This is a genomic window from Streptomyces violascens (assembly GCF_014649955.1).
Lineage (GTDB): Bacteria > Actinomycetota > Actinomycetes > Streptomycetales > Streptomycetaceae > Streptomyces > Streptomyces violascens.
Map to the genome: position 1 here is coordinate 1 of NZ_BMUA01000001.1, position 227,239 is coordinate 227,239.

The 227,239-nt window shown below is 69.1% G+C and carries 201 protein-coding genes, 22 pseudogenes and 1 other annotated feature (1 of these 224 cut by a window edge); of the genes and pseudogenes, 110 read left to right on the forward strand and 113 right to left on the reverse strand.

Going from position 1 to position 227,239, the window contains the following annotated elements:
• Positions 1 to 567: 567 nt before the first annotated feature.
• Complete coding sequence (locus IE206_RS00005; protein WP_189959274.1) at positions 568 to 1,137, reverse strand: hypothetical protein; 570 nt, start codon at positions 1,135 to 1,137, stop codon at positions 568 to 570.
• An 843-nt stretch (positions 1,138 to 1,980) separates the two neighbouring features.
• Here IE206_RS00005 and IE206_RS00010 point away from each other — a divergent pair.
• Entirely contained in the window at positions 1,981 to 2,133 is a 153-nt protein-coding gene (locus tag IE206_RS00010) for a hypothetical protein (protein ID WP_189959276.1), read from the forward strand.
• 519 nt (positions 2,134 to 2,652) lie between these two features.
• On the opposite strand, the gene IE206_RS00015 is transcribed toward IE206_RS00010, so the two are convergent.
• Positions 2,653 to 3,612: a helix-turn-helix transcriptional regulator gene (locus tag IE206_RS00015; protein ID WP_189960695.1), complete on the reverse strand. Its 960-nt coding sequence runs from the start codon at positions 3,610 to 3,612 to the stop codon at positions 2,653 to 2,655.
• A 94-nt stretch (positions 3,613 to 3,706) separates the two neighbouring features.
• Here IE206_RS00015 and IE206_RS00020 point away from each other — a divergent pair, with 94 nt between their 5' ends.
• The 3 genes from IE206_RS00020 to IE206_RS00030 all read left to right on the forward strand — a co-directional run bounded on the left by IE206_RS00020 (position 3,707) and on the right by IE206_RS00030 (position 6,152).
• Positions 3,707 to 4,426 (forward strand): NADPH-dependent F420 reductase, encoded by a 720-nt coding sequence (locus IE206_RS00020; protein ID WP_189959278.1) that lies wholly within the window; start codon positions 3,707 to 3,709, stop codon positions 4,424 to 4,426.
• A 139-nt stretch (positions 4,427 to 4,565) separates the two neighbouring features.
• A complete protein-coding gene (locus tag IE206_RS00025) occupies positions 4,566 to 4,961 on the forward strand; it encodes a VOC family protein (protein WP_226599084.1) in 396 nt (131 codons plus the stop codon).
• Positions 4,962 to 4,964: 3 nt separating this feature from the next.
• Positions 4,965 to 6,152: a winged helix DNA-binding domain-containing protein gene (locus tag IE206_RS00030; RefSeq protein WP_189959279.1), complete on the forward strand. Its 1,188-nt coding sequence runs from the start codon at positions 4,965 to 4,967 to the stop codon at positions 6,150 to 6,152.
• A gap of 483 nt (positions 6,153 to 6,635) precedes the next feature.
• Here IE206_RS00030 and IE206_RS00035 read toward each other — a convergent pair whose 3' ends face one another.
• From IE206_RS00035 to IE206_RS00045, 3 genes are all read right to left on the reverse strand, one after another.
• The gene (locus IE206_RS00035; protein WP_189959281.1) at positions 6,636 to 6,845 is read right to left on the reverse strand and encodes a hypothetical protein; all 210 of its coding nucleotides are present in this window, start codon (positions 6,843 to 6,845) and stop codon (positions 6,636 to 6,638) included.
• Positions 6,846 to 7,006: 161 nt separating this feature from the next.
• Positions 7,007 to 7,387, reverse strand: a complete 381-nt coding sequence (locus IE206_RS00040) for a hypothetical protein (RefSeq protein WP_189959283.1) — start codon at positions 7,385 to 7,387, stop codon at positions 7,007 to 7,009.
• A gap of 616 nt (positions 7,388 to 8,003) precedes the next feature.
• On the reverse strand, positions 8,004 to 9,650 hold the full coding sequence (locus IE206_RS00045; RefSeq protein WP_189959285.1) for an Ig-like domain-containing protein: 1,647 nt from the start codon (positions 9,648 to 9,650) through the stop codon (positions 8,004 to 8,006).
• 797 nt (positions 9,651 to 10,447) lie between these two features.
• On the opposite strand from IE206_RS00045, the gene IE206_RS42245 reads away from it, so the two are divergent.
• Complete coding sequence (locus tag IE206_RS42245; protein ID WP_226599083.1) at positions 10,448 to 10,885, forward strand: hypothetical protein; 438 nt, start codon at positions 10,448 to 10,450, stop codon at positions 10,883 to 10,885.
• A gap of 1,454 nt (positions 10,886 to 12,339) precedes the next feature.
• Here the strand turns inward: IE206_RS42245 and IE206_RS00055 are convergent.
• The 4 genes from IE206_RS00055 to IE206_RS00070 form a co-directional block, all read right to left on the reverse strand.
• Positions 12,340 to 13,332, reverse strand: a complete 993-nt coding sequence (locus tag IE206_RS00055) for a phenylalanine 4-monooxygenase (RefSeq protein WP_226599082.1) — start codon at positions 13,330 to 13,332, stop codon at positions 12,340 to 12,342.
• 89 nt (positions 13,333 to 13,421) lie between these two features.
• Positions 13,422 to 15,185: a gamma-glutamyltransferase family protein gene (locus tag IE206_RS00060; RefSeq protein ID WP_189959287.1), complete on the reverse strand. Its 1,764-nt coding sequence runs from the start codon at positions 15,183 to 15,185 to the stop codon at positions 13,422 to 13,424.
• A gap of 316 nt (positions 15,186 to 15,501) precedes the next feature.
• Entirely contained in the window at positions 15,502 to 15,723 is a 222-nt protein-coding gene (locus tag IE206_RS00065) for a hypothetical protein (RefSeq protein ID WP_189959295.1), read from the reverse strand.
• Positions 15,724 to 15,752: 29 nt separating this feature from the next.
• Complete coding sequence (locus IE206_RS00070; RefSeq protein WP_189959297.1) at positions 15,753 to 16,082, reverse strand: hypothetical protein; 330 nt, start codon at positions 16,080 to 16,082, stop codon at positions 15,753 to 15,755.
• A gap of 16 nt (positions 16,083 to 16,098) precedes the next feature.
• Between IE206_RS00070 and IE206_RS00075 the strand changes: the two genes are divergently transcribed.
• The 4 genes from IE206_RS00075 (at position 16,099) to IE206_RS00090 (ending at position 18,926) form a co-directional block, all read left to right on the forward strand.
• Positions 16,099 to 16,272, forward strand: a complete 174-nt coding sequence (locus IE206_RS00075; RefSeq protein ID WP_189959298.1) for a hypothetical protein — start codon at positions 16,099 to 16,101, stop codon at positions 16,270 to 16,272.
• A gap of 25 nt (positions 16,273 to 16,297) precedes the next feature.
• A complete protein-coding gene (locus IE206_RS00080) occupies positions 16,298 to 17,272 on the forward strand; it encodes a hypothetical protein (RefSeq protein WP_189959300.1) in 975 nt (324 codons plus the stop codon).
• 208 nt (positions 17,273 to 17,480) lie between these two features.
• Positions 17,481 to 18,014, forward strand: a complete 534-nt coding sequence (locus tag IE206_RS00085) for an ATP-binding protein (RefSeq protein WP_189960698.1) — start codon at positions 17,481 to 17,483, stop codon at positions 18,012 to 18,014.
• Positions 18,015 to 18,473: 459 nt separating this feature from the next.
• Positions 18,474 to 18,926, forward strand: a complete 453-nt coding sequence (locus IE206_RS00090; protein WP_189959302.1) for a hypothetical protein — start codon at positions 18,474 to 18,476, stop codon at positions 18,924 to 18,926.
• 84 nt (positions 18,927 to 19,010) lie between these two features.
• Here IE206_RS00090 and IE206_RS00095 read toward each other — a convergent pair.
• The 3 genes and pseudogenes from IE206_RS00095 to IE206_RS00105 all read right to left on the reverse strand — a co-directional run.
• A pseudogene (locus tag IE206_RS00095) lies at positions 19,011 to 19,378 on the reverse strand (endo-1,4-beta-xylanase); the annotation flags it as partial.
• Between the two features lie 54 nt (positions 19,379 to 19,432).
• Positions 19,433 to 20,569, reverse strand: a complete 1,137-nt coding sequence (locus tag IE206_RS00100) for an SGNH/GDSL hydrolase family protein (RefSeq protein ID WP_189959304.1) — start codon at positions 20,567 to 20,569, stop codon at positions 19,433 to 19,435.
• A 492-nt stretch (positions 20,570 to 21,061) separates the two neighbouring features.
• Positions 21,062 to 22,744, reverse strand: coding sequence for a cellulose-binding protein (locus IE206_RS00105; protein WP_189959306.1), 1,683 nt, complete (start codon positions 22,742 to 22,744; stop codon positions 21,062 to 21,064).
• Between the two features lie 532 nt (positions 22,745 to 23,276).
• On the opposite strand from IE206_RS00105, the pseudogene IE206_RS00110 reads away from it, so the two are divergent.
• The 5 genes and pseudogenes from IE206_RS00110 to IE206_RS00130 all read left to right on the forward strand — a co-directional run.
• A pseudogene (locus IE206_RS00110) lies at positions 23,277 to 23,540 on the forward strand (expansin EXLX1 family cellulose-binding protein); the annotation flags it as partial.
• Positions 23,541 to 23,683: 143 nt separating this feature from the next.
• Positions 23,684 to 24,214, forward strand: coding sequence for a SigE family RNA polymerase sigma factor (locus IE206_RS00115; RefSeq protein ID WP_189959308.1), 531 nt, complete (start codon positions 23,684 to 23,686; stop codon positions 24,212 to 24,214).
• Positions 24,211 to 24,996 carry a hypothetical protein gene (locus IE206_RS00120; RefSeq protein ID WP_189959310.1) on the forward strand — a complete coding sequence of 262 codons (786 nt, stop codon included), beginning with the start codon at positions 24,211 to 24,213 and terminating at the stop codon, positions 24,994 to 24,996. Before IE206_RS00115 ends, IE206_RS00120 begins: the two co-directional genes overlap by 4 nt.
• Before the next feature lie 160 nt (positions 24,997 to 25,156).
• Positions 25,157 to 25,470, forward strand: a pseudogene (locus IE206_RS00125) (endo-1,4-beta-xylanase); the annotation flags it as partial.
• Positions 25,460 to 26,463, forward strand: a pseudogene (locus tag IE206_RS00130) (S53 family peptidase); the annotation flags it as partial. The pseudogenes IE206_RS00125 and IE206_RS00130, both read left to right, overlap by 11 nt.
• 568 nt (positions 26,464 to 27,031) lie before the next feature.
• Here IE206_RS00130 and IE206_RS00135 read toward each other — a convergent pair.
• The 6 genes and pseudogenes from IE206_RS00135 to IE206_RS00155 all read right to left on the reverse strand — a co-directional run bounded on the left by IE206_RS00135 (position 27,032) and on the right by IE206_RS00155 (position 31,815).
• On the reverse strand, positions 27,032 to 28,702 hold the full coding sequence (locus IE206_RS00135) for an RICIN domain-containing protein (protein ID WP_308433905.1): 1,671 nt from the start codon (positions 28,700 to 28,702) through the stop codon (positions 27,032 to 27,034).
• Positions 28,703 to 29,051: 349 nt separating this feature from the next.
• The gene (locus IE206_RS00140) at positions 29,052 to 29,198 is read right to left on the reverse strand and encodes a hypothetical protein (protein ID WP_189960814.1); all 147 of its coding nucleotides are present in this window, start codon (positions 29,196 to 29,198) and stop codon (positions 29,052 to 29,054) included.
• A pseudogene (locus IE206_RS00145) lies at positions 29,197 to 29,456 on the reverse strand (transposase); the annotation flags it as partial. The gene IE206_RS00140 and the pseudogene IE206_RS00145, both read right to left, overlap by 2 nt.
• Positions 29,425 to 29,602, reverse strand: a pseudogene (locus IE206_RS43520) (ISKra4 family transposase); the annotation flags it as partial. The pseudogenes IE206_RS43520 and IE206_RS00145, both read right to left, overlap by 32 nt.
• Before the next feature lie 342 nt (positions 29,603 to 29,944).
• Entirely contained in the window at positions 29,945 to 30,172 is a 228-nt protein-coding gene (locus IE206_RS00150; RefSeq protein ID WP_189959312.1) for a hypothetical protein, read from the reverse strand.
• A gap of 932 nt (positions 30,173 to 31,104) precedes the next feature.
• Positions 31,105 to 31,815, reverse strand: a complete 711-nt coding sequence (locus tag IE206_RS00155; protein WP_189959314.1) for a TetR/AcrR family transcriptional regulator — start codon at positions 31,813 to 31,815, stop codon at positions 31,105 to 31,107.
• A 226-nt stretch (positions 31,816 to 32,041) separates the two neighbouring features.
• Between IE206_RS00155 and IE206_RS00160 the strand changes: the two genes are divergently transcribed.
• The 5 genes from IE206_RS00160 (at position 32,042) to IE206_RS00180 (ending at position 35,813) form a co-directional block, all read left to right on the forward strand.
• Positions 32,042 to 32,389: a darcynin family protein gene (locus IE206_RS00160; RefSeq protein WP_189959316.1), complete on the forward strand. Its 348-nt coding sequence runs from the start codon at positions 32,042 to 32,044 to the stop codon at positions 32,387 to 32,389.
• A 50-nt stretch (positions 32,390 to 32,439) separates the two neighbouring features.
• Positions 32,440 to 32,898 (forward strand): hypothetical protein, encoded by a 459-nt coding sequence (locus tag IE206_RS00165; RefSeq protein ID WP_189959318.1) that lies wholly within the window; start codon positions 32,440 to 32,442, stop codon positions 32,896 to 32,898.
• Positions 32,895 to 34,490, forward strand: coding sequence for a multicopper oxidase family protein (locus IE206_RS00170; protein WP_189959327.1), 1,596 nt, complete (start codon positions 32,895 to 32,897; stop codon positions 34,488 to 34,490). Before IE206_RS00165 ends, IE206_RS00170 begins: the two co-directional genes overlap by 4 nt.
• Positions 34,491 to 34,741: 251 nt before the next feature.
• Positions 34,742 to 35,119, forward strand: coding sequence for a hypothetical protein (locus tag IE206_RS00175; RefSeq protein WP_189959329.1), 378 nt, complete (start codon positions 34,742 to 34,744; stop codon positions 35,117 to 35,119).
• 517 nt (positions 35,120 to 35,636) lie between these two features.
• A complete protein-coding gene (locus tag IE206_RS00180; protein WP_189959330.1) occupies positions 35,637 to 35,813 on the forward strand; it encodes a hypothetical protein in 177 nt (58 codons plus the stop codon).
• Positions 35,814 to 36,006: 193 nt separating this feature from the next.
• On the opposite strand, the gene IE206_RS00185 is transcribed toward IE206_RS00180, so the two are convergent.
• Positions 36,007 to 37,005 carry a methyltransferase gene (locus IE206_RS00185; RefSeq protein WP_189959332.1) on the reverse strand — a complete coding sequence of 333 codons (999 nt, stop codon included), beginning with the start codon at positions 37,003 to 37,005 and terminating at the stop codon, positions 36,007 to 36,009.
• A gap of 191 nt (positions 37,006 to 37,196) precedes the next feature.
• Positions 37,197 to 37,511, reverse strand: a complete 315-nt coding sequence (locus tag IE206_RS00190; RefSeq protein WP_189959334.1) for a hypothetical protein — start codon at positions 37,509 to 37,511, stop codon at positions 37,197 to 37,199.
• 251 nt (positions 37,512 to 37,762) lie between these two features.
• Between IE206_RS00190 and IE206_RS00195 the strand changes: the two genes are divergently transcribed.
• Positions 37,763 to 38,752 (forward strand): ornithine cyclodeaminase family protein, encoded by a 990-nt coding sequence (locus tag IE206_RS00195; RefSeq protein WP_189959336.1) that lies wholly within the window; start codon positions 37,763 to 37,765, stop codon positions 38,750 to 38,752.
• A 70-nt stretch (positions 38,753 to 38,822) separates the two neighbouring features.
• Here the strand turns inward: IE206_RS00195 and IE206_RS00200 are convergent, their stop codons facing one another.
• Entirely contained in the window at positions 38,823 to 38,972 is a 150-nt protein-coding gene (locus IE206_RS00200; RefSeq protein ID WP_189959338.1) for a DUF6381 family protein, read from the reverse strand.
• Between the two features lie 518 nt (positions 38,973 to 39,490).
• On the opposite strand from IE206_RS00200, the gene IE206_RS00205 reads away from it, so the two are divergent.
• Together IE206_RS00205 and IE206_RS00210 are read left to right on the forward strand one after the other, a co-directional pair.
• On the forward strand, positions 39,491 to 39,994 hold the full coding sequence (locus IE206_RS00205; protein WP_226599080.1) for a hypothetical protein: 504 nt from the start codon (positions 39,491 to 39,493) through the stop codon (positions 39,992 to 39,994).
• 14 nt (positions 39,995 to 40,008) lie between these two features.
• Complete coding sequence (locus tag IE206_RS00210; protein WP_226599915.1) at positions 40,009 to 40,227, forward strand: bacteriocin immunity protein; 219 nt, start codon at positions 40,009 to 40,011, stop codon at positions 40,225 to 40,227.
• On the opposite strand, the pseudogene IE206_RS00215 reads toward IE206_RS00210, so the two are convergent.
• From IE206_RS00215 to IE206_RS42250, 3 genes and pseudogenes are all read right to left on the reverse strand, one after another.
• Positions 40,204 to 41,126, reverse strand: a pseudogene (locus tag IE206_RS00215) (IS5 family transposase); the annotation flags it as partial. The gene IE206_RS00210 and the pseudogene IE206_RS00215 sit on opposite strands and share 24 nt — an antisense overlap.
• 224 nt (positions 41,127 to 41,350) lie before the next feature.
• Positions 41,351 to 41,599: a hypothetical protein gene (locus IE206_RS00220; RefSeq protein WP_189959342.1), complete on the reverse strand. Its 249-nt coding sequence runs from the start codon at positions 41,597 to 41,599 to the stop codon at positions 41,351 to 41,353.
• A gap of 56 nt (positions 41,600 to 41,655) precedes the next feature.
• The gene (locus IE206_RS42250) at positions 41,656 to 42,627 is read right to left on the reverse strand and encodes a DUF6192 family protein (RefSeq protein ID WP_308433900.1); all 972 of its coding nucleotides are present in this window, start codon (positions 42,625 to 42,627) and stop codon (positions 41,656 to 41,658) included.
• A gap of 295 nt (positions 42,628 to 42,922) precedes the next feature.
• On the opposite strand from IE206_RS42250, the gene IE206_RS00230 reads away from it, so the two are divergent.
• Positions 42,923 to 45,223 carry a hypothetical protein gene (locus IE206_RS00230; protein ID WP_189959348.1) on the forward strand — a complete coding sequence of 767 codons (2,301 nt, stop codon included), beginning with the start codon at positions 42,923 to 42,925 and terminating at the stop codon, positions 45,221 to 45,223.
• A gap of 98 nt (positions 45,224 to 45,321) precedes the next feature.
• On the opposite strand, the gene IE206_RS00235 is transcribed toward IE206_RS00230, so the two are convergent.
• Entirely contained in the window at positions 45,322 to 45,975 is a 654-nt protein-coding gene (locus IE206_RS00235; RefSeq protein ID WP_189959349.1) for a hypothetical protein, read from the reverse strand.
• Between the two features lie 74 nt (positions 45,976 to 46,049).
• Here IE206_RS00235 and IE206_RS00240 point away from each other — a divergent pair, with 74 nt between their 5' ends.
• On the forward strand, positions 46,050 to 46,202 hold the full coding sequence (locus tag IE206_RS00240) for a hypothetical protein (protein ID WP_189959352.1): 153 nt from the start codon (positions 46,050 to 46,052) through the stop codon (positions 46,200 to 46,202).
• Positions 46,203 to 46,932: 730 nt separating this feature from the next.
• On the opposite strand, the gene IE206_RS00245 is transcribed toward IE206_RS00240, so the two are convergent.
• Together IE206_RS00245 and IE206_RS00250 are read right to left on the reverse strand one after the other, a co-directional pair.
• Positions 46,933 to 47,232, reverse strand: a complete 300-nt coding sequence (locus tag IE206_RS00245) for a hypothetical protein (protein WP_189959354.1) — start codon at positions 47,230 to 47,232, stop codon at positions 46,933 to 46,935.
• On the reverse strand, positions 47,186 to 47,938 hold the full coding sequence (locus IE206_RS00250) for a hypothetical protein (protein ID WP_189959356.1): 753 nt from the start codon (positions 47,936 to 47,938) through the stop codon (positions 47,186 to 47,188). Before IE206_RS00250 ends, IE206_RS00245 begins: the two co-directional genes overlap by 47 nt.
• 259 nt (positions 47,939 to 48,197) lie before the next feature.
• On the opposite strand from IE206_RS00250, the gene IE206_RS00255 reads away from it, so the two are divergent.
• A complete protein-coding gene (locus IE206_RS00255) occupies positions 48,198 to 48,566 on the forward strand; it encodes a hypothetical protein (protein ID WP_189959358.1) in 369 nt (122 codons plus the stop codon).
• 320 nt (positions 48,567 to 48,886) lie between these two features.
• Complete coding sequence (locus IE206_RS00260) at positions 48,887 to 49,243, forward strand: hypothetical protein (protein ID WP_189959360.1); 357 nt, start codon at positions 48,887 to 48,889, stop codon at positions 49,241 to 49,243.
• A 262-nt stretch (positions 49,244 to 49,505) separates the two neighbouring features.
• Here the strand turns inward: IE206_RS00260 and IE206_RS00265 are convergent, their stop codons facing one another.
• From IE206_RS00265 to IE206_RS00290, 6 genes are all read right to left on the reverse strand, one after another.
• The gene (locus IE206_RS00265) at positions 49,506 to 50,852 is read right to left on the reverse strand and encodes a lipase family protein (protein ID WP_189959362.1); all 1,347 of its coding nucleotides are present in this window, start codon (positions 50,850 to 50,852) and stop codon (positions 49,506 to 49,508) included.
• Between the two features lie 365 nt (positions 50,853 to 51,217).
• Positions 51,218 to 51,556: a beta/gamma crystallin domain-containing protein gene (locus IE206_RS00270; protein ID WP_189959364.1), complete on the reverse strand. Its 339-nt coding sequence runs from the start codon at positions 51,554 to 51,556 to the stop codon at positions 51,218 to 51,220.
• 168 nt (positions 51,557 to 51,724) lie between these two features.
• A complete protein-coding gene (locus IE206_RS00275) occupies positions 51,725 to 52,432 on the reverse strand; it encodes a transposase (RefSeq protein ID WP_189959366.1) in 708 nt (235 codons plus the stop codon).
• The gene (locus tag IE206_RS00280; protein WP_189959369.1) at positions 52,402 to 52,950 is read right to left on the reverse strand and encodes a helix-turn-helix domain-containing protein; all 549 of its coding nucleotides are present in this window, start codon (positions 52,948 to 52,950) and stop codon (positions 52,402 to 52,404) included. Before IE206_RS00280 ends, IE206_RS00275 begins: the two co-directional genes overlap by 31 nt.
• 101 nt (positions 52,951 to 53,051) lie before the next feature.
• On the reverse strand, positions 53,052 to 53,600 hold the full coding sequence (locus IE206_RS00285; protein ID WP_189959371.1) for a hypothetical protein: 549 nt from the start codon (positions 53,598 to 53,600) through the stop codon (positions 53,052 to 53,054).
• 577 nt (positions 53,601 to 54,177) lie between these two features.
• Positions 54,178 to 55,044: a helix-turn-helix transcriptional regulator gene (locus tag IE206_RS00290; protein ID WP_189959373.1), complete on the reverse strand. Its 867-nt coding sequence runs from the start codon at positions 55,042 to 55,044 to the stop codon at positions 54,178 to 54,180.
• Between the two features lie 104 nt (positions 55,045 to 55,148).
• Here IE206_RS00290 and IE206_RS00295 point away from each other — a divergent pair, with 104 nt between their 5' ends.
• A complete protein-coding gene (locus IE206_RS00295; RefSeq protein ID WP_226599079.1) occupies positions 55,149 to 56,000 on the forward strand; it encodes an alpha/beta hydrolase in 852 nt (283 codons plus the stop codon).
• Between the two features lie 337 nt (positions 56,001 to 56,337).
• On the opposite strand, the gene IE206_RS00300 is transcribed toward IE206_RS00295, so the two are convergent.
• A complete protein-coding gene (locus tag IE206_RS00300) occupies positions 56,338 to 56,733 on the reverse strand; it encodes a DUF3224 domain-containing protein (protein WP_189959375.1) in 396 nt (131 codons plus the stop codon).
• Between the two features lie 297 nt (positions 56,734 to 57,030).
• On the opposite strand from IE206_RS00300, the gene IE206_RS00305 reads away from it, so the two are divergent.
• On the forward strand, positions 57,031 to 57,924 hold the full coding sequence (locus IE206_RS00305; protein WP_226599078.1) for an IS630 family transposase: 894 nt from the start codon (positions 57,031 to 57,033) through the stop codon (positions 57,922 to 57,924).
• A 540-nt stretch (positions 57,925 to 58,464) separates the two neighbouring features.
• Here IE206_RS00305 and IE206_RS00315 read toward each other — a convergent pair.
• On the reverse strand, positions 58,465 to 59,646 hold the full coding sequence (locus IE206_RS00315) for a serine hydrolase domain-containing protein (RefSeq protein WP_189959377.1): 1,182 nt from the start codon (positions 59,644 to 59,646) through the stop codon (positions 58,465 to 58,467).
• 223 nt (positions 59,647 to 59,869) lie between these two features.
• On the opposite strand from IE206_RS00315, the gene IE206_RS00320 reads away from it, so the two are divergent.
• The 3 genes from IE206_RS00320 (at position 59,870) to IE206_RS00330 (ending at position 61,689) form a co-directional block, all read left to right on the forward strand.
• Positions 59,870 to 60,514: a dihydrofolate reductase family protein gene (locus IE206_RS00320; protein ID WP_189959379.1), complete on the forward strand. Its 645-nt coding sequence runs from the start codon at positions 59,870 to 59,872 to the stop codon at positions 60,512 to 60,514.
• Between the two features lie 308 nt (positions 60,515 to 60,822).
• Positions 60,823 to 61,089 (forward strand): hypothetical protein, encoded by a 267-nt coding sequence (locus IE206_RS00325; RefSeq protein WP_226599077.1) that lies wholly within the window; start codon positions 60,823 to 60,825, stop codon positions 61,087 to 61,089.
• A gap of 99 nt (positions 61,090 to 61,188) precedes the next feature.
• Positions 61,189 to 61,689, forward strand: a complete 501-nt coding sequence (locus IE206_RS00330) for an HIT family protein (protein ID WP_189959381.1) — start codon at positions 61,189 to 61,191, stop codon at positions 61,687 to 61,689.
• On the opposite strand, the pseudogene IE206_RS00335 reads toward IE206_RS00330, so the two are convergent.
• Positions 61,686 to 62,910 (reverse strand): annotated as a pseudogene (locus IE206_RS00335) (IS3 family transposase). The gene IE206_RS00330 and the pseudogene IE206_RS00335 sit on opposite strands and share 4 nt — an antisense overlap.
• Positions 62,513 to 62,641: a sequence feature (AL1L pseudoknot), on the reverse strand. (Overlaps the previous pseudogene by 129 nt.)
• A 156-nt stretch (positions 62,911 to 63,066) precedes the next feature.
• Positions 63,067 to 63,480, reverse strand: a complete 414-nt coding sequence (locus tag IE206_RS00340) for a hypothetical protein (RefSeq protein WP_189959383.1) — start codon at positions 63,478 to 63,480, stop codon at positions 63,067 to 63,069.
• Positions 63,481 to 63,884: 404 nt separating this feature from the next.
• On the opposite strand from IE206_RS00340, the gene IE206_RS00345 reads away from it, so the two are divergent.
• Together IE206_RS00345 and IE206_RS00350 are read left to right on the forward strand one after the other, a co-directional pair.
• Positions 63,885 to 64,793, forward strand: coding sequence for a COG4705 family protein (locus tag IE206_RS00345; RefSeq protein WP_229853151.1), 909 nt, complete (start codon positions 63,885 to 63,887; stop codon positions 64,791 to 64,793).
• A gap of 277 nt (positions 64,794 to 65,070) precedes the next feature.
• A pseudogene (locus tag IE206_RS00350) lies at positions 65,071 to 66,796 on the forward strand (helicase associated domain-containing protein); the annotation flags it as partial.
• 514 nt (positions 66,797 to 67,310) lie between these two features.
• Here IE206_RS00350 and IE206_RS00355 read toward each other — a convergent pair.
• From IE206_RS00355 to IE206_RS00365, 3 genes and pseudogenes are all read right to left on the reverse strand, one after another.
• Positions 67,311 to 67,823, reverse strand: a complete 513-nt coding sequence (locus IE206_RS00355; protein ID WP_189959385.1) for a DinB family protein — start codon at positions 67,821 to 67,823, stop codon at positions 67,311 to 67,313.
• A gap of 76 nt (positions 67,824 to 67,899) precedes the next feature.
• Positions 67,900 to 68,169, reverse strand: a pseudogene (locus IE206_RS00360) (IS5/IS1182 family transposase); the annotation flags it as partial.
• A gap of 106 nt (positions 68,170 to 68,275) precedes the next feature.
• Complete coding sequence (locus IE206_RS00365) at positions 68,276 to 69,055, reverse strand: NAD(P)H-dependent oxidoreductase (RefSeq protein ID WP_189959389.1); 780 nt, start codon at positions 69,053 to 69,055, stop codon at positions 68,276 to 68,278.
• 141 nt (positions 69,056 to 69,196) lie between these two features.
• Between IE206_RS00365 and IE206_RS00370 the strand changes: the two genes are divergently transcribed.
• Positions 69,197 to 70,045 (forward strand): helix-turn-helix transcriptional regulator, encoded by an 849-nt coding sequence (locus IE206_RS00370; RefSeq protein ID WP_189959391.1) that lies wholly within the window; start codon positions 69,197 to 69,199, stop codon positions 70,043 to 70,045.
• 125 nt (positions 70,046 to 70,170) lie between these two features.
• A pseudogene (locus IE206_RS00375) lies at positions 70,171 to 70,836 on the forward strand (DUF885 domain-containing protein).
• A 524-nt stretch (positions 70,837 to 71,360) separates the two neighbouring features.
• On the opposite strand, the gene IE206_RS00380 reads toward IE206_RS00375, so the two are convergent.
• Positions 71,361 to 71,819 (reverse strand): winged helix-turn-helix transcriptional regulator, encoded by a 459-nt coding sequence (locus tag IE206_RS00380; RefSeq protein ID WP_189959393.1) that lies wholly within the window; start codon positions 71,817 to 71,819, stop codon positions 71,361 to 71,363.
• 83 nt (positions 71,820 to 71,902) lie between these two features.
• On the opposite strand from IE206_RS00380, the gene IE206_RS00385 reads away from it, so the two are divergent.
• The gene (locus tag IE206_RS00385) at positions 71,903 to 73,153 is read left to right on the forward strand and encodes an MFS transporter (RefSeq protein ID WP_189959395.1); all 1,251 of its coding nucleotides are present in this window, start codon (positions 71,903 to 71,905) and stop codon (positions 73,151 to 73,153) included.
• A gap of 356 nt (positions 73,154 to 73,509) precedes the next feature.
• Here the strand turns inward: IE206_RS00385 and IE206_RS00390 are convergent, their stop codons facing one another.
• Complete coding sequence (locus IE206_RS00390) at positions 73,510 to 73,701, reverse strand: hypothetical protein (RefSeq protein WP_189959397.1); 192 nt, start codon at positions 73,699 to 73,701, stop codon at positions 73,510 to 73,512.
• A 524-nt stretch (positions 73,702 to 74,225) separates the two neighbouring features.
• Here IE206_RS00390 and IE206_RS00395 point away from each other — a divergent pair.
• Complete coding sequence (locus IE206_RS00395) at positions 74,226 to 74,915, forward strand: DUF2637 domain-containing protein (RefSeq protein ID WP_189959399.1); 690 nt, start codon at positions 74,226 to 74,228, stop codon at positions 74,913 to 74,915.
• A 419-nt stretch (positions 74,916 to 75,334) separates the two neighbouring features.
• Here the strand turns inward: IE206_RS00395 and IE206_RS00400 are convergent, their stop codons facing one another.
• Positions 75,335 to 75,550, reverse strand: a complete 216-nt coding sequence (locus IE206_RS00400; RefSeq protein WP_229853152.1) for a hypothetical protein — start codon at positions 75,548 to 75,550, stop codon at positions 75,335 to 75,337.
• Between the two features lie 469 nt (positions 75,551 to 76,019).
• Between IE206_RS00400 and IE206_RS00405 the strand changes: the two genes are divergently transcribed.
• On the forward strand, positions 76,020 to 76,376 hold the full coding sequence (locus tag IE206_RS00405) for a hypothetical protein (protein ID WP_189959402.1): 357 nt from the start codon (positions 76,020 to 76,022) through the stop codon (positions 76,374 to 76,376).
• A gap of 220 nt (positions 76,377 to 76,596) precedes the next feature.
• Complete coding sequence (locus IE206_RS00410; protein ID WP_189959404.1) at positions 76,597 to 76,866, forward strand: hypothetical protein; 270 nt, start codon at positions 76,597 to 76,599, stop codon at positions 76,864 to 76,866.
• A 153-nt stretch (positions 76,867 to 77,019) separates the two neighbouring features.
• On the opposite strand, the gene IE206_RS00415 is transcribed toward IE206_RS00410, so the two are convergent.
• Positions 77,020 to 77,946 (reverse strand): LysR family transcriptional regulator, encoded by a 927-nt coding sequence (locus IE206_RS00415; protein ID WP_189959405.1) that lies wholly within the window; start codon positions 77,944 to 77,946, stop codon positions 77,020 to 77,022.
• Positions 77,947 to 78,017: 71 nt separating this feature from the next.
• Here IE206_RS00415 and IE206_RS00420 point away from each other — a divergent pair, with 71 nt between their 5' ends.
• The 6 genes from IE206_RS00420 (at position 78,018) to IE206_RS00445 (ending at position 84,693) form a co-directional block, all read left to right on the forward strand.
• On the forward strand, positions 78,018 to 78,782 hold the full coding sequence (locus IE206_RS00420) for an SDR family oxidoreductase (RefSeq protein ID WP_189959407.1): 765 nt from the start codon (positions 78,018 to 78,020) through the stop codon (positions 78,780 to 78,782).
• Positions 78,783 to 78,993: 211 nt separating this feature from the next.
• Complete coding sequence (locus IE206_RS42265; protein ID WP_229853153.1) at positions 78,994 to 79,293, forward strand: hypothetical protein; 300 nt, start codon at positions 78,994 to 78,996, stop codon at positions 79,291 to 79,293.
• Positions 79,294 to 79,564: 271 nt separating this feature from the next.
• Entirely contained in the window at positions 79,565 to 79,867 is a 303-nt protein-coding gene (locus IE206_RS00430) for a hypothetical protein (protein ID WP_229853154.1), read from the forward strand.
• 711 nt (positions 79,868 to 80,578) lie between these two features.
• Positions 80,579 to 81,010 (forward strand): hypothetical protein, encoded by a 432-nt coding sequence (locus IE206_RS00435; protein ID WP_189959412.1) that lies wholly within the window; start codon positions 80,579 to 80,581, stop codon positions 81,008 to 81,010.
• Positions 81,011 to 82,979: 1,969 nt separating this feature from the next.
• Positions 82,980 to 83,261 carry a hypothetical protein gene (locus IE206_RS00440; protein WP_189959414.1) on the forward strand — a complete coding sequence of 94 codons (282 nt, stop codon included), beginning with the start codon at positions 82,980 to 82,982 and terminating at the stop codon, positions 83,259 to 83,261.
• Between the two features lie 931 nt (positions 83,262 to 84,192).
• Entirely contained in the window at positions 84,193 to 84,693 is a 501-nt protein-coding gene (locus tag IE206_RS00445) for an SMI1/KNR4 family protein (RefSeq protein ID WP_229853155.1), read from the forward strand.
• A 427-nt stretch (positions 84,694 to 85,120) separates the two neighbouring features.
• Here the strand turns inward: IE206_RS00445 and IE206_RS00450 are convergent, their stop codons facing one another.
• The 3 genes and pseudogenes from IE206_RS00450 to IE206_RS00460 all read right to left on the reverse strand — a co-directional run bounded on the left by IE206_RS00450 (position 85,121) and on the right by IE206_RS00460 (position 87,701).
• Positions 85,121 to 86,038 (reverse strand): NADP-dependent oxidoreductase, encoded by a 918-nt coding sequence (locus IE206_RS00450; RefSeq protein ID WP_189959424.1) that lies wholly within the window; start codon positions 86,036 to 86,038, stop codon positions 85,121 to 85,123.
• 123 nt (positions 86,039 to 86,161) lie between these two features.
• A pseudogene (locus IE206_RS00455) lies at positions 86,162 to 86,686 on the reverse strand (alpha/beta fold hydrolase); the annotation flags it as partial.
• 436 nt (positions 86,687 to 87,122) lie between these two features.
• The gene (locus IE206_RS00460; protein WP_189959428.1) at positions 87,123 to 87,701 is read right to left on the reverse strand and encodes a TetR/AcrR family transcriptional regulator; all 579 of its coding nucleotides are present in this window, start codon (positions 87,699 to 87,701) and stop codon (positions 87,123 to 87,125) included.
• A 295-nt stretch (positions 87,702 to 87,996) separates the two neighbouring features.
• Between IE206_RS00460 and IE206_RS00465 the strand changes: the two genes are divergently transcribed.
• Genes IE206_RS00465 through IE206_RS00480 form a run of 4 tightly spaced genes read left to right on the forward strand, consistent with a single transcriptional unit; the run spans position 87,997 to position 92,909 of the window.
• Positions 87,997 to 88,587: a (2Fe-2S)-binding protein gene (locus IE206_RS00465; RefSeq protein WP_189959430.1), complete on the forward strand. Its 591-nt coding sequence runs from the start codon at positions 87,997 to 87,999 to the stop codon at positions 88,585 to 88,587.
• Complete coding sequence (locus IE206_RS00470; protein ID WP_189959432.1) at positions 88,584 to 89,576, forward strand: FAD binding domain-containing protein; 993 nt, start codon at positions 88,584 to 88,586, stop codon at positions 89,574 to 89,576. The genes IE206_RS00465 and IE206_RS00470 overlap by 4 nt, the downstream gene beginning before the upstream one ends.
• Positions 89,573 to 91,714, forward strand: coding sequence for a xanthine dehydrogenase family protein molybdopterin-binding subunit (locus IE206_RS00475; RefSeq protein ID WP_189959434.1), 2,142 nt, complete (start codon positions 89,573 to 89,575; stop codon positions 91,712 to 91,714). Before IE206_RS00470 ends, IE206_RS00475 begins: the two co-directional genes overlap by 4 nt.
• A gap of 43 nt (positions 91,715 to 91,757) precedes the next feature.
• Positions 91,758 to 92,909: an XdhC family protein gene (locus IE206_RS00480; protein WP_189959436.1), complete on the forward strand. Its 1,152-nt coding sequence runs from the start codon at positions 91,758 to 91,760 to the stop codon at positions 92,907 to 92,909.
• Between the two features lie 355 nt (positions 92,910 to 93,264).
• Here the strand turns inward: IE206_RS00480 and IE206_RS00485 are convergent, their stop codons facing one another.
• Together IE206_RS00485 and IE206_RS00490 are read right to left on the reverse strand one after the other, a co-directional pair.
• On the reverse strand, positions 93,265 to 93,684 hold the full coding sequence (locus IE206_RS00485) for a nitroreductase/quinone reductase family protein (protein ID WP_189959443.1): 420 nt from the start codon (positions 93,682 to 93,684) through the stop codon (positions 93,265 to 93,267).
• A complete protein-coding gene (locus IE206_RS00490) occupies positions 93,681 to 94,286 on the reverse strand; it encodes an NAD(P)-dependent oxidoreductase (protein WP_189959446.1) in 606 nt (201 codons plus the stop codon). Before IE206_RS00490 ends, IE206_RS00485 begins: the two co-directional genes overlap by 4 nt.
• 59 nt (positions 94,287 to 94,345) lie before the next feature.
• On the opposite strand from IE206_RS00490, the gene IE206_RS00495 reads away from it, so the two are divergent.
• The 3 genes and pseudogenes from IE206_RS00495 to IE206_RS00505 all read left to right on the forward strand — a co-directional run bounded on the left by IE206_RS00495 (position 94,346) and on the right by IE206_RS00505 (position 95,805).
• Positions 94,346 to 94,735, forward strand: a complete 390-nt coding sequence (locus IE206_RS00495) for a winged helix-turn-helix transcriptional regulator (protein WP_189959448.1) — start codon at positions 94,346 to 94,348, stop codon at positions 94,733 to 94,735.
• Positions 94,736 to 95,207: 472 nt separating this feature from the next.
• Positions 95,208 to 95,333 (forward strand): annotated as a pseudogene (locus tag IE206_RS00500) (IS5/IS1182 family transposase); the annotation flags it as partial.
• A gap of 124 nt (positions 95,334 to 95,457) precedes the next feature.
• Complete coding sequence (locus IE206_RS00505; protein WP_189959450.1) at positions 95,458 to 95,805, forward strand: DUF4333 domain-containing protein; 348 nt, start codon at positions 95,458 to 95,460, stop codon at positions 95,803 to 95,805.
• A gap of 204 nt (positions 95,806 to 96,009) precedes the next feature.
• Here IE206_RS00505 and IE206_RS00510 read toward each other — a convergent pair whose 3' ends face one another.
• Positions 96,010 to 96,738 carry a TetR/AcrR family transcriptional regulator gene (locus tag IE206_RS00510; protein WP_189959452.1) on the reverse strand — a complete coding sequence of 243 codons (729 nt, stop codon included), beginning with the start codon at positions 96,736 to 96,738 and terminating at the stop codon, positions 96,010 to 96,012.
• 89 nt (positions 96,739 to 96,827) lie between these two features.
• Here IE206_RS00510 and IE206_RS00515 point away from each other — a divergent pair, with 89 nt between their 5' ends.
• Both IE206_RS00515 and IE206_RS00520 read left to right on the forward strand, forming a co-directional pair.
• Entirely contained in the window at positions 96,828 to 97,688 is an 861-nt protein-coding gene (locus IE206_RS00515) for an SDR family oxidoreductase (RefSeq protein ID WP_189959454.1), read from the forward strand.
• A 709-nt stretch (positions 97,689 to 98,397) separates the two neighbouring features.
• Positions 98,398 to 99,252 (forward strand): class I SAM-dependent methyltransferase, encoded by an 855-nt coding sequence (locus IE206_RS00520; protein ID WP_189959456.1) that lies wholly within the window; start codon positions 98,398 to 98,400, stop codon positions 99,250 to 99,252.
• A gap of 305 nt (positions 99,253 to 99,557) precedes the next feature.
• Here IE206_RS00520 and IE206_RS00525 read toward each other — a convergent pair whose 3' ends face one another.
• Positions 99,558 to 100,085 (reverse strand): phosphatase PAP2 family protein, encoded by a 528-nt coding sequence (locus IE206_RS00525; protein ID WP_189959458.1) that lies wholly within the window; start codon positions 100,083 to 100,085, stop codon positions 99,558 to 99,560.
• A gap of 240 nt (positions 100,086 to 100,325) precedes the next feature.
• Here IE206_RS00525 and IE206_RS00530 point away from each other — a divergent pair, with 240 nt between their 5' ends.
• Positions 100,326 to 100,946: an ATP-binding cassette domain-containing protein gene (locus IE206_RS00530; RefSeq protein ID WP_189959460.1), complete on the forward strand. Its 621-nt coding sequence runs from the start codon at positions 100,326 to 100,328 to the stop codon at positions 100,944 to 100,946.
• Complete coding sequence (locus IE206_RS00535; protein WP_189959462.1) at positions 100,943 to 101,830, forward strand: hypothetical protein; 888 nt, start codon at positions 100,943 to 100,945, stop codon at positions 101,828 to 101,830. The genes IE206_RS00530 and IE206_RS00535 overlap by 4 nt, the downstream gene beginning before the upstream one ends.
• On the opposite strand, the gene IE206_RS00540 is transcribed toward IE206_RS00535, so the two are convergent.
• Positions 101,726 to 102,829, reverse strand: coding sequence for an alpha/beta hydrolase family protein (locus IE206_RS00540; protein WP_229853156.1), 1,104 nt, complete (start codon positions 102,827 to 102,829; stop codon positions 101,726 to 101,728). The genes IE206_RS00535 and IE206_RS00540 overlap by 105 nt on opposite strands.
• A gap of 553 nt (positions 102,830 to 103,382) precedes the next feature.
• Between IE206_RS00540 and IE206_RS00545 the strand changes: the two genes are divergently transcribed.
• Complete coding sequence (locus IE206_RS00545; RefSeq protein ID WP_229853157.1) at positions 103,383 to 104,522, forward strand: NADH:flavin oxidoreductase; 1,140 nt, start codon at positions 103,383 to 103,385, stop codon at positions 104,520 to 104,522.
• 288 nt (positions 104,523 to 104,810) lie between these two features.
• On the opposite strand, the gene IE206_RS00550 is transcribed toward IE206_RS00545, so the two are convergent.
• Positions 104,811 to 106,151, reverse strand: a complete 1,341-nt coding sequence (locus tag IE206_RS00550) for an erythromycin esterase family protein (protein ID WP_189959464.1) — start codon at positions 106,149 to 106,151, stop codon at positions 104,811 to 104,813.
• A gap of 510 nt (positions 106,152 to 106,661) precedes the next feature.
• Here IE206_RS00550 and IE206_RS00555 point away from each other — a divergent pair.
• On the forward strand, positions 106,662 to 110,009 hold the full coding sequence (locus tag IE206_RS00555; protein WP_189959466.1) for an ATP-binding protein: 3,348 nt from the start codon (positions 106,662 to 106,664) through the stop codon (positions 110,007 to 110,009).
• A 191-nt stretch (positions 110,010 to 110,200) separates the two neighbouring features.
• Here IE206_RS00555 and IE206_RS43525 read toward each other — a convergent pair.
• Positions 110,201 to 110,317: pseudogene (locus IE206_RS43525) on the reverse strand (hypothetical protein); the annotation flags it as partial.
• A gap of 529 nt (positions 110,318 to 110,846) precedes the next feature.
• On the opposite strand from IE206_RS43525, the gene IE206_RS00565 reads away from it, so the two are divergent.
• The gene (locus IE206_RS00565) at positions 110,847 to 111,134 is read left to right on the forward strand and encodes a hypothetical protein (protein ID WP_373300842.1); all 288 of its coding nucleotides are present in this window, start codon (positions 110,847 to 110,849) and stop codon (positions 111,132 to 111,134) included.
• Between the two features lie 99 nt (positions 111,135 to 111,233).
• Here the strand turns inward: IE206_RS00565 and IE206_RS00570 are convergent, their stop codons facing one another.
• Complete coding sequence (locus IE206_RS00570) at positions 111,234 to 114,152, reverse strand: glycoside hydrolase family 48 protein (RefSeq protein WP_189959468.1); 2,919 nt, start codon at positions 114,150 to 114,152, stop codon at positions 111,234 to 111,236.
• A 650-nt stretch (positions 114,153 to 114,802) separates the two neighbouring features.
• Here IE206_RS00570 and IE206_RS00575 point away from each other — a divergent pair.
• The 3 genes and pseudogenes from IE206_RS00575 (at position 114,803) to IE206_RS00585 (ending at position 120,094) form a co-directional block, all read left to right on the forward strand.
• Positions 114,803 to 116,503 (forward strand): glycoside hydrolase family 6 protein, encoded by a 1,701-nt coding sequence (locus IE206_RS00575; RefSeq protein ID WP_189959470.1) that lies wholly within the window; start codon positions 114,803 to 114,805, stop codon positions 116,501 to 116,503.
• Positions 116,504 to 116,601: 98 nt separating this feature from the next.
• Positions 116,602 to 117,393 (forward strand): annotated as a pseudogene (locus IE206_RS00580) (GH12 family glycosyl hydrolase domain-containing protein); the annotation flags it as partial.
• A 259-nt stretch (positions 117,394 to 117,652) separates the two neighbouring features.
• A complete protein-coding gene (locus IE206_RS00585) occupies positions 117,653 to 120,094 on the forward strand; it encodes a glycoside hydrolase family 9 protein (protein WP_189959473.1) in 2,442 nt (813 codons plus the stop codon).
• Positions 120,095 to 120,208: 114 nt separating this feature from the next.
• Here the strand turns inward: IE206_RS00585 and IE206_RS00590 are convergent, their stop codons facing one another.
• The 4 genes from IE206_RS00590 to IE206_RS00605 are packed head-to-tail and all read right to left on the reverse strand — an operon-like array spanning position 120,209 to position 125,611.
• Positions 120,209 to 122,611: a beta-xylosidase/alpha-l-arabinosidase gene (locus IE206_RS00590; RefSeq protein ID WP_189959475.1), complete on the reverse strand. Its 2,403-nt coding sequence runs from the start codon at positions 122,609 to 122,611 to the stop codon at positions 120,209 to 120,211.
• On the reverse strand, positions 122,608 to 123,426 hold the full coding sequence (locus IE206_RS00595) for a carbohydrate ABC transporter permease (RefSeq protein WP_189959477.1): 819 nt from the start codon (positions 123,424 to 123,426) through the stop codon (positions 122,608 to 122,610). Before IE206_RS00595 ends, IE206_RS00590 begins: the two co-directional genes overlap by 4 nt.
• Positions 123,426 to 124,322: a carbohydrate ABC transporter permease gene (locus IE206_RS00600; RefSeq protein ID WP_189959479.1), complete on the reverse strand. Its 897-nt coding sequence runs from the start codon at positions 124,320 to 124,322 to the stop codon at positions 123,426 to 123,428. The genes IE206_RS00595 and IE206_RS00600 overlap by 1 nt, the downstream gene beginning before the upstream one ends.
• Positions 124,319 to 125,611 carry an ABC transporter substrate-binding protein gene (locus tag IE206_RS00605; RefSeq protein WP_189959481.1) on the reverse strand — a complete coding sequence of 431 codons (1,293 nt, stop codon included), beginning with the start codon at positions 125,609 to 125,611 and terminating at the stop codon, positions 124,319 to 124,321. The genes IE206_RS00600 and IE206_RS00605 overlap by 4 nt, the downstream gene beginning before the upstream one ends.
• Positions 125,612 to 125,791: 180 nt before the next feature.
• Between IE206_RS00605 and IE206_RS00610 the strand changes: the two genes are divergently transcribed.
• The 3 genes from IE206_RS00610 (at position 125,792) to IE206_RS00620 (ending at position 129,485) form a co-directional block, all read left to right on the forward strand.
• Entirely contained in the window at positions 125,792 to 126,829 is a 1,038-nt protein-coding gene (locus IE206_RS00610; RefSeq protein WP_229853158.1) for a LacI family DNA-binding transcriptional regulator, read from the forward strand.
• A 116-nt stretch (positions 126,830 to 126,945) separates the two neighbouring features.
• Positions 126,946 to 128,358 (forward strand): glycoside hydrolase family 10 protein, encoded by a 1,413-nt coding sequence (locus tag IE206_RS00615; protein WP_189959485.1) that lies wholly within the window; start codon positions 126,946 to 126,948, stop codon positions 128,356 to 128,358.
• Between the two features lie 89 nt (positions 128,359 to 128,447).
• Complete coding sequence (locus IE206_RS00620; RefSeq protein ID WP_189959487.1) at positions 128,448 to 129,485, forward strand: glycoside hydrolase family 10 protein; 1,038 nt, start codon at positions 128,448 to 128,450, stop codon at positions 129,483 to 129,485.
• Between the two features lie 80 nt (positions 129,486 to 129,565).
• On the opposite strand, the gene IE206_RS00625 is transcribed toward IE206_RS00620, so the two are convergent.
• Both IE206_RS00625 and IE206_RS43390 read right to left on the reverse strand, forming a co-directional pair.
• Positions 129,566 to 130,906 carry an RICIN domain-containing protein gene (locus tag IE206_RS00625; RefSeq protein ID WP_229853159.1) on the reverse strand — a complete coding sequence of 447 codons (1,341 nt, stop codon included), beginning with the start codon at positions 130,904 to 130,906 and terminating at the stop codon, positions 129,566 to 129,568.
• The gene (locus IE206_RS43390) at positions 130,903 to 131,151 is read right to left on the reverse strand and encodes a hypothetical protein (protein WP_308433901.1); all 249 of its coding nucleotides are present in this window, start codon (positions 131,149 to 131,151) and stop codon (positions 130,903 to 130,905) included. The genes IE206_RS00625 and IE206_RS43390 overlap by 4 nt, the downstream gene beginning before the upstream one ends.
• Positions 131,152 to 131,224: 73 nt before the next feature.
• Between IE206_RS43390 and IE206_RS00635 the strand changes: the two are divergent.
• A pseudogene (locus tag IE206_RS00635) lies at positions 131,225 to 131,858 on the forward strand (helix-turn-helix domain-containing protein).
• Here IE206_RS00635 and IE206_RS00640 read toward each other — a convergent pair.
• Entirely contained in the window at positions 131,791 to 132,372 is a 582-nt protein-coding gene (locus tag IE206_RS00640) for an IS3 family transposase (RefSeq protein WP_189959489.1), read from the reverse strand. The pseudogene IE206_RS00635 and the gene IE206_RS00640 overlap by 68 nt on opposite strands.
• Positions 132,373 to 133,068: 696 nt before the next feature.
• Here IE206_RS00640 and IE206_RS00645 point away from each other — a divergent pair.
• Together IE206_RS00645 and IE206_RS00650 are read left to right on the forward strand one after the other, a co-directional pair.
• A complete protein-coding gene (locus IE206_RS00645) occupies positions 133,069 to 133,911 on the forward strand; it encodes a hypothetical protein (protein ID WP_189959491.1) in 843 nt (280 codons plus the stop codon).
• Complete coding sequence (locus tag IE206_RS00650; protein WP_189959493.1) at positions 133,908 to 135,395, forward strand: NADH-quinone oxidoreductase subunit NuoF family protein; 1,488 nt, start codon at positions 133,908 to 133,910, stop codon at positions 135,393 to 135,395. Before IE206_RS00645 ends, IE206_RS00650 begins: the two co-directional genes overlap by 4 nt.
• Before the next feature lie 259 nt (positions 135,396 to 135,654).
• Here the strand turns inward: IE206_RS00650 and IE206_RS00655 are convergent, their stop codons facing one another.
• Together IE206_RS00655 and IE206_RS00660 are read right to left on the reverse strand one after the other, a co-directional pair.
• Positions 135,655 to 136,515: a hypothetical protein gene (locus tag IE206_RS00655; protein ID WP_189959495.1), complete on the reverse strand. Its 861-nt coding sequence runs from the start codon at positions 136,513 to 136,515 to the stop codon at positions 135,655 to 135,657.
• A gap of 10 nt (positions 136,516 to 136,525) precedes the next feature.
• Positions 136,526 to 137,089 (reverse strand): papain-like cysteine protease family protein, encoded by a 564-nt coding sequence (locus tag IE206_RS00660; protein ID WP_189959497.1) that lies wholly within the window; start codon positions 137,087 to 137,089, stop codon positions 136,526 to 136,528.
• A 272-nt stretch (positions 137,090 to 137,361) separates the two neighbouring features.
• Here IE206_RS00660 and IE206_RS00665 point away from each other — a divergent pair, with 272 nt between their 5' ends.
• The gene (locus IE206_RS00665; RefSeq protein ID WP_189959499.1) at positions 137,362 to 137,928 is read left to right on the forward strand and encodes a GNAT family N-acetyltransferase; all 567 of its coding nucleotides are present in this window, start codon (positions 137,362 to 137,364) and stop codon (positions 137,926 to 137,928) included.
• Here the strand turns inward: IE206_RS00665 and IE206_RS00670 are convergent.
• A complete protein-coding gene (locus IE206_RS00670; protein ID WP_189959502.1) occupies positions 137,876 to 138,328 on the reverse strand; it encodes a hypothetical protein in 453 nt (150 codons plus the stop codon). The genes IE206_RS00665 and IE206_RS00670 overlap by 53 nt on opposite strands.
• 298 nt (positions 138,329 to 138,626) lie before the next feature.
• Here IE206_RS00670 and IE206_RS00675 point away from each other — a divergent pair, with 298 nt between their 5' ends.
• Positions 138,627 to 139,037 carry a VOC family protein gene (locus tag IE206_RS00675; RefSeq protein WP_189959504.1) on the forward strand — a complete coding sequence of 137 codons (411 nt, stop codon included), beginning with the start codon at positions 138,627 to 138,629 and terminating at the stop codon, positions 139,035 to 139,037.
• A 169-nt stretch (positions 139,038 to 139,206) separates the two neighbouring features.
• Here IE206_RS00675 and IE206_RS00680 read toward each other — a convergent pair whose 3' ends face one another.
• The 4 genes and pseudogenes from IE206_RS00680 to IE206_RS00695 all read right to left on the reverse strand — a co-directional run bounded on the left by IE206_RS00680 (position 139,207) and on the right by IE206_RS00695 (position 142,914).
• Positions 139,207 to 139,647 (reverse strand): hypothetical protein, encoded by a 441-nt coding sequence (locus IE206_RS00680; protein ID WP_189959506.1) that lies wholly within the window; start codon positions 139,645 to 139,647, stop codon positions 139,207 to 139,209.
• A gap of 449 nt (positions 139,648 to 140,096) precedes the next feature.
• Positions 140,097 to 140,347, reverse strand: a pseudogene (locus IE206_RS43530) (transposase); the annotation flags it as partial.
• A 664-nt stretch (positions 140,348 to 141,011) separates the two neighbouring features.
• Positions 141,012 to 142,109 (reverse strand): SMI1/KNR4 family protein, encoded by a 1,098-nt coding sequence (locus IE206_RS00690; RefSeq protein ID WP_189959508.1) that lies wholly within the window; start codon positions 142,107 to 142,109, stop codon positions 141,012 to 141,014.
• Between the two features lie 238 nt (positions 142,110 to 142,347).
• Positions 142,348 to 142,914 carry a dihydrofolate reductase family protein gene (locus IE206_RS00695; protein ID WP_189959510.1) on the reverse strand — a complete coding sequence of 189 codons (567 nt, stop codon included), beginning with the start codon at positions 142,912 to 142,914 and terminating at the stop codon, positions 142,348 to 142,350.
• Between the two features lie 110 nt (positions 142,915 to 143,024).
• On the opposite strand from IE206_RS00695, the gene IE206_RS00700 reads away from it, so the two are divergent.
• Together IE206_RS00700 and IE206_RS00705 are read left to right on the forward strand one after the other, a co-directional pair.
• Entirely contained in the window at positions 143,025 to 143,207 is a 183-nt protein-coding gene (locus tag IE206_RS00700) for a hypothetical protein (RefSeq protein ID WP_189959513.1), read from the forward strand.
• Positions 143,208 to 143,269: 62 nt separating this feature from the next.
• Positions 143,270 to 143,710: pseudogene (locus tag IE206_RS00705) on the forward strand (DUF6042 family protein); the annotation flags it as partial.
• 588 nt (positions 143,711 to 144,298) lie between these two features.
• Here IE206_RS00705 and IE206_RS00710 read toward each other — a convergent pair.
• On the reverse strand, positions 144,299 to 144,625 hold the full coding sequence (locus IE206_RS00710) for a hypothetical protein (RefSeq protein WP_229853160.1): 327 nt from the start codon (positions 144,623 to 144,625) through the stop codon (positions 144,299 to 144,301).
• A gap of 219 nt (positions 144,626 to 144,844) precedes the next feature.
• Here IE206_RS00710 and IE206_RS00715 point away from each other — a divergent pair, with 219 nt between their 5' ends.
• Entirely contained in the window at positions 144,845 to 145,825 is a 981-nt protein-coding gene (locus tag IE206_RS00715; RefSeq protein ID WP_229853161.1) for an MFS transporter, read from the forward strand.
• Positions 145,826 to 145,946: 121 nt separating this feature from the next.
• Here the strand turns inward: IE206_RS00715 and IE206_RS00720 are convergent, their stop codons facing one another.
• Together IE206_RS00720 and IE206_RS00725 are read right to left on the reverse strand one after the other, a co-directional pair.
• Positions 145,947 to 147,017 carry a helix-turn-helix transcriptional regulator gene (locus tag IE206_RS00720; RefSeq protein ID WP_189959519.1) on the reverse strand — a complete coding sequence of 357 codons (1,071 nt, stop codon included), beginning with the start codon at positions 147,015 to 147,017 and terminating at the stop codon, positions 145,947 to 145,949.
• A 185-nt stretch (positions 147,018 to 147,202) separates the two neighbouring features.
• Positions 147,203 to 147,553, reverse strand: coding sequence for a hypothetical protein (locus tag IE206_RS00725; RefSeq protein ID WP_189959521.1), 351 nt, complete (start codon positions 147,551 to 147,553; stop codon positions 147,203 to 147,205).
• Between IE206_RS00725 and IE206_RS00730 the strand changes: the two genes are divergently transcribed.
• A complete protein-coding gene (locus tag IE206_RS00730) occupies positions 147,552 to 148,007 on the forward strand; it encodes a VOC family protein (RefSeq protein WP_189959522.1) in 456 nt (151 codons plus the stop codon). The genes IE206_RS00725 and IE206_RS00730 overlap by 2 nt on opposite strands.
• Here the strand turns inward: IE206_RS00730 and IE206_RS42285 are convergent.
• Positions 147,931 to 148,258, reverse strand: a pseudogene (locus IE206_RS42285) (alpha/beta hydrolase); the annotation flags it as partial. The gene IE206_RS00730 and the pseudogene IE206_RS42285 overlap by 77 nt on opposite strands.
• A gap of 199 nt (positions 148,259 to 148,457) precedes the next feature.
• Entirely contained in the window at positions 148,458 to 149,207 is a 750-nt protein-coding gene (locus IE206_RS00735) for a transposase family protein (protein WP_189959524.1), read from the reverse strand.
• 124 nt (positions 149,208 to 149,331) lie between these two features.
• Here IE206_RS00735 and IE206_RS00740 point away from each other — a divergent pair, with 124 nt between their 5' ends.
• The 3 genes from IE206_RS00740 to IE206_RS00750 all read left to right on the forward strand — a co-directional run bounded on the left by IE206_RS00740 (position 149,332) and on the right by IE206_RS00750 (position 152,955).
• A complete protein-coding gene (locus tag IE206_RS00740) occupies positions 149,332 to 149,562 on the forward strand; it encodes a DUF4190 domain-containing protein (protein WP_189959526.1) in 231 nt (76 codons plus the stop codon).
• 838 nt (positions 149,563 to 150,400) lie between these two features.
• The gene (locus IE206_RS00745; protein WP_189959528.1) at positions 150,401 to 150,874 is read left to right on the forward strand and encodes a serine protease family protein; all 474 of its coding nucleotides are present in this window, start codon (positions 150,401 to 150,403) and stop codon (positions 150,872 to 150,874) included.
• Positions 150,875 to 151,692: 818 nt separating this feature from the next.
• Positions 151,693 to 152,955 carry an HAD family hydrolase gene (locus IE206_RS00750; protein WP_189959530.1) on the forward strand — a complete coding sequence of 421 codons (1,263 nt, stop codon included), beginning with the start codon at positions 151,693 to 151,695 and terminating at the stop codon, positions 152,953 to 152,955.
• A 106-nt stretch (positions 152,956 to 153,061) separates the two neighbouring features.
• Here IE206_RS00750 and IE206_RS00755 read toward each other — a convergent pair whose 3' ends face one another.
• The gene (locus IE206_RS00755) at positions 153,062 to 153,463 is read right to left on the reverse strand and encodes a hypothetical protein (RefSeq protein WP_189959532.1); all 402 of its coding nucleotides are present in this window, start codon (positions 153,461 to 153,463) and stop codon (positions 153,062 to 153,064) included.
• A gap of 1,240 nt (positions 153,464 to 154,703) precedes the next feature.
• Between IE206_RS00755 and IE206_RS00760 the strand changes: the two are divergent.
• Positions 154,704 to 154,935: pseudogene (locus IE206_RS00760) on the forward strand (helix-turn-helix domain-containing protein); the annotation flags it as partial.
• 42 nt (positions 154,936 to 154,977) lie between these two features.
• On the opposite strand, the gene IE206_RS00765 reads toward IE206_RS00760, so the two are convergent.
• From IE206_RS00765 to IE206_RS00775, 3 genes are all read right to left on the reverse strand, one after another.
• A complete protein-coding gene (locus tag IE206_RS00765) occupies positions 154,978 to 155,625 on the reverse strand; it encodes an isochorismatase family protein (RefSeq protein WP_373300860.1) in 648 nt (215 codons plus the stop codon).
• 32 nt (positions 155,626 to 155,657) lie between these two features.
• Positions 155,658 to 157,031 (reverse strand): MFS transporter, encoded by a 1,374-nt coding sequence (locus IE206_RS00770; RefSeq protein ID WP_189960706.1) that lies wholly within the window; start codon positions 157,029 to 157,031, stop codon positions 155,658 to 155,660.
• A 228-nt stretch (positions 157,032 to 157,259) separates the two neighbouring features.
• Positions 157,260 to 157,904, reverse strand: coding sequence for a dihydrofolate reductase family protein (locus IE206_RS00775; protein WP_189959534.1), 645 nt, complete (start codon positions 157,902 to 157,904; stop codon positions 157,260 to 157,262).
• On the opposite strand from IE206_RS00775, the gene IE206_RS00780 reads away from it, so the two are divergent.
• Complete coding sequence (locus IE206_RS00780; protein ID WP_189960815.1) at positions 157,806 to 158,495, forward strand: hypothetical protein; 690 nt, start codon at positions 157,806 to 157,808, stop codon at positions 158,493 to 158,495. The genes IE206_RS00775 and IE206_RS00780 overlap by 99 nt on opposite strands.
• A gap of 14 nt (positions 158,496 to 158,509) precedes the next feature.
• On the forward strand, positions 158,510 to 160,846 hold the full coding sequence (locus tag IE206_RS00785) for an FdhF/YdeP family oxidoreductase (protein ID WP_189959536.1): 2,337 nt from the start codon (positions 158,510 to 158,512) through the stop codon (positions 160,844 to 160,846).
• 389 nt (positions 160,847 to 161,235) lie between these two features.
• Here IE206_RS00785 and IE206_RS00790 read toward each other — a convergent pair whose 3' ends face one another.
• Both IE206_RS00790 and IE206_RS00795 read right to left on the reverse strand, forming a co-directional pair.
• Positions 161,236 to 161,385, reverse strand: a complete 150-nt coding sequence (locus tag IE206_RS00790; protein WP_189959544.1) for a hypothetical protein — start codon at positions 161,383 to 161,385, stop codon at positions 161,236 to 161,238.
• Positions 161,386 to 161,529: 144 nt separating this feature from the next.
• Entirely contained in the window at positions 161,530 to 162,144 is a 615-nt protein-coding gene (locus IE206_RS00795) for a TetR/AcrR family transcriptional regulator (protein WP_189959546.1), read from the reverse strand.
• Between the two features lie 122 nt (positions 162,145 to 162,266).
• Between IE206_RS00795 and IE206_RS00800 the strand changes: the two genes are divergently transcribed.
• Both IE206_RS00800 and IE206_RS43395 read left to right on the forward strand, forming a co-directional pair.
• Positions 162,267 to 163,127, forward strand: a complete 861-nt coding sequence (locus IE206_RS00800) for an SDR family NAD(P)-dependent oxidoreductase (RefSeq protein ID WP_229853162.1) — start codon at positions 162,267 to 162,269, stop codon at positions 163,125 to 163,127.
• A gap of 25 nt (positions 163,128 to 163,152) precedes the next feature.
• Positions 163,153 to 163,596 (forward strand): hypothetical protein, encoded by a 444-nt coding sequence (locus tag IE206_RS43395; protein WP_189959549.1) that lies wholly within the window; start codon positions 163,153 to 163,155, stop codon positions 163,594 to 163,596.
• A gap of 248 nt (positions 163,597 to 163,844) precedes the next feature.
• Here IE206_RS43395 and IE206_RS00810 read toward each other — a convergent pair whose 3' ends face one another.
• Positions 163,845 to 164,504, reverse strand: a complete 660-nt coding sequence (locus IE206_RS00810; protein ID WP_229853163.1) for a transposase — start codon at positions 164,502 to 164,504, stop codon at positions 163,845 to 163,847.
• On the opposite strand from IE206_RS00810, the pseudogene ligD reads away from it, so the two are divergent.
• The 3 genes and pseudogenes from ligD to IE206_RS00820 all read left to right on the forward strand — a co-directional run.
• Positions 164,394 to 164,846: pseudogene (gene ligD / locus IE206_RS42295) on the forward strand (non-homologous end-joining DNA ligase LigD); the annotation flags it as partial. The gene IE206_RS00810 and the pseudogene ligD overlap by 111 nt on opposite strands.
• A gap of 133 nt (positions 164,847 to 164,979) precedes the next feature.
• On the forward strand, positions 164,980 to 165,168 hold the full coding sequence (locus tag IE206_RS00815) for a hypothetical protein (RefSeq protein WP_189959551.1): 189 nt from the start codon (positions 164,980 to 164,982) through the stop codon (positions 165,166 to 165,168).
• 73 nt (positions 165,169 to 165,241) lie between these two features.
• Positions 165,242 to 165,778 carry a cysteine hydrolase family protein gene (locus IE206_RS00820; protein ID WP_189959553.1) on the forward strand — a complete coding sequence of 179 codons (537 nt, stop codon included), beginning with the start codon at positions 165,242 to 165,244 and terminating at the stop codon, positions 165,776 to 165,778.
• Between the two features lie 17 nt (positions 165,779 to 165,795).
• On the opposite strand, the gene IE206_RS00825 is transcribed toward IE206_RS00820, so the two are convergent.
• From IE206_RS00825 to IE206_RS00835, 3 genes are all read right to left on the reverse strand, one after another.
• Complete coding sequence (locus tag IE206_RS00825) at positions 165,796 to 166,890, reverse strand: carboxylate-amine ligase (RefSeq protein ID WP_189959555.1); 1,095 nt, start codon at positions 166,888 to 166,890, stop codon at positions 165,796 to 165,798.
• 185 nt (positions 166,891 to 167,075) lie between these two features.
• A complete protein-coding gene (locus tag IE206_RS00830) occupies positions 167,076 to 167,249 on the reverse strand; it encodes a CsbD family protein (protein WP_189959556.1) in 174 nt (57 codons plus the stop codon).
• A 151-nt stretch (positions 167,250 to 167,400) separates the two neighbouring features.
• Positions 167,401 to 168,924 carry a catalase gene (locus IE206_RS00835; protein ID WP_189959559.1) on the reverse strand — a complete coding sequence of 508 codons (1,524 nt, stop codon included), beginning with the start codon at positions 168,922 to 168,924 and terminating at the stop codon, positions 167,401 to 167,403.
• 253 nt (positions 168,925 to 169,177) lie between these two features.
• On the opposite strand from IE206_RS00835, the gene IE206_RS00840 reads away from it, so the two are divergent.
• Entirely contained in the window at positions 169,178 to 169,456 is a 279-nt protein-coding gene (locus IE206_RS00840) for an isoamylase early set domain-containing protein (protein ID WP_189959561.1), read from the forward strand.
• A gap of 72 nt (positions 169,457 to 169,528) precedes the next feature.
• Here the strand turns inward: IE206_RS00840 and IE206_RS00845 are convergent, their stop codons facing one another.
• A complete protein-coding gene (locus IE206_RS00845) occupies positions 169,529 to 170,074 on the reverse strand; it encodes a hemerythrin domain-containing protein (protein WP_189959564.1) in 546 nt (181 codons plus the stop codon).
• A 323-nt stretch (positions 170,075 to 170,397) separates the two neighbouring features.
• Between IE206_RS00845 and IE206_RS00850 the strand changes: the two genes are divergently transcribed.
• A complete protein-coding gene (locus IE206_RS00850; protein WP_189959566.1) occupies positions 170,398 to 170,889 on the forward strand; it encodes a DUF2975 domain-containing protein in 492 nt (163 codons plus the stop codon).
• Positions 170,889 to 171,110, forward strand: a complete 222-nt coding sequence (locus tag IE206_RS00855) for a helix-turn-helix domain-containing protein (protein WP_189959568.1) — start codon at positions 170,889 to 170,891, stop codon at positions 171,108 to 171,110. Before IE206_RS00850 ends, IE206_RS00855 begins: the two co-directional genes overlap by 1 nt.
• Before the next feature lie 16 nt (positions 171,111 to 171,126).
• On the opposite strand, the gene IE206_RS00860 is transcribed toward IE206_RS00855, so the two are convergent.
• Together IE206_RS00860 and IE206_RS00865 are read right to left on the reverse strand one after the other, a co-directional pair.
• Entirely contained in the window at positions 171,127 to 171,888 is a 762-nt protein-coding gene (locus tag IE206_RS00860) for a MerR family transcriptional regulator (RefSeq protein ID WP_189959570.1), read from the reverse strand.
• Between the two features lie 201 nt (positions 171,889 to 172,089).
• A complete protein-coding gene (locus IE206_RS00865) occupies positions 172,090 to 172,983 on the reverse strand; it encodes an isopenicillin N synthase family dioxygenase (protein ID WP_373300846.1) in 894 nt (297 codons plus the stop codon).
• Positions 172,984 to 173,758: 775 nt separating this feature from the next.
• Between IE206_RS00865 and IE206_RS00870 the strand changes: the two genes are divergently transcribed.
• The gene (locus IE206_RS00870; protein ID WP_226598593.1) at positions 173,759 to 175,114 is read left to right on the forward strand and encodes a L,D-transpeptidase; all 1,356 of its coding nucleotides are present in this window, start codon (positions 173,759 to 173,761) and stop codon (positions 175,112 to 175,114) included.
• Positions 175,115 to 175,127: 13 nt separating this feature from the next.
• Here IE206_RS00870 and IE206_RS00875 read toward each other — a convergent pair whose 3' ends face one another.
• Positions 175,128 to 175,868: a class I SAM-dependent methyltransferase gene (locus IE206_RS00875; protein ID WP_189959572.1), complete on the reverse strand. Its 741-nt coding sequence runs from the start codon at positions 175,866 to 175,868 to the stop codon at positions 175,128 to 175,130.
• Between the two features lie 131 nt (positions 175,869 to 175,999).
• Between IE206_RS00875 and IE206_RS00880 the strand changes: the two genes are divergently transcribed.
• Positions 176,000 to 176,428 (forward strand): SRPBCC family protein, encoded by a 429-nt coding sequence (locus IE206_RS00880; protein ID WP_189959574.1) that lies wholly within the window; start codon positions 176,000 to 176,002, stop codon positions 176,426 to 176,428.
• Between the two features lie 156 nt (positions 176,429 to 176,584).
• Positions 176,585 to 177,007 (forward strand): DUF3592 domain-containing protein, encoded by a 423-nt coding sequence (locus IE206_RS00885; protein WP_189959576.1) that lies wholly within the window; start codon positions 176,585 to 176,587, stop codon positions 177,005 to 177,007.
• A gap of 16 nt (positions 177,008 to 177,023) precedes the next feature.
• On the opposite strand, the gene IE206_RS00890 is transcribed toward IE206_RS00885, so the two are convergent.
• Genes IE206_RS00890 through IE206_RS00900 form a run of 3 tightly spaced genes read right to left on the reverse strand, consistent with a single transcriptional unit; the run spans position 177,024 to position 181,599 of the window.
• Complete coding sequence (locus tag IE206_RS00890) at positions 177,024 to 178,292, reverse strand: MFS transporter (RefSeq protein WP_226598595.1); 1,269 nt, start codon at positions 178,290 to 178,292, stop codon at positions 177,024 to 177,026.
• A 44-nt stretch (positions 178,293 to 178,336) separates the two neighbouring features.
• Positions 178,337 to 180,346, reverse strand: a complete 2,010-nt coding sequence (locus IE206_RS00895; protein WP_189959580.1) for a PEP/pyruvate-binding domain-containing protein — start codon at positions 180,344 to 180,346, stop codon at positions 178,337 to 178,339.
• Positions 180,343 to 181,599 carry an ATP-grasp domain-containing protein gene (locus IE206_RS00900; protein ID WP_373300847.1) on the reverse strand — a complete coding sequence of 419 codons (1,257 nt, stop codon included), beginning with the start codon at positions 181,597 to 181,599 and terminating at the stop codon, positions 180,343 to 180,345. The genes IE206_RS00895 and IE206_RS00900 overlap by 4 nt, the downstream gene beginning before the upstream one ends.
• Positions 181,600 to 181,996: 397 nt before the next feature.
• Between IE206_RS00900 and IE206_RS00905 the strand changes: the two genes are divergently transcribed.
• A complete protein-coding gene (locus IE206_RS00905; protein WP_189959584.1) occupies positions 181,997 to 183,292 on the forward strand; it encodes a PAS domain S-box protein in 1,296 nt (431 codons plus the stop codon).
• 67 nt (positions 183,293 to 183,359) lie between these two features.
• Here the strand turns inward: IE206_RS00905 and IE206_RS00910 are convergent, their stop codons facing one another.
• Complete coding sequence (locus IE206_RS00910; RefSeq protein ID WP_226598596.1) at positions 183,360 to 184,610, reverse strand: FAD-dependent monooxygenase; 1,251 nt, start codon at positions 184,608 to 184,610, stop codon at positions 183,360 to 183,362.
• A gap of 604 nt (positions 184,611 to 185,214) precedes the next feature.
• Here IE206_RS00910 and IE206_RS00915 point away from each other — a divergent pair.
• Both IE206_RS00915 and IE206_RS00920 read left to right on the forward strand, forming a co-directional pair.
• The gene (locus tag IE206_RS00915) at positions 185,215 to 185,763 is read left to right on the forward strand and encodes a GNAT family N-acetyltransferase (protein ID WP_189959586.1); all 549 of its coding nucleotides are present in this window, start codon (positions 185,215 to 185,217) and stop codon (positions 185,761 to 185,763) included.
• Positions 185,764 to 185,871: 108 nt separating this feature from the next.
• A complete protein-coding gene (locus tag IE206_RS00920) occupies positions 185,872 to 186,621 on the forward strand; it encodes a hypothetical protein (RefSeq protein WP_189959589.1) in 750 nt (249 codons plus the stop codon).
• 310 nt (positions 186,622 to 186,931) lie between these two features.
• Here the strand turns inward: IE206_RS00920 and IE206_RS00925 are convergent, their stop codons facing one another.
• Positions 186,932 to 187,927 (reverse strand): esterase/lipase family protein, encoded by a 996-nt coding sequence (locus tag IE206_RS00925; RefSeq protein WP_189959591.1) that lies wholly within the window; start codon positions 187,925 to 187,927, stop codon positions 186,932 to 186,934.
• An 812-nt stretch (positions 187,928 to 188,739) separates the two neighbouring features.
• Between IE206_RS00925 and IE206_RS00930 the strand changes: the two genes are divergently transcribed.
• Positions 188,740 to 189,138 (forward strand): hypothetical protein, encoded by a 399-nt coding sequence (locus IE206_RS00930; protein ID WP_189959593.1) that lies wholly within the window; start codon positions 188,740 to 188,742, stop codon positions 189,136 to 189,138.
• 313 nt (positions 189,139 to 189,451) lie between these two features.
• Here IE206_RS00930 and IE206_RS00935 read toward each other — a convergent pair whose 3' ends face one another.
• Positions 189,452 to 189,844: a hypothetical protein gene (locus IE206_RS00935; RefSeq protein WP_189959595.1), complete on the reverse strand. Its 393-nt coding sequence runs from the start codon at positions 189,842 to 189,844 to the stop codon at positions 189,452 to 189,454.
• Positions 189,845 to 190,396: 552 nt separating this feature from the next.
• Between IE206_RS00935 and IE206_RS00940 the strand changes: the two genes are divergently transcribed.
• From IE206_RS00940 to IE206_RS00950, 3 genes are all read left to right on the forward strand, one after another.
• On the forward strand, positions 190,397 to 191,455 hold the full coding sequence (locus IE206_RS00940) for a vWA domain-containing protein (protein ID WP_189959597.1): 1,059 nt from the start codon (positions 190,397 to 190,399) through the stop codon (positions 191,453 to 191,455).
• 128 nt (positions 191,456 to 191,583) lie between these two features.
• Positions 191,584 to 192,915 carry a lipase family protein gene (locus IE206_RS00945; protein ID WP_189959599.1) on the forward strand — a complete coding sequence of 444 codons (1,332 nt, stop codon included), beginning with the start codon at positions 191,584 to 191,586 and terminating at the stop codon, positions 192,913 to 192,915.
• Between the two features lie 233 nt (positions 192,916 to 193,148).
• Complete coding sequence (locus tag IE206_RS00950; RefSeq protein WP_189959601.1) at positions 193,149 to 193,781, forward strand: hypothetical protein; 633 nt, start codon at positions 193,149 to 193,151, stop codon at positions 193,779 to 193,781.
• A 146-nt stretch (positions 193,782 to 193,927) separates the two neighbouring features.
• Here IE206_RS00950 and IE206_RS00955 read toward each other — a convergent pair whose 3' ends face one another.
• From IE206_RS00955 to IE206_RS00980, 6 genes are all read right to left on the reverse strand, one after another.
• Positions 193,928 to 195,553 (reverse strand): FAD-binding oxidoreductase, encoded by a 1,626-nt coding sequence (locus IE206_RS00955; RefSeq protein WP_226598600.1) that lies wholly within the window; start codon positions 195,551 to 195,553, stop codon positions 193,928 to 193,930.
• A 263-nt stretch (positions 195,554 to 195,816) separates the two neighbouring features.
• The gene (locus IE206_RS00960) at positions 195,817 to 196,482 is read right to left on the reverse strand and encodes a response regulator transcription factor (protein ID WP_189959605.1); all 666 of its coding nucleotides are present in this window, start codon (positions 196,480 to 196,482) and stop codon (positions 195,817 to 195,819) included.
• Entirely contained in the window at positions 196,479 to 197,585 is a 1,107-nt protein-coding gene (locus tag IE206_RS00965; RefSeq protein ID WP_189960711.1) for a sensor histidine kinase, read from the reverse strand. The genes IE206_RS00960 and IE206_RS00965 overlap by 4 nt, the downstream gene beginning before the upstream one ends.
• A 107-nt stretch (positions 197,586 to 197,692) precedes the next feature.
• Positions 197,693 to 198,235, reverse strand: coding sequence for a hypothetical protein (locus IE206_RS00970; protein ID WP_189959607.1), 543 nt, complete (start codon positions 198,233 to 198,235; stop codon positions 197,693 to 197,695).
• Positions 198,236 to 198,331: 96 nt separating this feature from the next.
• Positions 198,332 to 198,907: a dihydrofolate reductase family protein gene (locus IE206_RS00975; protein WP_189959609.1), complete on the reverse strand. Its 576-nt coding sequence runs from the start codon at positions 198,905 to 198,907 to the stop codon at positions 198,332 to 198,334.
• A 217-nt stretch (positions 198,908 to 199,124) separates the two neighbouring features.
• A complete protein-coding gene (locus tag IE206_RS00980; RefSeq protein ID WP_189959611.1) occupies positions 199,125 to 199,994 on the reverse strand; it encodes a 4Fe-4S domain-containing protein in 870 nt (289 codons plus the stop codon).
• Between the two features lie 176 nt (positions 199,995 to 200,170).
• Here IE206_RS00980 and IE206_RS00985 point away from each other — a divergent pair, with 176 nt between their 5' ends.
• Positions 200,171 to 200,644: a MarR family winged helix-turn-helix transcriptional regulator gene (locus IE206_RS00985; protein WP_189959613.1), complete on the forward strand. Its 474-nt coding sequence runs from the start codon at positions 200,171 to 200,173 to the stop codon at positions 200,642 to 200,644.
• 141 nt (positions 200,645 to 200,785) lie between these two features.
• Positions 200,786 to 202,078 (forward strand): YhgE/Pip domain-containing protein, encoded by a 1,293-nt coding sequence (locus IE206_RS00990; RefSeq protein ID WP_189959615.1) that lies wholly within the window; start codon positions 200,786 to 200,788, stop codon positions 202,076 to 202,078.
• A 92-nt stretch (positions 202,079 to 202,170) separates the two neighbouring features.
• Here the strand turns inward: IE206_RS00990 and IE206_RS00995 are convergent, their stop codons facing one another.
• Entirely contained in the window at positions 202,171 to 203,235 is a 1,065-nt protein-coding gene (locus tag IE206_RS00995) for an aldo/keto reductase (RefSeq protein WP_189959617.1), read from the reverse strand.
• A gap of 117 nt (positions 203,236 to 203,352) precedes the next feature.
• Here IE206_RS00995 and IE206_RS01000 point away from each other — a divergent pair, with 117 nt between their 5' ends.
• From IE206_RS01000 to IE206_RS01010, 3 genes are all read left to right on the forward strand, one after another.
• Complete coding sequence (locus tag IE206_RS01000; RefSeq protein ID WP_189959619.1) at positions 203,353 to 204,186, forward strand: helix-turn-helix transcriptional regulator; 834 nt, start codon at positions 203,353 to 203,355, stop codon at positions 204,184 to 204,186.
• 328 nt (positions 204,187 to 204,514) lie between these two features.
• Positions 204,515 to 205,117, forward strand: coding sequence for a phosphoribosylanthranilate isomerase (locus tag IE206_RS01005; RefSeq protein ID WP_189959621.1), 603 nt, complete (start codon positions 204,515 to 204,517; stop codon positions 205,115 to 205,117).
• Positions 205,118 to 205,258: 141 nt separating this feature from the next.
• Complete coding sequence (locus IE206_RS01010) at positions 205,259 to 206,209, forward strand: NAD(P)-dependent oxidoreductase (RefSeq protein WP_189959622.1); 951 nt, start codon at positions 205,259 to 205,261, stop codon at positions 206,207 to 206,209.
• Between the two features lie 35 nt (positions 206,210 to 206,244).
• Here the strand turns inward: IE206_RS01010 and IE206_RS01015 are convergent, their stop codons facing one another.
• The 3 genes from IE206_RS01015 to IE206_RS01025 form a co-directional block, all read right to left on the reverse strand.
• On the reverse strand, positions 206,245 to 207,234 hold the full coding sequence (locus tag IE206_RS01015) for a PI-PLC domain-containing protein (RefSeq protein WP_226598603.1): 990 nt from the start codon (positions 207,232 to 207,234) through the stop codon (positions 206,245 to 206,247).
• A 157-nt stretch (positions 207,235 to 207,391) separates the two neighbouring features.
• Positions 207,392 to 208,612, reverse strand: a complete 1,221-nt coding sequence (locus tag IE206_RS01020; RefSeq protein WP_189959624.1) for a GNAT family N-acetyltransferase — start codon at positions 208,610 to 208,612, stop codon at positions 207,392 to 207,394.
• A gap of 368 nt (positions 208,613 to 208,980) precedes the next feature.
• A complete protein-coding gene (locus tag IE206_RS01025; protein WP_189959626.1) occupies positions 208,981 to 209,793 on the reverse strand; it encodes a DUF6585 family protein in 813 nt (270 codons plus the stop codon).
• 317 nt (positions 209,794 to 210,110) lie between these two features.
• Between IE206_RS01025 and IE206_RS01030 the strand changes: the two genes are divergently transcribed.
• A complete protein-coding gene (locus tag IE206_RS01030) occupies positions 210,111 to 210,659 on the forward strand; it encodes a DUF1062 domain-containing protein (protein ID WP_189959629.1) in 549 nt (182 codons plus the stop codon).
• A gap of 119 nt (positions 210,660 to 210,778) precedes the next feature.
• On the opposite strand, the gene IE206_RS01035 is transcribed toward IE206_RS01030, so the two are convergent.
• Positions 210,779 to 212,395 (reverse strand): phospholipase D-like domain-containing protein, encoded by a 1,617-nt coding sequence (locus IE206_RS01035; RefSeq protein WP_226598605.1) that lies wholly within the window; start codon positions 212,393 to 212,395, stop codon positions 210,779 to 210,781.
• A gap of 396 nt (positions 212,396 to 212,791) precedes the next feature.
• Between IE206_RS01035 and IE206_RS01040 the strand changes: the two genes are divergently transcribed.
• Complete coding sequence (locus IE206_RS01040) at positions 212,792 to 214,057, forward strand: APC family permease (RefSeq protein WP_189959630.1); 1,266 nt, start codon at positions 212,792 to 212,794, stop codon at positions 214,055 to 214,057.
• Positions 214,058 to 214,153: 96 nt separating this feature from the next.
• Positions 214,154 to 214,939 carry an alpha/beta fold hydrolase gene (locus IE206_RS01045; RefSeq protein ID WP_189959632.1) on the forward strand — a complete coding sequence of 262 codons (786 nt, stop codon included), beginning with the start codon at positions 214,154 to 214,156 and terminating at the stop codon, positions 214,937 to 214,939.
• Positions 214,940 to 214,976: 37 nt separating this feature from the next.
• Here the strand turns inward: IE206_RS01045 and IE206_RS01050 are convergent, their stop codons facing one another.
• A complete protein-coding gene (locus tag IE206_RS01050) occupies positions 214,977 to 215,558 on the reverse strand; it encodes a TetR/AcrR family transcriptional regulator (RefSeq protein ID WP_189959635.1) in 582 nt (193 codons plus the stop codon).
• An 82-nt stretch (positions 215,559 to 215,640) separates the two neighbouring features.
• Between IE206_RS01050 and IE206_RS01055 the strand changes: the two genes are divergently transcribed.
• Together IE206_RS01055 and IE206_RS01060 are read left to right on the forward strand one after the other, a co-directional pair.
• On the forward strand, positions 215,641 to 216,486 hold the full coding sequence (locus tag IE206_RS01055; RefSeq protein ID WP_189959637.1) for an NAD(P)H-binding protein: 846 nt from the start codon (positions 215,641 to 215,643) through the stop codon (positions 216,484 to 216,486).
• Between the two features lie 161 nt (positions 216,487 to 216,647).
• A complete protein-coding gene (locus IE206_RS01060) occupies positions 216,648 to 217,565 on the forward strand; it encodes an endo-beta-N-acetylglucosaminidase H (RefSeq protein WP_189959639.1) in 918 nt (305 codons plus the stop codon).
• Between the two features lie 51 nt (positions 217,566 to 217,616).
• On the opposite strand, the pseudogene IE206_RS01065 reads toward IE206_RS01060, so the two are convergent.
• Both IE206_RS01065 and IE206_RS01070 read right to left on the reverse strand, forming a co-directional pair.
• Positions 217,617 to 218,092, reverse strand: a pseudogene (locus tag IE206_RS01065) (DinB family protein).
• Between the two features lie 106 nt (positions 218,093 to 218,198).
• The gene (locus IE206_RS01070; protein ID WP_189959641.1) at positions 218,199 to 219,050 is read right to left on the reverse strand and encodes an alpha/beta fold hydrolase; all 852 of its coding nucleotides are present in this window, start codon (positions 219,048 to 219,050) and stop codon (positions 218,199 to 218,201) included.
• Between the two features lie 98 nt (positions 219,051 to 219,148).
• Between IE206_RS01070 and IE206_RS01075 the strand changes: the two genes are divergently transcribed.
• Positions 219,149 to 219,763, forward strand: a complete 615-nt coding sequence (locus tag IE206_RS01075; RefSeq protein ID WP_189959643.1) for a TetR family transcriptional regulator — start codon at positions 219,149 to 219,151, stop codon at positions 219,761 to 219,763.
• Here IE206_RS01075 and IE206_RS01080 read toward each other — a convergent pair.
• The 3 genes from IE206_RS01080 to IE206_RS01090 all read right to left on the reverse strand — a co-directional run bounded on the left by IE206_RS01080 (position 219,750) and on the right by IE206_RS01090 (position 224,026).
• Positions 219,750 to 220,187: a cytidine/deoxycytidylate deaminase family protein gene (locus IE206_RS01080; protein ID WP_189959646.1), complete on the reverse strand. Its 438-nt coding sequence runs from the start codon at positions 220,185 to 220,187 to the stop codon at positions 219,750 to 219,752. The two genes, IE206_RS01075 and IE206_RS01080, sit on opposite strands and share 14 nt — an antisense overlap.
• Before the next feature lie 212 nt (positions 220,188 to 220,399).
• Positions 220,400 to 221,449, reverse strand: coding sequence for an alpha/beta hydrolase (locus tag IE206_RS01085; protein WP_373300848.1), 1,050 nt, complete (start codon positions 221,447 to 221,449; stop codon positions 220,400 to 220,402).
• A 150-nt stretch (positions 221,450 to 221,599) separates the two neighbouring features.
• Positions 221,600 to 224,026, reverse strand: coding sequence for a penicillin acylase family protein (locus IE206_RS01090; protein ID WP_444545496.1), 2,427 nt, complete (start codon positions 224,024 to 224,026; stop codon positions 221,600 to 221,602).
• A gap of 293 nt (positions 224,027 to 224,319) precedes the next feature.
• Between IE206_RS01090 and IE206_RS01095 the strand changes: the two genes are divergently transcribed.
• Entirely contained in the window at positions 224,320 to 224,988 is a 669-nt protein-coding gene (locus tag IE206_RS01095) for a cutinase family protein (protein WP_189959651.1), read from the forward strand.
• Positions 224,989 to 225,036: 48 nt separating this feature from the next.
• Here IE206_RS01095 and IE206_RS01100 read toward each other — a convergent pair whose 3' ends face one another.
• Complete coding sequence (locus tag IE206_RS01100; RefSeq protein ID WP_189959653.1) at positions 225,037 to 226,137, reverse strand: AfsR/SARP family transcriptional regulator; 1,101 nt, start codon at positions 226,135 to 226,137, stop codon at positions 225,037 to 225,039.
• 168 nt (positions 226,138 to 226,305) lie between these two features.
• Positions 226,306 to 227,239, reverse strand: partial view of an AfsR/SARP family transcriptional regulator gene (locus IE206_RS01105; RefSeq protein ID WP_189959655.1) — the 3' portion only. 2,000 nt of this gene lie beyond the right edge of the window; 934 of the gene's 2,934 nt are visible here — the last part of the coding sequence; its start codon lies off the right edge, out of view — the gene reads right to left on this strand; its stop codon occupies positions 226,306 to 226,308.

The following is a 227,239-nucleotide window of genomic DNA, read 5'->3' on the forward strand; positions in this document are numbered from 1 at the left end:
GTCTGTCATCCGCTCATGCGGAGAGGCTTTGCAGGTCGCACCAGTGGTGGTGGGTCTTGCCTGCGTCGATACCGGCCCAGATCGCAGCCATGTGGTGCCTCCGTGCGGTGGTGTTGCTGGTGCCTCCCGACGGACGACCTCGCTGTCGATTCCCTACGGAGCGATCATTCGCAATTCCTCATTGGCAGCCGAGTCGTCGTGGGGCGTCGGGCGGCCAATCGATGAAAGCCACAAGCGGCAGAAGATTGAAAGCCACACCCGACGCCCCTGGGTGGGAGAACCATACGAAAGGCTCGCCCGGTCCCGCAGAACAACGTAGGGAACGTTGAGCGAATCTCACCGATTCCTGATGGATTGCAGTTCGTCTCATCGAAGGTTAAGTACGCAGGTCAGGGCGTTGTGGCAGTGGGCGAGGGGCCGGGTGATCACTGATGCGATGGTTGTCGGCAGGATTCGGGCTTTCTTGGCATCAGGGGAGTCGTCTGCTACTCCGTCCGACCGGTCATGGGACGGGGCGAGCCCCGGCGGTCGATGTCCGCCGGGGCTCGTGAGCTGTGGGGCTCGGGTTTATGCCTTGTGAATTTTCCAGTCGGCGACGTTGCTGCCGCGGTTGTAGTAGGCGTTGGTGCAGACGTCGAGCTTGTCGCCGTCGGTGGCGTTCTGGTTGGTCTCCAGGAAGCCGCCGTTGTCGTCGTAGGTGTTCCACAGGTGGACCACGTCGCCGGCCCGGACGTTCTGGTCGCCGGGGGTGGAGGTCTGGGCGAAGATCCGCCAGCGACCGCTGCCCGGGGTGCGGTCCTTGGACTCCGCGGTGGACACGTCGTACTTCCCGCCGGAGGCCTTCTGTACGTCAGTGGCGTGGTTGGCGGTGTCGAGGTAGCCGCCGTCCCCGGCGTAGAGGTTGCGCAGGTGGACCAGGTCGCCGCTAAGGACGGGCTGTCCTGCCGCCTTGCCCGAGGCGGAGATGAGCTCCCACGTACCCGTGCCCTTGCCGCGGTCCGGGCTGTCGGCGGTGCGCACGTTGTGCTTGAGGCCGGCTGTGGGGCTGTTGTTGATGGTGTCGAGGTATCCGCCCTGCCAGCCGTTGTACCCGTTCTGCAAGTGGATCTGGTCGCCGTACTTGAGCTCGTTCGCCATTCGACTTCCCCTCCGCGGACGACACAGCATGAAGCCCCTTCGCCGGGCAGGGCTGCTGGCCCAACACCCGGCGGGACACGCGCAATCCTGCCAAGACCATTCGCATCCGGGATGTGATTCACAAGCTTGGCCAAATCTCGCTTGGTTCATTTCTAGCCATGAACCGGACAGGACTTGGGGCCTGGGAGTGAGTGAGGAGTCAGGGGCAAAAGCGGAGTTGTCCAACCCCAAGCAGAGCTGGCTGAGTTATGAACAGCCCCTCACGGAGGCGTATCCCTGCTCAAGTTTCGATGAGACTGCTCAGCCTTCAGCGAGACGGGACAGCCCAGCTGAGACTGAGCGCGACAGTTGGCGCGCAGGGTAGCGGGTGGAATGCTCTGAGCAGGTCCTTTTTCCACGTTCTCCGTTCTCGTGACGTTGCACGCGGTGCGCTGGGGCATGACGGGTCCTGGTCTGGAGTGCGTGTGGTCTCACCGCTGTGCGTTCGACGAGCTGATCGCGCCGGGGGTCGACGGGCCGCGGGCACGGCTTCGAGAGCCTGGTCGAGCGCCGCAGGCTGACCGTCCTGGACTTCTGCGGTCAGGTTCAGGACGTTCCCGGGACGGAGGCTCGTCTGTCTAATGAGGGAAGCGGCCTGCGGAAAGGCCCAGCCGTACGTCTGGCGGCACAGCGGGGGATGGGAGGGCTGGTCACGCCACACGAGAGGTCGGTGACCGTGTCCCGGTCGGCCGGCGCCCACCTCGCTCGTGTCACCCGGATGCCGAGTGGCGAGCGCCGAGTCGCCCGGATCGTGAGTTCCTGGAGTCGGAGGCGGGGGAAGCGAACGTCGAGGAGGACATCACCATGAGCATGAACAGCGAGTACCAGGAGCAGCAGAAGTTCAAAAAGCAGCTGTTCTCAGACCAGGATGGCAAGGACGACGCGGAGGAGCAGCAGAACGCCCAGCAGGTGCAGGACACTGGCGACGAGAACGACGAGTACGGGCAGGAACGTTGAAGCACCATCCGAGGGCCCGGCGGCCCAGGCAGCGTCGTTAGGTCCAGAGCCTCCAGACCGGAACACGGCTCGCACGAGCACGCGGGGGACTGCTGGTGTGAGTCGTCGGGGGCCCGTCCGCCCCCCTCCGCCACCTCTCTCGCTCACCATCGGGTCCGGACGCGTGTGCGTGCTCGCCAAGGCTGCCGAATCCGTGAGGAGCCGACTCGAAAGGTGCCAACGGAGATCCGCGATGTTCGCGCCCGGCGAGCCACCGGGGCTGGGGCGGTGCCGGGCAGTGGAGCAGAGTGCTCGTCGCGGGGGCGCGTGGCCCCGGGGCGCAGCATTCCGTCACGCGGCATAGGGCCGGCCGCCGACCCCGAGGCGGGTGCAGCATGTCATGCCCGGGCAGAGCGGGAAGGAAGATCTGCGCGGGATGGCCGACAACCAGCGCGCGGACAGGGCCTGTTGGACCAGTTCTGGTGAGTGAGTTCGGGGGCGTATCTGGCCGGGCCGACGACCTGGCCGGCGGGTGGGTGTTCAGTGCGTGGCGTGCAGGGTGCGGTGGGCGGTGGCGCGGAGGTGGTCGAGGACGTCGGGGTCGGCATCGAGGCTGTAGTCGGCGGGGAGGCCGGCCAGGGTCTGGGCGATGCGGGTGAGGGAGTCGTCCGAGGCATCGACGAGACAGGTGGTCTGGTCGAGGGGACGGATGCGGGTGGCCAGGTTGCGGGTGTGGGCGCGGACGTGGTCGGCGGGGGCGTGGACCGTGGCGACGGCGCGGTGGCGGGTGGGGGCGGCGGAGAGGCGGGCGGCGACGAAGGCGGCGGGGTCGCCGCCGGGCAGGTGTCTGGCGGGGACGCGGCGGCCGGTGAGCGTGACGCCGGTGATGCGGTCCAGGCGGAAGATGCGCCAGTCGTCCCGGCCAATGTCGTGCGCGAGGAGGTACCACAGGTCGCCGGAGGCGACGAGGTGCTGCGGCTCGACACGGCGCGGGGTACTGGTGCGGGCGCGGGTGGTGTAGTCGAAGGTGATGATCTCGTGGTCGCGGCAGGCTACGGCGAGGGTGCCCAGGAGCGTCGTGGCCGCGCGCGGTCCGCGGCTCTCCCAGGCGATTCCGGTGACCGACTGCTGGAGGGCGGCGACCTGGGTCCGCAGACGGTGGGGCAGGACCTGTTCTAGTTTGGCCAGGGCCCGCAGGGCGCTCTCCTCGATGCCGGTCAGCCCGCCTGCCGCGGTGCGCAGGGCGACAGCGAGGGCGACAGCCTCGTCGTCGTCGAGGAGCAGGGGCGGCAGGTCGGTGCCGGCGGCGAGCCGGTAGCCGCCGGCGTGGCCGCGGGCGCTGTCGACGGGGTAGCCCAGGTCGCGCAGGCGGTCGATGTCGCGGCGGACGGTGCGGACGGTCACGTCCAGGCGGTCGGCGAGGTCGGCGCCGGACCATTCGCGGCGGGTCTGCAGCAGGGACAGCAGCCGCAGCATGCGGGCGGTCATGTCGCTCGTCATGAATTCCATGATGCCCGTGTCAAAGGACACGTCTTGTCCTCAAAGCCTCTTAGCGTGGGCTGGGTCCGCATGGAACAAACCAGGAGGTTTCCCCATGAAGATCGCTGTTCTCGGTACTGGTGCCGGTGCCCGCGCCCACATCGCCAGGCTCGCCGGACTCGGTCACCAGGTGCACGTCGGCACCCGCGACCCCGAGGCCACGCTGGCCCGCACGGAGCCCGACATGATGGGCACCCCGCCGTTCAAGGAGTTCCTCGCTCAGCACCCCGGCATCACCTTGCACACCTTCGGTGACGCCGCAGCCGCCTCCGACGGCCTGGTGATCAGCGGCATCGACGGCCACAACGCGGTGGCCGCCCTGACCGCCATCGCCGACCAGCTGGCGGGCAAGACCCTGGTCGACTACGCCGTCCCCTACATCTACCAGCACCAGAGCGAGCACCCCTGGCCCACGCCCTGGGGCGTCATGCCGAAGCTGGACCCGTGCGACACCGACAGCCTCGCCGAGCAGATCCAGCGGGCCCTGCCCGACGTGAAGGTCGTCAAGAGCTTCGTCACCCAGGAACAGACCACCGTCGTAGACCCGCAGTCCGTCGGCGGTGGCGACCACACCATGTTCGTCGCCGGCGACCACACCGACGCCAAGCAGGAGGCCACCGACCTGCTGAAGTCCTACGGCTGGAGCGACATCCTCGACCTCGGCCCGCTGGTGTGTGCCCGCGGCATGGAGATGTACGCCCACATGCACTCCGCCATCGGCTTCGGCCTCGGCCAGCAGTTCGGTGGCCACTTCGGCATCAAAGTCGTCCGCTGACCCAACCCACCCCCACCTGTCGGCATCGCCTCGCCGGACCCTGTGCTCAGTGACCCGGCCGCCGTCGGCCGGGTCGAGCGCCAGCCCCTGCCGTTCCGCCCCTGGCTCCCCAAAAGCCAGGCAACGAGATGGAGAACCTGTGACCCGCACCAGCCCGGCACCCCTGGACGGCACGATCATGTGCCACGCGATGTGGGCCCGCGACGGCCGCGCCCTCGCCGAGTTCTACGCCACCGCCCTCGGCACCAAGGTCAGCGAGACCTACCCCGGCGAACAGGGCGAACCCGCCGCCTGCGCCTTCACCATCGGCCCCTCGATGTACCTCTTCTACACCTCTAAAGCGTTCGCCGCCCCCAACTGGCCAGAAGACGACCTGCCCTTCCACATGGACCTGACCTTCAGCGACGTCCGGGCCGCGGAAGAGCAGCTGCTCCAGATCGGGGCCACCAAGCCCGCCCACCAGCCTGGCGGCGACCACTGGACCGTCCTGCTCGACCCCTCCGGACAGCCCTTCTGCATCCACCAGGCCCGCTGACCCATGACCGCACTGCCCCGTATCACCGCCGACCAGCGCCGCGCCCGCCTCGTCCGCCGACACCTCCTCGCGCCTTCGGTGCGCATGCAGACCGCGCACGAGGTGGCCCAGGCCCTCATCGGCCTGCACGCCACCGATCCCGCCACCGTCTACCTCGCCGTGGCAGCCCGCATGCACACCCCCAGCATCGAAGCCATCGACCACGCCCTCCACGACCGGCCGGTCGGCGCGCCCGCGCTGGAGCGGATCCGGTGCATGCGCCGCACCATGTTCGTCGTCCCCACCCACCTCGCCCCCGACATACGCTCCGCGACCGCCCAGGACACCGGCCGCCTCCGTACCGAAGCGGGCGACAAGCTGTCGAAGGCCCTCGGCTGGGACCAACGCCACTACACCGCCGTGGAACAGGACACACTCGCCGCCCTCGCCGCACGCGGCGAGGCAACCGCAGCCCAGCTGGCCGCCGACGTGCCCGCCCTGCGCGAGCAGCTGACCGTCTTCCCCGGCAAGCCGTACGAGTCCCGCCAGCGCGTCAGCGCCACGATCCTCGGAGTCCTCGCCGCCGAAGGCCGCATCCGGCGCTCCCGGCCGGTCGGATCATGGACCTCGGCCCAGTTCCGCTGGACCCCAGCCACCCCGCTGCCCACCCTCCCCGCTGCCGACGCACGGGCCGAACTGGCCCGGCACTACCTCACCGCCTTCGGGCCGGCCACAGCCGACGACCTCACATGGTGGACCGGCTGGAACCTCACCCACACACGGAAGGCCATCGCCGCCACCGGCGCCCAAGCCGTCGAACTCGACGAAGGAACCGGCTACCTCCTGCCCCAGGACCTCGAACCCGCCCCGTCCCCCGAGCCGGGCGCCGCGCTGCTGCCCAGCCTCGACCCCACCTCCATGGGATGGCGCCACCGCGCCTGGTACACCGACCCCGCCCACGCCCCGGCCCTCTTCGACCGCAACGGCAACATCGGCCCCACCCTCTGGTGGAACGGCCGCATCATCGGCGCCTGGGCCCAGCACACCGACGGACACATCAACCACCACCTCCTCACCGACCCCGGCACCACCGGCCGCACCGTCATCCATGGGGAAATCGAACGCCTCACCAACTTCCTCGCCACCACCCGCGTCACCCTCGCCTACCGCACCCCCCTCGAACGCCGGCTCGCACAGCTAGAGCCATCCTGAGAAGCCGTTGTCGCGTCCGCGCTGGCAGTCGCCAACGACAACCACGCCGATTACATCCACACCGCGATCGTTGATGTCTTCAGCATCTTCGCGGACGATCTGAACGAGGCGCTACGGATCTGCGACGAGATGTCGGGCGACACTGACGATCGTGTTGCCCAGGGGGCCCGTCGGCTGCACGAGAGCCTGGCAGGGATCGATCCCGTTCTCCGCCCCGCATAGCGGCGGTTCGATCGCTGTTGTGAGGTGCAGACCCTCGACTACGGGAGCGCGGAACGTTGCCGGATCAGTGACACGGAGCATTCCCGTCGATCATGTGCGGAGCCGGATCGTGAGAGCTGCCGCGGTGGCGGTGCCGAGGTAGGCGTAATGGCGCTTGTCGTAGCGGGTAGCAACCGCCCGGTGCTGCTCTCAGATCACCCCGCCCCATGTCCACAGCAACGACCCGGATATGAAGCGGTCACATGATCGGCCGGACAAGTCCTAGGCGACGTCTCCCTGGACCATGCCGGTCTGCTGCGACCGGGACTTGATGACCGCGTACCGGCGGTCGGCGGTCTCTTCGGCCAGGCGGATCGCCGTGTCGCCGGAGCCGTAGATGCCGACCTGGCCGGGGAATTTGTCCTCGGCCACCTCCTGGTTATTCCAATAGCCCTCGGTACCGGCGCCGTCGGGTCGGAACTGGGTGGTCACGCGAAATCTGCCGGGGTTCATGGACCAGGAGCCTGCCGCGGGGCGGGGAAGTGTCCGGTGCTGGCGTGTGGTGAAGCCGCGGTGGTGCCCGGGGCAGTGTGCGCGAGGGCGGATGCGAAGAGCTCCCGGAGTACTGACCGTCGGGCCGGCGGTGCGGCTGGCTAGCGGTGGATGATGGCGCAGGGGTTGTCGCCGGGTGCCTTGTTGAAGGCGATGCACAGTTTCGTTCCGTCGGGGAAGGTGCGTCCGCCTTTCCAGTACCAGTGGACGATTGAGGTTTTGGTGAGGCCCCAGGTGTGGTGGGTGGCGTTCTGCCAGCCGGTGATGTTGTGCGGGGTTGATCGTGCGGCGAGGGTGTAGAGCTGGGCGCGGGTGCCGGCGGGTTGGCCGTCCATGTAGCCGTCGACGGTGTCGACGCGCAGGCCGTGGCCTTGGACGTGGATGCCGACTCTGCCTTCCTCGACGGTGGCATTGGCGTGCGCGGGGGCGGTGCACAGGGCCAGTGTGGCGGTGGCCAGCGCGACAGGCAGGATCCTTTTCATGCTGTGGTCAACCCGCTGGTGAGGGAAAGGTCACCGATCACTGTGGCGCCGGGTGATGGTCCGTGGCGCGGATTCCGACATGCCGTCATGTGGGGAAGGCCCGCAGAGGGCCGCGACACGGCACGGGCCCGGCTCTTCGACCGATCAAAGAGTCGGGCCCGGCTCGTACGCGTAGCCGAAGGCCGCCACGGGGGCTTTGCGGCTCCTACGCGCGTGCGGCTAGCTGGCCGTTTACGCGTGGCACCGAGGCTCACCACCTGCCTGTCTTTGTCCCGGTCGTCTGCTGAACGACCGGGTGAGCGTGACGCAGGATGGGGATATCGGGGCACACTGCCACTTCCTCCGGGTCACAACTCCCGGGATTCGGCCGCCTGTCAGCACCTCGTGCTGCGGCTGTGAACCGCTGTCCTTCTATCCCGGACAACCGCCAGCGTGGCCCGGCCTTGTCCTTGGGCAAGCCAAGCACGCAGGCCTGGCCCGAACGCGACGCCACTCGACCGACTGCCGACACCACCACTCTGGAGGGCGGCATCGGGGCTAGGGCTTGTCGGTGGGTCGCGTGACTACCACGCGTCTGTCTCGTGGGCCTGTGTCTGACTCACCGGACACGCCCTGGCTAGTTGCCCTCGTGCGCGCTGAGACCACCCAAGGTCTCGTAGGCCGTGTTCTCGCCGGGGAAGAGCACCTGGACGTTCAGCGGCAGGGGCGAACCTGGGTCGATGGTCTGTTTCGGGTCCTGGTTCTGAAGCTCCACCGTGCCGTTGCTCCCGTCACTGACGACGGTGAAGGCGAACCTCGCCGCCCAGTCGGGGTCCACGGTGGTGTTGGCCGGCACGTCGAAGCTGATGGTCCACAGCGTCACCCGGGTCCGCTTCGCCTGCACGGTCAGGGTGAAGGAGTAGATGTATGGGTCCTTGTCCCAGACCTTCTTCCAGTGGCCTTCGTGATGCTGCGTGACTTTCAGGTTCGGGTCCTTGGCAGTGAAGTGCACGATCGCCGGCCGGGATTCGCGGTCGCCCTTGTGCGCAACAGCCTGGACGATGTGCTCGCCTTCGGACCAGGCGTCCGCGGAAGCGTACGTCCATGTCCCGGTGCCGAGCGCCGCGTTGCCCAGGGCTGTGTCTCCCTCGGAGAGGCTGACCTTGTCCACTCCGTCGGCCATCGTGCCGCTGATCACCTGGTCGACGTCGACCGTCGTGGTGTCCTTCGGGTCTTTGATCACCGGCGGCGCGACCGGCACGACGGTGAAGGTCACGGTGGCGGGCTTCGAGTCCCGCCTGCCGATATAGGCCACGGCCTGAACGGTGTGCTCGCCTTCGGGCCAGGGCTGGCCCGGCCGGTACTCCCAGCCGGTCCCTGTCAGGATCGCTGGACCCAGGAGCCGGGGCGCGTCGTCGATCACCTCGAACACCTTGACCGCGTCGATCCCTTCGTCAGCGGTCACCGTGCCCTTGATCACCTGATTGGGTTCGGACTGCGCATGGTCGTGCGGCTCCGTGACGACCGGCGGGTCGAGCGGGGTGATCTTCGCGATGATGCCGGCCGCGTTCATCACTTCAAGGTCGTCCACCGGCAGGGGCGTGTTGCTGAGCCGGTGCGATGCGTCGATCCGATCCGGGGTGATCGGCTGGGACGCGGACGACGCCGTGAGATCCAGGGCGTTCGCGTTCCCCTTGGAGTCGATGGCGTAGAACATGCCGTCCTCGCTGAAGAAGACGGCTGAGTACGACTTCCGTCCACCGCTCGCACTCCGCTCGGCGGGCGGGAAAACTCCCGTCTTGAGGAGCTGCTTCACGGGCGACTTCGACTCGTCGAAGTAGAGCAGGTCGCCGTTGTCGCCCTCCACGCCGTAGAGGCGACCGTCGACGGGGTGATAGGCCCAGTCGTCCCAGCGCCCTCCTCCGGCCACGTTGCCCGCGGTCGCCGTGGCGCTGCTCAGGTCGATCTCGTACACCGGTGTACCCGGCCCCGCGCAGGCGAAGAGCGTCTTCCCACCAGGAGTGACATCCCCGCAGAACCAGCCCTGGTCCTCGAACTCCTGGATGAACTGGGTGTCCGGGACCCCGCCCTTCTCCAGGTCGATGATGACGAGGTTGTTCTTGCTCAGCGCGTATAACCGATCGTCCAGCCTCCCCATGGAGGCGTAACCGTCGGGGAACGTCGCTACCTTGTCGTACACCTGGACATCCCACTGCACCGGATCGAACCGAAAGATCCGTGTGTCTGTCCTGCCCACCGCGAGATACACGTACTGCTCGGCCATGCCACTCCTCCATGTACGACGGCACGCCGCTCGCCATGCGGCGCGGGGAACCACGCTGCCCCGGCCGAACGCCACCGGCAAGATCGGAAAGTCGCCACGGTCGTCGACCGACAGGCCAGAGTGCTGCCGGAGGCCAAGTTTCACTGGTTGTCGGCGGGATTGGCCTTGGCCGCCGGGGCGTGTCTGGTGGGCCAGACACAGACCTCACGAGACAGCTGTGTGGTGGTCACGGGACCCATCGGGAAGGCCCTAAGGCCTGGGCCAGACACAGGCCAGGTCACCCCAGCGAGTGACGCAAGAACGCCGTGATCCATGGGCCACAGAGATCCGCAGCTGGGTTCCATCCATGACCTACCGGGCTCACTGTTTGACCGGAATCGCGTCGAGAAACCGGCAGGACGCCGGGCACAATCGCTGGGCTCAGCACGCTTCCTCGAAGGTGGTCGATGACGTTGATCTACGGACTGCACCGTGCCAAGGGCAACGCCCCGCTTGTCGGCTGTACCCGGCCCGGCGAGCGGGGCCCGTATGGGGTGGGCTGGAGCGAGCCGGACCGGGAGGACGAGACACCCCAGCACGAGACACCCGTGGCCGACCCCGAGCGCGGATGCCGAGGTACAGGCCGTGACCGGCAGGGTCCGAGCGGGCCTTGAGTAGTAACTCCGGTCCGCGCGGTGCGTTGGAGGGGCGTGCCCCAGCCCGTGTGTAGTCCCAGCAAGACGAAAACTGCGGCCCCGGGCGGCAAGGCCCAGCCGCTGCCCTTCCTGTTGACGCCTCAGCAGGGCGAAGCGGCCCGCATGCTGCTGGACTACGTGGGTTCACTGCAGCTGCCGGGCCCCGACGCACAGCTCCTGGCCGTCGTGATGGCCATCAGGGCTGCACGCCGCGGCGTCGGCAACGTGACCGGGCAGGATCTTGCCGCTCTGCGTCTGAGCGACCCACGCGAGGCTGTTCATGTTCTGCGGGAGCTGGGCCGGCAGATGGGGGACGCCATCTTCGACAGTGATCCTGCCGCGCCGCCGGTCTCCGTCACCGTCCCCGATCTGGTCGGCGAGGCGCCCCGCCCACTGCCCTTCGGGAAGACCCGGCGATCGCGTGTGTCCGGATGGACCATACGGACCTTGTCCGCCAAGCCGGTCAAGAAACTGCCGTCGGCCGCGCGACTGGCCGGGCTGTTCGTCGCAGCCCACGCCACCTCGAATGCTTCTCGGCGAGCTTCCGCCCGGCATCCCTGAAGCCTGCCGAGCCGCTCTGCCGGACCTCCTGCGCAACGGCTTCCTCGCCGGACTCTCCGGCGACCAGTTCCGTCTGGATCCCCAAGTACGCCACCTGTCGGGCCTGCTCCCGAAAACCCGACTCACGTCTGCAGTGGCCCAGGGATTCGAGTTCGACGCTGACGCATGGGAGCAGTGGAAGAACGCAGCCACACCCGCGCTGCGCCGGCACGTGGAAAGCGTCGAGTACTGCGCCCTGTCCGAACTGCCCGTGGAGCGGGCCGCGGAGGCCTTCATGAGCCCCTGTGGGGCCGCGTTCTTCTCCAAAGCCGCCAAGAACGCCTATGGACGGTGGAAGGACGCGAACCCGGACCGCGGCCCGCAGGCCGCCGAGTTCACTGTGACCTTCCGGGCAGCACACGGGCATGGCCCCTCGTTCAAGCAACTGAGCGATGGGCTGGGGTGGCACCACAGCTACCAGCTGCGCGGGTTCGTCGTGCACCGCCTGCTCTCGAACGGATGGCTGACCAGAACAGGCCCCGTGCCCTGGACCCTCCGTCCCGGACCGACCGCACAACAACAGGGCATCACCCTTCCCCGAGCCCGGGGTTCCGCGACCGTCACTGCTTTCCGGCAGGCCCTGACCGCGGGCAGGGCCTGCCGGAGGCGTCGAGGGCGGCGCTGTTCGCGTACCAGCGAGCCGCCGGGCTCGCTACGCCCGACGGGCTGGCCAGCTGGCGGCCGCCCTCGGGAGATAGCAGGGCGCAGCACGGTCTTCTCACGGTACGGCGTGCCGGTGGCAAGCCCGGGCAGGCCGTCTGCGGGACGTGTCGACTTCCTCGGAGGCCGGGGTGCAGCGGGCGGAACGCCTTCGAGGAGATCACCCGCGCGGGTAGCGTGACGGCGGGAAGTTGGGGGCCGTACGAAAGGGGCAGCTGAGCATGGACAACTTCTTCGCCAGGGTCGAAGGCCGCGCTCACGCCTGGCCGCCCGGCCGCAGAGACCTGCACTGGCTGATCGTCCCCGGCGAGGCTTTCGCCCGCCCTCGCTTGTACGAGCCGTACTGTAGGTTCGCATCTCGCGTGTCCCTTTCTCATTGACCATGGCCTTTGTCCGGCCCAAAGGACAGGGCGGTGAGACGAACGCTGTCCTGTCGCATTGAAGCTGTCGGATTCTTACTCGTTCTCGTTCGCGCTGTCGGATTCTCATTGCGTCGCACGCTGAGCGACAGAGTTTGCCCCGTACGTGGGGTTTGATCTCACCTTCCTGGTCCGGTTCTCGCGGTACCTGTCACGGTCGTTTTCGGCAGGTACGCGAAGCCGGGGGTGGCGATGGAGCTGGGTCTGGTCGATGTCGAGTGGGCTGACGGTGAGGGTGGCGGGCTGCGGAGTCCGTGCTGGAGGCGGTGTCCCGGGTCCGGTTCGAGTCGGTGCTCCCGGTGCGGCGCTTCACGTCGTACCAAGGGCAGCGGCACTTCACCGGCTCGTACTGGGCGGCGACGACGCATTACGCGGCTCCGACGGACCGGTCGGGCAACTGATCGGCGGGTGGGGCGAGGAAACCGGCCTGAGCCCGAGGCGGGGGCCCGTGTCGTCGTCGAATGCCTCGCAGAACGCGGTGAGAGCGTCGGTGAGATGGTTCAGGGACCGGGTGGCAAACAGGAATGGCTGATATCCCGCGGCGCGGTAGGGGGTTTTGGCCATGGCGCAAACGTTCCACGCCCGGATCTCACACTGAGGCAGTTTCCTGATCTCGCCGTATGAGGAAAGCAGCGCCGCACCGTACGCCTTGACGTGCCCGGTCTGGGTGAGCACCCCGAACTCAAGGGTGTACCAGTACACGCGGCTGAGTAGTTCGAGGGCTTCCTTGGTGTGAAGTCGTTGGGCCGTCCGACCGATGAGGCGGTACAGGTCGGCGAAGCGCGGGGACACCAGATGCACGCCATGGCCGAACACGTCGTGGATCACGTCGGGTTCCGGCGTGTACAGCGGTACGGCGGGATGGCGGACGAACTGCACGGCGTGGAAGAAGCCGCGTCCGAGTGATTCGAAGAACCTACGGTTGTTCACGAATCCGCCAGCGAGGGTGAAATCGAATTCCGTCCGGGCTTTGAGGACCGCCCCGACCTCGGTGTGCTGCGGGATCCGGTCGGCCGGAATACACGCCTCCTCGCGGGCATCCAGGATCTCTTGGCACGCATGGGCGCGCAGGGCAGGTTCCAGCGCGGTGTGGACAGTACGCCATGTCGCGTGCTCTGCGTCCGTGTAGGCGACCGGGGGCGAAGGGTGGCCCACGAGGTGGCCCCGGGCCAGTCCGGAGAGTGCGCCCCGCCGCTCCAGGTACCCAGGGTCGCGTACGCCAGGATGAAGGTGGGAAGGACCGAGTCGGCCGTCTGCTGTGATCGGTATCCGATCCCCTGTATCGCTCATGATCGATACCGTGCCCATGTCCGGATGGCGGATCACCACGGCCGCATGCGCTGAGGCGAATCCCGGCCAGTCATAACCAGTGGCTGAGCCGTATGCGAGGCGCGCGTGCCGCGAGCGGGTCCGCCGTCCTACCGGCCGACCGCGTAGCCCTGCATTCCGCGAGAGTCGGCGGCGGCGGAGAGGACGCCGCTCTGCGGGTCGCGGGCGACCGCGCAGAGCCGTCCTTGCGACCAGGGGCCGGCCACTTTGACGTCATGGCCCCGCTCTCGGAGTGCGGAGATGTGAGCCTCGCCAATCCGTGCCTCGACGGTGAGCCTGCCGGCGTGCATGGCACGGGGGTGGAAAGAGCTGGGGAAGCTGCTGTTGTGCCAGTTGGGGGCGTCGATGGCGGCCTGGAGGCTGAGACCCCCGAGAGCGACTGCGAGGAAGAAGTGCAAGGACCACTGGTCCTGCTGGTCTCCGCCCGGGGTTCCGAACGCCATCACCGCGGTACCGTCGCGCAGGGCGAGCGAGGGCGAGAGAGTGGTGCGTGGACGGCGTCCGGGGGTCAGTGAGTTGGGCAGGCCCGGCTGCAGCCAGGCCATCTGCAAGCGGGTACCGAGGGGGAAGCCGAGGGCGGGGATCACCGGATTGGACTGGAACCAACCGCCGCTGGGCGTCGCTGCGACCATGTTGCCCCAGCGGTCGACGACGTCGAGGTGGCAGGTGTCCCCCCGGGTCAGCCCGTCGGAGCTGACGGTCGGTTCACCCGCACCAAGACTGTGCCTGGATGCGTCGCCGGTCTTCGACTCGCGCGAGGGTTGATCCGGCAGGCGCGGTGTGCGGCCTTCCGGGCTGCCGGGACGCAACTCATGCGACGCCTTGCCGTCGATCAGGGCGCGCCGCCTGTCGTTGTAGGACCGGGACAGCAGGTCGGCGAGCGGGACGTCGCCCGCGTCGCCGTACCAAGCCTCCCGGTCGGCCATGGCTAGCTTGGTTCCTTCTACCAGGCTGTGCAGGTAGTCCGGTGTGTCATAGGCGAACCCGTCGGGCAGGAGCGCGAGTTGTTGGAGGAAGACTGGTCCCTGGCTCCAGGGTCCGGCCTTGCACAGGGTCCAGCCGTTCCAGTCGTAGCTGACCGGGGACTCGTAGTGTGCCTCGTAGCCAGCCAGGTCGTCACCGGTGAGAGCCGAGGCGTGGCGTCGGCCCGTGGTGTCCATGGCGGGTTTGGCGGCGAATCCGGCGATGGCCTCGCCGATGAAGCCCTCGCGCCAGATCCTGCGGGCGGCCTCGATCACGGCCTCTCGGGACGTGCCGGCGCTCTCGCGCAGCAAGGTGCGCCAAGTCTGTGCCAGAGCCGGGTTCCTGAACAGGGCCCCCGGACGTGGTGCCGGCAGGTACAGCTCGGCGGATGTAGTCCATTCCGTTTCGAAGAGCTCCCGCACGGCCTCTATTGTCCTGCCGAGACCTGCCGAGGCAGGATGCCCGTGCTCTGCATAGCCGATGGCGTACTTCAGCACCTCGGCCAGGGGCTTCGTGCCGTGGTCTCGCAGCAGTACCATCCACGCGTCGAAGGCGCCTGGCACGGCGGCGGCCAACGGACCGGTGCCGGGAACCAAATCGAGCCCGAGGCTGCGGTAGTGCCCCATCGTCGCCCCGCCGGGAGCAGGCCCCTGTCCGCACAGCACCCGGACCTGCCCGCTCACGGGAGCCAGAATGATCGGGACCTCTCCGGCCGGGCCGTTGAGGTGGGGCTGGACGACGTGCAGCACGAACCCGGCGGCCACCGCCGCGTCGTACGCGTTGCCGCCGTCCTCCAGCACCGCCATCGCAGACTGCGAGGCCAGCCAGTGAGTTGTGGACACCATGCCGAAGGTGCCCCTCAGGGTCGGACGTGTCGTCCATGTACGCATCGCGATCACCTTTCGCTTGGGTGGAGACAGGGGACAAGATCGCGAGACAGAGGTGCCGTGTCCCCCCAATGAGACAGTCAGATATGCCCAGGTCACCGCAGCGGAACGGGGCATTCCGATTGCAGACCTACAGCAGCGGCCAAGATCCTCGCGTCAACCAAGACGGCTACAGACAAGGCGGTCGCGAGGGCTGGCGCCTCTCTCCCCCGGTCAGCCTGAGCGTTCCCAGGGAAGACGGCGGCGGCCCCCCACCTTCCTGGTGAGGGCCGCCGCCGTGTGCGGTCGTCCTGCGCCGCCGGGGCGCCCGGCCGACGCATCACTCCTGGAACTCGCGGCTCTTCACGCCGTAGAACGACGGTTTCGCGGGCCGGGCCTGGGATTCCGCCATGCTGTCGGCGAGCGGGGCGAACGTCTCGCTGCGCCGGACGACGTCGAGGAACTTGCCCGGCGCCGCCTTGTCCTCCCACAGCGCCGACGCGGTGCTGATAATCAGCGACTTCAGGTGCTCCGACTCGGGCACGGTCTCGTTCGCTGCCACGTGGTGTCCCCTCCTGATGTTCGGGACGATCAGCCAACCAACTGGTGGCCCGCGCCCACAAGACGGCCTTCGGTCAGGGGGCGGTCCAGGATGCTGTGGGTCCCGATCCGGTGCCACACGATGTGAGGGCCGGCGAACTTCTCCTTGCCGTAGGACCACGTCGCGCGCCCGTCCGGCGCCCAGGTGAGTTCGTAGGTGCCGGGGGCGCGGCGCACGCCCTTGATCCGTAAGCCGGGGCGGCCGGTGCGCAGGTCGGGGACGAAGGCGTCCAGGACGACGCGGCGGAAGCGCCGGTGCTGGGCGGGGGTGAGGTGATGGAGGTCGGTGGTGAAGCGGGGGAGGGTCTCGAAGGAGGGCACGAGTACAAGTACCGGTATGGCATGGGAGCGGATCCGGTGGCCGGTCGTGGTGGACCGGGCCCGGGAGATCGTGGAGAGCTACGAGGGCGGCGTCACGCTGCGCCAAGTGATGTATCGCCTGGTTTCCGGAGTGCGGGTCCGACCCGGCGTGGCCAGTGCCCGGGAGCGCCCCGGGCCGTTCTCCAACTAATGTTCCCCCCCAAGGGGTTTGCGACATGAGGACTGCCCCGGCGGACGAGGGGGCGGTGGGACGCGTGGGCGCGCAGAGGACACGTCGGGTACGGCGGATCGGGGAATGGCTGGCCGGGGCGCCCGCGTCCGAGCCGAGAACGCTGGCCGACGCGCTCGGGTTCGCCGAGAACGCGCCCGATCTGCAGCGGCTGTGGCGGTGGCAGCCGCAGCAGCTCGACCGGATCGAGCAGCTCTACGCGGCGGCTCAGCGGGCCTTCGAGCGGCGCACCCGTGAGGATGTGTGCCGGGCGCTCGAGCAGGCGGTGCGAGGCGGGGTGCGGATGGCGTCGGTCGAGCACGCCGAGACGCGGGCCGCGGCCGCCGAGCGGCTGGGGGACGAGGCCGACGCCGCGGCCCGGCGTCTGGACGCGGACGCGGCGCTGGCCAGCGGTCGCGGGCTCAACACCGGGCTCGCCTTCGGCATGGTGCTCAGCCCGGTCGTGCTGGTCCTCGCGTTCGCCGTGGGCGAGGCGGTGCCCGCGCTGTTCGACAGCAGGCTCGCCTGCCCGGAACAGCTGAGCCTGATGCACGCCCTGGTGTGTTTCGCGGGCGGGGCGCTCGGCGCGGTGTTCAGCGTGATCGTCCGGTTGCGCAACGCCTACCAGCTGATGCACCGGGCGCCGGGCCGCGGCGGGGTGCGGAACATACCCGCCGACCCCCGCCAACTCGCCCAGATCATGAGGCAGGAGGGCTGGTATCGGGTGGTGGTCGGCTGGTTCCTGGCCACCTCGCTGTTCCTGCTCATCAACGGCGGCGTCCTCACGATCTTCGCGCCGCCCGCGACCCCGGCCGGCCTGTGCGGTGCGGGCCCGCTGTCCATGGCCGACCACGAGGCCCTGATCAAGGCGTTCTTCTTCTGGGGCACGATCGGCTTCCTCGCGGGCCTCAACGAGCGCTGGGCCTACGGACTGCTGCGCCGTGGCGGCACGGACCGCCACCCGAGCGACCCCGCGAGCTGAACCCTGCCCCACCCTGAGCCCGCGGCTTCCCGCCGGGCCCGCCCGAGCCGGGCGCGTGCGCCAGTCACTCACCCGATCTCGCACCCATCGCCGAGCACACGGCGCACTGGCTGTGCCAGAGCTCTGCTCGTGCCTGGCTGATCCTCACCACACCCCAGCACCCCGGTAGCGAGCCAGAGATCCGTCCCGCCGTCGCCAAAGCGGTTTCATCGGACGGCAAGGCGAGCTGGGTGCGTTCAGGGAAAACCTGGACCGTGATCCGATCAGTGAGGCATTCCAGTACCTCTTCCACGTGCACGGCCAGGCCGGGGTGGGCAAGACGTCGCTGGTGCGCCAGTGGGAGACCACAGCACGGGAGCGGCAGGCCGTGACCGCCTACCTCGACGACGACGTGCACAGCGTCATCGAAGCCATGGAGACGATCAGCGTCCAACTCGGGCGTCAGCAGGCCGCACTGAAGCGTTTCGACAGGCTGCTGGCCTCCTACCGTCAGCGCCGCCACGAGGCCGAGATCGCCGTATCCGGCACCGCAGCACCCACAGGCGAAGGCCGTGCAACTCAGGCGGGGCCGTCCGCGTCCAGCACCGTCATGGCCCAGGCCGGTCTGGCCGGCCTGGGCATGGTCCCGGGCCTGGGGCCGGTCGCCGGAGCGATGGCCCCGCAGCTCGGGAGCGCCCCAGACCTGCTGTGGGCGGGAGCGCCGAGATGGCCGCCCTGTATGCCGCCGTCGCCTCGGCACTGATCACCCACGTGCTTCCCCACACGCCCCGGGCAGCCATAACGGCCACTGGCCGACTACCTGGCCTGGGGCTGGTACGCCAACGACATCGCAGTCCCCAGCGCGCCGGAGGCGACGCTGGCGGACGCCGTGCGGGCCGTGGGCCGCTTCGCCCGCATGACCCGCACCCCCCCTCGTCTGGCAGCACGACCTCGACCCCGCCGAGGAACCCTTCCAGGACGCACTGCCCCGCCTACGCGCCGCGCTCGGCGAAGCCCAGTTCCACCTCTTCGCACGCACCACCGAGAGCTGGCTGCTCAACCAGGTCTGGGAGACCGCGCTCCGCGAACGCGGCACACCCCCCCGGCGTCAACGAATACCTGGCCATGCGGTACTTCACCGCCGGACTGGACGTCATGGTGCCCCTGGTCTGCATCGCCGAGAGCGTCGAGCCCGACCTGACCACCTTCATCTCCCCCCCTGGTGACCGCGGCGTCCGAAGCGGGATTCCTGGTCGCCGCAATCGACAACGACCGCTACTCCTACTTCAAGGAACAGGCCCTCGGACAGCGCAAATACAACCTGGCCTCAGCCCTCCAGGCAGACGATCCCACCCTGAATTCCCACGACGCATGGGAGCAGGCCATCGTCATCCGCGACCGCATCCTCGCGCTCTACCTGCTCCTGCGTGACAAAGCCCTGGAGACCGCCGATCCCGAAATGCGCCGCTACTTCACGGGCATCGACCTGTCCGTCGCCGGGAACATGCCCTTCTCCAGGACAGCCCTGCGCTACCTCGACCCTGAGGCCGCCGGCGCAGTCCGAGCCACGACCGAGCGCCCAGCCCACGCAAGCTCAGGAGCCGTTCCCGCCTACCCCCTCGTGACCCGATGGGCAGACGTGCTTCGGGCTCAACACCGACCAACCGACCGGTAGCCATCACAGTCATTCGTGCAGGATGGCGACTGCACGGGCGCGAGCGAGCCGACCGCAGCGTCGCGCTTGGTCCAGGCAAATCTCGGTGGTGATGTGGTTGTTCATCATGCTGCGCAGGGTGCTCGCGTCGGTGATGGAGCTGACCCAGCCGGGCAGTTGGGAGTGCCAGACCAGGGTGTGGCCGCGCATTCGCTGACCGTGCGCGGTGGCGTGGCTGACGATCGAGTCGGCTGGGGCGAAGTTGAACCGCCCGCGGGAGGGTTCGGTGGTGTCCCGCTTCATCTCGTTCTTCGGGGTGATCATGTTGAACTCCCGGTCGAGAATCGTGGAGTACGTCGAGTCGCCGAGCTTTCCAGCAGCCATGGCCGTGCCGAAATAGCGGCCGCTGCCGGCTGCCGCCGCGCCCAGCGTGCCGGAAGCCGTATAGGCGGCGGGGCCGCCGTCCCGGCCAGGGCGGCCCGTACCGCGGCGGCAGACAGGCGGCTTGTGGAGTCGGTTCACGAGGCTCAGGAGACCGGTAGAGCGGTCCACTGCTGGTTGGCGCTGCCGTTGCAGTCCCACAGGACCAGTTGCGTACCGTCGGTGGCAGACGCACCGGGGTCGTCGAGGCAGCGGCCGGAGACCGGGTTTCGGTAACCGCCGTTGTACGCCTGCCATTGCTGGTTGGCGCCGCCGTTGCAGTCCCAGATCTCGATCTTGGTGCCGTTGGCGGTACCACCGGCCGTGGCGTCGAGGCACTTCCCGAGCGCCCGCACGGTGCCGTCCGAGCGCGCGGACCACCACTGCGCGTCGGCGCCGTTGCAGGACCAGATCTGCGTGGCTGTCCCGTTGGCGCTGTTGCCGCCGTTGACGTCCAGGCACTTCCCCGCGATCCCGGAGTGCACCGGCCCGCCCGCGGAGACCGGCGGCTTGATCCAGCCCGCCGCGTCCGCGGCCTGGACTCCGGCGTTGAAGGCGTCCGCCATCTTGCTGTAGCCGTTGTCGTTGGGGTGGAAGGGGTCGGACAGGTCCGCGGTGGTCAGAGCGCTCATGTCCACCAGGCGTACATGCTTGCCGGCAGCCTGCTCGGCCTGGACGATGCCGGGCAGCTTGGCGTTGAACGCGGGGCGGGTGGCCTCCTCGGTGCTGCTGGTGGAGACGATCAGGGTGCCGACGAGGACGGTTGCGTCAGGGGCGTCCGCCGTGATCTGGTCGATGAGCGCATGGAGCCGTTCGGCGGCGGACTCAGCCTGAGAGCCGCCGTTCAGATCATTGGTGCCGATCTCCAGGGTGATCACGTTGGGCCGGTACCGGGCCAGCACGGAGTCCGAGATGCCGGCTATCTGGTCGATATGCCAGCCGGAGTGGCCTTCGTTGTCCGGGTCGGACATCGTGCCGTTGCGGCCCGACCCCACGAAGTCCAGGGCATGCCCCTCGGCCGCCAACCGGTTCCACAGGAAGCCCCGGTAGCCGTTCCCAGACGGGCTGCCGACGCCCCAGGTGATCGAGTCGCCCAACGGCATCAGCCGCAAGGGGGCGGGGGCGGCGGCCCGCACGGCGGACGGCCGCGCACCGGTGTAGGTGGCAGCCACGGCGGGCAGCGCGGCGCCCATGGCGAGCGCGGCCGTCAGCGCTGCGGCCAGAGGTACCGAGTACTTCTTCATATGCGTTCCTCAGGAGTGGGGGAGATAGCGGAGGGTTTGAACAAGCTGCCGCTTACTGCGGCCAGCGGGGAGTGAAGTCCTGGCTGGTGCCGCCGGCGTCCCTGCAGGGCCACTGGTCGAGCGTTCACGGGTCGAGCGCGGCGTCCGTGCTGCCGGAGCCGCCGTGCACGTCCAGGCACGGGCTGTCGCTACCAGCCACCAACTGGTGGTAGCCGGCCGGGAAGCCGTCACCGGCCGCCGGATGGACGCCTGCCTGCTGGATGACCTGCCGCGCGCCCTGCGGCCAGTTGGTGCCGCTGACCTGGACGTTGCCGGTGAGGACGTTGCCGTGGGAGAACCGGTGATGTCACGGTGAGTGGCGGGAAGAAGGAGGCCCGGCCGGTGAAGGCCCGAGTGCCGTCGACGCCGTCGAGCGGTGTGGCGGCCGGTGTCCCGGCGCACATGCCACGGGCGGGTGGCGGTGCTGCCGGGCCGTCTGCCGCCTGCGCGTGTTCACCTGCCGTGCGATGCCCTGCTGCGGCGTACGCGAAGCACCAGCACGAAGCCGGAGGCCAGGGCCAGCAGGCCGGCGATGGCACCGTAGGTGACGGCGTTGCTCGTCCCGGTGGAGGCCAGGCCACCGGCCGTGTTGCTCTGCTCCGGCCGGCTGACGGGTGGGCCGGCCGCCGTCGCCTGTGCGCGGGTGCCGATCGTGCCGGAGGCCGGGGCGACCGGTGCGGCGGTGTCCGGGGTGGCGGCACGAGACGGGGCGTCGGCGGGGGTGGCTGCCGACGAGGGCTTCAGTTGAAGCGTCGTGATCGAGTACGGCGGCAGCGTCTGGCCGCCCGCTGTGCCCTGGGCGGTGGTGGAAAGGGCGGTGCCGCCCTTGGTGTAGGAGACGGTGGTGGCCTTCCCGGGGGCCGGGGTGTATCCGGTGTAGGAGAGCCACACCTGCGCCGAGTTCTGCGGGTCCTTGTTGATCAGCATCACGTTCAGGCCGCCGTTGCGGGTGCGTACCGCGTGCACGGCGACCGACTGCTTGGCGGAGGACGCCTTGACCATGGTGTCGCCGGGCCTGGCCAGCGCGGTCAGCGAGCGGATGCCCCAGTAGGTGGGGAAGGGCGTCTCACGCGCCGGTTCGCAGTGCCCGCCGGCGCAGCTTCCGCTGGAGAGCACGCCCTGGTCCAGGTAGTCGGTCTCGCCGCCCACGGTGGTGGGTGCCTTGCCCATGCCGTTGTGCAGGTCCCACCAGTCGACGTTGACGGCGCCGTGTTCGAGCCAGTTCATGTACGTGTCCGATGCGAACAGGGCTGCGGCCTGGCTGGTGTTGGCCGGTGACTGGGTGCTGTCGGTCTCGGTGACCGCGATCTCGACCGAGGCGGCGTGTGCACCCGCGTACGTGTTGAGCAGCGAGCGCACCGCGGAGGTGACACCCGCGATCTGGGCGGGGGAGTTCAGCAGGTCCGCCGTGCTGGAAGCGCTCGGGTACGAGTGGATGATCGCGAAGTCGATCGACTTGCCGGCGATGGCGAGCACGGTGTGGTTCCAGTCGGCGGTGTCGCCCGGGGCCTTCGCCCCGTCCGGCCAGGATCCCGGAGTGTTGAGCACCGCTCCGATCTTCACCTTCGGGTCCACGGCCTTCATCGCCTTCGCGTAGGCGAGGAGGTTCTTCGCGTACTCCCTGGGGCTTTTGTCCGCGTGCTTGTCGATCTCCCATTTGCTGCCGTAGTACCCATTGCCGGAGACCTCGTTGCCGATCTCCCAGTACTTCACGCCGTAGTGCTTGTCGACGTTGGCGTACTTGACCCAGTCGGCGGCCTCCTGGGCCGTGCCGGAACCGTAGTTGGCGGTGATGATGGGCTGGGCGCCGACCTTCTTCGCGGTCGCCATGAAGTGGTCGAAGTCGGTACCGGGCGCGACCCAGCCGCCGTCTTCGAGGGTGTGGGTCTTCCAGTGGTAGGCGTCCGCGTAGGAGCCACCGGGATAGCGCAGCTGCCGGACCCCGGCGGCCTTCATCAGCGCCGACGCTGTGGTGTCGTTCAGGTGCGAGTCGTAGACCGCTGTGTTGAGGCCGACAGCGGTGCTGGGCAGCGTGCCCAGGGAGGTACCGGCATCCACCGTGATGTCCACGGTCGGCGCGGCGTTCGCGCTGAGCGCCAGGACGCCCGCGCCGGCCCCGGCCAGCAGGGCAGCCACCGTCCCCGCCACGATGTGGCGGCGCGTTCGGCTACGGCGGTGCGTACGGCCCCGAGGCATCGGCTGCTCGGTGGTTGTCGGGTCGTCAGGTGACACGTTGGGGCTCCCGATCGGAGTGCGTGGAGACGGGCGGCGTGGTGCGCCCGCCTTGCTTGGTGCACCCCTGAGTGGCCGCCCGGGACGGAAAGGTTGCCGCCGCATCCGATGTTCTTCAGATCCCTTTCGTGCCGAGCACCGGTCGCCGAGAAATCGGCGTCGGGGCGGCAACCTTCTCGTCCCCTGCGGCAACTGGGAGCCGGAAGGCCGAGTCGAACTACCGGATGGACGGGCATGAGGGCAACGAAGCACGCCGCGCCACAACCGTGGCGCAGGCGCGGACTGGTCACGGGCATTTCCCTTGGGGCTACTGGTCGTCGGTGCGTTGGTTCTGCCTGGCCCTGACGGTCCTCACCGGGAGCGAAACCGGTGCCGGGCGGGCAGCCGACGCGCCCACCGCAGGTGCGCGGGCGGCCGTGCACGATTGCCATCCGGCTACAAGACCGGGTCCACCAAGTGGTGGTGCGGGATCCAGGTGATAGGCCACCGGAACCCGGTGGCCGCGCCGGAGGTGCGGCCCGTCGGCGGCTGTCGGCGGCTGTCCCGCACCGACTGCAACTACTTCCTGTTCGCCGATGGCACCGGCTGTGGCGGGGCGCTGAGGATCGCCGACATCTACGGGGAGCAGCTGACCGTCGACGGCATTGTCGTGCGGCCGGACGTCGCGCAGCCGACCGGCGTCCAGTTCGCCCGGCATTGACCAGCAGGTCGGTCAGCCTTCACCGGCCCACCGAGCGCGAGCGCCGTTCGAATCCCGGGCTGGGCACTGTTAGGCTGCGCCCCCCGTTGTTGTTAAATGTGCAACCAACGCGCACATCATGGCCAGGAGAGGGCGACCGGGGGATGGTCCTCAATGACGCGTCCGCGGAGTTCCACGAATTCTTCGAACGCCACTATGCCGAACTCGCCCGTCTAGCACACCTCCTGACCGGCGAGACCGACGCGGCGGACGACCTCGCGGCGGATGCCCTGCTCGCCCTGTGGCAGCGCTGGGACCGGTTGCGGCAGGCCGACCACCCGCTCGCCTACGCTCGCGGTGTGGTGGCCAACCTGGCGCGCGGACGGATCCGCAGCGCGGTGCGCGAGCGACGCCGGATCACGCTGTTCTGGTCCCGCAGCCCCCAGAAGGTGGAGGGCCCGGACATGGCGGACGTGCTGGACGTCCGCGCGGCGCTCGCCCGGCTGCCGTTCCGCAAGCGCGCCTGCGTGGTGCTGCGGCACGCCCTCGACCTGTCGGAGAAGGACACGGCCGCAGCGCTCGGCATCTCGGTCGGTACGGTGAAGAGCCAGACCTCGAAGGGAATGGCCGAGCTGGAAAGGACACTGGGCGCACGAGCGGTCGGGGACCTGGTGGCAGAGAGGAGGAACCGGTGAACGAGGAGATCGCCCGTCGGCTGCGCGAGGCCGCCGAGGCCCACCGGCCCGACCGTGCGAGGGTGCTGGCCCGGGTGCAGCGCGGCATGGCCGGCCCCGCCGTCCGTCACCGCGCGCGGCCGTTCGCGAGGTCCGGGACCAGGGTCGCGCTCGCCGGGCTCGCCGCCACCGGCATCCTGGCGACCGGCGGCCTCGCCGTCGCAGCCATCGTCGCGACCTCGTCGCCGCCGGCCACCGTGACCACGCCTGCCATCCCGTCCCCGACCGTCAGCTCCCGGCAACCGACATCGGCCCGCCCCACCCCCGTCGCCCCTGCCCCGGCCACCACCCCGGGCAGCGCGCGCCCGACTCCGCCGGCCACCAGCCCATCGCCAACCGCCGGCAAGAACCAGAACGGGCCGCTGTGGTCGGCCGGCTCAGTGGACCCGCACAGCACCGTCTACTGGACGCAGAGCAACCTCGTCCTCAAGACGACCCAGCCGCTCACCTCGCTCACGATCGAGATGCGGATCGTGCAGACCGGCGGTGTGAAGAACACCGGCACCTGGCAGACCCTGCCGAGTGCTGACTTCACCGTCACCGCCCAGGAGACCGACGGCACACTGGTCTACCGCTGGGTCCTCAAGCCGGGCCTGACCGTGCCGGCCGGGAGCCATGAGTTCGCCGCCCAGTTCAACCACGCCACCGGCGAGCGCAGTGCCGCGGGCGACGGCTACCGCGTCGACGCGCAGGGTACGGGCGGCTCCGCGTCGGTCCGGGGAGGGTTCGTCCCGACCCGGTGAACGCCGCTGTGCGGCAAGGGGACGAGTCCCTTGCCGCACAGCTCGATGGTCGAGGAGAGCCGCGTGGAAATTCCTACCTCGATCACGGCAACCTTTGTGCGCGTGGCGGCAACTGGCGGGTAACCAGGGCCGGATCAAGGCCCGTTGCGCCAGAAGGGCCATGCCGTTGTCAGATCAGAACCGTTCTCATCGCCGCCGTCCGGCAACCCGCCGCGTGCTCGCCGCCGCCGTGGTTCTCGCCGCCGCGGGTGCCGCCGTGCCGCTGGTCGCCCAGGCCGCCCACACGTCGAAGACCGGGACGCCGACCCTGGCGGCTGCGGCGGCCGGCAGTGGCCGCTACTTCGGTACGGCCGTGGCCTCGGGCAGGCTCGGGGACTCGACGTACTCCTCGATTCTCGACCGGGAGTTCAATATGATCACCCGGAGAACGAGATGAAGTGGGACACCACCGAACCCTCCCGCGGGCGGTTCAACCATCCAGTCGGCCTACGGCCTGACCTCCGCGGCCTCCTCCAAGGGCTCCGGCGAGACCGTCGCCATCGTCGACGCCTTCGACGACCCGAACGCCGAGGCCGACCTCGCCACCTACCGCTCGCAGTACGGCCTTGCGGCCTGCACCGGCGACAGCGGCTGCTTCAGCACGGTCGGCCAGGGCGGCTCGTCGTCCAACCTCCCCACCGCCGATAGCGGCTGGGCCGGTGAAATCTCGCTCGACCTCGACATGGTCAGCGCGACCTGCGCGCGAACTGCAACATCCTCCTCGTCGAGGCCAAGTCGGCCTCCGAGGCCGACCTCGGCACCGCGGTGAACGAGGCCGTCAAGCTCGGCGCCAAGTTCGTCTCCAACAGCTACGGCGGCGCGGAGTCCTCCTCCGACGCGACGTACGACTCCCAGTACTACAACCACCCGGGCGTCGCTATCACTGCCAGCGCGGGTGACAGCGCCTACGGCGCCGAGTACCCGGCCGCCTCCCAGTACGTCACCGCAGTCGGCGGCACCGCCCTGTCCAAGGACTCCAGCAGCCGCGGCTGGACCGAGTCCGTCTGGCACACCTCAAGCACCGAGGGCACCGGCTCCGGCTGCTCTGCCAACGATCCCAAGCCCAGTTGGCAGACCGACAGCGGCTGCTCCACTCGCATGATCGCCGATGTGTCCGCCGTGGCCGACCCCGCCGTCGGCGTCTCGGTCTACGACACTTACCAGGCGAGCGGCTGGAACACCTACGGCGTCACCAGCGCCTCCGCGCCGATCATCGCCTCCGTCTATGCGCTGGCGGGCACCCCGGGCAGCAGCGACTACCCGGCCCAGTACCCGTACGCCAAGGCCGGCACCGCTGCCCTCAACGACGTGACCAGCGGCAGCAACGGCTCCTGCTCCACGTCGCACTTCTGCACCGCCGGCCCCGGCTACGACGGCCCGACCGGCTGGGGCACCCCCGAGGGCACCAGCGCCGTCAGCGCGAGCTGAGCGACACCCGCACACGTCACGCATGGAATGAGCGCCCCGTCGGGTCACGGGGGAGCCGCCTGATTGCGGGGGACGTGGGGTCCCCTCGGCGGCACGGAAAGGAGAGCGGGTCACGGCAGCCAGCCGGGGCCCGTTCTCGCTGATCTACCTCGGTGCGCCTCAGCTTGAGGGACGTTGATCGCGAGGATCCCCGGCCGCCGAGAGACGGGGCAACAAGATCGTGCTGTGCCTGCCAGATGCCGACTTCCGCGAAGGCGACCTGCACCGAATGCCGCTTCCCCGGGCGTCGCAGTCTGGCGTGTCGATGGCCGGGCAGTCCCGTTCGGCCACCCCTGGGTGTGCCTGTTTGACTCACCGGTTCGGGAACGACGCCGACAATCCGGTGCGTGAGCGCCGGTATCCGACCGATATGGCGGACGGGGAGTGGGCCGTGGTCCGCCCGTTGCTGCCGGTACCGGGCCGGCTGCGTGGCCGGGGCGAGCAGCCGGTCGGCACAAGCCGAGGAGTCCTCGGCGTGACGGAGGGGAAGAACGCGGCTCCGTCGGGCGGGCCGACCGGCTGTGTGCGTCTACTTGAGTGCTGTACCGCCCGAGTTGTGATAGGCGATGGTCTTGCTGATCAGGTTTCCGCCGTCGGTCTCGACCGATGTCTGTTCCTGCTGCCCCGGACCGAACAGCAGGCCGGCTACATGCGCGTTCGCCACCTGATCCATGTGCGCGAAGAACCAGTCGACCTTGTCGTCCTTGTAGTGGTTGAGGGTGTTGTTCTGCGCCATGTTGCCCACGGGGATCTGCCACAGGACCACCGGCTTGCCCACGGACTCGGCCATCGTCTTGTAGAACCTCAGCGCGGCGGCGGCCTTCTGGTCGGTCCAGAAGGTGTCACGGCCGCCGTGGGCCGGCTGTGCGTACCAGCCCGCGTCGCGGTCCGACACGTCGGTGACCAGGAAGTCGGCGTTCTGTGCCCCGAGGCTCGCGTAGTCCTTGACGCATCCCTGGGTGTTGTTCTGCCAGTCCCAGCAAGTGAGGTGGAGCCCCAGGGCGGTGTGCGGCGCGTACTTGTGGGCCATCGAGATCAGGCAGCGGGAGAGTCCGGCGGCGCTGTTCTCCTGTGATCCGCAGTCCGTCGGATTCGCGCCCGAGACCTGCGCGGGAACCTTGTGCGGATCGCCGAGCGACCGGACGTAGCCCCAGAAATCTGGTTCAAGGTCGACCATGTCGTGCGAGTTGCCGATCTTCTGGAGGAAGAAGCGGTAGTCGTTCATGTACCGGGTGAGCAGGTCCACCCTGTTGATGGCCACGACCTCGCCGGGACCGTCGCCCTGGCCTGCCGCATCCCCGAGGTCGCGCAGCGAGTACCAGGTCCAGAGCATCTTCTGCGGGCGCGGGCTGCCCTTGTATGTCGCCTGGGCCGCCTGGGCGTCCCGATAGGTCACGTACGTGCCCGGTGCCGTGGTGCTGCCAGTCCAGCAGCCCCACCAGCTCGACCACGCGACCTGGCAACGCGATGCCGAGTAGTAGGCCGGCGAGGGCGCGGGCTGGCTGTGCACATAGGCGTACCGCACGTCGAACGGAGCGGCGGCCGCCGAGGCGTCGGACATCGACCCGCCGACGAATACCGTGCTATTGCCCATGAAGCGTTTCGCCGAGCTGCCGCCACCGGCCGCGGGAGACGACGGCGACGACGGGCGCGTGCCGCTCGGCGTCTGGCTTGCGGGAGCGCTGCCGCCCGTCGCGGGGGGCGTGCCGGTGCTGCCCGTGCTCCCGGCCGGGACGAGCTTCCACTGCTGGTTGGCGCCGCCACCGTCGCGGTTCTGGGCGACGCTGCCCCCGTCGGCCTTGGAGCCCTTCTGGACCTCTACGGCCATGCCACTGAAGCGATTGATCAAACGCACGTAGCCGTCCGACGACTTCTCCAGGTGGAACTGCTGGTTGGCGCCGTTGTGGTCGCGCCACTGCACCATGGCGGAGCCGGCGGTCTTCGACCAGCCGTAGTCGTCCAGCACCTTGCCGGAGTTCCGGTTCTGTAGCCGGTAGTTCCCGTCACCCGCCTCGATGAACCGCCACTGCTGGTTGGTCCCGCCGTTACGGCCCCACTGCACCACCGCCGCACCGTCGTACGTGGCGTAGGAGAGGCCGTCCAGCACCTCGCCGCTGTTGCGGTTGACCAGCACGTACCAGCCCTTCGTGTCCACGACTCCCGCCGAGGCCGTGTTGACCACGGCCACGGAACCGCCCACGACAGCCAGGACGACGGCCGCCCACAGACTCCGACGCTGGTACAACCGACGGCCACGATGCCCCTGCCGTCGCCCCGGAACGGCTGAGCGGAACGACAGGCGACCACGGCGACGACGGCGGGCGCGACCGCCGCCGGGCGACGCCTCCGACGACGCGGATGGACGAGGAAACATTTCGGTGCTCTCTTTCAGCCGTTGCCTCTGTCCGGACCACCCGGTCCGGACAACACCCAGTTGCCAACGCCCCCGAAAAGGTTGCCCCCGGACCGCGAGAATTTTTCGGCCGCCACGCACCGGATGACGATCACGTCGTCGGGCCGGAACGGCGGCCGAGGCGGAACGCGGCCGGTCAGCCGGCCACCGACAGTAGGTAGCGGGAGCCCTCCGGCCCGTCGCCCGGCGCGGCACCGACCGCACAGAACTCCCACTCCGCTGGGCTGTCCTCGATGCGGACGCGGTCGACGGGCTTGAGGAAGTGGATGGACGGACTGTGCATCTGCAAGCCGATCCGTGATCGTGATGATGGTCTGCTTGGGCACCTCGGCGCCGTAGACCTCGGCCAGGTGCGCGGATATCTCGCCGTGGGTGAGCCCCTTCGCGGACAGCGAGAGCACCATCTCGTCGACGCCGGTCAGCCGGCGCTGACGCTTCTTGACGATCTGCGGCTCGAACGTGCCGGCCACGTCCCGGGGCACCCTCACCTCTACCGGGCCGACGTCAGCACCGTCTTCGAACGGGTGCCGTTGCGGGAGGACGGCCGTGGCGCCGGTGAGTCCCCAGCGGGGCGCCGGTGATGTCGAGGCGGTCGCCGATCAGATGACGGCAGGCGTCTTCGACGGCACCGGTCGCGATCGGCCAGCCTCTGGCGAGGGCGGTGTCGTAACGGAGCTGGTCGAGGTGGCGGCAGTCGCGGATCCGACGGATGAGCGCGGTGCTCAAGGCGCGTCATTGACCGTTCCACTGAGCTGACCTCACCTGACCCCGCCCCGGGCAGACAGAGTTGAAGCGGCCCCCAGCTGTATGACACGGGTTGTCCCTCTCCTGGCCGTGCTTCCGCCCGTCCGGCGGGGTGACAACGGGCGGGGGAGCGCGCCGCGTTCTACGGTGAACGGGAGTGCTCCCGAGAGCGCTCGCGGCGGCCGGTCGTCCCGCACGTTGGCGACCGGCCGCAACACCTGGGTACTCGCCCGGACAGCCCCGAACCTGGAAAGAGCCGGTTCGCACGTCCACACGAGTGCGCGGTCAGAAGGCGCTCTGCAGGCGGAATCTGGTGCGGCCGCGGTCCTGTCCGGGCTGGGCGGTGTGGACGAACGGCATAAAGATGCGTGCTCCGTTGCGGAAGAGGACGCCGATGCCGGGGTGCATCGCCGGGGTGGGGCGGTGGCTGTATCCGTAGACCTCGGCGATCTCACTGCTGTCGCTGTTGGTGAGGACGGCAGCGAGGTAGGCCTCGGCCCGCTCGGGGCTCACCTTGCCCGCCTTGTCGAACAGCGCGGGCAGCGCGACATGTGCCCGGGACGGCCCGCTGGTCGGGGATTATGGAACAAGGAACCCCAGTGGGGAACGTTGCCAGGCCGACCGCCGTTGATCGCGGCGGTGGGGGGCTTCGGAAGGAGCGCAGGAGCGGACGTGGAGCCGAGCGCTCAGTGCGCTACGGCTGTGAGTTGGCTCAGCAGTACAAAGTGTCGCGGAACACGGTGGCGAAGACGCTGGCGTGTCCGGTGCCGACCAGCCGGAAGCCGTCACCCCTGATGGCTTCCCGGGAGCGGGTGCGCTGCACTCCTGGCCCCAGCCGTCGAAGACCGCCGGGCGGAAGGCTGGCAGGACGCGGCGGCGCACGGGCGTGAAGAGCTGACCCGGGGCCGGGGCATCACCTGGCCGCCGCGACCATGGGATTCTTCAAGGGCGGCGTGTAAGGCTGGTGTGACGCGAAGAACCGGACTCCCCGCGCAGCCACGCCCGCACGTCCGCATACCGTGAGCGGCTCGGGCGGTTCGCCGTGGCCCCGCGGGGTGGCTACAGCCGCCATCGAACGCCTGGCGGAGCCAGCGCGAGCCGCCCGCGTGGGGCCCCGCCCCCGCTGGCTGCCAGAGCCACCGTGAGACCGGCCAGGCCTCGGATTGCCTACCCGCCCGCTCGGAGCACTCCTTCGGTACTGCTGCCCGGATGGATGTCCGCAGTTCCTGGACTGTTGCCCCGTCGCTGGTGTTGGGTGCGTCATTCTGGCGGGGGCACGCCGGGTTGCTCGCGTCGCTGATCTCCCGTAGGTGGTCGATGACGCCGGTGTGGCCGGCCGGTCATCCATGGGGCGCTCGGCCGCCAGCTCCTCGCCTGTCATGCCGCCGGAGGCGCGGGCCGGCGGGATTGTCCGAGCATCGGTCCCGAGGGTTCGAGGGCGTGGTTCAGCCGGTGGGGTCGCCGAGGGCGGTGAGGATGTCCTGGAGGGTGTGTTCGAAGAGGGGTTCGGGGTTGGTCAGCGCGAAGTCGAGGTGGCCGAAGGCTTCGACGGCGACGGCGCCGAAGAGGCGGGCCCAGCTGGCGACGAAGACGTAGATGACGTTCAGGGGGACGTCTTCGCCCGCCAAGTGTTCGCGTACTTCTTCGAGTTGGGTGATCCATGCGGTGTCGAGGTCCGCGGGCGGGTGGATGCCGCCGCGGTGCCACAGCTGCACCATCAGTTCGAGGATGACGCCGCCGAAGCGCCAGCCGGGATCGTGGGCGGCGTTGCCGGGGGCGGTGTCGGTGTCGGTGAGGGGTTTGGCGAAGAGCAGGCCGAACTCGCGGGGGTGGGCGAGCGCCCAGCGGCGCAGTTGTCGGCAGACCGCTCTCATTCGCTGCCCGGGCTCGGATGCGGGGTGTTCGTCGCGTGCGGCGGCCAGTGCGGTGGCGAGTTCGTCGTAGAGGTGGGAGGCCAGCGCCTGGATCAGGTCCTGGTGGCTGGAGTGGTAGCGGTAGAGGCCGGGCGCTGTCATGCCCATCTCGCGGGCGATGGCCCGCAGGGTGACGGCCGCCGGTCCTTGCTCGACCAGCAGTCGCCGCGCGGTGCGCTGGATCTCGTCGAGGGCGTGCTCGCGGACTCGGTGGCGGCGGCTGGGGGCGGCTCGACTGGTCAACGGGGTGGCCTTTCGCGGCGTAGGCGCTGGACAGGGTGCTGGGGCGCGGTCCGGACTGGACCCCGCTTGACAAAGTTAACACCAATCACTTTAGCTTTCTTCGAAAGTGAACAGTGTTAGCAATTGCTGGTCGGGGCTCAGCCGCAGGCAGACGGGGCGAGGTTGGCGCCTTGGCGGTCGTCGGCGACGTCCGCCCGGCAGAGCTGCCCATTGATCGGGGGAGTCCATGAAGTACGGAATCGTCTTGACCTACACCGTCACCACGCGCTGGCTGGCGCTGTCCCGCGCCGAGCGCAACGCGATGCGCACCGCGCACATCGAGCCGGTCTTCGCCGCGTACGCGGACCGCATCGCGGCCCGTTTCTTCGACGCCGAGGCGTTCCACACCCGCGTGACCGACTTCGCTGTGCTGGAGACCGAGGACCTGCGCGCCTACTACTTCCTCATCGAGGAACTGCGCGACTCGCCGCTGATCAGCCAGGGCTATCTGGCGTTCAGTGAGATCTTCCTCGGGGTCCAGGACGGCTTCCAGGAATACGAGCGCACCCGCAGTGCCGCGGCAGCGACTCGGTGACTGCTCTCGGCCCGTCCCACGCGACGGGATACGACGAACGGAGAACGGCCATGCTGCGCATCCCCACGACCGAAGTGGGGGCGGATGCCGTGCCGTCGGTGTCCCGGCTCCGGCGGTGGCCGATCCGGCTGTTGCGGGCAACGGCCGTCCTGTTCCTCCTCGATTCCTTGCTCCAGGCCGCTCTGGCGGGCTTGTTTGTTACAGGGGATGTCGGCCTGCTGGCGTGGCACGCCGCCAACGCGCAGATGCTGAGCGCGCTGGTAGTCGTCCAGACCATCGCTGCCGTGGTGATCTGGCGTTCTCTGCGCGGGCCGTGGTGGCCGCCGGCGCTCACCGTCGGACTGCTTGGGCTGCTGAGCATCCAGCAGGGGCTGGGCGAGTCGCGGATGCTGGGCGGCCACATACCGCTGGGCATGGCCATCTTCGGCACAGGAGCCGCACTGACGTACTGGGCCTTCTCCTTCCAGCCGGCCGGAAGGCCGCGCGCGGAGCGGGAGGCGGACAAGTGACCTCGCGCCGCCGTTTTCTCGGCCTGGCGGCGGGTGCCGGTGTGGGGCTCGCCGTCCCGATCGGCGCGGCGACGTACGCTGCCGTGACGGGATCGAAAACAGGGACCCTCCTGACCAGTTCCCTGCCGCTGCCCAAACCCTTCACGGGAGCCCTGCCCATACCGCCCCGCGCCCAGCCGGTGCGCAGTGCGGCCAGCGCGGACTATTACCGGCTCACGCAGCGGGAAGCGGCCGTCGAGATCCTGCCCGGCACCAAGACGAAGGTCTGGGGCTACGACGGCATCTTCCCGGGCCCCACCTTCGTCGGCCGCTCAGGACGCACGATGGTCGTCGAGGTGTCCAACAAGCTGTCCGTGCCCACCTCCATGCACCTGCACGGAGGCGTCACCCCGTCCGACTCCGACGGCTACCCGACCGACCTCCTCATCCCCGTGCAGTGCGGCGCCGCCCTGCGCAGCGGCGCCTACCAGGGACACAGCGGATCCCACGGGATGCATGTGCCGTCCGGCGACTGGAAGGTGTCGGAGGGCTACAAGTCGTACGAGTACCCGTTGCACCAGCGCGCGGCGACGCTCTGGTACCACGACCACCGGATGGACTTCAGCGCACCGCAGGTCTGGCGCGGCCTGGCCGGGATGTTCCTCGTCCACGACGACGAAGAGGAAGCACTCCCGCTGCCCAAGGGCGACAAGGACATCCCGCTGATGCTCTGCGACCGGGCCTTCGAGGCGGACGGATCATTCCGCTACCCCGCCGTGTCGCCGAGCTGCGTCGGCACACCGGGGGTGGACCAGGCATACATGGACGGCGTGCTGGGCGATGTGCAGCTCGTCAACGGGGCTCCGTGGCCCGTGCTGGAGGTCGCGAACACGAAGTACCGCCTCCGGCTGCTCAACGCCTCCAATGCCCGCCGCTACCAGCTGAAGCTGGAAACGGACCAGTGCCACGCTCTGCGCTTCGTGCAGATCGGCAGCGACGCGGGCCTGCTTTCCGCCCCGCAGCATCTGGACGCCGTGCCGATGGCCCCCGCCGAACGCTTCGACGTGGTCGTGGACTTCTCGGCATGTCCGGTGGACACCGAGGTGCTGTTGGTCAACACCCTCGCCGACGGCGGGATGCGCAACGTGATGCGCTTCCGCGTCACGCGCAAGGAGAAGGACGACAGCCGCATCCCGGCCCGGCTCGCGAAAGATATCCCCCTGGAGCGCAGCGCGTCCGTCCCGGTGCGGCACTTCGACTTCCGGCGCACCAACGGCCCCGGCGAGACGGCGATGTGGACCATCAACGGCAGGCCGTTCAACAGCTCTGAGGTACTGGCCAGTCCCCGCCTGGGCTCGGTCGAGCGATGGCGCTTCAGCAGCGACTTCCACCACCCGGTCCACCTCCACCTGGCGCACTTCCAGGTCCTGTCCCGCGGCGGCAAACAGCCGGCCGCCTCCGACGCGGGCTGGAAGGACACCGTCGACGTCCGCCCGTACGAAGTGGTCGAAGTCCTGGCCCGGTTCGACGGTTACAAGGGCCGTTACATGATCCACTGCCACAACCTCGAACACGAAGACATGGCGATGATGGCCAACTTCCAGGTCGTCTGACCATCGCCCCGGGACGCAGCTGAACGGCCCGTTTCACCCCTCCGCAGGAATCCGCTCCCCATCAGCGCTGCGGCCCTGACCGCTATCGCGGCCCGGTGACAGCGCAGGAGGGAGGGGGCGTGTGCCACCGCAGGTCCACAGGCCTGTCGTGCCCTCGTGCTGCGGAGCCGGCTTCATGTGACGGCTCCGGTGTTGGAGTGCACCCAGCCCACCGCGGGTAGGTCCATTTTGTGGAGCGCGAGAACACCCGTGTGAAGGTTGCATGGATCTGCCTGGCCGTCGTCGGCGTCGCCATCCTGGCCTTCGGCGTCATCGCCGCAATGGCGCCCTCGTCCGGCGACGAGCGGCTCATGCGGGCCGACGGTGTCGCGGCGACCGGCATGGGCCTTTTCGGCGTGCTCATCGCCCTGGTCCCGTTCCGCCGCCGGGAACGGTGGGCATGGCTCGTGCTGTGGTACTACCCGGCCTTCTGGGTCGCGCACCTCGTGGGCGGGTTGCCGCCGGGCAAGGACCACGTCCACCAGGCGGTGTTCATCGCGCTGTCGCTCGCCGGGCTGCTCCTGCCCCTCCGCCAGTTCTTCCCACCGTCGACAACCCCGAAGACGGCGACGAGGGAGCCTCGTGAGTGACCTCAATCGCCGGGTGTATCTCCCCGCTCCGCGGCATCCTCCAGTAGTCCGCGCAAGGACGGCCCGCCCCCCCCAGCGCCTGGTGAACCCATTCCGGCAGCGCCGAGGGAAGCCCCCGCGGACGGGCTGGCGCGGCAGTTCCTGGCCCAGACGGGCGGAGAGCAGTACTGCGTCATCACCACATAGCGATCAACGCCTGGCTGCAGGGTGGGGGTTCGGGTTTTGTGTGGCGGTAGTGCCGGGGCCGGGAACGGCCGCAGGGCCCCTGGAATTCGCCTATGGCGGGGCCCTGCGATCGGTGCGCCTGCCCGGGGGAGGAAGGCGGCTGTTCGACGAGTTGGCGCCGGACCGGTTCTGCGGGAGCCGGCTGTCCTCGGCCGCAGCCCTGTGCCGTCCCGCGTCGATGGACAGCACACCCACAACCCTGTGGTGGGCAGGCAGGCGGCCCGCTGACCCGAGACTCCAGGTCAGCAGCCCAACTCGCACCCTGGATCGCACATTCAGGCGACAACTGACGGTGCGGCCCCAGTGCGCCGGTGCACCCCCGCCGGGCGGCTGGTTCGTCGTGGACGTCTGGCAGTCCGAGGAAGCCTTCAAGAAGTTCGGCGAAGTGCTCATGCCGATGCTCAAGGAGGTCGGCGTCACGGACGCGAAGCCGAAGATCTACCCGGCGTTCAACGTCGTCACTTCCTGACCACAGCCGATCACCGGAGCGCTCTGGGGGTGTACCCCGCCGACCCGAGCGCCACGACGAGGCTGTCACCGCAGCCACCGGATGGATGCGGTGGCATTCCTCCACCCGATCAGACTCCGAGCCTGCCTCGCGGCGTCTCGAAGGCTCTCCTGCGCAACCGCCTCACGCCGCCTGGCGTACCTGGCTCGGCCGACTACCGTGCGAGGACGAGGGTTGCGGGAGAGGGCGTGGGGTGGAACGAGATGTCGGTGAATCCCGCTTCCTGCAGCCAGACCTCGTAGTCGTGCTTGGTCCATGTCGACCCGTGGCGGGTCTGCAGGAGCATCATCGAGTGGAAGATCAGTGAGAAGGGCGGCCCGGTCCGGCCGTCGTCCACGACGAAGTCGTTGACGACCAGCGTCCCGCCCGGCTTGAGGGCGCTGCGGAACTTGCGGAAGACGGCCACGTTGTCGTCCGGGGTCTCTTGATGGGCCAGGTGCGAGTAGACGCCGACGTCGTACTCGGCGGTGCCGAAGTCGACTGTATGGAAGTCACCGTCGATCGTGCGGAAGCGCTCTGCGACACCGTGTCGGGCCGTGAAGGCGACCGCGATCCGGTTGACGTTGGCCCAGTCGATCTGGGTGGACCGTGCCTGGCGGTTGATGCCCAGCCAGACGACGGAGTAGATGCCCGAACCGCCCCCGACGTCGAGAACGGAGACCGCGCCGGCCTGCGCCAGGTCGAGCTTCTCGGCGGCCGTGAGCGCAGACGGCACGGACAGCGGGGCGATCGCGGGAACAAGCGACTCCCAGAATGGATTCTCGGTCACGTCAGCAGTGTCCGGAGCGACGGGGTCCCCCGTCCTGGCCACCTCGGGAAGTGTCGACCAGCGCGCCATGTCCATGAACTGGTGCCTGGCGAAGGCCCCGAAATAGGAGGGCTTGCCTTCCACCAGGAAAGCGGAAGCCTCGGGCGAGTTGCGGTACGCGCCGTCGCTCACCTCGACCAGTCCGAGGCCGACCAGGCCGTCCAGAAGTACCTGGGACCCCCGCACTGAAATTCCGGCCTGCTTGGCCACGTCCTGCGGTGTGGCCGAGCCGTTGTCCAGGTGTGTGAAGACGGAGTGGATCGCGCCGACCGCGAGGATGCTGGCCGCCCAGTTCCCCGTAGCGATTTGCATGATCTTTTCGGGTGACGGCTGCGCTGCGTCCATGGTTCCATCCCCTTTTGCTTCACCAACTGTCGGCGGTCATGCGACTCCCAGCGCCAGCCTCTCCAGGCAGGCATTCGAACAAGGCCAGGTGCGGCGCTCGTGCCGGTGACGTAGAGCTGATGGGTGAGGGCAGGCTGCTTCGGGCTGTCCCGCTCCGGGACGAACCGTCGCCTGCCGTATCAGCGCCGGACTTAGAAGATCGTTGTCGCCGCCTGGATCTGGCTGAGGCCTTCTTCCATTGTCAGCGACGGCAGCACACTGATGCTGTTCCACTGCACGAGATGGGAGTCGGACAGGAAGCGGTCGACGTTCTCAGCCGTGTCGGACTGCACGACCATGACCACTGTGTGCTCGCGGTTGACGAAGGGGCCCGCCACAAGCTCGACACCCGCGCTCTGGGCCAGACTCGGGATTTGAGGGGCGGTTTTCAGTATCAGATCACGCGTCGTCGCGTTGGCCAGCGGGCAGATGTCCGCAGCGTGATTGGCCAGAAGAACGAAGATCATCTCGGACTCCTCTGTGCCGGAGTACCCCCTATACCACGCTACGAGCCTCAATGCCGCTCCGCGACCGGTCGAGCAACCCATGCGCCTTTCAGGGGCCGCTGGGCCGGTCCGTCGACGGGCAGATGTCGGCGTACATGCCGAAGCGTGCTCAGGTAGTTGAGCGTGTCGTGGCTGGGGCGGCTGGGGCCGATGCTCGACGCTTTGGTGGTGCGGTCGTCAGCCGAATGACCGGCAGCAGGAGGTTGAGGCGCATGCTGGTGCTGAGCCGCTCGCAGGTCGAGGACCTGCTCGACATGGACTCGCTGATCGATTCCCTGGCCCCGGCGATGGCAGACCTCAGTGCGGGCCGTGCCTCGGTGCCCGATCGCGTCGCCGCCCTGGTGCCCGAACACGATGGATTCCTGGCGGCCATGCCGGGCTACCTGGCATCGGCCGGGATGCTCATGACCAAGCTGGTGTCCCTCTTCCCTCACAACGACGGGGCTCAGCTGCCGACCCATCAGGCGCTCATCGTGGCGTTCGATCCGGACACCGGCGAGCCCGCTGCCCTGCTGGACGGTACGGCCATCACCGCAGCGCGGACCGCCGCCTGCTCCGCGCTGTCGGCGCGGCTGCTGGCCCGCGAGGACGCGTCGGTACTGGCCGTGCTGGGCACTGGCGTGCAGGCCCGCTCCCACGCTCGCGCGATCTGCCGTGTCCGCCCGATCCGGCAGATCCGTGTGGCCGGCCGGGACCCGGCGAGAGCCGCTGCCCTGGCCGAGGAACTCTCCTCCGTCCTCGATGCCGACGTGCAGGCCGCCGGAAGCTACGCCGAGGCGCTGGACGGCGCGGACATCGCCGCAGCGACGACGCATGCCGTCGAGCCCGTGATCCGCCGCCCCTGGTTGACACCCGGGGTGCACATCACGTCGGTGGGCTACAACCCGGCCGGCCGCGAGATCGACGACGCCACGGTCGCCGGGGCGCTGGTGTGCGTCGAGTCGCGCCAGGCCGCGCTCGCCCCACCACCCGTGGGCAGCAACGACTTGCTCATGCCGATCCGCGACGGCCTCATCACAGCCGATCACGTCCATACCGAGCTGGGCGAACTCATCGCAGGCACCAAGCCGGGACGCACCTCGCCCGATCAGATGACCCTCTACAAATCGGTCGGTGTGGCCGTACAGGACGCCGCAGCCACGGCTCTGGTCATCGCGGCCGCCCACGACCAATCGATCGGCGAAGAGATCACTCTGCAGTGACGCCACCACCAGCAGGAGATCGCCCTCACCCAAGCGGCTGCGCGATGGGAGGGCGGCCGGGCGGCTGGGGCTACGCGGGTGTGGGGCGGGCGCTGTCTATGCCGGGGGCTTGCTCGCATTGCTGTTGCAGGCGGTGGGCCTTGTCCTGGAGGCGTTGGCGGAGTTCGGGGTCCAGGGTGCGGTCGGTGGCGTGGCGGAGTTCTTTCACCTGCGCGCGCATCTGGTGTGCGGGCGGCGCGCCCCGAGGTCACCTCTTGCGGTCACGAGTAGTCCCTGTTGATCGTCGACGGCGGGGGGAATCCAGAGAACCAGTCGCACGGGGGCCACGCTTGTCGAGGGGGGGACGGTCTGCAGCCAGGACCGGCTCGAGGCATAGCCAGCCTCGGGCAAACATCTCGCCGCCCTCCTCGCGGGCCACGCCGAACCCATCCGCGCCGACATACCCAGCCCCCGCAAGATCACCAGCTGGATCATGCGACCGCAAGACGCCCTTGCACCCGAACTGGAACGCCGTCTTCTCGACGTGCGGATCGCCTGCCCGGACATCGCCCGAGCCTGCGATCGCGGCCGGGCCTTCGCCGAACTCCTCCGACACCGGCGCGGATTCCTACTGACCGAGTGGCTCCGGCAGGCTGAGCTGGTGCCCCGAAGCCGGTGAGCGGCTTCGCCGGCTTCCTCCGACAAGACCTCGACGCCGTCACCGCCGGACTCAGAACCTGTGCCTGAAATTGGCGTTGCGTGAGTGCCGACATCGGCAGCGCGGTGGTTGTCAGTGCCGGGTGCAAGGATCGTGGCATGCCTATGTGTGACTACTTCTGGGCTCCGCATGACGACGCAGCTGTCGGCGTTCTCGATCAGCCTGGTGGACCCGACGCTTCAGGGTTCGACGTGGTTCCCCTCAAGGGGATGGATCCGAGCGTGACGATGGCCTCCCTCGAAGCGATCCTCACCGGCTGCACCTATGACGAGGCATCGGCGCGTCCTCGCGCGGGCCACCTCCTCTCGTCTCCCGATCACGAGAACGCGTTCATCACCAGCCTGTCCGACACCCTCCAGGAGGCCCTGGTGTCCGCCTCGCACGACGGTTTGGCCGACGCTGCTGCTGCGTGGGCTGAGACGGTTGAGCTTCAGGCGCACGGGATCACCGATGACACCGCTCGCGAGGTGTTGGTCCTGCTGTCCGGGCTGGCAGACCGTGCCAGTTCTGGGCGTCGACGCCTGTACTGCTGGTGGGCCCTGTAAGCGAGATGAGCATGATGGGATTGAGCAGGGCAGAGGCCGTTGCTCTCGTGCAGCGGATCATGGATGCGGACTTCGACTCGGAGGCGGAGGTCGACGGCTGGCTGGAGACGCTGGACCGAGTCGCCTGCCCAACCGGACATGTCAGTGACCTGATCTTCTGGCCGCCGGGGCAGGACCTCTCGGCCGACGAGGTGATCGACAAGGCCTTGGCGTATCGGCCGATCTCCTTGTGAGACCAGCGGTTGGCTCTGCGCGCGAGGGCCAAGGCTCTCAGGCGGCGACTTCGTCCCCGTGAGCGACGATCGGGGTTGCGGGGACGACCGCAACGGGCGGGTTTCCTGGTGAGAAGGCGGGTCATGAGGGTGATTGCGGACCAGTTGATGAGGGCTTCGCTGTGTTGGGGCAGGCGTTCGTAATCGCGGACCAGACGGCGCGAGTGCATCCACCAGCTGATCGTCCGCTCGACTCGCCACCTCCTTGACAGCACCGTGAACCCCTTCTGTCCCTTCAGCTTGGAGACGACCTTCACGGTGAGGTGCAGGAAGGACTTCGCCCAGTCGATAAGCGTGCCTCCGTAGGCCGAGTCGCCCCAGGTCATGGTGAGTTGGGGGTGCATGAGGCGGAGGCGGAAGAGGAAGTCGCGGGCCGGAACGCTGTCGTGAGGACTGGCAGGGGTGACCATGACGGCCAGCAGAAGCCCCGGCTGTCGACCGCGACGTGGCGCTTGCGCCCGTTGATCAGTTTCCCGCCGTCGAAACCGCGGCTGGCTTTGGCAACGGTCTCGGCGGCCTTGACCGATCGTGAATCGAGGATCGCGGTCACCGCGCGCGGGCTGCGGCCCGCGCGGGCGCGGACACGGTGCCTGAGCTGGTCCCGGATTCGGGCGACTGCCCCGGAGGCGGCCCACCGCTGGTCGAAGCCGTAGATCGTGCGCCAGGGCGGGAAGTCGGTCGGCATCGCCCGCCACTTGATCCCGTTGTCAACCAGATAGCGGATCCCGTCGACGACCTCCCGCCTCGGGTGTTTCTCCGGCCGAGCCGCGTCCAGTGTCGTGGGCGGCCGGCGGCAGCAGCGGTTCCACGAGGGACCATTCGGCGTCGGTGGTGCCGGAGGGGTAGCGGCGTCGGCGCATGGCTAGGGGTGCCGGGCCCGGCCGGGCAGAGTGTGGGCGGCCGCCGCGCCGGTCCCGGTGGGCTCCTTCGTCGCCTTCCAGCAGGGCGGCCGCCTCGGGGCAGGGCTACTCGTACTGGTCGAGCAGGTCGAGGTTGGACTCGATCGCGTTGAGCTGGGTGAGCGTGTACTGGGCCCAGCGGCTCTTGGGGAACATCGTCAGGTGCGGAGCGAGGACCCCGGTGATCAGAAGGCGGACCTCATGGAGTTTTTTCCCCGCAGACGTGAGCGTTCCCACCGCTCCAGCTCGTCCTCCTCGCCGGCGAAGTGGTAGTCGTACGCCCAGGTCCAGATCAGCGGGGGCCAGCCCTCGCCTGCGGCCCGCTCGCGGGCCCGCCGCGGGCCCCGGCGGGCCTGGCTGCCGGTCAGCTGGGTGGCCAGCAGCAACTGCGGGAGGAACAGACCGGCCGGACGGGCCTCAAACAGCACCCGCACGATCCGGTCCGCAGACTTGTCCGGCGTCAGTCGCTTCGCCCGACGCCGTTGCACGGCTACTGCCCTCGCAGCAGCCGTACCAATGCCTCGTCCGCGTCGACTTCCCCGGTGTCGACCGCCGTTTCGATCCACTCGCAGGTGGCCTTCACCTTGTCGACGTTCTTGTGAACGATCGCCTGCTCGTCCGAAGACAAGGTGCGATCCCGCAGCCGGGGAACGATCCGCCCGGAGGCCGCGACGAACGCCTGGCAGGCCCCGACCAGATCGAGGAACTCGATCGCCCGCTCCAAGCGCCTCACCGCAGGAGCCGCCGGCGACTGGTCACGGAAGGCTTCCCCAGCCTCCTCGATCCGCTTCATCTGAGCCTGATTGGCCAGGTGCCGAGCGGTGCCATCGACCATGGCCCGCGCAGCGACCTCCGGACGGCGCAGCAGATCGGTGGCCACCTGTGCGGCCACCGCATCGTCGACGACCAGGTCATGGACGGCCTCGACCTTCTCCTGGGGGCTGCGGGGGTGGCTGACCTGCCAACCAACTCTCCGCTTGGCCGCATCTTGGGTCCACACGTGCCGCCCCCATCGTTCGTGCAGCGGCGGATTCTTGATCACCTCGAACCGGTCTTCCAGACCAGCCAGGATGCGATGGATGTCGTGAGCAAGTCCACTGGGTCGAGCTCCATCCAGTACGAGGGGCCTACAAGGTCTATCTGCACGCCGCTTTCGACTGCGAACCCCTGACCGGCGACCTGGATTCACTGCCACCGCTGTTCGACAGCGACGAAGAGGACTTCGGCCGCCTCCTGGCAACCACGAACGATCCCATCGCCGCCCTGGATGCTGCCGAGAGCCAAACGGGAGCAGTTCGCAACCGCTGGATAACCCAGTCCATGGCAGGCGACGAGTACCACGACTACGTAGTTGCCGGCCGCTCAGCCAACACTCCTGACGGCCAACCATGGCCGACACCGCAGACTTCCTGACCTCGGACTTCACGGAACTCCGGCAAGAGCCAAAATCGCGGATCCCCATCAACTTGGAGGACCGGCAGTCATGCGGCTCTGGTTGGGAAGCGCGGTGGCGGCGTACGGCTTGTCAGGACGTGCGGCTCGCGCCGAAGGGGGGCTCCTCCGGTGTGCCCCAATGCGGATGAGCCAGATTGTTTCCTGGCAAACCGTAAGTAATGGTAAAGAAAAGTCCGGATTGCAACTAAGCCCGCAGTGAAGCGAGATGCCCTCCTGCTGGAACGTGATTTTGACCATGGCGTCGATTGGTCTGGACCTGATGGGGTGACACCGACATTGCCCCACACAGGAAGAGCACAGGGTTGAGATTCAGACCTCTCACGAAGACGAATCTGCGCCTGGCGATAGGTACGACCCTTGCGGTCGTCCTCGGATCAGGCGTCGCCTCCGCCGTCACCTACACCCCAGGTGCGGAGTTGACGGCACAAGCAGCTGCGAACCAGCGGCCCAACTCCGGCACGAACCCTGAAGCCGGGCCTCCATTCGCCAAGAAGAACGGTGTGTGGGAGGTCAATACGACCGGCCCCACACTACGCAACACCGTCACCGACCCGGACGGCGACAAGAGCAACCTCACCTTCGAGGTGTGGACTACGGATGCCGCCGGAAAACCGAAGAGCCGAGTCAAGCTGACCGATGACAACCAGTACGGCGTCCTCGTCTCTGATTTCGTAGCCTCCGGCAAGGCCGCGCAAGTCACGGTCCCCGCAGGAAGGTTGACGAACGGTGTGACGTACGCGTTCCACACCTCCGCCTATGACGGCAAGCTGTACGAGACCGATTGGTCGCCGTGGACCACGTTCAAGGTCAGCGTCCCCGCCCCGGCCAAGCCCGCGAAGCCGACGAGCTTGGCGAACAACGGCAAACCAGGGGAGTTCACCGTCGCTCTGCCCTCCGGGCACACGGCGAAGTGGGTGGAGTGGCAGCTCGATGCGGCCGCGTGGAAGCGGGTCGACGCCGCCGGCAAGACATCAGTGACCATCGACACTGGACTCCGGGCAGCCGCGCCTACCGCGCCGGCCGCACCCGCCGCGAACAATCACACGCTCAACGTGCGTACCGCCAACGACGATGGCGCCTCTGACGCTGTGTCCGTGGCGTTCACCGGCAATGGAACCGGCAACGGCGACGGGGACCACGCAGTGGACCTCACCCTGCCGGATCCGGTCTCCACCGCGCCAAACCCGGATCAGACCAAGCAGGTCGTCACGGGTAAGATCACCCGGCCGCTCGGGGCACCCGCATCCAGCAGCCCGCGGTTCGCGGCTCCTGCTGCCAAGGAGCAGTGTGGACCGGTCGACAAGGACGGCGGTCAGGCGTGCTTCGGCGCGCCCGTGAAGTTCGAGGACCTGCCTGCCGAGGTCCAGGCCAAGGCGAAAGAGCAGGCCAAGGCGAAGCAGCAGCGGCCCCAGGCTCCGGCTGCGGGTTCCCCGGGGATGACCGACTGGTGCGCGACGAACACCTCCGGCGCGTTCGCCACCCGCACCGTCGAGTGTGAGACCAAGCAGCTTCCCGTCGTCTACCGCGTGGACGGCGAGCCGATCGCGACCGCGTACTTCACGATGACGCGCGAGATATCCCTGGACAATTCAGGGAAGAGCTTCATCCATCGCCTGAACATCCATCCGATCCTGATCGCGCCGACCTTCCGCGCCATCGAAATGGTCATGGCCAACCGCACCTGCGTGGGAAGCACCGCAGCCCAGTGCAAGGACCCGGGCAAGGCCGAGCTGTCGGACTGGGACGGGAAGGCCATCTGGCAGTCCCCCACGGACACGCACGACGCCAACCTGACCACGACGTACACGTGGGACAACTCGACCAGCGGCGCGGAGTACGACCTCCGGACGGACTTCATGATCAAGGGCATCCTGATCGCAGGGAACACGCCCGGCCCGACCCTCATGACCGACTTCCGTTGGGCGATGTCCGACCCCTCGGACCTGGAAGAGATCCGCTGCGACACCAAGGGCACCGGGGCCACGGTGAGCGGCTGCGTGTTCAAGAACGTCGCTCCGAGCTACACGTTCAACGCCGCCAAGTTCCCGCAGGCCGCCGCGCACGCGTGGCTGCTGCAGGAGAAGCTGCCCAACACCATGGGCGTCAAGACCCGTGACACGCCTCTGTACTACCTGCCCGGCGGAAAGCGCGCCGACGGCAAGAACAACCGCGACGTCATCTGCGACGTGGCGAGCTGGGCCAGCACCTACGGTGACGCCAGCGCCATGGATGGAGCCGGGGACAAGCCCAACTGTGACGAGTTCGCGTTCAACGCCACCTACAACAGTGGCGGCATGCCCAAGGCGGAAGGGGGCCTGAACGAGGTCTCCTCCGGCAGCCAGTGCGTGCAGACCTTCACCAAGAAGGCAAGCGACGGGGCCGTGCACCTGTACAACATCGACGGACAGGCGCCCACCTGGCGGGAGGTCTGCGGCCGCTCCGCGATCTCCGGGAAGCACAACAGCGGGTCCATGGGTGGATTCTCCGGGTTCGCCAAGAACATGCGACTGATGGACAAGGACCCGTACTGGCTGGAGACCGGCATGTCCGGGCAGTGCACGACGGACGCCAAGTCATTCAAGTGCAGCCTGCGCGCCAACTAGCGACCCTCCCGGCCGGACCAGTTGGTGAACCGCCAACTGCAGCCGTGACATGACATACGTGTGGGTGGCACACCGTCCGGTGTGCCACCCACACTCTTCTACTGAGTCGGGTCCGGCAGACCGGCGGCAGGCAGCAGCCCCGCCTCGATCTCCGGGCGCGGCAGCCGGAGGCCCAGGTGCTCTCCAACCGTGCCAAAGACACGGGGAAGCAGGTCCTCGCCGTGCCACACCACACCGGCCCTGCCCAGCGCCTCATCCAGCGCGGCGACCTTGCCTGTCGGATCGTCGCGCCCGGGGTAGTCCAGCAAGCTCTCCTCGCCGATCCCCATGCTCCACACCTCCCCGTCGCCCGGCGAATACAGGAGTTTGGCCGGAGCCTGATGGCGGTTCAGCGTCACGCACACCAGCTCCTCGCCCCGGCGTGGCATCGCGTCCCCAACCTCTTCGATCCAGTCGAGGTACCACGTGGCGCACAAGAAGTCCTCCAGCAGGAACGTCCACTCCCCGCTGGTGCCGAACATGCACTGCCAGTCCTTGTACTCCTGCGGTGACCACTGTGCAGCGATGTCCTTGTACGGCACCCCCCGCTCCAGCACGTCCCGGTCCGCTCCCATACGTACAAGGAATTCGATCGGGTCTGCGCCGCGAATCGCGGTAAGAGAGATGCTGCCGCGCATCCCGGACACCCCGCCCCTGGAGTCATCGGCGTGGTGCCCGATCCATGCCAGACCGTGATCCGTGTGTTCTGTCATGGCGGCCACGGTAAAACATCACGGCCTCCGTGATCGAGGTGTCGCGAAGACCGATGCGATCCACCGGGGAGGCCGTGGACGTCGATCTGGTGGCGGTCTGTGATGTCTGTCTGGGCGAGATCGCCGATGGCGGCGGCGTGCTCGAGGTGGACACCGCTGCGGCCGACCGGGTTTGCGCACCTGGCAGGCGAGGGCCGGTACGGACCCGCAGGCTCTGTTCCGTCTGACGCCCGGAGCAGGGCCGGTGCCGTGGGCGGTCCGCGACCACACCTGAGGCACGGGAACGGCCTTCGCCCACACCATCGCGGTGGAGCGCATCCGGTCATGGACGGGCCTGCTGGAGTGGAACGAGTACTTGGCGGACAGGGCGTTCCTGGCGGCGACCAACTGGGTGGATCTCCTGGACCGGGCGCTGCTCCCGGTCGTGCTCCCCGGCGTTTTTCGTCGCGCCGTCGGCCTCTTGGGCGTATGTGTTGGCGTTCTTGGAGGCTTCTTCCGCCGACCTGGCGTACTTTTCGGCGGAGTCGGCGAGCTTGCCGGCGTCGGTGGCATCCTGCTCCGCCTGGTTTGCCGTGCCTTGGGCGACGACGGCCTCCTTCTCGGCGAGGTCGGCGGCGCCGGGGGAGGCGGAGGCGTGCTGGTCGGCTGCGGTGCCACGGGCGCGGGCCGCTTCGGCCTCGGCCTGGTTGGCGCTCTGGGGGCGAGTTTGGCGTCGGCCTGGGCGTCGGCCTCGTTGGCCCGTGCCGCTGCTGCTCTGGCCTTGGCTCCATCTTCTGCCGCCTGCGCGGCGGACTTCATGGCCGCCGCGGTCGAGCGGGCCGCGTCGGCCGAGGATCGTGCCGCGTCCGCGGCAGCCTTGAACGCCGGGGCCACTTCAGCGTTGGCCCGCTTGGCAGCAGCGTCCGCCGCTTTTGCGGCCTTGACCGCCTCGGCCGCCTTCGCCGCGGCGGAGGCAACCTACTCCTGCCCCATCTCCAAGGCGTCCTTGGCCACCAGAGCGGCGAAGTCCGCGTCGATGTCCTTGCCGGAGAACGGCGCGATCAGCGTGATGGCCGTGTTGGCGGGGTCTGCGATGCCGGCCGCGGTGGTGCGGGAGGCGTTCGCGGCCTGGACGGCGATACCGGACTGGAGCCTGGCCATAGCGGCCTCACGGACCGCGCCTTCAGCTTCTGCCTTGGTGCGGTTGGCCGCATGCAGAGCGTTGTTGGCCTCAATGGCGGCAAGGCCGGACAGGCGGGCGGACTCGTGCGCGGCCATGCCCGCGCGGGGCTTCCTGCAAGGTGGCTTCAGCTGCGCTCGAGTTGGCGCGCTGTGCCGCAGCATGGGTCTTGGCGGCTTCCGCTTCAGCCTTGTTCGCTGCCGCGTTGGCGGCCGAGGCCTTGCTCGCCGCTTCGTTGGCACGGGCCGCATGCGCGGTGGCCTCCGCTGCTGCTGCCCGTGCCTGAGCTGCCGCTCCTGCGGCCTCGGTGGCCGCGGACCGGGCTCGTACTGCCGCACCGCTTGCCGTGTTGGCGGCGCCGCGGGCTTGATTGGCCGCCGTCTTGGCGGTGTTGGCCTCCGCCCGCGCCGACTCCGCCGCGGTCTGTGCCGCAGCGGCGTCCGCGGTGCCGCGGACCTTGGCAGCGATCGCCTCGGTGGCCTTGGCCCGGGCCTCCTTCGCGTCGTGTTCCTGCTCGGCCTTGAACGCGCTGTTGCGGGCGTTGGTCTCCTCGCCGCGGGCGTTTTCGTCCGCCTTGGAGGTGATGCCTTCCTGCTCGGCGGCGTGCGCCCGTGCTTCGGCCGCGGTGGCGCCGGCCGCTTGAGCCTCGGCCCGTGCTGCCGACGCCGTGCGGGCCTTGGCCTCCGCACGCGCCCGCGCGGCTGCCGCGTTGTTCCGCTCCGTCTCGGCACGGGCCCGCGCCTGGGCGGCGAGGTTGCGCTCGCGTTCGGCTAAGATCGGGATCCGGTCCCAGACGGACCGCATCCGCTCCTCGGCGTCCCGATCGACGAGGCTGCGGCGGGGGGCAGGTCCCGGACGGTGAGGCCCCGCCGACTGCACCGGTGCCCGCTCCGCGTCCCTCGGCCGATCCCGCCACCGTGGCTGACGGCGGGCAGAACACCGCCGGAGCGAGCACCAGTGCAGACGCTGCTCCGCTCCCGACCGGACCCGAAGAGCCCTCACCCGAGAAGAAGGTGGGGGCGGGCCAGGGGGGAGTGACGCACTAGGTGAGCAGGCTCCGGCGTTGACGGTCGTCGACCGGTATTTCCTCGCCTGTGAGGCCTACGTCGAGGAGTACGGCCAGGAGTCCACCGCGCCGCAGTTGTCCGACCACCTGGCAGCGCGGGGCATCCTGAACCGGAACGGCTCACCCGTTGCGCCGGCCACGCTGCGCCGCTACCTGCTGGAGTTCCGTATCTACACCGTGTGGGCCAAACAGCACGAGACCCAAGCCGATCCCGCCGTCTCCGCGGTGCTGGGGGAACTCGCCCGGCGCGGAGTCACCGGCCAGTACAACCGGCCCCTGGAAGCGGCGACCGTGGAGGAGTTCCTCGCCAACTTCCGCCGCCGCTACCAGGTGTTCTCACTCGACATGAGCAACTCCACCCCTTGACCAGGCGATCGGGCCACTGCGTACAACGGTGCGCATCCCGCGACGGGTGCTACTGCGCATGCTGCGCGCTGTGTGACCGGTGAACTGCGCACCCAGGGACCGGTGCGCACCCTAGGGTGAAGGCAGCCGGTCGGCGGTGTCCCCCCGTCCTCGCCGACCGGCCCTCAGAGGCGGTGCGCGCAGCACTGGCCGGAGCGGGGGACAGGGGGGGAGGGAACCGACGTGATGAGGGCTTGGCTTGTCGATGAGGGGGCACGGCTGACGGCGCTGGATCTGCCCGCCGATGATGCGGTGCGCAGTATGCGCAGATCCGCGGCGCGGTGGGCGGGAGCACCGAGGCCGCCCACTACCACCGCGGCTCGGTGCTGCACGTTCCGGCGACCGGCCGCACGGACGGGCTGGGCCCGAACCTGGCCGTATGGGCGTTGGCGTGCGGCTGGCGGACGATGGAACTGCCCTACCTGCTGTACGGGCCGGTTGCGATCACCGGCCCCTACGACACGGAAGGCCCCGCCGTAGAGGAGCTGTCCGACCGGCTGACTTCGCAACTCCACACCGTGTGCGACACGGTCCGGGAAACCGTGACCGGCTGGCGTACCCGCAGGCCAGCCTCGAACGAGGCAGTACTGAGCGAGCTCCTGGCATACACCCGGCGTGACCTGGCCGCCGTGAGCTGACTGCGCACAACGGACCGCCCACGCGAAGAGTGCGCACGGGCGGTGCGCACCCCGAACTCGCTGCGCAACCCCCGCCGGTGCGCTGCGCACCGAGATGGGGCAAGGGCCCCCAGCCCCTGCGCACCCGGCTGCGCACAGGCCACAGCAGCCCGCACTCCGCCCGCTCTGCGCTGCGCATCCGGTGCGCACCCGCTTCTTGCTTCGCTGGTGCGGTGCGCTCTAAGCGGTCTTGGCGAAGTTCGCTGCGGCCCCCGTCAGGTCCTCATCCGGCGGGGACCGTCTCGTCAGCCGCAAGTGAGTTGCCTTCGGCGATGCTGCCGCAGGAGGACGGGGCCTCCTTGCCGGCGAACCGGGCACGCAGCCAGGCGAGCGCGGTGGGCACCGTGGCCGTGGGCGCGGTCAAGTGGCTGAGGGCGTCGTACTGCTGGTACCAGACCGCGGCGCCCTCGGCGCAGTACTTCCGCGCCAGCGCCCGTGTGTCCCCGGCGACCGTGATGCCGTCGCCCGAGCCGATGCCCGCGATGTTGCTCGTGGTTCCCTCGAGGAAGCCGGCGTTGCCCTGGCCGATGTAGCCGGGGACGGTCGGGGTCGGTGCCAGGCCGAGGTTGGTCTTGTTGACCGCCTCGACGAGCTCGGGTACGGAGTTCGGGTTCGCGTACTCCGGCTTCGCCATCTTCTTCCACGTCAGACCGGGGTAGTGGCCCAGCACGTCGGCGATCGAGGAGTGCTGGTGCTCGTCGACCAGCTGCTTGCCGTAGTCGTTCAGGTACTTCTTGAGGTCGAAGTCGTACGAACGCGCTTGCCCGATGAGCAACTCCGGGATGAGCCCGGACCACACCTGACTGCCTTCGATGTACCTGAGGATGTGCGAGGGCTTCACGAGCACCCCGCCCTCGGCGTATCCCACCAGGCGCTTGTTGACGTCAGGGGCGTACTTGGGCGCGAGGGAGGCAGCCCAGTTGGTCGCGACGGCGCCGCCGGAGTAGCCCATGAGGCCGACGCGCGCGTCGGGGCTGATGCCGGTCCTCGACGCCGCGCTGGAAGCGGCACGCAGGGAGTCCAGCGTGTTGTACCCGTACTCGCGGGAGGCCGTGAGGTGGGCGGCCTGCCCCTCGGTGTCAGGGAGGACGACGTCGTAGCCGGACAGCAGGAGCGGCGCCACGAGCGTGGACTCGCCGTTCGCGATCAAGCCGCCGGGCAGCTTGACGTTGCCCGCGACCGCCCGGGATGGACCGTCTTCGGGGTCGAGCGAGTCGTAGAACGACTGGTACGACACGACCTTGCGGCCGTCGCCACCAGGGCTGCGCAGCACGGAGGTCACGCCTGCGGACGGGCGGCCCTGCGCGTCGGTGGTGCGGTAGAGCAGTTGCGTCGCCTGGAGGGGGGTCGCGATACCCAGGACGTGGTACGGCAGCGTCCGGACCTTGAGCACGTCCCCGGGACTGTACGAGGACAGCGGCTTGCTGCCGTTGTAGGTGTAGAACGCGTCGCTCCCGGCAGTCGTCGACGAGGGCTGCTCCTGAACGCCGGCCGCGACAGCGGGCACGGCGGCGACGGCGAGGGCGACGACGCCCGTGATCGCGGCGTGGCACACTCTGAATTTGCGCATGACTCTCCCGAACGGTGTAAGCGGATCAGAGAGATGACCGCTACGGCCCGAAGGGGGAGTGGCCGAAGGTCGGTTCCGGCGCAACCTAACAAAGGCACACGGCAGTTGACCAGGGGTGCGCCAGAGTCTGCACGGGACGAACAGCGGCTGAGTCAGTGACCCCGCTCCGCCAATTCCCTTGGGGTGCGGCTCTCCTGAAGTGACTGGGTGAGGGCGAGCTGAGCTGGGCTTTCGTTCTGATGCTCTAGTGGCGGGGCTGGGCGCTTCTACCGTTTCGGGCAGATGAGGACTCGCTGCCGCAGTTCCGTCGACCGGTCATCCGGGCCGGCGGCTGCATATAACGAGCCACTTCCAGCCCGGCTCGATCAGTGGATCCACAGAGTGGTCAGGTAGGAGTCGCCGGCCCAGTCCTTCAGGGAGTAGCAGTCGTGCCGTTGGATGAAGTGGCCCACAGGCCCGCCTGAGTCGAAGCTCACGGTGATGTCATTGTTCCCGCTGCACACCTGCCAGACGCCGTGGATGTTGGGGTGGGTGACACCGGCATTGGCGTAACAGGTGGAGCCCGAGTCGGCGTACACAGTGACGTAGTCACTGCCGTCGCAGACCGGGTTGGTGATATCCGCAGGCTTTGCCGTTGCGGGCGAGGCGACGGCAAGGCCGAGCACGACCGATGCGGCGGCTACCCCGATCATGCGCTTGAACATGACGGTCCTCTCAGAGACAAGTCCCGTTACCTGCTCGGTACGGGTGACATGGATCTTCCTCAACCAGGTCCCCGGACGCGAGCCCCACACCGGTCAACCATCCCCAGCCACCGTCCGCTATCCGACCGGCACGCACGAGCGGTCCCGGTCCCACGTCGCCCAGGAACATCAACGGCCCTGTCCCGCCCACGACCAGGACCGGTACACCTTCACCGCTTGATCGCCGAGCTCACTCAAGGAGAGCCGCACCCAAAGGGTCTGAGCGGCTTGGGTGAAGCTCGACGCTGTTCTCCGGATCCGGTCGCGTTGCCGAAGCACCGTCCGGTCGACGGCTTCGCCGATGGCGTCGCTGCTGGTCTGGGTACGCTGGGGGTAGTCCTGGTACCTCGCCTGGCGCCAGACGAGCTCGATGTCGTCCAACTCCGGGCTGTACGGGGGCAGGTAGAACAGCTCGACCCCGATCTTCGCCAGCTGCCGACGGCGGCCCTTGAACGCCTTGGCCACGTGCGCGGAAGCGTTGTCCAGCACGATCGTGCACGGCCGTCGCCGTTCCCGGACCGGTATGACGTCGATGCCGAGGCCGTCGGCGGCCAGGTCCAGCACGGCTGCCCCGCCGCCCAGGCCCGCTAGGCGGACACAGACGAACTCCAACAGCATCCCGGCGTCGACCTTGCCGTTGGTGCGCTGCCAGACCAGGTCCGGCTCGCTGCCGACGATCTTCGCGCCGAGCACGTCGACCCGGCGGTTTCTGGTGTCCCCCTTCGGTACCACTGCCCGCTGCCCGACCCGGGACCAGGTGTAGCCGGTGGGCATGGCTGGAGCGAACCCGGACTCGTCCAGGAAGATCAGATCCCGCCCGCCCGCGTGCGCCTCCATCCGTAAGTCCGCAAGTCCCCCAGCTGCGCCTTCGCGGCCTGCTGGAGGACGGGGTCGGCCTGGTGCCGCAGGCTGCCACGGGTCTGTTTCCAGCGGAACCCGTCACGGAGCAGCAGCTCCCACAGCCAGTCGGCGGAGATCTCCACCCCGCGCTGCCCGCGCAGCCAGTCACGCAGAGCCGGGACGGTCCAGGCGATACCGGCCGCGGCGGACCGGTCCAGCAGGTCGGCCAGCGCGGCGCGGTCCACACCGCCCAGCACCCTCGCCGGGCGGCCCGGACGCGGGGCATCGGGCAGTGCCCCGATTCCACCGCCGTTGAAGCGGTGGACCGCCGCGCGGACGGTGACCACGTTGCATTCGAGCAGGTCGGCCACCTCGGGGGCGGCCTTGCCCCGGTCGAGCAGGCGGATGCACTCCGCGCGCTGCCGCGAATAGCGGGTCAGATCCCGCCGTGCCAGCAGAGCATGCAGCTCGCCATGCTGATCGTCAGTCAACTCGACGCGGAGGATGTTCGACATGGCGTCCCTCCCACAGAACGCCTACCAACCCACAGCCAACTTCACCAGATCCGCTTAGGGCGCTTGTTGTTTTAGCAGGCGGTGTCCGTAGACCGCGATGCCTAGAGCCAGCTCACGCGCACGCTGGTGGCCGCCTCCGGGCCCGTGCCCTCCGTAGGGCGAGCGAGTTCTCCGGACCACACCCGCTGCAGCAGCCTGCGGACCGTATCTGTGATCTCAGGCGCTGCGGTGCGCAGCGCGTCCACGTCCGATGCCGGGATCTGGGCCGGGGAGATACTGGTTTCCTTCAACAGACTGGACACGTCGCCGAGTGTGCGGGCCAGCCATGCGAGCGGATCGCTGGACAGTTCCTCGACGAAGACCCGGGGGCCGGGGTCCCATCCGGTGAAGTGGGGGTGATGGTGGGCCCGGTCCAAGGTGTCCGGGGCGGCTTCTGCGTCCTGGAGGAGATCCACCCGCCACAGCGGGCGGCTGATCGAGATGGGCCGGGCAGCGTAGATGGATCCGGTCAGCTCCCCGCGCTCGAAGATCCGCAGCTCCAGGCGCACCCCAAGCTCGGGAGTCTCCTGCCCCGGCAGGGGATTGGGGTCGACGAAGTAGAGGTCGCTCACCACGACACCGACCCGCTCGAAGCCAAAGGCGTACAACACGTCAACCTCCGGGGAAAGTCTCGTTGGGGTGCAGAGCCTACGGAACTTCGTGCTCCCGCCACACCGTCCCGAACTGGCCAAGGCTTAGTGGTCGACGCTCGAAGTCCTTCGGGGGTTGATCCGAGAACAGGGTTTGTGGCGAGACCGGTCCGGGTTGTTTGGTTGTCGAGCGAGGCTGCCACCAGGGTCGGGCCGCCGTATCAGCGCGGCCCCCGGCCGCTACTGCTCGCCGGGCCCAGTCGCTGATCGCCCAATCTGGCTTTATCGGCGAGAAGCGAGAGCAGATGTCGGAGACGTCGAAGAGCAGCCGGTCGATCAGGGAATCGGTGTCGACGAGTTCCGAGAGCACCCGCGCGCTGCCCGAGGGAGCGGCACACGGCTACCGCTCGTGCCGCGTGACCTGCTCGTCCGTAGCCGGCTTCTTCGACCTCGCTCTGGAGGTCCCGGAGTCCTGGCTCAGACACCAGGGGACGAGTAACCGCCGAGTAGCCAGATCGAAACGGGGTGGACCCCGGGCCCACCCAGGAGCGCAGAGCCGCCACGAGTGACCCGCAACCGGCATACGCGGTCCCGGGACCTACGGTGCGGTCACGCCCGCCGCGTTGGTGTCGTGCCGGTGCTGTGGGCCGAGCATGCGCAACTCGTCCAGCACCGCGGTGCCACCGGGCGGAGGGGTGAAGATCCGCACGCGCTGGTCTGCCGCGGGCGTCGCCAGCACCTCGCAGTCCAGGTCGATCCTGCCCAGGTCGGGATGCACGAGCCGGTATGGGTGCGACCTGCGCACGGCGACCTCGTGCCGGTCCCACAGCGCCGTGAACTCCGGGCTCGCGGCCCGGAGCCGCGTCACAAGCGAGCGGGACGCCCCGTCGTCGCCGCGACGGGTCGTCGCGGCCCGCAGGTCGGCGACCAACTGCCGGGCCTGCTCCTGGTGTTCCTCGACCGCGAAGTGACCGCGGACGCGGGGGTCGGTGAACCAGCTCAGCACGATGTTGCGATCCTCCACGGCGACCGTGCACACGCACCCGAACAGCGCGAGCGCCAGGTCGTTCTGCGCCAGCAGGTCACCCAGATCGCTCACCACCTGCACGGGCACGCCATCCAGGCGGTCGAGGAGGTATCGCAGGCCCGGCCGCAGGTACTCCCCGGCCCGCGCGCCCTCCGGCGGGCGGTGCCCGGCGAGGAGGTACAGGTGGTCCCGCTCGTCCTCGGTCAGCCGCAGCGCGCCTGCCAGCGCGGCGAGCACCTGGACCGAGGGCTGGGAGCCACGGGCTTGTTCGAGCCGCATGTAGTAGTCGGCCGACATCCCGGCGAGCATCGCGACCTCCTCGCGACGCAGGCCCGGGATCCGCCGCCGCGGCCCTTCGACGAACCCGACGTCGCGCGGCGTCAGCCTGTCCCGGGACCGGCGCAGGAAATCGGCGAGGTCAGAACGGTTCAGTGTCATGGTCTGCTCAGGATATCGGTGTCGTGAAAGCGCATCCTGGGACTGCCGCTCCTAGGGCAAGCCCTCCGCTTCCGCGGTGCCCGCGGCGGCGGCACGATCGCCACATGGCCGCCCAAGGCCTGTCCTACGAGAAGATCGGTGGTCGCACCATGAGGGAATCCGTGCTGGAAGTGCCGGGGGCGCGACTGCGCTACGCCGTCCGCGGCGAGGGCCCCTTGCTCCTGCTCGTCGCCGGTGGCCATCACGGTGTCGACGCGAACGAACCCCTCGCGTGTCACCTCGCCGACCGGTACACCGTCCTCACCTACGACCGGCGCGGCCTGTCGGGGAGCACCACCGACGCCCCCGCGACGACGCTCACCACGCACGCCGACGACGTCTCCCGCCTGCTCTCCCACCTCACCCCGGAACCCGCACTCGTCTACGGCACCAGCCTCGGCGCCCTGATCTCGCTGGAGCTGACCGTCAGGCACCCAGGGCAGGTCGCGGCGGTCGTCGCGCACGAACCGCCCGTCACACAGCTGCTGTCGGAACCCGGGCGCGCCCTCGCCCTCGGACAGCTTCTCACCGTCGAGGAGACCTTCAGGGCGGAGGGCGCGGCCCCCGCGATGCGCAGGTTCGCGGCCGACATCGACATCGACCCGAACGACTGCGAGCCAGACGTCCCGCCGCGCGCTCCGGGGCCCGACCACCTGCGGAACGCGGAGGTCCTCCTCACGCACGACATGCCGGCCATCAGGTCGCACGTCCTCGACGTGGCCGCTCTCAAGGACTCACCCGCCCGTGTCGTGCCCGCCGCCGGTGAGAACTCGGGCCACATCTGGCCGCACGCGTGCGCCGCGATGCTCGCCGACGAACTGGGGACGCCCCTGCAGACGTTTCCCGGCGGCCACAACGGATACGTCTTTCACCCTTGCGGAACCGCGGAACGGATCCGCACGGTGTTCGGTTCCTGAGGTGCGATGAGTCCCAGCGGCCGTACCGTCCGTGGGGCACAGTTCCGGAGGTCGCAAGCGGGCCATCGAGCCGAAATGCCAGTTTCGATCCGGCTGCTCGGCGGTTGCTTGTCCCTTGGTGCCTGAGCTGGGACTCCGGGGCCTGGAGGGCGCCCCGGCGTTTGCGCGGTGCTCTCGTGAGACGCCGACATTTCCCCAGCCCAGTGATCGTCAACTGCTCTCCGAGCTGGGCGATAGTCGCTCTCGCTTCTCACCTACGTAGCCACCCAGTCAGGGGGTGTCGCTGACGAGTATGTCAACGACACCCTGATGGTCCCGACGGCGAGGCGGGCATGTGTCAGCCCAGCGTGTACTCCAAAACGTAGGAGTGGCTGCCGTCTTCGGACTGGATGATCTCGAAGGCACCCGAGATCCCCGCGAGGTCACTGGAACCAGTTCCCGGGACCACGCGGATCGCGATCTGCTCACCATGGCTACCGGGTGCGCTGTGCTGGAGGACGAAGGAGCCCTTGCGGCCGTTGAGTTCGCCCGTGAATAGCTCCACGGCGACATAGGCGGCGGGACTGCCCTCGATGTCGGCCACCGACAGCATGTGCACGGTGCTGGTGCCAGCCAGGCCGCCCTGGAAGGTCTTGGTGATCCGCACGCGGCCAAGCGCGGCGCCCGGGCCTTCGTCGAGCACCTCCGGTTCGAATGATGTGAGGTCGAACGTTCCGCTGGCCTTCGTGCTCATTCCGCACCCCTTGAATCTTGATCGTCTGTATCGCGCAGCAGCCTTGCACACAGCACTGACATTGCCTGCACGATGACCATCGAAAGCCCGGCTCAGTACTTGCGGCAGCGGGCTGGCAGGGCGTCGACGTCACGACGTCACGACGTCACGACGTCACGACGTCACGACGTCACGACGTCACGACGTCACGACGTCACGACGTCGCAGGATGCAGGGGCGGGTGTGGCCTGGTGTCGGCCCGTTCTCCGTTGTCCTCGAAGGATCGGCCGCTTTCCTCCCATGCCCGTCGCTTCCGCCGTGCCCGTCGTGCTGACCGCCTCTGAGCGCCACCGGCTGAAAAAGATGACCTACGGCCACAAGACTCCGCATCGGGCCCGGCAGCGGGCAACCATCGTGCTACTGGCGGCCCGAGGGCGCCCCAACGCCCGGATAGCCGCGCAGACTCGGCTGCACGTGGACACGGTGCGCACCTGGCAGGGCCGCTTCGCCGCTGGAGGCATGTCTGCCCTCGCTGACCGCAAGCGGTCCGGCCGGCCGGTCTCGTTCACCGCGCTGCAGGCTGCCGAGGTCAAGGCGCTGGCCTGTCAGTTACTGGCCGAGACCGGCGTGCCGCTGTCGCGCTGGTCGTGTCCGGGGCTGGCCCGGGAGGTGGTCGCTCGGTCCATCGCCGGGTCGATCTCCGCTTCCACGGTGCGGCGCTGGCTCAAACAGGACGCGCTCAAGCCCTGGCAGTACCGGTCCTGGATCTCCCTACGCGACCACGCCTTCCGGCCCAAGGCCGCGCGCGTGCTGGACCTGTACGCCCACACCTTCGACGGCGTCACGCTGGGCCAGGACGAGTACGTGATCTCCGCTGACGAGAAGACTTCCTTCCAGGCGCGCTGCCGCTGCCACCCGACCCTGGCACCTGGACAGGCCCGGGCGATGCGCGTCAATCACGAATACGACCGCGGCGGCGCATTGGCCTACCTGGCCGCCTACGACGTCCATCACGCCCGTGTCTTTGGCCGCTGCGAGCCCAAGACCGGCATCAGGCCCTTCATGAACCTGGTCACCCAAGTCATGACCACCGAGCCCTACGCCAGCGCCAGACACGTCTTCTGGATCGTCGACAAATGCTTGGCTTCATTCATGAGTCGTGACGGCGGTTGTACACGGGTTTGGGAGGCGCCCGTTTCCAAGGTCGGGTGATGTTCACGAGTTTTGAAGGCAGTAGGGGGTTTGCCAGGACAGCATCGGGGTGTTGTCGGTGAAAGGCCCTGGTCTTGCCGCAGACGTCGAAGGTCAAGCTGTACGCGGCGATCCGTCGGGATCACCGGGCCGGCCTGATGATGCGGCAGCTGGAGCGCAATTCGTCGCGCAGACCCATCCGCCCGGGGTGGAGGCGGAGGTCAACTTCGGCGACGTGGCCGTGCGGCTCGCCGGCGAGCTGGTGACCTGCTATCTCTTCTCCTTCCGCCTGTCGTATTAGGCAAGTCCACCAGGTGTTCGCCTCTGTCGGTCAGAAAGCCTTCTTCGAAGGCCACGTGCATGCGCTGCGGGTGCTGGGCGGGGTCCCTCCACAATCTCGCCTCCGCCCGGGCCCGGGTCGAGGAACCAGCTAAGGCCGGCTGAGTGGCAGGCCCGAAGGGGGCTGTGGGATGGTGAGGGGGCAACGCAGATCTGCGGCACAAGCAGGCATTGGTTGCGCCGAGCTCGCTGCCCATTGGCGACCGCGACGACGGCCTCCGCTCACGGGGTACTGGGATCCTCGGCGCACAGTGCGTGGTCGATCAGGGAGCTGGCCGCTTTCTCTTGGTCCAGTATGTGCTTCGGGGTGTCGCCGCGTGCCTCGGACATCGAGACCACGGCACTTCGCCTGGCGTCGTCGGTGACGCCGTTGAGGGTGATGTAGCCGCCGTCCCCGCCCTCGTGGCTCCAGTAGGTTCCTCCGCAACTCAGGGGGCGTTCGACCAGGCCGAGCCCGTATCGGCCGCCGGGCCATAGCTGTTGGACCTCCGCGCTCACGGGAACCGTCTGCTTCATCTCGGCCAGCTGCCGCGTCGGTAGCAGGTCGCCCGCGAGCAGCGCGCGGAGGAAGACGTTCTCGTCCCGAGTGGTCGTGACCCACGAAAGGTTCTCGTGGTCCACCGGTATCTGGTCGGTGACGTCCACCCGGGAACCGGGGCCGAAGAGCTGGTATGCCTGGGCGTGCGGCTGGGGCAGGGTGGGCGAAGTGCCATTCCACAGGGACTGGTCGAGGCCGAGCGGTCGCAGGATGCGGTTTTCGATCTCTTGGTGGGTGGGGTGACCGGTGGCCTTCTGGATGATCATGTCGAGCAGGACGTAGCCGGTGTTGGAGTACGCCCAGCCCTTGCCGGGCGGGAAGTCCGGCGCGTGGGCCACGGCGCGGGCAACCAGCTGCTCGGGGCCGTAGACGTCGTGGCGCTGCTGGTAGTACTCCTTGGGCGTTGTGTATCCGGGCAGGCCGTCGGGGATGCCGCTGGTGTGCTGGAGCAGCTGGCGGATGGTGACCCGGCTGCCGTCGTTGCCCCTACTCTGCACCACTCCCGGCAGCCAGTGGTCGACCGTGTCGTGAAGGGACAGCCTGCCCTCGGCCTCCAGTTGGAGGACCACCGTGGCGACCAGCGCCTTGGACGTGCTGGCCATGCGGAAATAGCCATTGGAAGGGACCGGGCGGCCGGTGTCCAGGTCGGCGGTGCCGCTGGTGGCGACCGACTGCCGACCGTCAGGTGCGATCACGCGGACTTGCACACCGCTGATACCGAGGGCGTGGATCGCCTCGGCGTCCTGGCGTAACCGCTCCACGGGGGAGGGCCCGGCGGGCTTGGCGCTGGTGGTGGCCGCGCAGGCGGCGAGCAGCGTAGCGACACCAAGTGCCATGGCGAGGTGCTTTCGCAGAATCGAACTCATGGCTGGATGCTAGTTTCGGCCCCCACGGAGTGCGATCCGGCCAACCCCATGATCGGAGTTGGGATATCCCCCCCCAGCGCGTGCCTTGGGGGTTCAGAAGACAGACTCTGCCGCGCATTGAAAAAAGTTGCGGGCCGCTGTCGATCCGGCCGCGTCCCATTCGACGTCATGATGTGCGGCGCCTCGCCACACAGTGACGCGACAGGACCTGACGAGGAAACACGTGGATCAACTGCTGAGAGTGATGAGTTTCAACGTCTCGAGTGAGGGGATCGGTGCCGGTGAGCACCAGAGTCTCGAGCGACCGTTCGGCCACGGCCATCCCGAGAGGCTGTTCGCCTGGGCCGGAGCCACGGCGAGCTGGCCCATGCGCACGGATTCCGGAGGGAGCCGGGGCCTCGACGACTACTTCACGCGAGACTTCGCACGCAACATCGGTGCCGAGATCATGGGCCGCAACAAGTTCGGGCCCCAGCGTGGGCCCTGGCAGGACCATGAGTGGCGCGGCTGGTGGGGGGAGGAGCCTCCCTTCCACACGCCGGTGTTCGTCATGACCCACCACGAGCGTCCGTCGTTCACGCTCTCCGACACCACGTTCCACTTCGTTGAAGGCGAACCGGCCGAGGTCCTTGTACGGGCGCGGGAAGCGGCGCGGGGCAAGGACGTCCGACTCGGCGGCGGGGTCACCACCATCCGGCAGTTCCTTGATGCCGACCTCGTCGACACCATGCATGTGGCGGTCGCGCCGGTAGAGCTCGGGTCCGGGCTACGACTTTGGGAGTCCCCCGATGAGCTGCTCGACCGCTTCCACCTGGAGATCGTGCCCAGCCCGAGCGGCGTGACGCACCACCTGTTCTGGCGAAGGTGACGCAAGGGCCCACTCGGGGCCGGCTGAAAGGCTGGTCAGGCACTCAACGACCAGCCGTTCGGCGGACTCGCCCTGATCAAGCGCCCTCTGACACCTGCAGGGCTGCCTCGACGGCCCGCCGCCCTCACGGGCTGCGGGCCGTCCCACGAAGTGACGTCATTTCTCGCGAACATTCACGGCCCGGCAGACCGCCCGTCGACGCTCAAACCGATGGACGGACGCTGCTTGAAGTGAACGAAGCCAACGGCTCATCCCACCGAGGGAAGAAGGCCATAGATCGCCTGACCAGGGCGTTTCCGAACGCTGTCATGGTCCACACCCCCGTGCACGCCTCCTGGACGAACCAGATCGAGATCTTCTTCTCCATCGTCCAGCGCAAGGTCGTCTCGCCCAACGACTTCACGGACCTCAGCGAGGTCCGGGACCGGCTCCGAGCATTCGAAGACCGCTACAACTCCACAGCACAGCCGTTCCAGTGGAGGTTCACCACCTCCGACCTGGACGATCTGCTGGCCAGGCTCGACCGACACACACTCGATCAGCAGGAAGAATCCTCCGCCCGTCTCTCCGCATGATCAACCCCCGAAGGACTTCGAGCGTCGACCACTTAGAACCTGTGCTTGATATCGAAGGCCTGTGTTCGACAGGTGGACGTCTCCGCGTAGGTTGCCGCTATGACGAACGACTGGCGAAGGGATCGGATCGGGAGCGCCCTGCGGGGCGAGAACCCAACGGTGTTGCGGCATTTGGAAGCGGGGTTCGCGGCGATTGGGGACGTCCAGTTCCTGCCGGGATACTCGGTGCTGCTCGTGGACGATCCGCAGGTGCAGCGGCTCTCCGACCTTCCGAAGGCGAAGCGGCTGGCCTTCTTGTCGGACATGGACGCGCTGGGCGAAGCAGTCGAGCGCGCTTGCCGGCGGCTTGACCCAGCCTTCCGCAGGGTGAACCTGGAGATCCTCGGCAACACGGATGGGTTTCTGCATGTGCATGTGTGGCCGCGATTCGATTGGGAGCCGGAGGATCTTGTGCGCATGCCGGTGTGGCTCTACTCCCTGGAGCATTGGAGGGACGAACGCTATGCCCTGTCTCCGCGGCATGACGCTCTGCGAGAGGCCATCGGAAAGGAGTTGGACCTCCTGACTGTCAAGCCCCGGGTTTCGTGGAGAGTGAGTTAGCTGGTTTTCTGGAGTGGCGCAGGGGGTTCGGCCGTGTAATAGGCGGCCTCGCGCTCGGCCGGGGTGACGTGTGCCCGAGCTCGCCGTGCAGGCGTCGCTGGTTGAACCAGTCGATGTACTCGGCGACCGCGATCTCAACGTCGTTGATGGACGTCCACGGCCCCTTGTTGCGGATCAACTCGGCCTTGAACAGGCTGTTGAACGCCTCGGCGAGGGCGTTGTCATACGAGTCCTCCTTGGAGCCGACCGAGGCCACGGCCGCCTCGTCGGCGAGGCGTTCGGTGTAGCGAATGGCACGATATTGGACTCCGCGGTCGGAGTGATGTGTGAGGCCGGTGAGGTCGGTGCCAGTGTGCCGACGGCGCCAGATCGCCATCTCCAGGGCGTCGAGCGCGAGGTCGGTGTAGTGGCTGGTGGCGACCTGCCAGCCGACGACCATGCGGGAGAACACATCGATGACGAAGGCCGCGTAGACCCAGCCGGAGAAAGTCCTGATGTAGGCGATGTCGGCAACCCACAGGTGGTTTGGGGCAGTTGCGGTGAACTGCCGCTCGACCAGGTCGGCCGGGCGGTCGGTCTCCGGGGCCGGCCGGGTAGTGCGCGGGCTCCTGGCACGGATCACCCCGCGAAGTCCTGCCAGCCGCAGGAGGCGTTCGACCGTGCAGCGGGCCACCTCGACTCCTTCGCGGACCAGAGCCGCGTGGACCTTGCGGGCGCCGTAGACGCCGTAGTTGTCGGCGTGAATCTGGCATATCTCCTCGGCGAGCTGCTCGTCGCGCATGCTGCGGGCCGACGGTGGGCTGTGGGCGGCGAAATAGGTGCTCGGCGCGATCGGCGCGTCTGTCTCGGCGAGGACGTCGCAGACCGGCTCGACGCCGAACGTTTCCTTGTACTGGTCGATGTAGGCGACCTTCATCGCAGTGGACGGTCCAGCTCCGCGGCGAAGAAGGCGGACTTCAATATCGCGTTCGCCCGCCGCAGTTCCTTCGCCTCCCGCTCCAACTCCGCGATCCGGGAGGCCTCCGCGCTGGTAGTCCCGGGCAAGGTGCCCTCGTCGATCTCAGCCCGCTTCACCCACCCACGCAGGGCCTCGGGATGTACATCGAGCTGGTCGGCAATCCGCTTGATCGCACCGGACCGGCCGACCGGGTCCTTGCGGGCCTCGACGGCCAGGCGCGTAGCGCGTTCACGCAGTTCGTCGGGGTACTTACGGGGGAGCAGCCATGAACGGCATCCTTCCGGGACTTGATGATCTCCATCAAACCGGGGGCGATTCATGTAGTTGTGGATGGCGTCCGATCCCGGTGCAGGGCACGAGTCCCTGCCCTCGGGGCACCCATACGCGGGTTCTACGTCAAGGGTGTGCCATCGACGTGGTCACCGGTGGCGTTGCATCCGCCCCGCCAGGGTGTTCTCGGCACGACGCTCGTCACGCGGGAGTCGGCGGGCATCCCAGCCACCTGTGGAACTGGACTGCGAGACCTCAAGGGCCCGGCAGGAGACGGCGCGCGGCACCCGGTGACTGGCCCTCTGGTCGGTGATGAAGTCCGCAACCACCACTTGTCGTCCTTGACCCACAGGACCACCGTTTCCGTCGGGCTGATGGTGCGGTGCACGGTATCGCGCGGATGCAGATGCGGAGTAGGCGTACGCGCTGGTGATTTCCTTGGCCTGGGCGGCCATGAGAACGGCTGCCAGGTACTCCTCGGCGCGCGGCGGAGTGATCTTCCCGGCGTCATCGAAGAGGGGCGGCGGGGTGATCGGGGAGTACGGCCCAAGGTCTGCGCCCATCGCGCCGGCAGTGGTGATCGCGGTCCGCGATCGTGCGCCACTGCCGAAAGCGATCAAGAGTCCGCAGGGGCTGCCGCAGTCCAACCAGCTGGTTGTCGAGGTGATGTCCCGGGCCTTGGCCAGGATCCTCGCTTGCACAGTTCCTGCATAGGAATTGATCCCACTTTGTCAGTATCGTTTTCGCCGCAACGCCAGAGTCGGTCTCATCGGCAGGGCAAATCCCGTGGAGGCGCGGGTGATGGGCGGGCGTGACACCCGACGGCTCGGCCGGCCGTGCGGGGCCGTCGCTGCTCGGCCTCACCCCGCAGCAGCGAGTGCTCATCGAATTCGCTCCTTCGGGTGGCGATCGGCTCCGACAGCCGGGAACAGGCCGCCGAGTCCGCCGGCGCTGGCACGATGACCCGGTGGACACCACGGACATCGCGGCGCAGCGCGACCAGGTCGGATACGTGCTGCGCAAGCTTCCCCAAGTAACTCTGCTGTTTTGGGCGTTGAAGATGGTGGCGGTGACCCTGGGGGAGACCGCCGGCGACCTGCTGGGCATCACTTTCGGGCTCGGCTACGTGACGACGGCCCTGCTGTTCCTGGCCTTCCTTACGGCCGTCGCGGTAGCCCAGGTGCGGGCCGGGCGCTTCCACCCGGCCCTGTACTGGGCGGTGATCCTTGGCACCAGCATGATCGGCACCGAGATCTCCGACTTCCTCAACCGCGGCTTCGGGCACGGCAGCGCCCCCGACGGCATCGGCTACGCCTGGGGCGCGGCCCTTCTCACCGGCCTGCTCGCCGGGGTGTTCGCGATGTGGTGGCGCACCGGGCAGACCCTCGACGTGGAGAACATCACCAGCCGCCACGGGGAGGTCCTGTACTGGATCGCCATCCTCGTCTCCAACACCCTGGGCACCTCCAGCGGCGACTGGCTGGCCGACGACACCGGGCTGGGATTCCGCAACGCTTTCTTCCTGATCGCAGCGATCATGCTGCTGATCGTCGCGGCATACCGGTTCACCGCCGCCAACCGGACCGTGCTGTTCTGGCTCGCCTTCATCCTGACCAGGCCGCTGGGTGCCGCGGGCGGCGACTCACTGACCAAGCCGACCGCCCAGGGCGGCCTCGGCTGGGGAACGCTGTGGGGATCGGTGGCGTTGCTCGGTTCGCTCACCGCGTTGGTCGCCTGCCAGATCTGGCAGGTCCACCGGCATCCGCTGGCTCCGCTCCCGGCCCCGTGCGACCGCCGTACCGGCCTGCCCCAGCGCCCCAACGCCGACCCAGCGACCGGCGATTCGGTGCGGAAGCCGACCCCGACACAGATCTGAGTTCCACGCCCGGCAGCGCGGGGCGTCAGAAATCTGTCGTCCGCCAGCTGCGATGTCGCCGCTGGGGGGCGTCGAACTCAATCGTCCAGCGCGTCCAGTCGCCCTCGCTGGTCGCCAGGATCACGAGCTCGTCCGCGACGGGGCCGGGGAGAACTCCGGCCAGAGAGGGGCCGGGAGCTGGTCGGCTCAGCACTGGCGGGGGCGGAAGAATGCGTGGCCGAGCGCCCCGAGGAGCAGCGTGGTATCCACGCCGGTCTCCAGGTCGAAGGTCTCGGGCAAAGAAGCCCGGCGGGGCCGGCGCCTGGCACTCCTGCAGACCGCCCTCCTCGAGCACGCCGCCGCCCCACAACCTCAAGCCCGTCATGACGTTCCACCAGAAGGTCGAGGAAGCCGCCGCGTTCGCGGACAAGCTGCCCGAGACCGCCGCCGAGCCGTACGCCAACGAGACGTCCGACGAAGCCCTGGCGAGGGCGGAGGCAGTGCCGAAGTCGTCGATCGACGCGGAACTGTACGACCGGGAAGCCGGCCGCCACGTGCCGCCGGACCGGGTGTGGTCGGCATGGCTGTGCGGCGACCACCTCGTCGCCGAACGCCGCGAAGTCCTGCGCCAGTTCGCAGGCGGCATCAACGAGGACAACCGGCGCGTGCACCGGGCCTTCCTCGCCAGCTGCCGCGTCCTCGGAGAAGGCATCTGCATCACCGGCGAACGAGGCTTCGAACCGTCTGCTTCGCAGACACCCGCGGCTCCCCAGGTCGAGATCGTCCAGAACATCGGCCGCGCACTCCGACTCAACAAGGACGGCACCACCAAGGTCGCGCGCATCATCGTGCCGGTGTTCCTGGAACCCGGGGAGGGCCCGAAGGACATGGTCGCCTCTGCCTCGTTCCGCCCCCTGGTAGCCGTCCTCCAGGGCCTGCGCTCGCACGATGAGCGCCTGGTCGAGCAGCTCGCCTCCCGTACGCTCACCGGCGGGAAACGCAAAGTACACGTCCGGCGCGATGAGGACGCGCGGATCGTCGGGGCCAGCGGCGAAGGCGACAGCGAGGACCAGGAGGACGGCACCCAAGTCGCTGCCGAAGCAGCCCTGCTCCACTTCTCCAGCCCCAGGTACGCGGCGACCATCGCGGTGTTCCTGCGCACCCGGGTCTACCGGCCGGAATCGCTCGTCTGGCTGGAGGGCTACCAAGCCCTGCTCCGCTGGCGGAAGAAGAACCAGATCACCGGCGTCCACGCCGTGCCGTACGACACAGAGACCGAAGTCGGCGTCACAAGGACTTCCCCCTCGGCCGATGGGTCCACCAGCAGCGCAAGGCGCTGAGAGCCGGGGAACTCGAGGAACGGCGCAAGACAATGCTCGACGCGCCGGAGGCCGGGATGGTGTGGGAGCCGGGCGAGGAGGCGTGGGAGGCCAAGCTGGCCGCCCTGCGGTCCTTCCGGCGCGGCGGGCGACCGGGCACCTCGCGCGCCGGCAGGACGTCGTCTGGGGCGAGGACGACCAGATGGTCCCCCTCGGACAGCACCTCGCCAACCTCCGCCGCAAGGGCGGCCTCGGCAAGGACCCGAAGCGGGCCGCCGCACGCGCGGAGCAACTGACCACGATCGACGCCGACTGGAACTGCCCCCAGCCACTCAACTGGCAACGCCACTACGCCGTCCTGCGCGATCTCACCGAAACCGACGGACACCTCCCCGACCTCGCACCCGGCGCCACCTTCGACAGCGACGACCTCGGCAAGTGGCTGGCGCAGCAGAAACAGCCGGCCACCTGGGCGCAACTTCTCCCCGAACAACCGGAACGGCTGACTGCCCTGGGCATCAAGCCTGTTGAGGCCCCGCCACCCACGCCGGCGGCAATGCCCGCGGCGAAGGGGCAGGGAAAGGCTCACCAGCATTCCAGAGAGGTCTTGCGGCACTCGCACAGTGGGGGGAACGGGAAGGCGCCCACCGGCCCGTACCCCGCGGCCATGCCGAAGAGATCACGGTCGACGGAGAGATCGAGCCAGGTCGTTGAACCGCTCGTACATCGCGGGGCACAGAGAGACCCCGGGCCTCAGATGCCCGGGGTCTCATACGTCGTCCTGCGGGCTACCAGCGACGCAGGTTCTTGACGAGTTCACGGTGCCACTCGGTGCGGCGCGGAACGTACTCATCGGGCGCCGTGCCGAGAGCGACGGCCTGGAACACCCGGAGTGGGAGGCCGCATTGAAGGCGATCGACGAGGACTGGAACCCCGACTGGACTGCGGAGTGGCCGAGGAACAACGCCGCGCTGCCGGAGCTGGTGCGTGACGAGGAAGGCCCGGCGGAGGTCCTGCCGGGTTCACCGTGCACGGGATGGACGTGGCAAGTGGCTGGCCCGGCAGCGGAAACCCGAGGTGTGGGCGGCCCTGGCGGAGGGGCAGCGCGAGCGCCACCACGGGGCAAAGGCTCTTTGGTTGCGGCACGAGTTGACAGTTCCGTCGCCAACGGCCAGTGCGTACACCCCGGCGTGGCAGGGTCAACGCTCTCCGCTCGACGCTATACGCCGGTGGTGCCGTCGATGCGTTCCCGGAGCAGGTCGGCGTGGCCGTTGTGGCGGGCGTACTCCTCGATCATGTGGACGTAGATCCAGCGGAGGCTGACGTCCTGTTCCATGAAGCGGCCGGTGTCGGTCAGGGCACGGTCGGCGCAGTGCTCGCGGGCGCGGGCGATTTCCGCGTGCCAGGTGGCAAGAGCGTTGTGCAGGGTGGCGCCCTGGGCCAGGGCGAAGCCGCCGTCGGGGCCATCCGGGTCGGCCTGCGGGTCGTAGATGGGCGGGGCCTGTTCTCCAGCCAGCACTCGGCGGAACCAGTTCCGCTCCACCTCGGCCATGTGCTGGACAAGACCGGTCAGAGTGAAGCCGGACGGCGGCACGGACGCGACAGCGGCCTGCTCATCGTCCAGGCCCTCGCACTTCATGGCGAGTGTCGTGCGGTGAAAGTCAAGCCAGCTTTCGAGCGTGGTGCGCTCGTCGGCATTCAGGGGCGGCACAGGGCGTTCGACGGTACTCATCGGTCAATTATCGCCAGCAGCCGAACCCGTTGGCAGGCGCGCCTCACAGCAGGGCGAACGGTGCTTGATGCGGCACCAGGTGGCCGATGGCTCCGGCCCCGATCCACTCGTCCCGCCTGCGGCGGATCGTGGTCGCCGAGCACGACTTGTCTGCGACCCGCTCGTGGCCCATCCCCGACACCAGCGCCAGGACCAGGACCAGGACCAGGACCAGCTTGTCAAAGACCGTCTCGTCCGCGATCCGCGGCCGATGACAGCTCAGCGGGTGAGCGTCCTCACGATCCGGGAGCAGCGCGAGGAACTCCTCACGGATCGGGTCGATGACGGACGCAGGCACGACAGCCACACCTTCTCCTAAAGATCGCAGAGCGTGAGCACCTCCATGATCATGAAGAGAGTGGCTGCCATGCCGCCCTGTTCCTCGTGTCCATGACCTATATCGGCAGACGCTCCTAGCCGCGCAGGTGCAGCCCGAAACCCGTGCGGCCCGCGGGCTCCAGGCCCTCCTTCAGGTGCAGCGAGGGGATCTCGTAGTCGCCGAAGTTCTGCCGCCGGAATGCGACCGGCTCGGTCGACTCCAGGGTGAGCAGGCGCTGCTCCCATGCCTTGGCAACGTCCGGGTACTCCTCAGCGGTCATCCGGTCGGTGCCGTACAGCACGAACGGCGGCAGCACCTCGATGCCCGGGTAGTAGAGGATGCCGTGCTGGATCGGGAACAGCAGATCGTCGATGGGGCCGTTGATCCCGCGAGCGGCGTAGTGCGACTCCGGGCCGCCGGTCGTCACCGACAGCAGAGCCTTCCGGCCCGCGAGGGTGCCTTCGCCGAAGCGCTCACCATACTTGGTGTCGCTGTGCTCGCCGACGCCGTACGCGAAGCGGTAGGTGAACACCCGGTCCACCCAGCCCTTGAGGATCGCGGGCATCGTGTACCACCACAGCGGGAACTGGAAGATGATCGTGTCGGCCCACAGCAGCTTCTCCTGCTCGGCGAGGACGTCCGGGGTGAGCGCCCCGGTGTCGAAGGCCCGGCCCGAGTCCAGAGCGACCTTCAGCGGGCGTGAGGCGTGGGGGCCGTAGTCCGCGGCGTCCACGACCGCCTTCCAGTTCATCGCGTACAGATCACTCACCCGCACCTCGTGCCCGGCGCCCTCCAACGTGGACACCGCGAGGTCCTTCAGCGAGCTGTTGAGCGACTTCGGCTCCGGGTGGGCGTGGACGATCAGCGTCTTCATGGGAACAACTCCTTCGGATCGGATGCCGTCGATCCTGGCCGCTGCGGCGCCCGTCGTTCAGGGACGCCTCTTCCGTCGGACGGGACTTCCTGGTACTGGCAGAGCCACCTTCACCAGCTTCAGCGAAGCCATACTGGGGGCATGGACGATCTTGCAGGCTTCCTGCGCACCCGGCGCTCCCGAGTCGACCCGGCAGCCGTCGGCATTCCCATCGACAGCCGCCGCCGGGTCGCGGGGCTGCGCCGCGAAGAGGTCGCCCACCTGTCCGGAGTCAGCGTCGACTACTACGTGCGCCTGGAACAGGGCCGCGCAACGCAGCCCTCCGAGCAGGTCCTCGACGCGCTCGCCCGCGTCCTCGGCCTCGACGAGACCGAACGCGGACACCTCGACCGGCTCGCCCGGCACCCCCGCCGCCGCGCGAAGGCACCGAACGGGCGGGTCCGGCCGGAGCTGCTGCGCGTCCTCGACCTGGTCACCGACGCACCCGCGCTGATCATGAACCACCGCCTGGACGTGCTCGCCGGGAACCGCCTCGCGGGGCTCCTCTTCGGCAGGCCGATGCCGGGCCTGAACACCGCCCGGCACATCTTCCTCGAGGAGGCCGAGCGCGGCCTCTACGCGGACTGGGAGACCTGCACGCTCGACGCGGTCGGGCACCTGCGCCTGGCCACCGGCACTTACCCCGAGGACACCCGACTGGCCTCGCTGATCGGCGAGTTGGCGATCGGCAGCGAGCGCTTCCGTCGCCTCTGGGCCCGCGCGGACGTGCGCGCCCGCACCCATGGACGCAAGGCATACCGGCACCCGCTGGTCGGACTGCTGGAACTGCACCAGGAGAACTTCGCGCTACCGGACGAATCGGGCATGGAGTTGCTCGTGCTGTCCGCAGCCCCCGGCAGCCCCACCGAGGACGGGCTGCGCCTTCTCACAAGCCTGGGCGCGGACAGCGGTGACGCGCATCCGACAGTGAACGCTCAGATCCGCGAATAACAAGCTCCGCCGCCGCACCGAACGACGGCGCGTCTACGTCGAGTTCTGCCTCGCCCTGGCCACCGCCATCATCACCGTGCGTAGCCTCATCCGCCGGGCCTGGCCACGGGGTCGCCTTCTATTATCTGGCACCCAGCGAGGACCTGTCGCGCCCCGGGACGGTCTGGTGGCCGCTGACGGCCGCGCCGGACACGCCGACCCCGACGTGTACGGTGCCGAGCACGATGTTCCAGGAAGGCGCCTCGGGGCATCACCTGCAGCTGTGCGTGACGACCCTCAACACCGCCACCCTCAACCGGTTCCAACGGCTGTCGTACGAGCTGCACTTGGGGCACTGCGAAGGGTGGCGCCTGTACGCCGAGCGGCTGATGGACGAGCTGGGGTACTTCGCTGACCCGGTGCGCCGGCTGGGGATGCCGGCCGGCGGTCAGCAGCTGCGCGCCGCGCGGGTGGTGCTGGGCATCGGGCTGCACCTGCGGCTTCCGATCCCCGCGGGCACCGGGTTCCATGAGGGTGAACGGTGGACGCCGCAGCTGGGCCGCGAGTTCCTCACTGAGCACTGCGGGCTGAGCCTTGCGGGGTTCGTCGAGTTCGAGATCGACCGGTATCTGGGGCGCGCCGGGTAGGCCCTCGCCTACGAGCTGGGGGAAAAGGTGTGGCTGGAGGCGCGGGACGCGGCCCGCCGTCGCGACGGCGCCGCATTCGACCTCGAGCAGTTCCACCAACAGGCCCTGGACCTGGGGCCGATGGGCTTGGACCTGCTGCGCGCCCAGCTGACCGACAAGAACTGACCATGCTGATTGCTGTGGCTCCGTTCGGGGCTCTGCCCCCTGAACAGTCCCGCGCTCGGCTGTCTTTGGTGGGATTCGTCGGCCATCCGGGCGGAACCGCAGCGCACATGGCCAGTCGGGCATATGTGACTTCTTGGGAGGCCGCGCTCGCACGGCGGACAGCCCACAGCGGGGCCGGGAGACACTGGCGCCGCAGTGGCTGCTTCCTGACCTCCGGCTGCGTCACCGTCGTCGAGGTTGACCGCCTTGGCCTCAAAGCCCGCCGGGGCAACGGCAATTCCCACCCGGTGGACACCCATGTCGCCGCACGGGCAAGCCGGTCGACCTCATGGCCCGGTTCCCGGTTGACGGTCTCCCCCGATCTGGAACGCCCTACCAGGGTCAGGCTGCACAGGCTCGCCCGCCGCTACCAGCGGTCGGCCGGCTGGAAGGATTCCCGCTCATCTCCGAGACGGTCGCGCCTCCTCTGTCGGACACGTGGGAGGCAGGGCGTCCGCAAGGTCTGGAGGCCGAGCGTCTGCCTTCTATGCGGTCTTCTGCACGCGGGTGGTGTCGGCGCCGAGGGGGGTCCCGTCGGCACTGGTCGGGGCGATTTCCGGCACGGGGATGCCGTGCTGGTCGACGAGGACGGAGTGGGTCTCACCGGCTGCGAAGGCATGGCGTTCCCCCCACTGCCGCAGGGTGAGGACGACGGGAAAGAGGTCGCGGCCTGCGTCGGTGAGCACGTATTCCTGGCGGCGGCCCGATGGTGCGGTGCGCTGCGCGAGGAGCCCGTGAGCGATGAGCTTGCGCAGGCGGTCGGTGAGGATGTTGCGGGCGATGCCGGTGCGGCGCTGGAATTCGGTAAACGATTGCGTCCCGTCCATCGCGTCGCGGATGACGAGAAGGCTCCACCTGTCGCCGACGAGGTCGAGCGTACGGGCGACAGGGCACTCGGGGTCGGTCCAGTCGGGGTTCGGGGCGCGCAGGGTCTGGCGCGACATGACACCTCCCAATGAGTTGCGAATCGAAACCATCATGCCGTACCGTCAAAACGGTTGCAATTCGCTACTGATTGGGGAACGTGATGGACGCGTGGCGGCGGTTATTACTCGCAGTGGTGTGTGGTGTCGCTGTGGCAAGCATCTATGCCGCGCAGCCGGTTCTTGAACCGATGGGGCACGATCTCGGGCTGCCGCCAGAACTCGCTGGATGGATCGTCTCGACCAGCCAGTTCGGCTATCTGGCAGGGCTGGTGCTGCTGGTGCCGCTCGGTGATGTAGTGGCCGACAGGCGCCGACTCATCGCCGTGCACCTGGCGATCACCGCGGTGGGCATGATCCTGACCGCCTCGGCGTCAGCCGCCTGGGTGGCGTTCGTGGGGCTCGCGGCGGCGGGGGTGTTCGCGGTCGTGGTGCAGACCACGGTGGCCTACGCGGCGTCGGTCTCACTGCCCGCCGAACGCGGGCGGAACATCGGTGTTGTGACCTCGGGCGTCGTGGTCGGCATCCTGGGCGCACGGGTCGTCACCGGCTCGCTCGCCGACGTGTGGGGCTGGCGCAGCGTCTATGCCGTGCTCGCAGTGCTGTCACTCGGGCTCGCGGCCCTCGTCCTCGCCGTACTGCCGTCGCAGGGGCGCCCCGACGAGCCTACGGCGGGGTACAGGCAGGCCGTCACCTCACTCGGCGGACTGTTCGGGCAGCGCCTCTTTCTGACGCGCGGGCTCATCGCCTTCTTCCTGTTCGCATCGTTCGGAACCCTGTGGAGCGGAGTGTCCCTGCCACTGGCGGGCACGCCGTGGCACCTGAGCGAGAGTCAGATCGGACTGTTCGGCATCGTCGGACTCGCCGGCGCACTCGGCGCGGCACGTGCGGGGCGGTGGGCGGATGCAGGACGGGCGGCCCCGGTCACCGGTCTCGCGCTCACCCTGCTCATCCTCTCCTGGGCAGCGATCGCGCAACTGCCGTGGTCACTGTGGCTCCTCATCGTCGGAATCGTGCTTCTCGACTTCGCGGTCCAGGCCGTGCATGTGAGCAACCAGCACCTGCTCACCGCCGCACATCCCCATCGCATCAGCAGCGTCATCGGCAGCTACATGGTCTTCTACTCACTCGGCTCCGCCCTCGGCGCAGCGGCAACCACCGCCACCTTCAGCGCCCATGGCTGGGCGGGCTCCAGCCTCCTCGGGGCCGGATTCGCGGCCTGCGCACTCATCGTCTGGGCAGCCGACAGGCGACTCCCCCGCCGTAGCGAGAACATCCGACCCAAGGAGGCAGGCGCGCGCCAGGCGCAAGCGGAAACTGAAGCGGCCGACCAAGCCGGACACGTAGTGAATTGAAGCCCCTATGGCCCACGACCGCACCGCATCGGTGCGTCGCGGCGGTGCACCGCGCTCCCCCGCCAGGGTCTCGATCCGGTGCGGTGCGCTCCCCGCCCGATACGCACCATGCCGACCATTCGGCGCGGCCTTCACGGCCTCTGCATAGCGAGGTTCTTGTCCCGTCAACTCCTTGAATTCCGTGCGGACTTGGCGGAGTCAGCCATTGGGTAAGGTGCGCCGCACCGGGGCGGACGTAATTCACTCTTGAGTGTTTCAGCCCAAAGACGTGATCATGCTCACAGGCCGACTAATTTGAAGGCCACGATCGCATCGAGACACGTTCGTGGTGCCGCGGGGGCCAAAGTCTCGGAACATCAGGTCAGGTTCGCGGTGAGGACGAGGGCGGCGGCGAGGACCAGGGGCGCGAGCACCACGGCGAGAACGAGTACCAGGAGCAGGCCGAGCAAGGCGACGAACCGGCTGACCGTGCCCGCGTAGGTGCGCGAGGCGGCAGGGCGGTTGGGTGGCCGGCGCCTGCGGGCGCGGGCGTGGAGCGTGTCTGTCACGCCGGTCTCAACGACCAGGCGGCACCGACCGGCACGGCGGGGGCTTCAGAGTCCCCCAAAGCCGAATTATCGTAAGGCCATCTAATACATCGTCAGAATTTAATCAACCATGGCCTGTAATCTGATATTCGAGAGACCCTCCCCTGTGAACATTCCCCCGACTGTGTGACATCTCGCGCCGCGTTACGCTCGTTAGACGATCGTGGCTTTGAAGGAAAGAATGCAGGAAGGACTGGTTGGCCCCTCTCGCGCCAGGAAGCCCCCAGGGGGCTGGGGCAGCCGATCCCCTCCTCAACCAATATTGCCGCCACGAAAGACCGTGCCGTCCGGGCTTGATCCGGCCGGCGGAAGAGCAGGCCTCACGCACTGCCCAGGCTTGCTTGAGGAGTCCCTCGCGACCGGCGGACGGGGGGGAGAGCCACTACCTTCGGTCCGCGACGGAGGGATGGTGGGCCCAGGGATCGCGCTCTGAGTGAAACATCCCAAAGCGCTCGCGGAGAAGCCAAGGGCGGAAAGGATTCATAATGAGAACCGACTATGATCCGGTAAATCAGTACTCTGATTACGCTCAGTCAATTGCCGTGCCGCACGCGTGGCGCGCCCCTGATCCGGAGACTCCGTCGGCCGGATGGGATCCAAACGAAGAACTGGCGCGGATCCTGCATCCGACGCACAGCGTGGACTCTACGCCTTCACCGTTAGGCAGCGACGAGCAACTGCGCCGCCCGGTCAGCCGACGGCGGCCCCGGCCAGGGTTTCACACCCTTGCCGGAAAGCGGCGGATCATCGCTGTCGCGACCCTGACCGCAATGAGCGCCATCTGCGCAGTGGCGATTCTGACCTGGGTCATCTCTTATTCGTGCGATCAGCTGCACACCATTGCGCTGCTCTGGGCGCCCCCACAGTTGGCGCGACGGTGGCCGCTGATGGTGTATGGGCCGTGGCTTCTGGCAGGTCAGTCCATCTTGCGGGCATCCGTGCAGCACCGAACTGCCCGTCGGTCCTGGGCTGTCATGCTGATCTCCTCCGGCACAGCGATGGCTCTGTGTATCGCCCAAGCTCCGCATTCAGCTGTTGCGGTGGTAGTCGTCGGAATCCCGCCGATTACCGCCCTGGTCTGTTTCCGCGAACTCGTCGGCCAGTTCTCGTCGTCCCGGTCCGGCCCTCGGCACGCCTCCGACGTGGTGAACGGGCCCAGGAAAACAAGGCCGTAGGCTTCCCAAAGGTTATGGGGGCCTTTCAGATCTGCCCGTTGTCCGCAGCCGAGCTTGTCTCAGAGTCCCCCGGTCCTCGCCTACATCTAAAAGGCTGTCCCGTATAAACGCGTGACCTGTGGCTTTACCTGACGGTCGGTCGCTGTGCGGAGCCGAAGCTGTTGAACGAGTGCCCGTTGCACGGGGCCGGGATGGGTCTGGATTACCTGGTCGGGCGGCGTCTCGAACCATCTCGGCGAGACGGTCTTGGCGGTACACGACGAAGCGGACCCGGACATCGGTCGGCTCGCGCTTGAGCTCACTCTGGACTCCGGCCGTCCGTTGCAAGACCTGGTCCGGGGAGCTGCGACTGTCCGAAAGGTGATCAGTGCGCCAGTACCGGCGGAATCCGTGTGAGGATCCCGCTGTGATTGGTGTGATCACGGCGTCTCGGCCAGCTCGCCGGGTGGCCGCACCTGATAGTAGAGGTGCCGGAGCCCGTGCGGGGAGACGCGGGCGAAGACCCGGCCCCGGCACTCCGGACACGTCAACACACCCTTGACGCGGTGGACGTCCGACCAGGCACTGCCGCAGCCGAGGCCGTCAAGCGAGGCATCCAGCCACCCCCACGCGGGATGCCCAGCGGTGTACTCCATCGGTCCCCTCCAAGCCATGCCTGCACGCCCACGGCAAGCGTCCCCTGGGAGAGCCAGCACCCTGCCCTCCCCCAAGAACGGCGCGAACGGGACCCCGTTTCGGCCATCGGGCACCAGTCACCAGCCTCGGCTCGGTCGAGATCGGCGGTGAGATTGGGAGCCACCCTGATCGAGTGATTTCCCCAGCTGAGAGCGTCTGCGGTGGCGGCCTGGCCTGAGCCGATAGCGTGGTGATCTGAGCCCTGCCGGTCCGTGTCCCTGACAGGTGCGGTGTGCAAGGGCCCTCCTTGTTGTTGTCTGCGCTTGCTCCGGTCGTGCTCGGCAGCTGATCATTCGCGGATAAGACCCGAAGTTCAGACCTTCGTTGCCGATGGCCCTCTGCCCGATTGGGATGCCGACGAGGAAGAGATCGAGCGGCGGGTGAAACAGCTCGAAGCCATCACCTCGCCTGTCGTGACGGAGGAGGCGCATGCGCTGGCCGGCTGCTTCGGCTCGCCGAAGAGCTCTCCTGCTGAACCCGAGCATGCTGCTGCTCGCCTACCGGGCCTTCGACGGCAGCGGCTTTCTCACTGCAGTAAGCGACACCGGAGCCCAGATGCTGATCCGCCTGAAATCCACGCGCTGTCCTGTCATCTGGGCGACGCTGCCCGACGGCTCCTTCCTCACCCGCATCAACGGCCGGTCCTTCCGCACCATCGACGCAGACGTCACCGTCGAGTGCGGCGACGGGCACCTCATCCACGACCGCTACCGGCTCGCCACTACCTTGCTGGACCACCGGACCGACCCGGCCACGTGCCTCGTGCGCCTGTACCACGAACGCTGAGAAGTCGGATCCTCCTTCCTGGCCCTGCGCCACACCCTGTTCGCCGGCCGAGTCCTGCGATCAGCCGACCCCTTCGGTCTTGAGCAAGAGCTCTGAACCCAACTCGCCCTATGCCAGGCATTGCGCCGCGTCATGGTCGATGCCGTGGAGTCCGCACCGGGGACCGACCCCCGACCGGGCTGCCTGCACCGTGGCCCTCCAGGCCACCCGGGACCAGGGCATGACCGCAAGCGGCATCATCCCGGCCGCCGCCACCCCACGGGCCGAAGCCATCAGCAAAGCCGTCTTGAGCAACCTTCTGCCGCCTCGCCGCGCCCGCACCAGTGCCCGGAAAGTGAAGTGTCCTGTCTCCCATCACCCTGTCGAACAGAGCGAGAAGCGCCCCGCACGCAGCCAGAACATCGTGACCATCGCCATCGGCATCCTTACCCGTGCCGCCTCACGGCCCTCCCCCGCAGCAGCCGAAGACCACAGCAGCCAGGCAAGTTGACGCTTCCCCCGCGTGCTTGACTTCGCGGCCTTGCCTGGTCGGGGGCCGCCGTTGAGTGCCAGGGGGCATCGCCCGGGGTGAGCTTGGCGTTTATTCGAGGGGGCCGAAACGTTCCTCGAACGGGGGCCGCTCACCTGGCTCACCTGGGCCGGATCAGCGGCACTCCGCGCAGACGTCCCTCGGACCGCCCTGCTGCCGTACGGTTTCCACCGCCGCCTCGGCGAAGGCGCGGATGCGGCCCGTGTCCACCGTGGCCCGCCACACCAGGCCGTACTCCAGCGGGGGAGCGTCGTCGAAGGGCACGTACGCGATATTGGGCCGGGCGTAGTACCTGACCTCGTGCGCGGCGGCCGGATGCACCCCGCGTCCCGCCCCGACCAGGGCGAGGAGCTCCTGCCGGGTCGCCGCCCGCTCACCGCGCTCGATGGGACGGCCCGCCGGAGTCGCGGGCGGCAGGAGATGGTCGAGCCAGTAGTCCGGTATAGGCCCCGAGAGGCTGAGCACCTTGTCCCCGGCGAGGTCGTCGACCCGGACGGAGGGCCTCTTGGCGAAGGGGTGCCGGGTGGAGACGGCCAGCACGCGGGTGTCGGAGATCAGTACGGGGCCGGTGGCCAGATCAGGTTCGACGACGGGGAACTGGGCGAGCAGCAGGTCGAGTTCGCCCGAGCGCAGCAGGCCGAAGGGGTCGGAGAGCGGGGTCTCCTGGAGCAGGACCTCACCGGCGGCCGGGTGCCGCTCGCGGTACGCGGAGGCGGCGAACAGCACGAGTTCACCGGCGAGCGGGCTGCTGAACCCGACGCGCAGCGGCTCGGCCAGACCGCGTCCCGCGGCGATCGCCCGATCGACGCCGTCTCTGATCAGCTCGTAGCCGGGGCGTATGTCGTCGGCGAGGCGGCGCCCGATCGACGTCAGCTCCACGCGCCTGCTGGTCCGTTCAAAGAGCGCCGCACCTATACGCCGCTCCAGTTGCTTGATGGTCTGGCTGACCCGAGCCTGCGACACGTGCAGGCGCCGCGCGGTGCGGCCGAAGTGCAGCTCCTCGGTGAGGGCCAGGAAGATCTCGACGTCACGGCGTTCCATAACCGTCAGGTTATCGACCGTTGCGCGACCGGCTGTTGTTCGGGATCCACTGGACGATCAAGGTTGAGGACATGAACACCGACATGAACGCGGCTGTGAACGCCGACTTGAACACCTTCGCCAAGCCCTTGGCCGTCATCACCGGAGCCAGCTCGGGCATCGGCGCCGCCACCGCCCGCACCCTCTCCGCACTCGGCCACCCTCTCCTGCTGCTGGCCCGCAGGGTCGAGCGGATCGAGGCACTCGGTCTCCCCGCCACCCTCGCCCGCTCCGTCGACGTCACTGACGCCGAGGCGGTGGCCGGGGCCGTGCGGGAGGCCGAGGCGTTGTACGGCCCCGCCGACCTGATCGTCAACAATGCGGGCGTGATGCTGCTGGGCGAGGTGGCCAGGCAGTCGGCCGATGAGTGGGAGCGGATGTTCGACGTCAATGTGCGGGGTCTGCTCCACGGAGTACGTGCAGTCCTGCCCGGCATGATCGAGCGCGGCCACGGCACGGTGATCAACGTCAGTTCGGTCGCGGGCCGCAGGACCTACGCCAAACACACGGTCTACAGCGGCAGCAAGTTCGCCGTGCACGGCATGTCCGAGAGCCTGCGCGAAGAGGTCGCGGGCCACGGGGTCCGCGTCATCACCATCGCCCCGGGAGCCGTTGAGACCGAGCTGCTCTCACACACCACCGACGAGGCGGTGAAAGCCGACTACCAGGCCTTCAAGGACTCCATCGAGGTGCTCGCCCCCGAAGACGTGGCCGCGGCGATCGGCTTTGCGTATCAGCAGCCGCAGCGCGTCACCCTGCGCGAGTTGGTCCTAGCGGCCACCGCCCAAGTGGCCTGAGATGCCACCGTGATCGGCTCTCGGGGTACTCGTGCCGGTCGTGGGCGAGAGCGCCTGCGGAGAAGAACGTTCGTCAGCGGTCGGTTCGATGGCTTCGAGGCGCGCCTCGCCGTCCTGGCCAGGCACGGGGGAACGTGCCCAGGTGGCGAGTTCGGGCGGCGTAATGTCGGCCCTTTGAGGGAAGACGGTTCGCGCCTGGGATCGTCGGCGCATGTCCGAAGAGTCGAACCTGATGTCAAGCCTGTGGCCGCTCGTGCCTTCCGGGGCCACCGATTGGCTGCTGGAGCTGTGCGGCGAAGGCATCACCGGGTTCATGACTGCGGCGATGCCTGACGCCTTGTGGGTCCTCAACGCCATGTGCGAGCACGAGCAGGGGCCGGCCGATGCCACCGTGAGGGTCCACTTGCCTGGACCGAGCTCGGTCATCCGCGTCTTGTCGTGCGAGGTGAACCTGCCCGCCACCGTCGGCCGCTGCGGCAGATCACCGGACACCCCGGCCGCGACCCCGTAAGCGTGCGCGCGTGCGTAACCCGCCCCCTCGGCCGGAACCTGCCTGCAGACGACAGCCCCAACTGCGGGCCCTCGGCGGCGGGGTCGCAAACCCGGCCTCGTCCTCGAAGGCAGAAGCTGAGCTCACCTCACGCGGCGCTCCCGCTCCTGCATGTTGGTCTGAATGAGCGCATCTTGTGACCTTTTATGAACGTTCCTCGTTCCAGGGGTGGCAGGTTTCCACTCCCCCGGAGCAGGGCCTGTCATCTCTGTCTGACCCACCGAATGGGAGCATGATCGTGATCAAGCAGGTTCTCGCCGGGGCGGCTTTCGCCGTTGCCGCAACGATGGCCGTCGCAGCGCCCGCCTCGGCGGACGCCTCGGACTTCGGGACCCGCAACGGCAACACCTCCATCGCGGGCGAGGCGGGCGGCATCGGCAACACCTATGGCGCCCCGTTCGCCAGCGCCGACCTGCGCTGCGCGGTGCCGCTGCCCGAAGGTGAGGGCATCGGCGGCCACGGCCTCGGCGGTCCCAAGGCTGCGTGCAACATTGCACCCGTCGACCAGTACCAGGCCCCGCAGAAGCTCCTCTGACCGCCATCAACTGCTGAACCCCGGCCCACAGCCCCCTGCCACGCAGGGGGCTGTGGCTTGCCCGCAGGCTGCGAGCACCAGGGTCGCTCCGCATCGCACACCGAACAGACCACTCCGGACGGCCAGGACCACGGCATGCACCCAGGGGTGCGGGTCTCCCACCAGGAAGACCGACACGACAAGCCGACAGGTACCCAAATCCACGCGGCTCGCCGGGCGCGCACTGGGCTGGGCGGGGGAACCAGGGTGACCCTGGATGCAAAGAGCCGTTGAACCGGAAGCTTGATCACGTCAGAGAGTGCCCCTGGGGGGTCCCGGGGTCTGACCAGTCGCCCCGGGACCCAGCACACTCTCCCCCTCCTGGCCGGGCCGTGGGCCCCGGATGCACGCGCCCTCTACCGGCAGCACCGACGGCCCAGGACGTTCGCTTCGAGGTGTGGCCCTTGTTGAGTGACCGCGATCCGGCGGCCTGATCACTCTGCGGGATCGTGGTCATTCAACAAGGGCCACACCCCTTCGCCTGTGCGGGTCCACCTGCGGCCCCGGGAGGCCGCCGACGGACAGCAAGCGCATCAGTTCTCTGCATATTGGTCCAAATGATCACAATTAGTGACGTTTTCTGGGTGCCCCTCGTTGCAGAGATGACAGGTTCCGCACTCCCCCGAGGCAGGCCTGTCACCCCACTCTGACCCACTGAACGGGAGTAACACCGTGATCAAGAAGATTCTCGCCGGGGCGGCCTTCGCCACCGCCGCCACGATGGCCATCGCCGCTCCCGCCTCGGCGCAGACCCCGAAGCCCAAGCCCAACACCACCCCCATGACCACACTCCAGATCCCCACCGCCACACTCCAGAGCATCCTCGCCGCCGCTGCGGCGCAGGGCCCGACCGCGAGCGGCACCGGTGCCATGAACAGCATGGGCGCCTCGGACTTCGCCACCCGTAACGGCAACACCTCGATCGCGGGTGAGGCGGGCGGCATCCTCAACACCTACGGCGCCTCACTCATCAACGTCGACCTGCGCTGCGCGGTACCGCTGCCCGAGGGTGAGGGCATCGGCGGACACGCCCTCGGTGGCCCCAAGGCCTCCTGCAACGTCGCACCCGTCGACCAGTACCAGGCCCCGCAGAAGCTCCTCTGACCGCCATCAACTGCTGAACCCCGGCCCACAGCCCCCTGCCACGCAGGGGCTGCGGGCCGTGCGCACGCCCGGGTCCCGTGGGCAGGTCACCACGCCCCACATCACACACTGGACGACCGGCTCAGGCGAGCCTCTGCGAACGGCCAGGACCACGACGTACAACCCGGGGCAATGGATCCCACCACAGAGCCGCCGCAACAGGCCCAACAGACAGCAGCCTGCACGGCCCTGTCGGCTCGACGAGGGGTGACCACTTCCCGCACCATGCGCCAACTGGGGATTTCATCCCCGCGGTTGGAGTTTGGCTGCGGCGAGCCGTGAGGTCACTCATAGCGAGGTGGATCTGGCTTCGGAGCTGCACCGACACGAGACGCAGGGGACGGCCATCACCTTCCTTCGTTTTCCTTCGTTCAGGCGGTCCTCCCGTCCAGGGCCGCCTGGCGGGAGGTGACCGGAAATAACTTCGTCGCGCCACCGTCGCCTTGGGGGCCGCCTGCTCCGCCACCGTCTCCCCGTCACCGCCACCGTCCTCGCGCCGACCGCCGTCTCCCCGCCTGTCCCAGCGCCGGCCATCCTCCGACGCGCAGCTGCCAGCGCCCCAGTCGAGCCCGGCTTCCGACCTGCAGGCCCGGCCGGGGGGCGCACCGGCGGCCCTGCAGAACGGTCCCGGCCCGTAGCCCAAGTGCACGGTCCAGACCCAGCTGCCCGCCGGATCCCGCCACTTCGGCAACGACCACGGCCAGCCGCTGCCGTACCCCACGTGCACGCCAGGCGCCCTGAATCCGAACGTCATCCCGGCCTCGCTGAAGTCGACGATCTGCAAGCCTGGCTACACCACGACGATCCGCCCGACCTCCTCCATCACCGGCGCGGAGAAAACGGCCAAACGCCAAGTCGTACAGCTACACCGGCGGCCTCCATGACGCCGAGGTCGACCACCTCATCTCCCTGGAGGTCGCCGGCGACCCCAACGCCCCCCGCAACCTGCGGGTCGAACCGCCATCACCGGGACACAAGGCAGGCGCGGGCCCCAACAATCCCCCAAGGACGCCGTCGAGCCCGAACTCCACACTGCGATCTGCTCCGGTGAAACACAGCTCGCCACGGCGCAGCAGGCGATCGCGACCACCTGGTCGACCGCCCTGGCCAAACTCGGCCTCAGCTAAGCCCGGAGCCGGGTCTCGTCAGCGGCACGGGTCGGATGGCCCCACGCCGAGGGCCGCGCTTCGGGCCTCGTAGCCGATATGCGGGCCGGCGGGCGATTTCGTGCTCATTCGCTGCCACCGCAGGCGGATCGCAGAGCCGGAGTGGAGCGTCGACGAGTGGACTGTGCCGCGAGTTCGCTGAACTCACCCCCCTGTGCGGACCGTTGCCGCTACCGCGGTGGTGTCAATCCGAGTGTGCGGATCAGGTCGTGCATGTCGGCCTCGTAGAGCTTGGACGGTTCGGTGACCTGATGACGCAGGTGCCCGTAGATTTCCAAGGGTGAGCAGTCCGTGCATCCGGCTCCACGGGCGCAGGCAGAGGGCTACGGCTGCGGGTGGCAGGCCGGGGAACGAGTCGCGGGCAAGGTGGCCAGGCAGGGCTGGAAGTCGGGGCAGGCGTAGCCGAAACCCTCCTGGGCGGCGGTGGCCTCGGGCCAGACCGAGGCCACCGACCCCACCCACCTGGCCGCCGAACTCGGCCCCGTCCCCAAGCTCCTCTCGGCACAAGCGGCTTGGCTCAGATTCGAGTCGAAGAAGGCGATGAACGCCCGCGGTATGTCGAGTCCGGACCGCACCGAGGCGGTGCTGGTCGTCCTGTGTGAGCCCGAACCCTCTCCGCAAGCCGCGCAGCCGCGGCCTCCTCAACTAGATCAGGACTTCTCGGCGCGCCATCGTGCGGTTTTGGTGGTATTTAATCTAATTTTCGTGACTGTAAGGAATCGATCTGCCACGGATCGCACACACTCCACTCCATTGGAGATCACATGAACACGCTTCGCAAGGCTGCGGTCTTGGTCGCCGCCCTCGGCAGCCTCGGAATGCTGGCCACCGGCACGGCCCAGGCACACGACGGCGGGAAAGGCGGCGACCGCTTCAACATCGGGCAGAGCAGCAACTGCAAGTCACACGACCTGAACGTCGACGTCCTCGGCCAAGTCGGCATCCTCAACGGCCTGGGCGGCAACCTCCTGAACGGCGAGGGCAACGCGGGTGCTCAGGAGACCCACTTGGGTTCGAGCATGGGCTGCAGCAACACCGCCTTCTGAGCCAGGGCTACCGCAACTCAGGGCTGCCGCCTGGCAACTGGCCACAGCCTTGAACCTCTGACCCAGGCAAGCGTCCCCTCCCCTCACAGCGGACATCTCCACGCTGCGAGGGGAGGGACGGGCGAGACCGTCCCTCCAAAAGAGCTACACCCAATTGGTTTGCGGCTCACGCCTGAGGCCGAGGCGAGAGACGTGGCCCGCCCCCACATGGGCGGGGAGGACGCCCCGTCGCAAGTGCGGTGGGTGTAGCTCCTTTGGAGGGACTGGCCGAGCCGGGACTTCGGCAAAACGATCGCGAGAGCTACGGCTGCTCGCCGGCCGAAGAAGGCGATGAAGACCCGCGGCGCGTCGAGTCCGGACCGCGCCGAGGCGGTACTGCTCGCCCTGCACAAACCCGAACCCCTCCTCACCGCGCAACCGCGGCATCCTCAACCAACCACAGCGGTCGACGAAATCACGAACGACCGCGCGTTCCTCCTGCGAGCTGGCCCGCCGCCACCTTCGGCACCCAGACCTCGGCACGGTGGCCGCGGCGACCACGCCGACTCGTTGCCCCGGTGAGCTTCACTTCCTCGACAGCCTCAGCCGAAACGATCGCGTCTGTCATCAGGTGTCAATTCCCATTCGCGGATCCACCATTGACGGTACGGGCCTCCCGAAGCTGCTGTTCGAAGTAGCACGTCCGAGTTCACGACAAGCACCGACAGCAGCCTCCGCGGCCCACGATGTGCTCGGCTCCGAGCATGGACGAAGTACCGCCAGCCTGCCCAAACGCCAAAGGATCAGGTGGCTCAAGGCTTCGCTGGTCTGAATGTTGAAGGGCAGTGAAGGCTCGTGATCCGTACTCTGGCACGCTGTTCCGGTGGACGCTCTCATCGGCACTCAAGTACCTCGTCGGCGACTGACTGATCCGGCTTCGGCAGTCGCAGCTTTGGAGCAGGCTGTCCCCGGCCTCGCCCTGCTTCGCCGCACGTCGTCGGCCGGCATCGACTGGGCACGGGTCGAGGAGTGCCTGACCACGGAGCTGCCCTCGGACTACAAGCTGCTTGCCAACAGCTACCCGTCCTTGGCCTTCGGTGACTTCCTTTACACCGGCTTCCCGAACCCCGGGCAGGAGAAGGCCTGGTCGGAGGACACCGAAGACCTTGAGATCCTCGCCGAGTGGTGTGCGGACGCAGAGATGTCCATTCCTCTGCACCCCTTTCCCGCCCCTGGAGGCCTGCTGCCCTGGGCCACGTCGTACCAGGGCGACTACTTCCTCTGGAACACCACAGGGTCCGGTCCCGACGAATGGACTGTCACCGTGGCCTCGCGCAACGGCGGCTGGTGGCACTACACCGGAGGCGCGGTCCAGTTCCTCGCTGACCTGATCAGCGGAGCTTTGGAACTGTGGGAGCTGCCGTTGGTACGGCCACACGCCGCGGCCGCCTGAGCGACCGACGGCTCTACGACGCGCTCGTGTTCACTGTGTCGTCACACACGAAGAGACCCTCCGGTCCAGGGGCGGACCGAAAGGGGCCACCCAAGTGAGTGGCCCCGTTTCGGGCAACGCTGCTCTATTGCTTGCCAGGCGTCACATTGAATTCTGACGGCGTGACGGCTGGGGAGCCCAAGACGTTATCCCTGGGATACCTGTCCGGAACGGTCTCGGCCGCATGGTCGCGCTCCACTGGTTTTGGCGGCTCTGCGTAGATGTGCGAGCGCGTGTTGGGCGAGAAGTAGGCCAACTACGCGATGGCATGGGGCGCCAGCAGCGCCGAGACGATCGCGACGGCTCTTCGCGCGCCGCTGGACCGAGGCCGGGCCGTACGGGCCGCCGGCCTTCGCTCGTGTTCCGGAACGCGGAGCTGGTGTGACGGTCAGGGAGCCAGGACGATTTTGCCTCGGGTGTGGCCCTGTTCGAGCTGCGTGAACGCGGCGTGGATCTCGTCCAGCGGGAACACCTTCGCGATCGGCACCTCCAACGCCCCGTCCGCGACCAGCGACGCCAGCTCCGCCACGACCTCGATGTCGGCTGCGGACGCGCTCCCTTCCGCCTTCACCCCGTGTTCCTCGACGGCCTGGAAGTCGATGATCGTGTCGATCCGCGCGGCAGACACCCCCAAGTCGAGCGCCAGCTTCACATAGCCCTCGCCGTAGGTGTCGATGAATGCGTCGATCCCGTCGGTGGTCTTGCGCAGCCGGTCGGCCAGGCCGCTGCCGTAGGCGATCGGTGTGACGCCGTGGGAGGCGAGCCAGGAGTGGTTGGCCGGGCTCGCGATGCCGATCACCTCGGCTCCGGCGTGCCTGGCCAGTTGGACGGCGATGGAACCCACACCGCCCGCGGCCCCGGACACCGCCACCGTGTCGCCCGGCTTCAGTTCCACCGCGCGCACCGCCGCATAGGCCGTGGTCCCGGCGACGTACAGCGAACCCGCCACCTCCCAGGGAACGCCCGCGGGCCTCGGCGCAAGCTCCGCGACCTTCGCGACCACATACTTGGCGTGACTGGCGCGCAGGTCGGTGAATCCGAGAACCTCGTCACCGACCGCGAACTGCTCGACCCCGTCGCCGACGTCCACCACGATCCCCGCCAGGTCGCTGCCCTGCCCCGAAGGGAAAGTAGCCGGCCAGCGATCGTGCAACACCCCCTCACGAATCTTCGCCTCGCCCGGGTTGATGCCCGCAGCCTTCACCCTGACCAGCACTTCTCCGGCCGCGGGCTCGGCAAGCGGCACGTCCTCCAACCGCAGAACGTCGATCCCGCCGTACTCGTCGAACCGCACCGCTTTCGGCATGGCCTGCTCCTTGTGTGCCCGTCGTGGATGACTCTGCTCCCTCAACAGCGCGCGGACCGTCCGTATGCCCATGGGGAGGGCCACCCGTCCAAGGCCCACATCCACGAGGCGGGGCGCCGAAGGCTACGGGCGGCGCCGACCGCGCAGATGGTCGTCGATCAGGGCGAGGGTCGCCCCGGACTGCTCGATGTGGGGCAAGTGACCTGCCTCTGGGACTACCTGGAGTCGGGCGTCGCCGAAGGCGGCCGCGTAGGCGGCGCCGTAGGCCGGCGTGACGATCCGGTCGCTCTCCCCCCAGAGCAGGAGCGCCGGTACGCGTACGCGCCCAAGGCGGCGCAGCAGCTTGGGGTCGGGCATGTACGGCTCACCGGCAAGGATCCTCATCGTCTCCATGTAGGCCCGGCGGGCGGCGAATTGCTCCGGCGGGACGGTGGCGGGGTCCACGTAGTAGCGAGCCGAGTCGTGCCAGGCGTGGTCGGCGATGCCGCGCGCGTCGAGGCCGAAGAAGTCCCGCATCGGCTCGCCCTCGACGCGTACGCCCACCGCGTCGATGAGGACGAGGTCCGTGATGATGCCGGCGGTGTCCCGTACCGCCATCTCTGCGGCAATCCAGCCTCCGAGTGAGGAGCCCACCACGAGGACGTCGCGAGCCCGCATCAGCGGTCCGGCTGCTCGACGGTGTCAGCCCGGGATCCTCCGCGGCGCGGTGCCGTACTTCCTCACTGCTGTCCCAGCCGAACCACTAGACCGGTTCGGCCGTCGACTCCGGGTCGTCCAGGGCCAGCTGGCGCATCCGCGGGTTCGGGTCCTCGGCTTACCCGAGCAGTCCCGTGCGGGGGAAGTTCGGATGACCGCCGCGGTGACACAGGCGGACGGCTGCCCGAGGACGTCCTGTTCGTGAGGGACGCCCCGGAAACCGACGCGCTCGGCCGCACGCGTACGGCATGTCCGCGGTGCTCGTCACCTCGCTGCCCCGGCCCGGCCGTCCTGCCCTCGCGGATCTCCACGACCTGCCGTCTCGGCAAGCTGGCGGCCCACCTCAACCACCATGGGCGTGCAAGACGTTGGCGCCTTCAGGCGCGGGTCATCTCCCGGGGGCGCCGGCCCTCAGGCCGTCCATGACGAGGTCCATGAGCCGACTCGCCCGTGACTGCCAGTCTCCGTGCGGGTCGATCTGCCAGAGCCCGGCGATGGCGAGCAGGAAGTCGTCGGAGGTGACCCCGGGCCGGATGGCGCCCGCGTCCTCGTTCGCCCGGAGCAGGAGCTCGACGGCCGAGCTCACCGCGTCGTAGCCGAGTCCTGCCAGGCTGCCGCGCGAACAGGTGGCCTTGCGCAGGGCGTCGGCAAGGCCGGCCTTGGCCACGGCGTACTGGGCCAGGCGGTCCATCCACTCCCGCAGCGCCCGGTCGGGCGGGCAGGTTTCGAGCAGCTGGGACGCGGCGTCGGACACCTGCTGGACTTCGTAGCGGTACACCTCGAGGACGAGCGCCTCGCGGTTGGGGAAGTTGCGGTAGAACGTGCCCTGTCCGACGCCCGCCTTCTTCGCGATCGAGCTCAACGGCGCGTCGGCCGAGCACGTCAGTTCGGTCAGCGCCACTTCCAGGATGCGCTCGCGATTGCGTTGCGCGTCCGAGCGCAGTCGTGCGTCCCTGTTCTGCCGCACTCGTCTTCCTTCCGCGCATCCCGCCGAGGACACCCTTGCTAAGCGGACAGCCGTCCGTTAGGTTCACCGTCAGCGGACAGCTGTCCGGTTGGGCTCACCATAGCGGCAGCACGAGGCCTGCGTGGACCGCCGGTCGCTCTCGCGTCCGCCCCGCTCCGCCCTCACACCGAGGCCGCCCGAGCCGACTCCCTCACGCACAGCGCCACCGTTCACGCACCGCCCGCCGCCACGCCGTCGGCATCAGGGCCCGCGCCACGAAGCCCGCCGCGTACCCCTACGGGAAAGAAGGCTGATCATGGCCCCATCGACGTCCAGTGCCATCACACTCACCGTCAACGGCGAAAAGCACACGCTGCCCGTCGACCACCGCACCACCCTGCTCGACGCGCTGCGCGATCGCCTCGATCTGACCGGCACCAAGAAGGGCTGCGACCAAGGCCAGTGCGGCGCCTGTACGGTCCTGATCGACGGGCGCCGGGCGGTGTCCTGCCTCCAGCTCGCGGTGGCCGCCGAAGGCCGCGAGATCACCACCATCGAAGGCGTGGCGCAGGATGGTCAACTGCACCCGGTGCAACAGGCCTTCCTCGATCTCGACGGCTACCAGTGCGGCTACTGCACCCCGGGCCAGATATGTTCCGCGATCGCGGTGATCCAGGAACACGCCGCGGGATGGCCGAGTGCCGCGACCGCCGATGTGCGGCCCGCGGCGGGGGTGCCGGCACTCACGGCCGACGAGATCCGCGAGCGGATGAGCGGCAACCTGTGCCGTTGCGGAGCGTACGTGTCGATCGTGCGGGCGGTGGCCAGGGCGGCCGAACCCGCGCAGGCCCCACCGGGCACGGCGGACGCCTCCGTCGGCCCGGCCGGATCGGGTGTGGCGGCGTGAGGGAATTCGGCTATCGCCGCGCGGTGGACGTCCCCGGCGCGGTCGCCCTGCTCGGCGCCGACCCCGAGGCCCGCTACCTCGGCGGCGGCACCAATCTGGTCGATCTGATGAAGACCGGAGTGGAGCGCCCCGGGCTGCTCGTCGACGTACGCGAACTTCCTCTCGACCGCGTCGAGACCACCGCGGACGGCGGTCTGCGCATCGGCTCGACGGTGACCAACAGCGACCTTGCCGCCGACCCCGAAGTGCGGCGCCGCTACCCGGCGCTGGCCCAGGCGGTCCTGGCCGGAGCGTCGGGCCAGTTGCGCAACATGGCCACCGTGGGCGGGAATCTGCTGCAGCGCACCCGGTGCGGCTACTTCGCCGATCCGGCCAGGCCCTGCAACAAGCGGGTTCCCGGCAGCGGTTGCCCTGCCATCACGGGCGAGCACCGCAACCACGCGATCCTCGGGGCCTCCGAGCACTGCGTGGCCGTCCACCCTTCCGACATGGGTGTGGCGCTCGCCGCCTTCGACGCGGTCGTCTCCTACGAAGCGGCCGACGGGCCGGGCGAGTTGGCGTTCAAAGATTTCTATCTGCCGGTGGGCGAGAGCCCCCATCGCGAGACCGCGCTGCCGCCCGGCGCGCTGATCACCGCCGTCACCCTGCCCCCGGCTCCGGTCGCCGCCACATCCCGCTACCGCAAGGTGCGCGAGCGCGCGTCCTACGCGTTCGCGATCGGCTCGATCGCCGCGGCACTCGACGTCCGGGACGAAGCGGTGCGCGAGGTGCGCCTCGCCTTCGGCGCGGTGGCGTCCCGGCCGTGGCGGGCCAGGACGGCCGAGCGGGTACTGACCGGCGGCCCGGCGACCGCCGAGGCGTTCGCCGCCGCGGCGGACGCCGAGCTGGCAGCCGCCGAGCCGCTGCCGGACAACGGATACAAGGTGACTCTGATGCGCAACCTCGTCGTGGCCCTGCTGATCGAACTCACCGAGGAGGCCTCCCGATGACCACCACGACGGGAACCCTGACCACCGCGGGATCCGTCGGGTCCGCACACGTCCGCGTGGAGGGGCGCGCCAAGGTCACCGGAGCGGCCCGCTACGCGGCGGACCTTCCCTTCGCCGAACTCGCCCACGGATGGATGGTGTTGTCCACGGTCGCCCGCGGCCGGGTCCGCTCGGTGGAGTCCGCCCCCGTACTCGCCATGCCGGGAGTCCTGACCGTCCTGCACCACGGCAACGCCCCGCGCGTCGACGGAGACTACGTCGGCACGCTGGGACGCCCCGACCCGATCGTCGCCTGCTTCCAGGACGACCACATTCCGTGTGCGGGCTGGCCGGTGGCGCTGGTCGTGGCTCAGACGCCGGAGCAGGCACGGGAGGCCGCCGAGGCGCTGGCCGTCCGGTACGACGAGGAGTCGCACGACGTCGCGTTCTACGCCGGGCGGCCAGGGACGTACACGCCGGAGAACTCCCCGATGCTCCAGGCGGAGACCTTGAAGGGCGACCTGGAGGCTGAACTCGCCGCGTCCGCCGTCGTCGTGGACGCCGAGTACACCACGCCCCAGGAGCACCACCACACCCTGGAACCGCATGCGGCGACGGCGCGCTGGGAGGATGGCCGGCTCGAAGTCGTCGACTCCAACCAGGGCAGCATGTGGGTGGCCGACGAGCTCGCGAAGCTTTTCTCCCTCGACCCGGCCTCGGTGCGGGTGCGCTCCGAACACGTCGGCGGGGGCTTCGGCTCCAAGGGGGTCCGGCCGCACCAGGTGTGCGCCGTGATGGCCGCGACCGTTCTGCACCGTCCGGTCCGGGTCGTCCTGACGCGCCGTCAGATGTTCACCGCGGTCGGCTACCGCAGCCCCACAGCGCAGCGGGTCAGGCTGGGCGCCGACGCCGACGGACGGCTGCGTGTCCTAGACCACCAGGCTCAGAACCTCACGTCGAGAGTGTACGAATTCGTCGAGCAGAGCGCCTCGATCGGGCGCGTCATGTACGACGCCGACGCCCACCACACCGTCCACCGCGTCGTGCCGCTCGACGTGGCGACGCCGACCTGGATGCGGGCGCCGGGCGAGGCACCGGGTTCGTTCGCCCTTGAGTCCGCGCTCGACGAGCTCGCCGAGAAGTGCGGCGTCGACCCCATCGTGCTGCGGTCCCGCAATGAGCCGGTCTCGGGGCCGGTCTCCGGGCTGCCGTTCAGCAGCCGCAATGTGCTCGCCTGTTTCCGGGAGGGCGCCCGCCGGTTCGGCTGGGCCGACCGGGATCCGCGCCCCGGGCTGCGCCGCGAAGGGCGCTGGCTGCTCGGGACCGGCACGGCCGCGGCCACGTATCCCTCGGGGGCCGCCCCCTCCACCGCGGCCGTGACGGCGGAGGCGGACGGCACCTTCACCGTACGGATCGCCGCGGCGGACATCGGGACCGGGGCGCGGACCGCCCTGACCCTGATCGCGGCGGACGCGCTGGAGGTGCGGCCGGACCGCGTCAGGGTGCGGATCGCGGACAGCGACTTCGGCCCGGCGATGATCGCGGGCGGCTCGATGGGCACCCGCTCCTGGGGATGGGCCGTCATGACCGCGGTGGACGAGTTGCAAGGTCAGCTCGCCCTGGGGGGTGACATTCCGCCGGAGGGGATCACCGTCCGGTCGGACACATCCGCGGCGGTCGCGGCGCTGGCGGCGAAGGAGCGGCATTCGTTCGGGGCCCAGTTCGCCGAGGTCGCGGTGGACACCTCCAGCGGCGAGGTGCGGGTACGGCGCATGCTCGGCATCTTCGCCGCGGGCCGGATCGTCAACCCGCTGACCGCACGCAGCCAGTTCGTGGGCGGGATGACCTGGGGCATCTCCATGGCGCTGCACGAGGAGGCCGTCAGGGACCAGGCATCGGGTTCGCACGTCTCGGCCGACCTGGCGGGCTACCACTTCGCGGCGAACGCCGACGTGCCGCTCGTCGAGGCGGACTGGGTGGACGATCCGGACGCGGACGACCCCGTCGGCATCAAGGGCATCGGTGAGATCGGGATCGTCGGCGCCGCGGCCGCGATCGCCAACGCGGTCTGGCACGCGACCGGAGTGCGCCACCGGCACCTGCCGATCCGGCCCGACCGTGTCCTCCTCTCGGGGTCACGGGACATCGCGTCCGGCTGACCCGGTGTTCACGTCAACCAGCCATGATTCAACGGGAGTTCGCGTGCTTGACATAGCCGGTGAGTTGAACCGATGGGTGGGGCAGGGCGTGGACTTCGCCGTCGCCACCGTCGTGGCCGTGAGCGGCAGCGCGCCGCGCCGGCCGGGCGCCGCCCTGGCCGTCGACACCGACGGCAGGGCTATCGGCTCGGTCTCCGGCGGCTGCGTGGAGGGGGCGGTGTACGACCTGTGTGTCCAGGCCCTCCAGGACGGCGTGGTGGTGCGCGAGCGGTTCGGCTACAGCAACGAGGACGCCTTCGCGGTGGGACTGACCTGCGGCGGAGCCATCGACGTCCTGGTCACTCCGGTACGGGTCGGCGCGCCGGGCGCGGGCGTCCTCGCGGCGGCTCTGTCGGCCGCCGCCGGCAAGGGCGCGGCGGCGCTCGCCCGTGTGGTCCAGGGCCCTGCCGAGCTCCTCGGCCGGGCTCTGCTCGTCCGCCCCGACGGCTCACGCGAGGGGAGTCTGGACGGCCGTCCCGGGCTGGACGAAGCGGTAGCCGAGGAGGCCTTCGGACACCTGAACGCGGGGCGCACCGCCTCGTTCACCGTCTCGGAGAGCGGGTCGCCCTGCGGGGGCGCCGTGACGGTGTTCGTGGAGTCGAGCGTGCCGCCGCCCCGCATGATCGTCTTCGGTGCCATCGACTTCGCCGCGGCGCTGGTGCGGATGGGCAAGTTCCTCGGCTATCACGTCACCGTGTGCGACGCCCGCCCCGTGTTCGCCACCCGGGCGCGGTTCCCCGAGGCCGACGACGTGGTGGTCGACTGGCCGCACCGCTACCTCCGGCGCACGGAGACGGACGGCCGCACCGTCCTGTGCGTACTCACCCACGATGCCAAGTTCGACGTGCCTCTCCTGGAGTTGGCACTACGGCTGCCGGTCGCGTTCATCGGCGCGATGGGCTCGCGCCGCACTCATGAGGACCGCGCCCGCAAGCTGCGCGAGGCCGGCGTCACCGAGCGCCGACTGGCCCGCCTGCGCTCGCCGATCGGCCTGGACCTGGGCGCGCGAACGCCGGAGGAGACCGCCCTGTCCATCGCGGCCGAGATCGTCGCGGCACGCCAGGGCGGCACGGGGGCCCCTCTGACCACCCTGAGCAAGCCGATCCACCCCGGCCTCGGGCAGAACGCCGAACCCGCTCGACTCCGGGTGAGTTGACCAGAACGCGAGGACCGCCGTGAGCCTCCCCCGCACTCACTCCGAGCTGTTCTTGAGACATCTCAGGGGCGGTTCACGATCTGCCGGACTGGCCAAGGGGGACGAACTGACCAAGGCGTGGGCGTCCCGGAGCTCGCTGCGCTCGCCGCACGTTAGGCAAGACCGCGCAGTCAGCAGCATCGATCGCGGTCCACGAGAACAGGTCCGCCTTGATGAGACCGCTCTGTGCAGTCCGCCCACTCCATCAAGGTGCTGCTTCCACTGTCCCTGCCTGCCGGTAAAGCTGCTGCCACAGCGCAACGCTCCGGCGACACCTTCCGGGCCTCCCGATGGAAAGAGCTGGTCGGCTGTGTCGTTACGTCGGGGTGACCAGAACCAGAGGGATCTCTCGGATCGTCGCGGTGCGGTAGGCGGCATACGAGGGCATCGCCGCCACGACGGTTGGCCACAGCCGGTCGGACTCGGCCGCCGTTGCAGGGCGCGCCGTCGCCGGGAAGGTGGCCTCACCGACCTGGAGGATGACTTCCGGGGCGGCCATCAGGTTCAGGTACCAGGCGGGATGGCGGTCCCCACCCGCGTTGGACGCCGTCAAGACGTAGGCGTCCTCGTCCCGCACGTACGTCAACGCCGTGCGACGCAGCAGGCCGGACCTGCGGCCCCGAGTGGTCAGGAGCAGGTCGGCGATCCCGGGGCGGGGGTGACCGCCGGTCTCCTGGAAGCGGCGGATGTGATCGGCGACCCAGGGGGTTGGGTTGTCGTGGATCGTGTCGGTCATATCGCGGACACTCCGACGTGAGTGCGGTGCAGGGTCGGGACCTCGACCTGGTCGAGCAACGCGCGGGCGAAGTCCGCGTGCGTGATGCGGCTGTCGGCGGCCGCCGGAACGAGGGCGTATCCGCCCGAAGGTTCATCCGCGTCGTCGAAGTCTCCCGCAGGGCTCATCACCACCCAGTCCAGCGCTTCCGGCGCGGCGGCCCGCAGCGCCTCGGTGCCGGCGCCATGACCGACGTAAAACTCCCTCCACTCCTGCGGATAGCCGGGAACGTCCATCAGCAGGGCACCGGACGCGGTCGGCAGTACGGACGCCAGCCCGACCGATACCAGCCGAGTCACTCCTGCCTCCGGGAGTCCGACCCCGAGAGCGCGGGCGAGGGACGGAAAGAATTCACCGGCGGGAACGCCGGGGTCGTACACCGCGACAATTGCCGCGTCGTGGCCGGCTGCGAGCCGCGCCACGGTCGCGGCGTCCGTCACCTGCCCGTCGGCCCGGCCGGCCGGCGTCACCTCGTGGCCTCGGCGTCGGGCCTCCGCCACGGCCGCCCGGCCCACGCGGCCACCCGCCCCGAACACGATGATCCTGCTGTTGTTCGTCTCCATGGACGAGACAGTAGGACGGAGGCTGGTTTCCGATCGGATACCGCCCTACCGTGTGGATCATGACGAAACCGCTGGCCGAACTGGCCCCGCTGGATCCGGAGATGTTCGACCCCGTCTGCCCATCCCCTCTCGTGCCGTTCCGTGTGGGCGACAAGTGGGCCGCGATGATCCTGCGTTGCCTGCAGGACGGCTCACGTCGATTCTCGGAACTCAAAGGCCCGCTGCGTGGAGTCACCTCCAAATCACTGACCCAGTCCCTGCGCAGGCTGGAACGGGACGGCTTTGTCACACGGAAGGCGTACGAGGACACCAAACTGGGCGTCGAGTACTCCCTCACCCCGCTCGGCCGCGGGCTCCTGGGCCCCTTGGACGCAGCGTGTGAGTGGACTCGTGAGCACTGGGACGAACTGATCGACGCCCACGAAGCACACATGAACAAAGGCGGCTGACCCCACCACCTCGGGAGGAGCAGGCCTTGTCGGCCAGGACCACGTCCGGCGTGATTCTGGGACGGCCGATCCGCAGGGGCCCTCGTAAGCGGACCATGAGCTGGGCGAACGCGAACGGCGGACCTGTCCCGCAACTGGTCAGCGGGAGCAACTACCCGTGCCAATCGGGCTGACAGCACGATCGACCTCGGTATCCCAGTCTGTGGACACACCCCGACGGACACCGGTGGAACATCAACTCCCTAGTTCAGAGAAGCCGGCCCGGGTTGTCAGCGGGCAGGAACGTCCCGAAGAGAGACTCGTACTCATCGTCCGACTCGGTCACCACCATGTGGCCCGCTTCGGTGCCGGTCACTGCGTCCGCAATCGGGCGATGGGTTCAGGCACAGGCACCTGTCGCAACGACAATGCCGCAGCAAGGCGGGCCCGGTGTTCGGCGATCTCGGGTTCGTCACGCATCAGGTCCCGCTCAAGGCACCCGTACTGCCGCCACCGCGAACAACCCGAGCATCACCAGCAGTTCAGCCGCGACCACGCCCGACTGCGCGCACCCAACGAACGCGCCTTCGCCCGACTCAAGACAGGGCATCTCTTCCGCAGCGGCGCCGTCCACGCATGCCCCTTCTGGGACCCAAGCACCCCCACCAGTAAGCTCCCGAGGTCCTCTCGCCCTACTAGCCTGCCGACCCGCCGACCCGGAGTACACGATGTTCCAATCCCGCATGGCCATAGCCCCGTCGATTCTCATGTCCGTCACGGCCGTCGCCGCCGGCGCACTGCTCGTGGGCTGCTCGGCCCACGTCGAGATCGGGAAACCCACGCCGAAGCTGTCCGCCGACAAGGTCGCCGACACCGTCGCCGAAAAGCTGGCCGCCACCACGGGGCAGCCAAAGCCGCAAGTCACGTGCCCCGAGGATCTCGTTGGCAAGATCGGCACCACCATGCGCTGCACTCTCACGGGGAGCGACGGCCGCATCCTCGGTGTGACAGTCGACGTCACCTCGGTCGCCAAGGACCAAGTCAACTTCGACATAAAGGCCGACGACAAGAGTTCGCCCGCTCCGAACTGAGGACTTGCGGATCGTGAACACAGCGAAGGGTTCCGGTCAGCTGGTGGACTTGTTCGGGAACTGCGCGATGATGCCCGTGCTCAGGACGTCCGCAGGCATCGTCATGTGCTGCTCCCCTTGTCGTAGTCGGTGGTCGACTTCGCGTAGTCACCTTTGAGCAAGTCGACGGAGCAGGGCGCCTGGGGAAGGGCGCCTGACGCGCAATCAGGCATGCGGCGCGCCACCGTCCGCCGCCAGGCGCGTGAGCCACTCTCGCAGCAGGCGCTGCTCGGCGTCGCTCAGGACATCGGCGTCGTCGGGGAGGGCGGCGCGCAGCGCGCGGGCCGCCGCGGCGGGACCGGACTCCGCGGCGGGGACCGTCGGCTCGGCGCGAGTGACGGCCGCGACCATGGACTCGCGCAGGACGGTCAACAGTGCCGGATTGCGGCGGTCCGCGGGGGTGGAGTGCCAGGTGGTGACCGCGCCCTGGCCGGTTGCCTGGATGATCTGGGCGGCCAGCTCCTCGTCGACCCGCAGCCACCCCCCGGCCGCCAGCCGACGCACCCGCCGGTGGAGGATCTCCAGGCCCGCGCGGTGCGCTGCGTCCGGTCCCCGGCCGGTGGCCCGGTTCATCACGGCGAACAACTCGGGGCGGGAGACTCCGAACTCGACCACCATGTCCCAGCCGCGACGCAGCTCCTCCACCGGGTCCTGAGTGGCGGGGTCGAACTGTGCGCGCTTTTTCTCCAGGAACTGCGCGTAGCCGTGCTCGGCGACGGCCTCAAGAAGCCCCTCCTTGTCGCCGAAGAGGCGGTAGATCGCCGGCGGCTGCATGCCCGCCGCGGCGGCGACCGCGCGGGTGCTCACCGCGTCAGGGCCGCCGTTCTCCAGCAGCTCCACGGCGGCCTCGACGATGCGGCGCCGAGGGCTGTCGGTTGAGTCGCGCGTAGCCATGAATCGATGGTACCGGGGATCTGGTTCCATTGGAATTTCCAGTGTTACCGTTTAAGCGGTTCCATCGGAAGCAACGTCGGGAGAGCTCAATGATCATCGTCACCGGAGCCACCGGAAAGCTCGGCCGCCGCACCGTCGAGTGCCTCCTGGAGCGCGTCCGCGCCGACCGCGTCGGCGTCAGCGTCCGCGACCCGCGCAAGGCTCAGGACCTCGTCGACCGCGGCGTCCGCGTCCGGCAGGGCAGCTTCGACGACCCTGCTTCACTCATGCACTCCTTCGAGGGCGCCGAGCAACTGCTCCTCGTCTCCCTCGACCGCACGGGCCAGGAATGCGTCAGCGGCCACCGCGCCGCCATCGACGCCGCCGTGCAGGCCGGCGTCGGCCGCATCCTCTACACAAGCCAGATGGGCGCCGCCCACGACGCCCGCTTCCAGGCGTGCCGCGACCACGCCCAGACCGAGGACCTGCTGCGCGCCACCGGCCTGCCCTGGACCGCGCTGCGCAACGGCTTCTACGCCTCCAGCGCCCTGCAGTTCCTGGAGGCCGCCCGCCGCACCGGCGACATCGCCCTCCCCGCCGACGGCCCCGTCGCCTGGACCGGCCACGACGACCTCGCCGAGGCCACCGCGGTCATACTCGCCGAGGAGGCCCGTTTCGAGGGTCCCACCCCGCCGCTCACCGGGCCGGCGGCGCTCGACTTCGACACCGTCGCCGAGATCGCGTCCCAGACCACCGGACGACCCTTCACCCGCACCGTCGTCCCCGACGACGCCTTCCGCGAGCAGGCCCTGGAGCACGGCGCCCCGGCCCCGATCGCCGACCTGATGCTGAGCATCTTCGCCGCGGCACGCAATGGCGAGTTCACCGCTGTCGACTCGACGCTGGCCGAGCTGATCGGGCGAGAGCCCGCCACCTTCCGCACCCATCTGGAGCGAGCCTGGGCCGAATAGAACCCGCGGGGAGCACAGACGGCCCCGGTCCAACTCGCCACCCACAAAGGCTCGTCCTCTGTCGCCGAGAACGTCGATCACCAGATCGGCGGCCTCGGGCACAAATCCGACCTTGTTGTCGTCTGTGAGGTTGAGCGCAGAACAGACAGCGGGTCACCCGGTGCAGCGGCGAGCCGAGGGCGAGTTGGCGTAACAGGGCGCGAGCGGCAGCACTCCGGCGCTACCGACCGATGGCCGATACCACTGGTACCGCTGGTACCACTGCGCATCCGACGGCGAGCAGGAGCGACAGCAGTCCGCTGCCCACGACCGCGAGCGGGCTGCCTCAGCGTGAACGATCCCTGCCCGTCGGCATTCGTCGACGGTGCACGGAGGGCCATGACACTGGTGTCCGCGCCCAGCTGCACCCCTCCGCCGCCGTAGTAGGCGCCCTCGCTGGTGAGGGCGCTGCTGGTACTGACGGACCGTGAAGGCACCCGCCGACCCATGACGTTCACAAGAGTCGTCTGCCGATGACCAGCGGCTGCGCGCTGACATTCGCGCGCAGCCAGCTCCACGATCGGCGACTTCACGATGCACGCCACTCGGTGATGGGAGGCCGGGTCACCGGGCAACAGGCCGGGGACCGGGGTGACTCGCGGGAGCCACCGGTCGTTGCTCTCCATGAAGACCTCGGGCGGAACGAGGCGACTGACTAGGGGCCGGAGCCATGACCCACGTGACCAATGTCCACTACCAGCAACACGTCATGCCGTACTACCGCGCGTTCGAGTCACGCTTCGGGTATGCGGCGCTGCTCGGTCGCACGCGCCACTTCGGCTGGTACGAGCCGGGTCATTCACCTTGGGCCTTCGCGGCAGCCATGCGGCGCATGGAGCTCGTCCTGGCCCGGAAGCTGGCACTGCCTCCGGCGTCGGCGGTGCTCGATGCGGGGTGCGGGGTCGGCGACACTGCGCGCACGGTCGCACGGGCGAGCAAGGTGTACGTCACCGGGATCGACGGGATCCAGCCGGACATCGCTATCGCGCGGCAGCGGTCGGCCCGTGCCGGTGAGACAGGCAGGCGCACACGTTTCCTCCTCGCCGACTATCACGCCCTCCCGTTCGCCGATGGCTCTTTCGAAGGCGCGTACACAATGGAGTCCTTCGTCCACTCCCCTGACCCTCGCCAGGGGCTCGCCGAGTTCTTTCGCGTCCTGCGCCCCGGCGGAAGGCTGGTGATGTCCGAGTATTCGAGCACTCCCCAGGCTCATCTGTTGCCGCGAGCGCGGTCCGCGCTGCTCCGAGTCTGTGAGCGCTCCGGCATGCCGGGCATGCTCACGATGACCCACGGTCACCTGGAGCGGCTTCTCCAGCAGGCCGGTTTCGTTGTCGAATCGGCGTATGACGCGACGGAGAAGGTCCTGCCCATGCTGCGGTGCTTCTCGGCGCTCGGCCGATTGCCTTATGCGCTCGCGCGCGGTGTCGGCTGCGGCGACAGTCTGGTCAACGCGATGAGTGGGGTGGAGATGTACCGGCACCAGGAGACATGGCGGTACAACATCTGCGTTGCCACCAGGCCATGATGCTTCTGCGGCGTCTTCAACAAACCGTGGGGGAACGATCATCGCGCTGACGTCCTCCGCAGCCTTCCCCGCCATCGCCAGGACCTCCGTCGCCCGCCGGCAGGGTCCAAGGCCACGGGATCGATATGCGGCAGCGGATCCGGAGCAGCGGGCGGGGGTCGAGGGCCGGGCTCAACGACGGTGACAGGCGTGAGTAGGGCGGCTGAGAGCCGCATCACGCACAGGCCGGGGGCGGATGCCAGGGCTGCAGGCCATGGCGTTGGCACTGTTTCGGGACGGTGAGGAGATCGCCGCACCCGGTCGGGTCAGCGGCTCAGGTGCGGCATGGCCATGCACACCACTGTGCCCAGAACGGCCCCCAGGAGGACTTGGGCCGGTGTGTGCGCACGCAGGTGCAGACGAGACCAGGCGATCGCGGCAACGAGGAGATACAGCACGGCCCAGCCTGCATCCACCCAGACAGTCATGAGGGTGATGCTGGCGGCTGCCGCGTTGGTGTGCAGAGAGATGTTACTGAAGCAGGTGCACGCCAGCACGAGAGCGACCAGGAGCACGGCGGTACGCCCGGCGGCCAGCAACGGGGGCGGGGCTCCGAGGCGTTCGCACACCAGCCACACGGCTGCGGCCGCTAAGACGCTCGCCGTCAGCAGCATCAGCCGGGGTCTGCGCTGGGAGGAAACGGAGCTCGGCCACCACCCCAGCCGCCTCCCGGTCACGGCCAGAGCGGCACTCAGCAGTGCCCAGGCTCCACTTCCGCCGAGCCCCCACAACAGCCCGCGATGGTCGGGCTGGGTCATACGCCAGCTGACCGCGGCGCCGGTGACGACCGGCAAGAGGGGAGGGGGAAAGTATCTGCTCAGCTGCCATGCCAGCCATGTCCGGCCAGAGCTCGCGGTGATCGTCGACATGACAGGTGAACGAGCCGGCCACGGCGAAGTTGCCGCTCCCGTCCGACGGGCGTGAACGGTCTGCGGCGCCTCCGCAGACGAGCAAGTCGCCTTTGGGGCATGTCTGTTGGCGCTCCCGTCCCGTTGGGCTGTACAGACGTTGACCGTCCTGATGAGGAGAACGACATGGCACCGGCTACCCGGCTGCGCATCAACGCCGTGCACAAGGCCTACGGCAGACGGCGTGTGCTGTGCGGCGCGGACTTCACCGTGTCGGCAGGCATGCTCGCCGGGGTCGTGGGAGAGAACGGATCGGGCAAGAGCACGCTGCTGCGCATCGCAGTCGGACAGCTTGCACCCGACCACGGCACCGTCCAACGCTTCAGCACGCTGGGGTACTGCCCGCAGCAGTCGGTCGTCAACGACACGCTCACCGTCACCCAGCATCTGCGACTGTTCCAGGTCGCGTACCGGCTACCGGATCTGCGCCACGCCTGGGACCTGGTGGACGTGCTCGGCTTCCACGCCGACCGGCGCACCCGAGCGGGGGAACTCAGTGGCGGAACCCGCCAAAAACTGAACCTGACACTGGCGCTGATGCATGACCCGCCGCTGCTGGTACTCGACGAGCCCTACCAGGGCTTCGACTGGGACACCCATCAACGCTTCTGGCAACTGGCGGGGCAGCTGCGCAGCCAAGGACGCTCGCTCGTTGTGGTCTCTCATCTGCTGCACGACCTCCAGCACTTCGACACCATCCACCACCTGCGCGACAGCCGCCTGCACACCGAGGCAACGACACGATGAAACATCAGTGGACCGCATTCGGCGTCGCTTTCGGGCTCACCCTGACAGGACACCTGCGCAACCGCCTCGCGATGGCCATGATCGCGTTCTTCATCCCGACCTGGATCTACCTGGTCCGCGCAACGGCTCTGAACAAAAACATCACCTTTCACACCAGCACCCTCGGCATCCATGTGACCGCCTCGATGAACCGCACCATCCAGGTCTCCAGCGCGCTGCACGCCGTCACCGTGATCGCCGGATTCATGATGTTCATGGCCACCTTCAGCGCCCGGAACATGGACCAACGCCTGGTCCTGGCCGGCTATCCCCGCCTTCAGCTGCTGGCCGCCAAAATCGCGACGCTCCTTGTCATCACCGCACTGCTGACCGGCTACTGCACCGTCCTGCTGGAACTGTCCTGGCCTCTTACCCAGCCATGGGCCGTCGCCGCTGCTCTGGCGGCGGCGATCCTGGCCTATGGAGGGCTGGGCGTCATGGCCGGGTTCCTGCTGCGCGGCGAACTCGAAGGGTTCTTCGTCGTGGTGATGGCCACGCTGATCGATGTCGGTATGCAAAGCCCGGTCTCCAACCCAGCCGGAGATCAGGCCGGGTTGGAGGCCCTGCCCCTGTTCGGCCCCGCACAGGCTGCCCTGGCTGCCGCCTTCACCGACACCGCCACCTTCTCGTGCGCAGTCCGTGCGCTCCCGTGGTTCACCGCCACCAGCATCATGGCCGTGCTCATCTTCTGCGCACGCACCCGGCACTACCACCGGCTCACCGCAGCTCGGACGGACGACTCAGTCGGTGCCGGTGTCCAGCGGAGTGCATGTGGACGGCGAGGTTCCGCCGTGTGCACGGAGGAAGGCCAGCAGGTCGCAGACCGACCGCCCCAGGACCTGTAGGTGGCCCGCAGCGGGATAGGTGCGGTAGAGCACGGCCGGCGAGCCGAGTTCGCGCAGATGGGAGACGACCTGGTTGGTCCAGACGGCCGGCACGTCCTGGTCGGCCTCGCCTTGGATGATCAGCGCCGGGACGGGGACCGGGGCGCGGTCGGGGTCACCGTAGGCGCCCATCCGCTCCCCGATCCGCTTGAGATGGCCGGCACTGAGCGGCAGCATCTTCTCGGTGTCCAGGCCCTTCAGTACCTGGGCGCTGTTCGTGGCGCACCCGGCGAGGACCCGCGAGGCGGTGGCGGCTGCCTCGTTCCCCAGCAGCGTGCGCAGGTTCACCGACGCGTCGGTCGGGTCGATGGCCGCCAGCCCTGCCAGGGAGTACAGGGCGAAGGACAGCTCGCCGGGCACATGGGACGCCTTCACGCCGGAGAGCATCACCTCCAGATGGCTGGCCGGGGCAACGGCCACCACCCCGCCCAGGCGCTGACCGCCAGGTGGATGTGCTGCGTGCGCGGCGAACAGGGCGGCCTGGCCGCCTTGGGAGTGCCCGACCGCGAACCACACCCGTCCCAAGCCGGGTACCAGCTGGTGGGCCGCGGTGACGATGTCGGCCACCGCATTGCCTTCGTCCGCGCCGACCAGATACGTGTGCGTTCCCGGTGTCCCGAGCCCGGGATAGTCCGAGGCGGTGACCACATACCCGGCGCGCAACAGCGCACCGAGTTCCTGGGTGAAGGCGGCCGAGCCGCGATCGGCCAGCCGGGAGGGAGCGCAGGCATCGGCCACGCCGGTGGTGCCGTGTGCCCAGGACACCACCGGCCGGCCACCATGGGAAGGGGGACCAGGTGGCACCAGCACGATGCCGCTGACCGGAACGTCGACGCCACGGCCGTTCGTCGAGTGGTAAACCACAGTCCAGCGCCGGGCGCCGGCCAGCCGGGCATCGGGGCCGTGGTCGGTCGCGGCGATCAGCGCGCCCGGTGTCCCGGGCGGTAGCGGCTCGGGCACGCGGTAGGTTTCGCCCCTCAGGGCTACCGTCGGCGGCACAGCGCGACCCGACGGACTCGTGGCCGCATGGGGGGAGGTGCAGCCGACCGCCGCGACCACGGCCGCAACCACGAAGGTCAGCAGCCCGGCCGTGCGCCGGAGCATCCTGTCCGGGCGCGGTACCGCAGCGTACAAGGGCGGGGGTCTTTGCATGTGGACGATGCCCCTTCCCGCGTGAATCTCGCAGCTGATCTCACCCTGGCATCGCTGCCGCTCCCCACGCATCCGGGGTCGGCCGCCCGTGCCATACGGCCCCTGCGCGAGCCACGGGGCCGGGTCACGCTGCGATCGAGGCGTGTTCCGGGCCGCGCAACGCAAGGGGGCGCGCGCCTTCGCCGACAGCCTCCGTCCTCCAGGGCGAGCCTGCACCTCGGGTTCGCCCATGCGTATGGAGCCCAGGAAGCCGTCGGCAGAAATCGTGCCGTGCCGGCGGAATGGGAGGAGGTGTGTGGTGGTTGCAGTTGATGCATACGCACATACCTACGAGCCACCCTTATTTCTGAGGAGCCCCGACGTGACAGTCGCCGACGACACCGCCACGGCCACCGAAGCCCGCACCGCCCGTATCCTGGCCCGCCCGGTCCAGCTCAACGGCCTCACCGTGCCGAACCGGATTGTGATGGCTCCCATGACCCGTCAGTTCTCCCCCGGCGGCATCCCGGGCGAGGACGTGGCGTCGTACTACGCGCGGCGCGCCGCCGCGGGCGTCGGCCTGATCGTCACCGAGGGCACCTACGTCGGCCACGACTCGGCGGGCCAGAGCGACGACATCCCGCGCTTCCACGGCGAAAAGCAGCTGGCGGGCTGGAAGAAGGTCGTGGACGCCGTGCACGCGGCGGGCGGCACGATCGCTCCGCAGCTGTGGCACATCGGCATGGTCCGCCAGGCCGGCCAGCCTCCGTACACGGACGCCCCGGCCGTCGGTCCCTCCGGAATCAGCTCCGCAGGCGCCGAGGTCACCGGCAAGGAGATGACCCAGCAGGACCTGGACGACGTCATCGCGGCGTTCGCCCGGGCCGCGGCCGATGCCGAGCGCATCGGCTTCGACGGCATCGAGCTGCACGGTGCGCACGGTTACCTGGTCGACCAGTTCCTGTGGGAAGGCACCAACCGGCGCACGGACGCGTACGGCGGCTCGGCGGTGGCCCGCACGAAGTTCGCGGCCGAGATCGTCGCCGCGGTCCGCGCGGTGGTCTCCCCCGGCTTCCCCGTCATCTTCCGCTACTCGCAGTGGAAGCAGCAGGCCTACGACGCCCGTCTCGCCGAGACCCCCGAGGAGCTGGCCGCGATCCTGACCCCGCTCGCCGAGGCCGGTGTGGACGCCTTCCACGCCTCGACGCGCCGTTACTGGGTCCCGGAGTTCGAGGGCTCGGACCTGAACCTGGCGGGCTGGACGAAGAAGCTCACGGGCAAGCCCACCATCACGGTCGGCTCGGTCGGCCTCGACGGCGACTTCATCCGCGCGTTCGCCGGCGAAGGCTCCTCGGCCCGCAGCATCGACGACCTCCTCGACCGCCTGGAGAGCGACGAGTTCGACCTGGTCGCCATTGGCCGCGCACTGCTCCAGGACCCGGAGTGGGCCGCGAAGGTCCTGGCCGGCCGCTTCACGGAACTGAACGCGTACGACCCCTCGGCCCTCAAGTCCTTGAGCTGACCCGCGACATGGCTCTGACGTTGTCCAATCAACGTCAGAGCCGGTAGCGGGTGGAGCAGGTGCCGGTCCAGCCGTGCCTGGATGGCGTCCGGGACCTGATGGAGGGTCAGGCTGGTCTGGGCACTTCGGCGTTGAGCCCAGGACGGTTCCGCAGGGCATCGAGAGTGTCGGCCACGGTCACCGGCCCGGCGCCCCGCGGTCTGCGGCCCGCGCGGACGTCACCGGTCCGGCTGCACCGAGCGGTTCACCCCAAGTCCCAAGCACCGTTCCGGATGAGTTCGTCCGGCGCTACAGCTTCCGTGCCTCACGGACGGAGTGGAGGTGGACCAGTACGTCGAAGGAGCGGCCGACGGTGACCCGAGGGGTCGCCGGCCCCGGGTACAGCGTGCCGAAGCTGTACCCGGGGCGCCTGGCGTCCATCCAGCCGCGGGCCGCGGCGGGCAGCTCACGCAGGTCGGCGTAGTAGTCGCGGTGGCGGACCCGGTCGAGGGTGTACTCGTTGCTGCCGGGGCCCGCCGGGGCGACGGTGAACTTCTTCCACTCCCCGCCCAGCGCCTGGTCCTTGGACAGGAAGGAGCCCTGGTCGAAGGTGGTGCCGACGGCGAGGTAGTCCGCGCCCAGCGCGTCGCGGAGGAACGAGCCCTGGGTCTTCGGGTAGCTCTTCAGGTCGTCGGCCACGTACCCGGCGTGCGTGTTGTGGGCCGACATCAGGACCTTGCCGTCGGTGTGCCGCTGCCACCACACGGTTGTGTCGGCCATGACCTGGTCGCGATAGCGCTGGGCCGCGGCCAACGAGGTCTGGTCGCGGGGGTCGATCGTGAGGAAACGGTAGGTCTGGGCGATGTTGCGGGCGTTCTGCAGCGCGAATGCGAAGTCCCGCTTCCCTGAGTAGTTTTGACTGCCCATCAGGTCCAGGACCTGCTGCGCCCGGGCGGCCATCTGCTGCCGTTCGGCGACCGGCCGCTTCAGGTAGGCGAAGGCGTCGTCGAGCGGGCGCAGACCGGTCAGGAGCCCGGTCAGGCGCGGCAGGGACTCGGGGGCGTTGCGCCGTACGTAGTCGGTGACGGTGTCGAAGACCCGACCGTCGAGCTTGGGCGCGCCGACGTCGTCGCCGAGGAAGTGGACCGGGCGGTCGGGGTGTTTGCGGTTGTAGTCCCTCATCCACTGGACGAGCGTGACGAACTCCTCCCGGTCCCAGGGGGATTCGGCCATCACGTCATGGACCACCTGCCGTGCGTCACGTTTGTCGACGCCCTGAAGGTAGTCGTCGATCCGCAGGCCCGCCGACCAGCTCATCTCCAGTGCGAAGGTGGTGAAGCCCTTCTGTTCGACGAGGTAGCGGAACACCCGGTCCTTCATGGCGAAGAACTCGTGCGAGCCGTGTGTGGCCTCGCCGAAGCCCACCACCTTCGCGTCGCCGATCGCCGCCCCGAGACCGCGCAGGTCGGCCGTGCCGGTGCCCGGCTCCGCCGACAGCAACGGAAGGGCGAGCCGGTCCAGCGCACGGACGGGATCCTGCACGGCGGTCGACGAGTGCGCGACCGGCCTCGCGTACGCGGCTGTCACGGGGGTCAGCGTCACCGCCACAGCCGTCGCCGCCAAAGCGAGCCGCTTCCCTCTGCCCGTCATGTGTTACTCCTCAGCCCGTGTCAGTCAAGTACTGCTGAGAAGATCTTCATGTCCGGCACACCCCTCACGCGCTGCGGCGGGCCCCCCACTTCGACCTGGGGACACCCCCCGGTTCAGGCTTCCCACGATGGAACCTCCGATCCTGCCGTTCCACGTGCGCGGGGACGCGATCCCGGCGTTGTGCATAGTGCTGAGCTCGGTTCCTTCAACTGCTCACGCGCGCCCGGTCGTCAGCCCGAGCCCGCCTGCCGTGTTCGCGACCACCCCGCACGACACCTGGCGTGGCCCTCCTCAGGTCCGCGGGCCCGGACCCCGGATGCTGCCGACCGAGTGCCGAGTGGCCTTGAGGGTGAGCTCCCTCCGACCGACCGCGTGATTCCGGATCCGGCAGCGCACGCGTCGAGCCCATACCTTCCAGTTGGTATGAGACCCCGTGGCTGCCGCGTGGCAGGGTAGTCAGCCGCACCCTCGCGGTGCGGGTGGATTCCGGGGGCAGGAGGGGGCTGTTCAATGCTCACGTTCGGGGTGCTCGGCCCCTTGGAGGCGGCGGCGAACGGCACGCCCGTCGAGGTGCAGGGGCCGCAGCGCCGCCTGATGCTCGCACGGCTGCTGGTCGCCCAGGGCCAGGTCGTCTCCGTCGAGAGTCTCATCGACGGGCTCTGGGACGGAGTGCCGCCGCTGCGGGCCACGGGCGTCCTGCGCACCGTCGTGTTCGGGCTGCGCAAGGCCCTGGAGCCGGACCGGCCTCCGCGCACCCCGCCACGGCTGCTGATATCCGCACCCACCGGCTATGCCCTGCGCGTACCCGAAGAGGCAGTGGACGCCTGGCGGTTCGAGGCCGCGGTGCGCGGGACCCGAGCAGGCGGCACTCCCCCGGAGGTGGTGCTGCGGCAGCTCGACCGTGCGCTGGCGCTGTGGCGCGGCCCTGCCTACGCCGAGTTCGCCGCCGCGCGCTGGGCCGCTCGGGAGGCAGCGCGGCTCGAGGAGTTCCGCGCGCGGGCCGTGGAGCAGCGGTCCCAGGCCCTGATCACGCTCGGCCGGGCCGCCGAGCCGCTGCCCGACCTCGAAGCGCAGGTCCTCGAACACCCGCTGCGCGAGGAGAGCTGGCGGCTGCTGGCGCTCGCCCTCTATCAGGCCGGACGCCAGGGGGACGCGCTGGCGGCGCTGCGCCGTGTCAGGCGCGTACTCATGAACGACCTCGGGGTGGAGCCCGGTGCGGAACTGCGTCGCCTGGAGGCCGACGTCCTCTCACAGGCGCCGCGCCTGGAACCGGCCGTCTCGGCTCGTCCCTCCCTACGGCCCGCCTCCTCGGTCACGCCGCCCGGCGTGCGTCCGGCCTCCGCGGCCCCGGCCGCCCCGCCGTTCGTGGGGCGCGCGGGCGAGATGGCGCGCCTCGAAGAGACCGCGGCGGTGGCCGCCGCCGGGCGGCTGACCCTGGCACTGGTCACCGGCGAGCCGGGGGTGGGCAAGACGAGGCTGGTCGAGCAGTTCGGCGCCGTACTCGCGCGGCGGGGCTGGACCTGTGTGCGGGGGCGCTGCCCGGAGAGCGGCGGCGCGCCGGCCGCATGGCCGTGGACCGAGCTGCTGTCCGAGCTCGCGGACGCGGGTCACGAGCCGCACCCCGCAACGGCACGGGTGCTTGCCCCGCTCCTGAAGTCCGCGTCCGCGCACACTTCCCACGACGCGACGGGCGGCCGTTTCCGGATGCGCAACGCGGTCGTCGACCACCTCACCGCCACGGCCCGTACGGCCCCGCTGCTCATCGTCGTCGAGGACCTGCACCGGGCCGACGAGGAGACCCTCGACCTGCTGGCCCACCTCGTCGACGGGGCCGGCGCGGCGCCCGTCGTGGTCGTGGCCACGCTCCGCAGCCACGAGGAGTCACCCGGGCTGCGGGACGCGCTGGGCCAACTCGCCCGGCACTCCCCGGTGCGCATCGACCTTGCGGGCCTGTCCGGGGAAGCCGTCGCCGAGCTCCTGTTGTCCGGGGCGCCCGAACTGGACGAGGCGACGGTACGGGCGATCGCCGAGCGGACCGGAGGCAACGCGTTCTTCGTGTGCGAGACCGCGCGGCTGATCAGCGCGGCGGGCGCCGAGGACGCCCTCTCACAAGTGCCCGCCGGGGTGCACGCGGTGGTCCGGCAGCGCCTCGCCCGGCTGCCCGAGACCGCGCAGGCCCTGCTGCGGCAGGCCACCGTACTCGGCCGCGAAGTCGACCTGGACGTGCTGGCCGCCATGACCGACAGCGACCCCGAGACCGTGGCCACCGCCGTCGAGACTGCCCTGGACGCGGGGCTGCTCGTGGAGGACGGCCCGGACCAGGTGCGCTTCGTTCACATCCTGGTGCGCGACGCGCTCTACGAGGAGGTTCCGAAAGTGCGTCGGGCGCGCTGGCACGCCCGGGCCGGCACCGAGCTCCAGCGGCTGCGCCCGGCCGAAGTGAGCCTGCTGGCCTACCACTTCCTGGCGGCGGGTGACCGGGCGAGCGCCCCGCGCGCCGCACGGTTCGCGAGGGCGGCCGCGGAACAGGCGGCCTGGCGGTTCGCCCACCGCGAGGCGGCCCGGCTGTGGCAGGAGGCGGTCGCGGCCCACGACCGCTCGGGAGTCCACGACGAACGGACGCGCCTGGAGCTCGTCATGGGCACGATCAGGGCGCTCGCCCTGGCAGGTGACGTGGTCACCGCGCGCGAGCGGCGCAACGCGGCCATCGCCGACGCCGAGAAGCTCGGCGACCCCGAGTTCACCGCGGACCTGCTCTCCGCCTTCGACGTACCCACCATCTGGACCAACCGCCGTTACGCGGCCAAGGACGACCAGGTCGTGGCCGCGGCCGAAGGCGTCCTGCGCCTTCTGCCCCCGTACGCCGAGGAAGCGCGCTGCCGCGTGCTCACCACGCTGGCCCTGGAACTCGACGGCACCCAGGACGACCGGGGTCGGCAGGCCGCGCAGCAGGCCGAGGCCCTCGCGCGCGGCCTGGACCGGCCGGACCTGCTCGCGCAGGCGCTCAACGCCCGGCACGCGCACGCCTACCACCGCGCGGGGCTCGCTCCCGAACGCCTCGGCATCGGCCGCGAGCTGCTGGCCCTCGGTGTCCACCACGAGCTGGCGGCCGTGGAGGTGCTGGGCCACGTGATCCTCGCCCAGGCGCATGCCGCCCTCGCCGACCCGGAAACGGCCGATGAACACGCCGACGCGGTCGAGCGGTTGGCGGACCGGTACGACCTGCCGCTGCCGGGGACGCTGCTCGGCTGGTACCGGGCGATGCGGTTGTCGATCGCGGGCCGGTTCACCGACGCCGATACCGCCTACCGCCGGACCACCGAGCGCCTGGGCGAGTCCTGGATGTGGGGCATCGAACGCGATCTGCTGCACTTCGCCCTGTTCTGCCTCTACATCCAGAACGGCACCCTGCTCGACCTGGCCGGCGAGGCCGACGAGCAGTACCAGCGCTGGGGTTCCAACTACGCCCGCGGCAAGGCCCTGATGCTGCTGGCCGAGGGCGACGCCGCCGAGGCGCGGGCCGTCACCTCGGCCGCACGGGAGCTGCCCCGCGACTATTTGCTGGAGGCCCGCCTGGGGCTCGCCGCCATCCTGGCCGTGTCTCTCGACGATCGCGACATGGCCGCATCCGTCTACGAGGAACTCCTGCCCGCCGCGGACTGCCTGGCTGGCGCGGGCAGCGGCGTGGTAACCCTCGGCCCGGTGGCCCACTACCTCGGCGAGCTGGCCCGCTGCCTGGGCCGCCCGGAACAGGCAGCGGCGCACCACCGCCACGCGCTCGCCATCGCCGAACGCACGGGCGCCCCGCACTGGGCCGAGGCCGCCCGCACGGCTCTCAGCCGCGGCGGACACGGCTGAGAGTCGGCTGCTCCGGATCGGGCCCCAGCGGCGCAGACGATGTGGAACCAGGCATGGTCCCGCTCGCGCTCGGCCCGTTCCTCGTTGATCCGCGATCCGCCGGGTCCGCGCGTACGACGTCTTCGTGCGCGCGTGTAGAGGATGTTCAGCGGCACGCCGACGGTTGCTGTCAGGGCGGCGACCTTGTCCGGATCCGACAGACCCGGCACGAACACCCCGTCCGCCCCGGCCTGTTCGTACACCGCGAGGTGTTCCGCGGTCTTCTCCTCCTGGCGCACGGTTGGCACCGGTGGAGTCGCCCGGAGCACCCGGGTCGGCGGGACGTCGCCCCCGGGTGCGGCCTAGGCCACCGCCGCCATCGCCGCACACGCCTGCACCAGCAGCCCGATGCGGTTGGCGGCGGCCTCCAGTGCGGCTTCGTCCGCCGCTGAGACCGCCGGCCTGTTCGCCGACCGCATCCGGGCACTCTTCTGCCGGGCGCTCCTTGACGGACGTGCCTGGACGGCGGGCGAACTCGCCCGGCACGCGGGAGTGCGCCCCTCCACCGCCGGCGAGCAGCCTTCCCGTCTCATCGAGGGCGAGGTGCCGGCTGAGGAGCGCCAGGCCGGCACCGCTACGTCCGGCTGGCGGGCCCGGAGACGGCCGCCCTCGTCGAAGCCCTCACCTCGTACGCCGCCGACACGCCCCGTCCGCGGAATCTGCGCGAATCGGCGCGGCTGAGCGGCGAAGCCCGCGCCCGCACCTGCACTGCCATCTGGCAGGGCAGCCGCCACGTACGACCACCCGCACTTCGGCCGCTGGCCGGCGGTCACCACCCGGGCCCACGGCGCAGGCCGGGTGACCTGCGTCGGCACCGTCCCCGGACGCGGCCTGGCACGGGCGCTCACCGCGTGGCTCGCCTCCGCCCCTGTGAGCGGCTGGCGCGACCTGCCCGTCTCCGTCACCGCGACCACCGGAACGTCCCCGGACGGCTGCCGGGTCCACGTGGTCCACAACTGGAGCTGGCAGCCTGCCGAGACCCAGGCTCCGGTGGACCTGACCGACCTGCTGAACGGCACCTCGGTGCCCGCCGTCGGGCCCGTCTCCCTGGGCGCCTGGGACGTACGGGTCTTCGTCACTCGTTGAGGCAAGGAGAGGCCGGGCGGCCCTGCGCGGATGGACTCCACCCGGCCCAGTTGCTTCGTCGCCCTACGGGCGGGCGCCCACGCGCTGTGCTCGGCGGAGCTACTCGAGCAGCTCGGCGTACGAGCCCATGGCCATGGCGATGTCCGCCTGCGCCCAGAACCGGTGGTACGTGAAGGAGGGCGCTGCCCCGCCCGCCAGATACGCCTCGATCTTCGACCAGGCCGGGTCGTTCTTGTAGAAGGACCGCAGCGAGGCAAAGGTGGACGAGGAGTTGATCGCGTCGCCGTTCGGCATTTTGCCGCTCCAGCCGCTCGGCACGTACACCGTGTCGCCGAAGCGGCGGTAGTCGGCGCGGGTTTCGGGGACCGCGATGCCCAGGCCGTCCTGGTAGTTGTTCCACATACCGTCAAGCAGCGCCTTCGCCGTCGTCTTCGCCGCCGTGTCACCGGACTTGGCGGCGTAGTACGTCAGGGTCTTGGCGTATGCGGCCGCCACGCCGACGTCGTTGGTGTAGTCGGCGACGGTGACGTGAAGTCCGCTGTTGGCACCGGGACTTGAGGCGTTCCAGGTGTCGGGCTGACCCGACCACTGGAGTGTGGAGGGGATCCGGTAGGTGCCGTCCGGGTTGATCGTGGTCTTGGACAGTGCCCACGTGACCCACTTGTCGAGGACCGCCTTGGCGTTGGCGTTCCCGGTCTGCTGGTAGTACTCGGCGACGCGCTCCATCGACCATGCCTGGAAGCCGAACCACTGGTTGGACGGCGGGTCGTGGTAGACGGGCTGCTCGTCGTAGTACATGCCGTAGAACGTCGACTTCCCGGTCGGCGGTGCCGCGTAACGGCCCGCCCAGCTGTTCGTCGCACCGCCCGCGACGGCGCCCTCGTCCGACTGCAGCCAGCGGTAGAACTCCAGCTGCCGGGTCAGTGATGTGCCCCAATCGGCAGCCCCTGTGGCCGACTTGGGCTTCAGGTCTGCGTTGGAGCTGAGCGCGTAGGCGGCCAGCGGGTTCTGGTATCCGCCGTGCGCGTGGCTGGAGCCGATGCGCCAGGCCCAGCCGCCGCTGGTGTCGGTGGAGCCGCCCCATGCGTAGTACCAGGACAGCAAGTACTGCGAGGAATCCTTCCCGATCCCGGCAGGGCAGGTGAACGGCCCGACGCAGTTGCCGACTTTCTTAAAGTACTTGTCGTACATCGCGTAGCGCAGGTAGTCACCCATCTTCGCGGCCTTGCCGACGGTCGCGGTGACGTCGCCGCCCTTGCCCTGAGCCTTGGCCCACACGTCCGCCCAGTACGCGGCCTGCACCGCGCGCGCGTCGGCGTCCGGGGCGTCGGTGTACTTCCACTGCTTGGCGTAGGAATTGTCACCGGTGAACAGGTCAAGGTATCCGTTCGTACCGCCGTACTTGAAGGCGTCGCAGGTCGGCTGGGGCACCGTCTCCCACACCGACTCCTGCGGGCCGCGCTGGAAGGTGTTGATGAACGACGGCCCGCTCTGGGTCGGTCCGCCCTCGCAGGTGCCGCCCGGTGTGTCACCGTAGCCGTAGACGTTGTCGACGTCCTGGAGCCAGTGCATGCCGTAGACGTCGTCCGTGCCGTACGCGGACTTCAGCTCGCCCGCGATCGGATCCGACCCCACCGGCACCGACGTGTCCAGTTTCGCCGGGTACTCGTTCGGCGTGTCCTCCTCGGGCGCGTACGTCGCCGGCTTCGAGGCGTTGTAGAAGGAGTTGGTGGGCTGGTCCGCGTGCGTGGGGATCATGTACTTCTCCATGAGGGCCCACGCGCCGTTGAACTTCGACCAGTCACCGGTGACCTTGCCGTACATCGCCTGCAGCCAGATGAGGTAGCTGTAGGCCTCCGACGTGGTCTCGTGGCCCTGGTCCGGGGCCTCGACGATCAGCGTCTCGACCGAGTGGTAGGGGATGCCTTGGGGTGAGAAGTAGCCGTTCGCCGGGCTGGTGATCTTCCCGTACAGGTCCAGGAAGCGGGCGTCGTACGTCTTCGACGCGGGCAGCTCCGTCACGGTGGCCGTCGCCTTGCTGTGGCCGGCGGCCGAGGCGGTGAACGTCGCGCTGCCCGTGCCGGAGGAGTCCGCCGCGATGGTCACCGACTGCGCGGTGCTCCAGTTCGACGGGGTGAAGGCCAGCGACGAGCCGTTGGAAACGGACAGGCCCGGGTTGCCGTCTGTGCGAGCGACGCCCACTGTCACGTTCGCGCTCGGCTGCTTCGACAGCTTCACCGAGAACGTGCCCGACTTTCCTTGCTGTACGGCGAGTTGAGGGGGCGAGGCCACGACCGCGGGTCCCGAGGCGACCATGATGCCGACCGGGGTCGATTCCGCTGAGGCATCCAGGCTGTCGTACGCCTTCGCCAGCAGGGAATGACTCCCCGCGGCCAAGTTGGAGGCCGAGAACGTGAAGGGCGGACTGGTGTCCGTGCCCAGCAGGGTCGTGTCGTCGTAGAACTCCACCTTGCTGACGGTCGCGTTGTCGGCGGCCGCCGCGGTGGCCGCGAGCGGAACCGCGTCCCCCTGCGTGTAGATCGCGCCCGCACTCGGACTGGTGAGCACGGTGACGGGCGGCTGGTGCGCACCGGCACAGGTGGTGCCGTTGACCGCGAAGCTGCTGGGCGCGGTGTTGGCGCCGCTGTAGGTGAACTGCGCGCCGGTGGAGACGGCGGCGCCGGCGGCGATCTTCGCGTTGTACCCGGCGTCCTTCACCGTCACTGTCTGCCCGGACTGGGACCAGGTGCCGTTCCATCCGTTCGCGAGTTTCTGGTTACCGCCGTAGGCATACGTCAGGGTCCAGCTGTCGATGGTGTCGGTGCCGCGGTTGGTGATCGTGAGGTCGGCGGTGAAGCCGGAGCCCCAGTCGTTCGTCTTGTAGTCGACGCTGCACCGGACGGCCACCGCATGCGCGGTGGTGGTGCCGACGGCGAGCATCGTCAGGGGTAAGGCGAGCGCGGCGAGGGCGGCGGTCCACACCCGCCGTACGGATCTGCGCCTGTGTCCGGGATCCATGTACTGGTTCCTCCTTGCGGCTTGCGCTTTGCAGCTAGGGAGAATTCAGGTCTTGAACCCAGTGGGAGCGCTCCCATAGTGGAGATGGCCCCGCGTGCGGTCAAGGTGTGTGAAGAGTCGAAAGCGTTCGCGCGTTCATTTGAGAGAAAGTCAGGTCGCGCCTCTGGGCATTTACGCCAACGGGCGTTACGTTCCTTCGCACCAGTGGGAGCGGTTCCATTCAGTCGACGCGCCGGTTACGGCGCGGCAAGCTGCAAGGAGTCGCTCATGCGACACCCCCCGTGTTCACATCTCTTAGCCACCCAGTGCGCTCGTACTCGTGGGCGGTCCGGCCTGCCCGTGGTGACGGCCGCGAAAGTCACCCCGCCCGGCATGGTGGAGTACTCGGTCACCGGCCGGTGGGGCACCGGCTCGCGGAGCTCCGTGAAGACCAACAGGGCGAACAGGGACGTCGATACGCGAGGCTGCCGCGAAGACCGTCCTCATGAGCGACGGGCCCGCGCACTCCGGCGACCTCAGCCAGGAACTGACGCGCAGGGGCCCTGATCGCCGGCCACGCAGGCACACCCACCCCGTACGTCAGCCGCCTCGCGGCCACTTGCGCGCTGTCCACCCGTAGATCCCACGGAAACAGAAGGAAACCCACCCTCATGAGTCGCACCAGAACATCACTGCTCGCTGCCCTGACGTTGGTTGCCGGGGCCTCCGCGACCGCGCTCTCCGTCCCATCGGCCGACGCCGCGGCCACAGCCACCCCCTGCACCGTCGACTACAAGGTGCAGAACCAGTGGAGCACCGGCTTCACCGCCGCCGTGACCGTCACCAACAACGCGGCGGCAAAGTCGGGTTGGTCGGTGAAGTGGTCGTATGCCGGCAACCAGCAGGTCACGAGCGGGTGGAGCGCGAACGTCAGCCAGAGCAGCACCGGCGTCACCGCCGCCAACGAGAGCTACAACGGTGTCCTGGCAACCGGCGGTTCGGTGAGCTTCGGCTTCAACGCCTCCTACAGCGGCGCCAATGCCATCCCCAGCACGTTCACGCTCGACGGCGTCACCTGCAACGTCGACGACGGCGGCAGCGGTGGCGGCAACAGCGGCAGCCGGGTCGACAATCCGTACGCCGGTGCCAAGATGTATGTGAACCCGGCGTGGTCGGCGAAGGCGGCCGCCGAACCGGGCGGCAGCCGCATCGCCGACCAGCCCACCGCAGTCTGGCTCGACCGCATAGCCACCATCAACGGCGTGAGCGGCGGCATGGGTCTGCGCGCCCACCTGAACGAAGCCCTGAAGCAGAAGGGCTCCGGCGACCTGGTCGTTCAGCTGGTCATCTACGACCTGCCCGGACGCGACTGTGCTGCCCTCGCCTCCAACGGCGAACTCGGCCCGAATGACATCGACAAGTACAAGTCCCAGTACATCGACCCCATCGCCTCGATCCTCTCCGACCCGGCCTACGCGGGCCTCAGGATCGCCACCGTGATCGAACCCGACTCGCTCCCCAACCTGGTCACCAACGCCGGCGGCACCAACACCACCACCGACGCCTGCGTGACCATGAAGAGCAACGGCAACTACGAGAAGGGCGTCAGCTACGCCCTGAGCAAGCTCGGCGCCATCCCGAATGTCTACAACTACATCGACGCCGGCCACCACGGCTGGCTCGGCTGGGACACCAATCTGGGCCCGGCCGCCCAGGAGTTCGCCAAGGTCGCCACCACCAACGGCGCGAGCGTGAACGACGTGGCCGGCTTCATCGTCAACACCGCGAACTACGGACCTGTCAAGGAGCCGTACTTCAAGATCACCGACAGTGTGAACGGGCAGACGGTGCGCCAGGCCAAGTGGCTGGACTGGAACCAGTACGCGGACGAGCAGTCCTACGCCCAGGGGTTGCGCGACAAGGTCATCGCGGCCGGCTTCAGCTCCGGCACCGGGATGCTGATCGACACGTCCCGCGACGGGTGGGGCGGCTCGGCGCGGCCCAGCGCGCCGGGCCCGCAGACCTCCGTCGACAACTACGTCAACGGCGGCCGCATCGACCGGCGCATCCACGTCGGCAACTGGTGCAACCAGAGCGGCGCCGGAATCGGCGAACGGCCCACCGCCGCGCCGGCCGCCGGGATCGACGCCTACGTGTGGGTGAAACCCCCGGGAGAGTCGGACGGAGCCAGCTCGGACATCCCCAACGACGAGGGCAAGGGCTTCGACCGGATGTGCGACCCCACCTACGGCGGCAACGCCCGTAACAACAACAACCCCTCCGGCGCCCTGCCGAACGCGCCGCTGGGCGGGCACTGGTTCTCGGCCCAGTTCCAGCAGTTGATGCAGAACGCCTATCCGCCGCTGCCGTAACCGGCCGGCCCGCTCCGCCGGGGCCGGTCCCTACCCAGGAGCCGGCCCCGGCGCTCCCACGCTCCTGCCCTCGCCCCACACCTTCGGAGAGGATCCACATGCGACCGTCACCACACCGTGCCCGTGGCACGCGGGGCCTGTTGGGCGCGTTGCTCACCGCGCTCATCTCGCTGGCCGCACTGCTGACCACCGCCTCGGTGGCACAGGCCGACACCACTCTCTGCGAACAGTTCGGCTCGACGACGGTCCAGGGCCGCTACGTCGCTCAGAACAACCGCTGGGGCACCAGTCAGGCCCAGTGCATCACCACTACCGCCTCGGGATTCAGGATCACCCGGGCCGACGGGTCGGTCCCCACGGCCGGCGCCCCGAAGTCCTACCCGTCCCTCTACAACGGCTGCCATTACACCAACTGCTCGCCCGGCACCCACCTGCCCGCCCGGCTCAGCACCATCGCCGGCTCGCCCACCAGCGTCTCCTACAGCTATGTGAACAACGCGGTGTACGACGCCGCGTACGACATCTGGCTCGATCCCACGCCCCGTACCGACGGAGTCAACCGGACCGAGATCATGATCTGGTTCAACAAAGTCGGCCCCGTCCAGCCCGTGGGCTCGCAGGTCGGCACAGCGACCGTGGCTGGCCGCCCGTGGCAGGTGTGGTCCGGCAACAACGGCTCCAATGACGTGCTGACCTTCGTCGCACCGTCAGCGATCGCCGGCTGGAGCTTCGATGTCATGGACTTCGCCCGGCAGGCCGTCTCCCGAGGGCTGGCGCAGAACAGCTGGTACCTGACCAGCATTCAGGCGGGCTTCGAGCCCTGGCAGAACGGCGCCGGCCTCGCCGTGACCTCGTTCTCCTCCACGGTCAACACCAGCAGCGCCGACCCCAGGGCCTGAACGGCACCCCCTGCAGCACCTCCTGCCCCCCCACGAGCTCACCCAGCCCCGCCCACCCGTGACGGAGGACAGCAGTTGACCCGCATCCGCTTCACCGATGGGGGTCAACTGCCTCTTCGGGTCGCGGTCTTGACGTGAACTTCGCACGGCTGGCTTGATGGATTGGGAGCGCTCCCATCTCTCATTTCGCCCAAGCCTCCCCCACCCCAGGAAGGCCTCATCAGTGCCCCTTGCCACCTCCGCCCGCGGCATGTTGCGTCATGCGGTCACCGCGCTCGCCGCCCTCGCCCTGGCCACCGGCGGCCTGACCGCCGCCGCGCTTCCTGCGCACTCCGCCGCCGCAGCCACCGAGGCAGCCGCCGACGTCCAAGTCCGGGTCAACCAGCTCGGCTACCTGCCCGACGGCCCCAAGCGGGCCACCGTGGTCAGTTCCGCGACCGGGCCGCTTCCCTGGCAGCTGCGCGACTCCTCCGGCACGGTGGTCGCCTCGGGCACCACCACCCTGCACGGCGCCGACGAGGCATCCGGCCAGTCCACGCACTTGGTGGACTTCGGCGCGTACACCGCTTCCGGCGCCGGCTTCACCTTGGTCGTCGACGGTCGGGCCAGCCACCCGTTCGACATCTCCGCATCGCTGTACGACGGGCTGCGCGCCGACAGCATGTCGTTCTTCTACCAGCAGCGCAGCGGTATCCCGATCGAAGCCGGCCTCGCGGGCAGCGCCTACACCCGCCCCGCGGGGCACCTGGGCGTGGCCCCGAACAAGGGGGACACCAGCGTCCCCTGCCAGGCCGACGTGTGCGACTACCACCTTGACGTGCGCGGCGGCTGGTACGACGCGGGCGACCAGGGCAAGTACGTGGTCAACGGTGGCATATCCGTCTGGGAGCTCGTCAATTCCTTCGAACGGGCCCGGCGTGCGGGCGGTGACGCGGCGCTCGGCGACTCGACGCTACGCGTGCCGGAGCGCGGCAACGGGATACCGGACGTGCTGGACGAGGCCCGCTGGGAGCTGGAGTTCCTGCTGCGGATGCAGGTCCCGGCAGGCAGACCGATGGCCGGAATGGCCTTCCACAAGGTGCACGACGCCGAGTGGACCGCGTTGCCGACCCGCCCCGAACTCGATGACAAACAACGCGAGTTGCACAGCCCGTCCACCGCGGCCACGCTCAACCTGGCGGCCACAGCCGCGCAGTGCGCCCGGGTGTACGCACCGTACGACGCGGCCTTCTCCGCACGCTGCCTCGACGCCGCCCGACGCGCCTGGGCGGCCGCCAAGGCCAACCCGAACGTGCTCGCCCCGGCGACCGACAACACCGGCGGCGGCGCATACGAGGACGCCGACGTCTCGGACGAGTTCTACTGGGCCGCGGCCGAACTCCTCGCCACCACCGGCGAGTCGCAGTACCGGGACGCGGTGACAGCCTCCCCGCACCACACCGAACCGGCCGGCGGATTCTGGTGGGGCGGCACCGCGACGCTCGGCCGGATCACCCTCGTCACCGTCCCCGGCGTCGACCTGCCGGCCGACGACCTCACCCGGGTGCGCGGCCTACTGACCTCGGCCGCAGACGGCTACCTCGCCACCATGGCCGGCCAGGGCTACGCCGTACCGATCCCCGCGACCGGCTACACCTGGGGCTCCAACGGCTCCGTCGCCAACAACGCGATGATTCTGGCCGTCGCCTACGAGCTGACCGGTCGGCAGAAATACCGCGCGGGAGCGCTGGAATCGATGGACTACCTCCTCGGCCACAATGCCCTCGACCTCTCCTACGTCACCGGTTACGGCGAGCACTCCTCCGAGAACCAGCACCACCGCTTCTGGGCGCACCAGAACGACGCCTCGCTGCCGCATCCGCCGGCCGGCTCCTTCGCGGGCGGCCCGAACGCGGGTCTGGAGGATCCGGTGGCCAAGGCCAAGCTCCCGGGCTGCGCGCCGGCGGCGTGCTACGTGGACGACATCGGCTCGTACTCAACCAACGAGGTGGCGATCAACTGGAACGCCTCGCTGGCATGGCTTGCGGCCTTCGCGGCGGAGCGGCACGGAACCCCGGCGGTGCCCGAGGTGCGGGTGACACCGGCGGCGGTGGCCGTCCCGGAGGGCGGCTCGGCGGCGGTCGGGGTACGGCTCTCGGCCGCGCCGGCGCAGAGCGTCACCGTGACCGTGGCCCGGAGCTCCGGCGACCAGGATCTGGCCGCGACGACGGGTACGACCTTGGTGTTCACACCGGCCGACTGGGCGACCCCGCAGCAGGTTTCGGTGTCCGCCGCGCAGGACGCCGACACCGTCTCGGGCAGCGCGACGTTCACTGTCGCCGGGCCGGGGGTGCGGTCGGCGACGTTCGCGGCAACCGAGGTTGACGACGACGCGGCGGCAGCCTGCGCGGTGACGTACCGGGTCGACAATTCCTGGGGCAACGGGTTCACCGCGACGGTGACCGTGAAGAACACCGGGGCGTCGGCGGTCTCGGGCTGGACGCTGGGGTGGAGCTTCGCGGGCGACCAGCGGATCAGCAGTGCCTGGAATGCCACGGTGAGTCAGTCGGGCTCCGCGGTGACGGCCCACGACGCCGGTTGGAACGCCGCTCTGGCGCCCGGCGGCAGCACGCGTGTCGGGTTCCAGGCGACGTACTCGGGAACCAACGCGGCACCCACGCGATACACCCTGAACGGCGTGCTCTGCTCCTGAGCGACGGAAAACCACACCGGGTGCGCCTCACCCGGGCACCAACGCTGGGGACGCCGACACCTTACCGGGCGGGGCTGTTGCCTCAGAGCAACGGCCCTGCCCGGCCCATCGCCCTCAACTCATCGGCGTCACACCGGGTTCGGCCGTAGGCAGAACCTGCACGGTGACGGTCGGGTGGAGGCGGCGGGTGTGGTCGAGCGAGCGGACCGGGCCGCTCAGGCGCAGCGGTACGGCGAAGCGGGCATTGGTGCTGGAGGCGGCGATCCGTAGTTCCAGCGTGCCCGGTTCCACGATCCGACGGCCGCTGCGGCCGGTGAAGGAGGCCAGGTCGGCGGGGACTGCCAGTTCCACGCGGCACCCGGCGCCCGCCGCCAGCTCGATCCGCCGGTATCCGATCAGCCGCTGCACCGGCTGCACCACGCTCGCGACCGGATCGTGCAGGTACAGCTGTACGACCTCGCTGCCCACCCGTCCGCCGACGTTGCGCAGTTCGAAGGCCAGCCGGAACTCGCCGTCGGTGCCGGTCTCGCCGATCTCCATCGCCAAACCCGACCAGATGAACTCGCTGTAGCCGAGCCCGTGTCCGAATCCGTAGGCGGGTGTCGGGTCGACGCTGGAGACACCGCTCGCCTGGGCAAGCCGCGCGGCCAGGTACGTCGTCGGCTGGACACCGGGATGCGCGGGGATACTGACCGGCAGCCGCCCGGACGGGTTGACCCGTCCGCTCAGCACGCCCGCCACAGCCTGTGTGCCAGCCTCACCGGGGAAGAAGCACTGGACGATCGCCGCAGCCTCGCGCACCGCGCGTCCCAGCGCGTACGGACGCCCGGCCAACAAGGTGACCACGAGCGGAGTGCCGCAGTCCAGCAACGCTTCAAGCAACTCTCCCTGAACACCAGGAAGTTCGAGAGATTCAGCATCGCAGCCTTCGCCGCTGGTGCCTCGGCCGAACAAGCCCGCCCGGTCACCGAGGGCCAGCACCACTACATCGGCCTGCCGAGCGGCACGGACCGCTTCCGGGATTCCCCCGGTGTCCTCGCCGTCGACGGCCACCCCGCACACCGTCCGCACCTCGCTCCCGGCGAACTCGGCCCGCAACGCCTCGCTCAGCGTGGGGAGTTCGATGCCGAGCGGCACCTGGGGGTGCTGGCCGCCCACGTGCACCGGGAAGGCGTAGCAGCCCAGGACTGCGGTCGGTTCGTCGGCGTTGGGGCCGATCAACGCGATCCGGGCGGGGGCGCGCAACGGCAGCAGGCCGTCGTTGCGCAGCAGTACCACGGCCTGTTCGGCGAGTTCGGCGGCGAGGGCTCGGTTGGCGGACGGGTCGAGGTCGACCGTGCCGCGCAACGCCGCCGGTTCGCTCGGGTCGGTGTCGGTGAGGGCGTCGGGCACGGGGTCCCAGTCCGGGTCCAGCAAGCCGAGTTGGGCCTTCTGGACGAGCACCCGGCGCAGCGCCCGGTCGATCAGGCCCTCCGGGACGAGGCCGGCGGCGACGGCGTCGAGCAGGGGCTGCCCGTAGGCCTTCACGGTCGGCAGTTCGGTGTCGACGCCGCTGGTCAGAGCCAGGGCGGCGGCCTCCTTCCAGTCCTCGGCGACGCCGTGCAGGGTTTTGAGGAAGGCGATGCCGAAGTAGTCGGCGACCACCGTTCCGGTGAAACCCCAGGTGTCCCGGAGCAGCCCGGTGAGCAGGGCCTCATCGGCGGCGCTGGGGATGCCGTCCGTATCGGTGTAGGCGTGCATGACCGAGCGGGGGCGGCCTTCGCGGACGGCCATCTCGAACGGCGGCAGGACGACGTCGGCGCGTTCGCGCGGCCCCATGGAGACGGGAGCCAGGTTGCGTCCGGCGCGGGAGGCGGAGTACCCGGCGAAATGCTTGAGGGTGGCGACGATCCCGGCCGCCTCCAGGCCCTGGACGTAGGCCGTTGCGATGGTGGCGACCAGATACGGGTCCTCGCCGATGGTCTCCTCGACCCGCCCCCAGCGGGCGTCGCGCACCACGTCGAGGACCGGCGCCAGTCCCTGGTGCACACCGACGGCCCGCATGTCGCGGCCGATCGCGGCGGCCATCCGCCGCACCAGTGCCGGGTTGAAGGCGGCGCCCCAGGACAGGGGCACGGGGTAGGCGGTGGCGCCCCAGGCGGCGAAGCCGGCCAGGCACTCCTCGTGAGCCAGGGCGGGGATGCCGAAGCGGTTGGTTGCGACGATCCGGCGCTGGGTGCGCACCAGCGAGAGGGCGCCGAGCGCCGGATCGACCGGTGCGGTACCGAAGGGGCGGGTCAACTGGCCGAGCCCGTACGGCAGCAGGGTGTCCAGGTCGGGCGGATCCTCCATCTCGTGCTGGTGCGGGGCGACTTCACCCCCCTCGTCGCTGGCACCGACCCAGACGCCGATCAGCTGGGCTGCCTTCTCCCGCAGGGTCATGACCGCGATCAGGGCGTCGGCTCGGGCCTGCGGCGTGAGCGTGGTGTCCCGCCAGGCGGGAACGCCGTCCGGGGCGGGGGGCGGGATGGCGCTCATTTTCCTCCCACGCCCATCAGGCCCTGGACGAGGGCGCGGCGGGCGAACAGGTAGACGACAAGGATGGGGAGCATGGACAGCACCACGGCGCTGAGCAGTCCGGGTACGTCGGCGCCGTGTTCGGTCTGGAACTCGTACAGGCCGAGGGTGATGACCTTGGTGGAGTCGGACTGGGTGAGGATGAGCGGGAACAGGAAGCCGTTCCACGCCTGGAGGGCGGCGAAGACCACGATGGAGGACAAGCCCCCCTTGGACAGCGGCAGCACCAGTTGCCGGAAGACCCGGCCCGGGGAGGCGCCGTCCATCGCCATCGCCTCGTACAGCTCGGGGCTGATGTCGCGCATGGCACCGGTGAGGACCAGGGTGCAGACCGGGAGGCAGAAGGCGGCGGTCGGCAGGATGACACCGATCAGGTGGTCGTAGAGCCCGGCCTTACTGATCAGGTAGAACATCGGGACGATCACCGCCTGCGCGGGGATCGCCAGGCCGAGGAGGAACAGCCGGAACACCCAGCCGGTGGCGCGGCCCCGGGCTCGTACGATGGCGTACGCGAGCGGCGGGACGACCAGCAGCACGATCGCGACCACGCTGGCGGTGACGGTCAGGGTGTTGAGGAAGTCCCGGCCGAAGCCGTTGGACAGGTCGGTGAGATAGTTCCGCAGGGTCCACTGGGCCGGCAGACCGAGCGGGCCCTCGGTGGAGTAGTCGGCGCGGGTGCGGAGGGTGGCCAGCAGCAGTACGTACAGCGGTAGGCCGACAAGCAGCAGCCAGATCAACGAGCCGAAGCCTGCAAGGTAGTTGGGGCGTCCGCGCATCACAGGCCCTCCGCCGTGCCGCGCATCCGGTCGTAGCCGGAGAACTTGACTACGGCCAGCGAGACGAGGGTGGCGACGACCACCAGGACCAGGGCGATGGCAGACGCGGCCCCGAAGTCGTAGCTCTTGAAGCCCTTTTGGTACATGTAGAAGGCGCTGACGGTGGTGTCGGTGCCGGGGCCGCCCTGGGTGAGGATCAGCACCGTGTCGAAGGTGGTGAGTCCGCCGACCACCATCAGCACCATCGAGGTGATGACAGTGTTGCGCAGTTGCGGCAGGGTGATGTGGATGAACTGCCGGACGGTGCCCGCCCCGTCGACCGCGGCAGCTTGGTAGAGCACCTGGGGGATGGCTCGGGCACCGCCCTGGTAGATCAGTGCGTGCAGCGGGGTGAACTGCCACACCCCCACGAAGGTGAGCACCGCGAGCGCGCCGCTGCGGCTGCCCAGCAGGTTGCCGTCACCGAACAGCCATGTCAGTTGGGCGGGCACACCGAAGTTGGGGTCCAGGACGGCTCGCCACACCACGGACACGGCGGTCGCCGAAAGGAGCAGCGGTACGAAGTAGACCGCCGAGAGCACGGCCCGGTTGCGCTGGTGTCCGGCGGCCCACACCCCGAGCAGAAGGCTGACCGGTGTCTGGGTGAGCACGCCGAGGGCGGTGAGCAGCAGCGTGGTCCAGACCGACTGGCTCATCACCGGGTCGTGGATCAGCGCGACCCAGTTGTCCAGACCGTTGAAGTGCGGCTCGGTGATGCCGTCCCAGTTGGCGAAGGAGAGCACGGCGACCAGGACCAGCGGCGCCATCGCGAACAGCAGGAAGAACACCGCTGCGGGCGCCGCCCAGGCGAAGCCCGGACGGGCCACGCCCGCGGCGGACTTCGGGGCACGCGTCATGAGGTGGGCAAGGCCTGCATGGCCTTGATGAAGGCGTCGGCATCGATCTTGCCGTCGACGTACTGCTGGATGGCGGTGCGCATCGGGGTGGACGCGCTCTGCGGGTAGGCCTGGTCCCAGGAAAGCTGGAACGAGGGGGCGGCCTTGACCAGTTCGTACTGGTACTTGGAGTACGCGGGGCTGGCCGCGGTGTCGAGGAAGTCGACGGTGTGGACGGTGGTGGGCAGGTTGCCCACGGCGAGCTGAGCCTTGACGAACTCCTCGGAGTACATCAGCTTCAGGAAGGCGGCAGCGGCCTCGGGGTGCTTGGTCTTCTTCAGCACCGAGTAGAAGTTGTTGGTGTTGCCGACCACGTCGGCCGGGTCGCCCTTGCCACCGTTCAGCGTGGGGAAGCCGGTGTACCCGAGGCCCGACTCGGCGAAGTCCGGGTTGGCGTCCTGCTGGGTGGAGTAGTACCAGGAGCCCATGAGTTCGAAGGCGGCCCGGCCCTTGGCCACCAGGGCCGGGGAGCCGCCGTCGGTGAACTTGACGGAGTCGAAGCTCCTGCCGAACGCTCCGGAGTCGGCCAGGTCTTTGACGGCGGCCAGCGCCTTGCGGCTGTCCTCGCTCGCCCAGGCCTCCCGGTCGCCGCCCACTGCCCGTTGCAACAGTCCGGGCCCGCCGATCCGGTCGTAGAGGTACTCGAACCACATCAGGGTGGGCCACTGGTCGCCGCCGCCGAGCGCGATCGGAGTGATGCCCTTGGCCTTGAGTGCCCTGGTGGCAGCGACCAGCTCGTCCCACGTGCGCGGCGGAGTCAGGCCGGCGTCCGCCAGCACCTTCTTGTTGTGGAACAGCAGCACCGGCTGGGTACCGCGCATCGGCACCCCGTACGGTTTGCCGTCCACGACGGCCGAGTTGAACACGGACGGCAGGAAGTTGCTCTTCAATCCCGGGTCCTTGGCGATGAAGCCGTCCAACGGAAGCAGCAGACCGGCCTTCACGAAGGGCTTGATGGAGCCGCCGCCCCAGTTGAAGAAGACGTCCGGGGCATGCGGGGTGTTGATGACGGTCTGCAGCTTCTGCTGGTAGTCCGCGCCGGGGACGGTGTCGAGCACCACCTTGACCTTGGAGGTCTTGTTGAAGGTCTCGGCGATCTGCTTCTCGACCTTGTTGGTGGCGTCGCCGTAGACCATCACGTGGATCGTCCCGGATCCCGCGTCGGAGGAGGCGCCACCCGATCCGCACGCCGCGGTCATGCCCAGGACGAGTGCGCTGGCCGCGGCGATCGCGGCGAATCTCGATCCCATACCCTGCCCATCATTCGAATGTTTCGGACTACGTGGCGAATGTTGTGGGAAAACTAGGACCACCCCCGGCGGCCGTCAAGAGTGCTGGCGGGATCCGATCCGACCGGCCGACCGGCTAGCATCCGTGCCGTCGACCACCCACAGCGACGTTCGCCCAGCAGGGCAGTGCAGGAGGAGTTCGTGACCAGAGCCGCGACGCTCGCCGAGATCGCGCAGGAGGCGGGGGTCTCAGCCCCGACTGTTTCGAAAGTCCTCAACGGCCGGGCCGATGTCGCCCAGGCCACCCGGGAGCGGGTCGAGGAGCTGCTGCGCCGACACGGCTACCGGCGGCGGCGCGGCATCCAGAACAGCCCGCTGCTTGAACTGGTCTTCCACGAGCTGGAGAGCGTCTGGGCGATGGAGGTGATCCGCGGCGTCGAGAACGTGGCGCGCGACGAGGGACTGAGCATCGTCCTCTCGGAGTCCTCCGGGCGGCTCACCCCCGGCCAGTCCTGGATGGACGGAGTGCTCGCCCGTCGCCCCGCCGGCGTCCTCCTGGTCCTGTCCGGCCTGGACCGCTCCCAGCAGGAACAACTGGCCGGCCGTGACATCCCGTTCGTGGTGATGGACCCGGCCGGCGACCCCGGCCAGGGGGTGCCCGCCGTCGGCACCACCAACTGGGACGGCGGCCTGGCCGCCACCCGGCACCTGCTCGACCTCGGCCACCGCCGGATCGGCCTGCTCGGCGGGCCGGCCCGGATGATGTGCAGCCGGGCCCGAGCCGACGGCTACCGGGCGGCCCTCGACATGGCAGGCATCGCGTACGAGCCGGAGCTGGTCCGCGACGGCGACTTCCACCACGAGGCCGGTCGCCGGGTCGGGCTGGAACTGCTGGGCCTGCCCGACCGGCCGACCGCCGTGTTCGCGGGGAACGACCTGCAGGCCCTCGGGCTCTACGAGGCCGCCCGTGAAATGGGGTTGCGCATCCCGGAGGACCTCAGCGTGGTCGGCTTCGACGATCTGCCGCTGGCCCGTTGGGTCGGCCCTCCACTCACCACCGTCCGCCAACCCCTGACCGAAATGGCCGAGGTCGCCACCCGCATGGTGATCGACCTCGCCCGAGGCACCCGGCCCGGCACCCTGCGGGTGGACCTGGCCACCAGCCTGGTCGAGCGAAGCAGCACCGCCCCACCACAAACACGGTCCCGAACGGTTGACGGAGCATCACCCCGGCTCTAGGGTCACCGACTGAATCGGCGGATGATCCGAAACTTTCGACTCGTCTCTCCGTACGGTCCGCGTTCCACGCCCCACCGCACGTCCGTCTCTTCCCTCACAGAGAAAGGACCACGCCGGTGTCAGTCCGGACGCTCCGCCTCCCCCGCCCCAGGCAATCCCGGCGCGCCTTCGGCGCCGCCACAGTCACCGCAGTCGCAGCCCTGGCCGCCGCCACACTGCAGCCCACCGGCCAGGCCGGCGCCGCAGATACCAGCCTGCGCTCGCTCGCCGAGGCGAAGGGCATCTACTTCGGTACCGCCATGACCCAGGGCGACCTCAACAACTCCGCACTCACCGCCGTCGCCGGCAGTCAGTTCGGCACGCTAACCCCCGGCAACGAGATGAAGTGGGACACCACCGAGCCCTCGCAGGGCACCTTCAACTTCGCCCCCGCCGACAGGATCGTCTCCTTCGCCCAGGCCAACTCGATGAAGCTGCGCGGCCACACCCTGGTGTGGCACAGCCAGCTCCCGTCCTGGGTGAACAGCCTGCCCACCGCACAGGTGAAGGCCGCCATGGAGAACCACATCACCAACGAGGTGGCCCACTACAAGGGCAAGCTCTACTCCTGGGACGTGGTGAACGAGCCCTTCAACGAGGACGGCAGCTTCCGCTCCGACGCCTTCTACAACGCGATGGGCAGCGGCTTCGTCGCCGACGCGCTGCGCACCGCACGCGCCGCAGACCCGAACGCAAAGCTGTACCTGAACGACTACAACATCGAGGGCCAGAACCCGAAGAGCGACGCCATGTACAACCTGGTGAAGTCGCTCAAGAGCCAAGGCGTCCCGGTGGACGGCGTCGGCTTCCAGGCCCACTTCGTCCTCGCCCAGGCCCCTTCGACCTTCAAGGCCAACCTCCAGCGGTTCGCCGCTCTCGGCGTCAACGTCGCCATCACCGAGCTCGACGACCGCATCCAGCTCCCCGCGAGCTCCGCCAGTCTCGCCCAGCAGGCGAGCGACTACGCCGCCGTGATCAACACCTGTCTGGCCGTCACCGGCTGCGTGGGCATCACCCAGTGGGGCGTCGGCGACGCGGACTCCTGGATCCCCGGCACCTTCCCCGGCTACGGCGCCGCCACCATGTACGACGCCAACTACCGGCCGAAGCCCGCGTACACCGCCTCCGTCACCGCCCTCGGCGGCAGCACCAGCTCCTCCCCCACCCCGGGCGCCTCCTGCAAGGTGGCCGGCGCGGTCAATGCCTGGAAGAGCGGCCTGACGGAGGACATCACCCTCACCAACACGGGCTCGATCACGATCAACGGCTGGTCCCTGGCCTTCCCCCTGCCCGCCGGCCAGACCGTGACCAGTAGCTGGAACGCCTCCCTCACTCCGGCCACCGGCCAGGTCGCCGCCACAAACCTCAGCTACAGCGGCACGCTGACTCCCGGCGCCTCCACCTCCTTCGGCTTCCAGGCCACGCACACCGGCAACACCTCCCTCCCCACCCTGTTCAGCCTCAACGGCGTTTCTTGCACCACCGCCTGACGCCCTTCCCCCCTCACCGCGTTTCGATCCGACCACACCCTGATCGCCGCCATGTATCCGTGTCCGCACACGACCGTCGAAGGAGAACCATGACGCACCCGCACCGACCCGGCCCACGCCGCGTCTGCCTGCTGGGCCTGCTGGCCGCCGCCACCCTCGTGTCGGTCAGCACCGCGACCGCGGCTCCCCCCGCCGCCCGAGCCACAACCCTGGGCGCCCAAGCCGCCCAGTCCGGCCGGTACTTCGGCACCGCCGTGGCGGCCCACAAGCTCAACGACAGTGCCTACACAGGGATCCTGGACCGCGAGTTCAACAGGGTCACGCCGGAGAACGAGATGAAGTGGGACACCACGGAGCCGTCCCGGGGCTCGTTCAACTTCGGCCCCTCCGACCAGATCGTCAACCATGCCCTGGCCCACGGACAGAAGGTCCGTGGCCACACCCTCGTATGGCACTCCCAGCTGCCCGGCTGGGTGGGTGCCATCACCGACGCCAACACCCTGCGCGGCGTGATGAACAACCACATCACCGCGGAGATGACCCACTTCAAAGGGAGGATCCATTCCTGGGACGTGGTGAACGAGGCCTTCGCGGACGGCGGCAGCGGACAACACCGTTCCTCCGTCTTCCAGAACGTCCTGGGCGACGGCTTCATCGAAACGGCCTTCCGAACAGCCCGCACGGCCGACCCGTCGGCCAAGCTCTGTTACAACGACTACAGCATCGAGGACTGGAACAGCGCCAAGACGCAGGGCGTCTACCGCATGGTCCACGACTTCAAGGCGCGGGGCGTACCCATCGACTGCGTCGGCTTCCAGGCCCACTTCGGCACCAGCGGCCCACCCGCGAGTTTCGGCTCCACGCTGGCAAACTTCTCCGCACTCGGCGTCGATGTACAGATCACCGAACTGGACATCGCACAGGCACCGCCGACCGCATACGCGAACACGGTGAGGGCCTGCATGACCGTCGCACGTTGCGTCGGCATCACCGTATGGGGCATCCGGGACACGGACTCCTGGCGCTCCGGAGAGAAACCGCTGCTCTTCGACGGCAGCGGCAACAAGAAGTCGGCGTACTACGCGGCACTCACCGCCCTCGGCGGCACTCCCACTCGGCAGAAGTGACGCCGGACCAACACCAGCACGCGCTGAACGACCGGCGTGCCGGGCAGGGACATGCCCTGCCCGGCACCATGTGCCCGGTGTCAACTCTGGCCCTGCAGGCGCCAGATCTGGTTCTTCTTGGTGCTGAGGGCGCTCACCGGGTCGCAGGTCCACTGGTGGGCCAGCGCACCGGCCGTGGTCGAGATGTTGGAGACGTCGACGCACTTGCGGCTGTGGGCGGCGACCAACTGGTAGTCCTTGCTGTTGCCCAGTGCCGTGACGGGGTTGAGGGTGAACTGCTGGTTGGTGGCACCGTTGCAGATGTACTGGATGACGGCGGCACCGTCTGCGGTAGAGGCGCCGGAGACGTCGAGGCACTTACCGCTGTGCTCGTTGACCACGGTGTAGGTATCGGCCTTGCCGCTCACCGGCTTGAGGTCGAGCATCTGCTGGTAGCCGCCCTCGCAGTTGTACTGCTGGTACTGCGTGCCGTTGGCGGTGCTGAGGTTGGTGTCGTCCGGGCACTGGCCGCTGTTCTCGCTGACCGCCACGGTGGAGGTGGTGGTATTGGTGGGCGGGAGGAGGGTGACGGTGTAGCCGTCCTTGGCGTTGCTCCAAGGGAGGCTCACCGAGGCCGCGTTGTTGCTGACCGTCAGAGTGGTGTCGGAGATCCTTTCCGGCCCTGTCACCGCGGCGCCGTCGTTGTGGGGGACTCGCTGGACGACCGCACGGACCTTGCCGTTCTCCACCACCGAGGTGGCAGCCAGGCCGGTGAGGTTGACGGTGACGCTGCCGGTGTTGCCGTTGCTGCCGAGCAGCACCTTGGCGTTCTTCGCGGTGTTCTCCTTGGTGGCCAGGCCGTCGATGTCGGAGCCGGGGACGAGGTTGACGATGTTGCCGGTCTGCGAGCCGTAGTAGCGGTACATGAACCACTCGCCCAGCGGCAGGTACTGGCCCGCGCCGTTCTTGGTGAGCAGGCCGGCCTCGTAGTCGTGCAGGCTGGTGCCCCACGCCCAGTTGCCGAGCAGGCCGTCGGCGCCGGCCCGCTCCAGACGGCCGATGAACCAGGCACCGCCACCGGGGCTCTGCATGGATGAGGTGGCGTACTCGTTGATCTGGTACGGGCGGGTGTGGGGCAGGCCCGCGGCGTCGAGGGTGGCGTTGGCGCGGCCCACGTCGGTGACGGGGTCACCCGGCTCGTCGTGCCAGCTCCAGATGTCGGGAGCGACGTTGTCGGCCTTGACGTGGTTGAGGAAGGCGGTCCACCAACTGCTGGAGGAGCTGGGCTGGCCGGCGAGGCTGGGGCCGACGATGAGCTGGCCCGGGAGTGCCTCCCGCACGCGGGCGTAGAACCGTGACCACATCTGCATGTACTGGCTCTGGGAGGCACCCCAGAACGCCTTGCCGTCGGGCTCGTTCCACAGGTCCCACTGGACCTTCATGTTGTTGGCCTTGATGTCGCCGATGAGCTGGGTGACGAAGTTGTCGAACTGCGTCCAGTCGCCGTTGTCACCGGGCAGACCTTGAACAGTGCTGTGCCGTACGGGATCTCGGGTATTCCCGAGGACAAGGTCGCGATGGCCTCGTCGTTCAGCTCCTGCGGCACGACCGCGTCCAGGCGCAGAAAGCCCTGCGCGACGAAGCGTGCCACCTGAATCGAGGTGAGCAGCTGTTTAGTGGTTGGCATGCGCCAAAGCTAGGACGTCAACCGGTCTTGCGCGTGGGATGTAATCACCAGTCACTGGTAGGTTTTCACCCCCATGGAGAGCGTGTCCTTGTGTCTGGATCAGCCGCCCGAGGTGGTGAACGCCGGGGTGGGCGTGCACGGGGCCTCCACCGCGCACGAAGTCTTCCGGCTGCCCGACCTGTGGCAACTGCACCTGTACAGCCCGCCGGCCCCAGGCACTCCGTGCCTCTGATGCAGGACGCCGGGTCCGAAGGGCCGCTCGTGGCCGTCCTGTTGAGGCATGCGGTCGCCCCCCTGCCTGTGTCCGCCGCGCGCGCGTCCGCCGAGGTGTGGACGGTTCTCTGGCACATCACCCAGCTGACCGGCTCCAACGACCCCGGCACCGGCATCCCGTCGTGACCTCCGCGCAGGCCTACATCGAGGAACATCTTGCCGAGCCGCTGCCCGTGCCCGTCATCGCGCGCGCTGCCCGCGTCTCGCACACACACCTGACCCGTTTGTTCCGGGCGGACACAGGCCTCACCGTCATCGCCTACGTCCGGCGCCGGAGGCTGGAGCGCGCCCGCCATCTGCTCCAGTCCTCCACACTCTCCATCCCCTCCATCGCCGCGACAGTGGGCATCGCCGACCTCCAGGCCTTCAACAAGGCCTGCCATCGCGAACTCGGGGCGGGACCACATGCCGTGCGCGCCGCCGGCGACCTGTGAGAAACGGGCAAGGGCGGCGACCGGCTCCGACGACCTCGCGGGTGGCCAGGTCCAGCCAGCAGGCGAGGCAGAGCCGGCCCTCGGCGGTGGGCAGGCAGGTGATCTCGCCGACCAGCTTGGGGCCCGGGCGCTCGGCATGGAAGTCGCCGCCGATCAGGGCCGGGGCCAGCCTCGTCTTCTTGGCCAGCCGGCTCAGCGAGCGGTGTTTGCGCCGGGTGACGCCACGGATGTCGCGCTCGCGCATCAGGCGGGCGACGCGTTTGCGGTTCACCCGCCTCCCGTGGCGGTGCAGTTCGGCGTGGATGCGTGGGACGCCGTAGGTGCGACGGGAGGCGAGGTGCGGCACGGTGATCTCGTGGGCGAGCGCGTCGTCGGCGGCCTGCCGGGCACGACGGGCGGCCTCGCCCTCGCGCCAGGCGCAGTAGGAGGAGCGAGCCACGTGCAGCACGCGGCACAGCAGCGTGATCGGGTAGTTCGCCTTCTCCGCGTGGATGAACGGGCACAACTCGCTCACCGGTCGTTCTCCTTGACGAAGAAGGCGGTCGCGTTTCTCAGGACCTCGATCGTCTGCTGCTGTTCGTGGTTCTCCCTGCGCAGTCGCCGCATTTCCTCACGCTCTGCGCGCGGCTGGTACCGCCAGGCCAAGGCCGACCGAGGCGGTGGCCAGGGCGGCGAGCTGACCAGCGCAGGGCTGATGCCGGGTTCCTGGGCCAACCGTGGTGACCGTCTTGCCCGAGGAGTCGACGAGCGCGATGGCGTCCGCTTGAACTCCTCCGAGTTCCGCTTCGAGTACTGGCTTCCCACCTGGTGCTACTTCCTCTGGAACCTCAGCTCCCCGTCTCCAGGTGTCCACGACCAAGGGGAAGCTTCAGTCAAGGCTCGTGATCGCCTGGCCCAGGATCTCGATACGGCCTTGGCTTCCCCGGGTGAGTCTGGTCACGCAGCTCCCGGCGCCTACTACACACGGCCGTGGATGAGAAAGGCCGCCCCGTGCCGGGAAAACCCAGGCCGTCGCGAGCCTTGCTACGACCCTGGGCCGTACCGGGACCATTGTGATCAGACTGCCGTACGGGCTAACGATGACCCTGTCGTGTCCGCCGCCGATGCCGTGCTTCCCGGCGGCCCCCTTTCCCGACGTGGGCATGTCGAACCCCGATCCGGTCGTGCCACGGCCTGGTGCGTGACCCGAATACAAGGAAGAAGGTGCCCCATGTCCAGTGTCGTTCTGCTCGCCCGTCCTGTGACCGGCGCCGCGTCGGCCGGAGTGGCCAGCCGGATGATGGCCTTCCTGGACTACTTCGCCGGAGTCTTCACCCTGCTCTCGCTGACCGCGGTGGTGACGTGCGGGCTCGCCGCCACCGACCGGCTGGTGTTGACCCCCCGTATGCGGGTGGCCGTTCAGTCGGTGCACCGGGCGAGCGCCGTCGCAGCGCTCGGCTTCCTCGCCACCCACATCGCGGTCAAGGTCGTCGAGCGGCACGCCGCTCCGCAGACCGCCGTGGCCCCCTTCACCGGCGGCACCGCCCTCGCGGTGAGCCTGGGCACCATCGCCACCGACCTGCTCGTCCTGATCACGGCCACCGGCGTGCTCCGCGGCTGGTTCGCCGGCATCCGCCACGCCTGGCTGTGGCGGGTGCTGCACTCGATGGCGTACCTCTGCTGGCCGGTCTCACTGGCGCACGGGTTGACGGCGGGGCGCAAGGCACACGCGTGGGTGCTCTGGGGATACGGCCTGTGCGCGGCCTTGGTGGCGCTCGCACTGATGGTCCGTGTCCTTTCCTTCCTGGGCCGCCACCGGACCCTGAGCCGACGTCGGCGCGGCGCGAAGGCATACCGACCCGCCACCATCCGTCCGACCGCGCTGACCGCGCTGACCGCCCTGTCCACCCGCTCCGCAACCGGCATCCGCCCCATCGCCTGGGCCGCCCAGTCCGCTGCACCGGCGACAGCGACAGGCCGGTCCGCTCAGAGTGACGGCCTGCCCAGGCTGCCCAAACACGCGAGACCAGCGTCCAGGCCGCTGTACCTGGCTCAGCCGGGGAGCAGCGAATGAAGAACGGCCCGCTTGAGCTGCCCGAGGCGCGCTGGCTGGATACTGCCCGGCTGACCGCCGGCCTGGACCGTTACCAGCGCCTGGACCTCGCCGCCCACACCCGTGTCCACCCGCCGCTGCGCCACCTGGACAGGGACGGTCTGCTCGCCCTCGCCGAGTCCATCGGGTTGTCCGGCCGCGGCGGTGCCGGCTTCCCGTTCGCCCGCAAGGCCCGGGCCACACTCGCCACCGCCGACCGCACCGGCGCGCCGCCGGTCGTCGTGGTGAACGGCGCGGAGGGCGAACCAGCCAGCGCCAAGGACAAGATGCTGCTCGCCCGCACGCCTCATCTAGTCCTGGACGGCGCCTGCCTGGCCGCGGCCGCGTTCGGCGCCGAGGAGATCGTGATCGGCGTCGCCGCGGGCAGCCCCGGCGAGATATCGGTCCCGGCCGCCCTCGCCGAGCGTGAACTTCCCTGCCCGGCCCGGACCGTATGCCTCCCCGAACGCTTCGTCTCCGGCGAATCCGGGGCGCTGATCCGGGGCGTCAACGGTCTGCCGGTGGCACCGGCGCCGCTGAAGGCCCGCGCGGCCGACGGCGCAGCGGGCGGGGTGCGTCGTCGCCCGACGCTGCTCTCCAACGCCGAGACATGGGCCCAACTCGCCATCGCGGCCCGGATCGGACCCAACGCCTACGCGGCCGTCGGCACCGCCGCCGAACCCGGCACCATCCTGCTCACCGTCAACCGGCCAGGTGCCGATCCGCTCGTCGTCGAGGTTCCGACCGGAATCCCACTGGGCCAGGCACTGGACGCCTGCGGCCTCAGGCCGGGCATCGGCGTGCTGGTGGGCGGCTACCACGGTGCCTGGCTGCACCCGTCGGACGCCGTCGGCGCGCCTCTCTCCCGCGCCGGACTCGCCGGCCTCGGTGGGACCCTCGGCGCGGGCGCCATCGTCACGCTCCCCGACGACACCTGCCCGCTCGGCGAGTCCGCCCGGGTCGCGGCCTGGCTGGCGGCCGAGTCCAGCGGCCAGTGCGGACCGTGCAAACGCGGCCTGCCCGAAGCCGCCGAAGCCCTGGCCATGCTGGCCGCCGGTGCTGCCGAGCCCGCAGTGTTGGAGGACGTCCGGCGAGCCCTCGGCGCGGCCCAGGCCGGTGGCGCCTGCTCGCACCCGGACGGCACGGCCCGCTTCCTGCTCACCGCGCTCCACGTCTTCTCCGAGGACGTCGACGCCCACCTGTCCGGCCCCGGCTGCGGCCTCCCCGTACGCGGAGTACTGCCCCTCCCGCCCGCGAAGGGCGCCCGGCTCGAGGTGGACTGGTCCCGCTGCACCGGCCACGGTCTGTGCGCCGTGCTCACCCCCGACCTCATTCGCCTCGGCCCGCACGGCTACCCCACTTCCACCACCATCCCGGTCGCCACCTGGCAGGAGCACGGCGCCCGCCGCGCCGTCAACCAGTGCCCGGCCCTGGCCCTGAGTCTCCGGCGTCGCGGGCAAGTCTGAGCGCTTGACTCTGCCGGGAGTCCTGGAAGCTACGCCGCATTGAGGGTGAGGGCGTGAGGGGTTCAGTGTTGCTGTTGGGCTGCCAGGGCGTCTCTCGGCCACGTCGGGCATCGTGCGCCGCCGAAGACTTGAGTGAGCAACGCTGTCGGCGGATTTTTTGCTCAGGTGCCCGCAGCCTGAACGCGCTCGCGGGCTGTGGTGCACGGATTCGCCCCGGCGCCCGGCCGGATGCCGGGGACCAGGGCGAAGGGGGCCGGGTTCAGCCCGTGGTGCTGCGCCTGCGGCGGAGGGCGAAGGTGGCGCCCGCGAGCGCAAGTGCCGCACTCGAACCGCTGAGGAGCAGTGGTGCCGAATACGAGGCGGCCTGCGTCTTCTTCGCGGTGCCGTAGCCGCTGGACATGCCCTTGTTGTCGTACTCCGAGCCGGGCAGCTTGTCGGCGTAACGGGACTTGACGAGCTTCTGGTAGTCGCTCAGCGAGACTGACGACTGCCCGTTCAGGCCCTGCCGTGCCTGGTCGTTGAGCGGCTCGACCGTGGTCAGCTTCAGCTGGTACCAACCGCGGATCTGCGGCTCGGTGAACACCAGGGTCCCCAGCGTGGCCTTACCCGCGTACGTCGCGTCGCTGTCACCCTCGCGCACGGCCGCCAGATGCCAGCCGCCTCCCTGGGTGGGGGCGAGCATGACGGTGACGTTCCGCCCGTTGACCGAGGCGCTCAGTGCGGAGACCAGACCACTCAGCTTGACCGCCTCGGTGGCGATCGGTTGGGACGTCCCCGCGACGAAGCCGGCGGTGATCTCGTTCAGGGCCAACGGGTCCTTGACGGTGAACGCCGGCATGCCCTGGCACGGGTCGGTCTTGTCGGGGATCGGCTGCGACGTCCCGGCCCCGTCACCCTGGGGCACCGGAACGCTGAGGAAACGGCAGATGGCGTTGTGAACATTGGTCGACTTCACCAGGTCGAGGGCGGCCTGGTAGTCGGGGATGTCCGCCGGCAGCGGGTCCTTGGCCGGGGCCGCGTGAACGGGGCCGACGATGGACAGCAGTACGGACGCGCTCAGTGCCAGGAGGGTGGTCAGGCGGGGGGCCGCCCGACCGCTGGACGTTCTTGTTTCGCGCATGTCGCCTGCCTTAGCGGGAGATGCCGATGCGGGAGTGGGTCCACTTGGACGAGCTGTTGCTCACGTAGTCGTTGTAGTTCCACCACGTGTAGGTGGCGGTGTCCGGCCATGGGTCGGCCACCGCGATCGTGTTGTTCGACGTGTCGAAGCCGTAGACCACGTTCATGTGGCCACCGCCGGAGGCCCACCCGATGCGCGCGCCGATTGGACGGGCCGCCTTGACGTCGGTGTAGACCTGATTGAACGTGGCCGCGCTGCTCAGGCCTGAGCCGGTATGAGTCATGCCGAGGCTGCCCCAACCCCTGGCCATGTCGTCAAGGGTGGCGGGCTGGTTGTTGCAACCGTAGGCGGGCTGGGCCCGGTTGCAGAAGTCCGTCTGCGTGCTGCCGAGGCCCTGGAACTTGGCGATCGTCAGCCCGGAGGCGACCCAGCACCACTGGGTCTTCTCCTGCTTGTACATGCCGATGGTGTCCTGCCCCGCCTCGGCATGTGCCGGGCCTCCGACGGCGACAAGCACTCCCGAAGCCGTGAGCGCGATGGCCGACGTCGTAGTCGCGAACCTGAATCTGCCCATCTTCCTGCCTTCCCGCGTAAATGCGATGAGTGCCGGGTGATCTGGCAGGAATATGACAGCGCGAAATGAAGATGACATATAGAGCTACTGCGGAAACTGCACCCATGAGGATGAATAGGCATATAAACAGTGCGCTGTCCACTTCCTCAACCAGGCCCTGACCATGCGAAGGGATGTGGGGCCGGGTTGCTGAGGTGTTGCTGGAGCAGTGCCTGGAACGGATCTTCGGCGGGCCAGCGGTGGTTGGGGCCATCCGTCGGACCCTCCTGGATGTGCACGCCGACGCGCACGCGGACCGCGCCCACGAGGAATTCGTACTCTTCACCTGGTTCGTGGACCAATGGGTGACCGGACGAGGTTCGCGTGCGTGGTCGTCTACGAGAGCGAGCGAGCCGGTCGGGTTCACCTACGGAGCACCGGGCGAGCCGGGCCGGGAATGGTGGCGTGACTACCTCGACTCCGCGCCGGCGGATCCGTCGACGTTTTCCGTCTCCGAGCTGATGCTCAGGGTGAAGTGGCGCAAGAAGGGTCTCGGGGAGCGGCTGCGCACCGCATTGGTCGACGGCCGCGCGGAGGGCCCTGGCCGTGCTCGCCGTGAGCACGACCCCCGCCTCCAGGCGCAGTACGAGGGATGGGGCTACCGGAAGATCGGCGAGCGGCAGCCGTTCCCGAACTCCCCGCTCTATGCTGTGATGCTGCTCGACCTCAAGACCGCAGCCCGGACCGGCAACCGCCACAGCGGCCCGCTCCCCTCGAGGCGGCGGGCCGTTGGCATGTGCGGCGTCGTCACCCGGCCGGAGGCTGGCCGAGTTCCCAGTGCGCGGCGAGCGCCTGTCTGAGCAGCACGACGGCGGCGGTGGCGAACGGTGTGTGTGCGGCGACTGAACGCGGCACCTGATCCGGATCGGACTGTGCGGCCTCGTGCGCCTGGGCGACGAGGTCCGCGACCTGGTCGACGGGTCCGTGGACGTCGTGGGTGGCCCAGAGTCGGGCGCTTTCCGCGGCCTCCGTGACCAGCGTCTCGACCGCGACTGTCGTGCGCGCCGTCAGCACGTCCCCGTCGCCGAGCCCAGCAGCCTTGGCGAGCCGGCCGACCGCATGGTGTTCGACCTCTTCGTGCAGCCCGCCCCGGGGTGTCCGCAGGAGCTCAACGATCTCGGCACTGTCGCCCTCGCGGCTCACCACGGTTCGTAACCCGAAGTCTTCGGGTGCATCAGCTTCTTCGGAGAAGGGGCTCATCTCCTCCCGCTCCGACGACCTCCCCGTTGCCGGGGCCATCCTCGCGAGCCATGGATACCATTGTCCCGCGCGGACAGCCGAGTACGCCACAACTCCCCTCATTGCCCGATGAGTTGAAGACCAGCATCGTGAAGGTCGCGAGGCGGGAGACGCGGAGCATGGGAGGGGACGTCGACTGAGCGGCTCCTGAGCGGGGTCTGGGAGCGGAGCCCCAAGGAGCTTTTCGTTCCCGCACCTCAGCGGAGCCGCCTTGGGGCCTGTCTCGAAGTCGGATGTGAGCTTGTGCCAAGATCGCGGGATGTTGCGACTCACTGATTTCATTATCGACTGCCCGGACACGATGGAGCTGGCGGCTTTCTACTCCGAGGTGACGGGCCGTCCGATCAAGGAAGGCAGCTCCGAGGAGTGGGCGGGTATCCAGTTCGGCGAGATCGAGCTGGCCTTCATCCGAGTGGACGACTACCGCGCTCCGCAGTGGCCCGACAGCGAGCACCCCAAGCAGTTCCACCTCGACTTCGAAGTGGACGAGATCAAGTCCGAGCAGCGCCGCGTCCTCGACCTCGGTGCGACGCTGAGGCAGGACTTCATCGGCCCCAACGGCTACGGCTGGCAGGTCTACACCGACCCGGTCGGCCACCCCTTCTGCCTGTGCCGCAACAAGGGCGTCATCTGGACCGACCAGGGCCCGGTCTGGCCCAAGCGCGGCTGAGGACTGTCCGGCGGATCATGCCGCTATCCGGCTGAAGGGGTGTCAGCAGCCAACCGTCGACGCACCGTGACTGCGCCACGAGACCCGCACCTCATGCCTCGGGTGTGGGCGGCGCTTCGAACAGGCGGGTCGGCAAAGCCTGCATCACGACCGGCTCATCGAGGTCTTGTCAGGTCGGGTTGCTTACCCAGCCGGAGCACGTACCCGCCGTGATCATCTTGGTGTCCCAGTGGCCCAGGCAGATGCGGAAGCGGACGGTGGCCCCTTCGGGGAAGTCCTTCTTCTTGTAGAGGGATGCGGGCATGCCGTCAGCGTTGAATATGGCGCCATAGCGCTTCCCCACTTGCCAGTCCACGACGGCGGCGGATCCGTCCGCCTTCCCGTCGTAGACATTGAACCAGTCGCCGTCGGGGTCGAAGCAGGCCTGGTAGACGTTGTCGCCGTTCTCTTTCTTACTGGCGCACTTCACCCACTCGCCGTCATGCCTAGTGGTGGTCGCGCGGTCGACTTCACCGCCGGCGGCGTTTGCCTGGGTGAGGGGGAGGAGAAGGGCAGCGGAGAGGGTGCCTGCGACGGCGCCTATTCGCTTGAGCCGACGGTTCTTGATCACAAGGTTCCTTGTGTGTGTGGGGGGGCGTCCAACGAGGCGTTGGCGAGCTCACGAGGCTAGCCATGAGCAATGCGATGATCAACTGTGTGTTCGATGTGACCGTTTGGTGAGCGGGCAAACGCCAGTTGACGGGCACTCCCCCCCCCCGCACGCACGCACGCACGCTCGGGATGGCGGGCGACCTTGCCCGCCGGCCGCACTTCGAGCACGACGAACCGCGAGGTCATGCGGCCCCTGCTGCCACCGCGCCAGGTCACCTCTTCGAAGGGCGTGGCACTGTCGACAGGCCCGTCCAGGGCCTGCCGCGTTCGCGAGAGCAGGGCCGGGTCGGAGGCTCCAGCCCGCCGTAGGGCGGCTGATACAGCTCAGCGGCCGCCACCTGGACGGTCTCCCTGGGGTCGACGGCCACCACGTATGACCAGCCGCGTTCCTCCAACGCGAGCCGGAAAGGCGGCGTGCACGCTGACCGCAACCTGGTAGTTGGCCCACTTGCCCAACGCTCCGCAGTACTGGCGGGCCACGCCGGCCGAGGTCCGTCCGCACTTGGGGAACGACACGTCGTCGACTGGATCGACTTGCGCCAGCCGTCGAGCATCAGCCCCCGCAGACAACACTCGCCCCAGGCTCGCCGAGCCTCGCGTGCCATCGAGGCGAACACATCGGCGACGAACAACCCCAACTCCGCCCGCAGACCGTTCACTTACAGTGCGCCCACACCCCCAACATGCTCTTGGTCAGCACTGACGAAGAGGCCTAACGAAGCACTATCAAGCAGCGGCTGTTCTGCGACGCGCCGGACTGTTCGCGCTGTACGTTCGCCGAGCAAGTCGAGGGGCTGACCATCCGGGTCGATGTCGAGACCCACCGTGTCATCGACATGCTTGCTGACTACACAGGAGACACATTCGCCGCCTGGCTCACGGTCCCCCGGGGCCGAGGTGATCTGCCGGGACCGGGCCGACTCCTTCAGCGACGGAGCCCGACGGGGTGCCCGCCAGGCTCACTAATGCGCCGCCCGCTTCCAGCGCGCCACTGACGCGGGTGAAGCCGGATGGGCGGCGGCCGAGGTCGGCCGCGCACCGTCCGGAGGTGACGCGCCCGCCGATGGCCTCACCGGCCCAGCGCGGCGGCAACGGCTCCGCGGTCACCCCGCGCCCTGATGGCCCAGGCCGCAGCAGGCCACACCAACCAGACCAAGGGAGGCGGCGTCATGAAGGTGCCGATCCGTCATCTCACCAGTCATCTGCTGTGCTCGGCCCAGGGCGGGTGTGGCCCGTCTACCGCCTCCACCCCGACTTCATATCGACTGCGTTTGTGAAGCGGCCGTGAGACGGAGCAGGTCAGACTGTGCCCTCCAGCAGGGCCTAGCCCGAGGCGCGGCGGCCGTTGATGACAGCGCGTACGGCCCTCTCTCCGCGAGGGTCGGCCATCAGGCGGGCGATGTCCCACCACCGCAGCAGCAGCGCCGGATAGTGCGGCGGGATCGCGTCCATGAAGTCCCGGTTGAACCGTGCGCGGATGCTCTCGTGGCGCAACGCGGCGTGGATGTCGTCGATGGACGGCGGGCGGTGGCGGATCGCAAGCGGCAGCGTGGCCTCGTACTCCGGAGCCAGCATGTGGCCGGGTTGGGCCATGATGTTGCCGCCCAGCGCGGCGGCAACGTCGTCCTCCAGTTCCTCCTGCGCCTGCACGGCACGCTCCCACCAGCGGTCCCGGAAGGCGGAGACGGACTCGGGGTCGGACAGGTCGACGGCGTCGCGCTGCTCCTCGAACTCCGCACGTTCCTCGGCGGGCAGAGCTTCCCGGATCGCACCGAGAGTTTTCGCCGGATGGCGCGGCGGGGCCTGGCCAAGGTGACGCACCCACTGGTCCCTGCGCTCCTCGTCAGGAGGGGGTCCCCACATCAAGGCACCGCCCCTCATGCCTGGCTTCTCCGGGCCGGCCGCCGCCAAAGGGGCTTCCAGGCTGACCGCCATGAGTTCCAGATAGGCGGGCAGCGACTCGTACTCCCGCTCGCGGTCCCCGAACCTGGTCCACTTGCAGACTTCCCCGGTCTCACCGTTCATGTAGAGGCCGTAGGCGGTGTCGGAGGGGTTGAAGGAGCAGAACGGTATCCAAGACGGCTTCCACAGCACCAAGGCGTCCTCGTCCTCGCCGCTCGCCTCCTGGAACCGCATCTGCATCTGGTAGACCTCGATCACGGCGTCGAGCGGCATCAGGGTCCAGTCGCCCAGCATGAGCCCCGAACCGTCCACGCCGTCCTCACCCGCGGACAGCCGCCACAGCGCCTTCAACTCCTCCGGAACGCCTGCGCCCAGGGTTTGTTCCAGGGCCGCGATTTCGTTGTCGGAGGCACCGGGCTTGAGGGCCGCATACGACGGCGGGGCGTACTCGGCCAGCCATTCCACGATCCGGCTCCATGCCCGGGTGACTCGCGCATCTGCTGGTGTGTCAGTGGTCATGGTCACCACGCTCGCATTGCTCCCCGGTCCGTCACACGGCGGGGCCCGAGCGCCCTACAAGGGCCGTCGGGTACGGCGGTGGTAAGCGGTGAGCGGCCACGCCCGAATCCGCGTGTCCTGTGACGCGAGCGCGAGACCTACCGGTAGGTCTCGCGGCTGATGTCGTGATCTCAACTGGCCGTGTCGTGGCGATGTCGGATACGACGTCGCCGTGAGCCCAGCGCGTGGGTGCTGCTGCTCAGCGCCTCGTCTCGTACCTGCTCAGGACCACGCCGCCGGGAAACGTCCGCGTCTCCACCCGGTTGAGGTCCACCCAGCTGTCCAGTGAGGTGAAGAACGGCGTGCCGCTGCCGACCAGGACCGGATGGGCGGCGATCACGTACTCGTCGATCAGCCCGGCGCGCATGGCCGCCCCGGCGAGTGTCGCGCCGCCGATGTTCATTGCGGCGCCGTCCTCGGCCTTGAGCCGGGTGATCTCTGCGATGGCGTCGCCGGTGACCAGGCGGGTGTTCCAGTCGACCTTGTCGATCGTCGAGGAGAACACCACCTTCGGCGTGTCCCGCCAGTTCCGCGCGAACTCGATCTCCGCCGGGGTGGCGTTGGGCTGCCGGTCGCCGGTCGGCCAGTAGGAGCTCATCGTCTCCCACAGCTTGCGCCCATACAGCGACAGGCCACTCGCCCGCTCTTGGTCGAGCCACCACTGGAACAGCTCCTCACTCGGCGGTCCGCTCCAGCCGATGTCGTCGCCGACCGCCGCGATGTAGCCGTCCAGAGTCACGTTCATGCCGTAGATCAGTTTCCGCATGGCCAGCCTTCCGTCCGTGGGCGTCCGAGCGTATAGACCAGCACGGCGCGGGAAACTCATCGGTGCGCGACCTGGGCTCGCCAGTAGTCCTCTAGCTCGGGCTCAGCGCGGTGTACTCGGGCAGGCCGCCTGAATTCAACCTCGCCCTCGCCCTCGCCCTCGCCCTCGCCCTCGCCCTCGCCCTCGCCCTCGCCCTCGCCCTCGCCCTCGCCCTCGCCCTCGCCAGCAAATGCCACGCCCGGCGCGGTCGGCAGGTCACCCCACTCATATGTGCCAAGGAGGCCCGTACGTGACTGGGCATCAGCAGGGACCGGACCTGTCGCTGCACAGCGATTGATTTCTCAGCCTCTGGAGCCATGTACTGCCGCGCTCGCAGTCGCTCCTGCTGTGCATGGTCCTGTCCACGGCGGCGGTCCGGGAGCTGCGTGGATCTCTCGATGACGTGGTGTCGGAGATCGGCGGTGGCGCCTTCCCGGCGATGTTCCGCGGTGTAGGGGAAAGCCTCGACTCGCCGGCGCTGTGGCTGGAGCCCGATGATCCGGAGGACGCAGGGAACGGCGACGAAGCAGCCGAGGTCCGGGCCGAGGCCCAACAGCGTCGGAGTCGGGGTGAAGGCGCGTTGGCTGCCATCGGACTCCCGGCACCATGCACCATCCGGGATCTTGCCGAGGTCATGGTCGGTCTCGGCATCGTCGAGCGGGGAAGCGATGGTGTCCGGGCCGTGCCGGGCAGCCTGCCCTGGCCGGAACTGCCTTGCTCGGCTATCAGGACCGCGCGAACAGCGGCGAGGACCTGATATCGACCCGCGCCGCCGCGGGGCACCGTTCTCCTTCCAGCAGATCGACGCACCGCGCCCGCAGCGCAACCGGCACGCTGGCCGGGCGAGTTGGTGGTGAAGGACGGGGACTGGACAGCGTTTCCTGCCGCGGTCGCCGTGGCGCGGCCATGTGGTATGCGCCCCCTATGACGAGGGCGCACACCGCACTTTCACTGGTTCGGATCCGTGTCCTCCATGCCCCATCGGGGTCCCACCACGACGAAGAGTGCGGTGACGGCCACTCCGTCGAACGGGCGGACAGCCACGGCGTCCGGTCGGATCAGGGTGACTCGAAGGCGAGCCGGGCCGCGAACCCACGTCTGCCATGGGGCCCGCGGTGAGCTGGGTGTAGGTGACGGCGCCGGGGCCATGCTGAGCGCGGCGGCTCGATTCTCCGGCTGCGTCCGTACCTGTTCCCCATGTCGATCACGGTGGGAAGTCCAGTCACCCCCGTGGAACGCGCTCCGGGAGCGTTGCAGATCACGCGAACAGACCGAACACCGTCACACGAAGAGCGGGAAGATCCACAGAGCAGGTTCCACCAACTCCCCAAGCGCACGGCCGAATTCAGGAAGGGTCATCAGCGTCGGCGTTCCCGAGTCCGACCGCCGCCGCGGCCATGTCCCGCAGATGTTTGTAGTACTCGGTCGCGTTGCCCTCGTCACCGATCGAAGGCAAGACCTTCTCCACCGCCGCAAGGCAGGCGAGCAGAATCTCGCGGCGCTTCTCATCAAGAGGCCCTGACAGCGACGAGAGGACACAGCCGGCGACCTCCGCGTCGAGCAGCACCATGTCTTCGCCTTCGATCTCTCGACCGCGCATGTGCGGTGGGAATGGCGCGCGCATGTGCTCTTCCCACAGCCGTGAGAGCAGGGCCCGTTTCGATTCGCTCATGTCCACGATCATGCCGTCGATCTGGACCTGTCCATCCGGACGACACTGCCCCGCCCCCGCGCCCCGCGTGGAGAGCCATCCGGAGCCACGGTGTGATGACCGTGGCTCCGGGCGGGGGCATCTTCGGAGCCACGGTGATGATGACGTCGCACAACAGGGGGCTGTTACGCGAAGACTTCACTGACACAAGATGTCAGTGAACCTCCGGACATTGGTGCCATGATCCTCAGTCATCACTCCCGCCGCGCCGAGCGCCTGCTCGTGCCCGCTGCTTTCGCAACCGCTCTCGGCAACAACGTCCAGCTCATCGTCGGGGCGCTGCTCATGATCAGGGAGCAGCAGACCATGTTGGCCGTGGGCTGGCTGTTCATCGCCGTCGCCGGGCCGCAGGCCCTGCTGTCGCCGTTCTTCGGCCGGCTGGCCGACCGCTTCGACCGACGGGCCCTGTGGATCGGCTGCGATGTCACCAGCGCGGCGCTGGCCCTCGGGCTGCCGCTGTGGCTGGCCTGCGGTGGTGCCCCGGGATCCGGGATCTACGGCGCCAATCTGGCGCTCGCCGTGGTTGGTGCCCTGTTCGTTCCGGCCAGCTCCGCGCTGATCAAGGAACGGGTTCCGGCGGACCGGCTGCGGCGCTTCAATGCCCGCTACGAGATGGGGACCCAGGCCGGGATGCTGCTGTCGGCGACCGTCGGCGGGCTGTGCGTCCAGGCGTTCGGCGCCGTGCCGCTGCTGGTGTTCAACGCCGGGACTTTCATGGTGTCGGCGCTATGCCTCGCTGCAGTGGGGCGGCGCCCGGACCGGGTGCCGACGGCCACCGTCGCAGGGAAGCAGGCGCCGGCCCGGGCGGCTACGCGCGGGCCGCTGCGAATGCGCCGCTTCATCCTGCTCTACGCCCAGGGGAGCGTGGTCGTCACGGTCTTCAACGCTCTGCTGCCCACCGCCATGATCGGTGAACTCCACCTGGGCGCAGCAATGTTCGGTGGGACGCCCTCGGGTGCCTCGGTTTCCTGGCGGCCGCCGGTGCCTACCGGATCGTCAGCCGGCGCAGTCCGGACCTTCGCATCGCCGTCGTCGGCTTCCTGCTCTGCAACGTCGGCCTTGTGCTGCAGAGCCAGTTCGCGATCGCCGGCTACCTCGTCGGGGTGCCACTGGGTGCGTTCTTCTTCGGGCAGGCCAGGATCGCCTCCCGCACCATGCTGATGGCCTCGGCCGACGACGCCTCGGTGGGCAGGGCCTTCGGACTGGCGAACGGTGGCGGGCTGGCGGCCACGGTCGGGGTGATGTTCCTGGTCGCGACGGTCACCGACCACAGTGACACGCGCTACGGCTTTGGGGCCCTCGCCGCCCTTGCGCTGCTGGCGACCGTGTCCGCCGGACTGCTGCTGAGGTCGCCGGCCCCCGCCCGGCCTGATGTATCCGCCGGTCGGTACTGGTCGAGCACGGCCGCCGCCGTCTCCGCGATCTTGCAGCGCAGCTCCTCGGGAGCCAGCACCTCGATGTCCGACCCCAGCGACAGCAGCGTGGGCACCGCCAGGTCGACCGATTCCAGCGGTACCGTCGCTGTCACCCAGCCGTCGCCGTCCGGCGGACCGGCCGAAGCCTCGACGGCGCGGACCAGTGCCGCGTCCAGGCGGTCCGGCAGTGCGGCGAGCAGTGCCGGAGCGATCCGGACGGAGACCTGAAGCCTCAGCCTGCGGGCATCGTAGGCGGTGAGGTAGTCCTGCCAGTGGGCGGTCAGGTCGAAGCCGTCGGGGCGCTCGAAGCCCGTCTCCTCGACGGCCAGGCTGAGAATCGACGACACCCGATAGGTCCGCACCGCGCCGTCCACCGCTGCGACGAAGTACCAGACGCCCGCCTTGAGGACCAGGCCGTACGGGTCCAGTTCGCGCTCGACTTCCTGCGGCTCGGCCCAGCGGCGGTAGCGCACCTGGATGCGCCGCTGGTTCCACACGGCATTGGCGAGCGCTACGAGAGCGGGTGGGGAGTCCTGTTCCCGGTACCAGCCGAGAGCGTCGAGGTGGAAGCGTTCGCGGATCCGGCCGGCTCGGTCCCGTAGTGGGGTCGGAAGCGCCGCAGTCAGTTTCAGCTGTGCCGCCGCGAGCACCTCGCCCAGCCCCAGATCCGCCGCCGCACCGGGCAGTCCGGCCAGGAACAACGACTCGGCCTCGTCGGCATGCAGTCCGGTGAGCCGGGTCCGGTAGCCGCCGAGCAGCTGGTAGCCGCCGCGGTGCCCTGCGTCCCCGTAGACCGGAATGCCCGCACTGCTCAGTGAGTCGATGTCCCGGTAGACGATCCGGGCCGAGACACCCAGCTCCTCCGCGAGCTCGTCGGCCGTCAGCCTGCCCCGGTTCTGCAGCAGGAGAACGAGGGAGAGGAGCCGGGCTGCGCGCATGAACCGATTCTTCCAGGTCCCGGCCCGGTTCGGCTTCGGCCTTCGGCCCCTTCTGCAAACCCGTGATCCGGCTGCCGAACTGTCCGTCCTCAACGACCGCACGAATCCGATGCTGCGCGTCGAGGTCATCGGCGCGACACTGAGCTGCCTCCACCGGGCAACCCGGGAAACGACTGGCACGGTCGTCAAACCGTTGCGGCGTACGCCTGTAGTTGGACGGCATCCTGCACGAGGGCGACTCCGCTTTTGCGGTTTCCGAAGACCGCGACAGTCTCGAACTCCGGATCGACGAGACCCTCCGTGCCGCCTACGGCAAAGCCGAGAAGACAGGGGCTTCGAAGACGCAGACTGTGGCTGACCATCTCCGGACGGCATTCAGCGAGGCATACGGCCTCAAGCCTGGTCCGAGTGCCGCCTACGCCCATGCCGTCACGGCCGTCGAAGGCCTGCACGCCGGCTTCTGCAACAACCTTGAGCCTAAGGGGCTGTTGCGAAGGTGGATCGTCTGTCAGACCTGCCTGGGATGCTCGGAGCATGGAGATGACAGTGCAGCTGACGATCGACTGCTCCGATCCGCAGAGAATGGTGACTTTTTGGGCCGAGGCCCTGGACTACGTGCCTGAACCTCCGCCGGACGGGCATGCCACGTGGCGTGCCTACTGGGCGGCAATGGGGGTGCCCGAGGCAGAACTGCCAGCCGGTGCCGGGGACATTCCGGAGTCGATCATCGATCCCGCGGGACGTGGACCGAGGGTGTGGTTCCAGCAGGTTCCAGAGCCGAAGGTCACCAAGAACCGGTGGCACTTCGACCTGAAGGTCGGTGGGGGCCGTGACGTCCCACTGGACGTCCGCACACAGCGGGTCAAGGCTACGGTTGAACGGTTGGTCAAAGCTGGTGCCACCGTGGTGCGGGTCAAGGACGAGCCGGACATGGGGCTCTACGCCGTCGCCATGAAGGACCCCGAGGGCAACGAATTCGACGTCGTCTGAGGGCCGTTGCGACGGTGCCGCAGACGACGTGGGTGGAGGGAGTGTGCTTCCAGCTGTGGTGTCCTGGGACTCCTCGTCCGCATTCGGGGGTTTGCGCACGCAGCAGGCCAACCGCCCAGGCGGGTGAGAGGTTCGGGGAAATCGCCGTAGAGCGTGTCGACAGCCCGGTCGGGGTGCAGGCGCGTCGAGCCGTCGGGCTCCGGGCTGATCGCGCCCTGGAGCTGCGGGGAAGCCCCACCCAGACCGGCCGCGCAGGCGATCTCAGTTCTGGGCCATGGCCAGCCATCACTCACCACCTTGATCCACTCCGGATACAGGCCCTAGCGGAAGTTAGGGTTCTGGCATGAGCAGCACAGCTGAAGGCCTGGACAACCGGGCCGCGAGGATCAGCGGCGGAGCGGCCGCGGTCGGGGTGGCCGCAGCCACAGGGAACCTGGTCACTAAGGATCTTCAGCGTTGCTGCTCGAGGGTGAGGACGGCCTGGGCCATTGACGTGAGGCGGTTCGGGCTGCAGCGCGCTTTGCGGAACAGGCGCCAGGTCTTCAGCCGGGCGAAGGCCCGCTCGACCGGTACCCGCAGTCGGGCATGTGCCCGGTTGACGGCTTGCTGTTTGACGGTGAGGTCGCGTCCGCAGTGCCGTTTGAAGGGTGTGGCGAAGGTTCCGCCGGCCCCTTCGTAGGCTTTGTCCGCCAGGACCGGGATCCTCAGTCGTTCACAGATGGTGACGATGCAGTGGGTGCGGGCGGCGGTGATGTCGACGGTCCGGCCTGGCAGCGCGGGCGAGTACCAGAGCAGTTCGCCGTCGGGTCCGGTGACGGCCTGGATGTTCACACCATGCCGTCGGGCCTTGCCGGAGTAGTCGCCTGTGCTGTCGCCGACGCGGTCGCATTCGGCGATCGTGCCGTCCACCAGCACGTACTCCGGGCGGGCTTTCCGCAACGCGCGGGTCAGGGACGGGGCCCGTGCTGCAAGGAGTGCGGTCACGCTGTGTACGTAGGCGTGGGCGGTGCCCTCGCTGATCCGGAACCCTGCGGCGAGTTTCGCGAGAGTGGTGTGCTCGCGCAGGTACACCAGCGCCACCAGAGCCCGTTGCGAGGGCGGGAGCTTGCACCTGCGGTCACCCTCGCGGGTGACGATCAGCATGGTCACCCACTCCACAAGGGCATGCGGCAGGTCCAATGCGCAAGGATAGGTGACCAACAGGGCTCCCTGGCCGAACGGTTGAGACTTCAGACATCTCGCCCAACAGTCAGGGAGCCCTGCTCGTTACGGGTGGGCGGACGTCACCCGATCGGTGGTCACTCTGAAGATCCTTACTGGAACGATGTTCCTGCCGCTCACCCTGGGATGGGTGTTTCTCATCCTGGTGTGCTCCGTGGTTGCGATCATCTCGGGCCACATCGGACGCAGGAGGGCTCGACGCCATGGCCTGCCCGGACGCTGGTTCGCGCTGGCGTCGATCGTGACGGCCTATCTGACGTTCCTCTATGCGCTGCTCGTGACGCTGCTGTTTTTCGGTGTACTGATCGGACTCCACGCGCTCTTCAACAGCTAGGCCCCCACTCCCGAAGCTGATCACCCATGCGGACCGCGCCTCTTGGGACACACGCAGGGCCCCAACTGCCCCCGGATGGGGCCACGTCCCCCTCACGGGCGGCGGCGCTCACCGACTGGGTGGACGTCTCGATACGCCCTTCAAGCCGGATCATGCTGCTGGCCTCCAGCATCACAACGTCCCAAGAACCAAAAAACACAGGGAAATTGAGATGACCACCGCGATCTGTGAGCGGTCGTGCAATTCCCCAGGTCGGCTCTGTCGTCCCCGCTCGTTCGTACAGTTTCAAGGAATGCAAGGAAATCGGGCCGCCCAGCTGTGAAGTGTCCGGTCTGAGGCGGGCCGTCAAGGACGCCTGCGGCATCGATACCGCGATGAGCTGCGCTCATCCTTGACGGCCCGCCTCAGACCTAAAGAATTCGCTGGTTGCCGGGCAGCCCGGAACTGCGCCGACCGCCTGGTCAGCGCGGAGTAAATCCGCATCGCCCATGGGGACGCCCATGACGTTTGGTCTGAGAAATGGCGCGACGTTCCACACGGTGTCGTGCTCATCTACCGGCGGCCGATTCGCCCTTCAGAGGATTAGTGCGGGGATCCGCCCTGCGGTTGGACGTCCGGGAACTCGCTAGAGGTCCCCGCTCCCCTCGGGGTCTCGTTTACAGGGGATCGGTTGCCGACCCGGGCGCGGCTGAAGGGTGGCGAAAGAATATGCGGTGCCGTCCCCTTTCCGAGTAGCCGTCCCCCTTTCCGAGTAGCTGCAGTGTGGCTGGTCGGGCCGGCGGGCAGGGCTGGAATTGCCCCCGGTCATACGGACCGGAGGCTGTCGATCGGAGTCCTTGTGATCTTCCGTTTCCGCCATGCTGCCGCTGCCTCGCTCACGGTCGCGGCATGCGGGCTGGGACTGCTCAGCGCCCCGGCTCAGGCCACTCCGGCCCCCGTAACCGCCCGCGCCGCACCGCTCTGCTGGGAAAAGACAGAGGACGACGGCTGCACCATTCCCAAACTCGGCCTCATCACAGCGCGCGTGGGAGCGTGCCGAACCACACCGAGGGACGGCGCCTGCCCGGAAGGGCAAGAAGGCGGAACCGAAATCATCGAGCTCGACCCTGACGGGCCGCTGGCCAAAGCAGGGCTCAAGATGCACGAAACGATCGTCGGGATCAACGTCATCCGCGGCCAGCCCCACACCAACTCGTGGACACCCCATGCCCTCTACGCCAAGGCCAACACGTTTCCCAAGGGCGACACGGTGAAGGTCCGCTACAAACTGGCCGGCGGCGCGTACCGGGTCGCCAAGGTCATCATGGGCTGACCCCCTCCGCCCTGGGGCCCGCGAGCCGACACCGCACCCCCGGCCACGCCCCAGGGCCGGGGGTGCGGGTGCGGGTGTCGAACACCACGCCCCAGGCCAAGCTGGGAGACCTGCTCCCCCCGCTCCCCTCGACCTGGGCGGACTCACTGCACTCCCCCGACCACGGCCCGCAAGCGGGCCAAGCCGGCTGCAAGCAGGAGCCTTTGCTCGTGCCGCGCAGCGTTGCCCTTCAGGTAGGCCACGCCGGTCTCCCAGTACCGGAGAAACCTCTTGCCCCTCTCCCCGCCCCCTCCCCAGCCGGGCGGGCGGGGCACATCTCTCGAAGCCTCCGCCGGGCCCACCGCGACGCGCCAGTTGGTGGGCTTCCCCCAGATGATGCCGCCGTTGAACTGGCCGCCGGGGATGGGTGAGTAGTCGTTGTAGTTTGCCGCTGCCGGGATTGATCCTCTGATGTCGTTGGACTCGCCCAACAAGTACGAGGGGCCGTCGAATTGCAGGTAAGCGCTGCCAGTGCCCGTTCCCGGCCAGGGGCGGAGGCCGGCCCGGCGAGGAGCCGGTGACATGGGCCAAGGCAATGGCGGCCGTGTGGTCCAGGATGATCAACGCACGTCACCGGTCGGGACGGTGGTCACGGCGGTTTCGCGGAGCCCGAGGAGATGGCCACCAGGGTCGCCCTCCTTCCCCGTGACAACTCCAGCTTCGTCGACGGTGGCCTCGCGGGCGGCTATGGGACCCTGTGTAGGGTCCAAGATCAAGTGCCCGGGCGGCCACCCGCCGGCCCCGGCCTGTCCTGCCACCCCTCACACGTAAGAGAACGCATGCGCAAGAAGCCCGCCATCGTCGTCGGCGTCCTGGCCGCCGCGGTCCTCACCGCCACGGTCCCCGCCACCGCCGCACCGGCCCACTCGTCCAGCGCCAAGTGCCCCCAGCTCGACAAGAACCTCACCTGGGCCGGTGCCAACCGCGCCAAGCTGCAGAAGATGATCGACGAGCGCGGCACCTGCTCCGGCAACGGCGGCCCCCGCCCTGTCGCCGCCTTCGACTGGGACAACACCGTCGTGAAGAACGACATCACGGACGCGACCCTCGCCTGGGCCCTCAAGCACGACAAGATCCTCCAGCCCAAGAGCTGGCGGGACACCAGCGCCTGGCTCACCCCGGCCGCGGACAAGGCTCTCACCAAGGCGTGCGGCACCGAGGTGCGCGCCGGCCGGCCCCTGCCCACCTCGAAGAACGCGGCGTGCGCCGACGAGATCTTCGAGATCCGCGAGAAGTCGCAGACGATGGCCGGCGAGGCCGCCTTCGCAGGTGACTGGAACCACCGCCGCACCGTGCCCGCGTACGCCTGGATACCTCAGCTGTTCGCCGGCCACACCCCGGGGCAGCTCACCTCCTTCGCCAAGAAGGCGCGTGCCGAGCAGCTCTCCGCGCCCGTCGGTACCAAGCAGACCGTGGGCACGCACACCCTGGCCGGCTACGTGCGCTACTACGACCAGCAGAAGGACCTGATCCATACCCTCAAGGCAGCCGGCTTCGACGTCTACATCGTCTCCGCCTCATCCGAGCCCATCGCCGAGGCGTGGTCCAGCGGCGTCGGCCTCGACCGTGCTCACACCATCGGCATCCGCAGCGTCACCAAGCACGGCCGTCTCACCACGGAGATCAAGGGCTGCGGCGGCGTCGAGACCGGCCGGGGCGACACGCTGCCCTACATGGACGGCAAGCGCTGCATGATCAACCAGGAGATCTTCAAGATCAAGGGCGCCAAGGCCTGGCAGAAACAGGACTTCGCGCACCGCATCGCCCTCGGCGCGGGCGACGCCGACACCGACGTCACCTTCGTCGACGACGCCACCGGTGCCCACCTGGCCATCAACCGCAACAAGTCCGAGCTGATGTGCCGCGCCTTCGACGACGCGGACGGCCGCTGGGTGGCCAACCCGATGTTCATCGACCCGCTGCCACGCAAGTCCGGCACCTACCCGTGCGCCACCACCGGCGCCACGCACCCCGACGGCACGCACGGCCCCGTGCGGCGCACCGACGGCTCGGTCATCCCGGACCAGCTCGACCGGGTCTGATCCGGGCACGGGAGCCGGCGAGCACCGATGCCGCCACCTCCGGTGCGGGGGCCTGACGTTCGTCCGGCCCCCGCATCGGTACATGGAGACCGTCGCCACGCCACCGTCAACGGTGCAGCGCCTCGAAGCGCTCGCACAGCCAAGCCCGGCCCAGATAGTCGGCGACGTCGTCCAGCAGCACCAGGGTGAGCCCGGCGAACTGCAGCAGCCTCCAGGCCGACATAGTGGGCCGGGGACGTACGTCCTGTGGTTTGCTGAGCCCGTCCAGCACGCGATGGCGAATCGTCAGGGGGAACCTGCCCACGACCTCGCCCCCGGGCTCGGCCATGGTGTACAGCAGCCCCCGCTCGATACCGACTCGGAACTCCCCGTCAGGCATGGAGAGGCGCCGGTGGGCCAGGAAGTCACGCCGCCCGGCGAGCCGGGTCAGGTCTTCGGGCAGTCCCGCCTGCTGCCGCCGCTCCTGCTCAGCGTGGCTCGCCAGGGTCTCGACACCGAGGAACGGCACCTGCGGGCAGGCGCACAGGTAGCGGTAGGCGATGTCGTCGTACGTCCGCTCGGCCCCGCCCCGGGCGTAGGTCAGCGTCTTGGCGGCCGCTCGCTCGCACGCCGGACATACAGCAACTGGGGATGCCTTCGTAACTTCTCCGGCGGGATCGACAGCATAGCCTCGACGTCGTCGGCCGGCGGTTCACCCCGAGACAGGCAACTCGCCTTCTTTCAGGCGGCTTCATGTGCCCTGCCATGCGATCGAAGCACTTATCCCTGCAGCAGGGCTGGCGAACGCGACGACCAAGACCAGCCGCCACAAACTCATCCCCGAACGACGCGCCGTGCTCGCCGAGTTGGGGGTGGAGTGGGCCTCAACACCGCCCCTGGCCAGCCCTCACGGACCCGCCAGGTCCTGCGGTGTCGGCCACTTCCGGGTCCGAGACCCGGGGGCGCGGCGGGTGCCGGTGATCTGCCGGTCGGCGGCCCGGCGGCGGTCGCGGCCCGCCGCCCACTGCGCCGGACGGTTCCTCGTCGTCCATGGTGCGGCGCCTCCTACGTGGTGGCCGCCTGCGGTACGGGCTTCCCCGGTTCGTCGAGCCACACGGATGCGCCGCGGGGGGTGATGGTAGGGCCGTACCGTTCGACCGGCGACCGGTCGCGGAGTGCCCACCGCCGTTGCGCGTCGGCGACTTCGTCCCATTGGCGTCGGGGTCGTGCTGATAGGCGCTGGCCGGTCGGGAAATGGGCCATCACGTACACCATGGGCCGGCCACTGGGCGCGGTCGTGGCGGTCCTGGGTGAACTCCACGGCCCGGGTGCACGAGCCGGAGGCGGTTTTGTCGCTCACGGCCAGGCGGGCGCGCAGAAGGGTGTTTCCGCTCACCCCAATCGAGTGACACGCGCATGGCTACGTCCCGATTCGGGCAACCATGCGGCATCTCGGACAAACCACTGGGTCAAGCCCCACTGCCTGGACAGCAAAGGGAACCTTATGCGCCGTATCGCCGCAGTTATCCTCGGAACTGCCTGCATCTTTGGGCTCACCATCAACACCGCGACGGCTACCCCTTCCGACGGGCCCTTCGGCGACTCCGATGACACTGTGCTCGTGCTGCCCGGCTTTCATGGTGTCCGGTAGTTCTGAAGCGCGGGCCCGGTTGATGGCAGGGCGACGGTGGCAGGGTGCGCAACGCGCGACGCTCCGGTGCCGTTGAGACAGGTGTTGGAAGTCTCAACTCATCGACACTGGAGCCTCGTTGGTTCCCTGTCCTACCGCATTCGACCGACCCATGCCCCGGCCGAGTGGGCCACCATGGTCGTCACCACCCGAGAGGGTGGCCGCCGTTGCATACTCCCACCGCCCAGCACGCGCTGGTCGCCCTGGTGTACCTGCGCAAGCACGACACCCTCGCCCAGACGGCCACCCGCTTCGGCATCTCCGTCGGAAGGGCACATGCCTGCACCAGCGGCGTGATCGACCTGCACGCGGCAGTACGCCGACCCTGCTCAAGGTCTGGCCACGCACGACCTTCACGAATCCGTCCGGCCCTGCGGTGGCTGACGTCCCCGGCCCTGCCCTTGGCGTGTTCCCGGCTCCGGCGCCATGAAGTCAACCTCTAGGGCAGGCAGGACCCGAACACTGCGATCAGGAAAATCGATGTGCCGGTAGATTTCGTTGTGATGGGCGATCGACTGGTCCGGCGGGGCGAAGTCTGTCGGCTGAGAGCGGACGGACGTGGTGTGTCCGTCCGCCACGAGTACCAGGTCGTATCCATGGCTGAGGGCTTGGCGGGCGGTCGTCTCCACACAGTTCTCCGTGGCAAAACCGGTGACCAGGACCTCGGTCACACCAAGGCGGATCAGCGTCTCATCGAGGTCGGTGTCCAAGAAGGCGTCCGCGGAGGTTTTCGTGATCACCAACTCTCCCTTGCGCGAGGCCAGTTCAGGCAGGACGTCGCCGCACCCTTGTTGTCGAACCGTGATCACGGGAACGTTGGAAGCACGGGCTCGGAAGCTGAGACCCGCGATGGTTCCGATGGTTCGGTCGGAGCGATGCATGATGGGCAACATGTCGTCCTGCATATCGATGACGAGGAGCGCGGCACGGTGCGGCATCAGTGGCATCGGCCCACCGTAGCTGTGGTGCTCTGCCGACTGCCACCAGTCGTGGAACGGCATGGTCACGCACACGGTGACACCCCCCGGAACTCCTAAGTCCCCTTGCCCGCTCCAGTATTGGCCGTAGAGATGGACGGCCCCGATGCGTGGTGCTGGTCCGTGGCCACGATGCGTGTCCGGCCTGCCAGGCAGACAGCCCCCGCGATCGGGAGTGCCAGGAGCGCGAATGCCCCGGCGAACGCGGGCAGCTGACTCGTCGACACCGCCGAGAGCGCCGTGAACAGAGTCGACGCCACGGCCAGCACCAGGGTCTGGCCGAGATTCTGCGAGGTCTGCATCGCACCGCTTGCGTAGCCCTGCTGGTCGGCCGGAGTATGCGCAAGCGACAGCAGCGTGAGTGACGGCGCCGCGAGCCCCATGCCGACGGCGGCCATCGCCATCGAGGACACCGCTACGGCCGGAGGCACCGCCGGCACGGTGCACAGTGCCGCTACCACCACCGCGACCGCCATGATTCCGGCCCCGACGGCGACAAGCCGGTGCCGCCGAACCCGGCTCTGCAGACGGCTCTGCACCCAGGAGGCTCCAGCCCAGGCAAGTGCCGCCCCGGTGAATGCCAGACCCACCACGATGCCCGGTACATGTCGGGCCGTGCTGAGCATCAGGGGGACGAAGGCTTCGAGCGTGAAGTACGCACCGGAGGTCAGCGCCCGCAGGAGCACCGTGGCGGGCAACCCTCCCCCGGCTCGCCAGGTGTGCGGTGGCAGCAGCCTCGGGGCGAACGCCACAAGCACCACCACACCGATCGACGCGCACACCGCGTGACGTACGTTCCAAGCGGAAACACCGTACTGGGTGAGAGCCGCAGCCACGCTTACCATCACTGCGGCGGGCAGCGCGGGCCGCCTCAGGGATGCCCCGGAACTCTCAGGTTCTTGCGGTGCTCCTGAATGTGCCGGTCGTCCGCGAAGGAGCAGTACCGCGGCTGCCGCGGGAATCAGAGTGAACCCGGCGAGGCCGAAGAACACCGCACGCCAGGACCACAACTCGGCTACGAACCCGGCGAGCGGAGGCCCGGCCAGTGACGGAATAATCCAGCAGGCGCTCATGAAGGACAAGGCGCGGGCGCGCAGGTGATCCGGGTAGGACTGCCCGATGGCCGCGTTGACGGACACCGCCACCAGGCCCGCCGCGATTCCGTCGGTGAAGCGTCCCAGGCCCAGCTGCCAGACGCTGGTACTGGTTGCGGAGACGAGGAGTGTCGCAACGGTCAAGACCACCCCGGCTGTCAGGGGGCGCCGGGCACCGCCCCGATCCGCCCATGCCCCGCCCAGCACACCACCGAGCAGGCTCGCGGCCACGAACGCCCCTGCCACCAACGGGTACAGACCGACTCCGTCGAGGTCCCGAGCCGCCACCGGCAGCAACGGCATCACCGCGAGCGCCGCGAACCCGGTCAAGAACATCACCGCAGCGAAACTCGCCGTGGCAGCCAGATACGTACGGGAGAAGATTCCGGGTTCGGGAAGAGACTCTGCCGGTTCACGGGGGTCGCTTGTCACCGGCAGCACGGTAGGGCCCAACTCCGCACCGGACCAGTGGTTTTCGGGGACCTGACGGGCCACCCGCCTCCCCTGCGCCGCGCCGATGCACGGGAGGCGGTATGGACAACGGTCAGCGAGGAAGCTCTCGCGTCACCTCCGCCAGAACAGGTGGTGCGTCACGCCGCTCGGGCTGGGCACGATCTCCAGGTGGAACCGGTCGAGCAGCTCATCGGGGGACTCCCACAGGCGTAGTCCGGACCCGAGCTTTACCGGCGCGACCGCCACATGCATGGTGTCGACGAGGTCGGCATCAAGGAACTGCCGGATGGTGGTGACCCCGCCGCCGAGCCGGACGTCCTTGCCCCGCGCCGCTTCCCGCGCCCGTACAAGGACCTCGGCCGGTTCGCCTTCAACGAAGTGGAACGTGGTGTCGGAGAGCGTGAACGACGGACGCTCGTGGTGGGTCATGACGAACACCGGCGTGTGGAAGGGAGGCTCCTCCCCCCACCAGCCGCGCCACTCATCGTCTGGCCAGGGCCCACGCTGGGGCCCGAACTTGTTGCGGCCCATGATCTCGGCACCGATGTTGCGTGCGAAGTCTCGCGTGAAGTAGTCGTCGAGGCCCCGGCTCCCTCCGGAATCCGTGCGCATGGGCCAGCTCGCCGTGGCTCCGGCCCAGGCGAACAGCCTCTCGGGATGGTCGTGGCCGAACGGCCGCTCGAGACTCTGGTGCTCACCGGCACCGATCCCCTCACTCGACACGTTGAAATTCATCACTCTCAGCAGTTGATCCACGTGTTTCCTCATCAGGTTTTCTGTCGCGTCACTGTGTGGCGAGGCGCCGCACATCATGACGTCGAACGGGACGCGGCCGGATCGACAGCGGCCAACAACTTTTTTCCAGGGCGCGTCAGCAAGCTGCCCGTTGGCGGTGTGGCTGCGGCAGACGCGGAGAGGCCCGGCTCTTGCCGGCTCGTCACAGGACTGATCCTGTTCGTCGGGCTGACCTGGTTCCAGGTGTTCGCCAAGGAGCAGCCGCTGTACATGGCGGCGTCGGCATTCTCGGCGTACGGCATCCTCTGGTTCGCGATCGGCTGGAACCGATATCGCTTCAATGATCCACGAACCGACGCAGGCATGTGTGTCGCCTTCATGGTGATCTCGGCGATGGGCGCCACGATGTTCTTCAAGGTCGCCGACCGGCCGGCGGGCCTGCTCTTCCTGGGGCTGTTCGCGATCTGCTTCAGCGATCTCTTCGCCTCCATCGGGCTCAGGGTCGGCGAAGCGTACTGGGCGTCTTCATACATCGCGACCGGCGGCCGGCTCATATATCTCGCATACGCCACTACGGTCAACTTTGCTCTTGCGTATCATTGTCCCGTATAGGCAAAGAGGCAGTCATGGCCGATCAATCGAGCAATCCCCCGGGAACACACGCGCCGGCCGGCGGTCCGGCATCCGCATCGGATGTGACGTCGTCGGGTCCGAAGAAGTCCAGCGTCGGACTCCACGGCATCGCCGAATCCGCGCGCTATTCGCTGGCGGAAATGGGACCGAGACGCAGCTTGCAGACGCTGCTGTCAGTGAACCACGTTGACGGCTTCGACTGTCCCAGCTGCGCCTGGGGCGACCCGGAGCCCGGACACCGCAAGAACGCGGAATTCTGCGAGAACGGCGCGAAGGCGGTCGCATGGGAAGCCACCCGGAAACGCGTGGACGCGGCGTTCTTCGCCGAACACTCCATCGCCGACCTGCGGGAGCGGGACGGGTACTGGCTGGAGGCTCAGGGCCGACTTGCCCAGCCGATGCACCTCGCCCCCGGCGCCACCCACTACGCGCCCCTCACCTGGGACGACGCCCTCATGCGCGTCGCCGACAGCCTGCGCGGTCTCGCCGATCCGAACCGTGCAGTCTTCTACACCAGCGGCCGGACGAGCAACGAGGCCGCCTTCCTCTACCAGCTGCTGGCACGCCGGCTGGGCACGAACAACCTGCCGGACTGCTCGAACCTGTGCCATGAGTCGAGCGGCGCGGCCCTGACCGAGACACTCGGCGTCGGAAAGGGCCTCATCTCGTACGGCGACATCACCGATCACGCCGACCTGATCATCATCGTCGGCCAGAACCCAGGAACCTGCCACCCCCGCATGCTCACGGCCCTTGAGGAGGCCAAGCAGCGTGGGGCACGCATCATCGCCGCGAACCCACTCCCCGAGGCCGGCTTCGGCCGGTTCCACAACCCGCAGACCGCGCGTGGTCTGGTCGGCCCGGGTACAAAGCTCGCCGACCGCTATCTGCCGGTACGTGTCAACGGCGACCTGGCCCTGTTCGCGGGCCTCAACCGCACGCTCATCGACCAGGAGGACGCCCGGCCGGGCTCCGCCCTCGACCGCGACTTCATCGACCGCTACTGCGACGGCTTCGAGGAGGCCGTTGCCGCGTGGAGGAACCTGGACTGGTCGCGGATCGAGACACTCAGCGGTCTGTCCCGACGCCGGATCGAGTCCTGCGCCGCCGATGTGCTCGCCGCCGACAGCGTGATCGTCTGCTGGGCGATGGGGCTCACCCAGCACCGTAACGCGGTGGCCACCATCCGGGAGATCGTCAACTTCCTTCTCCTGCGCGGCAACATCGGCCGGCCCGGCGCCGGACCCGCCCCGATCCGCGGCCACAGCAACGTCCAGGGCGACCGCACCATGGGCATCTGGGAGAAGATGCCGGACGCGTTCCTGGACAAGCTGAGGGGCGAGTTCGGGTTCGACCCACCCCGCGCGCACGGCCTGGACACCGTCGACTCGATCAGGGCCATGCGCGACGGCAGGATCGACGTGTTCATCGGCCTCGGCGGCAACTTCGCCGCTGCCACGCCGGACACCGAGGTCACCGAGGCCGCGCTGGCCAACTGCGCCCTCACAGTGCACGTCGCGACCAAGCTGAACCGGTCCCATCTGTGCCACGGCACCGAGGCGCTGCTCCTGCCCTGCCTCGGCCGCACCGAGCGCGATCAGCAGGCCTCCGGCGAACAATTCGTCACCGTCGAGGACACGATGGCCATGGTGCACGCTTCCCGGGGACGGCTGCGTCCCGGGACTCCGCACCTGCGCAGCGAGGTGGCGATCATCGCCGACCTAGGCCACGCGCTGTTCGGCGACGGACTCGGCTGGCGCGCCATGCGCGACGACTACGCGGTGATCCGCCGTCACATCGAGCACGTCGTCCCCGGATTCCATGCGTTCGAGCAGCGCGTCCAGCAGCCCGGCGGCTTCATGCTCCCCCGGGGGCCGCGCGACTCCCGCACCTTCCCCACAGAGACCGGCAAGGCCCGCTTCACCGTCAACCCGCCGACGGCGACCGAAGTTCCGCCCGGGCACCTGCTGTTGACGACGGTACGGTCGCACGACCAGTTCAACACCACCGTTTACGGCCTCGACGACCGCTACCGGGGCATCAAAGGAGGGCGGCGGGTCGTCTTCCTCAACCAGGATGACCTCCGCGGGCTCCACCTGCGCGACGGTGACCTGGTCGACCTGGTCAGTGTCAACCCCGACGGGGAACGTCGTGCGCCCGGCTTCCGCGCCGTCCGCTATCCCACACCGCGGGGCTGCGCCGCGGCTTACTACCCCGAGACGAACGTGCTGGTCGCCCTGGACGCCACAGCCGAGACCAGCAACACCCCCGCGACCAAATCCATCCTCATCCGCGTCGAGCGCACTTCCTCGACGGCCCGGAGATCCTGATCGACGCCATCACCTGCGTGCGCCTCCACCGCAACAGCGTGCCCGCCCGCGCCCGACTCGGCTCCGGTGCGGCTCCTCGCGCGATCCGCAGGTGGGCGGCCCTGAACAGGGTCGAGCTGTGCTTCACCCCAACCACACCGTCCAGGCCAGGGCGCCGCACACCTACCTGTGCCGGCGCGACCTGAACACCCGTCATCCCCGACGTCCTGGCCGCCCAACGACGAGCGCGAGCACGCATCCGATGCGGGGCAGGTGTGCGCTGCGGCGGCGGGCGACTACCAGGCGCAGCCCGACCACCCGACCACCGGCCTGGCGAACGTTCCCGGTCATCGCGCTAGCCGGTCCAAGGCAGGCGGACGGCTTCGAGCTCGATGTCCGCGAGCGGTGCTTCAGCGAGCGGGCGGCGGCCGCGACTTGGTGCTCCAGACGTCGTAGTCGGTGCGGACGGCCCAGGAGCGGTCCGCGGCCCACGGGTTGGATTGGGTGTGCAGGATTTCCGTGTTGTCGAATAGAGCCTGGGCGTCGGGCAGCCCGGGCACTTCGTAGCCGGTCAGGCCGTCATCCTGGGCAAGCCCTGCAAGCCAGTCTGTCTCAGAAGCGGGCGCGAGCCGGGCACAACACCGCCAACTGGCGCGGAACGAGAGCCAGGGGGGCCCAGACCCACATCAGCGGAGCAGCACCACTCAGCAACGCGGCATCAAGCCGTGGAGAGCCGTCTCCACGATGCTGTCGGTGTACTCCGGGGTGAGCGGGCCGGTGCGCTGCAGCCAGCGGTTGAGCAGCGGGCCCCAGATCATCTCTATCGCAAGGTCGAGGTCGGTGTTCGGGTCGAGCTGACCGACTTGCTGGGCCTTGCGCAGGCGGTCCCGTTTGAGGCGCTGCATCGGTTCGTGCAGGCGCTCGGTGTAGGCCGCGGCGAGCTCTTGGTTGTGCACGATCTCGGTGTTGAGGGCGCGCATCGGCTCGTCGTAGCGGGGGTCGTTGAGCTCGCCGACGGTGGCGCGTAGCACTGTCTTGAGGTCGGCCTCCAGGTCGCCGGTGTCGGGGAGCTCGGGGCGTCCGGTGGCCTTGTCCTCGCTGAGCATGAGCAGCGCGTCGAACAACACCGCGCCCTTGGAGGGCCACCAGCGGTAGATCGTCTGCTTGCCGACGCCGGCCCGCGCGGCGATCGCCTCGATGCTCAGCTTGCCGAACCCGACCTCGCCGACCAGGTCGAAGGCGGCCGTCAGGATCGCCTTACGGGACGCCTCGTTTCGGCGGATGGGGGCCGGGGCACTGTTTCTCGGCTTGGCAGGCATGGGTTCCACTCTAGCAGCGAACGAGACGAGACGGTCCGTATTGACTCAGGAACGCGACGGCGGGCATGATTGAGGCATCGAACGATACGAACCGTCTCGTCTCACTTGAGGGGAGTCATACCGTGCGTACCTCAACCGGAAACACCGGCCGAGTCTGGTTCATCACGGGGGCCAGCCGTGGTCTCGGCCGCGCCTTCGCGGAGGCCGCGCTCGGCGCGGGCGATCGCGTCGCCCTCGCCGCACGTTCGGTCGGCACCCTGGCCGAGCTCGCGGCCGCCCATCCCGGGCGGGTCCTGCCCCTCGGGCTTGACGTGACCGACCGTCAAGCGGTGTTCGCAGCAGTCGCCGAGGCAGTCGGCCATTTCGGGCGGCTCGACGTCGTCGTCAACAATGCCGGGACACTGTCCATGGGCATGGTCGAGGGATTCACCGAGGCCGAGGCCCGAGCCCAGTTCGAAGTCAACTTCTTCGGCGCCCTGTGGGTATCTCAGGCGGTGCTGCCCACGCTGCGGGAGCAGGGCTCCGGGCATCTGGTGCAGATATCGAGCATCGGCGCGCTCGGAGGCTTCCCGAGCACGGGTCTCTACAGCGCCAGCAAATGCGCCCTTGAGGGCCTGAGCGAGGCGCTCGCCCTGGAGGCGGCCGGCTTCGGAGTGAAGGTCAGCATCATCGAGCCGGGCGGCTACTGGACGGACCTCTACACCGCGATGCACAGCACCGGCACGCTGGCGGCATACGACCCGCTGCGGGCGGACCTCGCGGCGCAGTTCGCCGATGGCTCGATCGACAGCGACCCCAAGCTCGCCGCCGCCGCCCTGCTGACGCTCGTGGACAGCGACGAGCCACCGCAGCGCCTGCTGCTCGGCAGCATGGTCTATGACCTCGCGTTCGACATCTCCCGCAAGCGCATGGCCACTTGGGCCGGATGGGAGCAGGTCAGCCGCGCCGCCGAGCACGCGATACCGGCACCGCCGGCTGGATGAGCACTGCCGGGCCAGGGCGGTCACCGTGTCGATCGACTCGGACACCGCCCAGTTGTATGGGCACGCAGTGCCGTTGCCCCCTTCTTCTCGCGCTTCGCTCGGACTGCGATCCCCCTCCCCGCTCATTCAGGCGTGCAAGGTCTACCGCGCCCAGTTCCCGGGCCCCGGCAAGACCAACAAAAACGTGATCGGCAAGACCGGCGTGATCAAGCGTCTCGCTCAGGGCGAGTTCACCGAGGTCCACAAGCCTCTCAACCAGGGTGCGCTCTTCACCTACACCCAGCACGAGCAGCCCCAGTCGCTCGGCATCGGTCCGGAGACCGACGACCAGGGCGTGGTGCACAAGACCGGACGCATCACCAGGCTGAGGGCCAAGCTCTCCCGCGGCTACTACGGAGAGGGCAGCCAGATCTCCAAGCCCACGGCCGAGGAGTACGAGGAGATCACGAGCAGCCCCAGACAGCACTGAACCAAGGCATGCAGGCGCAGATCCGCACGCCGGCTGGGCGGAGGCCCCGAAGCTGCCGCCCTATGTCACGTCCCTCTGCGCGACCGGAGGTGAACGCCGTTGCAAGCCATGCCGTACAGGGCACGGCGGTCTCCGCTCAGCGCGAATCGGCGGACTGCTAGGCCGTGTTCAAGGGTGCGCCGATCGCCTCGCTGAACATCGCGAGGCGATCGGCGAGGACCACACTCTGCGCACTAGTGCTGCGTTCCTCATAGGACGTACACATAGCGACGCCTGCGTGTGCGGGTGGGAGGTGCTGGTCGTCCCCAGATCCAGGGGCGGGCACGGGTGTTGAGCTGGGCAGTAGCCAGCTCGGTGGCGTGGGCGATGTCGTGGGGGCTACAGAAGGAACGGCCGGCCAGCGCGGTCTTGCGGAAGAGGCGCCACCAGCCTTCTTGCAGGTTGAGCCAGCAGGCACCGACCGGGATGAAGGCGTGGTGGATGCGCGGGTGGTCTTCCAGCCAGGCCCTGGTGGACACGCTGCGGTGTGCGGACAGGTTGTCGGTGACGATCCAGATCGTCCCACTCGGGTTGGCCTGCTCCACGCGCTCCAGGAACTGTTGGTAGCAGACGCTGCTGCGGGACGGCGCGGTCATCGTGATCTCCATGCCGTCGCGGATCCGCAGTCCGCCGAAGACCCAGGTCTTTTCCGGGCCCCGGCTGTAGTCGAGGTCGGACTTGATGCGGTGCCCGTCCGGCGACCAGCCCGGTCCGGGTGGAAAGGTCCGCGGGATCACCGGCCCGAGCTCGTCCGCGCAGTGTTCCCCGAGGACGGCATCACCAAGGCTGACCTCGCCGAGTACTACCGCGGTGTTGCCCGCAAAATGCTGCCTCACCTGCACGGCCGCCCACTGATGCTGGAGCGCCACCCGGAGGGGGTCGACGGCAAGAGCTTCAAGAGAAGGACGCACCGGACAACTTTCCCGACTGTGTGGACACCGCCGAGCTGCCCAAGGAGGACGGCACCGTCACTCACGTGCTCTGCGACGACACCGCCACTCTCCCGTACCTCGCCAGCCAGGCCTGTATCACCCCGCACGCTGGCTCGCGAAGGCCGATCGGAAGCAGGCCCGGCACGGGCGGCTCCACCTGGACGTACAGCACAACGCCTATGCCCAGACCACGGTCGCCCCATACGCCGTAGGGCCCTTCCCGGCGCCCCCGTCGCACCTTTGGCCTGGTCGGAGCTGAACGAACCGGGCCTGGCCGCCCTGGCCGACAGCGGCTGATCACACGCGAGCAGGGGCGCCGCCGCCGACGGGTCACCCGAATGCCCCGCGCCGGGGAGCGCGGGACCCTCAGCTGTGATGGCGTGGAGTGCTGTCCACGGTACGGAGGACTGTCATGTACGAAATGCACGTCGGCATATCTGTCAGTGGCGTCGGCCAGGTGTGGCACGTAGTGGCCCAGGGCCAGCGCGCCACCCTGTGCGGGCAGCCCCTCGACCTCGACGGGGACGCCGAGACCGACCACCACTGTCTGGCCTGCATGACGGCCTTCCAGCACCTCATGCAAGCGGCCGAGCCCGCCTGACCCCGAAGGCCGGCAAACGCCGTGACCGCTATCCCCGGGCACGCCATGGGTGGCCGGATGCAAGGTGGAAGGCATGGACAAGACGGCAGTCATCGTCATCGACATGATCAACACGTATGACCACGCCGACGCCGACCTGCTGCTCCCCGCCGCCCAGGCCGCACTGCCCGCCATCGTGAAACTCCTGGAAACGGCGCGTCGCCATGATGTCCCGGTCATCTACGCCAACGACAACTTCGGGCAGTGGAGATCCCACCACGGCGAACTCCTCGACACGGCCCTCTCAGGACCGCACGCCGACCTCGTACGCCCCCTCAGCCCCGACAAGGACTCGCTGTTCGTGGTGAAGGCCCGCCACTCGATCTTCTACGAGACCCCCCTCAGCTACCTCCTGAGGCAGCAAGGGATCACCCATGTCGTGCTCTGCGGACAGGTCACCGAGCAGTGCGTCCTCTACTCCGCACTCGACGCCCACATCCGGCACCTCGAAGTGACCGTCCCCCGCGACGCAGTCGCCCACATCCACCGAGACCTGGCCGATGCCGCCCTGGGGATGATGGAACGCAACATGGACGCCCACATCCCCACCACCGACGAGTTGGACTGGTGACGCCGAGCGCATGCCGTTCAGGTGGAGGCGGTTTCGTCGATGATGAAGTCGATCAGGGCGGGGAGTCCTCCCTCGGCCAGGGCGTGACGCTGCCGGTCGGCGCCGGTGCCTTCGCGCAGCAGGCGGTGAAGAAGGGGATCGACGTGGCGGCCGTCGCCGTGTTCCTCGAGGGCCGGGGCGATGTGCCGGGCCAGCTGGACCAGGACGTCGCCGGCGGGGCGGGGGCGGCCCGCGAGGTCGAGAAGGGTGGTGCCGAGGCCGTGTCGGGCGGCATGCCACATCGCGGCCTGGAGCAGCTCGGGAGGGCAGGCGGGCTCAGGGACTGCGTCCTTCTGCTCGCGGATGGCCGTGGCGGCCAGGGCCCGCACGATTCCCGCGAGCATCACCGCGTCGTCCACGCGTAGCTGGACGTCCATGCAGCGGACTTCGACGGTGGGGTAGCGCTCGGAGAGACGCGCCTGCCAGTAGAGCTGCCCCGCATCCGCGATGGTTGCGGACGCGACGAGTGCGTCGGTGCGTCGTTCGTAGTCCTCGAGGTCGGCGAAGGGCGGTGGCGGCCCGCTGACCGGCCAACGGCTGAAGACGGGCGTGCGCCAGCTCGCGAAGGCGGTGTCGTTGCCGTCCCAGAACGGCGAGTTCGCCGACATGGCCAGAAGTGTGGGCAGCCAGACCCGGAGACGGTTCAGAACCGCCACTCCCATCCCCCGGTCCGGCATCCCGACATGCACATGCATCCCGTTGATCAGCATGCCGTCGATGAGATGGCCGCCCTGCTTGCGCAGTTCCAGATACCGGCGCTTGTCCGTGACGGGAACGGTCCCCGCACCCGACACCGGAGCCGCGGCGGTCGCGGCGAGACGGCACCCCGCACGCTCCGCGGCCGTGCCCAAGGCGTGACGCAACCGCAGCAGATGGCCGGCCACTTCCGCCAGGCTGCCGCACACCGGTGTGGCGGCCTCGACCTGCGCCTGCAGCAGCTCCAGCTGTACCTCGTCGTCCTCGGCCAGCGCCTCAAGCCCTGCGGCGCGGCGCACCTCCTCCGACCGAGGCACAGGATGCCCGGTGACCGGATCGAGCAGCAGGTACTCCTCTTCGACCCCGATGGTGATCATGACTAGTAACTACCCGTCGTGCGGCCGACCGTACCGGCAACCACTCATGACCCCGGCGGTCGCACCGAGTCCGGGGCGACGGGCCCTGCCAACGAGGATCGAAAGGGACTCAGAGAGGTTCAGAAGCCCAGGTGGGGCACGGCCACAGGCTCGGGCCGCGCCCCACGAGACGTCCCGGCAGCGGGTCAGTGCTTGAAGACGTCCTTGGCCTTCTCCTTGGCCTGGCGCGCGTCTCCCTTGGCCTGCTCGGCACGGCCCTTCGCTTCCATGCTCTCGTTGCCCACGGCGCGTCCCACGGCCTCCTTGGCCTTGCCCTTGACCTGCTCGGACTTCGCCTTGGCCTTCTTGTTGCCGGACATTCGATCACTCCCTTGGTTCGTCGGACACCTACGACCGTCGTACGGGTGCGCACGCCCGTCAGGCCCAAACCCGGTCCCGGGCAGTGCCGACGTGCTCGCCTTCCCGGCGTGGGGGCCACCGGCGGAACGCCACGAGGCCCTGCCCCTGTGGTCAGGCCTTTTCCTGCATGTCCCGCCGCGCGGGGTTGCTCTGCTCCGCGGCCTTGGGGTCCTTCTCGTCCGCCTTGGCGCGAACTCCCCGTTCGATGCGCTCACCGATCGACTTGTCGATGTTGGACCAGTACTCGAAGGCACGTCGCAGGACCGGCTCGGTAACCCCGTTGAGGAGGTGACCCACCACGTTGTCCACCAGCCGGTCCCGGGCCGCGTCGTCCAGGACCTCGCGCACCATGGTGCCTGGCTGGCCCCAGTCGTCGTCCTCGGCATGCGAGACGTAGGCCGATCGTGTGATTTCCCCGTCGATGTGCCAGCTGGGCGGGTTCCCGTACCGGCCGGTGTCGGCCGCCGGGCCGCCCTTCGAGTTCGGTGCGTAGACCGGGTCGACGGTCTTGCGGTACGCCATCGCCCCGTCCTTGGAGTACGTGTGCACCGGGACGACCGGGGCGTTGACGGGCAGTTGCTGATAGTTGCCGCCGATCCGATGCCGGTGTGCGTCCGCGTACGAGAACAGCCGGGCCAGCAGCATCCGGTCCGGGCTGGGGCCGATCCCGGGAACGAGGTTGTTCGGCTGGAAGGCCGCCTGCTCGATCTCCGCATGGTGGTCGGTGGGGTTGCGGTCCAGGGTCATCCGGCCCACCTCGATCAGCGGGTAGTCGCTGTGGGGCCACACCTTCGTCAGGTCGAACGGGTTGAACCGGTATTCCGCAGCGTCCTCGTACGGCATGACCTGCACATGCAGGGTCCAGCTCGGGTACTCCCCGTCGCGGATGTGCTCGAAGAGATCGCGCGTGTGGTAATCGGTGTCGGCCGATGCCATCTGGTCGGCCTCGTCCTGAGTGAAGTACTCGATGCCCTGGTCGGTCTTGAAGTGGTACTTCACCCAGAAGCGCTCACCTCGGGCGTTGATCCACATGTAGGTGTGGGAGGTGTATCCGTTCATGTGGCGCCAGGTGCGGGGGATGCCACGGTCGCCCATGAGCCACGTGACCTGGTGAGCCGACTCCGGCGAGAGGGTCCAGAAGTCCCACTGCATGTCGTGGTCGCGCAGATTGTTGTCCGCCCGGCGCTTCTGGGACCGGATGAAGTGCTGGAACTTCATCGGATCCTTGACGAAGAACACGGGGGTGTTGTTACCCACCATGTCGTAGTTGCCCTCGCTGGTGTAGAACTTCACCGCGAATCCGCGCGGGTCCCGCCAGGTGTCCGGGCTGCCGCGTTCCCCTGCGACCGTGGAGAACCGGGTGACCAGTTCGGTCCTGGCACCGGGTTGGAAGACGGCGGCCTTGGTGTAGGCACTGACATCGTTGGTCACTTCGAAATGCCCGAAGGCACCACTCCCCTTGGCGTGCGGCTGGCGCTCGGGGATCCGCTCCCGGTTGAACTGCGCCATCTGCTCGATCAGATAGGAGTCCTGCAGCAGGACCGGCCCACCCGGGCCGACGGTGAGCGAGTGTTCGTCACTCTCCACCGGAGCACCGGAATCGCTGGTGGTCGGCTCGCGTGAAGTCTCGGTCATCGGTCTCTCCTCCGTCGGACGGTGCCAGGCGAAACACTGGTCAGGCCACGGCTGCGAGAAGCCGTTGCGGCATTACGCGTGTAGCCCGCCGTGGGCGCTGCCAAACCCGGCGATTCGCCGCATGTGCACCGGCTGGGCCGGGCGGTTGACGCCGGGCCCCTTACGGCGGTGTCGACGAGCGGCGGGCGCGTCGGCCGCCGACGATGGACCCCTGTCCCCCATCCCCGTCGCCGCCACCCTCAGGAGCCCGCTGGTGCTGAACCGCACACCGCGCAACAACCGCACCGAAGTCACATTCATCCTCCCGGCCGACACACCACCCGGACCGGTCAGCGTGGTGGGCGACTTCAACAACTGGCAGCCGGGCATTCACACCCTGACGCCCCGCGAGGACGGCAGCCGCGCCGTCACCATCGAGCTGCCCAGCAAGAGCAGCCACTCGTTCAGATACCTGGCCGCCGGCGACTACTGGTTCAACGACGATGACAGCACCGCCCACCAGGACGGCCCCAACAGCCGCCTGCACACCTGACCGCGGCGGCCACTCGGCCCACACCGGTCTTTGTAGGCAGCGAACGCTCCCCCGCCCCGTAAAGACTGCGGACTACTTGCCGCGGCCTGTGACGAAGTCCCGGACCCGGTCGACCAGCCCGACACCCGGGGCGAGGAGCTTGTTGGCCGGGACTGCGGGGTGGGGGCGGGTGGGAGCGGTCTTCTTCGCGTGGCGCACCTTCTCGCCCAGACTCTCCAGGACGAAGGGGTGACAGCCCTCGCGCAGCCGCACGAAGAGGTTGTCCTCCTCGTCCTTGACGTGGGCGAAGACCTCGGTTTTGAGATGCACCAGGATCCGGGTGAACGCGAGATCGCCGGCATCCGTGGCCTCCAGGTCCTTGAGCAGCTGCTCCACGCGCCCGTGGTCGGCGAGTTCCTTGTCCGCCAGCGCGTCGCCGTTCTCCAGGTACTCGCGCACCGCCGGGTAGAGGTGCTCCTCCTCGGCCACCGCGTGCCGCACCAGCTCGATGGTGAGCCGGTCGGCCAGTTCCTTGCGCTCCGCCGTGCCCGGCATGGTGTCCTCGATCCGGGCGAAGAGCTCGTCCACCTCACGGTGATCGGCGGTCAGCTCCGCGATGACATCGGGACTGTGCACCATGGCGGATACCGCCTTCCTCGGTCCGGGGCGGCCGACTTCTCCCGGCACACCATGAACACGCGTTCCCTGCGCACATCCGCCATAACGCAGCGCCAGAAGGTTACGCCGGATGGCGCTCAGATGGCCCCGCCCAGCACCCTCGGCCGCCGTGTGGGCACCCACACGGGCGGGGATCTGCTGCTGCGCGCGATCGGGGCGACGGTCCCGGTCATCCGCAGGCGGCCCGGGACGGGTGGGTCTGCTCGCCCATCCTCCGTTCCAGCCCTTGCCGCACCTATCGAAACTCGATAGATTCCCATCGTAAGTCGATGGAGGGACGGGTCATGGGAAAGCTGGCAGTGCGTGCGTTGCGCGCCGTGCTCGCGGTGGTGCTCGCCGGCACCGCGTTCGTACAGGCAGGGATGGTGTGGGCGTTGGTCAGCGGGAGCGACCCGGAGGACGGGTCGGTCCCACTGACCGCGCTGCGCGTGATCACGATCCTGGGCATGATGTCGGCCCAGGTCGCCCTGGTCTGCGTATGGCGGCTGGTCGCGATGGTGCGACGCGGCACCGTGTTCTCCCACGCCGCTTTCCGGTACGTGGACATCTTGATCGGCGCGATCGTGGCGGCGTCCCTCGTGTGGTTCGCGGTCACGATCGTCAACGCACCGGGACAGCGGGACGACCCGGGCGTCAGCGTCATCATGGCCGGGATCGGCGTGGCCATCCTGGGGGTCGCGCTCATGGTGCTCGTGCTGCGGATGCTGCTCGCCCAGGCGGTCGCGCGCGACGTCGAAGCCGCTCGGATGCAGGCCGAGTTGGACGAGGTGATCTGATGCCGATCACCGTCGACATCGACGTGATGCTGGCCAGGCGGAAGATGTCCGTGGGTGAACTCGCGGACCGCGTAGGGATCACTCCCACCAACCTCGCGGTACTCAAGAACGGCCGCGCCAAGGCGGTGCGGTTCGCCACGCTCGCCGCGCTCTGCGAGGTGCTCAAGTGCCAGCCGGGCGACCTGCTGCGCTGGGAGCCCGAAGACGCCACCAGCGGATGACGTGCCCCGGGCCGGTTCAGCCGAGGCGCGTGGTGGCGTAGGCGTCGATGGCGGCGCGCTGGTAGAGGGCCAGGCCCGGTGCGATCGACTCGTACGCGGCGCGCCAGTGTTCGTTCTCCACACAGGAACGCCCGATCGCCCGGTATTCCTCGGCGGTGGCCTGCCGGATCCGGGCCAGCGTGCGGTACTGGGTGTCGATCTCCGCCTGTACCTCGGCGGAGTCGGCGGGCAGACCGGCGGCCAGTAGCTCGGCCAGCCGGATCATCTGTGCGGTGCGCTCGCGCTCGTCGGCCTCGATCTCGGCCTCGCTCAGCATCGCGTTGTGCCGTTCGATGGCCCCGGCCAGTTCCGGGAAGTCACGCAGGGCCTTCATGCAGTGGGCGGGCCGGATGCCCTCGAAGAGGTTTTCCGGCCGGTTGATGCTGGTCATGGGTGTGCCGTCCTTCCTGGACCGTTCCAGTTCGGTGATCGTGCGGGCGACGGTGGCGGCCAGGGTGTCCAGCCGGTCGCGCTCGGCCAGCAGTTGGCGGTGGTGGCCGCGCAGGGCCTCCAGTTCGTCGACCTGCTCGGCCAGGACCCGGCCGATTTCCGGCAGTCCAACGCCCAGGGCCCGCAGCACGAGGATCTGCTGGAGCTGCAGCAACTGCCGCTCCTCGTAGTAGCGGCGGCCGTTGGTGCCGATGCGGGCGGGTGGCAGCAGGCCGATCTCGTCGTAGTGCCGCAGTGTCCGGGCCGTCACACCCGATATCCGGGCGACCTCCGCGATCGGCCAGGCCATCGCCGCCTCCCCCACGGGTGCGTCACCGAGCCGGTTTCTCCGGCCCTGCCCCAAACGGTAGAAGCTGCCGCAACGGCAGCTTCAAGCCCCTCACCAGATTTTCCGGCCACGTTCCAGCCGGCCAGGGACGGCCGCAACCCGGCGGACTTGAAGGGTCACCGCTCGCGGGGTGGCCGACCGAACGCGGAGACGGCGGCTGTGTCAGTCGGCCGTGATCGCGTCCAGCTGCGCCCGCAGGTAGGTGTGGGAATCGATGCCCCGGACGTCCGTGCCGGGGTCGCACTCGTAGAAGTACACCAGCGACAGCAGTTCTTCGGCGGGGGCGTCGGCGGGTGGTGGCAGCACCCGGTGGCGGCCCGACTTCCAGCGGCCGTCGGTCCAACGGGCCATCAGGTCACCGATGTTGACGGTCAGGGCGGCGGGGTCGTACGGGGCGTCCTGCCAGCCGTGCCGGTCCGAGAAGACCTGAAGGCCGCCCTTGCCGTGCTGTCGGTCCAGGACCGTCACCGTCCCGAAGTCGGTGTGGGGTCCGATCCGGAACTGGCCCGGCTGCGGGGCGCCGACGGTGTCCGTCCCGGGGTACCAGTTGATGTTGAACCCCCAGGTGGGGTGGCCGGTGTGCCGGGTGAAGAAGTCTTCGGGGCGGCCGAGGGATACGGCCAGGAGGTCCAGGAGGCGGTCGGAGAGAGCCTTCATCCCGGCGAGGTAGTCGGCGAGGAGCGGTTTGAGGTCCGGGACTTCGAAGGGCCAGGTGTTGGGCACGAACCACTCCGCGTCGACGGCCGCGTCCCCGGTGGGCTGCTCGGCGGCGAAGGACAGCGACTCCTTCAGGTCCGGCGGAGTCTCCGTGCCCTCGGCATAGCCGTTGGCCTCGGCTCCCGGGCCCAGCCACCCCCGCCCGCCCACCTTCACGGCGTACGGCTGCTTGGCCGAGACGGGGAGGCGGAAGAAGTCGCGTGCGGTCTCGCGGATGGCGGCGGGCAGCGAGGGGTCGATGCCGTGGCCCGTGACCAGGAGGAAGCCGGCGTTCTGGAGAGCACGGTCGATCCGGGCCGGGTCGGGGGCAGTCAGATCGATGGTGGGGATGAGGTCCACGTGAGAGATCTCCCCCGCCCCGCCGCATCCCGAAACCCGGCCCGCCGCCCCCGTGCGGTCCCGAACAGGTGCTGCCCTCAGAGCAGACCTGGGGTGAGATGACGCCAATAGCTGCACGAAGGGAACGGCGAGTTCGCGCCCGCACTCGGCCCGGCCGGCCGACGCGCCGCCCCCGCACCGCCTCAACAATGCGCCCCGGCCTGCGGTACGCCCCGTCGGGCCCAACTACGAAGAGGGGAGCGGAGGTTGTTGTCCTTGTCCGGGCCTTGCGGAGCGCCCGGCGCAGCGCGAAACAGAACCGGCCGGCCCCGCCCCACGACACCAACCGGTGGTCCATGCCCAAACACCCACGCAGGGTACTCATCACAGACATGACACGATTTCAGTCAGTTGGATGCCTTATGTTTCCCAGGCGCCCGAGCCCCGTGACATGCTGCGTGAGCGGCCGTCCGTGGGGGAGGCCGCACTTTGGTCGGCGCCCGGTCCTCAACCGTGCCCCGGTGGACCGGACGCCGACACCAGCCTTCACACCTGCCGACCCTGGAAGCAGACGGCCTCCTGCCGCTGCCGGCCAGGACCGACCAACCCCCGCTCAGGGCCGTTGGTTCAACCGGGCGGTCCGCTGCACCCGTTCGGTCCCATCGGCAGCGACGCGGTCATATGGTCCTCCCACGGTCTGCTCTGATGACGCCATCCCACTGTCGATGCTTGGGAGGGCCGCACGGTGAGACCCCGGGTCAGGTACTGGAGCATGGCGCTCGTCGCGGCAGGTGCCATGACCATGGCAGCCGCGGCGCCCATGCTCACTCCATCGCTGCACACCCGCTCCACAGTGCCCCTCCTCGCGGACACGGCGCTGGAAGCCGTGGCGGGCAAGCAACCTGTGGGCGGTCTGTGCACCAAGAGCTGCCCCGTCGGCTCGTGCGAGGCCGCGGGTTCCGGGGGCGACGACCGGCCGCATCCGACCGACGACGACGGCCGGCATCAACTGCCGATCCAGCGTGTGGACTTGGACCCGGAATCCGTGATGCCGTTGGCGGATCCCGCCGACTCACTGACGATCCGTCTGAGAGCGGACGGCCAGCTCACGGATGTGAGCGTCACCGATGCGCAGGGACGACACCTGGCGGGTCGGATCAGCGACGACGGCGCCTGCTGGCACAGTACGACACCGCTGCGCGCCGGTACCCGCTACCTCCTCCGAGCCATGGCCGAGGACGAGGACGGCCTGCCCGGGCAGGCCAGTTGGGCCCTGGAGACCGCACCGCCGCCACCGGGCAACAGGCTCACCGCCGCCTTCGGTCCCACGCCCGGCGTCTACGGAGTGGGGCAGCCCGTCGTCGCCGAACTGTCCCAGCCCGTCCCGGCAGCCGACCGCGAGGCGCGCAGGCTCGTCGAACGGTCCCTGCAGGTGACCTCCGAGCCCGCCGTGCAGGGCACCTGGTACTGGGTGGACGACAGCACTCTCCACTACCGGCCCCAGACGTACTGGCCCACCCACGCCACCATCCAGGTACGCAGCGGCCTCGACCGGGTCCATGTCACCGACAGGCTGTACGGCGGCCCGTCACAGCCGCTCACCCTCACCACCGGTGACCGGATCGAAGCCATCACCGACGTCGCGGCGCACGAGATGACCGTCAAGCGCAACGGCCACACGATCAGAACGATCCCGGTGACCACCGGCAAGGCGGGTTTCCGCACCCGCGAGGGCATCAAGGTGGTCCTGGGCAAGGAACGCACCGTACGCATGCGGGGCGACTCGATCGGCATCGCCCGCGGCACCAGCGACTTCTACGACCTCCCCGTCTCCTACGCCACCCGCCTCACCTGGAGCGGCGAGTACGTCCACGCGGCTCCCTGGTCCCTCGAATCCCAGGGCGCCGAGAACGTCAGCCACGGCTGCACCGGCATGTCCAGCGACGACGCCGCCTGGTTCTACGACACCATCAGTCCCGGCGACATCGTCGACGTCATCCACGGCTACGGCACTCCCATGACCGTCTTCGACAACGGCTACGGCGACTGGAACCTCACCTGGAAGCAGTGGCTCACCGGCAGTTCCCTGGCCGCCATCCCCCACTATCCGGCCATCACCACCGCCGCCGCACGCCTGCGGCCCACCCCCTGATCCCGCCATCCCACTACTCCTGGGCGTTGCGGCGGAACAGGGCTGTCCACAGGAAGGCTTCGCCGAAGTGGGCGGACTCGACTGGCTCGTCGTGCATGCGCCGGATCTCCACCTCGGCAACGCGGGAGAAGATCCTGCGCAGGTCCTGGGAGGTGTAGGCGAGCCCGCCGTGGAGGCGGGCGTCGCGGTAGAAGGCCGTGTCGGGAAGCGTGGAGGCTCCGCTCTCGCCGGGGGCGAAGCAGGTGAGGGCGAAATGGCCGCCGGGGACGAGGAGTCGGTCGAGGAGGTCGAGGTAGCTGATGCGGCGGTGGGGTGGCAGGTGGTGGAAGCAGCCCGAGTCGTAGATGAGGTCGTAGGGGCCGTTCAGCTCCGCCTCAGTGAGGCTGAAGGCGTCCGCACAGCGGAATCGGATGTCGGCTCCGGCCTGCAGAGCACGTTCTTGAGCCCAGGCGATGGCCGTGGGGGACAGATCTACGGCGTCCACCTGGAAACCGTGTGAGGCAAGGTGGAGGGCGTTGCGCCCGGGCCCGCAGCCGAGGTCGAGCGCCCGTCCCGGAGTGATGAGTTCGCGGTCGAGGTAGGAAGCCAGGTTCTCGTCCGGTTTCGCCGCGAAGAACGGCACGGGCTTGGAGCGGTCGGTGTAGAAATCGTCCCACCAGGTGGCCGCACCGCTCGTCCAGCGATCGGCCTCGGGTGCGAACAGGCCGTCCAGAAGCTCCAGCACGTCCTCGACCGTGTAGATGTTCCGGTCCATACAGTCCCCTTCCGTCATGGGAGACGCTACGGCCCGACACCATAAAATCCCAGGTCAGGGCGGAGTGCACGACAGCACAGACGGGCGGTGGCAAGCCTGGGGCAGACGCAGGCGAGCCATCACCTGCGCCCGTGCATACGGCACGGTCCCTGCCCCCGTCGATGGCCACCGCGCGGGCATTCCGGCCGGCGCTCAAGCGGAATTCTGAGGCGATTGCCTGCCCCGCATCCGGAAGACGCCCACGCCACTACCAGTGGACGACGGGCTACGCCGGAGACGGTTTTCCGGACGGGGCGCAGGGTCACCGGGGAGCGGCTGACCGAGAAGGTCGAACAGCGCCTCTTGGCCTACGAAGACGCGTCAACCCCTCGCTGCGCAACTACCACGCGCGCATCGAGCTGGAGCCGACGTCCGACTCGGGCACGGTCATCCACTGGTACGGCGAGTACGAGACGGGTTGGGCGTTGCGCTGGATCTTGCCGCACTACCTCCAGAAGTTCATGCAGGGCATGGCGGAAGGCCTGGCCCGCTTCGCCGAGGAGGGCAAGCCGACGCGGTGAAGCCGGCACCGCAGCAGCGGAACGGCCATCAGCGTGCGGGCACCGGCTTCGTGCGTACCGAGTAACGGGTGATGAGTACCGAGTACCGAAGCACCTGCGGATTGTCACCGCCGCCTCACCTGCAACCGGCAGCCCCATACACACGTCAAGCACCACGTGGAACGTGAATGGCTCTTCTCCCTCATCCCCCTGACCATCGGCATATTCTTCCTCGGCTTCGGCGCGTACGGTCTCCGCCAGGCCGGCGTGCTCCGCCGCGCAGGTGTCACTGCCGAGGCCCGGATCGTCCGCCACGACGTCAAGCGGGACGATGGCATCGCCTATCACCACCCTGTGGCGGCTTGGACCGCCCGGGACGGGCGCACGTACGAGTGCTCCTCCAGGTTCGGCCGCGCAACCGTCGGAAGTGGCTTCCGCGTGGGAGCGCATGTCGCAGTCCGGTACGACCCGGACAATCCTCACCGGTTTTCGATCGAGGGCTGGGACATGAAGGGTCTCGACCGGCTGTTCACCGTGCTGGGGTCGATGCTCACTGTCGGCACGGTGACCGTGTTGCTGGTGCGACTGCTCACCCTCTGACCAGGGGCGTCGTCGTTCAGCTGCTCCATGCCTGCGCCGCCGGGGCCTCGACCGCGGCTCGATCCCGCTTCACCACCCCGCTGCGCAGGAGCAGTTGAACGGCACCGAGCAGCACCGCGGTCGCGAGCGCGCTGTGCCAGAGCAGGGCGTCCAGGTGACCGGCGGAGACGTAGGCGCCCACGGCGATCGCGGCCAGGGCGCACACCGCGCGGTCCACGATGCTCTCGACCGAAAGCAGCGTGGCGCGCGGGGCGTTCGCGGGCACGGCGTCGTTCACCAGCTTGCGCTGCACCGGGTAGACGAAGCCGGTCGCCGCGGCGAACAGGCAGAGCAGGGCGACCACGGCCCACGGGCCGCCCAGTGTCATAGCCGCCAGCGTGCCCGCGAGGGCGAGGCTGAGGATCGACACCCAGGCGACGGGTGTCACGCGACGGCTCAGCCACTGGGGGCGGGCCGAGCCCACCGCCTCCGCCACCGTCATCGCGGCCAGCACTCCCCCGTGGGAGGCTTCCTTGATGCCGTGGTCCAGCAGGATCGGCTGGAAGAGGTTGACCTGGCAGATGCGGGACAGCGTGAAGACCGCCACGCCCTGCACCATCACCAGGCCCAGCCACCTCGACGAGGCGACGCAGCGCAATGCGGCACCCGCGTCCCGCAGGAACGCCCGGCCCCGACGCCCTCCGTCCTTCCGGGCGGCGGCCGCCGCCTCTGTACCTCCATCCGTTCCGGCGAGCCGGGGCAGCCCCACCGCGCAGGCGAGGGAACCCGCTGCACTGGCGGCGCTGAGCACGTACGGGGCCGTGTGGGCCACCGACATCAACGGCCCGACCAGCGGCCAGCACACGACCTTCGCCGCAAGCCCCCAGGCCCGCGCGGTTCCCTCCGCCTTCAGGTAGTGCTCCTCGCAGTTCTCGGCCCGCAGCCCGTCGTACAGGTAGGCGCTCGCCGCGCCCGAGGTGAGCGAGCGGCCCATGGCGATGGCGAGGAAATGGAGGAGGAAGCCGGTGTACGAGGCGCTGACGACGGGAGCCAGGTTGGCCGCGGTCATCACCACCGCGCCGGCTCGCAGGCAGTTGCGGGCGCCGATCCGGTCGGCGATCAGGCCGGTCGGGATCTCGAACAGGCAGAAGGCCACGTAGTAGATGCTCTGGATGCCGAAGATCTGCCCGTCGGAGAGCCCGGCCTGCTTCTGGTAGGCGTAGAACACCGGCATCCACCACAGCAGGTTGAACAGCAGCTGGAAGCCGTAGTTGAGCCGGATGATCCGGTGAGCGGTCCGCGTCAAACCGGTGGGCGTCGGACCGGTGCGTGCGCCCGTCGTGCCCGGGCTCACAGCGCGTACGGGCGGATCTGGACCAGCCGGAAGTCGCCCCGTTCGGTCATGAGCCACTCGATGTCCAGCGGCCTGTCCACATCGGCCTCGCTGAAGTGGGACTGCAGGAGCCGCCCGGTCAGGGACAGGTCGGCGAGCCGGGCGCGGGTGGTGGCGGGCAGATCGTCGCCCCAGGAGCCCAGCGCGACGGTACGGCCGCCGCCCTCCACCGTGTTGTACAGGTACTGCTGCGGCAGCACCGAGCCCTCGACGACCCGCTCCGGGGAGCCGGGGGAACAGTTGAGGTAGACGTTGCGGAAGTCCGCGCGACGGGTCGGGTCGCAGGTCACCAGGACGCCGCCGAGGGAGGCGGGCACGTACTCCTGGATGATCACGCCCATGTACGTGTCGTCGAGCGAGATCCCCACCTGGTGGCGCAGCCGCACACTGCGGGGTGACACCAGGGAGGCCCACACCTGGCGTACCGCGTCCAGGAGTTCGGCGGTGCCGTGGACGGTGGTCACGGAGTCGTAGACACCGGCGGCGGAGAACCCGGGCAGGTCCTCGGCGTTGGACGAGGAGCGCACCACCAGGCGCCCGTGCGCGGCGGGCGGCGCGGGGAAGGCCTGGCTGATCTGCCGGATGACGGACTCGGGTACAGGCGTGTGCCGGATCAGCTGTTGGAGTTGCAGACAGATCGGGTCCAGGGCGTCGGCGGCGTCGAGTTCGAGTGCCATTTTGAGCTTCCCGATGCCCTGCTGGATCGCGGGCGAGGAGGCGAGGAAGTGCTGCTGGAGCGCGAAGGGGAGGGCCACGCCCTCCGGGGCGCCGACGGTGGCCGACACGAACTCGGCCGCCCTGGAGCGGAGTTGGGGCATGGAGGGCGCGTCGAGGCCGAGCCGGGCGGCAAGGTGCCCGTAGAGGTCGTCGCGCGGCGGGCGGGGCCGGCCGTAGAAGGCGGTCAGGTCGGCGGTGCGGCTGTCGAGCACGTGGTGCAGTTCGCCGAGGTTGGCCGCCTTGGTGCCGTAGCGGTCGTGGTCGGCGCCGCGAAGGCGGTGCAGGGACAGGACGGGGGCGTCTTCGAGCAGGGGCGGTTCGAGGCGGATGCGCTGCTGGTGCCAGGCCGGCGCCCGCAGGACCGGTTCGTGGTCGAGGCGCTCCAGGGAGATCTCGTCCTCGCGCACCTGGTAGCGGACCCACGCGCCGTCCAAGTCGTGCTTCTCGACGAGCTGTTCCAGGTCGCGCACGATCGCGTTGGGTATCCCCCAGCCGGAAGCCAGGACGTTGGTGTGGGAGAGGGGCGTGATCGGCGCGGTGTTGAGGAATCCCGCCGTCCGGGGAACGTCGTCCGGCAGGCACGGCATGGCTACGATGTCCGCCCAGCCGAGCTCTCGCGCCGCGGCCGCGTACTCCTCGTCGGTCCGGAAGAAGCGCAGCCGTCCGACGGCCTCGCCGGGGTTCAGCGGCGTCCGGACCCGGGAGCCGAAGAGTTCGTGGCTCAGGATGCGCGGCAGGTGCTGTTCGCTGATCGCCGCCAGCTCCTCCTCCTGCCCGTGGTTGGCGGGCTTGAGCAGCACCGGGAGCCGGCCGTCGACCCGTTCCCGTACGAACTCGTAGAAGAATTGCAGCAGCGGGCCGTTCATGGTGTCGGCCTCGGTCGTCTCCAGGACGAGGAAGGTGCGTTCGCGGCCCTCGGGGTCCTGGTCGGTGTGCAGGGACAGCACACCGAGGAGGAAGCGCCGTGCCGGGTCGGCGTAGACGGAGGCGTTGAACGCGTCCAGGTCCGCGTCCAGTTCGGCCAGTTCCATGCCGAGCACGCGGGTGGCGATGTAGTTGACGTGGAAGGGGTGCGCCGCCGTGTCAAGGAGGTGCCAGGTGTTCTCGGCACGGTCGACGACGACCTTGAGGTAGGGGTGGCCGGCCAGCACTCCGGAGAGGGTGCGGAAGAGCGGCAGGGAGAGGTTCTCGCCGACGACGGTGCGGTCCGTGGCCGGCTCGCAGGCGCCGGTGAACAGCTGGGCGGTCACGCGGAGACCTCCTCGGGCCGTGCGGCGGGCAGGACCTGCGGCAGGGCCTCCACCAGCGTCTCGAAGTCGCGCAGCACCGTGCGCGCGTCGGTGGCGGAGAGCAGGCACAGGGCGGCCATGGTGTTGGCGCCCGCGGCCGGGTCGTAGACCGGCACGACGCTTCCGTCGGCGAGCGAACTCTCCTCGACCACCGACAACTCGCTGCCCCGGCTGAGGGGCACCTCCTTGGCGACGACCGGGAAGTCCCACACCTTGCGGTGGCGCCAGGCCTCGCCCCGGCCGTCGACCGCGAGGACGACGAGGGAGCCCGCCGCGCCGCGCGCCTGCGCCGGGGTGAGGGCCTGCTCGGGCCAGTGGACCGGACGTCCGACGAGGTGGTCGACGAGCATGCCGACGAGGTCGAGCCCGAAGACGTCCTCGATCTGCGGCACCGTCATCGCGCCGCCGAACCGGGCGGCCGTCTCGATCAGCCACATGCTGCCGTCCGCGCCGAGCTTGATCTCGGTGTGCGTTCCGCAGTCCCGCAGGCCGAGGGCGTCGACCGCCTCCCGCGCGAGCGCCACCACGCGGTCCTGGGCGTCCTGGGACAGGAGGGCGGGGGTGATGCCGGCGCGTTCGGTGAACGGCTCGACCGTGGGCATCCGGCCGCTGAGGCAGACCGGGTGGAAGGTGCCGTCCGCCACCACGCCCTCGACGCTGACGTAGTCGCCCCAGCCGGGCTCGTCGAACCAGTCCGATGCGGTGCCGGTCACGATCTGCTCCACCACGAAGTGGCCCTGCGCCTCGGCGACGTGGAGTTCGGCGTACCCCAACTGGGCCGATTCGGCCATGACTTCATGGGAGCGGTGCCAGGCGGCGGACAGTTCGCGCGGGGAGCGGATGATCTGGTGCGCGGTGGATCCGGCGCTCCAGGCCGCCTTGAGGAGCAGCGGGAAGGGCAGCGCATCGGCCGCCTCGCGCAGGTCAGCCTCGGTGTCGACGGAACGGAACTCGGGCTGCGGCAGCCGGTGTTCCTGCCAGGTGCGGCGCATCAGCCGCTTGTCGCGCGCGAGCGCCGCGGCACCGCCGGCCCCCGCGAGCCCGAGCACCTCGCAGGCCTCGGCCACGGCCACGACCGCGTACTCGGAGAAGGTGAGCACCGCGTCCGCGCCCACGTCCTCGGCCCGCGAGACGATCAGCGACACCAGGTCGGAGCGCTCCACGTCGGCGGGTGTCAGGACCGAGGCGCACAGTCTCCGGGCGGCGCGTGCCACAACGGGAGGAAGGGCGCTGAGCGCCAGCAGGTGCACTTCCGCCCTCACGGCCGTCCGGGACAGGACGTGACCGAGCGGCGGACCACCCTTGGCATGCACTAACAGCACCTTGCTCACTGAAGTTCGTCTCCATTCGTGTATTTCGGGGCGTAATCACCCGCACACTCAAGGGGACCACGGCAACCGGCGCCCACATCGCCCCGGGGGACGCCGGCCGTTCAGGCAAATGCCTGATTCGCAGGCCGTGTTGGGCGCCGGGAGGTGCCGCGAGGGCTCACAGAACGGCTTCCACTTCGGCCGAGAAGCGAGCATGCACGGGGTCGGGGCGGGATACCCATGCGATGTGACAGTGCGTCAGCCGGTTGCGTACGGACCGTATACGAACGGAGAGACCGCTGTGGATGACTCCAGCCTGAAGGCGCTGCTCGAACACCTTCCGGTGTTCTGGTGGGAGGTCGACGAGCCGTGGCAGGTGCGCGAGAGGGGAGGCGGCGCCTTCGCCGACACCAAAACGGCCCAGCGCTTCCTCGACCGGATGCGGCAGGAGCTCGCGGCCCCGGGTCACCCGCCGCAGGGAGGCCGCTGGCGGGCCCGGTTCGACGGCCGCACCTTCGATGTGAGCTGGCCCCTGGACGAGCGCGGCGCCGGCCACCGTACGCACGGCCTAGCCGTGGAGGTCGACGCCCGCCCCGAAACCCCGCGGCAGCACGCGGCCTTCGCGGGCCTGGTCAACCTCTCCCCGGCGGCCGCCTTCATCCGGGACAGCGATGGCCGCTACCTGTGGGCCAACCACGCGTACGCGCACCTCTACGGCACCGTTCCGGAGGAACTCGTCGGCAAGCGCATCGAGGAATACGACGCCCCCACCGAGGCCGCCCAGTTCCGCGCCCTCGACCAGGAGATCCTCACCCGGGGGACGCCCATGCGGCACACCCTCGACTACCGACGGCCGGACGGCAGTGCGGGCCAGGCGGTGGGCCACCGGTTCCCCGTGCGGGAGAACGCGCGGACCTGCGTCGCCGGAATCTACGTGGACATCACCGATCACCTGCGCGCCATGGTCCAGCGGCAAGAGGCCGAGGACGACTTACGAGCGCTGCGCGACCACAGCGGCCTGCCCTGCGCGCTCCTGTCGGCCAACGGCCGTGTGGTCACGGCGAGTTGGGCCGCAGCCGAGCTGTTCGACCTCAGCCTGCACGACCTGGTCGGCCGCCGAGCGCACACCCTGCTCGCCCCCGAAACCGGCCTCGACGGGCTGCACCGCCGGTGGAACGGTCTGATAGCGCGCCACACCCGACGAGTGGAGACGTCCGCAGTGTTCGTGGACGCCCAGGGGCGGCAGCGCCGCGCACAGCTCCACCTGACCACGGTCGGCCATTGCGCCGGCCGCGCCCGCCACGTCTGGGCCGTCGTCACCCACCAGAGCCTCGCCCACGACCCCCATCCGTCACTCACCCCCGCCCAGATCCGCATCCTCTCCCTGCTGGCCGCGGGCAGCAGCAACGGCGACATCGCCACCTCGCTCAGGCTGTCCCGGCAGACGGTCGACTACCACATCAGCCGCCTGCGGGAACTCCTGGACGCCGACACCCGCCCCGCCCTCGTCGCCCGAGCCTACGTACTCGGCATCCTCGCCCCCCGCGCCTGGCCACCACGCTCCGCCACGGCGGCCCATCCGCTCAGTACCGTCTGACGGGCGGCGGCAGGGCGGCACCGCCCTGCCGCCGAGCCGGCCCACGCCCACGCACCTCCAAGTCCCCTCAGTAGTCCGGCAGATCGAAGGCGACAGCCGCGCGGAATTCCGCCGACTCCTCCCGGCCGGGCCCATCGGGACGCGCCGAGTCCGCGTCCGCCTCCGGCCCCGACGCTCCTGTCTCGGCGACCAGCATCTCCTGGCCCAGGCTGAGCAGCGCCTGATTGGCCGTCACATGAGGGCGCAGCCGCTCCTCGTAGGCCTGATAGGCAGCCACGTGGTCGCCGTCGGCGAGGTGCAGCTCCCCCGCGAGGACGTAGGCCGCCGTCAGCGCGACGCTGGTGCCCTGCCCGGTGAGCGGGGAGCAGCAGAATCCGGCGTCGCCCAGAAGCGCGACGCGCCCCCGCGACCAGCGGTCCATCCGGATCTGCGCCACCACGTCGTAGTGGAAGGCGTCGGTCTCCCACATGGCCTTCAGGAAGCGTGGCACCTCCCAGCGCAGGGACTCACAGCGCTCGGCCACCAGCCGCTTCTGCGCCATGAGGTCACGCGGCAGCATCTCTTCGTACGCCTCCTCGGATGTGAAGCCCACGAAGACACGCAGTTCGGTGTTGTCCCGCACCGTCATGGCCATGCAGCCCCATATGTCGTCGACACCCGGCCGGTGGAACACCTCCCAGCGGTCGAGGCCGAGGTGGTTGGGGGCGCTCCACGACGCGACGTAGACACCGATCGGATGCAGATAGTCGGCCTCAGGGCCGAAGACCAGTCGACGGGTCGCCGAGTGGAGACCGTCGGCGCCCACCACGAGGTCGAAACGCCGCTGCTCACCGCTCGCGAAGTGGACCCGGACACCGTCGTCCTCCTGGGCCAACGTGCCGATGGAGTCGCCGAACAGGTACTCCACCCCGCTCCCGGCGGCCCGGGCGAGCAACGCGGCCAGATCGTCCCGGAGGATCTCCACATCGGGTCCGTCCGAGGGGCCGCCGCTGGCGGTCCACCCCTCGGTGCGTCGCACTTCACGACCGTCCGCGTCGACGTGCGACATCCCGCGCAGGCCCGTCCTCCCGGCCCGCAGCTCCTCCGACAGGCCCATCCGCTCGACTACTTCCATCGCACTTCCGCGCACATCCACCGCCTGTCCGCCGCCGCGAAGGTCCGCGGCACGCTCGACGACGGTGACACGGAAGCCGTAGCGCGCCAGCCAGTACGCCAGAGCCGTGCCGGCGATGCCCGCGCCGGAGACGAGGATCGAGGTGGGGCGTGAGTGGTGCGGCCGGATGCTGTTCGTCATGGTGACCTCCCGAATCGGTTCCATGCGCCCATCCTTGGCAGTGGCACCGACAGAGCACCGACAACCACGTGCCAGCTCCGACAAGCCACCGACAGACCGCAGGACGCCGGGCCCCCTGGTAAGGGACCAGCCGTGCCTGTGCCTTGCACGGCAGGCGAGCCGAGCGTGATGGAGTCTCGGTGTCAGAGGCGGGACCTGGGCTCCGCCGCATGACGTTGCGACTTCCTGACGGGCTTCCTCGCGGTTCGGCCATACCGAGCAGCTCCCCGACCATGTGGGTTTCCGCCGAGCCGATCTCCGATCCTGCACTCTGGTGGACCGTGCCGCCGACGGCGGCGAGGACACGGGCCCCGAACCGGTCTTCCCTGCGAACGACCGGCCGGGAGGACTGCTGCGGAGAATCGTCGCCGTCCCCCTCGCGTACGCTCTCGGCGGCAGCAACGCCGAACTCCGGAACTTCGCCGGGCTCCGCCTCATCCACCCACGTGAGGGCCAGTGCAAGGGTGTTCCGGGATGTCCTCGCAGCGCGGGCCACCGCACGCCCCAAACCACCACGCCCCACACCCAGATCGCCCCAGCGGTGAATCACGCGGGCGACACGCCCACGCACAGGCTTTAACGTTGGTCCATGCCCCCTACGCCGTCACGTGTCGAACTGCACCCGCTCACCCTCTCCGACCAGGACGAGTTCTGCACGCTGGTGCAGGCCAGCTCCGAGCTGCACCGGCCTTGGATGCAACTACCCGCTACCGCACAGGAGTTCCAGGCCTGGATGCACCGCTTCGACGACGGCACCAACCGGGGCTATCTGATCCGTGTGCGGGAGACCGGCGCAGCCGCCGGCACGGTCAACATCAACTCGATCATCCGGGGCCGCTACCAGGGTGCGTCCCTGGGCTATGCGGCCTTCGCCCCGTTCGCAGGGCACGGGTACATGACCGAAGGGCTGGCCTCCACCCTGCAGCACGCCTTCACCGACCTGCGGCTCCACCGCCTGGAGGCCAACATCCAGCCGGCGAACAAGGCGTCCCTCGCCGTGGTCCAGCGACTGGGCTTCCGCTACGAAGGGGTTTCGCCCAACTACCTCTACATCGACGGAGCCTGGCGGGACCACGAACGCTGGGCCATCACCGCCCCGAAACCCTGGACACCCGATCCGTCACTTCCCGAGGTGTGAGGGCCCCCGGGGGGGGCGAACACCCCGCGGAGTTCCAGGACGAACGCCGGCTCACCGCTCTGGAACAGCCGGAATAACAAACCAACAGCAAGCAATAGGGAGGGCAACATGACGAGGGCCGGACGGCGAAGACGCGGAGTCCTGGGGATCGTGGCAACGGGGGCGGTTCTGTTGTGCGGGTGTGGGCCGCTCGGGGTCACGGGCAGGCCTCGCCCCAACCCCACCTCCGAGGCCGGACTCGCTCAGCTACTGGACTTCCACTATGTGGGCGACTCGGGCGAGAACGAGACGATGAACCAACAGTTGGTGATCAAGAACAACGCCCGGCGTTCGCAGGTCCCGACACTGTCGTTCACCGCGTTCGACAAGAACAAGCACGTGCTGCCGCAGGTGCGAGTCACCACCGTCTACGGCAGCGACCACGGCAATCTGGTCGCTCCGTTCGGCAGCAGCTACGACGTCCTCAGGTTCTCCGGGCCCGGTGAGCACGATGTGGCCGATGTCCGTGTCGCCGTCCGGCGCACCTCCGTGGCCCGTATCCCCGCTGGGCCGCACGACGTGACCACGCAAGCTCTCGACAGCCGCGGCAAGGAGATCCCCAGGTTCGAACGGTTCTCCGCGGTCCGTCTGACGAACGAGGACGACGTCCCCGTGTCCGTGCGCGTGGTCTACATCCTCTGGGACCGGCCTCCCAACGGTGTCACCCAGCAGGCCGTCGAGGTCACTCCGGTCGGCGCGCTGATGACCGTTCCCGCGCACGGCACCACCGTCCTGCAGGTGGACACCGCAGCAGCGAAGGCGGTTGCCCGGAACTCGGAAGGCCCCGCCGTGAGCATCAAGGCCTACAACTCCCAGTAGGAACAACGCCCGCCGGTGGGCCCCGCCCTTGCGACGAGTTACTGTCCGGGGGCGGGAGGTGCCGGTCCGAAGGCCACGGATGTCTTGGCCCCGATCCCGGTACGGAGTGTGTCGCGAAGGGCGGGCCACTTTTCTGCGAGCAGGCTGTAGTAGAGCGAGTTGCCGCGATTACGTCCTGGCGCCGCATATGGCTGCGCAGGATTCCCTCGTAGACCAGGCCAAGACAGGTCAGGGCCTGCTTGCTGGGACCGTTCGTTGAGATTGCCTGTGCGCAGGGCGAGCCGGATGAGTTGCGGGCCCTCGAACAGGGTCACACCGGCAACAGCATGAGGGCGCAGCGCACGGGACGGGCGTGGGTGGGGTCCAGGGCGTTGAGTACCAACTGGTACGTGTTCAGGTCGTAGGAGCTGCCCAGGTGGCCGGTGAGGTCCAACGGGCACACGCCCTGCAGCAGGATGTTGTGCACGGTCGCGCCGGGTCCGGCGGTGAGGTACTGGTTGGTGTACGGGGTCACTACCTCGTCGGTCTTGGTGATGATGTTGGTGTAGGTGACGCCGGGCTCGGTGTCGCCCTTGGCGTAGAGCCGGTGCAACACCGGGGAGCCGACCGTCTGGTCCCTGGCCGCGGGGCTGTCCAGGCCGAGCGGCTTGCCGGCGCTCCCTGCCACCGCCAGGACCGCATCGGCGACGTGGATCAGGCCGAGCAGGGTGGTGCCGTGACTGCTGGGGCTGATACCCACCAGCTGGTGCACCTTCGCGGCACCGCCCTCGAAGCGCAGGTACCACTGCGGCATCAGACCGCCGCCTTGGGAGTGGCCCACGAGGTCGACCTTTGCCGCCCCCGTTGCGGCCCGCACCTTGTCGACATAGGCAGCCAACTGCCGGGCCGAGGCGGGAATCGGGCCGACCGCCTTGATCAGGGCATGGGGTCTGGTCTCGCCGTAGTTGAGGGCGAAGACGCAGTATCCGGCCTTCTTCAGCACCGGGGCGAGCCCGCTCCAGTTGTCGAAGGCGTTCTCGAACGTGCCGTGGACCAGCACCACTGGGTAGGGGTGGGCGGCCGAGGGCTTGCAGCCGAAGTCGTTGGTCCCGGCCGGGGAACGATCGGGGTCCGCCACCGAGGCCAGCAGCGCCGGGGCGAAGCTCACCACCCCCAGACCGCCCAACGGGTCGACCGGCGACGCAGGCTGATCCTCGACGGCAACATGCCGCAGCTTGGAGCCCTCGGCAGAGGCGGCGGGGACAGAGGCGGCCAGGCAGACCGCCGCGGCGAGGGCAGTGCCTGCGGCCTTGAGGAATCGGCGCATCGTGTGCGCACCTCCTGGTGACGGGTCGGCGGTCGGGGTGAGAGCACCCCAGCTTCGACAGCCCGCCGCACCCCGTTCGCGTACGCCGCGCCGCGTACGCCCGTTCAGCGCACGCGCGGTCAGCCGGGCGGGCGGAAGCGGCTCTCTGCCGGAGAGAAAGCAGGGGGCCACGCGGCGGCCGGCCGAGCCGCCGGTCCCACTCCTGCCCCGTCATGCCACCGCGTGGGCCACTGCCATGGGACCGGCGGCGTCCCCCACCCGAATTTCGGTACCTCGCCGAAGGACTTGGTGAACGACATGAACGACAACAGGCCGTGATCGAGAGGAAGTTGAAGGTTGTCCATGCCCTTCGTGAGGAGTCGGCGGCCAAGAGCGCCGCGCGACCGGCGCGACTCGTTCCCATTGACGGCGAACTCCCCGGCGGCTTGCTGTGGTAGGTGAGTTGACAGCGAACGACAGGCTCGCGGCTGTCCTCGCCTCCCGCGCGTTTCTCGGCGCGTGTCCGTCCGCTGACGTCTACAGCCACACGGTTGCCCGGACCAGCCGCCGAGCTCACCCTCAACCGACCGGAACACGAAAGGAGACCCCTCGCAGTCACGGGCTCCTGCGCTCACGACCCCGCCAGCCAGGTCCACGAGCCGCCGGCGGGAAAGGGAGTTGGTGGGGGCGGCCATCATCAAGCCGGCGAGTTGGGCGTTGGTCCGAATGAGCGCAATTTGTGACGTGTTCTGCCTGCCCCTCGTTCTAGGGGAGGCAGGTTGCACAGGGCGGGCCTGCCACTCCTCACCAACCCACCGAATGGGAGCACAACCGTGATCAAGCAGGTTCTCGCCGGGGCGGCTTTCGCCACCGCCGCAACGATGGCTGTCGCCATGCCCGCCTCGGCCTCGGCACACACCACCGCGCCCCAGGCTCTCAAGTCCCCCACCGACGCGCTCCAGAGGATCCTCGCCACCAATGTCGTGCAGGGCCCGACCGCCGGCGGCACCGGCGCCACGGGCTTCGGGACTCTCAACGGCGACACCGCCATCACCGGTGAGTCCGGCGGCATCCTCAACAACCACGGTGCCCCGCTCGGCCACATCGACGGTCGCTGCCTGGTGCCGCTGCCGGAGGGCGAGGGCATCGGCGGACACGGGCTCGGCAGCCTCAAGAACGAGTGCAACATCGCGCCCGCCGACCAGTACCAGGCCCCGCAGAAGCTGCTCTGAGGTACGGCTGGGCGTACGGGCCTCCCACCAGGAAACCCTGCGCCACATGCTGAACGAAGAGCAACTCGCGCGGCTCTCCGAACTCGGAATGGACTGGGTGTAGTCCATGAGAGTTGCGGAATCCGGGGCGGGTGGACGGCAGCTCAGCCGTCCACCCGCCCCGGACGTTTTGGCCCAGATGTGCAGCTGTCGGCATGCCCGACCTGCATCACCAACCTGCTGACTGCTGGCTTGCTCCTGCCGGCGGACAGTGGGGTGCGGGACAGTCCCCTGCGGGGCAGGGGGCTGTGGGGTGGTTCGGGGTTTTGGTGGGTCAGAGGAGCTTCTGGGGGGCCTGGTACTGGTCGACGGGGGCGAGGTTGCAGGCGGCCTTGGGGCCGCCGAGGGCGTGTCCGCCGATGCCCTCGCCCTCGGGCAGGGGGACCAGGCAGCGTCCGTCGATGTTGATGAGGGGGGCGCCGTAGGTGTTGAGGATGCCGCCGGAATCGCCGGTGATGGCGGTGTCGCCGTTGCGGGTGCCGAAGTCCCTGGCGCCGGTGGCGCCGCCGGAGGAGCCGGTCGCGGTGCGGGCGGTGCGGATGCTCTCGTGGGCGCTGGTGGCGATGCTCCTGGCCTCGGTGCCCGTGGTGTGCGCGGAGGCGGGCGCGGCGACGGCCATCGTTGCGGCGGTGGCGAAGGCCGCCCCGGCGAGAACCTGCTTGATCACGGTGTTGTGCTCCCATTCGGTGGATCGGCGGGGGTGGCAGGTCCGCCCGGTGGGAAACCTGCCGCCCTCTAGAACGAGGAGCAGGCATAAAACGTCACAAATTGCGCCCATTTAGACCAATGCGGCAGAGGCCGGGGGGCGTTGCCCCGACTGCCTGCGGGCGGGCACCCGGGTCGGCCGGCGGGGTCGTGGGTGTGCAGGGTCCCGGGGCTGGTCAGGCCCCGGGACCCTGGTGCACTCTCCATATGCGCCGGGCTCAACGACCCCCCACAGCCCCGGTCACCCAACATCCCCCACCCAGCCCATTCCGCACTCGGCGGCATGCTTTTCGCCGGCATGCCGGCTCGCCGTGCCCTCTCCATCCCGTACGGAGCACCCCTGCGGCGCCGCGCCACGCGGTCGGCTGCCCCGGCCCGCCCTGCGGTCGCGGAGGGCCGGCGGGCCCAACCCGGCGGGTCCGGGGGCAGGGTGATCCGGTGTCAGGCGGCGTTGTCAGTGCCTCCACCTACAGTGAAAACGTCACTCGGGGAGCCTCGGAGGGGGAGCACAACCATGTCCATCAACAAGATCCAGCACAAGGTGAATCACGTCGCGCTGGTAGTCGACTGTTCGGGGTCCATGCGTCCGCACCAGAGTCAACTGATCCGCGTTGTGGACGAGTTCGTGGCCGGGTTGAAGGCCGAATCCGACAGCCTCGGCCACGAGACGCGGATCAGCCTCTACTCCTTCGACCACCAGGTGGAGAACCTTGTCTGGGACATGGACGTGAAGCATCTGCCGTCCATGCGGGGGCTGTACCAGGTCAACAATGGCGCCACCGCCCTCATCGAGGCTTCGCTGAAGTCTCTGGACGACCTGGGGCACATCTGGGAGCAGTACGGCGAGCACAGCTTCCTGCAGATCGTGGTGACGGATGGTGAGGAGAACGCGTCCGGCGGCGACAGGCGGCACGACGGCGACCCGGCGATCCTCGGCCCGTGGCTCGACAGGATCGCCGCGACAATGGGCGGTCTTCCGGGGCACTGGACGTCCGCGATCCTGGTTCCGAACTCCCTGGCCAAGCGGACCGCCCAGAACTACGGCTTCCCGGCCGGAAACATCGCCATCTGGGACGCCGATTCCCAGAAGGGTGTCGAGGAGGCGATCGGCACCGTGCGCGCCGCCGCCACCAGCTTCCTCCGGGGCCGCGAGCAGGGGGTGCGCGGCACGAAGAACCTGTTCGCCGTCGGTCAGGACATATCGGTGGACGAGGTGCGAGCCAACCTCGAACCGATTCCGGCCGACAAGTACCGGCTCCTCAAGGTCGACAAGGAGATCGAGATCCGCCCCTTCGTCGATTCACATCCGGGTGTGACGTACGAACGTGGCGCGTGTTACTACCAGTTGGGCGGCCGGGCCCAGGTTCAGCAGAACAAGGAAGTCATCGTGGTCGAGAAGGACACCGACCGCGCCTACACGGGCGATGCGGCCCGCAGCCTTCTGTTCGGTACGGGGGTTCGGGGCACCGTCTCGGTGAAGGCGGGGAACAATCCTGCGCTGGAGGTGTACGTGCAGAGCCGTTCGGTGAACAGGAAACTCAAGCCAAAGACGCGGCTGCTCATCATGCTCTGAAACCGAACGACGCGCCGCCCGGCACCCGGGTCACGAAACACTGGTCGCGGCTCTGTACAGGGCAGTTACCTCTAGGTAACTTTCCTGAGGTCACTCCTGTCACTCATTTGACGATCCACGGGGGAGCCATGTTCAGACACACCGCGCGGGTGCTGGCGACCGCGGTTGCCACGGCGCTGGCCGCCACCGCCGTTCCGGCCGCAGCCGCCACGCCGTCGACGGCCGCGAAGAGCGACCCGTTCTACACCTACGACAGCAGCACACCGTTGTCCTCGTACGCGCCGGGCACCGTGCTGAAGAAGCGGACATTGCAGTACCACATCGTGGGATTACCCACTCCGGTCAAGGCGATCCAGCTGCTCTACCGCACCAGCGACGCTCAGGGCCGCCCGGCCGCCAACGTGACCACCGTGGTGCGCAGCATCAAGGGTGACGGCAGCAAGGCGGTTTCCTACCAGTCGTTCTACGACTCGCTCAACCCCCAGGACGGGCCCTCCCGCGCCATCGCCGGAGGCGTCACCCTGGGCGGAGTCATCACGAACACCGAGAACCTCTTCCTGGTGCCCCTGCTGACGCAGGGCTACAACGTCGTCATCCCCGACACCGAAGGGCAGACCGCCGACTTCGCCGCGGGACCGGAGTACGCGACGAACACGCTGGACTCGATCCGGGCCTCGACCACCCCCGAAGCCGGTACTGGCATGAACGCCGACACCCGGGTCGGCCTCATGGGCTACTCAGGCGGTTCCATCGCGACCAACTGGGCGGCGGCGCTGGCACCGGCGTACGCGCCCGATGTCAACAAGAGGCTGGTGGGCTTCGCCGAGGGCGGCCTGCTCGTGGATCCGGCACACAACCTCAAGTACGTGGACGGCTCCCTCGTGTGGTCCGGGGTCATCCCCATGGCGATCATCGGGGTGGCCAGGTCGTACGGCATCGATCTGAAGCAGTACATGAACAGCTACGGCCAGCAGGTGTACCGGGATCTTGAGCACGGCTCGCTGCTCGACGCACTCGGCCACTACCCCGGTCTGACCTGGAAGAAGCTGGCGAAGCCGGAGTACGCCGATCCGAACTCGGTGACCGCGTTCGTCGAGGCGGTCAACAAGATCAACCTGGGTTCGGCCGCCACCCCGACCGTTCCCGGATTCATCGCGCAGGGCAACGGAGGCGTCGCCGAGGGGACGTTCGGCAACCCGCCGGGCATCGGGACGGGCGACGGGGTCATGGTCGCCGGGGACGTCCGCGCGCTCGCCCGGCAGTACTGCGCCACGGGCAACGACTCGATCGCTTTCCACCAGTACAACCTGCTCAGCCACGTCCCCGTGGCCGCGGCCTGGGCACCCGGCGCGATCGGCTGGCTCGGGGACCGGTTCGCGGGCAAGCCGGCCCCGTCCGACTGCGGACACATCGCACCGGGCAACTCGGTGGCCCCGGAGCAGCCGACCTCGGTGTCATGACCTCACAGCGGCACCCACGCGAACAGTCAGACTCGCAGAGACCATCAACTCCCCTTATCAGCCATATCAGTTGGGCCGAGAAGGGCTGACGCACACCGAGCGGTACCGGCACAAGCTCGCGGAGCGCGCCATGCCGGGACCGCTCTCGGCCGTAACCACGACAAACGGTTGTTCCCCTCCCCGGAACGCGGATACAGATATGCGCGACCAGTCGGTACAAGGAGGGGAAAATCATGAAGAAAACCATGAGCAAGACTGCCGGTGTCGTCCTGGGGCTCGCGCTTGCGGGCACCCTGGGAGCCACCGGGGTGGCCGAGGCCCAGGCCCAGCCGTCGATCCAGGCTCCGGCCGCCGCCCCGGCCATCAGCACGGCGGGCGCGGGCAGTTCGGCCGTCGAGGCACCGCCCGCCTCGGTGGTCGCGGACCTGAAGGCGGCGACCAGCAGAGCGCGCGCCTCGCTGTTGCCGAACGCCCGGGTGATCTGTTACGCCGCCCACGTCCAGGACATCGGCTGGCAGTCGGCGGTCTGCGACGGCAGCGTGGCCGGGACGACCGGTCAGAGCCGCCGCATGGAGGCACTGGCGATCTCGACCAGCGGCGTCGGCGGCGTCTGCGCCGACGCCCACCTGGCCGACATCGGCTGGCAGGGCTGGAGGTGCGGAGGGGACGGCACGGTCGTGACCGTCGGCACCACCGGCCAGTCGCGGCGGATGGAGGCGCTGGGCGTCCAGGTCGGCTCGGGCAGCGTGGGTGCGCAGGCGCACGTGGAGGGCTACGGCTGGCTGGGCTCGGTCAGCGGAAACCCGGTCTATGTGGGGACGACGGGCCAGTCACGGCGTATGGAAGCCGTACGCATCTGGGTCTGAGACCCGGCGTCTGACGCCTGATATGTGATGCCGGCAGGGGTGGTGCCGGACCGCGGCCGGCACCACCCCTGCCAGAACAGCCGTCCCTGTCATCATGCGTGCCGCAATGCTTCAAAGCCACATACAACCGGCCGCGGCCGCCCCGCTCAGGCGGACGGCCGGATCGACAGGGCGTGGTGGAAGACGTCGCGCGGGTCCCAACGGGCCTTGACCTGTTGGAGGCGCGGGTAGTTGTCCTTGTAGTAGAGGGTGTGCCACGGCACGCCGGAGGTGTTCCACTCGGGGTCGGCCAGGTCGGTGTCCGGGTAGTTGATGTACGAGCCGTCACTGACCACGCCGGGCACGGGGACGCCGCCGCTGTCGGCATACACATCACGGTAGAAGTTGCGGACCCAGGCGAGGTTGGTGGCGTCGTCGCGCTCGTCGGACCAGATCGTCTGGTAGACCGCCTTCATGATCACATCGCGTTGGGCGACGGCGGTGGCGTCGGCCGGTACGGCGCCGACCTGGCCCCCGTACCCGACCAGGAGCATGCCGCCGCCCGCCGTACCCGAGCTGTTGGTCAAGTTCCGGTGAATGGCGGTGAGTTGGTCGTCGGTGAACGAGCGCCGCAGATAGCCTGCCTTGATCTTGTAGCGGCGGGTGCCGACATTGCCGGGCTCGCCGGTGCCCGGCCAGGTGGTGGGGTGCAGCCAGGGCATCGAAAGCCAGGTCTCCTGGCCCGCGAGCCCGGTGCCCTCGGTGACCGCTTTCGCGAACTCGCTCACCATGGTCCGGGCGCCCGGGATGTCCGCGTCGATCTGTACGGTCATCAGGAAGCCGCCCGCTCTGCGGTGCATCGGGATGAGGATCGCGTACAGGCCTGCGTACGGCGAACCGGGCGCGCTGTTGCGTTCGTGCCAGGTGCCGAAGTTGTGCAGCAGCCTGGTGAACGCCCGCGAGGTCATCTTCTCGTCCCAGGGCCAGGTGACCAGGTACGCCAGCTGCTCGCGCGGTGCGGCGGGCAGCAGCCGGGACGGGTCGCTCCCCCGCGGGCCCGGCGAACGCAGCCAGTACCGGGTGACCACCCCGAAGTTCCCGCCGCCTCCGCCCGTGTGTGCCCAGAACAGGTCGCGGTGCGGGTCGTCCGGCTCGCGCGTCGCCACCACCGCGCGGGCGGTGCCGTCCTGGCCGACCACCACCACCTCCACGCCGTAGAGGTGGTCCACCACCGATCCGTACCGGCGGGACAGCGGCCCGTACCCGCCGCCGGCGAAGTGCCCGCCCGCTCCGACCTCCGGGCAGCCGCCCGCGGGAATCGTCACGCCCCAGCCCTTGAACAGCGTCCGGTAGACGTGCCCGAGCGTGGCGCCCGGCTGCACCGCGAAAGCGCCGCGCGCCGCGTCGTAGCCGACGGCGTCCATGGGCGACATGTCCAGGAGCATCCGCACGGCCGGGTCGGCGGTGAAGTTCTCGAAGCAGTGTCCGCCGCTGCGCACGGCCACCCTGCGCCCGGCCCGTACGGCGTCGGCGACCGCGTGCACCACCTGCCCGGTCGAGCCGACGACACGGATCTCGTCCGGCCGCCCCACGAAGCGGAAGTTGTTGCCGCGCAGCAGGCTCTCGTAACGGGTGTCCCCCGGACGGACCGTCACCGGCCCGAACGCTGTCGACTCCCCCGTCGCCGGGCCGGTTTCCGCGGCTGCCGCGGCAGCCGGCGGGCCGACCACACTCGCTGCCGCGCCTGCCGCGGCCAGCGCACCGGCCGCCGCGAGCAGCCCACGGCGGTTCAACGGACTGGGATCCGATCCGCTCACCACGGCCTCCCGTCCGGGCCGGCCGCCACGACCGGCCCGGTCGCCGCCGTCGACCGGCCGCCCGCGTCGGGGCGATGTTCCGTCATCCCCGGTAACCCACGACGCCCACCGCACGGGCGAGGTGCGCAACGGGCGCGTCTGTCCGCGTGACACATATCAACTCCCTTTCTCTGTACGGTTACTGACGTCTCATCATGCCGCCTTTCCACATGGCGCCCCCACCCCTTCGGGATGCCGGTTCAGGCCAGGCCCGCTGCGATGGCACGGCGCACTGCGTCGGCGCGGTCTCTGATGTCTGCCTTGGCGAACAGGTTGTTGATGTGGGTCTTGACCGTGGCCTCGCTGATGAACAGCTTCTCGGCGATCGCCCGGTTCGGCAGGCCCTGGCCGATCAGGGTCAGCACCTCGCGTTCGCGTGGTGTGATGTCGCCGGGCAGCGGCTGTTGGGGAGTGGGGGCCTTGGTGCGGGCCGTGGCCAGGAGCCGGTCCTGGACCTCGCGGTCGAGGACGGACTGGCCCGCCGCGGCCGCCCGGATGGCGCGGGCGATGTCCTCGCGCCCCGCGTTCTTGGTCAGGTATCCGCGGGCCCCTGCGCTCAGCGCGGCCAGGATCGAGTCGTCGTCGGCGAAGGTGGTCAGGACGACGACGGCCACCTCCGGATGCTCCTCGGTCAGCCGTCGCGTCGCCTCGATGCCGTCCATCACCGGCATGCGCAGGTCCATGAGGACCACGTCCACGGGCCCCCCGGCGACCGCGGTGAGCACCTGGCTCCCGTCGGCGGCGGCCGCGACGACCTCGATGTCCCCAGACAGGCCCAGGACCGCGGCCAGCGGCTCCCGTACGGCGGCCTGGTCGTCGGCCACGATCACCTTCAACCGCTGCTCGTTCTGCGTCGGTTCACTCATCCCGGGATCACTGCCTCCACTTGCCAGCCACCTTCGTGCGGTCCGGCCACCACCGGGCCCGCCGTGATCGTTCCACCAAGGAGGGCGGCCCGTTCACGCATGCCGATCAGCCCCATCCCGCTGCCGACGCCCGGGGTCACCTTGCGGATCGCCGGGCTGTTGCTCACCGTCAGTTTCATGGACTCCGCCGCGTACGTCAGCTCCACTCGGACATCGCCGCCCGGCGCATGCCGCGCCGCGTTGGTCAGCGCCTCCTGCGCGATCCGCAGCAGGTTCTGGGTCACCCGGGACGGCACTTCGCGGGCGGTCCCCGTCACCGTCAGCGCGTCGCGGTGGCCGGACGACTCCACCATCGCGGTCAGGCTCTCCACCAGCGGCAGGGAGTCCTCACGCAGCGCGTGCACGGTCCACTGGGCCTGTTTCAGGCTCTCCTTGACCATGCTGTGCGCCTTCCTGTTCGCCTCGCGGACCTTGTCCAGATCGCCGGTGTCGATCAGCGCGTCCGCCAGCTCCAGCTGCATGTTGATGCCTGCCAGCGAGTGGGCCAGGACGTCGTGCACATCGCGGGCGATCCGGCCCCGTTCGGTCAGTACCGCGGTCTTGGCTTCGGCGCGGGCGGCCCGTTCCGCGGACTCGGCCGCCGAGATCGCCGCCCGTACGGCCTGCCGGTTGCTGCGATTGAGGATGCCGATCACCACCGGGCCGCCGGTGGTCAGACCGAGCGTCCAGGGCAGCAGATCGTGGCCGGAGCCGAGGCGGAAGTAGAGCACGCCGCCGCACAGCACACTGCACAGCGCCGCGAGAGCGAGGGCTCGTCTGGTCTCGAGGCGGAACCCGATGTGCCCGACGAGGAAGTACGCGAAGAGGTAGCTCGATCCGCTGGTGCTGACGCCGAGCAGTGCCGCCGCGGCGACGATGCCGGCGGTCAGCCACACCAGGGCGACGCGTGGGGAAACCCTGTCCTCGGGCAGGTGCCGGGCCGCCAGCGCGACACAGTTCACCAGGAGAAGGGCGCCGCATACCAGGCCCCGGCCGCTGAGATCCAGCGGCCGGACCGTCCAGATCGCGGAACCCATGACGAACAGGGTCAGAGCCCACTGCATGCGCGGGTCGGGGCCGGGCACGGCCCGCGGGCCGGCCCCGTGGTGCGAGGCCGGCCCGGGGGCCTGGGCTTTCTGGGCTTCGGGCACGGCGTGACCATAGTCCACGGTCAGGCCGTACGGTCGAGCACGGGGGCGGTTCGCGCCGCCACCGCGAGCGGTTGACGGTGGGCGACCATCCGGCCGCGGAGGAAGATCGTGGCGAGCCGCGTGACCACCTCGGTGAGCGCCATCAGGACGAAGGCGGCGACCCACGCCTGATCCGTGGTGATGTGGTGGGCGATGCTGAACCGGGCGACGTCGTCGGCGCCGCCGTGCTCGACCCATATCTGGAAGCCCATCCGGGCGCCCATGCCGAGCACCCACAGGACCGCGGAGACCGCCCCGGCCTTGATCAGCAGGTGCTCCCCCGCGACGCGGATCCGGGTGTGGACGCCGCCTGCGATGCCGAGCGCCGCACCCACGGCCATCAGCGCTCCGATGAGCACCAGGTCGTTGCCCTCGGTGGGAATCGAGTCGAGGTAGGTGTGGGCGACGAAGGCCACGATCCCCAGCGGGATCAGGAAGGTCTTGAGGTCGAGGCGGCCTTCCCGCAGCTGCCGGAAGACGACGAGGACGAGCGCGATGTCGGTGATCCAGTCGGTCGTTGTCATGCCCTCAAGACTGCTGCCGCCCGGCCTCACGCACCTGGACCCACGGGTGGAACCGAGGGTGGAGATGGCCTGCCGCCCCGCGTCCACCCTCAGGGGTCAGTGGAGGGTGGGCCGGTAGACGAGCTCCTGAATGTGACCGTCGAGTGTCCGGTGCTCGAGCAGCTCCAGGTCGAAGTCGGCGGCACCTTCGAAGATCCGGTCGACGCCGGTCCGGCCGGTGATGACGGGGAAGAGCGTCACCTGCACGCGGTCGACCAGACCGGCGGCCATCAGCGCCCGGTTCATGGAGAGGCTGCCGTGCGAGCGCAACGGCACGTCGGACTCCTCCTTGAGCCGGGCCACGACGTCGACGGCGTCACCGCTCACGACGGTCGCGTCCGGCCAGTCGAGGGGGCCTTCCAGGGTCGTCGACACCACCGTGGCGGGCATGCTCCTCATCCGCGTGACCCAGGGGTCACGCACGTCGGAATCCTCGGTGCTCTCGGCCAGCATCCGCGCGAAGGCCCGGTACGTGTTGGCTCCGAAGACCATCCGCTGCTCCGGTACGTACAGGGCCAGGCGGTGGTCGAGCAGCTCGGGGCCCTGCTTGCCCCAGTAGCCGGTCCAGTTGGCGCTGGCGCCACCGAAGCCGTCCAGGCTGGAAAAGACGTCGAAGGTGTACGTGGCGGTCATGTCGTTCTCCTCAAGTGCGGTCGGCCGGCGCGACGGGGCAGACCGACGGCTTTCCCCGGCCGGGCTTCGCAGACTGTCGCACCCATGGACCCGGCGCGCTTGCGAAACTCATCGCCATGCCGACCGCACGTGGTCCCGGCCACCCGAATGCCATGTGATCAACGACCGCCGGCACGGCAGCCCGTACGTCACACGGCTGCGGTGGACTGCGCCGTGCTCACCAGCGGACAGCCGTGAAGTCGATCGGGCGGGGCCTGAGCAGTCGTGTGCGTTCCGCGAGCGCCCGCAGTCGGCGGGACATCTCGTCGACCGCCAGGCAGTGGCGGTCCCCATGGCCGGGCAGGACCCATTCGAATCGCACCCGTCCGGCCGTCCTGGTCAAGGAGGTGGCCAACTCCTCGATGGAGTACCAGGTCACGCTGTCCGCTACCTCCAGATCGCCGGTGGCGCGCGACCAGTAGAAGCTGTCACCGCTGAAGCAGTACCGGTCGTCCGCGAGGTAGAGCACGCTCCCCCGGGTGTGGCCGGGGAGGGGGTGGGCAGTGACTCCCTCCCCGATTTCAACAGGTTCGAGGCCCCGGATCACCTGGTCGGCGTCGGGCGCCGCGTCGAGGTCTCCCTCGTGGATCCACAGGCGGGCGCCGAAGTGGTCCGCGTAATGCCGGCCGTGTGCGGCATGGTCCCGGTGAGTGAGCAGCACATCGGTGACCGGGCTCAACGCCGCGTACCGTTCGGCGAGTTCACGGCTCCAGCGCGGCGTGTCGATCATCATCGCCGTGCCGGAGGGTCGCAGCAGGAGGTAGGAGTTGGCTCCCGCGGTGTGCTGGGAATTGTGTCCGCATAACAGCAAGCCGTCGTCCAAAACCATCGGAAATGGGTCGCGCGCGCGGTCGATCCGCCCGGAGGTCGTACGGATCGAGCGTGTGGGACAGGCGAAGGCCGCGGCGTGAAGGCTCCGTGCCTCCGCCTCATCGCGCGGGGATCGAAGAACCCGCGACTTTCCGTCGGCCTCGACGACCAGGTCGGGCGCGAGTTGCCGGGCGACATCGCAGTTGGTGCAGCGGTCGTCCACGTACCAGCCGTCCATGACAGAACTCCTTCCAGAGGTCCAAGGATCCACGGGCCCGAGGATCCGTAGGCACCAAGGTCCACAGGTCGAATCGGAGCCGGACCGTCGCCACCCCACCAAGTCGGGGCGCCAGCGGACCGGATACATTGGCTGCATCGCCAAGTATCTTAATCGCGAAGGTAAATGGGACCCGCATGCGCGTCAATCACCAGGACGAACAGGCCGACGAACCGGCCGACCGGATCATCGCGTCCTTGACGGACCTCGCCGGAGCCCTGGGAAGGCTCAACGACCTGATCGCCCAGCGGCTCGGCATCGCGCAGACCGATCTGCTCTGCCTGCACATGCTCAACCGCGCCGGGGCCTGTACCGCCGGTGCTCTCAGCGCCCAACTCGGGCGTTCCACCGGCGCGGTCACGCACATGATCGACCGCTTGGAGAAGGCGGGTTACGTCCAGCGCAAACCGGACCCGCAGGACCGCCGCCGCGTACTCGTCGAAGCCTTTGCCCCGGGGCTCGAACGGATCGCCTCGTTCTACGAGCACATGGACGCCCGCAGCCGCCGGCTGACGGCCACCTTCTCCGACGACCAGCTCGCGGCGATCCACGCCTTCCTTCAGGGCAGTTACGACAGCGCCGTCGAAGAGTGCGACCAGCTGATCCGGTAGCCCGGCCCGGGCAGCACCGGTCCGGCCCGGACGCTGCGCCGTCGGGTGGAACCGCCGGGCGGGGCGAGCGTGGGGCGCCGGGCTCGGGGGCTCGGCCGCAGTTAGCTTGCCGGTGCTGCCCACCGAAGCCCCTGGAGAGCCATGTCTTCCCCTGTCCAGCCCCCTGCGGCCGAGGCGAAGCCGGGCCAGGCACGCCCGGGCCAGGTGCTGCGCAACCCCAAGATCTGGAAGTTCCCCACGGTCATCGTCTCGCTGGCTGTGCTGCTGCTCTCGCTCCTGTACATGGGGGGCATCATCGACCCCAACGGCCATATGCACCGGCTGCCCATCGGACTGGTCAACGCCGACCGCGGTGCCGTCGTGGGCGGGCGACACACCAACCTGGGTGCGCAGATCACCGACTCGATCACCAAGGCCTCCGACGAGCGGGTGTCCTGGAGACAGCTGGAGCCGGTCGCGGCCCAACAGCAGCTGGCCACGGGCAAGCTGTACGGGGTCCTTGAGGTTCCCGAGGGCTTCACCGCGGCGGTGGCGGCGCTTCCCGGCGGCGCGGCGACACCCCCTGCACGGCCCACGATGACCGTCCTCACCAACCCGGGCGTGGGCAGCCTCGCCTCCTCCCTTGCCGGCAACATCAATCAGGCGGCCGCCCACCGGGCCTCGCTGCAACTCGGCAAAACGCTCACCGCAACCTCCGCCGGTGCGAGCGGCGCGGCGCAGCTGCTGCTCGCCGACCCGATCAGCGTCGCGGTCAAGGTCGGCCACCCGATCGGGGCGCACAGCGGTCTGGGCCTGACCGCCTTCTACTACGCGCTGCTGCTTGTGCTCGCCGGTTTCATGGGCGGCAACATCATCAGCAACGGCGTCGATGTGGGCCTGGGCTACGCGGACAGCGAGATCGGGCCCTGGCACACCCGCCGCCCGGTGGTGCCGATCAGCCGCACGCGGACCCTGATCGTCAAGTGGGCCATGTCCGTCGCGATCGCCGCGCTGACATCCGCTCTGATCATGCTGGCCTGCGTGGCGATCCTGGGAATGGATGCCTCGCACCTGTGGCTGCTGTATGTGTTCTCGTTCTGCGCGAGCGCCACCGTGGGCCTCGGAGTGCAGTCCGTCAACGCGGCATTCGGCGGCATCGGACAGCTCGTCAGCATGTTCGTCTTCATCGTGCTCGCCCTGCCCTCCTCGGGCACGACGATTCCGCTGGAGGCGTTGCCCGGCTTCTACCGCTGGCTGTCGGTGTTCGAGCCGATGCGACAACTCGGCGGAGGGGTGCGAGCCATCCTGTACTTCGACGCACGCGCCGAGGCCGGACTCACCCGCGCCTGGGTCATGATCTCCGTCGGCGCGGTGGTGGCACTGTCCTTCGGCCTGGCCGCGGCTTCCTACTACGATCGCAAGGGCCTGCACCGGATGGTGCCGAAGGACTCCTGACCGAGCGTTCGGTCGCGTGTGGACGCGAGCGGCCCGGCCGGTCCGAGATGCGGGACGGCGTGCGGTGTGGCGTGGCAGCCGACCCCTCGGTATCAGCGGCGGGGTTCGACCTTCAGGTCGCCGCGGGTGAACGCGCGGCCCGTGTCGCTGGCGAGCATGTCGTGCGGGAAGCCGAGTGCGATCGCGCCGGCCTCGTCGAGACGGGCCAGTTGGGCGGCAGTGAAGTCGACCTCCAAGGCACCCAGATTGTCCTCCAGTTGTGCGGGCGTGCGGGCTCCGATGACCGGTGCCGTCACGTCCGGGTTCCGCAGCGTCCAGGCGAGCCCGACCTGGGCGGGTGTGCGGCCCAGCTCGCAGGCGACCTCCTTCACGACGTCCACGATGGCCAGGTTGCGTTCGGTGAGCGTGCCGCCGGCGATGGTGACGCTCCTGCGGGTGCCGTCGGCGGCGGCGACGCTCGGTGCGGTCAGGGTGTCGCGCCCGTACTTGCCGGTGAGCACCCCGCCGGCCAGCGGTGACCACGGGACCACCCCCAACCCCATCTCGCGTGCCATGGGGATCAGATCACGCTCCCCGGTGCGCTCGATCAGGTTGTACTCGATCTGCAGCGCGACCAGCGGCGACCAGCCGCGCAGGTCGGCTATCGCCTGCATGCGCGACACCTGCCAGGCCGGGGCGTTGGAGATCGCCACGTACAAGACCTTGCCCTGCCGGACCAGATCGTCCATGCCGCGCAGGATCTCCTCGACCGGTGTCGTGAAATCCCAGACGTGCAGGTAGAGCAGATCGATGTAGTCCGTATTCAGCTGTCGCAGACTGGCTTCCACCGACGCGAACAGGGCCTTGCGGTGATTTCCCCCGGAGTTCGGATCGCCGGGCCGGCGCAGCGTCGAATATTTCGTCGCAAGGACCAGGCTTTCGCGGTTTTCGCGGGCGAATTCGCCCAGCAGACGCTCGGAGCTTCCGTTGGTGTATGTACTGGCGGTGTCGATGAAATTACCGCCGCGCTCGACGTAGAGGTCGAACAGCTTGCGCGCCTCGTCCTGCTCGGCGCCCCAGCCCCACTCGGTGCCGAAGGTCGCCGCGCCCAGCGCCAGCGGGGAGACCCGCAGCCCTGAGCGGCCAAGGAGCCGGTAGCTGTCGAGGGTGAGCGACATCGTGTCCTCCGGTGCTTGTGATCCGTTGCCGGAAACCAGTCTGTGACCGCCGCGAGCCGGGGATAAGGGAGAGAAATTCCTGGGAATGCCAGTCCTACCCTTGGCTGTTGATCGAGCATGATGACCCGCACCGTGGACCCGACTCAGGAACTGGCCGCGTTCCTGCGGACCCGGCGCGAGCGCCTGGACCCGCACGATTTCCCCCTGCCGTCGCGTCGCCGGGCCCGGCGAACCCCGGGATTGCGCCGCGAAGAGGTCGCCGAACTGGCCGGTGTCAGCACCGACTACATCGTGCGGCTCGAACAGGGCCGCGGGCTGCGGCCGTCGGCGAACGTGGTGGAGGCGCTGGCCCGGGCGCTGCGCCTGCCTCCCGACGAACGCGACTACCTCTTCAACCTGGCCCGGCAGCGCCCCCGCGACACCGAGGGGCCGGCCACCACGGCGGCACCGCCGCTGGCCCGCCTGGTCGCCGACCTGTCGCCGCTGCCGGCCATGCTGATGAACCACCGCTACGACATCCTGGCCTGGAATGCCGAAATGGCAAAGCTGCTCGTTGATTTCGGCGCCTTGCCTCCGCCGCAGCGCAATGCGATATGGCTGTGCCTGATGCATCCGCGGATCCGCGATTTCTACGTCGATCGCGAACGCGTCGTGCGCGAGGGGTTCGCCCATCTGCGCGCCGCATGGGCCGCGCATCCGGACGATCAGGCGCTGACCGATCTCATCACCGAATTCACCACGCACGACGAGGAATTCGCACGCCTGTGGGCCGAGCGGGACATCAAGGTCAACGGCCGCGGGTACAAGGCGATACGACATCCTGACGCCGGTGTGATCGCAGTGCACTTCGAAGTGCTCGTGCCACTTCAAGACCCCGGCCAACGGTTGGTGATCTACCGCGCCGCGGACGACGAGAGCCAGTCGGCGTTGGACCGGTTGTGCGCACGGTGATGTCGAACCCTCCGTTCGCGAACTGAGCCGAACCGCCAGGGCGAGCCCGCCCTGTCAGGCGGGGACCGCGAGCGACCCGGTTCGCCCCATTCCCCACGTTCCACGAGTGGTTGGAGCCGTGCTCCGCTCTTGTCCGCGCACCCTGGCAATGCACGGCGTGCGGAACGGCAAGCGGGGTGTCCGGGCCCAGGGTGCGGTTGGCCGTCCGGTGCCCGGTCCACGCGCAGACCATCGACGAGTACGCCGTCGTGGAAGACCGCGCCGCAGATACTCGAAGCATGGCCCACTGCCGCTGCCGGATGGGCAGGCGGTTTGATTGACTCGGGGCATGAGTGATCTCTTCGTCAAGATCTGCGGTCTGCGGACCGCGCGGGATGTCGACACCTGTGTCGAGGCGGGCGCGGACGCGGTCGGGTTCGTGTTCGCGACCAGTGCGCGCACGATCGACGCCGCCACCGCACGGCGGCTCGCCGAACGCGTACCGGCACACATCCTCACGGTGGGGGTCTTCCGCGGCCAGCCGCTCGACGAGGTGCGCCGCCTCACGCAGGAGAGCGGCGTCCGTGCGGTCCAGCTGCATGGCGACGAGGGCCCGGAGTACTACGAGGCGCTGCGGTCGCAGGGTCGCACTCTGATCCGGGCCACAGCCGCCACCGAGGTCCCGGCTCGGCTCGGCGAGCTGGGTGAGGACCTGCTGCTCCTCGACGCGCCCGACCCCGGGTCGGGCAAACCGTGGAACTGGGCCTCCCCCGAGTTCGCCGCTCCCACCGGGCGCTGGATGCTCGCGGGTGGACTGCACCCGGGCAACGTGCGCCGGGCCGCCGACGTCACCGGCGCCTGGGGAGTGGACGTCTCCAGTGGCGTGGAGAGCGAACGCGGTGTCAAATCGACGGAGTTGATCCGCTCCTTCATCACGGCGGCCCGCCACTGACATCGCGCCCGCCCTCCGCCGGCCCCACTCGGCCGGAACCGCCGGCAAGCGCACCACCTCGACGGCGTCCCTCGGTGTGACGGCGGTGTCCTGAGAGGATCAAGCCACGTTGGAAGCCCGCAGAGGATTGGACAGCGAGCAATGACAGACAGAGCGCGCATCGTCGTACTCGACCCGGTCGATCCTGACGCCCTGGACGCCCTGGCCCAGGCCCACGAGGTCGAGGTGCGGATCCGCCCCGGACACGACGAACTCCTCGCCCTCGCCGCCGGGGCCGACGCCCTCGTGGTGCGCAGCGGCGTACGCATCACGGCCGACGTCATCACCGCGGGTCAGCGCCTGAGGGTGGTGGCGCGGGCCGGGTCCGGCACCGACAACATCGACCTGGAGGCCGCCCGGGAAGCCGGAGTCCAGGTGTTCAACATCCCCGGCGCCTCGGCCGGGGCCGTCGCCGAACTCGCTCTCGGGCTGCTCCTCGCGGTGACCCGCAACATCGCCCGCGCCGACCGGCAGATCCGGGACGGCATCTGGGACAAGCCGAACCTGGCGGGCCCCGAGCTGCGCGACCATGTCCTCGGGGTGGTCGGCCAGGGCCCGATCGGGTCCCGCATCGCCGAGCTCGCGAACGCCCTCGGCATGCGCGTCCTCGCCTCCGTGGCCCGGCCCTCGCCCGAGCGGGACGCCGCGCTGCGCGAGCGCGGCGTCGAACGCGTCGAGCTGTCCGAGCTGCTCGCCACCGCCGACGCGGTGTGCCTGTCCGTGCCGCTCACGGAGCACACGCGCGGGCTGATCGGCGAGGCTGAACTCGCCCTGATGGGCACCGGCGCCTACCTCGTCGACGTGTCCCGCGCCGGAGTCGTCGACGAGGCCGCGCTGCTGCGGGCGCTGCGCGAGAAGACCATCGCGGGTGCCGCCCTCGACGTCCACAGCCAGGAGAGCGGCACCCCGGAGTTCGCCGCTCTGGACAATGTGGTGCTGACCCCGCACATCGGCGCCGCCACGACGGATGCCCAGGCCGAGGTCGGCCGCATCCTGGTCAGCGAGCTCAATGCGGCGCTGTCCGGCGGCTCCGCCGCGAACAGGGTGTGCTGACCTCGACCGACACGCCCGACGGCTTTCCTTCGGGTTTACCTGAACAGGCGGTCGCCGCTGTTGGCCATGCGGTGCGTGGCGCCGTGCTGGTTCACCCAGTCACGGACGAGCTTGATGGCGTTGGCGCACTGCCAGGTGTTGTCGTACTCCTTGACTCCGTTGAAGGCGCCGTAGCCCGCGATGATGCCGTCGACACGTGCGTCGCCGAGGAGTTTGTCGACGTACCACGGGTCGTTGTAGGTGGTCGTCCAGGACAGCGTGGCCGCGAGCCTTCCGGCGGCACGGTCGTCGGCGCCCTTCTTCAGTTCGGCGCACGTGTTCCAGGTGGCTTCCGTGCAGTTGCCGAATCCCTTGGTGATGTCGGAGTCGCCGTAGTCCATCGCCCGGTGCCCCGTCGGGAATCCGGAACCGGACCGGTTGAAGGCGCCGACGACCTGGTCGCGGGTCCCGGTGCTCGTGATGCCCTCAAGGCTGCCGAGCTTGCCTTCCAGGCTCTTCCAGCCCCTGCCGCCGACGTCCGGGGTGCTGCCGCCGTGGTACTCGAAGAATCCGTAGAGGACCTGGATTCCGGCGGCCGTCAGCCGCTGTGCCTTGTCGCGCAGGCCGGCGACGCTGCAGGCGCGGTTGGGCGCTTCTCCGCAGTAGTTGGGGTCCTTGATGTCCAGCCAGACCAGCGCGAGGCGGCGCCCCGCCTTGGCGTTGGAGAGGATGCGGTCGATCATGCTGTCGAAGCTGGGGCCGTAACGGGTTTCACCGGCCGAGGAGCAGTCGTGATAGGCGCGCCATTCGTTCGGGTTGTACCAGGCGCAGACGTCGATCTCGATGCCGTTGGCGCCGTGGTTGAGCGCGGCGTCCACGCCGTCCAGGGTGTCGACCCGGTGCGCGATGGCGTAGATCGCGTGCCGCTGATCGGCTGCCGCCGCCGGGGTCGCGCCGAGCGCGGTGACACCGAGGACGCCGCAGAGCGCCGCGACGAGGGCCCGTAACAACCGGCGGCCGAAGCCGTGTGGGAGGTGGCTGGTCAAGAGGTGGTACTCCTTCGGATCTGCGCCCTGAGCCGGGCGGATGTGCGAAGTACGGTGGATCTATCCGAAAAAGTAGCCTGCCCAGGGCAGATTTCATGACATGTTCTCGGCCTGCTTTCCTCGTCAAGTGGCCATAGTGGGCGCAGAGTTCGCGCGCTCAGAACCAGTGCAGGCAGTGCGGGGGACGCTCGGCGCGGAAGAGGGCGTCGGCGAGGGTCGCCGCGCCCGGGCGGTGGGCGCGGATGTGTCCGGCACGTACGAGCGTGCTCGGGGCGGTACCGCCGAGGTAGACCGAGCCGAGGTCGCTCACGTCGAGGGACAGGTCGGGCTCCCGGCCCGTCCGTACGCAATCGGCCTTGCCGTCCCGGACGGTCAGCAGGTAGCGGCCGTGCTCCCCGAGGAACGGGTCGTCGACGTCGAGGACGAGCTCGCCGTCCGTGAACCAGCCGCGCGAGATCAGCGCCCGCGGGACGTCGAGGAGTCGCACCCAGAGCCAGTCGGTGTCGCCGCTGACCTCGCCGGCGCGGAAGTCCGCGAGCTGCCAGCGCAGCGGGTGTTCGGGCGGAACGTGCTTGAACACGACCTGAGCGACCAGGTCGTGTCCGAGCACGAACCGGGCCAGGGCCGTGAAGACGGAGTCGTCGATGGCGATGGTCTCGTCGACCGTCAGCGTCTCGGCCTCGCCGACCGAATAGCTGGCATACCCGTCCGCTATGCCCTCGGCGTCGCGGTGGACCGCGACGTAGCGCGGCGCCGTGGAGACCGGGGGCTGCCCCGCGCCCAGGGCCCACCAGCGGTGCGGCCGGGACACCGCGCCGGGCTGTGCGCGGCGGTACCGGTCGTAGACCTCTTCCAGGATCTCGCCGCACTCGGCACGCCGCAGCACCTCGACCGAGCCCGTCGTCGGGCCGTCGGCCGGTGCGCCCGCCCGGGGATCCGCGAGGACGCCCCGGTGGCGCGGCACCGTCAGCCGCCGCGTGTAGGTCGCCGGTCCGTAGCCGAACCTGCGGTAGATCAGGGCCTCGGAGGCCAGCAGCACGGAGAGGACCTCACCTCGGGCCCTCAGCTCGGTGAGCTGATGCCGCATCATCGCGCTGAGCACGCCCTGCCGTCGGTGCGAGGGCAGGACGCCGACGGCGGTCACCCCGGCGGCCGGGACGAGGATCTCGCCGGGCAGGGTGAGCTCGAAGGAGTACGCACCGGCGGTTCCGACGGGTCGCCCGTCCGCCGCCACGGCGAACAGGTTGCGGTCCATTTCCAACGCCGACCACCACCCCGTGCTGCCCTCCTTAGGGGGTTCCGGGAAGCGCCCGAACGCGGCATGAAGTGTGTCGACGAAGAGATCGAGGTCCTGGTCGGTGGTGGGACGTATCTCCATTGGTGCCGCTGCCTCCCCGGGATGCCGACACCACGCCGCGTGATGCCCGGCCACAGTGCAACCTCGCCCCCACGACAAGGTCAAGCGAATTACGGGCTGCCGCAAGCCGATCAATCCCACCGACGCAGAGTGCCGCCTGCTGCTCCAAGGGGCCATCAGTGCGTTCCACGGCACGAACGCCACGGCCGTTCTCTTCACCGACCGGGGCTGCGAGCAGCGGCGTACCACGATGACCCGTGGCGATCAACGTTCCTTTGGGGATTCCCTCCCACACAGCGTGCGTTTCGACTGGGCGCGGTTGATGGGCCATTGAGGCGGCCGGGCCGCCACCACATCGGGCCCGGGGCCTCCTGCTGCCGAAGGGTCACTCACCCCATGGAGGCCGACCCGCCTCGCAGGTGATCGGCGAGGGCGCGGAACACGAAGAAGTTGGGGATGCGGCTCACTGCCGTCATCGACAGGGCACTCCAGCGCCCGGCCACGCGGATCCGTACGTAGCCGTCCTTCACCTCGACGTCTTCGACCTGCGGCCAGGGTGTTGACTTGTTGCCCGACCCGATCTCCCTGGGCGTCAGCCACAGTGGGCCGAACTCCAGACGCCGGCCCGCATTCAACTGGGCTACCGCCTGCGGAAGTTGCGCCTCCGTGACGGCCTGCTGGATCGCCGGCCCCCACTCGTGAGGCTGCGCGTAGCCCGCCCGGAGAACTACCTGTGTACCCGTGGTGTCCGTGACGGTGTAGGCGTAGGTGATCCTGGTGGTCTGGCCGTATTGGGTGTGCCGGACGATGTTCTGCAGCACGCTCGTGTCGGCATAGCGGACCACGTGGACACCGCCACGGTGGGCCGAGGTGAGTCCGTGCTCGAACAGGTCGAGGCGTGATCCTTCGTTTCTGTTGGCGGCACTGCTGTACGTCATGATCGCGTACAGGCATATCAGCAGCGGCAGCCCCACCACGAACGCCAGCGGCACGTAGCCGGTCGCCAGGCAGAGCACGACGAGGACGCCTAGCACCACGGCCGCGAACTGGACGCGCTTGACGTGCTGGCGCTGAGCCTGCGCGATCGACGGATAGGCCGCGCGATGCATCCCCAGCCCCTCCCGTGCCGCCGCGGCGCTGACCTGCTGCGCGACCCCGTCCCGGTCGAGGTGGTCCTGGTTCGACACCGAATCCCCACTCATCCCTGCCCCCTGTGAGCCCGCGAGAACTGTCCTGCCACGCAACGGAGCCGTGGCAGAGACACGTCAACTACCGGTGAGACAGACGGTGTTGCGGGGCACCTCGGTTCCACGAGCGGTCCCGGGAAGAACCGGTGGCAATAAATCAGTGGAACGGCAGCGCCGTGCGCCTTACTGTGCTGCCGAATCACGTCGCCCAGGCAAGGACGTCCCGTTGTACACCGTGTGAGACCCCCCGAGTGCTGATTGGTCGCGCGTCGCGCAGGTTCGCGCCGCGCTGCTTTTTGCTGCGGACTTCTCACTGAGATCGGTGTACTTCTGTGCTCGAAAACTGGGTGGTCACACCCACCTGCCTGCCGCTCGTCCTCCGCCGTTGCCACGCGTGCGCGTCCGACCGCTTCCGGGCGAACGGCAAGTTCCGCGTCAACGCGAACCACAAGCTCCTCGACGCCTGGCTCCTCGTCCTCTGCACCGGTTGCGGGGAAACGGCAAAGCTCACGGTCCTGGAGCGGATGAACGTGCGCTCCGTACGACCCGAGCTCCTCGACCGAATGCACGACAACGACCTCGGTCTGGCGGCCGAGTTGCTCCAGGATCCGGTCGTACGGCGCCGCAATCGCATCGCCCTCGACTGGGACAACGCCTGGCGCCTCGACACCGGCGGATCGGAACGACTGGACCGCGAGGCCATCGACGTCTCGGTCCGCTTCGCGGCGCGGATCCCTGTCCGGCCGGTGCGACTGATCGCCGAGGGCTTCGGTCTTTCACGGGCGGAGGTGGAGAGGCTGATCGACGAGGGGAACCTCGTGTCGGCGGTCCGGCTGAGCGGCAAGCTCTCCGGCGACTTCACGTTCACCCTCAAGCGCTGAACCCGCCCGGCACCAGGGCCTGCCCGTGCACCGGCAAGATCCGCCGGACAGGCCCCGGTGCCGTGACCGTCAATTTCCGACTCCCCATATGCCAGTGGGAGTTCAGCGTCAGCTCAATGTCATCCCTGGCAGATTCCGCGCTCGTAGTCGACGGTCGCGGAAGCCTTGGAGTACTGCCACTGCGGGGCAAGGAGCTGGGTGTCGAGTTGCTTGGCGGCCGCGGGGCTCTCCACCACGTACCCGAAGTCCTGGAGCCATGCCGGGTAGAGGTTCTTGGATCCGATGTAGAACGCCGAGCCGTCCACGGAGATCAGTTTGTGGTGCTGCGCGTAGGGATGGCCATCCGCCCACTTCGGGCTCGACGAGCTCCGGAAGCTGGCCAGTTGGAGGTTCGAGCACATCGCGGTCCGTGCCGAACCCTGATCGCCGGTGAGCAGGGCGATTCGGTCGCGGAGGGTGTCGCTGATCTCGGCGAGTGACTTGATCTGCGAGTATCCGCCGCTGCCCACGGCGCCACGGTTGGCGGGATCGCTGACGACGATGCGGACCTTGACGCCGTCCGCCAGCTTGGCCGCGAGGGCGTCGTACGTGCGGATGTCGTACCGGGGCAGCGGTGGGCAGGTCGCGTTGAGGTCCTGCTGAGAGATCTCGATGTGCCGGTCCGCGCTGGAGATCAGTGCCCGCAGGGCGCTCTCCTCCGGGTTGACGGTGTCGTAGTCCCGGTCGGCGTTGGTGTTGTCGTGCAGGCCGACGCCGCACTTGGTGTCGGAGGCGCTGGGCAGTGTGGGCCGGAACGCCGATGTGGGGTCGTTGCGTTGGATGCCGACCCCGAGTCCGCCCACCGCGATCACCGGTACGTCACCCGAGGGCGTTACGGGTGCGGCGTCCCGGGCCAGGGACGGCATGCATCCGGCCCCGTTGGAGGAGGCGAACCAGACGCTGGCGATGTTGTTCTTGTTCCGGCAGGTCCAGGACCACAGCTCGTCCAGGTACTTGCCGGCGGAGGCGGCGGCCGGACCGCTCAGGGCCAGGTCGACGTCGGAGACCGGATGGGATGTGTCCAGGTAGTCGTCCTTCCAGTTGTTGATGCCTCCCGTGATCACCGACCGGCCGTCGACGACGAGCAACTTGGAGTGGTTCCAGGAGAAGGCGGTCTTCGACGTCGTCATGGACGCGACGTTGAGGGTGACGTTGGCCGCGTCCTTGCCGAGCCTGCCGACGAGTTCGTCGCGGTACTTCGACGGGATGACGTTCAGGTGGTAGATCGGCGCAGCGCCCACCAGCACGCGCACCTTGAGCTTGTGGCCGGACGCTGCCGAAGCCTTGAGCCCGGCCACCACGGCATCCTGGAACGCACCGTTGGGGAAGGGCGCGAGGGTGGATATGTCGACGGTTCCCCTCGCCCGGGAGATGTTCTCCGTCATCTTGGCGAGGAGCCGCCGCGTTCCGGGCCGGTCGGCACACGTGGCATCGCCCCAGCACCCGGGGGTCTGCAGCAGCCAGTCGCCTCCGCCCGCTGCCGACGCATCCAGGGTGTTGCCCCCGGTGCGCTCCCAGACCCGCCCTTCGAGTCCCGGAGAGACCTGACGGAGCGCCTGCTCGACGGCGTCCAGGTGCGGGGCGGCCGGCCCCGCGTCCGCCGTGGCGGGGGCCGCGGGCAGCAGGGCGGCCGCCATGGCCGGGACAGCGACACCGAGGACGAGAGCGGACGAACGCCTTCGCGGATGACGAGCCAATTCGGGATCCCTTGTTCGGAGGAGCGCGGCCGCCACTATCGGCGAGCAGCAAGATCAACTTGCGGAAGCTACCAGCAACCCCTCCGGATCGCGGACCTGGGCATGCGCGATCCGGCCACGCATCGACCGCCCCCACGCGGGGCTTGAAAGGGAGATGCGGCGCTCCGCCGACGACCCTGCCGGTCCGTGTCCGCGTCGTCGACATGACGGCGGGCTCTTGCGGACAGGCGCACAGCCGCCGGCAGGCGCACAGCCGCCGGCAGGCGCACAGCCGCCGGCAGGCGCTGTCCCGAAGGATCACGTGCCCCTGCACGACACCTTGACCCGATACCGTGCGCCGGAACCGACAGCCGTACGGATGCGGGGCCCGCACGGCCACCGTTCGAGGAGTGAGTGTTGAACACGCCAGCGCCCTCAGCAGGTGGCCCCGCGCTCAAACGTCGGCTGGGGGTCTTCGACGCCGTAGTCATCGGACTCGGCTCGATGATCGGGGCGGGGATCTTCGCCGCGCTCGCCCCGGCCGCCGGCGCTGCCGGGTCCGGCCTGCTGCTCGGCCTGGCGCTCGCCGCCGTGGTCGCCTACTGCAACGCCACGTCCTCGGCTCGGCTGGCCGCCCGCTACCCCGCCTCCGGCGGCACCTATGTGTACGGACGCGAGCGTCTCGGGGACTTCTGGGGCTATCTCGCCGGGTGGGCTTTCGTCGTCGGCAAGACCGCCTCGTGCGCCGCGATGGCCCTGACGGTCGGCTCCTACGTGTGGCCGGGGCAGGAGCACGCGGTCGCCGTCGCCGCCGTGGTGGCGCTGACGGCGGTGAACTACGCCGGGGTGCAGAAGTCGGCCTGGCTGACCCGGGCCGTCGTCGCCTTCGTGGTGGCCGTACTCGCCGCGGTCGTGGCCGCCTGCCTGAGCGGCGGAACCGCGGACGCCGCCCGGCTGGACATCGGCACGGACGCCACCGTCGGCGGGGTGCTCCGGGCCGCCGGGCTGCTCTTCTTCGCCTTCGCCGGCTACGCCCGCATCGCCACCCTGGGCGAGGAGGTCCGCGACCCCGCCCGCACCATCCCCCGTGCGATCCCGATCGCCCTGGGCATCACCCTCGTGGTGTACGCGGCCGTCGCCGTCACCACCCTGGCCGTGCTCGGGGCTGACCATCTGTCAGGTTCCGGCGCCCCGCTGGCCGATGCCGTCCGCGCCGCCGGAGTCCCGGGGCTGGCGCCCGTGGTGCGGGCCGGGGCCGCCGTCGGCGCCCTGGGTTCCCTGCTGGCCCTGATCCTCGGCGTCTCGCGCACCACCCTCGCGATGGCCCGCGACCGGCATCTGCCGCATGTACTGGCCACGGTCCACCCGCGATTCCACGTCCCCCACCGGGCGGAACTGGCCGTCGGGGCCGTAGTCGCGGCACTCGCCGCGAGCGTCGACGTACGCGGGGCGATCGGGTTCTCCTCCTTCGGGGTGCTGGCCTACTACGCCATCGCCAACGCGGCCGCCCTCACCCTCTCCCCCGCCGAAGCCCGCCCACCACGCGCAGTGCCCGTCCTCGGCCTCACCGGCTGCATCGCCCTGGCCTTCGCTCTGCCACCCGCATCAGCCACCTCCGGCGCGGCGGTCCTCGCCCTCGGCGCCGCCCTCTACGTCCTGCGCAAGGCCGTCAACCGCCCCTGAATACTCCTCGGCCGTGGCAGCGAGGCGAGAGCGGAACGTCGGGACCGTTCCCTTATCCGGGTGGCACATGCGCCGTCTCCCTGCGAACATCTGCGGATGCACATATGCCCAGACGATCTTGGCCATCTTTCCTACGTCCTCGACGGCGAAGGACCGCCCCTCGTGCTCGTGCACGCCGGCGTCGCGGATCACCGTATGTGGGACGCGGTCGTGCCCGCCCTCACGGAACGGCACACAGTCATCCGCTACGACTTGCGCGGCTTCGGCGAGTCCGCGCCCCCGACCGGACCGTTCAGCGAGGCCGACGACCTGCGCCGGCTCCTGGACCACCTCGGCCACGAGCGTGTCCGGCTCGTCGGCGCGTCCTGGGGCGGGCGCGTGGCCGTGGACTTCGCTCTCACCCACCCGGACCGGGTGCACTCCCTCGCACTGCTCGCCCCGCCGTGGCCGGGATACGACTGGTCCGCGGACATGGTCGCCTACGACGAGGCCGAGACGGCGGCCCTGGACGCGCACGACCTGGACGCCGCCGTCGAGGTGAACCTGGACATGTGGCTGCGCGGGCCGGCCCGCGGATGGGACGACGTCGCCCCGGGCCTGGCCGACCAACTCCGTGGCCCGGTAAGGACGTCACTGGTCAACCAGGACATTGTCGGCAAGCACTCCCAGGGCCCCGGCAACGGTGACCTCGCCGCCATCTCCGTCCCCACCCTGGTGGGCATCGGCAAGCTCGATGTGCCCGACTTCCAGGACATCGCCCGCCGGTACGCCGCCGAGATCCCCGACACCACCCTGGTCGAGTTCTCCACCGCCGCCCACCTCATCGCCCTGGACGCACCCGCCGAACTCGCCGCCGCACTGGGCCCGTTCCTCGCCCGCTGACGCGTGGACGGTGGGCACGCCGGGCAGTACGGGGTCTTCAGAGGGAGTCGAGCCAGTCCACGAGGCGGGCTCCCTCTCGGGTCATGATGTCCGGGTCTCGCAGCGCATTGGCCAGGAGCGACATGCCTTGGTAGCCGGAGATGAGGGTGACGGCGAGGTCGTCCGGGTCGGGCAGGCTCATGAGGCGGAACTGGTCTCCGGCCCAGTCGAGCAGCCGCCGGATCACCGCTCCGGCTTCCGCGTCGAGGACCCCGTCGGCGCGCTTGCCGAGCTCGACGGCCAGGGTGCCTGTGGGGCAGCCGTAGCGGGCGGCGACGTTGCGCCGGTCGACCCACCCTTCGACGAGGGCCTTGAGGCGGTCGCGGGGATCGGGCAACTCCTCCAGCCGACCGGTGACTTCGTCGAGGTGCGCGCCGTGCTCGGACAGTGCGGCCCTGACCAGTTCGTCCTTCGTCTTGAAGTAGTAGTAGACGTTCCCGACAGGGACGTCGGCTGCGCGCGCGATATCAGCGAGGGTGGTGCGTTCGACGCCCTGCTCGTGCAGGACCTGGGCCGCAGCCGTCGTGAGCCGTCGGCGCTTCTCGGGTGCCCGCACCCTCGGCCTTACTGAGTCAGTCACCCAACTAACTATAGACAACCCCCGGCGGGCCCGTGCTACCGTCCAACCAAGTCAGTCAACTAACTAACTTCTGGGGATCGCGATGATCGTAGTGACGGGCGCGACGGGCAATGTCGGGCGAGCTCTGGCCGAGCTGCTCGCCGAGGCGGGCGAGGAGGCCGTTGCCGTCTCGCGGCGCCCGCTGCTCACGGGACTTCCGGCCGGGGTCCGGCATGCCCGGGCCGATGTCGGGAACTCCGCGAGCATGCGGCCGGTCCTCGAAGGCGCCGACGCACTCTTCGTGTTGCTGGGCGGCGAGCTGAACAGCCGGGGCGAGAGCCCGGACGCCCTGCTGGACGTGGCCGGGGAAGCCGGAGTCAAGCGGGTGGTCCTGCTGTCCTCGCAGATCAACTCGACCCGCCCGCAAGCCCCTTCGCACACCCGCCTGCGCGCGTTCGAGGCCTCCGTGCGCGCGTCCGGACTGGACTTCACCATCCTGCGCCCGAGCGGCTTCGCCTCCAACGCGTTCGCCTGGGCCGAGCCGGTGCGTACGCAGCGCACGGTCTTCGCCCCCTTCGGCGATGTGGCACTGCCCGTCATCGACCCTGCGGACATCGCGAGGGTCGCCGCGGTCGCCCTGCTCGAAGACGGCCACGCGGGCCGTACGTACGAGCTGACCGGACCCGAAGCCATCAGCCCGCGTCGGCAAGCGGCGGTGATCTCCGAGGCCCTGGGCGAGGAGGTGACCTTCGTAGAACTGTCCCGCGAGGACGCCCATGCCCACATGGCGCGGTTCATGCCGGCCGAGGTCATTGACGGCACCCTGGACATCCTCGGCGTCCCGCTGCCGGCCGAGCAGGCGATCAGCCCCGACGTGGAGAAGGTCCTCCGGCGCCCTGCCGGCTCTTTCGGCAACTGGGTCGCACGCAACCTGCCGGTGTTCCAGTAGAACCCGCCGCACAAACCCCCACCCTCCTCTCCCCCGGGGGCCCCGCCAGACAGTCCCACACCGAACGGCTCCCTGCGCCGCCTGGCAGGTTTGGCATGAGCCTGCCACTCTTCCTCCGAACGGTTCACGAGGCAGGTCCACGCCACAGGAGGCTGATGAACATGCGCGTATTCGGTCGGGGCAGAGTGCGGACGGCGGCACTCGCGCTCCTGGCGGCCGCGGCACTGGCGGGCGGCACGGCGACGACCGCCCCTGCCGCCGCGGCCGCCCACACCGCGAAGAAGGGGCCGACCTCGGTGGCCTACATCGAGGTGAACAGCAACAGCATGCTCAACGTCGGCAAGTACACACTGGCCAACGGCGGCGGCAACGTATTCGACGTTGCCGTCATTTTCGCGGCCAACATCAACTACGACACCAGCAAGAAGTCGGCGTACCTGTACTTCAACGACAACGTGCAGCGCGTCCTCGACAACGCGCAGACCCAGATCCGCCCGCTGCAAGCAAAGGGCATCAAGGTCATGCTGTCGGTACTCGGCAACCACCAGGGCGCCGGATTCGCCAACCTCCCTTCCAAGACGGCGGCCACGGCGTTCGCCAAGCAGTTGTCCGACGCCGTGAGCAAGTACGGCCTTGACGGCATCGACTTCGACGACGAATACGCCGAGTACGGCAACAACGGCACCGGCCAGCCCAACAGCAGCTCGTTCGTCTACCTGGTCTCCGCGTTGCGCGACAGCATGCCGGGCAAACTCATCTCCCTCTACAACATCGGCCCGGCGGCATCGCGACTGTCCTACGGCGGTGTGAACATCTCGTCCAAGTTCAACTACGCCTGGAACCCGTACTACGGCACCTGGGGCGTTCCGGGCATCGCGCTGCCCAAGTCGGCCCTGTCGCCGGCGGCCATCGACATCACGGCGACGCCCACGAGCACCGCGTCGAGCCTCGCCAAGCGAACGGTCGGTGAGGGCTACGGCGTGTACCTCACCTACAACCTGGACGGCTCCGACCGGCACACCTACATCTCGAGCTTCACCAAGCAGTTGTACGGAAGCGACGCCGTCTACACCCCGTAGGACCCCGGACCGGTGCCCCCTCAACAGGCATGCCTTCCAAGGGACTTGGGGTCAGCGACCGGTCGTTCCGTCGATCAGTCGCGGAGGATGTCCGCCTGGCCCGCGTGGCGGCCCGTCTCCTCGATCATGTGGGCCAGCGCCCAGCGGGTGCTGGGAGCGGGGCGTCCCGGCCGTTGCCGGGGAACCGGTGCGCCGAGGTCGGTGCACCGGTCCAATACGGCGTTCGCGCGCTCCACGGTCTTCCGGTAGCGAGCGACGACGTCGGCCACACCGTCGCCCGGCGCGGCCTCGAACGCGGCCTGCCAGTCGGTGACTTGGTCCCCGAGGAACATCGCGCGCTCCACGAAAGTGAGGTGGTTGAGCAGGCCGATCAGGTTCGTGCCCGACGGCACTCCAGCCGTTCGGACCTGCGGTTGTGGGCAACTGGCGACCTTCGCGGCGACCGAGGTCCGCAGGTGGTCGAGGAAGCCGCGCAGGGTTTCGGTCCCGCTGCTTCCGGTCCGGGGCGGCGGAGTGTCACGAGGCATGTTGGTCTCCCCCTGTCCAGTGGGTGGGAACACGCTCCGGGCCACATCCATAGCCCCGCGGCCATGGGCGTGGGGCGGGCGCCGAAGTGGCGCGAGCTCCATACCGTCAGCGCGTCAGGAAAGCACCCAGCGCGGTGATCAGCGCCGCCGGATTGTCCTCCTGCACGTTGTGTCCCGCATCCGGCACCACCACGAGTTCTCCGTCGGGAATGCGCCCCACCAGGCGTTCGGCGGTGGGCTGTGACAGCACCCTGCTGCGACCGCCGCGTACCAGCAGTACCGGCAGGCCCGTGAGCTGCGCCGGGAGGCGCTCGATGGCGGCGAGAATCGCGGGGAAGTCGGGTGGTCGCGGATCGCCCTTCGGCACCCAATCGCCGTTGGGCGCACGGCGGAACAACGTATTCATGCGGTAGGCGACGCCCGCACGGTCGGCCCGCGGATTCACCTGCATCGCGGCGTCCACCACCGCGTCGAGTGCGGCGACCGGACCAAGGCCTGCCATGAAGGCCCGCATGCGCCCGGTGCTCTCGAAGTCGACGCCGGGCGCGACGTCGATCAGCGCCAGCCGCTCGACGCGACCGGGGTGGGCGTCGGCGACATGGGCGGCGACCACGCCTCCGAGCGACATGCCGGCCAGTCGCACCCGGTCCAAGCCGAGGTGGTCGGCCGCGGCGACGACGTCCTCAGCCATCGTGCCGATGCGGTAGTCGTCGGACCAGTCGCTGTCACCGTGGCCGCGCAGGTCCAGCGCGACGAGCCGCGCCGCACCGCGCAGACCCAGGCAGACGAAGTCCCAGGTACGCGCGCTCAGTCCGCCTCCGTGCAACAGGAGCACCGCGGGCCCCGGTCCGCCCCAGTCCAATCCGTGCGACCGGCAGCCCGCGCGCGAGTAGAAGATCTCGGACGGCGGTGCCGCATCGTGGACCCGCACCCCCTTCGATGCCGCCAGCGCGGTCATCGACGGGACCGTGGTTCGTCCGTTCATCGCGGCACCCCATTACCTTGACCCATCAAGGTAAGCATCCCTGCCTTGATGGGTCAAGGTAAGGTTGGCGGGTGGCCAACCGCGTACGACGCACACCCGATGAAGCCAAGCGGCTGATCCTGGAAGCCGCGGGCAGACTGCTCGCGGCGGGCGGCCCCGCGGCCGTGCAAGTGCGGGCCGTGGCGGCCGAGGTCGGCGTGTCCGATGCCGCGGTCAACCACCACTTCGGCACCCGCGAACAGTTGCTGTCGGCTCTGCTGCGCTTCGGCGGGACGAAACTCAAGTCCCAACTGCACGCCGTCCTGGGCGCGTTGACCAAGGGACCGGCCGACCCGGCCGAACTCGTACGCCTGCTGGCCGCGCTCTATGCCGACGGCTACGCCGAACTGGCCCTCGCACTGCACCAATCGGGCTGGCGCGACACCGGAAGCGGCATGCTCGACGAGATCGTGGACCGCCTGCACGCGCAAGCACAGGCCGATTGCGCCGCCACCGGCCGGACACCCCCCACCCGCGAGGCGATCCAGCTCACGGTGGCCGCTCTGCATCAAGCCGTTGCGACGGAGCCATTGTTCGGCGGCGAATTCCGCCGAAGCGTGGGCCTGGACGCGGCCGCGCGCGATCGCATGCTCGACTGGTGGACCGAGACCCTGCGCGCGACCGTCGCCGGTGTCAGCCCGCGCTGAGCGGAGCGGTCGGCTCGGCGTCGAGCTGGTGGTCGGCCCAGACGTAGGTTTCCGGAAGCAGGTCGGTGATGGAGACGGTGCGGAGCCGATCCCCTGATCCGACGATGACGTTCAGGGCCGGGAAGTAGTCGAACAGGACCTGGCGGCATCGGCCGCACGGGGAAACGACCCCCCGGTCGCGGTCCCCCACGGCGACGATCGTGTCCAGCTCGTACGCGCCCTGGGCGGCCGCCGCGCCGATGACGACCAGCTCTGCGCAGGGGCCGCCGGTGAAGTGGTAGGCGTTCACCCCGGTGATGACCCTGCCGTCCCGGGCCCGGGCAGCGGACGCCATGGTGTGGTGGTCACCGCGGCACCGGGTGCGCGCGATCCGGGCCGCGGCCTCGATGAGTTCATGGTCGACGGGCTGGGGAGGTGTGGGCATCTTCTCGGCTTTCGTACGGTTTCGGGCTACGGGCGGCCAACGCGCCCCGATGCCGGTGCACCATAGCCGTTGCCCGGGAAGCGGCTACAGGACTGTGCCGTCCGCGGTCGGCAGCTCGTGGAGGGCGGTCACCGTGCGCACATGGCGCAGGCTCGGTGCCGCACGTCAGCTCTTCCAGCAGCCGCGTGCCGCCTTCGCCGGATCCTGGACGGTCAGGAGGCGAAGGACCTCTCCAGGCGGGGAATCAGGTCTCGGAGGTCCTGTTCCCAGCATCCGCCGTTGTGGCCGCCGTTGCACTGGGTGCCCCAGGCCGCGCCGTCGCCGTAGTCGACGTAGTAGTAGGACATGCCCAGCGCGTCCATGCGGTCCTTGACGTGTTTCGATGCGCCTTCGAGCCAGAACTCGGGCTCGAAGGCGGAGCCGCGTCCGTTGCCCACGTAGATGGAGACCCCGACTCCCTTGAGCTTGTCCATGTGCTGGGACGGGTCGACCTCGTTCCAGCGCCAGTCGGCGTTGAACACCGGGTAGGGCGAGCCGAACAGGGCGTCGCTGTCCACGCCGGGCTTGTAGGGGTCGTTGTTGGGGTCGCAGACGCCGGAGGACGAGCCGCAGATCACACCCTGCGCGTCGATGAGGGAGGCGACGGTGGCCAGGCGCAGGTCCATGGAGTCGGCCGACATGTCGATGTCTCCCGACAGGGACGCGGTCTGGCTGAACAGTTCGGGGTGGTCCTGCGCGTAGTGGAACGCCCCGAACCCGCCCATGGAGACTCCGGCGATGGCCCTGGCCTTCTTGGTGGCGACGGTGCGCAGGTTCGCGTCGATGAACGGGATCACCTGGTTGAGGTGGAAGTTCTCCCAGTTCTGGGCACCGGCCGCGGTGTTCTGGTTGAGCCAGTTCGCATACCAGCCGCGAGCGCCGCCGTCCGGGACGACGGTGATCATCTGGTTCGAGGTGGTCAGCGCCGGATACGTCTGCTGGATGGGGTCGTCGGGAGAGCCGTGCAGGAAGTACAGCACGGGGTAGCGCCTGGCCGGGTCGTCGTAGTAGCCGCTCGGCAGGATGATTTTGATGTGGTGCTTGCCCGCGACCTCGGGCGTGGTCACGGTGATGTAGAAGTTGGTGGGACCGCCGGTCGCCGTGCCGACCTGGGTCAGGCCGAACCCGTCCGCCATCGGCGGCGGCGCGGTGCGGTCGGCCGCCTGTGCCGAACCCGCCGGCAGGGCCATCCCCACCAGGGCGGCCATCAAAGCCACCACCATGCGCCATCTACTCGATTTCTTCAGCACAGCAAGCCCCCTCGTGAGCGTTGTCGTTGAGCGCGCGGAACGTATCGGGAGGCGATGACATCCCGATGAAATGGCACGCCGGAGACCGTCGTCGAGGTCCCGGCGTGCCGCTACGTCCCGGTCTCAGTCCAGGACCTTGACCTCCAAGGACGGCGATGCCGCGATCTGGTCCTCCGTGAACCGCTCGGTCACCCACTGGCCGGCTGAGAACAGCTTGGTCTGATCCGCGTAGTGCGGCGAGTTCGGGTTCGCCGACTGGGAGTAGGCAAGGACCGAGGACGTCTGGGGCGGCCCGTCGGCGGTGAACCGTACCGCCTGGACGAAACTCGACCCGAAGGTGATGTCCAGCTTGCCGTCGACCACACCAGGCGTGACCACGTTCAGCACGCCCAGTTCACTGATCGATCCGTGGACCGGGATCTGCTCGCCGTTGCGGGTGATCTTCTGGACGTCCGACAGCGGCGCGTTCAGCGGAACTCCCGCGTTGCGCAGTGCGAGCACCGCCCGGCCGAACGCATCGCGCACCGCGGAGCTTCCGGGGTCCAGGGAATTGGGTGTGTGTACCGGGTCCTTGGGATCGAAGGGGACCTTCCACGGCAGTTTCTCGATGGCCTGCCCATTGAGCAGGAAGGCCCAGTAGTTCTCGAAGAGCCAGGATCCCCGGCTGTCCGCCGAGTAGTCGTGGTCCTTCCAGGCGGCGAGGATCGGGCACGCCTCGCTCACGTTGACCAGGTTGCCGTCCACCAGGATGAGCCCGAAGGGCTGGCTCCGACACATCGTCACCGTGGCGTCGAGCGCGAGGTCGGCCGCCCTGCTGTTGTCGGCGAACAGCAACTGCCGCATGTTCTCCGGTGTGAAGCCCCTGCCCGGCAACCCGTCGGTGCCGTTGATCCGGTGCTGCGCGGTCAGGATCAGCTCCTGGGTGCGCAGCGACCGCGGCGCGGCGGCGTCGCCCAACACCCTGGGGTACGACAGCGGCTGCTCGGGGTTGGCGAGCCAGGCACTGTCGTTGGCGTTGCCCACGAAGTCGGACCGGATCAGACGCGGCTGCTTGTGCGGGTCGAGGAGCCCCGGTGCGACCGCGTTCGGGTCGTCGGGCCAGTCGCATGCGCCGCGCTTGCCGTCGAAGATGGAGATCGGCGGGACGTTCGGCAGCCGTAGTGACTGGTTCCACAGCAGTTTGCCGGTCTCGGTGAGGCACGCCTGTGCGTGCTCGTCGGTGATGTTCGGGGTGGCCTGGATGTCCGCGTACAGCGCGTTGCCCTTGCGGTCGGAGGCGACCGTGTTGAAGAAGGGGATGCCCTGCGTGGCCTCCAGGGTGTTCACCACCTGGTTGACGTCCTTGGCCTGGTCGAGGTGGAACCAGGTGTTCATGGCCCGCAGGTTGTCCATGTTCGCGTCGCGTACCGCGTGCGCGCTGACCACCCACGGCAGTGGGACACCTTGCACGGATGCGGTGATGGGGCCGTACCGGGTGGACCACAGCGTCCTGCTGACCTTGCCGAGGGAGCCGTCCGTGTTCCGCACGTCCACACTGACCTGCTGCGAGGTCATCTTCTGCCAGGTGCCGTCGACCAAATAGTTGGTCGGGTTCAGCGGGTCCACCTGCACGTCGAAGAGACCGAACGGAGCCACCGTGGCGACCGTATGGCTCCAGGCGACGTCGTCGTTGTGCCCGATGTTCACCGCGGGGAACCCGAGCAGGCTGGCCCCGGAGACATTGATCCGTCCCGGGATCGTCAGCTGGCTCTGCCACATGCGGTTCTTGCCCTGCCACGGGAAGTGCGGGTTGGCCAGCATCATGCTGGTGCCCGAGGACACCCCCTGGGAACCCACCGCCAGCGCGTTGCTGCCCATGCTCTGCTGACGGCTGACGGCCATCGCGTCGCGGATCTTCTCGGCGGTCTGCTCGGGCGATGACGCCTTCGGTGCGGCGGCCGACGCCCCTGGGGGCTGCGCGGTCACCTCGCCGTTCAGGAGCGGATCGGCGCTGCCCATGATGATCTCGGCGTGCGCGTGCCGGTAGACGTCCAGCTCCGTGATCGGCTTCACCCAGGCCGCACCGCGGCAGGCCGGGTCGGAGATGTTGTTCACGCCCGTCTCGGCCAGGTACCTGTTGTATCCCTGCACGTAGCCGTGAATGGCCTCTTTGACCTCCGGTTCCGGCCCGTTGGGTGCGGGCTGGTCGAGCAGCCGCTCCACCACGCGGTTGTCGTTCATGCGCTGGAAGTACAGGTCGCTGTTGAGATTGGTGGTGGTGTTCTGGGTCTCGCCGGGGCTCGCCCTGCCATCGGGTCCCAGATAGCGGGACCTCTGGGCGTTGACCATCAGGTAGGTGTCGGCCAGGGTGCAGATGTTGTCCTTGGCGGCCGCGTATCCGTAGCCCGTTCCCAGCCCCTCCCAGTTCGAGGCGATGATGTGCGGGATGCCGTATTCCGTGTAGCGGATGGTCGGCTTGTCCGGGCCCTGTGCTGCGGCCGATGACCCGGCGCCGGGCGACCCGGCGGCCGTCATCGTGCCGATCACCGCCACCGCGGACACGACCGCCATCGGCAGCCTCGCTCTGAATCTCCTCCGCGCCATCGAGCCGTCCTTCCCCTGTGATCCAGGCCCTCGCCTGAACGCGGACACGGTAGGGAGGACCGATGAAATCCGGATGGAGCAGCCGCCCGGGCATCGCCTGCCCAGGGCGTTTCCGTCCGTGCCCCGGCAGGCGGCCCGCTCGGGCGCGGCGGGTTTCATCGGGATGTCATCGGCCGCTGCCACTGTCGTCCGGTGACCTTCGCCGACGGCGTTCCGCATCGGGAAGCGGACGCGTAGGCCAACTACATGGGGAGGATCCAATGCGAGCCAGCAGGATCAGGGCCGCGTTAGCCGGGCTGCTGCTGACAGTCGGGGTTTCGGCTGCGCAGGGGGCCACGGCGCAGGGCGCCACCGCGAAAGCGGCGGCTTCGTGCGACGGCACCTACACGATCGTTGTCGGGGGCACGTGGAGCACGTGGGACAACGACCGGTTCACGGGCAACATCCAGCAGCACGTGGGGTATGCCAGCCAGGTCCCCAGCGGTCCGAGCGTCCGGTCGGGCGTCAACGAGCTCAACCGGCTGGTCCGAGACCAGCGTGCCGCGTGCCCGGACCAGCACGTCAAGATGGGCGGGTACTCCTTGGGTGCCGCAGTCGTGCACGTCTGGATCAGCGAGAACTGGAGGTCGTTCGGCAACGTCAACGCCATTCTCCTCGCGGACCCCAAGCGTCAGGGCGGTCCCGGCACCAACGGCAGCGCCGCACCGTTCGGCGGCATCATCGGCCCCCCGCTCTCGGGCAGTGACCGGGACTTCGGCAACGTGCCGGTCAAGTCGATCTGCTACTGGGACTACATCTGCGACGAGTCCGCCGGCATTTGGACCTACCCGAAGAACCACAATGACAACTACTGGCCGGACTTCAACATGGATCACCACAACGACGACGCCAACGAGCAGTGGTACAACGGCGCCTGGTACCCCTGGTAACCACGATCAGGCGTGAGGCAGGGGTAGGGGCCACCGTCACCGTGGCCCCTACCGCGACGAAGCCGGTCCGGCGGTCACCGCGTGGCTCTGGTGAGGCCCAGGCCCGGCTTCGTCGCCGCTCAGGATCATCTGGTACGTCCGTCGCAGCATCCGGCTGGGCGGAACCCCGAGGTCGGCGGCGAGCCGGCGGCGGGTGCGGTCGAACACGTTCAGTGCGTCGGCCTGTCGGCCGCTCCGGTGGAGGGCGTGCATCAGCATCGCGGCCACGGGCTCGTTCAGGGGGTGCGCCGCGGTCAGGGCGAACAGTTCGGCGATGGCTTCGCAGTGCTGGCCGAGCCGGAGCTGCCACGCCAGCTTCTGCTGCATGACGGCGATCCGCCGCTCGGTGAGCCGCACCCGCTCCAGCTCGGCGAGCGGCCCGGGCAGGCCGGCCAGGAGCTCCCCGCGGAACAGGCCGAGCGCCTGGCCGCACAGCCGGACCGCCTCGGTCCCATCGCCCGCCCGATCGGCCGTCCGGACGGCGGTGAGCAGTTTCTCCAGTCGCACCACGTCCACGTCGGCCGCGCCCGGGGCCAGCCGGTAGCCGCACCGGTCGTGCTGGATCACGGAGTCCGGCCTTTCGCCGATCCGCAGGGCCTTGCGCAAGCGGTAGATGTACACCGGCACCACATTGGTGAGCGGCGGCTCCAACCCCCATACGCCGTCGAGCAGTTCCTGCTGGCTGACCGTTCGCCCCGCGCCCAGCGCGAGCGCCGCCAGTACGGCCTGCTGGCGGAGGTGACCCAGGTTCAGGGGCCGCCCGTCCTGCCATGCCTGGAGCGGTCCGAGCAGGGAGATCCGCACGTTCGGCTCGGCCGCCCGGCCGACGGCGGTGCGCGGCGCCGGTCTCGACTCCTGCGTACGGGGGCCGTGGCCGGGAACGACCAGGCCGCAGTCGAAGGCGTGGACGATGGCGGCGGCGCGGTCGCGCAGCCCGAGCTTCGCGAGGATGCGCGCGAGGTGTCCGGCCACGGCGTCCTCGGGGATGGCGAGGTCGGCGGCGATCTCGTCGTCCCGCAGACCGCAGCCGACGGCCTGCAGCACCCTGCGCTCCTGCTGCCTGAGCAGGGTGACAGCAGTCGGCCGGCGGCTGGCGGCGGTCGTCGGCATCGCTGCTCCCCGGTCTTGTCGGTCTGGACGCGATCGACAAGGTAGTGCGGGAGTACCCGGGCAAGGCATCCGGAATGATCCGGGGTGACGCGCCACGACGGTGCTCGATGAACCCTGGACGCCCCTTCGCCGGGCGGCCCATCCGGCTTGCGCAGCCGCAGCCGCGCTTCACGGTGACGACGGTCGCGCCGGAGCTTCCGTCTGGTTCATTTCGCCGATCGTCTGCCACAGTCGCAGCGCCCGGCTTCGGTGGTGGTGCGCCAGGTCGTGGACGCCGGCGGCGGCGTCCAGGTCGCCGATCAGCTGCCAGCAGGTGGCCTCGTCCTGGCGGTCCCCGTGCCGGTGGAACAGGCCCGCCGCACGCTCCAACGCCGGGCTCGCCCGGTCCCGGTCGTCCTGGCCGGCGTACACGCGGCCGACTTCGAGCAGCGTGTAGGCGGCGCACCGCTCGTCGGCCAGTTTCTCGAAGGTGGCCAGCGCCTGCCCGAGGCAGCGCAGCGCCTCGTCCGGATCACCGCGCTCGGCGTGCAGCCGGCTGAAGCGCCGCAGCACGACGGCCATGCGATGCTCGTCGTCGAGCGCCGTGGCCAGGCGCAAAGCCCCGTCGAACCAGGACTCGGCCTCTTCGAGTCGACCTTGCATGAGTCGCATCACGCCCATGGAGCAGGACAGCTGCGCTTCGATGTGCCGGTCGCCTTCACCGACCGCGATGGTCAGCGCTTGCTCGACACGTTCGAGCGCTTCGTCGTCACGGCCCTGCACCCGGCTGACCGTACTGAGCGTGGCCATCGACAGCGCCTCGCCGCGCTTGTCCCCGGTGTCCCGGCACAGCTCGATGGAGGTCTCAAGGGCGCGGGTGGCCCGGTCGAACTCGTCCTGGTAGATGTGCAGTTGGCCGAGTCCGCGCAGCAGCACGGACGCCCCGCGCGCGTTGCCGGCGGCCTCGGCCGCGTCCAGCGCGAGTCGGTGCCCGTGCTGCCAGTCCTGGTACAGGCACCGGTGGTCGTAGTAGGTCGCCGTGCCGGCCGCCAGCTCCCAGGCCAGCTCGTCCAGGCCCCAGTCCACGGCCAGTTTCACCGCGCCGAGAAGGTTGTCGCGTTCC

Bases quoted from the DNA above. Each gene is read 5' to 3' on its own strand.
- IE206_RS00585 (WP_189959473.1), top strand. From the start codon at position 117,653: ATGTTGCGTCATGCGGTCACCGCGCTCGCCGCCCTCGCCCTGGCCACC.
- IE206_RS00245 (WP_189959354.1), bottom strand. From the start codon at position 47,232: ATGGCCGCGCACGAGTCCGCCCGCCTGTCCGGCCTTGCCGCCATTGAG.
- IE206_RS00515 (WP_189959454.1), top strand. From the start codon at position 96,828: ATGATCATCGTCACCGGAGCCACCGGAAAGCTCGGCCGCCGCACCGTC.
- IE206_RS00715 (WP_229853161.1), top strand. From the start codon at position 144,845: ATGATCCTCAGTCATCACTCCCGCCGCGCCGAGCGCCTGCTCGTGCCC.
- IE206_RS00850 (WP_189959566.1), top strand. From the start codon at position 170,398: ATGGGAAAGCTGGCAGTGCGTGCGTTGCGCGCCGTGCTCGCGGTGGTG.
- IE206_RS00720 (WP_189959519.1), bottom strand. From the start codon at position 147,017: ATGCGCGCAGCCCGGCTCCTCTCCCTCGTTCTCCTGCTGCAGAACCGG.
- IE206_RS00725 (WP_189959521.1), bottom strand. From the start codon at position 147,553: ATGCTCCGAGCATCCCAGGCAGGTCTGACAGACGATCCACCTTCGCAA.
- IE206_RS00730 (WP_189959522.1), top strand. From the start codon at position 147,552: ATGGAGATGACAGTGCAGCTGACGATCGACTGCTCCGATCCGCAGAGA.
- IE206_RS00165 (WP_189959318.1), top strand. From the start codon at position 32,440: ATGCTGCGCATCCCCACGACCGAAGTGGGGGCGGATGCCGTGCCGTCG.
- IE206_RS00970 (WP_189959607.1), bottom strand. From the start codon at position 198,235: ATGACAACGACCGACTGGATCACCGACATCGCGCTCGTCCTCGTCGTC.
- IE206_RS00015 (WP_189960695.1), bottom strand. From the start codon at position 3,612: ATGACGAGCGACATGACCGCCCGCATGCTGCGGCTGCTGTCCCTGCTG.
- IE206_RS00605 (WP_189959481.1), bottom strand. From the start codon at position 125,611: ATGGGATCGAGATTCGCCGCGATCGCCGCGGCCAGCGCACTCGTCCTG.
- IE206_RS00860 (WP_189959570.1), bottom strand. From the start codon at position 171,888: ATGGCCTGGCCGATCGCGGAGGTCGCCCGGATATCGGGTGTGACGGCC.
- IE206_RS01090 (WP_444545496.1), bottom strand. From the start codon at position 224,026: ATGGCGGTCGTGTCCGCGGTGGCGGTGATCGGCACGATGACGGCCGCC.
- IE206_RS43390 (WP_308433901.1), bottom strand. From the start codon at position 131,151: ATGCCAACCACTAAACAGCTGCTCACCTCGATTCAGGTGGCACGCTTC.
- IE206_RS00650 (WP_189959493.1), top strand. From the start codon at position 133,908: ATGAAGAACGGCCCGCTTGAGCTGCCCGAGGCGCGCTGGCTGGATACT.
- IE206_RS00115 (WP_189959308.1), top strand. From the start codon at position 23,684: ATGGTCCTCAATGACGCGTCCGCGGAGTTCCACGAATTCTTCGAACGC.
- IE206_RS01100 (WP_189959653.1), bottom strand. From the start codon at position 226,137: ATGCCGACGACCGCCGCCAGCCGCCGGCCGACTGCTGTCACCCTGCTC.
- IE206_RS01070 (WP_189959641.1), bottom strand. From the start codon at position 219,050: ATGACCGCGCTGGCGGCATCGAAGGGGGTGCGGGTCCACGATGCGGCA.
- IE206_RS00405 (WP_189959402.1), top strand. From the start codon at position 76,020: ATGCGCTGGCCGGCTGCTTCGGCTCGCCGAAGAGCTCTCCTGCTGAAC.
- IE206_RS00195 (WP_189959336.1), top strand. From the start codon at position 37,763: ATGCTGGTGCTGAGCCGCTCGCAGGTCGAGGACCTGCTCGACATGGAC.
- IE206_RS00325 (WP_226599077.1), top strand. From the start codon at position 60,823: ATGGTCCACACCCCCGTGCACGCCTCCTGGACGAACCAGATCGAGATC.
- IE206_RS00710 (WP_229853160.1), bottom strand. From the start codon at position 144,625: ATGAGCGAATCGAAACGGGCCCTGCTCTCACGGCTGTGGGAAGAGCAC.
- IE206_RS00295 (WP_226599079.1), top strand. From the start codon at position 55,149: ATGGCCGCCCAAGGCCTGTCCTACGAGAAGATCGGTGGTCGCACCATG.
- IE206_RS00535 (WP_189959462.1), top strand. From the start codon at position 100,943: ATGAAACATCAGTGGACCGCATTCGGCGTCGCTTTCGGGCTCACCCTG.
- IE206_RS01045 (WP_189959632.1), top strand. From the start codon at position 214,154: ATGCACATATGCCCAGACGATCTTGGCCATCTTTCCTACGTCCTCGAC.
- IE206_RS00100 (WP_189959304.1), bottom strand. From the start codon at position 20,569: ATGAAGAAGTACTCGGTACCTCTGGCCGCAGCGCTGACGGCCGCGCTC.
- IE206_RS00940 (WP_189959597.1), top strand. From the start codon at position 190,397: ATGTCCATCAACAAGATCCAGCACAAGGTGAATCACGTCGCGCTGGTA.
- IE206_RS00575 (WP_189959470.1), top strand. From the start codon at position 114,803: ATGAGTCGCACCAGAACATCACTGCTCGCTGCCCTGACGTTGGTTGCC.
- IE206_RS00490 (WP_189959446.1), bottom strand. From the start codon at position 94,286: ATGGAGACGAACAACAGCAGGATCATCGTGTTCGGGGCGGGTGGCCGC.
- IE206_RS00695 (WP_189959510.1), bottom strand. From the start codon at position 142,914: ATGCGGAAACTGATCTACGGCATGAACGTGACTCTGGACGGCTACATC.
- IE206_RS00950 (WP_189959601.1), top strand. From the start codon at position 193,149: ATGAAGAAAACCATGAGCAAGACTGCCGGTGTCGTCCTGGGGCTCGCG.
- IE206_RS00875 (WP_189959572.1), bottom strand. From the start codon at position 175,868: ATGGACCGGAACATCTACACGGTCGAGGACGTGCTGGAGCTTCTGGAC.
- IE206_RS00160 (WP_189959316.1), top strand. From the start codon at position 32,042: ATGAAGTACGGAATCGTCTTGACCTACACCGTCACCACGCGCTGGCTG.
- IE206_RS00660 (WP_189959497.1), bottom strand. From the start codon at position 137,089: ATGGGCAGATTCAGGTTCGCGACTACGACGTCGGCCATCGCGCTCACG.
- IE206_RS00465 (WP_189959430.1), top strand. From the start codon at position 87,997: ATGGCCCCATCGACGTCCAGTGCCATCACACTCACCGTCAACGGCGAA.
- IE206_RS00140 (WP_189960814.1), bottom strand. From the start codon at position 29,198: ATGCACAGTCCGTCCATCCACTTCCTCAAGCCCGTCGACCGCGTCCGC.
- IE206_RS00075 (WP_189959298.1), top strand. From the start codon at position 16,099: ATGGCATGGGAGCGGATCCGGTGGCCGGTCGTGGTGGACCGGGCCCGG.
- IE206_RS00670 (WP_189959502.1), bottom strand. From the start codon at position 138,328: ATGAGCCCCTTCTCCGAAGAAGCTGATGCACCCGAAGACTTCGGGTTA.
- IE206_RS00330 (WP_189959381.1), top strand. From the start codon at position 61,189: ATGACGAACGACTGGCGAAGGGATCGGATCGGGAGCGCCCTGCGGGGC.
- IE206_RS01085 (WP_373300848.1), bottom strand. From the start codon at position 221,449: ATGGTGGTGGCTTTGATGGCCGCCCTGGTGGGGATGGCCCTGCCGGCG.
- IE206_RS00060 (WP_189959287.1), bottom strand. From the start codon at position 15,185: ATGCGTACATGGACGACACGTCCGACCCTGAGGGGCACCTTCGGCATG.
- IE206_RS00960 (WP_189959605.1), bottom strand. From the start codon at position 196,482: ATGAGTGAACCGACGCAGAACGAGCAGCGGTTGAAGGTGATCGTGGCC.
- IE206_RS00785 (WP_189959536.1), top strand. From the start codon at position 158,510: ATGGCCGATCAATCGAGCAATCCCCCGGGAACACACGCGCCGGCCGGC.
- IE206_RS01005 (WP_189959621.1), top strand. From the start codon at position 204,515: ATGAGTGATCTCTTCGTCAAGATCTGCGGTCTGCGGACCGCGCGGGAT.
- IE206_RS00750 (WP_189959530.1), top strand. From the start codon at position 151,693: ATGCGCAAGAAGCCCGCCATCGTCGTCGGCGTCCTGGCCGCCGCGGTC.
- IE206_RS42265 (WP_229853153.1), top strand. From the start codon at position 78,994: ATGTCCGAAGAGTCGAACCTGATGTCAAGCCTGTGGCCGCTCGTGCCT.
- IE206_RS00005 (WP_189959274.1), bottom strand. From the start codon at position 1,137: ATGGCGAACGAGCTCAAGTACGGCGACCAGATCCACTTGCAGAACGGG.
- IE206_RS00235 (WP_189959349.1), bottom strand. From the start codon at position 45,975: ATGACAGAACACACGGATCACGGTCTGGCATGGATCGGGCACCACGCC.
- IE206_RS00450 (WP_189959424.1), bottom strand. From the start codon at position 86,038: ATGCCGAAAGCGGTGCGGTTCGACGAGTACGGCGGGATCGACGTTCTG.
- IE206_RS00250 (WP_189959356.1), bottom strand. From the start codon at position 47,938: ATGCGGTCCGTCTGGGACCGGATCCCGATCTTAGCCGAACGCGAGCGC.
- IE206_RS00855 (WP_189959568.1), top strand. From the start codon at position 170,889: ATGCCGATCACCGTCGACATCGACGTGATGCTGGCCAGGCGGAAGATG.
- IE206_RS00655 (WP_189959495.1), bottom strand. From the start codon at position 136,515: ATGCGCGAAACAAGAACGTCCAGCGGTCGGGCGGCCCCCCGCCTGACC.
- IE206_RS00870 (WP_226598593.1), top strand. From the start codon at position 173,759: ATGACCATGGCAGCCGCGGCGCCCATGCTCACTCCATCGCTGCACACC.
- IE206_RS00280 (WP_189959369.1), bottom strand. From the start codon at position 52,950: ATGTCGAACATCCTCCGCGTCGAGTTGACTGACGATCAGCATGGCGAG.
- IE206_RS00975 (WP_189959609.1), bottom strand. From the start codon at position 198,907: ATGACCGCCACGTACACCTTCGACGTCTTTTCCAGCCTGGACGGCTTC.
- IE206_RS00040 (WP_189959283.1), bottom strand. From the start codon at position 7,387: ATGAAAAGGATCCTGCCTGTCGCGCTGGCCACCGCCACACTGGCCCTG.
- IE206_RS00080 (WP_189959300.1), top strand. From the start codon at position 16,298: ATGAGGACTGCCCCGGCGGACGAGGGGGCGGTGGGACGCGTGGGCGCG.
- IE206_RS00315 (WP_189959377.1), bottom strand. From the start codon at position 59,646: ATGAGTTCGATTCTGCGAAAGCACCTCGCCATGGCACTTGGTGTCGCT.
- IE206_RS00765 (WP_373300860.1), bottom strand. From the start codon at position 155,625: ATGCCGTTCCACGACTGGTGGCAGTCGGCAGAGCACCACAGCTACGGT.
- IE206_RS00010 (WP_189959276.1), top strand. From the start codon at position 1,981: ATGAGCATGAACAGCGAGTACCAGGAGCAGCAGAAGTTCAAAAAGCAG.
- IE206_RS00020 (WP_189959278.1), top strand. From the start codon at position 3,707: ATGAAGATCGCTGTTCTCGGTACTGGTGCCGGTGCCCGCGCCCACATC.
- IE206_RS00945 (WP_189959599.1), top strand. From the start codon at position 191,584: ATGTTCAGACACACCGCGCGGGTGCTGGCGACCGCGGTTGCCACGGCG.
- IE206_RS00690 (WP_189959508.1), bottom strand. From the start codon at position 142,109: ATGACCACTGACACACCAGCAGATGCGCGAGTCACCCGGGCATGGAGC.
- IE206_RS00200 (WP_189959338.1), bottom strand. From the start codon at position 38,972: ATGCGCGCGCAGGTGAAAGAACTCCGCCACGCCACCGACCGCACCCTG.
- IE206_RS00780 (WP_189960815.1), top strand. From the start codon at position 157,806: ATGGTCGTGGCCGAACGGCCGCTCGAGACTCTGGTGCTCACCGGCACC.
- IE206_RS00590 (WP_189959475.1), bottom strand. From the start codon at position 122,611: ATGAGCGCCATCCCGCCCCCCGCCCCGGACGGCGTTCCCGCCTGGCGG.
- IE206_RS00265 (WP_189959362.1), bottom strand. From the start codon at position 50,852: ATGCGCAAATTCAGAGTGTGCCACGCCGCGATCACGGGCGTCGTCGCC.
- IE206_RS00910 (WP_226598596.1), bottom strand. From the start codon at position 184,610: ATGGAACCGATTCGGGAGGTCACCATGACGAACAGCATCCGGCCGCAC.
- IE206_RS00815 (WP_189959551.1), top strand. From the start codon at position 164,980: ATGTACGAAATGCACGTCGGCATATCTGTCAGTGGCGTCGGCCAGGTG.
- IE206_RS00825 (WP_189959555.1), bottom strand. From the start codon at position 166,890: ATGATCACCATCGGGGTCGAAGAGGAGTACCTGCTGCTCGATCCGGTC.
- IE206_RS00270 (WP_189959364.1), bottom strand. From the start codon at position 51,556: ATGTTCAAGCGCATGATCGGGGTAGCCGCCGCATCGGTCGTGCTCGGC.
- IE206_RS00620 (WP_189959487.1), top strand. From the start codon at position 128,448: ATGACGCACCCGCACCGACCCGGCCCACGCCGCGTCTGCCTGCTGGGC.
- IE206_RS01095 (WP_189959651.1), top strand. From the start codon at position 224,320: ATGCGAGCCAGCAGGATCAGGGCCGCGTTAGCCGGGCTGCTGCTGACA.
- IE206_RS00440 (WP_189959414.1), top strand. From the start codon at position 82,980: ATGAACACGCTTCGCAAGGCTGCGGTCTTGGTCGCCGCCCTCGGCAGC.
- IE206_RS00420 (WP_189959407.1), top strand. From the start codon at position 78,018: ATGAACACCGACATGAACGCGGCTGTGAACGCCGACTTGAACACCTTC.
- IE206_RS00430 (WP_229853154.1), top strand. From the start codon at position 79,565: ATGATCGTGATCAAGCAGGTTCTCGCCGGGGCGGCTTTCGCCGTTGCC.
- IE206_RS00820 (WP_189959553.1), top strand. From the start codon at position 165,242: ATGGACAAGACGGCAGTCATCGTCATCGACATGATCAACACGTATGAC.
- IE206_RS00365 (WP_189959389.1), bottom strand. From the start codon at position 69,055: ATGAAGACGCTGATCGTCCACGCCCACCCGGAGCCGAAGTCGCTCAAC.
- IE206_RS00995 (WP_189959617.1), bottom strand. From the start codon at position 203,235: ATGTCGCTCACCCTCGACAGCTACCGGCTCCTTGGCCGCTCAGGGCTG.
- IE206_RS00510 (WP_189959452.1), bottom strand. From the start codon at position 96,738: ATGGCTACGCGCGACTCAACCGACAGCCCTCGGCGCCGCATCGTCGAG.
- IE206_RS00830 (WP_189959556.1), bottom strand. From the start codon at position 167,249: ATGTCCGGCAACAAGAAGGCCAAGGCGAAGTCCGAGCAGGTCAAGGGC.
- IE206_RS00385 (WP_189959395.1), top strand. From the start codon at position 71,903: ATGGACGCGTGGCGGCGGTTATTACTCGCAGTGGTGTGTGGTGTCGCT.
- IE206_RS00045 (WP_189959285.1), bottom strand. From the start codon at position 9,650: ATGGCCGAGCAGTACGTGTATCTCGCGGTGGGCAGGACAGACACACGG.
- IE206_RS00990 (WP_189959615.1), top strand. From the start codon at position 200,786: ATGTCTTCCCCTGTCCAGCCCCCTGCGGCCGAGGCGAAGCCGGGCCAG.
- IE206_RS00505 (WP_189959450.1), top strand. From the start codon at position 95,458: ATGGCCATAGCCCCGTCGATTCTCATGTCCGTCACGGCCGTCGCCGCC.
- IE206_RS00030 (WP_189959279.1), top strand. From the start codon at position 4,965: ATGACCGCACTGCCCCGTATCACCGCCGACCAGCGCCGCGCCCGCCTC.
- IE206_RS00625 (WP_229853159.1), bottom strand. From the start codon at position 130,906: ATGAAGGTCCAGTGGGACCTGTGGAACGAGCCCGACGGCAAGGCGTTC.
- IE206_RS00980 (WP_189959611.1), bottom strand. From the start codon at position 199,994: ATGGACGGCTGGTACGTGGACGACCGCTGCACCAACTGCGATGTCGCC.
- IE206_RS00210 (WP_226599915.1), top strand. From the start codon at position 40,009: ATGGGATTGAGCAGGGCAGAGGCCGTTGCTCTCGTGCAGCGGATCATG.
- IE206_RS00675 (WP_189959504.1), top strand. From the start codon at position 138,627: ATGTTGCGACTCACTGATTTCATTATCGACTGCCCGGACACGATGGAG.
- IE206_RS00395 (WP_189959399.1), top strand. From the start codon at position 74,226: ATGAGAACCGACTATGATCCGGTAAATCAGTACTCTGATTACGCTCAG.
- IE206_RS00495 (WP_189959448.1), top strand. From the start codon at position 94,346: ATGACGAAACCGCTGGCCGAACTGGCCCCGCTGGATCCGGAGATGTTC.
- IE206_RS00795 (WP_189959546.1), bottom strand. From the start codon at position 162,144: ATGCCTGCCAAGCCGAGAAACAGTGCCCCGGCCCCCATCCGCCGAAAC.
- IE206_RS00555 (WP_189959466.1), top strand. From the start codon at position 106,662: ATGCTCACGTTCGGGGTGCTCGGCCCCTTGGAGGCGGCGGCGAACGGC.
- IE206_RS00355 (WP_189959385.1), bottom strand. From the start codon at position 67,823: ATGAGTACCGTCGAACGCCCTGTGCCGCCCCTGAATGCCGACGAGCGC.
- IE206_RS00400 (WP_229853152.1), bottom strand. From the start codon at position 75,550: ATGGAGTACACCGCTGGGCATCCCGCGTGGGGGTGGCTGGATGCCTCG.
- IE206_RS00380 (WP_189959393.1), bottom strand. From the start codon at position 71,819: ATGTCGCGCCAGACCCTGCGCGCCCCGAACCCCGACTGGACCGACCCC.
- IE206_RS00520 (WP_189959456.1), top strand. From the start codon at position 98,398: ATGACCCACGTGACCAATGTCCACTACCAGCAACACGTCATGCCGTAC.
- IE206_RS01055 (WP_189959637.1), top strand. From the start codon at position 215,641: ATGATCGTAGTGACGGGCGCGACGGGCAATGTCGGGCGAGCTCTGGCC.
- IE206_RS01080 (WP_189959646.1), bottom strand. From the start codon at position 220,187: ATGCCCACACCTCCCCAGCCCGTCGACCATGAACTCATCGAGGCCGCG.
- IE206_RS00415 (WP_189959405.1), bottom strand. From the start codon at position 77,946: ATGGAACGCCGTGACGTCGAGATCTTCCTGGCCCTCACCGAGGAGCTG.
- IE206_RS01025 (WP_189959626.1), bottom strand. From the start codon at position 209,793: ATGAGTGGGGATTCGGTGTCGAACCAGGACCACCTCGACCGGGACGGG.
- IE206_RS01060 (WP_189959639.1), top strand. From the start codon at position 216,648: ATGCGCGTATTCGGTCGGGGCAGAGTGCGGACGGCGGCACTCGCGCTC.
- IE206_RS00570 (WP_189959468.1), bottom strand. From the start codon at position 114,152: ATGGATCCCGGACACAGGCGCAGATCCGTACGGCGGGTGTGGACCGCC.
- IE206_RS00600 (WP_189959479.1), bottom strand. From the start codon at position 124,322: ATGACGCGTGCCCCGAAGTCCGCCGCGGGCGTGGCCCGTCCGGGCTTC.
- IE206_RS00410 (WP_189959404.1), top strand. From the start codon at position 76,597: ATGACCGCAAGCGGCATCATCCCGGCCGCCGCCACCCCACGGGCCGAA.
- IE206_RS00925 (WP_189959591.1), bottom strand. From the start codon at position 187,927: ATGCGCCGATTCCTCAAGGCCGCAGGCACTGCCCTCGCCGCGGCGGTC.
- IE206_RS00645 (WP_189959491.1), top strand. From the start codon at position 133,069: ATGTCCAGTGTCGTTCTGCTCGCCCGTCCTGTGACCGGCGCCGCGTCG.
- IE206_RS00985 (WP_189959613.1), top strand. From the start codon at position 200,171: ATGCGCGTCAATCACCAGGACGAACAGGCCGACGAACCGGCCGACCGG.
- IE206_RS00185 (WP_189959332.1), bottom strand. From the start codon at position 37,005: ATGGACGCAGCGCAGCCGTCACCCGAAAAGATCATGCAAATCGCTACG.
- IE206_RS00920 (WP_189959589.1), top strand. From the start codon at position 185,872: ATGACGAGGGCCGGACGGCGAAGACGCGGAGTCCTGGGGATCGTGGCA.
- IE206_RS00550 (WP_189959464.1), bottom strand. From the start codon at position 106,151: ATGACGGGCAGAGGGAAGCGGCTCGCTTTGGCGGCGACGGCTGTGGCG.
- IE206_RS00740 (WP_189959526.1), top strand. From the start codon at position 149,332: ATGTTCCTGCCGCTCACCCTGGGATGGGTGTTTCTCATCCTGGTGTGC.
- IE206_RS00300 (WP_189959375.1), bottom strand. From the start codon at position 56,733: ATGAGCACGAAGGCCAGCGGAACGTTCGACCTCACATCATTCGAACCG.
- IE206_RS42245 (WP_226599083.1), top strand. From the start codon at position 10,448: ATGCTGCTGGACTACGTGGGTTCACTGCAGCTGCCGGGCCCCGACGCA.
- IE206_RS00340 (WP_189959383.1), bottom strand. From the start codon at position 63,480: ATGGGCGCAGACCTTGGGCCGTACTCCCCGATCACCCCGCCGCCCCTC.
- IE206_RS00275 (WP_189959366.1), bottom strand. From the start codon at position 52,432: ATGGAGGCGCACGCGGGCGGGCGGGATCTGATCTTCCTGGACGAGTCC.
- IE206_RS00485 (WP_189959443.1), bottom strand. From the start codon at position 93,684: ATGACCGACACGATCCACGACAACCCAACCCCCTGGGTCGCCGATCAC.
- IE206_RS01010 (WP_189959622.1), top strand. From the start codon at position 205,259: ATGACAGACAGAGCGCGCATCGTCGTACTCGACCCGGTCGATCCTGAC.
- IE206_RS00770 (WP_189960706.1), bottom strand. From the start codon at position 157,031: ATGTTCTTGACCGGGTTCGCGGCGCTCGCGGTGATGCCGTTGCTGCCG.
- IE206_RS00915 (WP_189959586.1), top strand. From the start codon at position 185,215: ATGCCCCCTACGCCGTCACGTGTCGAACTGCACCCGCTCACCCTCTCC.
- IE206_RS42250 (WP_308433900.1), bottom strand. From the start codon at position 42,627: ATGGGGATCCGCGATTTTGGCTCTTGCCGGAGTTCCGTGAAGTCCGAG.
- IE206_RS00835 (WP_189959559.1), bottom strand. From the start codon at position 168,924: ATGACCGAGACTTCACGCGAGCCGACCACCAGCGATTCCGGTGCTCCG.
- IE206_RS00595 (WP_189959477.1), bottom strand. From the start codon at position 123,426: ATGCGCGGACGCCCCAACTACCTTGCAGGCTTCGGCTCGTTGATCTGG.
- IE206_RS00475 (WP_189959434.1), top strand. From the start codon at position 89,573: ATGACCACCACGACGGGAACCCTGACCACCGCGGGATCCGTCGGGTCC.
- IE206_RS00530 (WP_189959460.1), top strand. From the start codon at position 100,326: ATGGCACCGGCTACCCGGCTGCGCATCAACGCCGTGCACAAGGCCTAC.
- IE206_RS00370 (WP_189959391.1), top strand. From the start codon at position 69,197: ATGGACGATCTTGCAGGCTTCCTGCGCACCCGGCGCTCCCGAGTCGAC.
- IE206_RS00965 (WP_189960711.1), bottom strand. From the start codon at position 197,585: ATGCAGTGGGCTCTGACCCTGTTCGTCATGGGTTCCGCGATCTGGACG.
- IE206_RS00290 (WP_189959373.1), bottom strand. From the start codon at position 55,044: ATGACACTGAACCGTTCTGACCTCGCCGATTTCCTGCGCCGGTCCCGG.
- IE206_RS01020 (WP_189959624.1), bottom strand. From the start codon at position 208,612: ATGGAGATACGTCCCACCACCGACCAGGACCTCGATCTCTTCGTCGAC.
- IE206_RS00845 (WP_189959564.1), bottom strand. From the start codon at position 170,074: ATGGTGCACAGTCCCGATGTCATCGCGGAGCTGACCGCCGATCACCGT.
- IE206_RS00190 (WP_189959334.1), bottom strand. From the start codon at position 37,511: ATGATCTTCGTTCTTCTGGCCAATCACGCTGCGGACATCTGCCCGCTG.
- IE206_RS01000 (WP_189959619.1), top strand. From the start codon at position 203,353: ATGATGACCCGCACCGTGGACCCGACTCAGGAACTGGCCGCGTTCCTG.